General features: G+C 51.5%; 200 protein-coding genes, 3 tRNA genes, 2 rRNA genes and 3 pseudogenes (1 of these 208 cut by a window edge). 99 read left to right on the top strand and 109 right to left on the bottom strand.

The genetic code is table 11. The features are described 5' to 3' along the window. Positions 1 to 1,364, top strand: the 3' portion of a protein-coding gene (gene fumA / locus CG67_RS16160; RefSeq protein ID WP_025903973.1) for a class I fumarate hydratase FumA. 289 nt of this gene lie to the left of the window's left edge; 1,364 of the gene's 1,653 nt are visible here — the last part of the coding sequence; its start codon lies off the left edge, out of view; the stop codon is at positions 1,362 to 1,364. A gap of 150 nt (positions 1,365 to 1,514) precedes the next feature. Continuing rightward, on the top strand, positions 1,515 to 2,534 hold the full coding sequence (locus tag CG67_RS16155; RefSeq protein ID WP_025903972.1) for an NAD(P)-dependent alcohol dehydrogenase: 1,020 nt from the start codon (positions 1,515 to 1,517) through the stop codon (positions 2,532 to 2,534). 37 nt (positions 2,535 to 2,571) lie between these two features. On the opposite strand, the gene CG67_RS16150 is transcribed toward CG67_RS16155, so the two are convergent. Together CG67_RS16150 and CG67_RS16145 are read right to left on the bottom strand one after the other, a co-directional pair. Beyond that, a complete protein-coding gene (locus CG67_RS16150; protein WP_025903971.1) occupies positions 2,572 to 3,675 on the bottom strand; it encodes an oxidoreductase in 1,104 nt (367 codons plus the stop codon). Between the two features lies 1 nt (position 3,676). Continuing rightward, the gene (locus CG67_RS16145) at positions 3,677 to 5,179 is read right to left on the bottom strand and encodes an MFS transporter (RefSeq protein WP_051546426.1); all 1,503 of its coding nucleotides are present in this window, start codon (positions 5,177 to 5,179) and stop codon (positions 3,677 to 3,679) included. Between the two features lie 393 nt (positions 5,180 to 5,572). Between CG67_RS16145 and CG67_RS16140 the strand changes: the two genes are divergently transcribed. Genes CG67_RS16140 through CG67_RS16130 form a run of 3 tightly spaced genes read left to right on the top strand, consistent with a single transcriptional unit; the run spans position 5,573 to position 9,655 of the window. Beyond that, positions 5,573 to 6,907, top strand: coding sequence for an LLM class flavin-dependent oxidoreductase (locus tag CG67_RS16140; protein ID WP_025903969.1), 1,335 nt, complete (start codon positions 5,573 to 5,575; stop codon positions 6,905 to 6,907). A gap of 1 nt (position 6,908) precedes the next feature. Beyond that, positions 6,909 to 7,937, top strand: a complete 1,029-nt coding sequence (locus tag CG67_RS16135) for an aldo/keto reductase (RefSeq protein ID WP_025903968.1) — start codon at positions 6,909 to 6,911, stop codon at positions 7,935 to 7,937. Continuing rightward, positions 7,937 to 9,655 (top strand): solute:sodium symporter family transporter, encoded by a 1,719-nt coding sequence (locus CG67_RS16130; protein WP_025903967.1) that lies wholly within the window; start codon positions 7,937 to 7,939, stop codon positions 9,653 to 9,655. Before CG67_RS16135 ends, CG67_RS16130 begins: the two co-directional genes overlap by 1 nt. A 71-nt stretch (positions 9,656 to 9,726) precedes the next feature. On the opposite strand, the gene CG67_RS16125 is transcribed toward CG67_RS16130, so the two are convergent. The 7 genes from CG67_RS16125 to nac all read right to left on the bottom strand — a co-directional run bounded on the left by CG67_RS16125 (position 9,727) and on the right by nac (position 15,275). Further along, entirely contained in the window at positions 9,727 to 10,524 is a 798-nt protein-coding gene (locus CG67_RS16125) for an SDR family oxidoreductase (RefSeq protein ID WP_025903966.1), read from the bottom strand. Between the two features lie 180 nt (positions 10,525 to 10,704). Beyond that, positions 10,705 to 11,442 (bottom strand): amino acid ABC transporter ATP-binding protein, encoded by a 738-nt coding sequence (locus tag CG67_RS16120; RefSeq protein ID WP_025903965.1) that lies wholly within the window; start codon positions 11,440 to 11,442, stop codon positions 10,705 to 10,707. 9 nt (positions 11,443 to 11,451) lie between these two features. Then, entirely contained in the window at positions 11,452 to 12,207 is a 756-nt protein-coding gene (locus CG67_RS16115; RefSeq protein WP_025903964.1) for an amino acid ABC transporter permease, read from the bottom strand. 5 nt (positions 12,208 to 12,212) lie between these two features. After that, complete coding sequence (locus CG67_RS16110; RefSeq protein WP_025903963.1) at positions 12,213 to 12,908, bottom strand: amino acid ABC transporter permease; 696 nt, start codon at positions 12,906 to 12,908, stop codon at positions 12,213 to 12,215. A gap of 13 nt (positions 12,909 to 12,921) precedes the next feature. Continuing rightward, positions 12,922 to 13,683, bottom strand: a complete 762-nt coding sequence (locus CG67_RS16105) for an SDR family oxidoreductase (protein ID WP_025903962.1) — start codon at positions 13,681 to 13,683, stop codon at positions 12,922 to 12,924. Positions 13,684 to 13,813: 130 nt separating this feature from the next. Next, on the bottom strand, positions 13,814 to 14,242 hold the full coding sequence (locus CG67_RS16100; RefSeq protein WP_025903961.1) for a hypothetical protein: 429 nt from the start codon (positions 14,240 to 14,242) through the stop codon (positions 13,814 to 13,816). 109 nt (positions 14,243 to 14,351) lie between these two features. Then, positions 14,352 to 15,275 carry a nitrogen assimilation transcriptional regulator NAC gene (gene nac, locus CG67_RS16095; RefSeq protein WP_025903960.1) on the bottom strand — a complete coding sequence of 308 codons (924 nt, stop codon included), beginning with the start codon at positions 15,273 to 15,275 and terminating at the stop codon, positions 14,352 to 14,354. A 448-nt stretch (positions 15,276 to 15,723) separates the two neighbouring features. Between nac and CG67_RS16090 the strand changes: the two genes are divergently transcribed. Then, complete coding sequence (locus tag CG67_RS16090; RefSeq protein ID WP_025903959.1) at positions 15,724 to 16,929, top strand: pyridoxal phosphate-dependent aminotransferase; 1,206 nt, start codon at positions 15,724 to 15,726, stop codon at positions 16,927 to 16,929. A gap of 86 nt (positions 16,930 to 17,015) precedes the next feature. Here CG67_RS16090 and CG67_RS16085 read toward each other — a convergent pair whose 3' ends face one another. The 4 genes from CG67_RS16085 to CG67_RS16070 are packed head-to-tail and all read right to left on the bottom strand — an operon-like array spanning position 17,016 to position 20,329. Continuing rightward, positions 17,016 to 17,783 carry a LamB/YcsF family protein gene (locus tag CG67_RS16085; protein WP_025903958.1) on the bottom strand — a complete coding sequence of 256 codons (768 nt, stop codon included), beginning with the start codon at positions 17,781 to 17,783 and terminating at the stop codon, positions 17,016 to 17,018. Positions 17,784 to 17,798: 15 nt separating this feature from the next. Beyond that, positions 17,799 to 18,782, bottom strand: a complete 984-nt coding sequence (locus CG67_RS16080) for a biotin-dependent carboxyltransferase family protein (protein ID WP_025903957.1) — start codon at positions 18,780 to 18,782, stop codon at positions 17,799 to 17,801. Beyond that, positions 18,779 to 19,444 (bottom strand): 5-oxoprolinase subunit PxpB, encoded by a 666-nt coding sequence (gene pxpB, locus CG67_RS16075; protein ID WP_235501149.1) that lies wholly within the window; start codon positions 19,442 to 19,444, stop codon positions 18,779 to 18,781. Before pxpB ends, CG67_RS16080 begins: the two co-directional genes overlap by 4 nt. A gap of 45 nt (positions 19,445 to 19,489) precedes the next feature. After that, positions 19,490 to 20,329: an ABC transporter substrate-binding protein gene (locus CG67_RS16070; RefSeq protein ID WP_025903955.1), complete on the bottom strand. Its 840-nt coding sequence runs from the start codon at positions 20,327 to 20,329 to the stop codon at positions 19,490 to 19,492. A 311-nt stretch (positions 20,330 to 20,640) separates the two neighbouring features. On the opposite strand from CG67_RS16070, the gene CG67_RS16065 reads away from it, so the two are divergent. From CG67_RS16065 to CG67_RS16055, 3 genes are all read left to right on the top strand, one after another. After that, positions 20,641 to 21,555: a DMT family transporter gene (locus CG67_RS16065; protein WP_025903954.1), complete on the top strand. Its 915-nt coding sequence runs from the start codon at positions 20,641 to 20,643 to the stop codon at positions 21,553 to 21,555. A gap of 548 nt (positions 21,556 to 22,103) precedes the next feature. Next, on the top strand, positions 22,104 to 24,257 hold the full coding sequence (locus tag CG67_RS16060) for a carbon starvation CstA family protein (protein WP_025903952.1): 2,154 nt from the start codon (positions 22,104 to 22,106) through the stop codon (positions 24,255 to 24,257). Between the two features lie 52 nt (positions 24,258 to 24,309). After that, positions 24,310 to 24,510, top strand: coding sequence for a YbdD/YjiX family protein (locus CG67_RS16055; RefSeq protein WP_025903951.1), 201 nt, complete (start codon positions 24,310 to 24,312; stop codon positions 24,508 to 24,510). A gap of 156 nt (positions 24,511 to 24,666) precedes the next feature. Here the strand turns inward: CG67_RS16055 and btsR are convergent, their stop codons facing one another. The 5 genes from btsR to CG67_RS16030 all read right to left on the bottom strand — a co-directional run bounded on the left by btsR (position 24,667) and on the right by CG67_RS16030 (position 31,530). Continuing rightward, positions 24,667 to 25,395 carry a two-component system response regulator BtsR gene (gene btsR, locus CG67_RS16050; protein ID WP_025903950.1) on the bottom strand — a complete coding sequence of 243 codons (729 nt, stop codon included), beginning with the start codon at positions 25,393 to 25,395 and terminating at the stop codon, positions 24,667 to 24,669. Then, on the bottom strand, positions 25,389 to 27,080 hold the full coding sequence (locus CG67_RS16045) for a sensor histidine kinase (RefSeq protein WP_025903949.1): 1,692 nt from the start codon (positions 27,078 to 27,080) through the stop codon (positions 25,389 to 25,391). Before CG67_RS16045 ends, btsR begins: the two co-directional genes overlap by 7 nt. 292 nt (positions 27,081 to 27,372) lie before the next feature. Further along, positions 27,373 to 28,458 (bottom strand): porin, encoded by a 1,086-nt coding sequence (locus tag CG67_RS16040; RefSeq protein ID WP_025903948.1) that lies wholly within the window; start codon positions 28,456 to 28,458, stop codon positions 27,373 to 27,375. A 69-nt stretch (positions 28,459 to 28,527) separates the two neighbouring features. Beyond that, positions 28,528 to 29,736: an anaerobic sulfatase maturase gene (locus CG67_RS16035; protein WP_025903947.1), complete on the bottom strand. Its 1,209-nt coding sequence runs from the start codon at positions 29,734 to 29,736 to the stop codon at positions 28,528 to 28,530. A gap of 60 nt (positions 29,737 to 29,796) precedes the next feature. Further along, a complete protein-coding gene (locus CG67_RS16030) occupies positions 29,797 to 31,530 on the bottom strand; it encodes a sulfatase (RefSeq protein WP_025903946.1) in 1,734 nt (577 codons plus the stop codon). Between the two features lie 610 nt (positions 31,531 to 32,140). Between CG67_RS16030 and CG67_RS16025 the strand changes: the two genes are divergently transcribed. The 3 genes from CG67_RS16025 (at position 32,141) to CG67_RS16015 (ending at position 35,450) form a co-directional block, all read left to right on the top strand. Then, positions 32,141 to 32,911, top strand: coding sequence for a carbon-nitrogen hydrolase family protein (locus tag CG67_RS16025; RefSeq protein WP_084765000.1), 771 nt, complete (start codon positions 32,141 to 32,143; stop codon positions 32,909 to 32,911). A 27-nt stretch (positions 32,912 to 32,938) separates the two neighbouring features. Then, positions 32,939 to 34,369: an APC family permease gene (locus CG67_RS16020; protein WP_051170873.1), complete on the top strand. Its 1,431-nt coding sequence runs from the start codon at positions 32,939 to 32,941 to the stop codon at positions 34,367 to 34,369. A 259-nt stretch (positions 34,370 to 34,628) separates the two neighbouring features. Continuing rightward, the gene (locus tag CG67_RS16015; protein ID WP_025903945.1) at positions 34,629 to 35,450 is read left to right on the top strand and encodes an alpha/beta fold hydrolase; all 822 of its coding nucleotides are present in this window, start codon (positions 34,629 to 34,631) and stop codon (positions 35,448 to 35,450) included. Positions 35,451 to 35,657: 207 nt separating this feature from the next. Here CG67_RS16015 and CG67_RS16010 read toward each other — a convergent pair whose 3' ends face one another. The 3 genes from CG67_RS16010 to CG67_RS16000 form a co-directional block, all read right to left on the bottom strand. Further along, entirely contained in the window at positions 35,658 to 36,317 is a 660-nt protein-coding gene (locus tag CG67_RS16010) for a DUF421 domain-containing protein (protein ID WP_025903944.1), read from the bottom strand. 526 nt (positions 36,318 to 36,843) lie between these two features. Then, complete coding sequence (locus CG67_RS16005) at positions 36,844 to 38,100, bottom strand: MFS transporter (protein WP_025903943.1); 1,257 nt, start codon at positions 38,098 to 38,100, stop codon at positions 36,844 to 36,846. A gap of 60 nt (positions 38,101 to 38,160) precedes the next feature. Then, positions 38,161 to 39,081: an aminoimidazole riboside kinase gene (locus CG67_RS16000; protein WP_025903942.1), complete on the bottom strand. Its 921-nt coding sequence runs from the start codon at positions 39,079 to 39,081 to the stop codon at positions 38,161 to 38,163. A 215-nt stretch (positions 39,082 to 39,296) separates the two neighbouring features. On the opposite strand from CG67_RS16000, the gene CG67_RS15995 reads away from it, so the two are divergent. Beyond that, a complete protein-coding gene (locus CG67_RS15995) occupies positions 39,297 to 40,730 on the top strand; it encodes a glycoside hydrolase family 32 protein (protein WP_025903941.1) in 1,434 nt (477 codons plus the stop codon). Positions 40,731 to 40,825: 95 nt separating this feature from the next. On the opposite strand, the pseudogene CG67_RS18445 reads toward CG67_RS15995, so the two are convergent. After that, a pseudogene (locus CG67_RS18445) lies at positions 40,826 to 40,946 on the bottom strand (LacI family DNA-binding transcriptional regulator); the annotation flags it as partial. An 887-nt stretch (positions 40,947 to 41,833) separates the two neighbouring features. Here CG67_RS18445 and CG67_RS15985 point away from each other — a divergent pair. From CG67_RS15985 to CG67_RS18610, 7 genes and pseudogenes are all read left to right on the top strand, one after another. Then, entirely contained in the window at positions 41,834 to 42,424 is a 591-nt protein-coding gene (locus CG67_RS15985) for a ShlB/FhaC/HecB family hemolysin secretion/activation protein (protein WP_025903939.1), read from the top strand. Between the two features lie 148 nt (positions 42,425 to 42,572). Next, on the top strand, positions 42,573 to 43,163 hold the full coding sequence (locus CG67_RS15980; protein ID WP_025903938.1) for an Ail/Lom family outer membrane beta-barrel protein: 591 nt from the start codon (positions 42,573 to 42,575) through the stop codon (positions 43,161 to 43,163). Positions 43,164 to 43,601: 438 nt separating this feature from the next. Further along, positions 43,602 to 47,267: an ATP-binding protein gene (locus tag CG67_RS15975; protein WP_025903937.1), complete on the top strand. Its 3,666-nt coding sequence runs from the start codon at positions 43,602 to 43,604 to the stop codon at positions 47,265 to 47,267. Then, the gene (locus CG67_RS15970) at positions 47,267 to 47,890 is read left to right on the top strand and encodes a hypothetical protein (protein WP_025903936.1); all 624 of its coding nucleotides are present in this window, start codon (positions 47,267 to 47,269) and stop codon (positions 47,888 to 47,890) included. The genes CG67_RS15975 and CG67_RS15970 overlap by 1 nt, the downstream gene beginning before the upstream one ends. Next, positions 47,890 to 49,128: a hypothetical protein gene (locus tag CG67_RS15965; RefSeq protein ID WP_025903935.1), complete on the top strand. Its 1,239-nt coding sequence runs from the start codon at positions 47,890 to 47,892 to the stop codon at positions 49,126 to 49,128. Before CG67_RS15970 ends, CG67_RS15965 begins: the two co-directional genes overlap by 1 nt. Further along, on the top strand, positions 49,125 to 50,021 hold the full coding sequence (locus tag CG67_RS15960; RefSeq protein WP_025903934.1) for a Wadjet anti-phage system protein JetD domain-containing protein: 897 nt from the start codon (positions 49,125 to 49,127) through the stop codon (positions 50,019 to 50,021). The genes CG67_RS15965 and CG67_RS15960 overlap by 4 nt, the downstream gene beginning before the upstream one ends. 255 nt (positions 50,022 to 50,276) lie before the next feature. Continuing rightward, positions 50,277 to 50,387 (top strand): annotated as a pseudogene (locus CG67_RS18610) (transposase); the annotation flags it as partial. Positions 50,388 to 50,584: 197 nt separating this feature from the next. On the opposite strand, the gene CG67_RS15955 reads toward CG67_RS18610, so the two are convergent. The 8 genes from CG67_RS15955 to CG67_RS15920 form a co-directional block, all read right to left on the bottom strand. Beyond that, a complete protein-coding gene (locus CG67_RS15955) occupies positions 50,585 to 51,049 on the bottom strand; it encodes a DUF943 family protein (RefSeq protein ID WP_025903933.1) in 465 nt (154 codons plus the stop codon). Next, positions 51,039 to 51,884: a YPO3983 family protein gene (locus CG67_RS15950; protein ID WP_025903932.1), complete on the bottom strand. Its 846-nt coding sequence runs from the start codon at positions 51,882 to 51,884 to the stop codon at positions 51,039 to 51,041. The genes CG67_RS15955 and CG67_RS15950 overlap by 11 nt, the downstream gene beginning before the upstream one ends. 368 nt (positions 51,885 to 52,252) lie before the next feature. Then, positions 52,253 to 52,588, bottom strand: coding sequence for a DUF1493 family protein (locus tag CG67_RS15945; protein ID WP_235501147.1), 336 nt, complete (start codon positions 52,586 to 52,588; stop codon positions 52,253 to 52,255). 326 nt (positions 52,589 to 52,914) lie between these two features. Then, positions 52,915 to 53,382 carry a hypothetical protein gene (locus tag CG67_RS15940; protein WP_025903930.1) on the bottom strand — a complete coding sequence of 156 codons (468 nt, stop codon included), beginning with the start codon at positions 53,380 to 53,382 and terminating at the stop codon, positions 52,915 to 52,917. A gap of 177 nt (positions 53,383 to 53,559) precedes the next feature. Beyond that, the gene (locus CG67_RS15935) at positions 53,560 to 54,018 is read right to left on the bottom strand and encodes a DUF943 family protein (protein WP_025903929.1); all 459 of its coding nucleotides are present in this window, start codon (positions 54,016 to 54,018) and stop codon (positions 53,560 to 53,562) included. Continuing rightward, positions 54,015 to 54,851, bottom strand: coding sequence for a YPO3983 family protein (locus CG67_RS15930; protein WP_025903928.1), 837 nt, complete (start codon positions 54,849 to 54,851; stop codon positions 54,015 to 54,017). Before CG67_RS15930 ends, CG67_RS15935 begins: the two co-directional genes overlap by 4 nt. A 491-nt stretch (positions 54,852 to 55,342) precedes the next feature. Further along, positions 55,343 to 55,666: a DNA-binding transcriptional regulator gene (locus CG67_RS15925; protein WP_025903927.1), complete on the bottom strand. Its 324-nt coding sequence runs from the start codon at positions 55,664 to 55,666 to the stop codon at positions 55,343 to 55,345. Next, a complete protein-coding gene (locus tag CG67_RS15920; protein WP_025903926.1) occupies positions 55,650 to 56,009 on the bottom strand; it encodes a type II toxin-antitoxin system RelE/ParE family toxin in 360 nt (119 codons plus the stop codon). Before CG67_RS15920 ends, CG67_RS15925 begins: the two co-directional genes overlap by 17 nt. Positions 56,010 to 56,322: 313 nt before the next feature. Here CG67_RS15920 and CG67_RS15915 point away from each other — a divergent pair, with 313 nt between their 5' ends. Then, entirely contained in the window at positions 56,323 to 56,691 is a 369-nt protein-coding gene (locus tag CG67_RS15915; RefSeq protein WP_235501146.1) for a DUF1493 family protein, read from the top strand. A gap of 151 nt (positions 56,692 to 56,842) precedes the next feature. Here the strand turns inward: CG67_RS15915 and CG67_RS15910 are convergent, their stop codons facing one another. Continuing rightward, on the bottom strand, positions 56,843 to 57,100 hold the full coding sequence (locus CG67_RS15910; protein WP_025903924.1) for a hypothetical protein: 258 nt from the start codon (positions 57,098 to 57,100) through the stop codon (positions 56,843 to 56,845). An 805-nt stretch (positions 57,101 to 57,905) separates the two neighbouring features. Here CG67_RS15910 and CG67_RS15905 point away from each other — a divergent pair. After that, positions 57,906 to 58,397 carry a type VI secretion system tube protein TssD gene (locus CG67_RS15905; protein WP_025903923.1) on the top strand — a complete coding sequence of 164 codons (492 nt, stop codon included), beginning with the start codon at positions 57,906 to 57,908 and terminating at the stop codon, positions 58,395 to 58,397. Between the two features lie 292 nt (positions 58,398 to 58,689). Here CG67_RS15905 and CG67_RS15900 read toward each other — a convergent pair whose 3' ends face one another. The 4 genes and pseudogenes from CG67_RS15900 to CG67_RS15885 all read right to left on the bottom strand — a co-directional run bounded on the left by CG67_RS15900 (position 58,690) and on the right by CG67_RS15885 (position 61,387). Beyond that, positions 58,690 to 59,226, bottom strand: a complete 537-nt coding sequence (locus tag CG67_RS15900; protein WP_025903922.1) for a DUF2778 domain-containing protein — start codon at positions 59,224 to 59,226, stop codon at positions 58,690 to 58,692. A gap of 183 nt (positions 59,227 to 59,409) precedes the next feature. Continuing rightward, positions 59,410 to 60,285, bottom strand: coding sequence for a phosphorothioated DNA-binding restriction endonuclease (locus CG67_RS15895; RefSeq protein ID WP_025903921.1), 876 nt, complete (start codon positions 60,283 to 60,285; stop codon positions 59,410 to 59,412). 215 nt (positions 60,286 to 60,500) lie between these two features. After that, positions 60,501 to 61,226: pseudogene (locus CG67_RS17920) on the bottom strand (tyrosine-type recombinase/integrase); the annotation flags it as partial. Between the two features lie 76 nt (positions 61,227 to 61,302). Further along, positions 61,303 to 61,387 (bottom strand) — tRNA-Leu (locus CG67_RS15885). Positions 61,388 to 61,857: 470 nt separating this feature from the next. Here CG67_RS15885 and CG67_RS15880 point away from each other — a divergent pair. The 3 genes from CG67_RS15880 to CG67_RS15870 all read left to right on the top strand — a co-directional run bounded on the left by CG67_RS15880 (position 61,858) and on the right by CG67_RS15870 (position 65,177). Continuing rightward, on the top strand, positions 61,858 to 62,373 hold the full coding sequence (locus CG67_RS15880; protein WP_025903918.1) for a DUF2501 domain-containing protein: 516 nt from the start codon (positions 61,858 to 61,860) through the stop codon (positions 62,371 to 62,373). 240 nt (positions 62,374 to 62,613) lie between these two features. Further along, positions 62,614 to 63,300, top strand: a complete 687-nt coding sequence (locus CG67_RS15875) for a MarC family NAAT transporter (protein WP_025903917.1) — start codon at positions 62,614 to 62,616, stop codon at positions 63,298 to 63,300. 377 nt (positions 63,301 to 63,677) lie between these two features. Continuing rightward, positions 63,678 to 65,177 carry a helicase HerA-like C-terminal domain-containing protein gene (locus CG67_RS15870; protein ID WP_025903916.1) on the top strand — a complete coding sequence of 500 codons (1,500 nt, stop codon included), beginning with the start codon at positions 63,678 to 63,680 and terminating at the stop codon, positions 65,175 to 65,177. 59 nt (positions 65,178 to 65,236) lie between these two features. Here CG67_RS15870 and CG67_RS15865 read toward each other — a convergent pair whose 3' ends face one another. Continuing rightward, entirely contained in the window at positions 65,237 to 66,499 is a 1,263-nt protein-coding gene (locus tag CG67_RS15865; RefSeq protein WP_025903915.1) for an MFS transporter, read from the bottom strand. Beyond that, complete coding sequence (locus CG67_RS15860; RefSeq protein WP_025903914.1) at positions 66,496 to 67,923, bottom strand: M20 family metallopeptidase; 1,428 nt, start codon at positions 67,921 to 67,923, stop codon at positions 66,496 to 66,498. Before CG67_RS15860 ends, CG67_RS15865 begins: the two co-directional genes overlap by 4 nt. A gap of 158 nt (positions 67,924 to 68,081) precedes the next feature. Here CG67_RS15860 and CG67_RS15855 point away from each other — a divergent pair, with 158 nt between their 5' ends. From CG67_RS15855 to CG67_RS17910, 4 genes are all read left to right on the top strand, one after another. Then, complete coding sequence (locus tag CG67_RS15855; RefSeq protein ID WP_025903913.1) at positions 68,082 to 68,999, top strand: LysR family transcriptional regulator; 918 nt, start codon at positions 68,082 to 68,084, stop codon at positions 68,997 to 68,999. 107 nt (positions 69,000 to 69,106) lie between these two features. Continuing rightward, positions 69,107 to 70,396, top strand: a complete 1,290-nt coding sequence (locus CG67_RS15850; protein ID WP_025903912.1) for a DUF445 domain-containing protein — start codon at positions 69,107 to 69,109, stop codon at positions 70,394 to 70,396. 268 nt (positions 70,397 to 70,664) lie between these two features. Continuing rightward, positions 70,665 to 72,167 (top strand): S6 family peptidase, encoded by a 1,503-nt coding sequence (locus tag CG67_RS17915; protein WP_025903911.1) that lies wholly within the window; start codon positions 70,665 to 70,667, stop codon positions 72,165 to 72,167. 89 nt (positions 72,168 to 72,256) lie between these two features. Next, on the top strand, positions 72,257 to 74,188 hold the full coding sequence (locus CG67_RS17910; protein WP_025903910.1) for an autotransporter outer membrane beta-barrel domain-containing protein: 1,932 nt from the start codon (positions 72,257 to 72,259) through the stop codon (positions 74,186 to 74,188). A gap of 56 nt (positions 74,189 to 74,244) precedes the next feature. On the opposite strand, the gene lptG is transcribed toward CG67_RS17910, so the two are convergent. Continuing rightward, positions 74,245 to 75,321, bottom strand: coding sequence for an LPS export ABC transporter permease LptG (gene lptG / locus CG67_RS15835; protein ID WP_025903909.1), 1,077 nt, complete (start codon positions 75,319 to 75,321; stop codon positions 74,245 to 74,247). Beyond that, the gene (gene lptF, locus CG67_RS15830; RefSeq protein WP_025903908.1) at positions 75,321 to 76,421 is read right to left on the bottom strand and encodes an LPS export ABC transporter permease LptF; all 1,101 of its coding nucleotides are present in this window, start codon (positions 76,419 to 76,421) and stop codon (positions 75,321 to 75,323) included. Before lptF ends, lptG begins: the two co-directional genes overlap by 1 nt. Before the next feature lie 265 nt (positions 76,422 to 76,686). Here lptF and pepA point away from each other — a divergent pair, with 265 nt between their 5' ends. The 4 genes from pepA (at position 76,687) to CG67_RS18195 (ending at position 82,514) form a co-directional block, all read left to right on the top strand. Continuing rightward, positions 76,687 to 78,198 (top strand): leucyl aminopeptidase, encoded by a 1,512-nt coding sequence (gene pepA, locus CG67_RS15825; RefSeq protein WP_025903907.1) that lies wholly within the window; start codon positions 76,687 to 76,689, stop codon positions 78,196 to 78,198. A gap of 121 nt (positions 78,199 to 78,319) precedes the next feature. Further along, positions 78,320 to 78,778, top strand: coding sequence for a DNA polymerase III subunit chi (locus tag CG67_RS15820; protein ID WP_025903906.1), 459 nt, complete (start codon positions 78,320 to 78,322; stop codon positions 78,776 to 78,778). A 5-nt stretch (positions 78,779 to 78,783) separates the two neighbouring features. After that, positions 78,784 to 81,639, top strand: a complete 2,856-nt coding sequence (locus tag CG67_RS15815; RefSeq protein WP_025903905.1) for a valine--tRNA ligase — start codon at positions 78,784 to 78,786, stop codon at positions 81,637 to 81,639. Between the two features lie 389 nt (positions 81,640 to 82,028). Next, complete coding sequence (locus CG67_RS18195; RefSeq protein ID WP_338116812.1) at positions 82,029 to 82,514, top strand: putative adhesin; 486 nt, start codon at positions 82,029 to 82,031, stop codon at positions 82,512 to 82,514. A gap of 327 nt (positions 82,515 to 82,841) precedes the next feature. Here the strand turns inward: CG67_RS18195 and CG67_RS15810 are convergent, their stop codons facing one another. Then, a complete protein-coding gene (locus CG67_RS15810) occupies positions 82,842 to 83,606 on the bottom strand; it encodes a hypothetical protein (RefSeq protein ID WP_025903904.1) in 765 nt (254 codons plus the stop codon). Continuing rightward, positions 83,590 to 85,587 carry a lipase family protein gene (locus CG67_RS15805; protein WP_235501145.1) on the bottom strand — a complete coding sequence of 666 codons (1,998 nt, stop codon included), beginning with the start codon at positions 85,585 to 85,587 and terminating at the stop codon, positions 83,590 to 83,592. Before CG67_RS15805 ends, CG67_RS15810 begins: the two co-directional genes overlap by 17 nt. 1,137 nt (positions 85,588 to 86,724) lie before the next feature. Here CG67_RS15805 and CG67_RS15800 point away from each other — a divergent pair. From CG67_RS15800 to CG67_RS15770, 7 genes are all read left to right on the top strand, one after another. Continuing rightward, positions 86,725 to 87,588: a MurR/RpiR family transcriptional regulator gene (locus CG67_RS15800; RefSeq protein ID WP_025903902.1), complete on the top strand. Its 864-nt coding sequence runs from the start codon at positions 86,725 to 86,727 to the stop codon at positions 87,586 to 87,588. 107 nt (positions 87,589 to 87,695) lie between these two features. Beyond that, positions 87,696 to 89,036, top strand: a complete 1,341-nt coding sequence (locus CG67_RS15795) for an aspartate aminotransferase family protein (RefSeq protein ID WP_025903901.1) — start codon at positions 87,696 to 87,698, stop codon at positions 89,034 to 89,036. Then, positions 89,033 to 89,593 carry a carboxymuconolactone decarboxylase family protein gene (locus tag CG67_RS15790; RefSeq protein WP_025903900.1) on the top strand — a complete coding sequence of 187 codons (561 nt, stop codon included), beginning with the start codon at positions 89,033 to 89,035 and terminating at the stop codon, positions 89,591 to 89,593. Before CG67_RS15795 ends, CG67_RS15790 begins: the two co-directional genes overlap by 4 nt. Positions 89,594 to 89,866: 273 nt before the next feature. Continuing rightward, positions 89,867 to 90,619, top strand: coding sequence for a glutamine ABC transporter substrate-binding protein GlnH (glnH, locus tag CG67_RS15785; RefSeq protein ID WP_074011264.1), 753 nt, complete (start codon positions 89,867 to 89,869; stop codon positions 90,617 to 90,619). A gap of 54 nt (positions 90,620 to 90,673) precedes the next feature. Then, positions 90,674 to 91,330 (top strand): glutamine ABC transporter permease GlnP, encoded by a 657-nt coding sequence (gene glnP, locus CG67_RS15780; RefSeq protein WP_025903898.1) that lies wholly within the window; start codon positions 90,674 to 90,676, stop codon positions 91,328 to 91,330. A 2-nt stretch (positions 91,331 to 91,332) separates the two neighbouring features. Beyond that, positions 91,333 to 92,058 (top strand): glutamine ABC transporter ATP-binding protein GlnQ, encoded by a 726-nt coding sequence (gene glnQ / locus CG67_RS15775; protein ID WP_025903897.1) that lies wholly within the window; start codon positions 91,333 to 91,335, stop codon positions 92,056 to 92,058. Between the two features lie 23 nt (positions 92,059 to 92,081). Then, positions 92,082 to 93,119: an acyl-CoA--6-aminopenicillanic acid acyl-transferase gene (locus CG67_RS15770; protein ID WP_025903896.1), complete on the top strand. Its 1,038-nt coding sequence runs from the start codon at positions 92,082 to 92,084 to the stop codon at positions 93,117 to 93,119. Positions 93,120 to 93,397: 278 nt separating this feature from the next. Here CG67_RS15770 and CG67_RS15765 read toward each other — a convergent pair whose 3' ends face one another. From CG67_RS15765 to rraB, 3 genes are all read right to left on the bottom strand, one after another. Further along, positions 93,398 to 93,607 (bottom strand): YdgH/BhsA/McbA-like domain containing protein, encoded by a 210-nt coding sequence (locus tag CG67_RS15765; protein ID WP_025903895.1) that lies wholly within the window; start codon positions 93,605 to 93,607, stop codon positions 93,398 to 93,400. 185 nt (positions 93,608 to 93,792) lie between these two features. Next, on the bottom strand, positions 93,793 to 94,557 hold the full coding sequence (gene miaE, locus CG67_RS15760; protein ID WP_025903894.1) for a tRNA isopentenyl-2-thiomethyl-A-37 hydroxylase MiaE: 765 nt from the start codon (positions 94,555 to 94,557) through the stop codon (positions 93,793 to 93,795). Positions 94,558 to 94,648: 91 nt separating this feature from the next. Continuing rightward, positions 94,649 to 95,074, bottom strand: coding sequence for a ribonuclease E inhibitor RraB (gene rraB, locus CG67_RS15755; protein WP_025903893.1), 426 nt, complete (start codon positions 95,072 to 95,074; stop codon positions 94,649 to 94,651). Positions 95,075 to 95,253: 179 nt separating this feature from the next. On the opposite strand from rraB, the gene argF (CG67_RS15750) reads away from it, so the two are divergent. The 11 genes from argF (CG67_RS15750) to nrdG all read left to right on the top strand — a co-directional run bounded on the left by argF (CG67_RS15750) (position 95,254) and on the right by nrdG (position 107,092). Further along, positions 95,254 to 96,261 (top strand): ornithine carbamoyltransferase, encoded by a 1,008-nt coding sequence (gene argF, locus CG67_RS15750; RefSeq protein ID WP_025903892.1) that lies wholly within the window; start codon positions 95,254 to 95,256, stop codon positions 96,259 to 96,261. Between the two features lie 623 nt (positions 96,262 to 96,884). Further along, complete coding sequence (arcA, locus tag CG67_RS15745; protein ID WP_025903891.1) at positions 96,885 to 98,105, top strand: arginine deiminase; 1,221 nt, start codon at positions 96,885 to 96,887, stop codon at positions 98,103 to 98,105. A gap of 19 nt (positions 98,106 to 98,124) precedes the next feature. Further along, positions 98,125 to 99,039: a carbamate kinase gene (gene arcC, locus CG67_RS15740; RefSeq protein ID WP_025903890.1), complete on the top strand. Its 915-nt coding sequence runs from the start codon at positions 98,125 to 98,127 to the stop codon at positions 99,037 to 99,039. 72 nt (positions 99,040 to 99,111) lie between these two features. Then, positions 99,112 to 100,116, top strand: coding sequence for an ornithine carbamoyltransferase (gene argF, locus CG67_RS15735; RefSeq protein WP_025903889.1), 1,005 nt, complete (start codon positions 99,112 to 99,114; stop codon positions 100,114 to 100,116). 50 nt (positions 100,117 to 100,166) lie between these two features. After that, complete coding sequence (locus CG67_RS15730; protein WP_025903888.1) at positions 100,167 to 101,570, top strand: YfcC family protein; 1,404 nt, start codon at positions 100,167 to 100,169, stop codon at positions 101,568 to 101,570. A 100-nt stretch (positions 101,571 to 101,670) separates the two neighbouring features. Beyond that, a complete protein-coding gene (locus tag CG67_RS15725) occupies positions 101,671 to 102,150 on the top strand; it encodes an arginine repressor (RefSeq protein WP_025903887.1) in 480 nt (159 codons plus the stop codon). Positions 102,151 to 102,395: 245 nt separating this feature from the next. Then, positions 102,396 to 103,331: an aspartate carbamoyltransferase gene (pyrB, locus tag CG67_RS15715; RefSeq protein ID WP_025903885.1), complete on the top strand. Its 936-nt coding sequence runs from the start codon at positions 102,396 to 102,398 to the stop codon at positions 103,329 to 103,331. A gap of 15 nt (positions 103,332 to 103,346) precedes the next feature. Further along, positions 103,347 to 103,811, top strand: coding sequence for an aspartate carbamoyltransferase regulatory subunit (pyrI, locus tag CG67_RS15710; protein WP_025903884.1), 465 nt, complete (start codon positions 103,347 to 103,349; stop codon positions 103,809 to 103,811). A 78-nt stretch (positions 103,812 to 103,889) separates the two neighbouring features. Beyond that, positions 103,890 to 104,276, top strand: a complete 387-nt coding sequence (ridA, locus tag CG67_RS15705; RefSeq protein WP_025903883.1) for a 2-iminobutanoate/2-iminopropanoate deaminase — start codon at positions 103,890 to 103,892, stop codon at positions 104,274 to 104,276. 193 nt (positions 104,277 to 104,469) lie between these two features. Continuing rightward, entirely contained in the window at positions 104,470 to 106,605 is a 2,136-nt protein-coding gene (gene nrdD, locus CG67_RS15700) for an anaerobic ribonucleoside-triphosphate reductase (RefSeq protein ID WP_025903882.1), read from the top strand. 7 nt (positions 106,606 to 106,612) lie between these two features. Continuing rightward, positions 106,613 to 107,092, top strand: coding sequence for an anaerobic ribonucleoside-triphosphate reductase-activating protein (gene nrdG, locus CG67_RS15695; RefSeq protein WP_025903881.1), 480 nt, complete (start codon positions 106,613 to 106,615; stop codon positions 107,090 to 107,092). A 24-nt stretch (positions 107,093 to 107,116) separates the two neighbouring features. Here the strand turns inward: nrdG and CG67_RS15690 are convergent, their stop codons facing one another. Next, positions 107,117 to 108,319 (bottom strand): acyltransferase, encoded by a 1,203-nt coding sequence (locus tag CG67_RS15690; protein WP_051546424.1) that lies wholly within the window; start codon positions 108,317 to 108,319, stop codon positions 107,117 to 107,119. Positions 108,320 to 108,705: 386 nt separating this feature from the next. Continuing rightward, positions 108,706 to 109,134 (bottom strand): YhbP family protein, encoded by a 429-nt coding sequence (locus CG67_RS15685; RefSeq protein ID WP_025903879.1) that lies wholly within the window; start codon positions 109,132 to 109,134, stop codon positions 108,706 to 108,708. An 86-nt stretch (positions 109,135 to 109,220) separates the two neighbouring features. Here CG67_RS15685 and CG67_RS15680 point away from each other — a divergent pair, with 86 nt between their 5' ends. Beyond that, positions 109,221 to 109,508, top strand: a complete 288-nt coding sequence (locus tag CG67_RS15680) for a GIY-YIG nuclease family protein (RefSeq protein WP_025903878.1) — start codon at positions 109,221 to 109,223, stop codon at positions 109,506 to 109,508. Here CG67_RS15680 and CG67_RS15675 read toward each other — a convergent pair. Together CG67_RS15675 and CG67_RS15670 are read right to left on the bottom strand one after the other, a co-directional pair. Then, positions 109,499 to 109,999, bottom strand: coding sequence for a GNAT family N-acetyltransferase (locus CG67_RS15675; protein WP_025903877.1), 501 nt, complete (start codon positions 109,997 to 109,999; stop codon positions 109,499 to 109,501). The two genes, CG67_RS15680 and CG67_RS15675, sit on opposite strands and share 10 nt — an antisense overlap. After that, the gene (locus tag CG67_RS15670) at positions 109,993 to 110,517 is read right to left on the bottom strand and encodes an SCP2 domain-containing protein (protein ID WP_025903876.1); all 525 of its coding nucleotides are present in this window, start codon (positions 110,515 to 110,517) and stop codon (positions 109,993 to 109,995) included. The genes CG67_RS15675 and CG67_RS15670 overlap by 7 nt, the downstream gene beginning before the upstream one ends. A 154-nt stretch (positions 110,518 to 110,671) precedes the next feature. Between CG67_RS15670 and CG67_RS15665 the strand changes: the two genes are divergently transcribed. The 3 genes from CG67_RS15665 (at position 110,672) to CG67_RS15655 (ending at position 113,689) form a co-directional block, all read left to right on the top strand. Beyond that, on the top strand, positions 110,672 to 111,667 hold the full coding sequence (locus CG67_RS15665; RefSeq protein ID WP_025903875.1) for a peptidase U32 family protein: 996 nt from the start codon (positions 110,672 to 110,674) through the stop codon (positions 111,665 to 111,667). A 9-nt stretch (positions 111,668 to 111,676) separates the two neighbouring features. Beyond that, positions 111,677 to 112,576 (top strand): U32 family peptidase, encoded by a 900-nt coding sequence (locus tag CG67_RS15660; protein ID WP_025903874.1) that lies wholly within the window; start codon positions 111,677 to 111,679, stop codon positions 112,574 to 112,576. Between the two features lie 96 nt (positions 112,577 to 112,672). Beyond that, complete coding sequence (locus CG67_RS15655) at positions 112,673 to 113,689, top strand: luciferase-like monooxygenase (protein WP_025903873.1); 1,017 nt, start codon at positions 112,673 to 112,675, stop codon at positions 113,687 to 113,689. Between the two features lie 116 nt (positions 113,690 to 113,805). Here CG67_RS15655 and CG67_RS15650 read toward each other — a convergent pair whose 3' ends face one another. From CG67_RS15650 to rlmE, 17 genes are all read right to left on the bottom strand, one after another. Beyond that, positions 113,806 to 115,686 (bottom strand): DEAD/DEAH family ATP-dependent RNA helicase, encoded by a 1,881-nt coding sequence (locus CG67_RS15650; RefSeq protein ID WP_025903872.1) that lies wholly within the window; start codon positions 115,684 to 115,686, stop codon positions 113,806 to 113,808. Positions 115,687 to 115,702: 16 nt separating this feature from the next. Continuing rightward, entirely contained in the window at positions 115,703 to 115,759 is a 57-nt protein-coding gene (gene yrbN / locus CG67_RS18840; RefSeq protein WP_111678723.1) for a protein YrbN, read from the bottom strand. 101 nt (positions 115,760 to 115,860) lie between these two features. Further along, a complete protein-coding gene (gene nlpI / locus CG67_RS15645) occupies positions 115,861 to 116,748 on the bottom strand; it encodes a lipoprotein NlpI (protein WP_025903871.1) in 888 nt (295 codons plus the stop codon). A 131-nt stretch (positions 116,749 to 116,879) separates the two neighbouring features. Continuing rightward, positions 116,880 to 119,012, bottom strand: a complete 2,133-nt coding sequence (pnp, locus tag CG67_RS15640) for a polyribonucleotide nucleotidyltransferase (protein WP_025903870.1) — start codon at positions 119,010 to 119,012, stop codon at positions 116,880 to 116,882. 318 nt (positions 119,013 to 119,330) lie between these two features. Next, the gene (rpsO, locus tag CG67_RS15635; protein WP_025903869.1) at positions 119,331 to 119,600 is read right to left on the bottom strand and encodes a 30S ribosomal protein S15; all 270 of its coding nucleotides are present in this window, start codon (positions 119,598 to 119,600) and stop codon (positions 119,331 to 119,333) included. A gap of 105 nt (positions 119,601 to 119,705) precedes the next feature. Further along, positions 119,706 to 120,647, bottom strand: a complete 942-nt coding sequence (gene truB, locus CG67_RS15630) for a tRNA pseudouridine(55) synthase TruB (protein WP_025903868.1) — start codon at positions 120,645 to 120,647, stop codon at positions 119,706 to 119,708. Next, complete coding sequence (gene rbfA / locus CG67_RS15625) at positions 120,647 to 121,051, bottom strand: 30S ribosome-binding factor RbfA (RefSeq protein WP_025903867.1); 405 nt, start codon at positions 121,049 to 121,051, stop codon at positions 120,647 to 120,649. The genes truB and rbfA overlap by 1 nt, the downstream gene beginning before the upstream one ends. 68 nt (positions 121,052 to 121,119) lie before the next feature. Beyond that, entirely contained in the window at positions 121,120 to 123,816 is a 2,697-nt protein-coding gene (infB, locus tag CG67_RS15620) for a translation initiation factor IF-2 (protein ID WP_025903866.1), read from the bottom strand. Between the two features lie 18 nt (positions 123,817 to 123,834). Further along, positions 123,835 to 125,340, bottom strand: coding sequence for a transcription termination factor NusA (nusA, locus tag CG67_RS15615; RefSeq protein ID WP_025903865.1), 1,506 nt, complete (start codon positions 125,338 to 125,340; stop codon positions 123,835 to 123,837). Between the two features lie 24 nt (positions 125,341 to 125,364). After that, a complete protein-coding gene (gene rimP, locus CG67_RS15610; RefSeq protein ID WP_025903864.1) occupies positions 125,365 to 125,817 on the bottom strand; it encodes a ribosome maturation factor RimP in 453 nt (150 codons plus the stop codon). Positions 125,818 to 126,020: 203 nt separating this feature from the next. Beyond that, a tRNA-Met gene (locus CG67_RS15605) sits at positions 126,021 to 126,097 on the bottom strand. A 56-nt stretch (positions 126,098 to 126,153) separates the two neighbouring features. Then, a tRNA-Leu gene (locus CG67_RS15600) sits at positions 126,154 to 126,240 on the bottom strand. Between the two features lie 77 nt (positions 126,241 to 126,317). Beyond that, on the bottom strand, positions 126,318 to 126,653 hold the full coding sequence (gene secG / locus CG67_RS15595) for a preprotein translocase subunit SecG (RefSeq protein ID WP_025903863.1): 336 nt from the start codon (positions 126,651 to 126,653) through the stop codon (positions 126,318 to 126,320). Between the two features lie 201 nt (positions 126,654 to 126,854). Further along, entirely contained in the window at positions 126,855 to 128,189 is a 1,335-nt protein-coding gene (glmM, locus tag CG67_RS15590; RefSeq protein WP_025903862.1) for a phosphoglucosamine mutase, read from the bottom strand. 4 nt (positions 128,190 to 128,193) lie between these two features. Next, complete coding sequence (gene folP / locus CG67_RS15585) at positions 128,194 to 129,027, bottom strand: dihydropteroate synthase (protein WP_025903861.1); 834 nt, start codon at positions 129,025 to 129,027, stop codon at positions 128,194 to 128,196. 80 nt (positions 129,028 to 129,107) lie between these two features. After that, positions 129,108 to 131,051: an ATP-dependent zinc metalloprotease FtsH gene (gene ftsH, locus CG67_RS15580; protein WP_025903860.1), complete on the bottom strand. Its 1,944-nt coding sequence runs from the start codon at positions 131,049 to 131,051 to the stop codon at positions 129,108 to 129,110. A 55-nt stretch (positions 131,052 to 131,106) separates the two neighbouring features. Continuing rightward, complete coding sequence (rlmE, locus tag CG67_RS15575; protein WP_025903859.1) at positions 131,107 to 131,736, bottom strand: 23S rRNA (uridine(2552)-2'-O)-methyltransferase RlmE; 630 nt, start codon at positions 131,734 to 131,736, stop codon at positions 131,107 to 131,109. Between the two features lie 125 nt (positions 131,737 to 131,861). Here rlmE and yhbY point away from each other — a divergent pair, with 125 nt between their 5' ends. Next, complete coding sequence (gene yhbY / locus CG67_RS15570) at positions 131,862 to 132,155, top strand: ribosome assembly RNA-binding protein YhbY (protein ID WP_025903858.1); 294 nt, start codon at positions 131,862 to 131,864, stop codon at positions 132,153 to 132,155. A 201-nt stretch (positions 132,156 to 132,356) separates the two neighbouring features. Here the strand turns inward: yhbY and greA are convergent, their stop codons facing one another. Beyond that, the gene (gene greA / locus CG67_RS15565; RefSeq protein ID WP_025903857.1) at positions 132,357 to 132,833 is read right to left on the bottom strand and encodes a transcription elongation factor GreA; all 477 of its coding nucleotides are present in this window, start codon (positions 132,831 to 132,833) and stop codon (positions 132,357 to 132,359) included. Between the two features lie 244 nt (positions 132,834 to 133,077). Here greA and dacB point away from each other — a divergent pair, with 244 nt between their 5' ends. Continuing rightward, entirely contained in the window at positions 133,078 to 134,514 is a 1,437-nt protein-coding gene (gene dacB, locus CG67_RS15560) for a serine-type D-Ala-D-Ala carboxypeptidase (RefSeq protein ID WP_025903856.1), read from the top strand. A 70-nt stretch (positions 134,515 to 134,584) separates the two neighbouring features. On the opposite strand, the gene CG67_RS15555 is transcribed toward dacB, so the two are convergent. After that, a complete protein-coding gene (locus CG67_RS15555; protein WP_025903855.1) occupies positions 134,585 to 136,915 on the bottom strand; it encodes a TonB-dependent siderophore receptor in 2,331 nt (776 codons plus the stop codon). 256 nt (positions 136,916 to 137,171) lie between these two features. Between CG67_RS15555 and fes the strand changes: the two genes are divergently transcribed. Genes fes through CG67_RS15540 form a run of 3 tightly spaced genes read left to right on the top strand, consistent with a single transcriptional unit; the run spans position 137,172 to position 142,555 of the window. Beyond that, complete coding sequence (gene fes, locus CG67_RS15550) at positions 137,172 to 138,416, top strand: enterochelin esterase (protein WP_051546422.1); 1,245 nt, start codon at positions 137,172 to 137,174, stop codon at positions 138,414 to 138,416. 10 nt (positions 138,417 to 138,426) lie between these two features. Next, positions 138,427 to 138,648 (top strand): MbtH family NRPS accessory protein, encoded by a 222-nt coding sequence (locus tag CG67_RS15545; protein ID WP_025903853.1) that lies wholly within the window; start codon positions 138,427 to 138,429, stop codon positions 138,646 to 138,648. Then, entirely contained in the window at positions 138,641 to 142,555 is a 3,915-nt protein-coding gene (locus CG67_RS15540) for an enterobactin synthase subunit F (protein ID WP_025903852.1), read from the top strand. Before CG67_RS15545 ends, CG67_RS15540 begins: the two co-directional genes overlap by 8 nt. A gap of 49 nt (positions 142,556 to 142,604) precedes the next feature. Here the strand turns inward: CG67_RS15540 and CG67_RS15535 are convergent, their stop codons facing one another. The 4 genes from CG67_RS15535 to fepB all read right to left on the bottom strand — a co-directional run bounded on the left by CG67_RS15535 (position 142,605) and on the right by fepB (position 146,482). After that, a complete protein-coding gene (locus CG67_RS15535; protein WP_025903851.1) occupies positions 142,605 to 143,399 on the bottom strand; it encodes an ABC transporter ATP-binding protein in 795 nt (264 codons plus the stop codon). Next, positions 143,396 to 144,376: an iron chelate uptake ABC transporter family permease subunit gene (locus CG67_RS15530; RefSeq protein ID WP_029989722.1), complete on the bottom strand. Its 981-nt coding sequence runs from the start codon at positions 144,374 to 144,376 to the stop codon at positions 143,396 to 143,398. Before CG67_RS15530 ends, CG67_RS15535 begins: the two co-directional genes overlap by 4 nt. Then, positions 144,373 to 145,368, bottom strand: a complete 996-nt coding sequence (locus CG67_RS15525; protein WP_029989721.1) for an iron chelate uptake ABC transporter family permease subunit — start codon at positions 145,366 to 145,368, stop codon at positions 144,373 to 144,375. Before CG67_RS15525 ends, CG67_RS15530 begins: the two co-directional genes overlap by 4 nt. Before the next feature lie 76 nt (positions 145,369 to 145,444). Next, positions 145,445 to 146,482, bottom strand: coding sequence for a Fe2+-enterobactin ABC transporter substrate-binding protein (gene fepB / locus CG67_RS15520; RefSeq protein WP_025903848.1), 1,038 nt, complete (start codon positions 146,480 to 146,482; stop codon positions 145,445 to 145,447). An 86-nt stretch (positions 146,483 to 146,568) separates the two neighbouring features. On the opposite strand from fepB, the gene CG67_RS15515 reads away from it, so the two are divergent. From CG67_RS15515 to CG67_RS17900, 5 genes are read left to right on the top strand one after another with little or no spacing between them, the layout of a single operon-like run. Continuing rightward, positions 146,569 to 147,762, top strand: coding sequence for an isochorismate synthase (locus CG67_RS15515; protein WP_025903847.1), 1,194 nt, complete (start codon positions 146,569 to 146,571; stop codon positions 147,760 to 147,762). A gap of 4 nt (positions 147,763 to 147,766) precedes the next feature. Further along, positions 147,767 to 149,377, top strand: a complete 1,611-nt coding sequence (locus tag CG67_RS15510; RefSeq protein WP_025903846.1) for a (2,3-dihydroxybenzoyl)adenylate synthase — start codon at positions 147,767 to 147,769, stop codon at positions 149,375 to 149,377. Positions 149,378 to 149,407: 30 nt separating this feature from the next. After that, entirely contained in the window at positions 149,408 to 150,262 is an 855-nt protein-coding gene (locus CG67_RS15505) for an isochorismatase family protein (RefSeq protein WP_025903845.1), read from the top strand. Next, on the top strand, positions 150,259 to 151,017 hold the full coding sequence (gene dhbA / locus CG67_RS17905; RefSeq protein WP_025903844.1) for a 2,3-dihydro-2,3-dihydroxybenzoate dehydrogenase: 759 nt from the start codon (positions 150,259 to 150,261) through the stop codon (positions 151,015 to 151,017). Before CG67_RS15505 ends, dhbA begins: the two co-directional genes overlap by 4 nt. A 3-nt stretch (positions 151,018 to 151,020) precedes the next feature. Then, positions 151,021 to 151,440, top strand: a complete 420-nt coding sequence (locus tag CG67_RS17900) for a hotdog fold thioesterase (RefSeq protein WP_025903843.1) — start codon at positions 151,021 to 151,023, stop codon at positions 151,438 to 151,440. Positions 151,441 to 151,508: 68 nt separating this feature from the next. On the opposite strand, the gene cgtA is transcribed toward CG67_RS17900, so the two are convergent. The 3 genes from cgtA to rplU form a co-directional block, all read right to left on the bottom strand. Continuing rightward, complete coding sequence (cgtA, locus tag CG67_RS15490) at positions 151,509 to 152,687, bottom strand: Obg family GTPase CgtA (protein WP_025903842.1); 1,179 nt, start codon at positions 152,685 to 152,687, stop codon at positions 151,509 to 151,511. 269 nt (positions 152,688 to 152,956) lie between these two features. Continuing rightward, positions 152,957 to 153,214 carry a 50S ribosomal protein L27 gene (gene rpmA / locus CG67_RS15480; RefSeq protein WP_025903840.1) on the bottom strand — a complete coding sequence of 86 codons (258 nt, stop codon included), beginning with the start codon at positions 153,212 to 153,214 and terminating at the stop codon, positions 152,957 to 152,959. 15 nt (positions 153,215 to 153,229) lie between these two features. Further along, a complete protein-coding gene (gene rplU, locus CG67_RS15475; protein ID WP_025903839.1) occupies positions 153,230 to 153,541 on the bottom strand; it encodes a 50S ribosomal protein L21 in 312 nt (103 codons plus the stop codon). Between the two features lie 340 nt (positions 153,542 to 153,881). Between rplU and ispB the strand changes: the two genes are divergently transcribed. Continuing rightward, entirely contained in the window at positions 153,882 to 154,853 is a 972-nt protein-coding gene (gene ispB, locus CG67_RS15470) for an octaprenyl diphosphate synthase (RefSeq protein WP_025903838.1), read from the top strand. A gap of 328 nt (positions 154,854 to 155,181) precedes the next feature. Then, positions 155,182 to 155,493, top strand: coding sequence for a helix-turn-helix domain-containing protein (locus CG67_RS15465; RefSeq protein ID WP_025903837.1), 312 nt, complete (start codon positions 155,182 to 155,184; stop codon positions 155,491 to 155,493). Positions 155,494 to 155,654: 161 nt separating this feature from the next. On the opposite strand, the gene murA is transcribed toward CG67_RS15465, so the two are convergent. The 7 genes from murA to mlaF form a co-directional block, all read right to left on the bottom strand. Next, positions 155,655 to 156,935 (bottom strand): UDP-N-acetylglucosamine 1-carboxyvinyltransferase, encoded by a 1,281-nt coding sequence (gene murA / locus CG67_RS15460; protein ID WP_025903836.1) that lies wholly within the window; start codon positions 156,933 to 156,935, stop codon positions 155,655 to 155,657. Between the two features lie 66 nt (positions 156,936 to 157,001). Continuing rightward, entirely contained in the window at positions 157,002 to 157,256 is a 255-nt protein-coding gene (gene ibaG / locus CG67_RS15455; protein WP_025903835.1) for a BolA family iron metabolism protein IbaG, read from the bottom strand. A 114-nt stretch (positions 157,257 to 157,370) separates the two neighbouring features. Beyond that, positions 157,371 to 157,676: a lipid asymmetry maintenance protein MlaB gene (mlaB, locus tag CG67_RS15450; protein ID WP_025903834.1), complete on the bottom strand. Its 306-nt coding sequence runs from the start codon at positions 157,674 to 157,676 to the stop codon at positions 157,371 to 157,373. Further along, positions 157,676 to 158,341, bottom strand: a complete 666-nt coding sequence (gene mlaC, locus CG67_RS15445) for a phospholipid-binding protein MlaC (RefSeq protein WP_025903833.1) — start codon at positions 158,339 to 158,341, stop codon at positions 157,676 to 157,678. The genes mlaB and mlaC overlap by 1 nt, the downstream gene beginning before the upstream one ends. Before the next feature lie 13 nt (positions 158,342 to 158,354). After that, entirely contained in the window at positions 158,355 to 158,897 is a 543-nt protein-coding gene (gene mlaD, locus CG67_RS15440) for an outer membrane lipid asymmetry maintenance protein MlaD (protein ID WP_025903832.1), read from the bottom strand. A 4-nt stretch (positions 158,898 to 158,901) separates the two neighbouring features. Continuing rightward, on the bottom strand, positions 158,902 to 159,684 hold the full coding sequence (gene mlaE, locus CG67_RS15435; protein WP_025903831.1) for a lipid asymmetry maintenance ABC transporter permease subunit MlaE: 783 nt from the start codon (positions 159,682 to 159,684) through the stop codon (positions 158,902 to 158,904). A gap of 4 nt (positions 159,685 to 159,688) precedes the next feature. Further along, positions 159,689 to 160,504 carry a phospholipid ABC transporter ATP-binding protein MlaF gene (gene mlaF / locus CG67_RS15430; RefSeq protein ID WP_025903830.1) on the bottom strand — a complete coding sequence of 272 codons (816 nt, stop codon included), beginning with the start codon at positions 160,502 to 160,504 and terminating at the stop codon, positions 159,689 to 159,691. A gap of 226 nt (positions 160,505 to 160,730) precedes the next feature. On the opposite strand from mlaF, the gene CG67_RS15425 reads away from it, so the two are divergent. From CG67_RS15425 to npr, 10 genes are all read left to right on the top strand, one after another. Then, a complete protein-coding gene (locus tag CG67_RS15425) occupies positions 160,731 to 161,711 on the top strand; it encodes a calcium/sodium antiporter (RefSeq protein ID WP_025903829.1) in 981 nt (326 codons plus the stop codon). 12 nt (positions 161,712 to 161,723) lie between these two features. Then, complete coding sequence (gene kdsD / locus CG67_RS15420; RefSeq protein ID WP_025903828.1) at positions 161,724 to 162,710, top strand: arabinose-5-phosphate isomerase KdsD; 987 nt, start codon at positions 161,724 to 161,726, stop codon at positions 162,708 to 162,710. Between the two features lie 13 nt (positions 162,711 to 162,723). Continuing rightward, complete coding sequence (gene kdsC, locus CG67_RS15415; protein ID WP_025903827.1) at positions 162,724 to 163,287, top strand: 3-deoxy-manno-octulosonate-8-phosphatase KdsC; 564 nt, start codon at positions 162,724 to 162,726, stop codon at positions 163,285 to 163,287. Further along, positions 163,284 to 163,853, top strand: coding sequence for an LPS export ABC transporter periplasmic protein LptC (lptC, locus tag CG67_RS15410; RefSeq protein WP_025903826.1), 570 nt, complete (start codon positions 163,284 to 163,286; stop codon positions 163,851 to 163,853). The genes kdsC and lptC overlap by 4 nt, the downstream gene beginning before the upstream one ends. Next, complete coding sequence (gene lptA / locus CG67_RS15405) at positions 163,831 to 164,382, top strand: lipopolysaccharide ABC transporter substrate-binding protein LptA (protein ID WP_025903825.1); 552 nt, start codon at positions 163,831 to 163,833, stop codon at positions 164,380 to 164,382. Before lptC ends, lptA begins: the two co-directional genes overlap by 23 nt. A 5-nt stretch (positions 164,383 to 164,387) precedes the next feature. Then, positions 164,388 to 165,113, top strand: a complete 726-nt coding sequence (gene lptB / locus CG67_RS15400) for an LPS export ABC transporter ATP-binding protein (RefSeq protein ID WP_025903824.1) — start codon at positions 164,388 to 164,390, stop codon at positions 165,111 to 165,113. Positions 165,114 to 165,164: 51 nt separating this feature from the next. Next, entirely contained in the window at positions 165,165 to 166,598 is a 1,434-nt protein-coding gene (gene rpoN / locus CG67_RS15395; RefSeq protein WP_025903823.1) for an RNA polymerase factor sigma-54, read from the top strand. 371 nt (positions 166,599 to 166,969) lie between these two features. Beyond that, a complete protein-coding gene (ptsN, locus tag CG67_RS15390; protein ID WP_025903822.1) occupies positions 166,970 to 167,455 on the top strand; it encodes a PTS IIA-like nitrogen regulatory protein PtsN in 486 nt (161 codons plus the stop codon). Between the two features lie 48 nt (positions 167,456 to 167,503). Beyond that, a complete protein-coding gene (gene rapZ, locus CG67_RS15385; RefSeq protein WP_025903821.1) occupies positions 167,504 to 168,358 on the top strand; it encodes an RNase adapter RapZ in 855 nt (284 codons plus the stop codon). Next, positions 168,355 to 168,627, top strand: coding sequence for a PTS phosphocarrier protein NPr (gene npr, locus CG67_RS15380; RefSeq protein WP_025903820.1), 273 nt, complete (start codon positions 168,355 to 168,357; stop codon positions 168,625 to 168,627). Before rapZ ends, npr begins: the two co-directional genes overlap by 4 nt. 12 nt (positions 168,628 to 168,639) lie before the next feature. Here the strand turns inward: npr and mtgA are convergent, their stop codons facing one another. Beyond that, entirely contained in the window at positions 168,640 to 169,359 is a 720-nt protein-coding gene (gene mtgA, locus CG67_RS15375) for a monofunctional biosynthetic peptidoglycan transglycosylase (protein WP_025903819.1), read from the bottom strand. A gap of 906 nt (positions 169,360 to 170,265) precedes the next feature. Beyond that, complete coding sequence (arcB, locus tag CG67_RS15370) at positions 170,266 to 172,608, bottom strand: aerobic respiration two-component sensor histidine kinase ArcB (protein ID WP_025903818.1); 2,343 nt, start codon at positions 172,606 to 172,608, stop codon at positions 170,266 to 170,268. A gap of 735 nt (positions 172,609 to 173,343) precedes the next feature. On the opposite strand from arcB, the gene gltB reads away from it, so the two are divergent. The 3 genes from gltB (at position 173,344) to CG67_RS15355 (ending at position 180,161) form a co-directional block, all read left to right on the top strand. Continuing rightward, positions 173,344 to 177,810, top strand: a complete 4,467-nt coding sequence (gltB, locus tag CG67_RS15365) for a glutamate synthase large subunit (RefSeq protein WP_025903817.1) — start codon at positions 173,344 to 173,346, stop codon at positions 177,808 to 177,810. Between the two features lie 9 nt (positions 177,811 to 177,819). Then, on the top strand, positions 177,820 to 179,238 hold the full coding sequence (locus CG67_RS15360) for a glutamate synthase small subunit (RefSeq protein ID WP_025903816.1): 1,419 nt from the start codon (positions 177,820 to 177,822) through the stop codon (positions 179,236 to 179,238). A gap of 179 nt (positions 179,239 to 179,417) precedes the next feature. After that, entirely contained in the window at positions 179,418 to 180,161 is a 744-nt protein-coding gene (locus tag CG67_RS15355) for an SDR family NAD(P)-dependent oxidoreductase (protein ID WP_025903815.1), read from the top strand. A gap of 58 nt (positions 180,162 to 180,219) precedes the next feature. Here CG67_RS15355 and sspB read toward each other — a convergent pair whose 3' ends face one another. From sspB to zapE, 5 genes are all read right to left on the bottom strand, one after another. Then, on the bottom strand, positions 180,220 to 180,723 hold the full coding sequence (sspB, locus tag CG67_RS15350) for a ClpXP protease specificity-enhancing factor (protein ID WP_025903814.1): 504 nt from the start codon (positions 180,721 to 180,723) through the stop codon (positions 180,220 to 180,222). A gap of 2 nt (positions 180,724 to 180,725) precedes the next feature. After that, a complete protein-coding gene (sspA, locus tag CG67_RS15345; RefSeq protein WP_025903813.1) occupies positions 180,726 to 181,367 on the bottom strand; it encodes a stringent starvation protein SspA in 642 nt (213 codons plus the stop codon). Between the two features lie 305 nt (positions 181,368 to 181,672). Continuing rightward, entirely contained in the window at positions 181,673 to 182,065 is a 393-nt protein-coding gene (gene rpsI, locus CG67_RS15340; RefSeq protein WP_025903812.1) for a 30S ribosomal protein S9, read from the bottom strand. A gap of 15 nt (positions 182,066 to 182,080) precedes the next feature. Then, positions 182,081 to 182,509 carry a 50S ribosomal protein L13 gene (gene rplM / locus CG67_RS15335; RefSeq protein ID WP_025903811.1) on the bottom strand — a complete coding sequence of 143 codons (429 nt, stop codon included), beginning with the start codon at positions 182,507 to 182,509 and terminating at the stop codon, positions 182,081 to 182,083. A 245-nt stretch (positions 182,510 to 182,754) separates the two neighbouring features. Beyond that, the gene (gene zapE / locus CG67_RS15330) at positions 182,755 to 183,888 is read right to left on the bottom strand and encodes a cell division protein ZapE (RefSeq protein WP_025903810.1); all 1,134 of its coding nucleotides are present in this window, start codon (positions 183,886 to 183,888) and stop codon (positions 182,755 to 182,757) included. A 211-nt stretch (positions 183,889 to 184,099) separates the two neighbouring features. Between zapE and zapG the strand changes: the two genes are divergently transcribed. From zapG to CG67_RS15305, 5 genes are all read left to right on the top strand, one after another. Further along, positions 184,100 to 184,501 carry a Z-ring associated protein ZapG gene (gene zapG, locus CG67_RS15325; protein WP_025903809.1) on the top strand — a complete coding sequence of 134 codons (402 nt, stop codon included), beginning with the start codon at positions 184,100 to 184,102 and terminating at the stop codon, positions 184,499 to 184,501. Between the two features lie 89 nt (positions 184,502 to 184,590). Further along, positions 184,591 to 185,967 (top strand): Do family serine endopeptidase, encoded by a 1,377-nt coding sequence (locus CG67_RS15320; protein ID WP_025903808.1) that lies wholly within the window; start codon positions 184,591 to 184,593, stop codon positions 185,965 to 185,967. Positions 185,968 to 186,055: 88 nt separating this feature from the next. After that, positions 186,056 to 187,123 (top strand): outer membrane-stress sensor serine endopeptidase DegS, encoded by a 1,068-nt coding sequence (gene degS / locus CG67_RS15315; protein ID WP_025903807.1) that lies wholly within the window; start codon positions 186,056 to 186,058, stop codon positions 187,121 to 187,123. A 443-nt stretch (positions 187,124 to 187,566) separates the two neighbouring features. Further along, positions 187,567 to 188,037, top strand: coding sequence for a transcriptional regulator ArgR (gene argR, locus CG67_RS15310; protein ID WP_025903806.1), 471 nt, complete (start codon positions 187,567 to 187,569; stop codon positions 188,035 to 188,037). 420 nt (positions 188,038 to 188,457) lie between these two features. Then, on the top strand, positions 188,458 to 188,721 hold the full coding sequence (locus CG67_RS15305; RefSeq protein ID WP_025903805.1) for a YdgH/BhsA/McbA-like domain containing protein: 264 nt from the start codon (positions 188,458 to 188,460) through the stop codon (positions 188,719 to 188,721). Positions 188,722 to 189,042: 321 nt separating this feature from the next. On the opposite strand, the gene aaeB is transcribed toward CG67_RS15305, so the two are convergent. Genes aaeB through aaeX form a run of 3 tightly spaced genes read right to left on the bottom strand, consistent with a single transcriptional unit; the run spans position 189,043 to position 192,153 of the window. Beyond that, a complete protein-coding gene (gene aaeB, locus CG67_RS15300) occupies positions 189,043 to 190,998 on the bottom strand; it encodes a p-hydroxybenzoic acid efflux pump subunit AaeB (RefSeq protein ID WP_025903804.1) in 1,956 nt (651 codons plus the stop codon). An 11-nt stretch (positions 190,999 to 191,009) separates the two neighbouring features. Continuing rightward, on the bottom strand, positions 191,010 to 191,942 hold the full coding sequence (gene aaeA, locus CG67_RS15295; RefSeq protein WP_025903803.1) for a p-hydroxybenzoic acid efflux pump subunit AaeA: 933 nt from the start codon (positions 191,940 to 191,942) through the stop codon (positions 191,010 to 191,012). A 7-nt stretch (positions 191,943 to 191,949) separates the two neighbouring features. Continuing rightward, positions 191,950 to 192,153, bottom strand: coding sequence for a p-hydroxybenzoic acid efflux pump operon protein AaeX (gene aaeX, locus CG67_RS15290; RefSeq protein ID WP_025903802.1), 204 nt, complete (start codon positions 192,151 to 192,153; stop codon positions 191,950 to 191,952). Positions 192,154 to 192,404: 251 nt separating this feature from the next. On the opposite strand from aaeX, the gene aaeR reads away from it, so the two are divergent. Next, positions 192,405 to 193,325: an HTH-type transcriptional activator AaeR gene (aaeR, locus tag CG67_RS15285; RefSeq protein ID WP_025903801.1), complete on the top strand. Its 921-nt coding sequence runs from the start codon at positions 192,405 to 192,407 to the stop codon at positions 193,323 to 193,325. A gap of 46 nt (positions 193,326 to 193,371) precedes the next feature. On the opposite strand, the gene tldD is transcribed toward aaeR, so the two are convergent. The 9 genes from tldD to csrD all read right to left on the bottom strand — a co-directional run bounded on the left by tldD (position 193,372) and on the right by csrD (position 205,823). Then, positions 193,372 to 194,817, bottom strand: a complete 1,446-nt coding sequence (gene tldD / locus CG67_RS15280) for a metalloprotease TldD (RefSeq protein WP_025903800.1) — start codon at positions 194,815 to 194,817, stop codon at positions 193,372 to 193,374. Positions 194,818 to 194,886: 69 nt separating this feature from the next. Continuing rightward, positions 194,887 to 198,693 (bottom strand): AsmA2 domain-containing protein YhdP, encoded by a 3,807-nt coding sequence (gene yhdP / locus CG67_RS15275; RefSeq protein ID WP_025903799.1) that lies wholly within the window; start codon positions 198,691 to 198,693, stop codon positions 194,887 to 194,889. Positions 198,694 to 198,831: 138 nt separating this feature from the next. Further along, entirely contained in the window at positions 198,832 to 200,301 is a 1,470-nt protein-coding gene (rng, locus tag CG67_RS15270) for a ribonuclease G (protein ID WP_025903798.1), read from the bottom strand. After that, complete coding sequence (locus CG67_RS15265; RefSeq protein ID WP_025903797.1) at positions 200,291 to 200,884, bottom strand: nucleoside triphosphate pyrophosphatase; 594 nt, start codon at positions 200,882 to 200,884, stop codon at positions 200,291 to 200,293. The genes rng and CG67_RS15265 overlap by 11 nt, the downstream gene beginning before the upstream one ends. Before the next feature lie 8 nt (positions 200,885 to 200,892). Continuing rightward, the gene (mreD, locus tag CG67_RS15260) at positions 200,893 to 201,384 is read right to left on the bottom strand and encodes a rod shape-determining protein MreD (RefSeq protein ID WP_029990423.1); all 492 of its coding nucleotides are present in this window, start codon (positions 201,382 to 201,384) and stop codon (positions 200,893 to 200,895) included. Next, positions 201,381 to 202,367 (bottom strand): rod shape-determining protein MreC, encoded by a 987-nt coding sequence (mreC, locus tag CG67_RS15255; protein WP_025903795.1) that lies wholly within the window; start codon positions 202,365 to 202,367, stop codon positions 201,381 to 201,383. The genes mreD and mreC overlap by 4 nt, the downstream gene beginning before the upstream one ends. Before the next feature lie 145 nt (positions 202,368 to 202,512). Beyond that, a complete protein-coding gene (gene mreB / locus CG67_RS15250) occupies positions 202,513 to 203,556 on the bottom strand; it encodes a rod shape-determining protein MreB (protein ID WP_025903794.1) in 1,044 nt (347 codons plus the stop codon). Positions 203,557 to 203,602: 46 nt separating this feature from the next. Next, positions 203,603 to 203,785, bottom strand: coding sequence for a hypothetical protein (locus CG67_RS15245; protein ID WP_029990424.1), 183 nt, complete (start codon positions 203,783 to 203,785; stop codon positions 203,603 to 203,605). A gap of 127 nt (positions 203,786 to 203,912) precedes the next feature. Then, complete coding sequence (gene csrD, locus CG67_RS15240; RefSeq protein WP_038024897.1) at positions 203,913 to 205,823, bottom strand: RNase E specificity factor CsrD; 1,911 nt, start codon at positions 205,821 to 205,823, stop codon at positions 203,913 to 203,915. Between the two features lie 238 nt (positions 205,824 to 206,061). On the opposite strand from csrD, the gene msrP reads away from it, so the two are divergent. From msrP to fis, 10 genes are all read left to right on the top strand, one after another. After that, positions 206,062 to 207,066, top strand: coding sequence for a protein-methionine-sulfoxide reductase catalytic subunit MsrP (gene msrP, locus CG67_RS15235; RefSeq protein ID WP_025903793.1), 1,005 nt, complete (start codon positions 206,062 to 206,064; stop codon positions 207,064 to 207,066). Continuing rightward, positions 207,066 to 207,680, top strand: coding sequence for a protein-methionine-sulfoxide reductase heme-binding subunit MsrQ (gene msrQ / locus CG67_RS15230; protein ID WP_025903792.1), 615 nt, complete (start codon positions 207,066 to 207,068; stop codon positions 207,678 to 207,680). The genes msrP and msrQ overlap by 1 nt, the downstream gene beginning before the upstream one ends. 228 nt (positions 207,681 to 207,908) lie before the next feature. Continuing rightward, positions 207,909 to 208,361: a type II 3-dehydroquinate dehydratase gene (gene aroQ / locus CG67_RS15225; RefSeq protein ID WP_025903791.1), complete on the top strand. Its 453-nt coding sequence runs from the start codon at positions 207,909 to 207,911 to the stop codon at positions 208,359 to 208,361. A 21-nt stretch (positions 208,362 to 208,382) separates the two neighbouring features. Continuing rightward, positions 208,383 to 208,844 (top strand): acetyl-CoA carboxylase biotin carboxyl carrier protein, encoded by a 462-nt coding sequence (gene accB / locus CG67_RS15220; protein WP_025903790.1) that lies wholly within the window; start codon positions 208,383 to 208,385, stop codon positions 208,842 to 208,844. Between the two features lie 10 nt (positions 208,845 to 208,854). Further along, positions 208,855 to 210,204 carry an acetyl-CoA carboxylase biotin carboxylase subunit gene (gene accC / locus CG67_RS15215; RefSeq protein WP_025903789.1) on the top strand — a complete coding sequence of 450 codons (1,350 nt, stop codon included), beginning with the start codon at positions 208,855 to 208,857 and terminating at the stop codon, positions 210,202 to 210,204. Between the two features lie 73 nt (positions 210,205 to 210,277). Then, the gene (locus tag CG67_RS15210) at positions 210,278 to 210,520 is read left to right on the top strand and encodes a YhdT family protein (RefSeq protein ID WP_025903788.1); all 243 of its coding nucleotides are present in this window, start codon (positions 210,278 to 210,280) and stop codon (positions 210,518 to 210,520) included. Then, entirely contained in the window at positions 210,510 to 211,967 is a 1,458-nt protein-coding gene (panF, locus tag CG67_RS15205) for a sodium/pantothenate symporter (RefSeq protein WP_025903787.1), read from the top strand. The genes CG67_RS15210 and panF overlap by 11 nt, the downstream gene beginning before the upstream one ends. 11 nt (positions 211,968 to 211,978) lie before the next feature. Next, positions 211,979 to 212,860, top strand: a complete 882-nt coding sequence (prmA, locus tag CG67_RS15200; protein WP_025903786.1) for a 50S ribosomal protein L11 methyltransferase — start codon at positions 211,979 to 211,981, stop codon at positions 212,858 to 212,860. A 323-nt stretch (positions 212,861 to 213,183) separates the two neighbouring features. Beyond that, positions 213,184 to 214,149, top strand: a complete 966-nt coding sequence (dusB, locus tag CG67_RS15195; protein WP_038010645.1) for a tRNA dihydrouridine synthase DusB — start codon at positions 213,184 to 213,186, stop codon at positions 214,147 to 214,149. Between the two features lie 24 nt (positions 214,150 to 214,173). Next, entirely contained in the window at positions 214,174 to 214,470 is a 297-nt protein-coding gene (gene fis / locus CG67_RS15190) for a DNA-binding transcriptional regulator Fis (RefSeq protein WP_000462905.1), read from the top strand. A gap of 123 nt (positions 214,471 to 214,593) precedes the next feature. Here the strand turns inward: fis and CG67_RS15185 are convergent, their stop codons facing one another. Next, positions 214,594 to 216,222 (bottom strand): ABC transporter substrate-binding protein, encoded by a 1,629-nt coding sequence (locus CG67_RS15185; protein WP_025903784.1) that lies wholly within the window; start codon positions 216,220 to 216,222, stop codon positions 214,594 to 214,596. A gap of 840 nt (positions 216,223 to 217,062) precedes the next feature. On the opposite strand from CG67_RS15185, the gene ggt reads away from it, so the two are divergent. Continuing rightward, positions 217,063 to 218,784 (top strand): gamma-glutamyltransferase, encoded by a 1,722-nt coding sequence (gene ggt / locus CG67_RS15180; RefSeq protein WP_051170759.1) that lies wholly within the window; start codon positions 217,063 to 217,065, stop codon positions 218,782 to 218,784. Between the two features lie 550 nt (positions 218,785 to 219,334). On the opposite strand, the gene CG67_RS15175 is transcribed toward ggt, so the two are convergent. The 5 genes from CG67_RS15175 to CG67_RS15155 all read right to left on the bottom strand — a co-directional run bounded on the left by CG67_RS15175 (position 219,335) and on the right by CG67_RS15155 (position 226,541). Beyond that, entirely contained in the window at positions 219,335 to 220,672 is a 1,338-nt protein-coding gene (locus CG67_RS15175; RefSeq protein ID WP_038024896.1) for an OprD family outer membrane porin, read from the bottom strand. A 66-nt stretch (positions 220,673 to 220,738) separates the two neighbouring features. Beyond that, complete coding sequence (locus CG67_RS15170) at positions 220,739 to 221,515, bottom strand: histidine phosphatase family protein (protein ID WP_025903781.1); 777 nt, start codon at positions 221,513 to 221,515, stop codon at positions 220,739 to 220,741. A 989-nt stretch (positions 221,516 to 222,504) separates the two neighbouring features. After that, complete coding sequence (locus CG67_RS15165; protein WP_025903780.1) at positions 222,505 to 223,341, bottom strand: hypothetical protein; 837 nt, start codon at positions 223,339 to 223,341, stop codon at positions 222,505 to 222,507. Then, positions 223,341 to 225,020 (bottom strand): hypothetical protein, encoded by a 1,680-nt coding sequence (locus tag CG67_RS15160; RefSeq protein WP_025903779.1) that lies wholly within the window; start codon positions 225,018 to 225,020, stop codon positions 223,341 to 223,343. Before CG67_RS15160 ends, CG67_RS15165 begins: the two co-directional genes overlap by 1 nt. Before the next feature lie 21 nt (positions 225,021 to 225,041). Then, positions 225,042 to 226,541 (bottom strand): OmpA family protein, encoded by a 1,500-nt coding sequence (locus CG67_RS15155; RefSeq protein ID WP_025903778.1) that lies wholly within the window; start codon positions 226,539 to 226,541, stop codon positions 225,042 to 225,044. A 958-nt stretch (positions 226,542 to 227,499) separates the two neighbouring features. On the opposite strand from CG67_RS15155, the gene CG67_RS15150 reads away from it, so the two are divergent. Continuing rightward, on the top strand, positions 227,500 to 228,645 hold the full coding sequence (locus CG67_RS15150) for a glycerate kinase (protein WP_025903777.1): 1,146 nt from the start codon (positions 227,500 to 227,502) through the stop codon (positions 228,643 to 228,645). A 113-nt stretch (positions 228,646 to 228,758) separates the two neighbouring features. Here the strand turns inward: CG67_RS15150 and CG67_RS15145 are convergent, their stop codons facing one another. After that, on the bottom strand, positions 228,759 to 229,313 hold the full coding sequence (locus CG67_RS15145; protein ID WP_025903776.1) for a flavodoxin family protein: 555 nt from the start codon (positions 229,311 to 229,313) through the stop codon (positions 228,759 to 228,761). Between the two features lie 354 nt (positions 229,314 to 229,667). Here CG67_RS15145 and CG67_RS18375 point away from each other — a divergent pair, with 354 nt between their 5' ends. Next, positions 229,668 to 229,835, top strand: a complete 168-nt coding sequence (locus tag CG67_RS18375; protein WP_156022687.1) for a hypothetical protein — start codon at positions 229,668 to 229,670, stop codon at positions 229,833 to 229,835. Between the two features lie 240 nt (positions 229,836 to 230,075). Here CG67_RS18375 and rrf read toward each other — a convergent pair. Together rrf and CG67_RS15135 are read right to left on the bottom strand one after the other, a co-directional pair. Continuing rightward, a 5S ribosomal RNA gene (rrf, locus tag CG67_RS15140) occupies positions 230,076 to 230,191 on the bottom strand. 230 nt (positions 230,192 to 230,421) lie between these two features. Continuing rightward, a 23S ribosomal RNA gene (locus CG67_RS15135) occupies positions 230,422 to 230,686 on the bottom strand; the annotation flags it as partial.

Raw genomic sequence — 230,686 nt, 5'->3', positions numbered from 1 at the left:
CTGCCAAAGGTATCCTGCCTTCCTGTCAGGACACCGGGACCGCGATCATCGTCGGTAAAAAAGGTCAGCGGGTATGGACCGGTGGCGGGGATGAAGTCTTTCTCAGCCAGGGCGTGTTCAATACTTACCAGCAGGATAACCTGCGTTATTCCCAGAATGCTGCGCTGGATATGTACCAGGAAGTGAATACCGGCACCAACCTGCCGGCACAGATTGATCTCTATAGTGTGGATGGCGACGAATATAAGTTCCTGTGTATTGCCAAGGGGGGCGGTTCTGCCAATAAAACCTATCTGTACCAGGAAACCAAAGCCCTGCTCAGCCCGGGTAAACTCAAGGATTATCTGGTCGGGAAAATGCGTACCCTGGGTACCGCAGCCTGTCCGCCTTACCACATTGCCTTTGTGATCGGCGGGACATCCGCAGAGAGCACCCTGAAAACCGTTAAACTGGCTTCCGCCCATTACTATGATGGCCTGCCGACCGAAGGCAATAAATATGGTCAGGCGTTCCGCGATGTTGCGCTGGAACAGGAACTGTTGGAAGAAGCACAGAATCTCGGTCTGGGGGCACAGTTCGGCGGCAAATATTTTGCCCACGATATCCGTGTGATCCGTCTGCCCCGCCACGGTGCTTCCTGCCCGATCGGTATGGGCGTCTCCTGCTCGGCTGACCGTAATATTAAAGCCAAAATTAACCGTAAAGGACTGTGGATAGAAAAGCTGGAACACAACCCGGCACGCCTTATTCCTCAGGCCCTGCAGAATGCTGAGGAAAGCACAGTCGTCAGTGTCGACCTGAACCGGCCGATGAAGGAAATCCTGGCTCAGCTCAGCCAGTATCCGGCATCGACCCGTCTTTCGCTGAACGGGACGATTATCGTCGCACGGGATATCGCCCATGCAAAACTGAAAGAACGCCTGGATAACGGAGAAGAACTCCCGCAGTACATCAAAGATCACCCGGTCTATTACGCCGGCCCGGCGAAAACACCGGTCGGTTATGCCTCCGGTTCACTCGGGCCAACCACTGCCGGACGAATGGACTCTTATGTGGATTTACTGCAGTCCCACGGCGGCAGCATGATTATGCTGGCCAAAGGGAACCGCAGCCAGCAGGTGACAGATGCCTGTAAAAAACATGGCGGATTTTATCTGGGCAGTATCGGGGGACCGGCAGCGGTGCTGGCACAACAAAGTATTAAGAACCTGGAATGTGTCGAGTATCCGGAACTGGGTATGGAAGCGATATGGAAAATTGAAGTTGAGAATTTTCCTGCTTTTATCCTGGTGGATGATAAGGGTAATGATTTCTTTACCCAAATTCTGCAAAATCAATGTGGCGGATGTGCAAAGTCTGCCTGATCTCCTGCGGCCGGTGGGTATCACCGGCCGTTATCGCAATATCGGATAACTATTTTCCTCCGCATCATATTATTCTCTGCATCGCTTTTTTTAATGGCTGTCATCTGCCATGCTTTAAAGTGATAACCACATCACCGAAAGGAGACCTTCATGAGCAAGATTAAAAGCTACGCCGCGGCCGAAGCTGGCGCAGCACTGGAACTGCAGGAATTTGATGCCGGTGAACTTGCTGCCGAAGATGTTGAAGTCACGGTTGAGTACTGTGGTATTTGTCATTCCGATCTGTCGATGATTGACAATGAATGGGGCATATCTCAGTACCCTCTGGTTGCCGGTCACGAAGTGGTTGGCCGCGTCAGTGCCCTGGGGAGTGCTGCAGAGAACAAAGGCCTGAAAGTCGGCCAGCGCGTCGGGATTGGCTGGACAGCACGCAGCTGCGGATATTGTGATGCCTGTATCAGCGGCAGTCACAGTAACTGTAAACAAGGCAGTGTGCCGACTATCCTGAACCGTGGTGGCTTCGCTGAAAAAATTCGTGCCGACTGGCAGTGGGTGATCCCGCTTCCGGAAGCGCTGGATATCGAATCTGCCGGTCCGCTGCTGTGCGGCGGGATCACGGTATTTAAACCCCTGCTGCAACATCACATCACGGCAACCAGTCGTGTCGGTGTGATTGGTATCGGTGGCCTGGGCCATATCGCCATTAAACTGTTGCATGCCATGGGCTGTGAAGTTACCGCTTTCAGCTCATCGCCGTCTAAAGAGCAGGAAATTCTGGGAATGGGTGCCGATAAAGTGGTTAACAGCCGCGATCCGGAAGCCCTGAAAGCCCTGGCAGGACAGTTCGACCTGATTATCAACACCATTAATGTTGATCTGGACTGGATGCCGTACTTCCAGGCACTGACCTACAACGGAAGCTTCCATACCGTGGGTGCCGTGATGAAACCGTTTGAAGTGCCGGCCTTTACGCTGATTGCCGGTGACCGGAGCATTTCCGGGTCATCGACCGGCTCTCCGCATGAGTTACGCAGCCTGGTAAAACTGGCTGCCCGCTCCGGTGTGAAGCCTCAGACCGAGCTGTTCCCGATGTCAAAAATCAATGAAGCTCTGCAGTATGTACGTGACGGTAAAGCCCGTTACCGTGCGGTACTGAAAGCGGATTTCTGACCGCGACCCGGCCCGGCATCCTGCCGGGCCTTTCGCATTATTCTGCTGACTTTCCTGCCCGTTCGATGGCTGCCATCGCCTGATACAGCGTTTCTGCCGTCACTTCCACCGGCAACAGATGAATGGTCTCCCGCGGGCGTAAGGTATGCGCGATCACTTTATCCATCTCTTCACGATCTGACAGAGAGACACCCAACTCCGCCAGCGTGACCGGCAATTTCAGTTGGTGATAAAAGTGCAACAGCTTACGGATATCCTGCTGCTGATTCAGTAAGGCCGACTGGACCAGAATGCCATAAGCCACCTTAATACCGTGCAGAATACGGTGGGTTTGCGGCAATACGGTCAGCCCGTTGTGCACAGCATGTGCAGCAGCGACACGGGTGAAACGTTCACCCAGCCCGCCTATCAGCCCGCCACCGGCAATAATCGCATCCACCACCGAGATAAAACGCGGGGTCAGTGTACCCTGTTGCTGATCCCGCAGGGCAGCAGCACTGTCACTGAACAGCAGGTCACGCAGACCTTCTGCCATTTTTAATGCCGTCTTTGCCAGGTAAGGGACACTGCTGGCGGTTTCATCCGGCAACAGCACCCGGGCTTCATACCATTTCGCCAGGGTATCGCCGATACCGGCCAGCAGGTAGTCGGCCGGCGCGTTCAGAATAATTTCCGGCTCCACCAGCACCAGATGGTTAGACTGTTTAAAGATTTCATAACCAATGTTCTCTCCGTGGGCGTTGTACCACACCGAGAGCGGCGTCCAGGCAGCACAGGTGGCTGCAATGGTGGGAATAAGTACCACCGGTAATTTCAGACGATCCGCCAGTGCTTTTGCACTGTCCATCACGGAGCCGCCCCCGATACCGATAATCACTTTCCGGTGGTCCCCGGCCTGCGCCAGTAACTGGCTGATTAAAGGTTCACTGCAATGTTCACGTATGCAGTGCTTTCCGGCCGAAGGCAGAGACCAGGCGGCCGGAAGAAAAGACTCTGTCGCCGCAATCGCCCGTTCACCATAGATCCAGAACGCCTGCTCCAGGTCTGCGGCGGAATAAAAATTTTCCAGCTCGCGCAATGCCCCCGGGAAGCAGTAATAATTGGCCGGTCCCGGTACGACCTGTATTTCGGTAAATGGCATCTCAGACTCCCCCGACAGGCTGTGTATTTTCATGTTTTACAGATGAATAATCTTCGGCATCCACATCATACCCTGACGGCTCCCAGCGAATGATCAACAACGCCAGCAGGCCGATGACCGGTGATAATGCGATAACCCAAAACAACCCGGTGTCCAGGGTCGCGGTCAGGATAGGGAACAGAAACAGTGCCAGCGTCGAGCTGAAACGCGTGATCGTCTGGTTGAAACCGACACCCACCCCGCGAATCGACGCCGGATAACTGAGCGATGCGTACACCATGGTATGCGCGCCCGGCCCGAAACCCTGCCCCAGCAGAAAAAGTGCCAGGAAAGCACAGCAGGCAACGGCCTGTGCGGTATCTTCCGGACGTCCGGACAGCGCCAGACCCAGCAGCGCGACCAGTTGGCAGGTATACCCGGCAATCGTCATACTGCGCGACCCCAGTTTCGGAACCAGACGAACAGCGGCCAGTCCGCCGGTAAAGGCAAACAGCAGGTTCAGTGCCAGAGAGACCAGGATAGTGGTCAGCATCGATTGTTTAAACAGGGTCGAGATAATAATCGGCAGTCCGAAAGCGATAGCCGCATAAGCAAACGGCGAAACAAAAGACATCACGCTGTTCAGCACTGTACGTTTCAGATAGTCGCCCTGCAGTAATACACCGTAGCTTTTCCAGCCGGTGGTACGCCGTTTCAGACCACTTTCCGGGTGTAACGCCGCCTCTATTCCGACGGTGGCCGGGATATTATAGGCCGTCTGCAGGATCCTCGCCGCAGAGGTTAAATCCCCCTGTTGCGCCGCCCAGACCGGCGATTCGGTCATGTAACGTTTACGCACCGTCAGGATCACCAGCGCCGGTACCGCCCCGAAGCCCACGATATACCGCCACAGGTATTCGCTCTGACTGGCGGGCAATGAATAGAATAGCCCGAGCACCAGCAGATACGAGACCGAGATGGCCGCATACCAGGTAGGACACCACATCGCAATGCTGGAAGCCTTATTTCCCCGTCCCTTCAGCCGCGAGAATTCGGCCAGAAAGGCCATAGCGACCGGTAAGTCGATACCAATCCCCAGCCCCATAATAAAGCGGCTGACGCCAAGGACTTCGGCATTCGGTGCCAGCGCTCCCAGCAGGGCGGCAAACACAAAGAAAAACATATCGGCCATAAACACACGGTAACGGCCGATTTTATCGGTGAGATAACCCCCGATGACGGCGCCGACGATGGCCCCGAGAGTAATGGCAGAAACCACCATCCCGATACCTTCCGGACTCAGTCCGAACTGCCGGGTAATGTCTTTCACGCCGAATGCCAGCGCACCTAAATCATAGGCATCCAGGAAGACACCACCGAGTGCGATGGCCACGATGATCCGGGCATTGCTTCTGGCATGCGTTGAGTTATTGACCAGCCGGCTGACATCTGCCGCGCTACGAAGAGTGTAATTATTCTCTGGTGTGGAGCTACCTGACGATCCGTCAGCTAAATGTTGAGTCATAGTTTGCGATGTTTATCAGTGATATTTTATGAGAAGAAAGGTTGTTTAGACGTTTAGACGTCTCAATGTCCAGATTTCCATATTTCCTGAAAAACCGCAAGTCTTTTACCCTCTCCGCCGTGCCGTTCCCCTGCCCTGAAACCTGTGCTTCCGGTGAGAGTATGACCGGTCCGCGTGCACCGGAATAAAAAGAAAACCGAATACCTTACCGGAAAGTCCCCCGCTATTAACGCCCCCTATCCGTCAGCTCCCGCGTCTGCCGGACCTGTCTCATAAGCCGCAACGACGAGGGCTTAGCTAATTTCCGGATAATCTGTGCACGAATTGATATTAAATAAAACGAAAAAGCGTGGATATAGTTTAAGCAATAATATTAATCAGTTAAGAGTGCTTATGGCCAGAAATGAACAACTCTCATTAGGTGCATTTATCCATCCGGCAGGACACCACGTGGCCGCCTGGCGGCACCCTGATGTTGCACCCGACCCGCTGAATATTCAGCAATATATCCGGATAGCTCAGCTTGCCGAACGCGCCTGCCTGGACACCTTATTTATTGCCGACAGCCTGGCGGTCTTTGACTCGCCGGTGGCCCACAAAATGGCGCGCTCTAATTACTTTGAACCGGTAACACTGCTGGCGACCCTCTCAGCGGTGACACAGCATATCGGTTTAATTGCGACCGCGACCACCAGCTACAATCAGCCATACCATATTGCGCGTCAGTTCGCGTCACTGGACCACCTGTCCGGCGGGCGTGCGGGCTGGAACCTGGTGACGTCTGATGCCGCCAACGAAGCCGCTAATTTCAACCGGGAACAGCACTTCAGTCATCAGGAACGTTATTTACGCGCCCGTGAGTTTTACCGTGTGGTTGAAGGGCTCTGGAATAGCTGGGAAGACGATGCGTTTGTGTATGACAAACCAGGCGGCGAGGTCTATCGCCCGGAAAAAATGCATCCGCTTCACCATCACGGCGATTACTTCCGGGTACGGGGGCCATTAAACATTGCCCGTTCACCGCAGGGTAAACCCGTCGTTGTACAGGCCGGCTCGTCCGAAGACGGCAAAGCACTGGCCGCAGCCACGGCGGATGTCGTATTTACCGCCCAGCCAACACTCGACAAAGCCAAAGCGTTTTACCGGGATGTGAAACAGCGCCTGAGCCTCTCCGGCCGGACCGAAGACAGCCTGAAAATCATGCCTGGCGTGCTGCTGATCACCGGACAGTCTCAGTCTGAGGCCGAAGAAAAATATGAGCAGTTCCAGCAACTGGTCGAGCCGGACGTGGGGATCGCACTGCTGGGCAGAATGCTGGGGAATTTTGATTTGTCCGGCTATCCGCCGGATGAACCCCTTCCCGAACTCCCCTTGTCAGACTCCGGCCAGCAAAGCCGTCAGGCCCTGTTACTGGCGCTGGCCGCCGAAGAAAATCTGACGCTGGCAGAGCTGGGGTTACGCATTGCCGGAGGCCGTGGGCACCGGACCCTGAAAGGTACTCCCCGGCAGATTGCCGACGAACTGCAGTGCTGGTTCGAAGAGTATGCCGCGGACGGTTTCAATATTATGGTGCCGCACCTGCCGCTGGGGCTGGAAGAGGTTGCACTGCAGGTCGTCCCGGAGTTGCAACGCCGCGGCCTGTTCCGCAAACAGTATCAGGGTAATACCCTACGCAGCCATCTTGGTTTATCCGTCCCCGCGTTTTCCCCGTCATCTGCGAGAAATTAATATGCATTACCAGCCTGCAAAACAGCGTTATCAGGACATGCCTTACCGGTATTGTGGTCAGAGTGGCCTGAAACTGCCGCGGATCTCCCTCGGTTTATGGCAACACTTCGGTGATAACACCACCCGGGAACAACAGCGTGCCCTGCTGCACAGCGCATTCGATGCCGGGATAACCCATTTTGATTTAGCGAATAATTACGGAACCCCTTATGGCAGCGCCGAACAGAATTTCGGTGAGGTTTTCCGCAGAGATCTCCGCCCGTTCCGCGATGAACTGATCATCTCCAGTAAAGCCGGGTATGACATGTGGCCCGGGCCTTACGGACAAGGCGGCAGTTCACGCAAATACCTGCTGGCCAGCCTTGACCAGAGCCTGCAGCGACTGGGCCTGGACTACCTGGATATCTTCTACTCTCACTGTTATGACCCGGACACACCGCTGGAAGAGACCGCATCCGCATTAGCCACAGCGGTCAGTCAGGGAAAAGCCCTGTATGTCGGGATCTCCTCTTACCCTTCCGCACAAACGCGGGAAATCACACGCCTGTTACGTCAATGGCATGTGCCACTGATTGTTCATCAGCCGGCCTATAACCTGTTTAACCGCTGGATTGAGCAAAACCTGCTGGAAACCTGTGCCGCACAGGGCACCGGGATCATTGCCTTCAGTACCCTCGCCCAGGGATTACTGAGCGGTAAATACACCGCCGCCACTCCGGCGGATAAGCCACGCGCCAGTATCGATCAGCGTGAACTGAGTGAGCAGAATTACACCCGGATTGCGGGGCTGGAGGCCATCGCCCGACAGCGTGGACAATCCCTGCCACAAATGGCGCTGGCCTGGGTTCTCCGCTTACCGGAAGTGACTTCCGCGCTGACCGGTGTCAGCTCGGTGGCGCAACTGCAGCACAATCTGCAGGCGCTGGAAAATACCGACTTTACCCCCCGTGAACTGCAGGCCATCGACCACTATGCCATCGATGGCAGCAGCCTGTTTGGCAGGATCAACGACCCCCGACCGGAGGCCTGATGTTTACACTGATAACCACCCTGGCAACGCTGTTGCTGATCATTCTGATCTCTTCCTGGCTGACACGGCGGATCAAAAATACCAGTGCCAGGGAGTATTTTATGGCCAGCGGCAAGCTGAGCTTCGGCTTTATCGCCGGTTCCATGATGCTGACGAATGTGTCCGTTGATCAGCTGATCGGCCTGAACGGCGATGCCTACCTGCATAATCTCAGTGCCATTGCATGGGAAGCCACGGCCATTATTGCCATTATCGCGCTGGCGTTGTTCTTCCTGCCCCGCTATATGCAAAGCGGCTTTACCACCCTGACCGGGTTTATTGAATCCCGTTATGACCGGACCGCCCGCAAAATTGTCAGTATTCTGCTGCTGATGACGTATACCCTGGTGTTATGCCCTTCATCACTCTATCTGGGGGCGCTGACGCTGGAGAAAATCTTTAATGTTCAGCAACTGCTGGGGATCAGTTATCAGAGCAGCCTGGTCGCCATGATCTGTCTGACCGGAGCCATCGGGACGGCCTATGCCGTGTTCGGCGGGCTGCGGGCGATTGCGGTTTCCGATACCATCAATGGTGTATTTCTGCTGGCGATCATTTTCCTGGTCCCGGTGCTCGGCTTTATCGCGCTGGGACACGGCCATTTTCAGGAAGGGGTACGTGAGCTTCTGCGTCAGAATCCGCAAAAACTGAATATGATCGGCAATGCCCACGACAGTGTGCCGTTCAGCACCCTGTTTACCGGGATGATTTTTGCCAACCTGTTTTACTGGTGTACCAACCAGGCCATTATGCAAAAAAGCCTGGCCGCCCGTTCACTGGAGGAAGCACAGAAAGGTATTCTGCTCACCGGGGCGTTTAAGCTGATCCTGCCACTACTGATGATGCTGCCCGGCATTATTGCCTGGCACTATTTCCGCGGGCATCCGCTGGTCTCGTCGGACCTGGCGTATCCGGCCCTGATTGCTGCTCTGTTGCCCTGGTGGCTGAAAGGGTTCTTTGTCGCCATCATCCTCGGTGCGGTAATGAGTCACTTTAATGCCATACTGAATGCGTCTGCTACGCTGCTGACTTATGACTTCTATCTGCACCGCCGCCCCGGAGCCACCGACCGGCAACAGATCCGTTTCGGTAAGCAAATGACCCTGCTGGTCGCCATTATCTCTATTGCCTGTGCCCCGTTGTTAATGCATGCCCCGGACGGTATCTACACCCTGTTACGCCGTTTCACCGGGTTCTTTAATATGCCGGTCATTGCGATAGTGCTGTTTGCCTTTCTCGTCTCCCGGCCGCCCGCCATCGCCGCAAAAGTGGTGCTGGTGTTTCATGCCCTGCTGTACGGTATTTTTATTCTGGGACTGAACGTGGATGCCCGCTGGGGGATCAGCTTTATTCATCTGATGGGGATATTATTTGCCTGTGAAATGTTACTGCTGTTTGCTCTGAACCATTATCTGCCCTCGGGCAATAAAGGCCGCCTGCCTGACAGCGGAAGTGAACTGGTAGGCTGGCGCTATGCGGTGCCGGTGAGTATCGCGCTGATTGCGGCACTGGTCAGTCTGTATCTGACGTTCTCCCCGCTCGGACTGGTGAGCGGGCACTTACAGCAAGGCTGGTATATTGCGATGGTGCTGGTCTGGAGTCTGGCGTTGATCGCCCATCTGCGCTACGCCCGGCGGTCAAAATCGCGCCCGCTTGCCGGTAACGGCTTGCGGGCATAGGCCACACACCCAGAGATCACGCACGGCCCTTCAGATCCTGCGGCCCCGGTAAGCAACGGGGCCGCAGCTCGTTAGCCGTTACCGCGGAATTCCGGATAAAGACTCATCCCGCCATCCACAAATAATGTGGTGCCGTGCACATAATCCGCCAGGTCACTGGCCAGCCAGACGACAGCGTTGGCAATATCTTCGGTCACCCCGATACGTCCGTAAGGGATCAATTCCAGCAGTTTTTCGGCCGCCTCTCCCTGCGTCGCTTCCTTATTAATCGCCGTGGCGATGGCACCCGGGGCAACGGCATTAATACGGATTTTCTCCTCACCCAGCTCCTGCGCCAGCGAACGCATCAGCAAATCCAGCCCGCCTTTTGAGGCGGCGTAGTTGGCATGACCGGCCCAGGGGATCAACTGATGCACCGAGCTCATATGAATAATTTTACCTTTTGCCCGGCTGACAGACGCGCGATCCTGTTGACGGAACTGCCGGACGGCCGCCCGGGCGCACAGAAACTGTCCGGTCAGGTTCACATCCAGGACCTGTTGCCACTCGGCGAGGCTCATATCGGCTATCATGGCATCCCGCTGCAGGCCGGAGTTAGCCACCAGAATATCCAGGGCACCAAAGGCTTCGAGGGTTTTCGCAAACAGGTTTTCGACATCCTCTTCTTTTGACACATCCCCCTGCACCGTAATGGCCTGACCGCCCTTTTCACGAATGCTGCTGGCAAGTTTTTCTGCCGGCTCAGGCTGGCTGCGGTAATTAATCACCACGCTGGCACCGGCAGCCGCCAGGGCTTCGGCGCATCCGTAGCCAATACCTGAACTGGCACCGGTAATTAACGCCACCTGGTTTTTCAGAGATAAAATCATCCATTACTCCTGTGTCTGCAGAATAAAATATCCCCTTAAGTGTAGACACGGATCCGCCGGTTACTCAAAAAGACAGGGAAAAACCGAAGAGACAGGTCGGGCAGACAGCCCCCCGACAGACCAGTAAGAGAGTGTAATCTCTGACGTTTATTTACGGGGTGACGGCCTGTCGGAGAGCCATTAATGGGAGGCCAGATCGGTGATAAAGCGCTTTGCCCGGGCATTGGAGGGGGAGGAGAAAAACTGCTGTGGCGTCGATTTCTCCAGGATCTGGCCCTGATCCATAAACCAGATGGTATCCGCGACTTCACGGGCAAAGTTCATCTCATGAGTCACACACATCATGGTCATCCCTTCCTGTGCCAGCCCGCGCATCACATTCAGGACTTCGCCGACCATTTCAGGATCCAGTGCCGATGTTGGCTCATCAAACAACATCACCGGTGGCTTCATTGCCAGCGCTCTGGCAATCGCCACCCGTTGCTGCTGCCCGCCGGAAAGTTGTGCCGGATACGCATCCGCCCGATGCGACATGCCGACACGCTCCAGCAGTTCACCTGCCTGCTGGCGGGCTTCAGATTTTTTTACCCCCAGCACTTTGATCGGCGACATCATAATATTCTCAAGCACGGAAACATGCGGGAACAGGTTAAAGTTCTGGAAAACAAAGCCGATACGCTGACGCAGATTGTTCAGACGCATACTGCTGCCATGAATATTCACCCCGTCAAACAGGATCTCACCCTGTTCGATCGGTTCCAGACGATTCACAGTACGGATCAGTGTCGATTTTCCGGACCCTGAAGGACCACACACGACCACAACTTCGCCGCTCTTGATTTCGGCGCTCACGCCGGTAAGCGCCTGGTAATTGCCATACCATTTGTTCACCTGGTTGAAAATAATCATTGGACGCATGATTGTTCCTTATTGTGATTGTGTTTGAGTGATAACCAGAGGGGCGGCAACCCCTGACGCTTCAGGCTGTACTGGCTGACGTTTATCAGAAATGTATTTTTCCAGCCGCTCAGCAATCCAGGTCAGGCTGAAGTTGATAATGTAATAACCCAGAGCAACAATCGCGAAGACCTGGACCGGCTTCGTCAGTAGCTGGTTATTGACCTGATTTGCAGCATACGTCAGCTCAGGGACGTTAATGACATAGCCCAGTGAGGTATCTTTCACAATGGAGACCAGCTGACTTATCAGGCTTGGCAATGTATTGAATAATGCCTGCGGCAGAATAACCGACCACAGAGTACGCAGATGCCCCATCCCCAATGCCCTGGCCGCCTCGTTCTGTCCGGACGGTAATGCCTGGATCCCCCCGCGTACAATCTCCGCCACATAGGCACTTTCGTACAGCACCAGCGTACAGAGCATGGTAATAAATCCGCTGACATCATGACCGGTCAGCAGCGGAACGCAGAAATACGTCCAGAACACCACCATCATCAGCGGAATGCCGCGTAACAGATACACCCAGCAGGCCGCTGCCGTACGGAGCCAGCGCCAGTGAGCAATTCGGGCTAACCCGATAAGGACACCGACCGGGAAGGTGAACAACACGGCCAGCAGGGAAAGTAATAGTGTACAAAACACCCCGCCCAGCGGACCTTGCGGGTACTGCCCCATCAGTAACAATGTCCCGTTGTCATGCAGAATTTTAAAAAAATCAGACATAATGATTACCTTTGGTATGCACGCTGAAAGCGACGGGCGAGCATGGCTCCGGCCCCCATTAACAACAGAGAGAAAACCAGATAGCCGGCACTGGCCACCAGATACGATTCAAACGTCCGGAATGTTTCGTTTTCAATATCCCGGGTGACGTAGGTCAGTTCTGCTACCCCGATCACCATCGCCAGACTGGTATTTTTGAACAGTAAGACCGTGTGATTAATGAGTGAAGGTAACGCATTACGTATCGCCTGTGGCAGGATGACCAGCCGCATGGCTTGCAGATAGCCTATACCTATCGCCCTCGCAGCTTCTGTCTGACCCGCCGGGATCGCCCGTAATCCGCTGCGGATATCTTCAGAGAAATAAGCTCCCTGACAGAATCCAAGAGCCATTAACGAAAAGATGAATTCGGTATCGTAGTTATTCAGTATGTCCTGTACCGAATCCGGCAGCAGGGTCGGTATCGCAAAATACCAAATCATCAGCTGTATCAGAGTCGGTACATTTCGATGGTAGGAGACGTAAGCAGCCACCAGCCAGTGCGCGATCCGCGACTTGCTCAGGCGGATCACCACCAGAATGAAAGCAATAAGCATCGCCAGTATCCAGGCACCCACAGCCAGTTCAAGACTCACCACCATGCCATTCACTATCATCTGACCATGCTGACCGGTCACTACCGCGCTGAAGTTGAGTGCCATTGCCGGGTTCTCCCTATTCTGAGCCTGAGGCGCCGTCTGCCGGGCGCATGGTCGAAAGCCCGCCTGGCACCTGCAGTGTCGGGGTAATTTCGATATTACCGATGTTAACGGCTACCGGGGCAGATAACGCAAAGGCAACACAGTCCGCAATATCTTCTGCGCGAGGCAGTTCAAACCCGTCAATAAACTGCTTTTTCGCCTGTTCATGATCGCCGGAAACATTACCGAAAATATCCGTGGCCACCCGGCCGGGACAAATTTCGGTGATACGGACCCGTTTGCCATAACAGTCGACGCGTAACTGGCGGGAAAGCGCATGAACACCGGCTTTTGTCGCATGGTAAATCGAGTTGCCATTAAAATTATAAATGGCGGCAATGGAGGTGATGTTAATGACGTGCCCGCAGTCCCTTTCCACCATGCCCGGTACCAGCAAACGGCACAGATGTAATACAGCACGCAGATTGACATCGACCTGAGTATCAACAGATTCTTCATCGGCATTCAGGATGGATCCCGGACGGGAAACGCCGGCATTATTGACCAGAATATCCACCTGCAGGTCACGACATAATTCTGTCAGGGCCGATAAATCACCGACATCGATGGCGTGGGGAATACACCCTGTCCGTTCTGCCAGTGCGTTAAGAGGCCCTTCACGACGGGCGACTGCATGAACACGGATGCCCTGCTGACATAAACGCTCAACGATAGCTTCACCCATCCCGGCCGAAGCCCCGGTGACTAACGCAACTTTATAATCTGAAAATGGCATATTCTTTTTTCCTAATCATGGCAGCCGGGCTGCCCGTTCATTTCATCTGACTGTATTCAGTTTTCAATCCGGGGTGTAAGACGTAAACGCTGTGAGCCAATAAGGGGGACTTATACCGGCATCAGGCACGTCACCGTGCCTGCTCAACCTCCACCACCGGCTGACCATATTCCACATATTCTTCAGCGGGGAGTACACGGATCACGGTACCGGTCACAGGGCTGTACAGAGGCAAATACACCGCGCCCATACGGATGACTCCCAGTAAGTCGCCGGCATGAATCTGGCTGCCGGAAGCAACATAATTTTGTTCATGGGCGGGATGTCTGGCCAGAAATTGTCCCGGGCCGGTCGCCGTGATCGTCGCCGTGCGGTCAGTGGCCGGAGGCGCTTCCGCAGGCAGTGCCGCAGGTGCCGGGGGATAGCCCGGAGGGACTTCCTGCGTCGCAAAACGCATACGCACAGAAACCCCTTCGTGACACAGGGCCAGTTCATCTAACCTGGCTTTAGCCATACGTTGGGCAATGTGTCGTAAATCAGACAACTTTATTCCATTCATGAGGTTACCTGCTACCAGACGCTTTTCAGTGGACAGTCACGGCTACTGTATCCCGCTCACTTCGGAGGCCGGAAAGAGGCTTTTGTTTTGCTGCTATAAGTCCGCCTTATTAACCCGCCAGCATCAGTGGCGTATTGTTGTTGGATCGCGGAGCCATCAGAGCCAGCAGAATATCTTTCACGGCTTCCGCCGGTTGAGACAGTGGCAGGTGGTCAGACATACAGAATGACAGTGAGGTACGGATCTCAGGATTGATAATTTTTGCCATCCATGCCCCGGCAGGTTCCAGCATCGCTCGGGCCGCGGATTCCGGCATAATGGTACATCCCAGTCCCGCCGCTAATGCGCTGTTCAGCGTGGTCTGGGATTCAATCTCACAACTGACGCGATAGGGGATCCCTTGCTGAATAAAGGCATCATCAATCACTTTTCGCATGATGTTATAAACTCTGGGCAGGAACAGGTTAAATCCCGCCACCTCCGTCAGACTGATGCTGTGGGTCGAAGTACCCAGCGCATGCGGGCAGACAAAAAACAGGTCCTCTTTCATTAATGAAATAAACCGGAGCCCATGGATCTGACGGTTATCGTAGATAACTGCCATGTCCATTCGCCCGGTCATAATCAGTTCACTGAGGGTGGTCCCGAAGTTTTCATTAAAATAGAGAATAATGCCGGGATGCTGGCGCTGAACCTCTTTCATCAGGGGTAATGCTAACTGCTGAGCCGCGGTGCCGGGAGCCAGCCCGACAGACACATGACCGGTCAGTGCCTTACCGGCACCGTCAATGGCACTCTGTGCATGATCGCATTGCCGCAGGATCGCCTGTGCATGGGCGTAGAGAATTTTGCCGGCATCAGTGGGGATCACTCCCCGCTGGGTGCGGATGACCAGTTGCTGCTTCACCTCCCCCTCCAGCGTGGCTAATTGCTGACTCAGCGCGGGCTGGGCAATATGCAGCACATCTGCGGCCTGAGTCAGGCTACCGATATCCACTATTTTCACAAAATATTTCAGTCGACGCAGGTTCATAAGCTCATCCCGATTAAACAGACAGAACAGAGATATAAGCAAAATTGATGCCACATCGGACAGAACCGGAGACAGAAGAATAAACCCTGCGGGTATAAGCATTTCTTTTAGCTCATCCGGATCCGCTGACCCGCGGGATACCGGACATCGCACCATCACGGTGCAAAAGAGACTTCCCTGATGCGCCGTAAAATATAAACCGTATTATTTTCATGATGTTGATTAAATGATCCCCAAAGGTTCTCCGAAGCGGATTTTTCAGCCCGGAGTCCCCCACCGATTCCGGTATCAGCTTCAGTTATGACTCCACAACAAACCGTTATTACCGGCCCCTGAGCCGGCGATCTATGCTGCCGGAGTGCCTGTATACCTTCTTACTTTAGGTACCGCGTCATTCGCCTGCCCGTCTGTTACGCGGTTTTCATCCCGTTACCCGGAATTACAACCCATGCCTGAGATTTCTGACCGTCTGAAAAAAGTTTCTGTTTCCGCCTCTGTTGCCATGACACAAAAAGCACGTGACCTGGCAGCGCAGGGAATTGATGTGGTGGTACTCTCCACCGGCGAACCGGATTTTCCGACGCCGCAACATGCCATCGACGCGGCTTATCAGGCTGCGCTGAACGGAGATACCCGCTATCCGCCGACCGACGGTACGCCGGAACTTCGCCGGGCCATCCGCGATAAATTTAAACGTGATAACCAGCTGGATTACGATGTCAGTCAGATCCTGACGGCAGGCGGTGCCAAGCAAATTATTTTTAATGCCATGATGGCTACCATTAATCCGGGCGATGAAGTCGTCATCCCCGGGCCCTCCTGGATCAGTTATGCCGATATCGTACGTTTTGCCGGCGGCACGCCGGTGGCCGTTAACTGCCAGCAGGCGCACGAATTTATTCCGCAACCTGCAGATATTGAGGCGGCGATCACCGACAAGACCAAATGGGTGCTGCTGAATTTCCCGGGCAATCCGACCGGGTCGGTGGCAACCAAAGAAGAATTACAGGCTATCGGCAGTCTCTTACTGAAACACCCTGACCTGTGGATCATGACCGATGATATTTATGAGCATCTGATTTATGACGGGCGTGAGTTTTTCACCCTGGCACAGGCTGAACCCCGGCTGTATGACCGGACCCTGACCGTCAACGGGGTTTCCAAAGCCTACTCCATGACCGGCTGGCGTCTCGGGTTTTGCGGCGGTCCGAAACCGCTGATCACCGCGATGAGTAACGTTAATACGCAGAACAGCGGCGGCGTATGCACCCTTACCCAGGCGGCGGCCGTCGCGGTACTGGATGGGCCACAGGATCTGCTCCGTGAACGGGCAGAGATTTACTGCCAGCGCCGGGACTACGTACTGGAACGACTGAATGCCATCCCGGGGCTACAGTGTCATACGCCAGGTGGCGCATTTTATCTGTACATTAATATCAGTGACTTTATCGGACGTACCTGCGCCAGTGGTAAAAAAATCACCAGTGATGCAGATTTTGTCATGGCACTGATCGAAGAACAGTTTGTCGTGACCGTTCAGGGTGCGGCCTATGGAATGAGCCCCTACTTCCGTATTTCCTATGCCACCAGCACAGAAAGGCTGAAAGCCGGCTGTGATCGTATTGAAGCCTTCTGTCAGGGCTTTTTATCCTGAGGTCTGCTTCGCCGCCTGCCTGTCAGGCGGCAAGCCATAAAAAAACACCGTGCCTTCCGGCCACGGTGTTTTTTTTTACTATCGGATTAACTCAGTACATCTGCGGCGGTTGCCAGTGTATGACCACAGCGTTCAATCTCACTGCGCACCAGAGAGGCCAGTGTCACTGACCCCGGGGTATCACTGTGGATCAGCAGTGACTTCGCGCGAACCGGCAGCACAGAACCCTCTATTGTCGTCACGGTGCCGTCGGTTAAGAACTGACGCACACGGGCACGGACTTCTGTCTCTTCGGTGATCACCGCCCCTTCCACGCCGCGGGGAACCAGTTGTCCGTGACGATCATAAGCACGGTCCACCAGGAATAACGGTAATGTCTTCAGGCCGGCACGGCTCGCCGCTGACTCGATCAGTGAGTCCTGCATACAAAAGATAATCAGTCCGGGCTCGATACGCGTCAGCATCTGCATGACCTGGTCTGCCAGTGCTTCGTCCTGATTAATCCGGTTACCCATCGCCGCATGAAAGCTGAGATGGACGACCGATGTCCCTTCGGCTTTGGCTATCGCCTGCAGCGCACCGAGCTGATAAGCCACCTGCTGGCAGATTTCATCCGCCGTATAGGGCAGCGGGCGACGTCCGAACCCTTGCCGGTCAGGAAACCCCGGATGCGCGCCGATCCCCACTCCCCGCTGACGGGCCAGCCGGACCAGACGGGTCATTAATACCGGGTCTCCGGCATGGGCCCCGCAGGCAATATTGGCGGAAGAAACATAGTTAATCAGTTCCGCATCATCGCATAACTGATAAACCCCGAAACCTTCCCCCATATCTGAGTTTACATCAATCTTCATTTCACTCTGCCTTTATCAGTTCGCTGAGTTTCCCCACAGCCTCATATTGTCTTTAAGCGCTAACAGCCACTGCTCTGTCGCCGTCTGAACACGGATAGCTTCTGTGGCACTGCTCTCCACCAGCCAGACAGACTGTCCCGGCTGGAGCTGCCCCAGACGCCATAAGTCCTGCTCAATGACACAGGCCAGCTTCGGGTAGCCTCCGGCGGTGTTGGCGTCACTGAGCTGGATAATAGGTTCTCCGGCTGGCGGCACCTGAATAATGCCGGGGATCAGCCCGTAAGAACGAAGTTCGGTGGTTTTTGACGGACGCAGAGGTGCTCCGCTCAGGCGGTAACCGGTACGGTTACTTTGCATCGATATTTTCCAGCTTTGCTGCCAGATACGTTCGCTGTCTGCGGTGAACAATCCGAACTCTCCCGACGGGATAACCCGCAACCGGACCTCCCCCTGATCGGTGACAGGAAAAAAGTCAGCCAATGCCTGCGCGGGCGGCAGGATACTGAGCCCTTCTTCCGGCAAGTTCAGCGCCACCGCGTCACCGGTGTTGAGGATATCTCCGCGCTTCAGGGCGCGTCCTTCGTGTCCGCCGAACTCCCCCCGCAGTGCCGTACTGCGTGAGCCTAAGACTTCGGGGACATCGATTCCGCCGGCCACGCACAGATACCCGCGCGCGCCCTGACGTGGAAAACGCAGTTCCAGCGTTTCTCCCTGACGAACATGCCGGACGCTCCAGGGCAACAGAGGTTTACCCTCGAGCAGTGCCCGGCAATCTGCCCCGGTGATGGCAATGGCCGTATCCCGGAGAAAGCGCACACGGAAAGGAAACATCTGTACTTCAATCGCGGCGGCCTGCTCTGCATTATTCAGCAGAATATTTCCGGCCCGCAGCGCCAGGGAGTCCATAACACCGCTGACTGACACGCCAATATCACGCCAGCCATAACGTCCGGAGTCCTGGACAGTATTGAGTGCTGCACTCTGTTCGATTTCAATCACAGTTCAATTTTCTCCGGCACAAAACGAATGATATCTCCCGGAGCGATCAGCGCCGGAGGATCCCGCTGCGGATCGAAGAAATCTGCACAGGCATAGCCGATGGCATTCCATCCGTTCGGCCCGGTTAATACCGAGACCCCCGTCTGGGGGCCGCCAATCGTGACCGTACCTTTGAGCATATTCAGGGAAGGCGTTTTCTTTCTGGGCGTGGCCAATGCAGGATCCAGCCCGTGCAGATAACCGAACCCCGGCGCACTCCCGACGGCGCAGACCGTATATTCCGCCCGGTAGTGCCGCCGGACAACCTCCCCGGCAGCCAGACCGGTATGCCGGCAGACCTCCTCCAGATCAATCGCCTGTTCTCCGCCGTAGGTCACCGGGATCTCGATCCGCCGGCCATTGAGCGCAACAGCCTGTGAAGCGAGCCACAACGCCTGCAGCCAGTCCGTGACCTGCTCTGCATCCGCAGGGATTTCTTTCAGTACCACTAAAAGATTGGTCACCCCGGGGATGATCGTTTCCACACGATCATCACTCCCCAGCCTGGCAGCGAGTGCCCAGACCCGCCGCTGACTGTGAAGATCGAACGTGCCAGGCGCCTCGGCAAGCCAGGCGCGGCAGCCCATGGTGGAAAGAGATAACAGCGGTTCTGTTCCTGACATGCTGCCAGGCCGTGTTTTCGGGGCACCTGAGAGTAATTCCATGCGTTATTCCAGCGGCTGAAATTTCAGGGAGGACAGAGGCTGTACATGCTCTTCACGTACCATTTTGTATTCGGTGTTCGGCCCGATCCAGCGGTCCCAGATCTTGTCGATGGTGCCATTATCATCCATCGCTTTCAGCCCGCTGTTTACTGCTGCCAGTAATTGCGGCTCGCCTTTCTTCATACCGACACCGATAGGTTCCAGTGCCATTGGTTCTTTCACCATCGCCAGACTGATCCCGTCTTTCTGCGCCTGACTGATCATCTTGATCGCAGTCATGGTGTTGGTCACAAAACCCACGACTTTATTTTGCTCAAGGGCCAGGAAGGCAGAGGCCGCATCCTGGAAAGTCACCGGTTTGCCCCCTTTCATCACAATGGATTGCTCAGAGGTCGTGCCTTTATTGGCGCTGATCCTTTTCCCTTTGAAATAGGTTAATGGTTTACCGGCATTAGCCTTTTTCACCACCAGCATTTCTTTGGCGACGTAGTACGGATCACTGAACTGGATCTGTTCGCCACGGGTTTTGGTATAAGCCAGGTTGGCAATCAGTACATCAGCACGTCCGGTCGCAATCTCCGCCACACGGGCTTCTACAGAGGTCGGTACCAGTTGAGCTTTCACTCCCATCTGGCTGGCAAGCGCCTTACATAAATCGATATCCATCCCCGTTAACTGCCGGGTTTGCGGATCCGGTGCAGCAAATGGCGGAACGTCAGAATAAACAGCGCATTTTAATACGCCGCTGGTTTTGATATTGGTTAACAAATCCGCTTTCGCGGTACCTACAGCGGTCAGCAAAGGTAAAGCCAGTGCCAGATAAGAGTATTTTTTAAATGCCATGCAGTATTCTCCTGTAGATGTAGCCATTGCCACCTGTTCAGTCTTTCGGAAAAAAGTCAGTGACTTCTTCGTATGTTTTCTGCGGTGCAGAATGAACTATATCGGCAGAAAAATACCAGGGGTAAGAGGTAAAGCCTGTTGGTCAATAGGGGATTTATATGGCGGGATAACGCCTTATTTCCTCAGTGTTATAAGCAAAAATTATCTGACCAAAACCAAATACTGTTAACTGCCGGCCTTCCCCGCTCCCTAAGGTAAGAGACTGCTAACCACCGGAATGGCTGAGGTCATTCACTGCACAGGGTAAAACAATGAACTCCAAATTAGGGGTAATGCTAAAAATTGCCTCATGTCTTTGTTCGACGTTAATGCTGGCCTGCGTGAAAGGATTGCATGGCTCGGTACCTACCGGTGAAGTGATTTTCTTTCGTTCCTTTGTTGCCTTATTCCCGCTGCTTATCTGGTTGAAACTCCAGGGAAATATTCTGGAAAATCTCAGAACCCGGAATATTTTTGGTCATCTGATCCGCGGATTTTCGGGCACCGGAGGAATGTATTTTAACTATCTGGCTCTGGTCTATATTTCGCTGGCCGATGCAACCGCGCTGAGTTACGCGGCACCAATGTTTACCGTCATTATGGCGGCCATCCTGTTGAAAGAGCATGTCCGGCTTTCCCGCTGGGTTGCGGTGATCGTCGGGTTTTCGGGAATTATTGTGATGCTGTCGGCAAGCCTGGGTCAGGGTGACTCCCTGTTCAGCCATGGGCTGCATAACGGAGCAACATTAGGCGTGCTCTTCGCGTTAATCGCCGCAGTCTGCACGGCAACCTCAAATATTCAGATTCGCTTCCTGAACGGGATAGAAAAACCGGGCGCTATCGTGTTCTATTTTTCACTTATGACGACCTTTATCGGCTTAGCCAGCTGGGTATTTGGCTGGAAAGTGCCGGACAAAATGCAGTTGCTGTTGCTGGTCGGGTGCGGCCTTTTTGGCGGTATGGCACAGATCCTGGTGACTCTGAGCCTGCGTTATACCGATGCCTCACTGCTGGCCCCTTTCGACTACACCACCCTGGTCTGGTCGATGATCATCGGTTATCTGTTCCTGAACAGTTTACCCGTCTCCTCCACTCTGGCTGGGGCAGCAATTGTCGCCTCTGCGGGAATATTCACCTTATGGTCTGAGCAACGCCGCCGCCGGAGGGTCACCAAATCGCTGCAATAACAGGGGCGTATTGGCCAGCCTGCAGCGACATCAATGGTGCCCCACCATCGTCCTGTCAGTCCCCCCACTCTTAGCAAAACTCCCCGGAAACAGCCGTACGCTGACTGAGTGAAATCACCGTCGGCCCCTGCGGCAGGGGGATTAACATACCTTTCCCGCCCCCTTCAGTTAGCTCCCCCGGCATAGCGCTGGCTTTTATTCCGCAGGAGCCTGCCGTTCACACCGGGTGAACTCCCTCACGGTTTTTCTTTTAATCAGAAAATCATACTTAATATTTCAGGTCCGCAGCCTCTTCCTGACCCGAAAGTCTGCCACCGGATGCGACGTTCATCACAAATCTATTGGCTCTCCGCGCCGGAGAAAACCACTCATATCCCCCGGTAACCGCTTTTTCCGCTATATCGCCACTGACCCGCTTTTCTTCCCGCCTGCGAACAAAAACCGACAGGATGGGAGTGCCGCCACTGACCGGGCTGGCATTCTCCCCGGCTCAGACCGGAGACCTCAGAACCGTTAACTTCTTTATCAGCTAACTGTATGGATAACTTATGGATAAACATAAATTTCTCAGGCATCTTCCCTGGGTTTTTTTAGGGATATTCGGGGCCGGATGCCTTGCCATCGTGGCATTACGGCGCGGTGAAACTATCAGTGCTCTGTGGCTGGTCGTCGCCTCGGTGTCTGTCTATCTGGTGGCTTATCGCTATTACAGTCTCTATATTGCCCGCAAAGTCATGCAACTGGACCCGACACGGGCAACCCCGGCCGTACTCAATAATGACGGTCTGAACTACGTCCCGACCAACCGCTATGTCCTGTTCGGCCACCACTTTGCCGCCATCGCCGGAGCGGGGCCGCTGGTCGGGCCGGTGCTGGCCGCACAAATGGGCTACCTGCCCGGAACGCTGTGGCTGCTCTCCGGGGTCGTCCTGGCCGGGGCGGTACAGGACTTTATGGTGCTGTTTATTTCCTCACGCCGGAACGGGGCATCCCTCGGAGAGATCATTAAACAAGAGATGGGCCCGGTCCCCGGGACCATTGCGTTGTTCGGCTGTTTTTTGATCATGATTATTATTCTGGCGGTACTGGCACTGATTGTGGTGAAAGCACTGGCCGAAAGTCCCTGGGGCGTTTTCACGGTATGCTCTACCGTGCCTATTGCCCTGTTTATGGGGATTTATATGCGTTTTTTACGGCCGGGTCGTGTGGGTGAAGTGTCGGTGATCGGTCTGGTATTGCTGCTGCTTTCTATCTGGTTCGGTGGTGTGATCGCCCATGATCCTTACTGGGGCCCGGCACTGACCTTTAAAGATACCACCATTACGTTTACCCTGATTGGCTATGCCTTTGTCTCTGCACTGTTACCGGTCTGGCTGATCCTGGCCCCCAGGGATTACCTGGCCACCTTCCTGAAAATCGGGGTGATTGTCGGTCTGGCTGCCGGGATTGTGATCCTGAACCCGGATCTGAAAATGCCGGCAGTCACGCCGTTTATCGATGGTTCCGGGCCGCTGTGGAAAGGCGCTCTGTTCCCGTTTTTATTTATCACTATCGCCTGTGGCGCGGTGTCAGGGTTTCACGCACTGATAGCCTCCGGGACGACCCCGAAACTACTGGCCAACGAAAACGATGCCCGTTTTATTGGTTACGGTGCCATGCTGATGGAATCCTTTGTGGCCATGATGGCTCTGGTCGCGGCTTCGGTGATCGAACCCGGTCTGTATTTTGCGATGAACAGCCCGCCCGCTACCCTTGGGATCACCATGCCTGATCTGCATCAGATGGGAGGCGATAATGCCCCGCTGATCATGGCGCAACTACAGGAGGTGACTGCCCGGGCAGCCGCCACGGTCAGTTCCTGGGGATTTGTGATCACCCCGGAACAGATCCTGCAAACAGCCCAAAATATCGGGGAACCGTCGGTACTGAACCGGGCCGGCGGAGCACCGACGCTGGCCGTGGGAATTGCCGAAGTTTTCCATAAAATTATGCCAATGGCGGATATGGGATTCTGGTATCACTTCGGGATCCTGTTCGAGGCGTTATTTATCCTGACCGCTCTGGACGCCGGTACCCGCTCCGGGCGTTATATGTTGCAGGATCTGCTCGGTAACTTTATTCCTTTCCTTAAAAAAACACAGTCACTGCCCGCCGGTATTATCGGTACAGCCGGCTGCGTCGGATTATGGGGCTATTTACTGTATCAGGGCGTCGTGGACCCGCTGGGTGGCGTGAAGAGTCTGTGGCCGTTGTTCGGTATCTCCAATCAGATGCTGGCCGCCGTCGCGCTGATGCTGGGCTGTGTCATTCTTATCAAAATGAAACGGCAACGGTATGTCTGGGTTCCCTTGCTGCCGGCCATCTGGTTACTGATCTGTACCACCCGGGCCTTAGGTCTGAAGCTGTTCAGCAATAATCCGCAACTGGAAGGCTTTTTCTATATGGCCCGGGAGTACCAGTCACGTTTACGTGTAGCGGGCAGTTCCCTGACGCCGGAACAGGTCAGCAATATGCAACATATCGTGATTAATAATTACACCAATGCCGGGCTGAGCATCCTGTTCCTGGTGGTGGTCTACAGCATTATGATTTACGGCCTGAAAATATGGCGTCAGGCAAGCCGGATACCGAAACGTACCGACAAAGAAACCCCTTATGTCCCGAACCCTGAAGGCGGTGTTAAAACCACCTCCGGCCATTAAATTACGCAAGGTCACGGCCCGCGTTTGCCGGGCCGGTGACGGAGGAGAAGTGATGAGTAAAGCAGCTTCGGTAGCCAGACACCTCGGACATGCCGCCAGAATGCTGGTGGGTATTCCAGATTATGAAACCTATGTGGCGCATATGCAGCTCAGACATCCTGATCAGCCGGTGATGAGTTATAAAGAATTTTTCCGCGAACGTCAGCAGGCCCGCTATGGCGGTAATGGTAAGGGGGGAATGCGCTGCTGCTGAAGCGGTAATATCAATACCGACTGTCAGGCATGGTTGCCCCGCGGGGCCAGCGCCAGGAGCTCCCCGCGAATGACTGCATCACCCTCCCCGGCCTGACGGTCCCCGCATAACTGGCGGGGCAGAGAAGTCATGACCGGGCGTATGACAGCCCGGTCGTCACGGGGATGATAACCCGAGGATCGCCTTCAGCACCTTCAGATAACGGCGGCTGACCGGAACGATCTGTCCGTTTTTCATCACCAGCTCCCCCTGATGATTTTCATGCATGCGGATCTCACTCAGCAGATCCAGGTTGATCAAATGTTGCCGGTGGCAGCGGATCAACGGTGTCCGCCGTTCCAGCGTCCTCAGGGTCAACTCCGTCGTCCCGGTTTTTCCATCCCGCCCGGTCACATAGATACCCCCTATGCGGCTGCTGACACAGGCAACGTCTTCCATCGGCAGCAGATAAATACGGTTCAGACCGTTACAGGGAATATATTTCAGCGGCCTCTGGGTCACCTCTATCCGGCTGAGATCCTGCGGCTCCTCTGCCTGCCGCAGGCGTTGTAGTGTTTTTTCGAGTCTGTCAGCCCGGAGTGGTTTTAACAGGTAATCAACGGCATTCTCATCAAAGGCCTGTAATGCGTATTCATCATAGGCTGTAAGAAAAACAATATGGGGCCGTTGCCGGGTATCCAGCATCCCGGCCATTTCCAGCCCGCTGATACGGGGCATATGAATATCCAGAAAAACCACCCGCGGCTGCAGACGGTTAATTGCCGCCATTGCCTCTATCGCATTTTCCGCTTCGCCGGCAATCTCAATATCCGGGAATGATTGCAGTAACACCCGCAGATTTTCCCGTGCCAGGGGTTCATCATCCACGATCAATACCGTCAGCATGGCCCGGTCTCCGCCGGTAAGCGAAGCGTGACGCGGGTATAGCGTTCACTGTCCACTGTCACCGTAATCCCGTAATCATTGCCGAATTTTGCTTTCAGTCGTTTATCAGCCAGCCCCATACCCATCCCCTGCCCGTGATGATTATCCGGCAGATAAAGACCGGCATTATCCTGCACGGTCACTTCCACACACAGTGGCTGACGGCGGGCAAAGATAGTAATTTCCCCGACCCCGAACAGCCGTGATGTCCCGTGTTTGATCGCATTTTCCACCAGCGGCTGCAGAATAAATGCCGGCAACCGGTAATGACGTAATTCCTCCGGGATCTGCAGGGTCACTTTCAGTTTTGACTGAAAACGCGCCTGCTCAATTTGCAGATAAGCCTGCACATGTTCCAGCTCATCGCCCAGAGTTGCAATTTCTGACGAGCGTTTTAAGTTTTTACGAAAGAAGGTCGACAGATCCTGCACCAGTAAACCGGCCCGCTGACTGTCCTGGCGGATCACCGCCTGTAAGGTATTCAGCGCATTAAACAGAAAGTGAGGGTTGACCTGGGCATGCAGCAGTTTAATCTCTGAGCGCGCCAGCAGAGCTTTCTGGCGTTCATACTGACCGGCAAGGATCTGTGCGGATAATAGCCGGGCGATCCCTTCTCCCAGAGTGCGATTGATCGAGCTGAATAAGCGGTTTTTCGCTTCATACAGCTTAATGGTGCCGATGATCCGCTGGTTTTCTCCCTGTAACGGGATCACCAGTGAGGATCCGAGCCGGCATTGCGGGCTGATCCGGCAACGGTAAGGCACCTCATTACCGTCAGCATAGACGACGTTACCGGTTTCAATGGCACGGCGGCTATGATCAGACGATACCGGCCGCCCGGCCAGATGATGATCATCGCCGATCCCGGTGAAGGCCAGTAGCTTCTCACAGTCGGTTATCGCTACGGCACCGATATCCAGCTCCCGGTGCAGGACCTGAGCGACTTTCAGGCTATTTTCCTGATTAAATCCCTGCCGTAATATCCCTTCAGTGGCAGCGGCAACCCGTAATGCCGTCGCAGAAAATACGGAGGTGTATCGTTCAAACATCTCACGTTTATCCAAAAGGATACGCATAAATAGCGCCGCACCCGCCGTATTTGTGATAACCATCGGGGCGGCAATATCGCTGACCAATGAGAGCGCTTCCGTATAAGGCCGCGAAATCAGCAAAATAATCAGCATCTGTACCAGCTCAGCCAGCAGAGTAATGAGCCCGGCGGTCAGCGGGCTGAAGATTTTATCTGCCCGCTCACGGCGAACCAGATACCGATGCAGCAGGCCACCCAGCAGCCCCTCGATCACCGTTGAGATCATGCAACTGACGGCAGTCATTCCTCCCAGAGAATAGCGATGCAGACCACCGGTCAGTCCGACCAGGATCCCCACCGAAGGCCCCCCGAGCAGCCCCCCCATCACCGCGCCGATAGCCCGCGTATTGGCAATGGAATCATCGATGTGCAGGCCGAAATAGGTTCCGGCAATACAGAAGAAAGAAAAAGTGATATAGCAGAGCAGTTTATGGCGAAACCTCACCGTCACCTGCATCAGCGGAATAAACAGGCGCGTCTTACTCATCAGCCAGGCGATGACCAGAAAGACACACATTTGCTGTAACAACAGTAATATCAAACGTATTTCATGCATCTGCAATCGCCCTGTCTCTGACAAATTGCGAGCATAGCGTTTCCGGACAGGCCTTTCTTTGCGCCAGCGCCGAAATTTACCACGGCTTTTCGTCAGTCAGTACCGCAAAAGATTTATGTGACAGCGCTGAGGATTGCCCTCTGTCACCGCAGAAATCTGCACCATTGATCTCTTGTTTCATTAACCGGAGCCTGTATGCAATACCTTAGCCCTGAACGGGTCCATATCGCCGCATTTCCGTCAAATGCCTGCTCAGGACCCGTGCCTGTCGGTATGATTTCCGGGACGGGCCTCAGAAGACATAGATCATGGTAACGGCTACCGCATCCTGATTTGCCAGACGAAGCGCATTATCTTTCTTCAGCAGGCTCTTTTTATATTCCGTGGTGATCCGGAAGTTATCATTAAACGGATAGGCGGCGAAAAATACCAATGCTTTATCCAGCCAGGCATTACCGATGGATTCAAGACCTTCCCCCCGCGATTGTATATATCCGGCAGATGCCGTAATGCTCAGAGGTGTATTCCAGGAGGCTACCGCTTCAAAACTTTTGGCTTTGTTCGCAAACCCGGAAATATTTAGCGCGCTGCTACGGACCGGGTTCAAATTACGGCTTTCTGAATACAATACGGCCGCATAAAAAGGGGCGTGTTCCAGGTTTGCCCCGGCCACCCACGCTTCCATATTGTCCCCGCTACCGAGCGCCAGTTTTTTCTGTGCATCCGTCCGCGACGAACGGATATAGGACCCGCCAAGAGAAATACCGGTATCCGGGATTTTATACGTCAAAGACATACCATAACCGTTGCCATTCTGTTTCAGCGCCGGGGTATTACCTTCTTTTTTCCCCTGAAACTGGAAACCGGCTTCCAGCCCTTTCACCAGAGTAAAAAGATCCCGGTTATGGTAGGAAAAAGAGCCGGAACTGCGGCGTGACAGGAAGTTATCAATAGAAAAAGAACCCGCACCCCAGACAGGGAAAATATCCGTCCAGCGTACAACATCATAAAAAACACTGTCATTCCTTCCGTAATCGAAATACCCATATTCTCCGGCCGAGATACCGACATAGGCATAACGGGTATAATCTTCCCCAGGCTCACTTTCGGCCTTATTTGCCCGGAAATCATGTTCGAAACGGCTGTAACCGTACATCTGATCATTGATGTCGGTTTCTGCCCATAAATTAATACGGGCTATGACCGCATCGCCACTCATCGCCTTATTCTGACTGAAGAAGTGACGCCCCAGTACACGTCCGTCAAGATGCACCCGGTTTCCGCCCTGATCATAAATCGGTACAGCATGAGCATTCATCTGAAAAGAGGACAGTCCGGCTAACAGCATTACCCCGAAAGTATTTTTAATCGTCATCATATTAATTCATCCTGAAATAATATTTATTTATGTTATTTTGCAACCTATCCTGTTGCGTTGATTTTATTGTTATGCGGTGTGGTGTCTGAAATAGCGTTTTATTTTTTGCGGAGACCTCCCTGATTTAAGTAGTGAAAGAATAATGTCCATTGAAGGTAAACAATGCCGCAGATATTCTTTATAACCGGCACATAAATAGTTTTTATTCGCCTGTTCAAACCGGTGTTTCGGGCACCCTCCATGGCAGAGTGGCCGGAACGTACAACGGAGACAGTCAGGGTCGAGGTGACGGAGTTTATGCTGGCCGAACCGGATATTCTGTTCAGAGTTGATCAGATCCCGGAGATCCGAATGATGTATGTTTCCCAGCCGGTGTTGCGGGTAGACGAAGTGATCGCAGGAATAGACATCCCCGTTCGCTTCCATCACCGGGTTCGCACCACAGGTCGGCGCAGTGACGCAGGATCCCTGTCCCCCGGCCAGTTGTGTCATCGTCTGTTCAAAATTCATCACAAACACACTGCCCGTGTCATTCAGCAGCCAGTGATCAAAAATTTTGTTCAGAAACCGGCCATATGCCTGTGCCGGAACCGACCAGGGAGTCACCTCGCTCTGTCCGGTGAAATCCGGTGATATCAGCGTCAGTCCGTCCGGGCCTGGCTTATTCGCGGCTCTTTCCACCAGCGGGATAAACTGAATATAACGGCTGCCGGCCCGTTTCAGCGCCTGGTACGTTTCCAGCGGACGCCTGACATTCTCTGCATTAACCACCGTTAATGTATTGAACGCCACGCCGTGCTGCCTCAGTACGCGGATGCCGGCCAGCACGCTCTCATAGCTGCTCTTTCCTGCGCGGGTCTGACGCCAGCGGTCATTACTGACACGGTCACCGTCCAGAGAAATCCCCACCAGAAAGTGGTGTTTTTTCAGAAAACGGGCCCAGCTATCGTCCAGTAACATACCGTTCGTCTGGAGATAGTTATTAATTTGCCGGTTGCCGCGATAACGCTGTTGCAGAGCCAGGGCCTTTTCAAAGTAGTCAATGCCCATCAATGTCGGTTCACCGCCCTGCCAGATAAACTCCGCCACCTCTGAGGTCCCCGCCTCAATATTCTGCCGGACAAACGCTTCCAGCGTGGTGTCATCCATTTTCCAGTGGTTTTTTCTGTCCGGATATAACCGCTCTTTTTCCAGGTAAAAACAGTAAGTACAGTCAAGGTTACAGACCGACCCGGAGGGTTTGGCTATCACCTGGAAATGCTCAAAAGGACGATTCATGATCAGCTTCCGTCTACGGGCAGTGCTGCCCGTACAGGCAACACTGCATCACTGCGGGGATTAATGTGCCGGCGTCCATTGCTCTGACGGACTTTCCTGCCAGCCGTAACGCACTGCTTTAAAATGAAGGACTGACTTATCTGAACGCGGTGTGATCGCGCCGGTATAAAGCTGCCAGGTTTTACCATCCCAGCTGTAACCGATAGAGGCATTTTCGGTCCGGTTACTCAGGTAGATCTTATGATTGACCTCATCCTGCATAACGACCGGAGATAAGGTGACATGCTGCCGGCCCTGAGTATCCAGCAGATCTGTAACCATCTGTCCTTCATCGATCAGGTTGGTATCATTCCCCTGATCACGCCAGTCATCCATCGCCTGACGAAAACGGGCAATTTCTGCACGATAGGCGCTGTCGGTAATGACATTTTTTAACTGCGCCGGATCCTTTCTGAGGTCGTAAAACTCTTCGGCCGGACGCGGTTCAAACCAGGCCTGTTGTGCCGGATTCAGTTGCTTATTCTGTTGCGCATTCACCAGGTCATGCATACTGCGTAATGCGTTACGGAAAGGGATACTGGCACCGCCCGGCGTGCTATCCAGATTACGCACATACTGGAAGTTTTTATCTCTGACAAACAGCGAACGCATTTTCAGATTATCCATCCGCCCTCTCGAACCGTAGACATATTCACGTCGCGGCGCATTATCCTTCGACAGATCAATACCTTTCATATAGTCAGGTACCTGCACACCGGCATAGCCAAGCAGGGTCGGCGCGAGATCTTCAAAGGAAATCAGCCGGTCATCGCTGCTACCATCCGCAGGCCAGCCTGCCGGCCGGTATTTCGCCGGGATATGGATCATCATCGGAACATGGGTTCCGGAATCATAACCTTCCCGCTTTTTACGCGGCAGACCATCGCCGTTATCGGCGGTGAAGATAACAATCGTATTGTCCCAGAGCTTATCTTTCTTCAGCGCCCGGATCAGATTACCGACCTGCTGATCCATCACCTGAACATTGTCATAGAGCTGAGCCAGTTCCTGGCGGGTATCCGGGGTATCGACCAGCCAGGGTTCAATGACCACATTGGCCGGGTCAGTCGGTGTATACCGGTAATGTGAGCGGAGTTCATTCCATACTTTCGTAATGTACTCAAACCCTTGCGGCGTATTATTGTCGCTAAAGAGCGCCGACTCGTGGGTAATTTGCGGGTTAAAGTTCATAAAGAACGGCTTACCCTGCAGATCGTAGTTACGCCAGGCCACCGGCACCCTTAAATCATCCATATTGCCGTAGTCCCCGTGCTCGCTCCATAATGAGAACGGACCCACATCGGCATGCCCGCGGGTAAACTGGTAATCGGTCTTGGTATCGTTATAGGTAAAATAACCACTGCGCCGCAGTAACTCAGGGTAGCCTTTGACCCAGGAGGGAGGCACGCCGACATAGGCCCCTTCCGGCCTTGTTGCGGTGCGCATATGTTGTAACCCGATGGTATGAGAAAATACCCCCGTAATCAGCCCTGCACGTGAAGGTGCAGACACCCCCGCCATCGTAAATGCATTGGTAAACCGGACCGATTCTTTCGCCAGCGCATCCAGATTAGGCGTATTGGCCACCTTATCGCCAAAGGCTCCGATTCTGGCATTCATATCCTCGGTAGCAATAAGGATAATATTGGGACGGTCACTGCTAATTTGTGGCTGGAAGTGAGTATTTACTGCATTGACTGACGGGGCAATAAGCATTCCGGTAATCATCGATGACAATAAAAGAGGTTTCATCATTGATAGCGTCCTTTATCAATTACCCGTATTCATTGAATGAATACAGGTTATAGTTTTCCAATACCCTGGCTGAAATATTCCTGATTTATTTTTATTACTCATAGAAGAGAGTGCGATGAATTCGCGTTGATCTTAATAATCTGCCTGACTCAATTCAGGTGGTTCAGACAGTAGCAGACTGATATATTTTTAATGTGAGGAAAATCACCAATGCTATAAAAATATCCCGCAACGAAATCATTTAATCAGTTAATCAGTTAATCAGTTAATCAGTTAATCAGTTATCTTATTCTTATTAAGTACAGAGCGATGGAAATTTATTTAGGCCCTCTGCCCCCGGAAATAGCTGATGCAGCCCTCCGGCAGATCTGGAGTGGATATTTTTCATTGCCCTCCCCTGGTGCACAGTTATTGAGCATTCGGCCTGACTGCACCAACCCGGGGCATCCGGCCTGCTCATATTTCTCTCCCTTTTTTATTTTGCAGCGTTTCCTGCACTTCATATCACCGTATTCTCAATAATTTCTTATGTATTAACACAAAATCTCCGGGACGGAATGACTGGCACGCTAATTGCTTATTAATTCTGTCAACGCTCAAAGGGGAAATAATGAAAATCGCTATCTGGCAAACACAGAGCAGCCACTGTGATTACACCGCGAATCTGGCCAGACTGGATTCTGCGTTACAGGAAGCTGCAGGTCAGGGCGCGTCATTACTCATCACCCCCGAGATGTTTCTTTCCGGATATGTCCTTAACGAACGTACCCGTGAGATGGCAGAGACATTTCCCCTCGCAGCACTGCAGGCGCTGGCCGGTAAATGGCAGATAGCCATTATCGCAGGCGGCCCGCTGGCCGCGGACGGTAAGGTCTTTAATGCCAGTTACTTTATTTCGTCGCTGGGGGAAATTTCCGGGATTTACCGCAAAACACACCTCTTCGGTGAGCTGGATAAAAGTCAGTTCACCGCCGGTGATCAACCGGTCTGCATCATTCCCTGTAACGGGGTAAATATCGCATTACTTATCTGCTACGACGTCGAGTTTCCGGAAACCGTTCGTGCCGCTGCCAATGCAGGCGCACATCTGGTTGCCGTCGCCACCGCACAGATGAAGCCTTTCGACTTCGTTAATAAACATCTGATAGCTACCCGGGCCTGGGAAAACCAGCTCTATGTGGCTTACGTTAATCAGACAGGCCAGGAAGAACATCTGGAATACGTGGGGTTAAGCCTGGTGGCTGGCCCGGACGGACAGGTGATAGCTCAGGCTTCAGAAACTCAGGAACAACTGCTTTACGCAGAGATAGATCCATCTCAGGTGATTCAGGCACAGCGGGATAACCCTTACCTGACCGATCTGCGAACCGACATATTGTGAATAATACAAAACTCAGAGGACACCAGTATGAGTGACAGTAAATCGACACTAAAATCCGCCGGACTCAGCGGGAATCTGGGCGTTGGCAGCATCGTCTTTATGGTCATTGCCGCGGCAGCACCTTTGACAGTGATCGGCGGCAATGTGCCGCTGGCTATCGGCATCGGTAACGGCGCCGGAGCACCCTTTGGCTTTCTTATCGCCTCGCTGATCCTGCTGGTATTTGCGGTCGGTTTTGTCTCAATGACACCCTATGTGAAAGATGCCGGTGCCTTTTATTCTTACATTACCCAGGGTCTGGGCCTCCGTGCAGGAATGGGTGCCGCCTGGCTGGCACTGGTGACGTACACCACCATTCAGGCCGGGGTGTATGGCTATATGGGCTGGGCCGTTAATGACCTGGTGGTACATTACGGAGGGACCGCGCATCCATGGTGGTTGTACTCTGTGCTGGCGATTGCCGCCGTCGCTATTCTGGGTTACCGTCATATTGAGCTCAGCTCAAAGATCCTGGGAATTGCGCTGGTGCTGGAGATTGGAGTGGTTTTAATCATGAACTTCTCCGTTCTGTCGAAAGGGGGTGCCAGCGGTATCAACCTGGATTCATTCGAACCTTCCACGGCCTTTTCTCATGGTTTAGGGATGGCGGTACTGTTTGCCCTGACCGGATTTATCGGTTTCGAATCAACGGCTATTTTCCGTGATGAATCCCGTAACCCCGGTAAGACCATTCCCCGTGCCACCTATCTGGCAGTAGTGATTATCGGTGTATTTTATACCTTCTCTACCTGGGCCATGGTTGAAGCGACCGGTGCCTCCCACGCGGTGACTGTCGCTAACAATACGCTGAATGGTAACGGAAATATGCTGCTGGATATTGCCCGTCAGTATAACGGCGCACTGTTAAGTAACATCATCCAGGTGCTGCTGATCAGCAGTATTTTTGCCTGTGTTCTGAGCTTCCATAATGTGTTAGCCCGCTACAAATATGTGCTGTCCGGTCAGGGCTATATGCCTAAGTTCCTGTCTGAGGTTCACCATCAGCATAAATCCCCCTCTAATGCCTCACTGGTTCAGTCTGCCACCGCGCTGGTACTGATTGTTATCTGTGCATTATGCAAACTGCAGCCGCTGACTCAGGTATTCGGTTATATGGCAGGTATTGCCACCGTCGGTATTGTTTTACTGATGCTACTGACCAGCCTTTCCGTGGTGGTGTTCTTCAATAAAAACAAATCGCTGGTTCAGGGAAGACACTGGAAAACCCGTGTCCTGCCAGGGGTTTCCGTACTGACACTTTCAGCTTCACTGATCATGGTGCTTTCTAACTTCACCACCCTGACCGGGGGCAGCATACTGGTCAGTGCCCTGCTGGCCGTGATCCCGGTTCTGGCGTTAGTCGGGGGTTACCTGGTCATAAATAAACAACAGTTACTGGTAGCCGGTATGGAGTCTTAAGCGAGTTGCCATCTACGCGCCCCGGCCAGCTCCGGGGCTTTTTTATGCCAGTGATCATACTCTCATCCCGTCTTATCCTGTTTCATCCCTCCCCCCCGATGCTTTCTCCGTAGAATAAAAGATGCCGCCTGACGCGGGTTATTCCGCAAACGCTATACTTTATTCACTGGCCGGGAAATCACCTGCTTTTCCCGCCCCCCGGCAGGCAGGCCCGGAAACACAGCCCTGCTGCAACCCTCTCTTAGCGAAAAGGATACCTATGTGTACTTTTAAAACTCAGGATGGCACGCAGATCTACTTTAAAGACTGGGGGACCGGGAAACCGGTCGTATTCAGCCATGGCTGGCCTCTGGACAGCGATATGTGGGATACGCAACTCAATTTTCTGGCAGATAACGGCTATCGTGCCATCGCCTTTGACCGTCGGGGATTCGGACGTTCCGGACAACCCTGGCAGGGTTATCACTACGATACCCTGGCCTCCGATATTCATGACTTACTGACTCATCTGGATCTGCAGGACGTCACTCTGGTCGGCTTTTCCATGGGCGGGGGGGATGTTGCCCGCTATATCAGCCATTACGGAAGCTCACGTATTGATGGTCTGGTTCTGCTGGGCGCAGTGACTCCGTTACTGGGGGCTAAACCTGATTTCCCTGAAGGCGTGGACGCATCCGTCTTCGGGAATATCCGCCAGGGCTTGCTGAAAGACAGAGCGCAGTTTATCAGGGATTTTGCGACTCCGTTTTACGGGGCAAATGCCGGGCAGACAGTGTCTGATGGCATACGGGCACAGACACTAAATATCGCCTTACTGGCATCATTGAAGGCAACGGTTGAGTGTGTCACGGCATTTTCTGAGACCGATTTTCGCCCTGATATGGCAAAAATTGATGTGCCGGCACTGGTGATCCACGGCAACAATGACCAGGTCGTTCCCTTTGAAACGACCGGTAAACTGGCGGCTGAAATGATTAAAAATTCTTCACTAAAGATTTATGATAATGCGCCACATGGCTTTGTCGTGACCCACGCACAACAACTGAATGATGACCTGCTGGCGTTTCTGCAGACACTGTAATCCGCACAGAAAAGGCCCTCGTTGTACAACTGCCTGAAAAGAGGGCCTTTGACAAGCACCGTGCCCGTTGCCGGTGCAGATACACCGCTGCCACGGACAGCGAGTCAGTGGTACCCGTACAGAGTCGCAGACAAATATCAGTATTCTTCTTTATCACTTTCTGCGTAGGCGACTACCGCCCGGGTGTCTGAGCCCCGGGCAGTCGCGTCAGGCGACGTCCCGTGTCACCTGCCCGTCATGCAGGACAACGTTCAGACTGCCGTCCCAGAACTCAACGATAAACACATCGCTGCGCTCGATATTCAGGTTTTCGAGTTTTGCATCCAGCCACTCTTCATCTTTATTTAAAATTTCCAGTTCCGAAGTTCTTGGACGGCCATCTTTCATCAGGATAATTGAAGGCATTTTACTGCCCTCACACACCACAGATAGCGAACCGCTCGGCTCGATCTGTGCATAACGTATCTCCTGGAAGGAGTGGATCCCCTGGGAATGCAACTGTGAAGCTACATTGATAATATCGATTTTATTGCGTCTGCGCAGGATGTTATCCATCAGGAACTTACCATTTTTGATGATAGGGATCGGCTCACCGATAGTAAACGCCCGGAAAAACCAGATGTGTTTACTCACCCAGTTCAGCAGTGAAATCAGCATCACGCCGATCAACAGCACAAGAATATATTGATGCATCGGAATAGCATCACTGTAGATCACCCCCCCGATGATCCCCCCCAGCACAAAGTTACCGATAAAATCTACCGGCGTCATTTGGGACAGTTGCGTTTTCCCTGAAAAGTTAAGGTGTGAAATCACTACCACAAAACCGATCACGAATTTCAACAGAACAATTGCATAATATTCCATAGTCACATCCCGTAGTAAAAACAGCCTATAAAACCTGTGGTTTCTGCAAGCTGCCTTTCATTACAACCCACCGAAAACAACAAAACAAAAAATAAACATTTTGATTACATTTCATCTCACCGGAACCTTTACTTCTTTTCACCCCGGTAAAGCGTTCCTGCTGATACTTTTACCTGCCCTGCTAACAGACGTCAATCCTGACTGCCTGGCGTAAAAATAAAAAATCACAATCTTATCCCTTGATCATTTCCCCGCCCCGGGAAATACATATTTCACCTCTATAAAGTCACATTTAAAAAAAAGTGACTTTATATTTAACCGGAACGGCATGTTATCAATATCCGTAGATCGTCAGATATTTATTATTAATAAAATATTCGGGATATTTTATGACTAATATTTTGGAGATAATGAATAAAACACCCGTCCTGAAGGCACGACCTTACAAAACCTCTGAAAGTCCTGGTCAGGTCTTAACGGACAATAAGATAAAAAATAAGGGTATCCCCCCGCGGCTATTGCTGTTCTATATTGCCCCGGCCGCAGTGTCTGCCGCAGGCACAGGTTGAGGACGCTCCCGTTTTTTACTGAGTAACACCATTCCGAACAGTAACATCAGAAACACAATACCGGAGATGGCGAAAAACACGGTCCGGTAACCTGCGTTATCAAACAGGATCCCGATCGGCGCAGACAGGAAAATAATCCCTATGGAACTGGCAATCTGGAATCCCACCAGAAAGATCGTCGAAGAGAGCCGTTTATCAAAATTGGCGACGCTGTATTTGAACACAGCAATCACACACAGCGGCACTTCTATCGCATGCAATAACTTCACCAGCGAAATAATATAAGGGTTAACAAACAGCGCGCAGGACAGGATCCGCAGCATCATAATCACCACCCCCAGCAGTAACGCATTCTTAGGGCCAACCCGGTTCACAAAGAAGGGGACCACCAGCATACAAAGTGCTTCCAGAATGACCTGGAACGAGTTGAGATAGCCGTAAACACGTGTGCCGACATCATGAGATTCAAACAGGCCGGCATAAAAGACCGGGAACAGTTGCTGGTCATAGATATTATAAAAAGACCAGGTCCCGACAATAAACAGCACGAAGATCCAGAAATTACGATCTTTAAACACCGCGAGGAAATCCTCTTTTTTTACGCGGCCTTCCCCGGTCGTCACACAATGCTGAGGCTGAAATTTCGCCCGGGAATTGATCGCTATAAACGCGAGACCGAATAACGACACCAGCCAGAAATTGATATGAGGATTAATACTGAAAAAGATACCGGCAAAAAATGCCCCGACGGCATAACCGAAAGACCCCCAGGCACGGGCAGTCCCGTATTCGAAGTGAAAACTGCGGGCCATTTTCTCGGTGAAGCTGTCCAGCAGACCACTACCGGCCAGATACCCCAGCCCGAAAAAGAGTGACCCCAGCATCAGGCCCGCCGAAAAGTGGCTACGCAGCAGCGGCTCATAAATATAAATCATAAACGGCCCGGTCAGGATCAGCACGATCCCCATACACCAGATCAGCGTTTTCTTCAGGCCGAGTTTGTCCTGAATAATGCCGTAGACCACCATAAACAGCATACTGGTGAACTGATTAACGGAGTACAGCGTCCCTAATTCAGTGCCTGTCAGCCCCAGGTGACCTTTCAGCCAGATGGCATACAGCGACCACCACAATGACCAGGAAATAAAAAAGAGAAATGAGTAACCGGAAGCAACACGGTAGTATGCATTTCTGAAGGGAATATTCAGCGTCATAATCACCTGCCTGTCGTTAATGAAATGGAAATCCTGTCCATGGGAAGCGCGGTTTTCCTGTTACTTTCCCTGAGCCAATGCCTGTCGGCGGGGCAGTGCCGTCATCGCCCCCTTTGCTGTTACCGCCAGCGCACCACACCACTGGGCCTGGTCGATCATTTGTTGTAATTCTTCTTCATTCTCCGGAAAGCCTTTTGCCGCCAGCCAGGCCAGTAAGCCGGCCACAAAGGCATCCCCTGCACCGGTACTGTCGATACAGGTCACCGGCATGCCCGGGAAATGACGGACGTTCCCCCGGCAGAAAACCTCAACCCCTTCGCCTCCCCGGGTGACCAGTAACAAGCGGATATCATTTCCGGTCGCCAGCGTGCGGATAACCTGATCGCTGAGCGGCTCTCCGGTGATAAAGGTGAGTTCTTCTTCTGAAAGTTTGACGACATCGGCAAGCTGCAGCGCCTGTTGCAGGCACTGGTGTAATCGTCGGGTATCCGGCCAGAGATCCTGGCGAATATTCGGGTCAAAACTGACAAAGCCGCCGGCATGCCGTTGTGCTGACATCGCGGCCAATGCACTACTCCGCGAGGGTTCAGCCGATAAGGCAATCGAACAGAGATGTAACCATTCACCGCGATGCCATCGGGGCAGATCGGTTTTTTCCAGCATCAGATCAGCGGACGGACGAACCATAAAGGTGAATGACCGTTCACCCTGTTCAAGCGACACCAGTACGGTCGACGTCCGGTGCCATTTATCCTTAGTCAGGTAAGCGGTATCCACGCCCTCTGCCATCAGTGTCCTTTGCATCAGCGCACCAAAAGGATCACTCCCCACCCGGCCGATAAAGCCACTGCGGCCACCCAGCCTGGCGATACCGACAGCCACATTGGCCGGTGCTCCTCCGGGGCACGGCAGCAGCCGGCCATCGGCCTCCGGTAACAGATCCACCACCGCATCCCCTAACACCCACACATTAACTGACATGTTTTTATCCTGTGCTTATCCTGCATAAGCACATTGATAAACTGCTTTATCCGAAATACGTTGCGAATTATCGGCAATATGCATATTCGATCACAAATCCGGGTGGTTAACGTTAACATTTGCGAATAACATCACAAAAAGCACACTCAGCGGCTTTATCTTTGTCATGGTTAACGTTAACAATCAGGTGAATTTACTGAATCAGGATAATGAATATGACTCAATCCCGTCCGGATAAGGCGCAGAAGGCGCTTGAAGAGCTTTGCGGCCGTCGCGGTGACACCTTTTACCCGCATTACCACCTCGCCCCCCGGGCGGGATGGATGAATGACCCCAACGGACTAATCTGGTTTAACGACCGCTACCACGCGTTTTATCAGCATAATCCGTTAAATGAGAACTGGGGAACTATCCACTGGGGACATGCGACCAGCAAAGATATGGTGCACTGGCATCATGAACCTATCGCCCTGGCGCCGGGCGACAATGAAGATAAGGACGGCTGTTTTTCCGGCAGTGCCGTCAACGATAATGGCGTTCTGTCGCTGATCTATACCGGCCATGTCTGGCTGGCAGGGGAAGGCAATGATGCTGAAATCCGTCAGGTACAATGCCTGGCCACCAGCCGGGACGGCGTACATTTCGAGAAACAGGGGGTTGTGTTAATGCCTCCGGAAGGCATTATGCATTTTCGGGACCCGAAAGTATGGCAGCAGGATGGCAACTGGTGGATGGTGGTCGGGGCGAAAACCCCGGACAATACCGGGCAGATCCTGCTTTACCGTGGCCGTTCGTTACGTGAATGGACCTTTGACCGCGTCCTCGGTCAGGCCGGTGACGGTGAAACCTATATGTGGGAATGTCCGGATCTTTTCGGACTCGGAAAACACCATTATATGATGTTTTCCCCCCAGGGGATGTCGCCGGAAGGTTACCAGAAACGTAACCTGTTCCAGAGCGGGATCATCCCGGGTCAATGGTCTCCGGGGAGTGATTTTATCCCCTCAGGCCCTTTTACCGAACTTGATAATGGCCATGATTTTTACGCCCCGCAAAGCTTTACGGCCAGTGACGGCAGACGTGTAATTATTGGCTGGATGGATATGTGGGGATCTGTTATGCCTTCCAAAAAGGAAGGCTGGTCCGGCTGCCTGACGCTGGCCCGTGAACTCTCCGAACGTGAAGGTAAACTGATCCAGCGCCCGGTGCGGGAAGCCGAAACGCTGCGCGGGCCACATCAGGGGATCGCCGCCGGGGAAATCACCGAAACGTGCGTATTACATGAGAACGCACAGGCGGTGGAAGTCACGCTGGAGTGGGATCTGCGGAAAAGCGATGCCGAACATTACGGACTCAGGCTCGGGAGCAGCCTGCAGTTATATGTCGATAATCAGGCGGGCCGGCTGATACTCTGGCGTCACAGCCCGGAAGAGCATATTGATGGGTATCGCAGTATTGCGTTACCTCCGGAGGAGTCGCTGTCCCTGAGGATTTTTCTGGACATGTCTTCCGCAGAAGTCTTCGTCAATGATGGCGAAGCAGTGCTCAGTAGCCGGATCTATCCGCGGCCCGGAGAGCGACAACTTACCCTCTACGCTGCCGGTGGTAAGGCCAGACTGATGACGGGCGCTCTCTGGTCACTGCGTTAACCCTCCTCAGGCGGAATAGCGGAGCAGCTGCGGGCAATGAAGGCGCTTGCGGCTGCCCTCGCTACGTCCTGAGGGATACGGATCCCTTTCGCCAGCAGCACCTGTAACACGCGGTCCCGGGTGTCCGCCCGGACAGAAACAGAGTTATTCATCACCCGGGAAACGGTCATCATTGAGACGCCCGCAAGACGCGCAAACATCTTTCAGTGAAGCCATATTTTACCCGCTGACCGCAAAAACGGTACTGTAGCAATCCCCTCCCATCCTGTCCCTGCGCTATCCCTGAACCGGGAGATTGCTCTCTGTCCCGGCAAAGAGGCTGGCTTACGGCGTTTAAACAACCCCACGACAGATGATGGATTCAGACAGAGAAAAGCGGTAAAAGGTACCTGTTACATTATCTCTATGAAATAGCTGGGAAAACTAATATCCGGAAGCCTTATTATATTCTCACATCTTATCCATGGAGCAGATGATCCCCCGATAAGAAATAGCCGGTATTAAGCAATATAAACCGATATGTTAAACGCCTTTTTAAGTCGCCATCATGACAATTTCGGTGACACTTTTTAAAAATACGACGAAGCTCGATGGCCTGCCAGGTGGCTGTCCCTGCTGCGAGGAATGATATACAGACCCGGCATTGGAACAGATATGATTTAATCCGGACCTTGACTCCGCACACGACAATTATCCGCCGAATTCACTGATGTTTGCGTCATTTTAAGGCCAATGAATGATTGTTCTGACGTAGCCTTTCAGATCCCCTTCCCCGGATTTTAAGGGCAGCTTCCCGGAGACAGGTCGGCGGCATCGCTTTCCCCGCCAGTGAGTATGAGTGACCTCATCAGACCCCTTAGAGAAAAGTATTATTCAGACGATAGGCCCGGCGCCAGGCAACCGCTACGCACGGTTCTGTGAAAAAATTACCTTTTCTGACTCCACGGGAAAACCGTTACTGGCTCTGCGCCATGTTGTCAGGCAGCCGGCATCGCATGCTCAGTTAGCAAACAACATATTGCTAAATTATAAAAAAAGTGTCATTTTATAAATGCATTTAAAGCATAAAATGGATATTTACGCTTCATTGACAAGGATATGTCATGATTTTTGGTGCGAATCTGGCGCGATACCGCGCATATCTTACTCTGCTGACATTACTACCGCTGTTTGTGTTTGCAGCCCCGGTACACCCTGTGTCTTTGAAGACACCCGTTCCCGGCTCTCTGCAAGCCCTGAATGCGGGTGACAAGTCATTGACTCATCAGCAGGTGCTGCCTCCATCTGAGCAGTCCCTGACTCCGAATGCACCCGACATTCGCCTTTCTCCGCCTCCCGGCAGAGTTAGCCATATGATTTTCTCTCAGGATCCGTTTGCTATCAGCCCACGCCGGGCGGTACGCAGTTTTAACGGTGAGCGCACGCTGAACGCCGATCGAAGCGGGTGGATACATAATGATATCCTCCGGGCTATGCCGGTTGCTGCACAGCAACGCTATCTGAGCGTTGATTACGGCGAAATGGGTAATAATGGCACACAATATCTGGCAGGTAATCCCCTGGCCGGTGGCGCGATTGGTATTCACGGTTCGGCATTTAAAAAAGGCGATGACCTTTTTTCCGCGGTGCCATTCTACGGACCTGAGGGTTTCGAAACTAACCCTATGTCACTCAGTGCTGACTTCAACCTGTAAGACTAAGGCAGAGATGCAAATCAGACCCTGATTAATGGTTTTTCTTCCTGAATACCCCGGAGGGGATACGGGAATGCTTCACCCATGGGTTTCAACCTGAAACGGTATGAACCCAATATTAACCCACAAAAAATAAAAGGACTTATCTATGAAAGTATTGTTCATGGCTTCTGTATTAACCGCCTGTCTGGGAATGAGTACGCAAGTACTGGCAAGTGATCAGACGGTTTCTTTGGGTTATGCGCACAGTAACATTAACATGGGCATAGACATGGGCATGGAGGGTATAAAAAACCTTAACGGAGTGAATGTAAAATACCGTTATGACTGGGGTTCACCACTGAGTGTGATAAGTTCATTCACGTACCTGAACAGCAATACTAAAAAATCTTTTGATATGGGCGATATTGTTAATATAAATATGGATGTTAAATATTTTTCTCTGTCTGCCGGCCCCGCATACCGGTTAAACTCCTGGCTGAGTGTCTATGGTCTGCTCGGGATTAATTATAATAAATCCCACGCAACTTCTACCTGGGAAAGTATTACCGGCTCGAATCGCAGTACCGATCAAGATCTACAGTCAACCAAAAAGTCCCTCATGTATGGTGCTGGTGTGCAAATAAACCCGATTGACAATATTGCCATTGATATTGGCTACGAAGCTTCCTCCGTTAATGTTACCGATAAAAAATTCACGACTAATGGTTTCAATATTGGCGTAGGCTATCGGTTCTGATTTGATACATCCCGGTCACTGCCGGGATGTTGATTTTTTTATTCCCTGATTTTATAACCGCCTGATAGCGGGATCAGGGAATAAAAAATTAATTACACTGAAGAACCAGGTTATTTAGCAAAGAAGCTAGTATGCCCCCCTGCCGTGCTATCTTCAATAAAAAAACAGGCTGATGACAGTGATGGCAGATATTACATGTTACAGTTACCACCGGGAACGATATAAACCCAGTATCAATTCCCCGGACTTTGGCTCCCGTTAACGGAACTTCAGTAATTATCCCCGCCGCCAGTATAGAGAACCATTAGCGCGCCCCCGTAAAACCACACCTTGATCGTCAGCCAGTTTTAGTTAAGCGTTACAGTGTGAAGTAACCCAATGTTCAAAAATAATTTGGGGCGTACTATCCAGAGGTTGCTTTATGCTCAGGGAGGTATCATGCCACAACTGCTTCGCATCATTCTTATACACTCTCATCTGACTGGTGTGGTTGAAATTCAACTGGATCAACATACCAATATTTGTGGAACAAATGCTTCCGGAAAAACGACACTTCAGCGCCTCGTGCCTGTTTTCTACGGCGAACAGCCTAATAAAGTTGTACCAAGAACGCGGAAGAAGTTCGATGACTTTTATCTACCCTGCAGCAACAGCTATCTCATTTATGAATACCAGCGTGAAACAGGTGATAACTGCCTGGTGGTTTTAACACGTAAACACGGAGGAGGTATTGAATATCGTTTTGTTAGCGCGCCTTATCATCCTGATTTTTTCCTCCGCTATACGGAAAATGGCGTGGAAGGTTTAAGTTATAGCGAATGGTCTGTCGGGATGCGTAACCGGGGAAATATATCAGTTTCAGCCAGAATAGGCTCAACGACGGAATACCGCAGTATCATCCAGAATGATATAGCGTCATTACGCAGTAATGCGACAGAGACGATAAGATTACGTCGTTTAGCTGCATCATTTAGTCTGGTAAGTGGTCCCTGTAAGCTACGACATATTGAGAAATTAGTGAGTGCTGTTCATGCCGGTGAAGGAAAAATGGAAACACTCAAAACCATGCTGGCAGCAATTTTTGCCGATGATGGCGTGATCCTTCCTCAAACCAAAGTAAAAAGCGGCTTTGCGCGGGAATGGGTCCAAAAAATGCGCCAGTCGCTACGTTACGAAAAACTGCAACAGGAATTTGAACATTTACATCTTCTGGGGTTGAAACTGGATGATACCGCGGCGCATTTAGCTGCACTTCAGCCTCAACTTAGAAATGATGAACAAATTCAGAAACAGATAAAGGCAGATGTAGAACAACGGCTCATTCAACGACGAAGAGAAACACTCCAACTGGAGGATTGCTTTAGCCAGGAAAGTCATGAACTGAACGATCAATTAAGTAAAACACAAAGTGAATTAAAAATAGTTCAGGCATGGTTGGGTCATGTTCAGGAAAAGAACGATCGTTATGAACGTAAAGATATCCGCCTGTTACAGACACACATGGACGAATTGCCCCAGTGGCGGGAGGCGCTTTGGGCTCAAAATGAGCAATATCGGCTAATGCAGGATCAGGCCGGTGAGCTTTCCCGGGTATTTGAACAACATAAAGCAAAACTAAATGACAGCTTTTACCGCCAGGATCGACTGACGCAGCAAAAAATTCAGGATTGTCAGCGAGAAAAAGAGAAAGTCAGGGACAAATTTGACCGCCAGAAAGAGATATTTCGGCAGTGCTTTGAAGAGCGAAAAAAACAGCAGGAAAAACACTACGATGAACAACTGGGGATTATCTCACACGCCCAAATAACTATTGGCATTGAGCTTAACCACTCCCGGTTAACCGCTGAAGAGTATGAAGATCGCCAGACTGCAGAACTACGCATTGAGCTGGCTCAGGAGCGTTCATTACAATTGAGCGATCAACGACAAAATATTCAGGAAAAACTGTCTGAAGCCCGTAAACAGCAAGATATTGCCGTAAAACAACTACATGATGCCCGCGCCGGCCTGCATCAGGTTGAAGAGAAATTACAGCAACTCCATCGCCAGTTGGATCCTGAACAGGGGACGTTACGCCACTTCTTACGTTCACATTACGAGAGCTGGGAGCTGAATTTGGGCAAGGTGCTGAGTGAACACCTGCTGGAGCGTAAAGATCTACAGCCTGAGCTGAGGAAACTGTCAGGTTCGCTATACGGCCTGCAACTGGAATTAAACGTACTGGATCTGCCCGATTTTGCGCAGGATGAAGTGTCAATTCGGCATCGTATTGATAAAGCTGAGCAAATCAGAGTACATGCTGAAGAAGTCAGAAAAACGGCAGAAGTCCGCCTGAAGGAGTACCACCAACATGTCAGGCACCTGCAATCGCAAGCGGACGACTGTGAAAGACAGTATCAACACCAAAATCAGGAAGTCAGTTATGCTCGTGATGCCCGTATTCGTTTGATTGCAGAACATGAGGCACTGGAACAAGAACGCCGGCAGGAAAAACGCGCCCGCTTAAGCGGATTAGAAAAAGCGCAGACTGAATTAATGCGCCAGAAAGAACAAGATCTCCATGCTTTAGCGGCCGAACATAATACGCAAATGCTGCAATGGAATAGCGACCTTCAATGTGAGCAGCAGCAACTTAATGAAAAGGTGGAAGAACTGTCCCTGCAGATAAACAAAAAACGTGCAGATGTTGAAGAGCAAATAAGAATATTCCAGCAGGCACTGGATAATGATTTGGCGAAGAAGGGTATTGATCCCCACGAAGGCCGGATACTGAGGGAGCGCATTGAAACACTCAAAAAAGATATTCAGGTGGTTGAAGATCGTCGGGATGAGCTGACCGAATGGAAGCGTTTTATCGAACTTGACTGGGAACAGCTGCGGCCTGAGAAACAGAAGCAGGAAGGCGATCTATCTCGGCACAAACGTGAGTTATTGCAGTCTGAACGCCAGTCAAAGGCGGAATATCAGAATAAAAAAGACAGGCTCAATGCTGAAAGAAAACACTATGATGCGCTGATGCGTCAGGCTGGTGAACTTGTTAGTCAGTTAAAGATGCTATCGGACCGATTATTGCCTTTGCCGCTGGCCGAAATTGTTCCGGCTGATCTTGATTCCGCTGCTGATATTCATGAACGCATGTCACGCACCAGCGATATGCTGGAGCAACATGCCAGGTTAACGTATACGCTGGAGAGCAAACTGACTGAGTTTAAATCACACTTTAATCAGGGAGCTGACCCTGCTTTCATGGAATTATTGGATTCTGAAATAGATAAATTACCCGCCCCTTCAGGAACCCGTCAGCAGTTGCCAACCCTTGAGAAACTACTTCAGCTTCTTAAAGATCAACAGCAGCAATTACTCGAAATGGGTGAAAACATCGGTGGCGATCTCAAAAAGTTCTTTGATGTTTTTAGTGACATTAATTACCGAATTTCACAACAAAGTCGGCGCTTGAGCGATGCGGTAACCGACGATTTACAGCTGGAAGGTATCAATAAATCAGAAGTTCGTATTTTATCGACCATCGACCAATTACGATTCTGGAAGCCATTAAAGCGCTTTGCAAAAAGCTATACTGACTGGCGATCGTCCGGCCAGCAATTTCCTCCTGAAAGCTATTTGAATGCTCTGATGGATGTAGTTGAACTGCTTCATACCGATGAGCGTTTTACTATGGAGTCGTTATTAAATCTCGAACTTCATCTCAATGAAGGGGGGGAAGATATTGTTATCAAAAATGATCGTCAACTACTGGAAGCTTCAAGCCACGGCATGGCCTATCTGATATTGTGTAAGTATCTTTTGGCGTTCACGCGTTTGTTAAGAGGAAAATCAGACGCCGTTATTCACTGGCCTGTTGATGAAATCGGCACGCTGGCCTACCACAATGTAGAGAAATTATTCATCGCCTGTAGCAATAATAATATTGTGATTGTCGGCGCTTTTCCGAATGCAGAGTCTGATGTGTTAATGCTGTTTAAGCATCGTTATTTGCTTGATGCCGATCAACTTAAGCCGACTCAGCGCAGGCTGAAAAGGATCCAGCCGAAAGTGAGCCGCCTCACTGCCCGACTCGCGCAGATAGACCAGGAGGCAATATAATGCTGGAATATGGCCCTCTCATCAAAAGACTACTGACCGGGGAATTTATTTGCCGTATCAACGACCCGGATGCTTATCGTCATTTACAGGATGAAAATACCCGACAAGCAATAGATAACTATTTGCGCCCCCTTAACTACAGAATTGTCAGTAATGAAACGCAATCGGTCTATTATGCAGGCTTTTGTGAGATGAATTACGATATCCGCAGCCAGCTAATGCATCAGTTTAAGGAGATCATATCTTCTCTGCTGCCTCTGCTTGAATGGTTGCAATTCATACATGAGACGCAAGGGCGTGAGAGTACGCTGACAGCTGGCGACTATATCAGAGTATCGGAAATAATGGCGAGTGTAGAGGATAATCAGAGCCTGCAGCAGCGCCTGGATCAGCTTTCCAGAGATCATTTTTTCAATTGTCGGAGTGACTCCATTGACCTTCAACTCAAACAAATTTTTCGACGTTTGAAAGAGCACGACTATGTCAGACAACCCAACGCCGAGCAGCAAATATTTATAGCTACGGGGAAAGTTGATTATTTGATCGACGTAATCCGCTTTATTCGTGATGAAGAGCATCTACCGGTTGAAGACATACCGCCTGTTCAGCAGGAACTTCTGTAATGGCACTGGCGATTTCTCCGGTATCCGGTCTGTTTAAAAACGGTGCTGACCGGTTAGCATTGTTAGGGAAACACCATCACGCCTTAATGAAGGGCTATATCGATGGATTTATTGATGAAACGGTTTTTAGCGATCAGGCATTAAAAAAGTTGATTGCTGCACGTATTTTATGGCGTCCTGATGAGCAACAGCCACTTATGCTGCGCCCGCTGGTGAGTGAACTTATCGCCAGCATGGTTGCTGATGAGAACCGACGGCAGATTAATGCGGATGTGGCAGAAAAGTTGGAACAAATCCGTAATAAGGTACAGGCCTGGCGCGATGCTTATTATAAAGGTGATTATAGTATTGCTGAACGGGAAATGCAGAGATTAACTGAACTCGTTCACGATCTCAGTGGACAGTTTGAAGAGGCCATCGACAGCCTCTGGCACCGCCTGAATAATGATTTCGGTTTCGTCAGCAGTCTGAATGAAAAAATTAATGAGAATGCGCGGGCGCAAAACCAGGTCCGTCGGTTACTTGATGGACTGGATTTAATCGTTTTCCATGAATTGATAGAGTTTGCCGAAAATAGTAGCTCACTTCGTAAATTATTAGTGAGTCAGTTACAGTTACGAGTCAGTCTTCACCATAGTTCATTACTGGCCGTTCAGCAGCGTCTGGTGGATCTCATGGCTAAATTTCGCCAACAGCAGTCACGCACATTATTAGTGACTAATATGGCTGCATTTTTTCGTCAACATCCACAGTATCAACCGGCCAGTTACCCAGAATGCCGGGAAGTACCTGACGAATTCAATATTGCAACGCCACTTTCACTGCAAGTCTCCATTCCGCTCGACAGTCCCGTCTATCGTCAGATGCTGGCGGAGATGTTACTCACATTACCCCCCGTATCGGTGATATCTCCGCCTCTGCCAAAAAATGCGGGCCCGGTAATATCTCCGATTGATGAGGAGGTCGCTGCCCGTCAGGTTGTTCTTAAGATGGACGTTGAGGATTTTTATGTTTTCGCTGCCGGGCAACCCGGACCAGTGAGTGCGCTAAATTATCTGACAGAAAGTCATCTGAACTGGGACAGTGAGATATGGCTTTATCAGGTAATTACGGAATATCAATCATTGCCGTTAGCGGAGCAACCGCGTTTTTGGCTGCGTAATGAAGAGTATCAGGCCAGTCCGGTAAATGATGTACGTGTTATATCGGATGTGAGTATTGGGATCAGGGTAAAATGATCGAAGCAGAATCACTATCGTATAATGCACTCATCTGGCTGAAAAAGCTTGATCATCGCCTGAAAGCTAAAAAGTGCGAGAAGAAGAAAACCGTCGGTAAAATCGTGATACAGGTTTTACGTTGGTGTACTGCACAGGATTTGATCCCGGCTAACTGCTTGTTACTACCTGATTTCATTTTCACAATGCCATTGCTTAACAAAATTTCAGAAGTACAACAGCGGCTCAAACAAGCAAATTTTCGTGATGATATTAGCAATAAAAATCGTATTGAGAGTGCGCAGTTAAGCGATCAGGAAATAAAAACGGCGGGAATTCGACCACAGCAACATCGGGTACTGCTGCGGCTTAATCAGCCCTCAACAGACACGTTAGGGATATCTATAGAGGTTATTGATACAGATTGGCGAAATATTCCACTGACGCAGTTCGATGTTCTTATCGTAGTGGAGAATCAGGATTGCTTCTACCATCTGGCGCTTTTTGATTATTCTCAATGCAATTTCCATTTACCGCTGATTATTTACCGTGGCGACCGGACATATAGCAAAGGGGCTGTTGCATTAAAACGTCACTGGTTAAAAATCGGAAAATCAGCGATCTATTTTGGCGACTTTGACCCGAAGGGAGTGAGTATTGCGATGAAAGAGGGTTATAGATTTATGTTATTACCTTCACAAGATATGGTGATAAAAAAATCCTCTTCTGCTATGTTCCCGGATGTACAGTTAAAGTTCTTACCAGAATTGTTAAAAAATAAGATACATTCTGATTTTCATCGCTATCTGTTGATTTTGGAAAGACATAATGCACTAAGGCAACAGAGAATGCAGGGTGATAGGCTATACGCGATACCTCTGTTTGAATCGCCAAAAATCATCCGGAATTCCTGAGTCATTGGTCACATTGATCATCATATTTCTTTGGTGGCATCTGATCACCCGAATCCTGCCGATGCTTACTGTTATAAAACACCTCGAACTAATAAAAATACTACTGCAGGATATTTCCCGTGATCCGCAGACATTTTTCTTTATCCATTCATGCCTGAATCGCTGAAAAAACTTCTGCTACTGTGTTCGACATGCAGAATATATTTCCTGAAGGAGGTCGCTATACCTGAACCCCGTTTTTCTTAACACCAGAATATCGCCATCCTGAAGTCCGTTGAAGCCGTTCGCACTGAGAAAGATGTCTGCCGGGAAACTGGTATTTCTGAAGCCACCTATTATAGACGGAAATCAGTATATGGCGGTATACTTACGCCTCCATATTACATTAGTGGGTAGGTCGGAAATCCAGTTTCTGCCCTACGGCTCACTTTTATATTAATAATGAAACGTTCATTCAAAAACAGGCTGCATGGGCTTCCCTTTGTAAAATAATATCCTAAAAACCACCTAAGAATAAAATGAGAATATTAAAATTTTATGAAGGGAAATCACCGGAATATAATTCATTCGTAATTTCTTTTCTCCATTTCACCGTTATCCCTTAGATAATACTTCCCGCTATTCATTCGAAAATACAAGCCTGTATTTTTACTGTACACCACCATCATCAGAGAATTTTTATCTATGCAATTTATCTCTGTTTTCATATCATCAAAGCAGAGTCTGTCATTACCATCGGTTTCTTTATATCCCTCACCGAAGTCCCAGAAAATGACAGAATAAAAACCATCTTCATCGGGTTTAGGTATGTCAAACTTCTCTTTAAGCATCCCTCTGTTTTTCAGCCACCAATGAATCCTCCCCTTTTCTGTTACCGGAAAATCTCTCACCAGAATATCGCTATAGTGATTACGCTGGTGAACAGCCACGATCCCGATGGGACGCAGACTCAACCATAGGACGTACCCCGCTAACACGCAACCAATCAGTAATACTGCAAAAATAAATTTCTTATTTTTAATTAACATTGCGCTCACCCATAATATCAACAGTAGCTTCCATATTGGTCATATAGGGTTTAAAGCCAAACTGATTGTATCTCTGGAGAACAAACCAAATTCGAAATAAATGGAACTGATTGAACTTTTTATTCAGTATATCATCACGTTCAAGACCAAAGTGATCCTGTACCTTATAGTGTACAACGGCCCGGTAACAGTTATTATCAATCTGCAATGACCTTAGGGTGATGTGCGTTGCCCAGGTGTCATGAACAGTGATACCCATTCCATTAAAATTATCCGGTAACCTATCAAACTTTGGTAATTTACCACTTAGCACCGCATCTCTCAGATTCTCTGTATTTTTTCGTGGAAAATATTTATTTTTCCAATCGATATTTGTACTAAAAGCTTCTTGTAATAATAAGTACGTACTATTTTTTGTTTTATCCTGAATAATCTGTTCTTTCAATGCCCTGTTCAGTGACACATCACTGAAAGGTCTGCCGTTTCCTTTCTGCATGTGTGTGATCATCTTTTCTATCAGATGCTTGTAGGGGCCGTACAAGGAAAATTTATGGGATAACAAGCGGAATTCATCAAAAAGTATCGCGGCAGATTGCTGACGAGTAATCTCTTCACCCGGGCCACGCAGATTACAGCAAAACGCGGACTGAGGACGATCCATTAAGGAACGCATGGTGAGTATCCAGGGATCAATCCGATCGGAAATGTAATCAAGCCGGTACTGAGACTTTAACTGTCCTTCCGTAAGATCACCGTAGCGCATATCGCTTGCGCTATAGTCGTCCATCCTTTTTTGGGTTTTAAACAATACAAAGGGAAATTGTAGTGCATTCATTGTGACACATTCCTTGTGCAATGAGGTGTATAAAAATCATACAACATGCAGGACTGGAGTGTAAATACTGTATACCCCCCTGTTATCCATCTTTGACATATTTTTGGCAGAGTGCAAACAAGAAGTTGCAGGCTCTCGGCCCACTGTCAACACACCACGTTATATTTTTCAGGCTAACGAGAATACTCTGCACCTGCATCTTTTAGCTCTTTTTTTGTTGCACCCTGATAACACCCAGCCCCTCTCCCCTGTCTTTGATAAAAAGGAAGAGCAAAAGGACTGAAGTACACGTCTGCCAAAGACCATGCTCCAAAACGGAAACTACCTTAGTAATACTAATCTCTGCGATGCAGCAGCATTTAATCCAATTAATAAAAAAGCCAACGCCCGGCTTTTGCTGATTCAACCAACATTCGGAGTGTTAAAGGCTTTGGTTCAATATCCGGAACTTTTTGGGAACGAGGACGCAGAAAATTAGGCAGAAAACCTTTTTCATAGGGCCAGTACACTATAAAATCAAATTTACTATCATCTACATTAAATTGTTTAAAATAGTCATTCATGATTTCATCACCCGTCTCTCTTGCCCAGGGATACTTTCCTGTTGAAAGACTCGTTTCCAGAGTTAATTCTGGCTTCACTTTAGAAAAAAGCGGTTTACAATTATAGGTATTGTCATACCACTCCAAAACAGCATTTTCCATCCCGGAATTTACCATAACGTATTACCTTGCTTTGTAGTGAGCTTATACTTACAGGACATTTTCGGATTATTTTAGTCATATCCTTTATTACAAATAATATTCCATAGAAGGGTATCCAGTGGCTTGCCAGGTCTCACGGATTATTAACGTAGCTAAACTTCAGACTTTGAATACTCTCCGTTGTAAGGTTCGGCCAACGATTCACCTTGAAATTGAAGTGCTATTTGCTTATGAAGTCCTGGCATCATAGTCACATTGATTAGTTTTCGTCTTACATGATCATAGACGATTTGAATTTTTGTATTTCCCCAACCAAATCCCACTCTTCATTTAACACTTTCAGAAACCGGAACCGTTGAAAAAGCCATACAGGTTTTTAATCCGCAAGAACGCTTCACTCCACGTGGATCTGACAGGAAAGGAACACGCCAATGTGGTGCCGTTGAGATTTTTACAGTCCATATTACTTTATTGATGAACTGAAAATGAACACTGTCATCCTCTGAGAAAGCATTTTCAAATATGCCTGATGCGTATTCACCGCCAGGATGGGCTATCTCAATAATGCCAGACTCACGGCTGATCAGGGTTATGATCAGCGATTCTTCAAACAGAACATCATCGGTGGTAAAGATTAAATATCTGTCATCATCCACCCGGAAAGCCGCTTCCAGCTCCTTTCCCTGCACCACTATATCCGAGGGGTTCCCTTCAAAATAAACTTCTGAACGCGCTTGTGAGAACCTGTTCTGCGCAGAACGTTCAACCAGGGATAATGTGCTGAGTTGTTGCATTATTACATCCAGAAGTATCCCATTTCCCAGGCGGTAAGCGCGACGCGGGTGGTCACTGCAAAAAAACACTGTTTGCATCCAGAATTGCCGCGCCACAACACTTCCGCATGACTGATGTAAATAGAACAGGACAAATGCTTTCGACGCTGTTACTGAGCCAGGGATATCATCCTCATCTCATTCATTTTTAATGATATTAGAGTTCTTATCTAACGTGTATCTGCCCTCGTAAGTAGCAAAAATAATATCATCATTATGATACTTCCTGACAGCGAATACAGCATTCTTATCGATGCAGTTTACTTTCGTTTTCATATCATCAAAACAACGCCTGTCATATTTTCCTTCTTCCTGGTATCCGTCTCCAAAAAGCCAGAATATAATAGTGAAGTTGCCTGACGATGAAGGTTTCGGGATATTATATTTTTCTTTCAGCAGATTTTTATTTTTCCGCCACCAGTTTATTTTCCCTTTATCCGTTAATGGGAAGTTTTTAACTAAAACAGAGGCATGATTATCCTCTTCATGAACAGCAACGATCTCAACCGGACGCAGACACAACCAATACCAGTAGCCAGCCACTACACAGCCAGCCAGCAAGAGTAAGGCCATCGATTTCTTATTCTTTACTTTCACTGGCGGTCTCCGGTAACTTCTATGGTAGCTTCCATATTGGTCATAAAAGGTTTAAAACCAAACCGGTTATATCTCTGTAATACAAACCAGATACGAAAAAAACGTAACTGGTTAAATCTGAGTTTAGAAATATCGTCAACATCAAGGCCAAAGTGGTCCTGAACTTTATAATTCACCATAGCCCTGTAATGGTTACTATTAATCTTCAGCGATTTCATAGTGATGTATGTCGCCCAGGTATCATGAACAGTGATGCCCATTCCATTGAAATTATCCTTAAACCGGTCAAACTTAGGGAGTTTACTGTCTGTTATCGCCCTCTTTAGTCCCCCTTTTTCACTAACGGGATAATATTTATTATCCCAGTCAATATTTTTACTAATAACTTCTTTTAATCGTGCGAATGTACTGTTCTCTGTCCTGTCATTAACAATATGCTCCTTCAGCGCCCTGTCCAGGAGCATACTACTGAAGGGTGAACCGTTTCCGTTTTGCATATGGGTGATCATCTGTCCGATAAGATGTCTGTAAGGGCCATATACAGAAAAAAATTGTGACAGGTGACGAAATTCATCAAACAGGATCCCAGCGCACACCTGCGGGGTAATTTTCTCACCCACCCCACGGGAGCCATAAAACATAGACTGGGGTTGATGAAATGGAGTAATTTTCGTCAGAGTGTAAGGGTTAACCCTGGCTGAGATATCGATGAGGTGATAATCCGTTTTTAACTGTTCTTCAGTTAAATCTCCATAGCGCATATCTCTGGCGCCGTAGTCGTCCATCCATTTTTGGGTTCTGAACAAGGTGAAGGGAAACTGTAGTGCAACCATCGTGACACACTCCTTGTGTTATCGTCCGGCAGGGTTTTCACAGTGAATAATATGCCGCGACTGACTGTAGTGTAAATCCTGCAGTGTCACTTGTTCGTGATTTTCAGATTCCTGCAGGAAGCTGCACCGGGCAGTACATAGTTATACAATTAGCGAGAGCCCCGACATAACGTTAGCCGGATTGGGCCATTACTCTCTTCTGAGTACCGTAACGTATAATTGCTGTTACCCGCAGTTACAGACACCGGGCGGAAGCATATTTCCCTGCAACACCTAAAGCCTGAACCGACGCCAGGAGCTGACTGTTTTAAACGTCCGGGGTGCAGGGGCTACTCAAAGAGGAAAATAATACTGTTAGAACTCGTTGGCATTAATCATCGCTCCATGTCAGGTGGCTAACGAACCACTGGCAGGCTATGGGCTTAAGACCAATTCCCTCACCTGAAACCTGATAAATCATGTCGCTACTCTGCAAAGATAAGCCGGGATAACTAAACCAGTACCTTCAACCCATGCTTCTGCACCACGGTCAGCAGCTTCAGCGCTACTCCACCAGGACGCTTTGCACCACTTTCCCATTTCTGCACCGTTGACACACTGGTGTTCAGGTAGCTGGCAAAAACGGGCTGGCTCACGTTGAGCTTCTCGCGCAACGCCTTAATCTCAATGGGTTGAAGCTCATCCACGTTATTAAGGCACGCTTTATCAAAGTTACGCATCGTTTCCTGCGGGATAGCATCGACGCTGAATAAACCGGAAGCCGCGCTATGGATAGCCTCAAATGCAGGACTCCTGAATTTACTTTTTGCAGTCATGGCAAATCTCCACCAGTTCTTCACTCTTTATCAGTGCCGTAATCTTCTTATCAGCAAGGGCAGCGTAGTGCTTTGCTAATTCACGGAATCCGGCCAGTTCGCGACTATCAATGTTTGCCTTATCCTGTTTGGCGTAAAGGAACGTGTAAAACCAGTGCTCCCCGCCTTTCGCCAGAATAATGGCGCGATCGCGATTCTGGTTCAGCCGTTTCCTGTAAACTCCCCCGCCGGGGTCGTCAGCCTTACCTTGCATTGCCGCTTCGACAGTCTGGCATAACTCACTATCCTGAATTGCGTGCGATTTAGCTGCCTTGCTGAACCATTTAGTTTTGAATACGCGCATCGGGCTGACATCCTGTTACCTTAACTATAGCACCTGGTGCAAGACTACTCTTTTTTTACTGATGAAAAATGATCTCCGCCAACAAAATACCGGCATACTTTTAGTCATGTCTATGTGCTGCTAATGACAGCCAGCCAATGCTTCCGGTATCAGGATAATGCGAGTGGTTTGCGGGAATGCTTTTGAGAGGACCTAAACGGCTGGAGGGTTACCTGATGTTTGGTCCGGTAGCATTTTTCAGCCACCGCTTTTATTGCTGAGCCCCTCCCATACAGGTATCCTTTTAACCCTGCACGCTAAAAGGATATGGCGCATGGATATGATAGAGAAGCCCGACCAAAATACATCTGATGAGGTTATTTCCTGGTATGAGGAAAACTGGAATAGCCCTGTATTCCCCTTTTTCCGAAAACCAAAACTCACCCCGGAGACCAGCCTGTCAACGGGTAAATACCCCTGGGCATGGGAAGACGCTGAGGACATCCTGGTAGAATACTTTGAAAAATTTAAGGTCGAACGCCGGAATTTCTCATTTATAAAATATTGGCCAAACGAAGAAACATTCATGCCTCTGAATTTTTTGAGAAAAAAAGAAAATAGATTTCATTATGTTGAACCACAGCCGCTCACTATTGAAATGCTGGTGGCTTCCGCAAAAGCGGGCTATTGGATTTATGATTAATGGGGCTATGGCTCTCATCGTATAAATTATGCAGTCGTTCTCTCGTTCAGGGCATTCTGCATTTAATGGTAGCACCGGAGTTAAGTCTACTTCTGTAAACCTCAAAGTCCATAGCTGCCTGAAAAAACACAGAGATGCTTACAATGACTCTTTATTTATATGAAGCTGTTACACCATCCAGATATCCCTGCGCAAATGCAGCATGGGGACTTTTATGACGAACTGTGCCAGCCTGACTTTCATGTAAAGAATCCAGATCGATGTTGAGCTTTTCATCACGATTCATGCCTGCCTGGTAGCCTTTCTCATATGCGCAACCACAACATCTGTGACGTCCAGCACCTCCCTGATCGTCCGGAAGCGCCTCAAAAAAATCCCAATAGCGATGTTGATCATGGCAACTCGACATAAGCCCTCCTTAAGATTCAACGAGAAACACGTTGAATGTAATATGCCAATAAGGTGCTATTCAAGATATTTTTTAAATAAAATAAACTGATTATGATCTCACTAAATATAGGCTTGAAATCCCCTGTCAGGGGTATAGCTAACTATAGGAACTTCACAGTTTATCTACGTGTCACACATAACCACTTCTTATCAGACTGTTCGTGTATCGTTAGAAACGAGAGCGAAGCACTAACAGGATCAAATCTGTAGTTACAGATACGTTACTGCTCAGGAGCCATGTAAAGCCCCCCATCGGGATTAAATTCGGGTATTCAATCCTGTTTTGCTGTGAAGATGGGGATGCTGTTACATCTGCTTTATTCAAGGAACTATATTAAAGGTTGAACCGGTAAAGGATCACTACAGACAGCCTTATCGATAGATTAAATCAGATCGAATCAGATACAAAGCAAAGCCTGGTCTGGCGCGGATTTCAGGTACAAAAAAGCCGCTTGTGAGCGACCTGATTTGCATACCTGATGCAAAGTCCGGACTTGGATAATACATTTAATGACATGATATTAAATAATAAATATATCCGCATAATATTTTGCGATCAAAATACACACACCATTCAGACAGTTCTCTGGGTTCGGTTCCGTACACCAAATCCAAACCGTAATAGTGCAAGGTTATTTATTAATATTATGGCAATGCGATCTCACAATATTGAACTCAATGATTGATCTACGCCAAAACTATACTTTGTCTCACCAGCATAAAATCAAGGGATTATCACACAACCTAAGTAAAAGGATGTACAAATGCCAATTCCTGCTTATATGTGGCTAAAAGACGATGGCGGCGCAGATATAAAAGGTTCTGTTGATGTGCAGGATCGGGAGGGGAGTATAGAGATTATTGGCTTATCTCATGGTTTATCCCTGCCAGTAGACACCGCGAACGGTAAAATTACTGGCTCACGTCAGCATTCAGCGATGATGATTGAGAAAGAGATAGATAGTTCGTCTCCGTATTTTCAGCGGGCTGTGGCTACTGGTCAAACATTGAAGAGTGCAGAAATTCGGTTTTATCAGATAAACGATGCCGGTCAAGAGGTTTGCTATTACATAATCACCCTGGAAAACGTGAAAGTGACGTCTGTTAATACATCAGTTCCTAACGTTAAAACATCAAGCTCACAGATAAATCATGTTGAAACTGCAAGCCTTCAGTATGAGAAAATAACCTGGCGTTATGTTGATGGGAACGTCCAATTCTCTGATGCGTGGAACGAAAGACTCACGGCTGGGTAATAGCCATGCGCCGCTACACGCGGCGCATTTTATGAGTAACTATCCTCGCCATTTTTTGATGATAAGCGAAAAAAATCTTGACAAACAAAAACAGAAAAATAAAGAAATGAAAATTGTTATTAAAAAATTTATATAGAAATAAATGTTATCTACTTCTTCAGCATAAATATTCCCATGTATAAATTCTGAAATATCATTGGCGGTATTAATGCTTATTACATCGTAATAATAAGGTGATGATAACTTTCCGATAACAAAAACAACAAAAAAAAAGATGAATGTTTTTAGCAACCTACGGGCAAGTATTGGCATTGATATAATCATTAGCAATCACCTCTATTTGTCCGTAAGCCATCATACCTTTCATGCAAGTAACAGGAACCTTTGCTGTTCGAAGTAAAGCATTTCTCAGAAGTCCGTAATCAGTATCATGCATCAGAGTGATACAACCTTCCGATATTCTGCCCGGGTGCAACCTGAAATGGCCCCGCCATACATTACGGATCCACATTCCGTCATTCACATTCCCCCACGCATCAGGATACAAGGCGAACCATTCGCTATGTTTGAAATGTGCCCCATAGATATGTTTATTAATCAGATCGCGGCTTACTTCATTCAATCGGGAGTAAGAAATCAGACGTCCTTGTGGTCTGTCAACTATCCAGTATCTGCCTGGAGGGACCGGCCCTTGAGAAGGATACATTGAACATCCAGGGTGATTCATATAGCTACCGCTGCCGGAAAACGCCATGAATGTTCCCACGCCGGGAAAGATTAAAGGGGCCACCTCAGCTCCGTTGAGAATAAATTTTCCGTTTAAAGCCACTGAATTTCCTTATTAAAGGCCATGTTCAGTGATGATAGCGCCTAATGTGAATAAAAAATTTGCGTTACAGCAAATGCTGGCGTAACACCCTTCCGGCTGAACGTTTCCCACTGTAGTCGCATAGTGAATTTGGCCACCTAAATAATTTATATATCACATACAAAATACCTGCCCTACCCCCGATCAATGCTCTCCTCTGAACACCTCTTTCCTGTGCCATTCCACAAACTGCTCACCCGGATGGTTATCCCTAACCGGTGGTAGCGCGATCGTCTTCCCTGAAAAATCCCGGAACAATTGCTGCACCATCCCACCGCCATTAACCGCATCTGAAACCACAACACGCATATTTTCATCCAGACCAATCGAGCCTCGATCAAACGCTTTATGATGGATTGCGCACAATGCCAGGCCATTAGGTACTTCACAAGGGCCATGGTGCTGCTTCCATCTGATATGGGCAGCTTCCAGAGCAATCGGCGCATTATCGTGGCGCATGTTAAAGCCACAGATAGCGCACTGATAATTGTAAGCACGTAGCACCATCTGGCGGAACTTCGGATCGCGTTGACGGAGAGAGGTGCGAATATCAAAACCCATCTCGTCAGCGATATCTTCCTGAATACTGGCCGGGAAATGCGCCTCCAGAAGCTGCTGTGCCAGCGTATCAATTAACCTGTGATTTTTTGCCACCAACACAAAATTATCGGCATCAAATCCACCCGCGACATTATATTCTATAAGTTCACGTCGGGGCGGCTGGCGGCTACCATTGGTTGAGCACAATTCCGCGTTTTGTAGTTCCCAGAAGCCATCGCCCTTCAGACGCCAGAACGGCATGTCCGGGCGCTGGTCACGGCGCTGCGGTCCATAACGTTCCAGGAGATCCAACAGGGGCTCGTAGATTTCAGAACCATAGTTAAACAGGCGATCATGACCCTGCCGATAGCGTGAGAGGACGTGCAGCAGCAATAATGGCTTATGTGGCGCACGCTGTTCACCTTTGCGCCAAATAGTAATATTTGATATCGCTTGCTTTAGAGTTTTGTCAGAGGTCATTACGTTGAAGAATCCATGAGCACATGTTTGCGATGATGCTCGCAACCATATGTACATTCAAGGGATTATTGCAGATATCCTTTTTGCCTGGCGGCTCTGTACCTGCCATATAGAATTCTGATAACAACGGTAAAAAATATAGTGACTAACCAGTCCTAAGCGGGCTGGCTGGTCTTTTTAATTTAAACATCAACCGGGAAATAAAGGTATTCAACTCACACGCCATTACCCCGGTTGATCTTCGCATAGTCAAACGACGCAGATTCGCATCCAGAAAATCAGCCCACTACTGCAACATCAGCTTGCGTTCGTCCGGATATTCCGCTTTATGGATAGATGCAGCCCGCACCCAATTGCGTTCCATATGGCTCATCTGGCGCTACACTGCATGCTTCAACCATAGACCTGACTCAATTAACGAACTACAGGCCATTGTACGGAAGCTGTGGCCGTAAACCTCAACCTTAGTATCATATCCCATGACCCGTAGCGTACCGTTTACGGTATATTCACTCATTGGCTTACGCGGATCATGATCGCCAATAAAGATCAGCTCATGTTCGCCACAGAACTGTTTTATCTGCTTCAGGATCGCCAGCACCTGTTTTGAAAGCGGCACCGGGTGAGGCGTCCGCATCTTTGAACCACGCTATGAATGTTTGACCCCCTCTAAGGGTTCACGCTCACCAGGGATCGTCCACATAGCTGTTTCAAAATCCACTTCTGCCCAACGGGCAAAACGCAGCTCGCTTGAACGGATCGTGAGTTCAACCGCCAGCCGGGTTAACAACCTGCCGGAGTAATGATCAATACGGTGAAGTAATTCGGCAATGCGATTGAGTTCGAGCGCAGCACGATGCTGCCTTTTCACCGTAGCAACCGCACCGGCAATCTCTTGCGCGGTCGATTAAACCACTCTGAACGGCAAAGCGCATGAAAGCGGGGCAAAGCCTTACATACCACTGGATCCCAGGCACAAAAAAAGCCACCCTTGGGTGACTTGATTTTGCATACTATTGGTGCCGAAGGCCGGACTCGAACCGGCACATCTTTCGATGGTTGATTTTGAATCAACTGCGTCTACCGATTTCGCCACTTCGGCACTGAAGGGTATGCGGAAAACAACGGGATTATACCCTGAGTGGTGGCGGGTGCAAGATGATTCCATTAGGTAACGCGTTAATCGCTGGAAAAACAAACACTCCGGCTTTCGTTACAGGCCCGGATGGGCATCGCTCTCCCCCTTTTATCACCCTTTTTTGTCCTGCCGGAATAGCAATAATCTCTGATATGTCCGGGGTCTTTGGTCTTTACGTCCCGGTTTTTGGGCATTCCGTCCCGCAATACGGGGCCCGAAGGGCTTCAGCCGTTTAGCGAGCAGTGGCCGGTGATCAGCCCCGGGAGTACGTCCGGGCGGTTTGTGTTTGCTGGCGGGCCCGGCGGTAATGCCCGGGAAGAAATCCTATTTTGCCGCGCGATAGCCAGGGGAACAGAAAAAAGGAACTAATCCGAAGCAATAACAGACTAAACTGAGTACCGGAAATAAAAGATAAGCAAAATGAGGCTGTATTAATGAATAAATCGACACGCACCCCTTTACTGGCTATGGGCCTGATTACCGCTCTGGTGAGTGCTTCCGCCTGTGCTTCAAGCTGGCAGGATAAACTGAGCAGCACAGCGTCGGATCTCATGGATTCCTCTTCAGCCACCAGCGGTAAAAGTACCGGCGCTGAAAGCGGCTTATCCTTATCCTCTATCACCGGTTTACTGGCTGGCGGTAATAAAGCAGTGAGTTCCAACAGTATGAGCAACGCCACCGGGATCCTGCAGTACTGTGCAGAGAACAACCTGGTAAAAAATAATGTTTCTTCAGTCACCGACCAGCTGAAAAGCAAACTGGGCCTGACGGATACCAGCGCACAACAGAAGCAGACCGGTTATCTGGAAGGGCTTCAGGGTCTGCTGAATACCGGTAATAATCAGCAAATCAGCCTGAAAAACCTGAGCAATACCGCGATGGGTGAAAAACTGAAAACCAAAGCCTGTAACGTGGTTCTCGATCAGGGTAAAAAATACCTCGGCATGTGATCCCTCGTCAGTGCAGGCCCTGCCTGCACTGAGTTTATTCCCCCTGTTTTATCCCTTTGCTGCTCTGTTCACGCTTTTCTGTTACCGTTTTGCATTAGGTGTCGAAGCAACTTTCGCTCCTGCCCGCACTGTGCATCACACTATACTGTGCCCCGCGCAGGCGAAAAACTGACTTATTGAGTCTCCTTGCCGGTAACCGGAAAACAGCGGTCCCCGGTGTTCTGAACATTCGAGGGTTTTATGCAGGAACTTATTAAGGCTATCGGGCTGGGGCTGGGGCTGGGGCTGGTGGTATTATTACCGCTGGCCAATCCGTTAACCAGCGTGGCATTGTTCCTCGGCCTGTCCGGCGGGATGAATTTCAGCGAGCGCAACCGTCAGGCATTCCAGGCCTCAGTCTATGTTTTTCTGATTATGATGATGGCGTGGTATGCAGGAAATGCAGTGCTGGATACCTTCGGTATCTCTATCCCCGGGCTGCGTATTGCCGGAGGGTTGATTGTGGCATTTATCGGCTTCCGGATGCTTTTCCCGGTGCAGAAACTTCACGATACCCTGGAGGTACAGCATAAGCAGGAAGAGATAAAAGCCGCTGAGCCTAATGACTCGCAGGTCAATATCGCCTTTGTGCCGATTGCGATGCCGGGTACCGCCGGGCCTGGCACCATCGCGATGATTATCAGTACCGCGTCCACCGTGAAAAGCGGGGATTTTCCGGGCTGGGTGTTACATGTCGCTCCGGTGATCACCTTCCTGCTGGTGGCCCTCCTTCTGTGGTTATGCCTGCGCAGCTCCGGAGCGATTATGCGTCTGGTCGGCAAAGGCGGTATTGAAGCGATTTCGCGTCTGATGGGCTTCCTGCTGGTGTGTATGGGCGTACAGTTTGTGATTAACGGTGTGCTGGACGTTGCCACTCATCTGAGCTGAATCCGGTCCCCGGCATCGCGGGGCCTTCATACGGTACCCGCGTGCTTAGTGTCGCGGATCGACAGGGATATTATGGCTCCCGCTGAGCCATCCTGCTGACAGAGATCCCATTCCTTTAACGCCTGCTGCTTCCTGCTCCGGCCGCGGGACGGCTGCATTGATAAAGTGCAGATCGTGATAGCCTCCGTCAATTCCCTGCAGGAAACCGGGTATATTTTTCAGGTGTCTCTGACTATAGTTTGAGAAACACCGGCCGGAGAGCCTTGTGAAGGCCGTCCTTCCGGGGCCGACGGTGTAAAAGATAACACCGATTGGATCATCACCACCGACAGTGAGATGATAAAAAGACTCACGCTAACCCCAGAGATTAACATCGAATGACTGCACCTTTACTCATCGCCCGCACCCGGGAACTGACCCTGAACCTGCTTCCGGCCCTTGCCAACCGCCACGGACTGATCACCGGCGCGACAGGCACCGGGAAAACGGTCACCCTGCAAAAAATGGCGGAATCTTTTTCTGCCATCGGCGTCCCGGTCTTTATGGCCGATGTAAAAGGTGACCTCAGTGGGATTGCGAAAGCCGGAGTCAGCAGCGAAAAGCTACAGGCCCGGCTGGATAACATCGGCGTCACCGACTGGCAGCCGCAGGACAACCCGGTCGTGCTGTGGGATATCTTCGGTGAACAAGGGCATCCGGTCCGTGCCACAGTGTCGGACCTCGGGCCGTTGTTACTCGCCCGGCTGCTGAACCTGAATGATATTCAGTCCGGCGTGTTACAGATAATCTTCCGGATTGCCGACGATCGCGGCATGTTATTGCTGGATTTCAAAGATCTGCGTTCGATGGTGCAATACATCGGTGATAACGCAAAATCCTTCACTACCGAATACGGCAATATCAGTACAGCATCGGTCGGTGCCATCCAGCGTGGCCTGCTGGCTCTCGAACAACAGGGGGCAGAGTATTTCTTTGGTGAGCCGATGCTGGATATCCGTGACTGGATGCGTACCGATGCAGAGGGACGCGGCATCATTAATATCCTCAGCGCCGAAAAGCTCTACCGGATGCCAAAACTGTATGCCACCAGCCTGCTGTGGATGCTGTCTGAACTGTATGAGCAGTTACCGGAAATCGGGGATGCAGAGAAACCGAAGCTGGTGTTTTTCTTCGACGAAGCCCATCTGCTGTTTGATGATGTCCCGGCCGTGCTGCTGGAAAAAATCCAGCAGGTGATGCGTCTTATCCGCTCCAAAGGGGTCGGTGTCTGGTTTGTGACCCAGAACCCGTCGGATATCCCGGAAACGGTACTGGGGCAGCTCGGTAACCGTGTACAGCATGCCCTGCGGGCCTTTACCCCGAAAGATCAGAAGGCGGTAAAAGCGGCGGCCACGACAATGCGCCCTAACCCGGCCTTTGATACGGAAGAAGCCATCCGTAACCTGGGCACCGGCGAAGCCCTGATCTCTTTTCTGGATGAAAAAGGCAGCCCGTCCGTCACCGAACGGGCGATGGTGATTGCGCCCGGCTCCCGTATGGGCCCGCTGACCGCCGACGAACGTAACGGCCTGATCAACCACTCTCCCCTGTATGGTAAATACGATGAAGTCGTGGACAGAGAATCCGCCTATGAATTGCTGCAAAAAGGGATACAGTCGGCAGGTGATCAGAGCCATGCGCCTGCGGCAAAAGGCAGTGCCGCAGGTGAGGAAAATCCGGTCATCGACGGCCTGAAGAAAATTCTGTTCGGCTATACCGGGCCACGGGGCGGCCGGCACGATGGTGTGGTTCAGACCATGGCAAAAACCGCCACCCGGCAGGTCACTAACCAGATCCTGCGTGGCGTGCTCGGCAGTCTGTTTGGTGGCAGGAAGTAATCCGCAAATCCCGTTCACAAAAAAGGGGCCATCAATGGCCCCCTCTGCTTTTCTGCGTCTCAGACGTGCTGGTAACGCCGGGTGTACGCCAGCGCAACACTGCTCATGACCGCCAGCACCATCAGATAGTATCCCGGAGCCAGACTGGTCCCGGTAGCACTGATCAGCAGACTACAGATCAGCGGCGCAAAGCCCCCGAACACCGTCACCGCAATGTTATAGCTGATTGCCATACCACTGGCACGGGTACTGACCGGGAACAGGTCGGCCATCATCGAAGGCACGGTCGCAAAATAGACCGACTTCAGCAGTGCCAGCCAGCCCACCAGCAGGATCAGCATATTGGCATCCGGATGGTTCACCACCAGACTGAAGGCCGGATAAATGGTGATCAGCAGTAATACCAGCGATGTCCACATCAGCGGACGGCGCCCTGCTTTCTCAGCCCACAGCCCGGCCAGCGGAGTCACAACCGTCAGGATCACCCCGGCCAGCAGGGTGGCGGTAAAGGCCGTTTTACCGGCCAGGTGCAGGTTTTTCGTGGCGTAGGTCGGTACATAGTTCAGCATGTAGTTGATCCCGGTTGAGATCACCATCAGGCCAATCGCCAGCACTAACAGATGACGCTGGCTGCCCATCAGTTGCTTCAGCGGCGAATGGTCGTGCTGCTGACTGACAAAGCTCTCCGGCTCATGTACATGACGACGAATATACCAGCCGACCGGCCCTATCAGCAGACCGAAGATAAACGGGATGCGCCAGCCCCATTGCTGAATTTCTGTTTCACTGAGCCACTGGGTCAGCCCCAGTCCGAACGCCGAGGCCAGCAGCGTACTGGCCCCCTGGGTCGCGAACTGCCAGCTGGCAATAAAGGCTTTACGATGCGGAAAATGCTCTACCAGAAACGCGGTCGAACTGCCGAACTCCCCGCCGGCGGAAAACCCCTGGATCAGCCGCGCCAGCAGGATCAGTACCGGGGCCGCCAGTCCGATAGTGGCATAGCCCGGCATAAAGACAATCATCGCGCCGCCGAACGTCATCAGCGTTATCGAGAGCATCAGGGCTTTTTTCCGGCCATGACGGTCCGCATACGCACCGAGCACAATCGCCCCCAGCGGGCGGATCAGGAACGAGACACCGAAGCTGCCAAAGGTCAGCAACAATGACACGGACGGATTTTCGGTCGGGAAAAACGCATGGGCAATATACCGGGCAAAAAAGCCATAGACCGCGATATCAAACCATTCCAGCGCATTACCGACACAGGTGGAAAACAGCGTTTTGTACAGGTTCGGAGCCTGACGGACCGGATGAGTGCTCATGATCCCTGCCCCTGCTGCTGGTATGCCTTATGCTCTGCCACTAACTGCTCACCTTTTTCACCGAATTCCCACAACAGGTGGGTCATCATGATCAGGCCTTCACGGGCAATAGATTTGAGCATATGTTCATCCGCCGCGTGCTGACCGCAGGCCGGATACGAGTGTGGCATCCACAGCGTCGGCAGTTGCAGGATATTGGCAAACACATCGTTCGGTAAGGATCCGCCCAGGTTAGGCAGTAACGCCGGCTTTTTGCCGCTGCTTTTCTGCATCGATGCCAGCGCCCAGCCCACCAGCGGATCTTCAGGATCCAGCCGGGTCGCCGGGCTGCCCCGTAACAGTTCTGCTTTTACATCCGCAAAGCCAGCGGCAGCCAGGTGATTTTCCAGATGCTGCGCAATATTTTCCCAGTCAGTGCCCACCACAAAGCGAAGCTGGCAGACCGCCGTGGCCTTTCCGGGAATGGCGTTCATTGGTCGCTGCGGATTACCGCTGGTCATCGCCAGCACTTCCAGCGTGTTCCAGCCGTACAACCGCTCAACCGGGGTCAGACCGGCTTCACCCCATTCAGGGTCGATCTGCGGGCTGTCCGCACCCGGCCGGAGTTCAATTTCACTTAATATTTTACGGACACTGTCCGTAATGGCCGGGGGTTTCAGCGCCGCGACCTGTAACTGCCCGTGCTGATTGACCAGGCTGCTAATGGCATTACAAAGGCGGGTAGCAGGGTTAGTCAGCAAGCCCCCCCAGTTACCGGAATGGTAGTCGCGATCACGGGCATGCAGCGTAAGACGGACATTTACTGCCCCGCGGGATCCGAGAAACAGCGTCGGGCTTTCCGCATCCAGCCTTGGCCCGTCAGACGCAATAAAGACGTCGGCCTGTAACAGTTCGCGGTGCTGTTCACACACTTCTGCCAGACCCGGTGAACTGATCTCTTCCCCCATCTCAAACAGGAATTTGCAGTTAAACCCCAGGCTGCCACCACGCAGCGCAAAAATCTGTTCCAGCGCCGCGATATTCACCGAGTGCTGGCCTTTATTATCCGCACTGCCCCGGCCATACCAGCGGTCACCCTCTTCGGTCAGCGACCAGGGGTCTAAACCGCTGCGCCAGTTTTCATCGTCACCGAACACGACATCGCCATGCCCGTAGCACAGAACCACCGGCAGAGCGGGATCCTCAATGCGCGTGGCCAGCAGCATCGGCCGTTCAGGGGCCTGCGGGTTCGCCAGTGGCGTCAGGGTAAAGCCCATCGCTTCCATCGCGGGGGTAATTTCCTGCGTCAGGTAAGCGTGGATGGCCTCATCACGATCATCGCGCTGGCTTTCGGAACGGATCGCCACCCGGCGCGCCAGAACTCGTTTAAACTCCCCGCTGTCAAACCAGGCACTGGCGCTGGCTACTGCTTTTTCTGCTGTCATTTGTCTGTCCGCGTTTATTATGAGAATTATTTTATTGTTCAGACAATCTAAGCTACTCTCCACCTTTGCCACAATTATCAAAATATCAAATAAGCCTTGCTTTAAAAGCAACGCTGAACTGCACAAAAAGACGGCATGCACCGTTATAAGGCAAGCTGATGCTGAGTACCGAACTTCGTTATTTTCTGGCCGTGGCCGAGAGTGGTTCATTAAGTGCCGCCAGCCGGCAATTGTTTGTGGCCACCTCCGCCATCAGCCGGCAGATACGGCGTCTGGAACGGGACGCCGGCGTCACTTTATTTGACAGGCATGCCCGGGGAATGGTGCTGAATGATGCCGGGAAACTCTTCGAACACCGCCTGCGACAAAGCCAGCGTGATATGGAAGTCACCCTGTCAGAGATAAAAGGGCTGACCGCCATCCGTCGTACGGCTATCCGCATCGCCTGTACGGAAGGCGTCGCCTATGACCTGCTGCCGGCGATTTGTTCACGGTTCCGCGAGCAATACCCTTCGGTCAGTTTCTATCTGCAAACCGGGAATACCCGACAGGTGTCGGAAAGTCTGCATCGCGGTGAGTGTGACCTGGCCCTGCAGTTTTGCCTGCACCCCGAGCGCGGAGTACAGATCGCCGGTAGCTGGCCCGCCCCGGTACTTGTCGTGATGTCCGCCCGGCATCCGCTGGCCAGCCAGAGTTTTCATTTGCAGGATCTGAGCAGCTATCCGGTGGCACTGACGGATCAAAGCACCACCGTACGCCAGTTGTTTGATCTCTCCTGTCAGATGAACGGCGTCTTTATTGAACCGACGCTGACCTGTAACAGCTTTGCGACCCTGTACCACTTTCTGCGCCAGACGCCGCTGGCCGTCACCCTGTGCAGTCGTTTTACCGTCCCTTATGATCACCATGATCATCCGCTGGTGTTACGCAATCTGGATATTAATCATCTTACCCGGCGCACCCTGCAGATCCATCTGTTACCGGGACGTCAGCAGTCCGCCGCGATCACCCTGTTTCTGGAGTTCCTGACCACCCGGTTACAGCAACGAAGTGACCATTCCGGTGACGCGGCATAAACCCGCGACGCGATCCCGGCAGGAAAAATTCTGATCCGCTTGCTATGCTGAAGGCCGGCAGCCGTCACTGACTGGCTCTTTCTTTTGTTTACTTTTCAGGCGACTGTATGGATAAAATTTCCGCTCTGACCAGAACCAAACGGCTGGCGCTCTGCCTGTTAACTGTAGTGACCTGCGTATTTGTAGCGACCCTCTTTCTGCCGCAAACGCTGACCATTCAGGCAATAAAATCGGTGTCAGAAGCGGCCATGGTCGGTGCGCTCGCCGACTGGTTTGCCGTGACCGCCCTGTTCCGCCGCATCCCGTTGCCGTTTATCGGTCGCCATACCGCGATTATTCCGCGCAATAAACAACGAATTGCCGATAATCTGGGCCGGTTTGTCGAAGAAAAATTCCTCTCTACCGACAGTATGATCGCACTGATCCGGCGCCACGATCCGGCGCAAAAAATGGCACAGTGGCTCAGTGCTCCGGAAAATGCCGCCAGACTCAGCGCACTTATCCGCCAGCTGATTGCCGGTTTTCTGCGGGCGGGGAATGATCAGAACATCCGCCGCTTTATGCAGCAGGGGATCCACCGGGCCATTGAAACTGTCGATTTCCGTCAGGCCGCGATTTTATTGCTGGAGAGTCTGACGCGGGAAAATCGCCATCAGGAACTGCTGGATACCCTGATCAAAAAAATCACAGAAATACTGGCGAACCCGGAGTCACGGCAGTTTATTGCCGGACAAATCAGTCAGTGGTTCAGCAAAGAGTATCCGACGATGGCCAGGCTGGTTCCGGCAGAGTGGCTGGGCGAGAAAGGGGCCGGAAAGGTGACCGCAATAATAGATACGTTATTGCTGGATGTGGCACAGGATCAGCACCACCAGCTTCGTGACAGCGCTAACCGGATGGTGCTGCGTTTTATTGAGTCACTGAAGACGGATCCGCACATGCAGGACCGTGCAGAAAGGCTTAAAACCTGGCTGAAAGAAGACGAAACCTTCAACCGCTATACGACAGGGCTTTGGGATGACCTGCGTGACTGGCTGCAGCAGGATCTGTCCCGTGAGGACTCAGTGACCGGTGCACATCTGACCCGGGCCACGCTATGGTTCGGCCGTACCCTGGGCGATGACCCGCAACTACGTGCCTCATTTACGCATCATCTGGAGCAGGCCATTATTCAGGCAGGCCCGGACGTCGCACGATTTCTTACCCGCCATATCAGCGATACGATAAAAAGCTGGGATGATCACCAGTTGTCGGCCCAGATAGAACAAAATATCGGCCGTGATTTACAGTTTATCCGGATTAACGGTACGCTGGTCGGCGGAGTATTAGGATTATTACTTTTTTTATTATCACAGCTCCCTCTGTTTATCCGGATAATAGGCCACTCATTTACCTGACCTGAAGTTAAATATTTCCGAAACAGGATGTCCCTGCAGTTAAATTCCCGGACTTTATCACTCCGGGATATATTTCACAGACCATCACTCATAATGAATATATTCTCACCTGCCGCCTCTGGACAAGGTTACATTAATCCGTTATAAACACGAAAGGGTCAGGAAGACCCTGTCAATAAAATAAGGATTATACACATTGAACAGACCCCTTTCAGTGACTCTCTTCTGTTGTTTTTCTCTCAGCCCATTCCCCGGAAACGCCGGTGTTATGCGTGAAGATGTTCCTGTTCAGGAATATCGGGACTTTGCGGAAAATTTGGGGAAATACCGTCCCGGCGTTGAAAATATTTCTGTTTTTAAAACCGATGGCAGTGTGGCGGGTATTTTATCCTATCCGATGCCGGATTTTTCTGCGGTTAATTCTTCCGGCTATGCCACCCTGATTTCCCCTTCTTATGTTGTCGGCGTGCGACATAATGGCGGATATAAGACCGTTTCTTTCGGAAATAATGCGAAATTTAAAACAAGCTATAAATTAATTAATAGGAATAATTCGACAACCCATGACTTCCATGTCCCGCGATTAAATAAAGTGGTGACCGAAGCCGCCCCGCTGGAAACCGTAAAAGGTTCTACGCTGGCGGCGAATAAAGACCGTTATACCTGGTACACCCGGGTAGGTTCCGGTACGCAATATCAGGTCGATGCTGAAACGCAAACCCTGACCAAACTGAGCGGCGCATACAAGTGGAAAACCGGCGGGACTATCCTGAACCCGACCTTTGAAAGCTGGCGGCTACGCTGGTACAACTACTCGCCCGATAACCCGGCGGTACAGCCTCTGGATTCCATGTCCAGGTCCGGAGACAGCGGTAGCCCGATGCTGGTTTACGATAATGTCGATAAAATCTGGCGTCTGGCGGGTGTTCTGACCAGTGGTGCCGGTACAGCCCCCTATAACCTGCGCGGATATATTCTGTACCTCCGGGACCAGGAAATCGCCGACGTCCTGGCGAAGAATACCGATCCTTCCGTTACCGATACGGCAGGTGACGGGGATATCGTCTGGTCTGCCGATGCCATTCGCCAGGGTGAGAATGAATGGTCATGGCACGGAGTGGCGGACAGCCTGATTCCGTCCCAAGCCAGTAATGATGAACTGGATGCCTCAAAAGATCTCCGGTTTGAGGGTGACGGCGGCACCATTGTCTTGCAGCAGTCTGTCAATCACGGTGCGGCAAAACTGCAGTTTTCCGGGAATTACCAGGTGGTCAGTCAGCAGGACGAGGATTCCCGCTGGGTCGGCGGCGGTATTGAAGTCGATGAAGGTATGACTGTCGACTGGCAGGTGAACGGGCAGGCGGACGATGCACTTCATAAAATCGGGGCCGGTACATTACTGGTGAATGCAACAGGCGTTAATCCCGGAGCATTAAATACCGGGGACGGCACAGTTATTCTGAATCAGCAGGCTGACAGTGACGGGCAACGCCAGGCTTTTTCCGTCATCACACTGGTCAGTGGCCGGCCGGTCGTCGTGCTCGGCAGCGCCGGGCAGATCAACAGCGAAAATATTCAGTTCGGCTACCGTGGCGGTACACTGGATATGAACGGACAGTCGCTGACATTCAGCGAGATAAAACATAATGATGATGGTGCCCGCCTGCTGAATAATAATGCAGCGCAGGCCTCCGAACTTATCCTGTCAGGTGATCAGCAGACCTTTGCCGAATCACTGGGGTCCGAAGACGCCGGGGGACACTCAATCTGACCACCGAGGGGAGCTGGTTACTCAGCGGCGGAGCAACTCTGGGGACGCTACAGGTCAGTACCGGTGACCTGCAGTTATCCGGACAGCAGGTGTTACATGCCGCTAATGTCCTCTATGACGATGACTGGCTGCCGCAAGAGTACACTGCCGGAACAGCCTTTGTGGCAGAGAACAGTTCACTGACGCTGGCAGAGCACGCCACTGTAGAGACCGACCTCCGGGTAGCGGATAACGCCACGCTCCGCTTATTAGCCCGCAGTACACTCAAAGGCACGACCGTACTGGACGGGGCAGACGCGCAACTGCTTGCAGATATCAGCCAGAATATCAGTACTGCCGGTGAACTGGCTTCGCGGATTGATGCCAATCTCAGTGGTGAGGGGTCTTTACTGAAAACCGGAGAAGGTCGCCTGACACTGGCCGGATATAGCCAGAATAGTGGCGGTATCACCGTCAGTCAGGGAGAGCTGGAAGTCCTTTCCGGGGTGACCGGGGCACTGACACTGCAGTCAGGTACGCTGCTCACCGGGGCCGGCAGTTTCTCAGACGTCTCCGGGGATGCAGATGTCACTTATTATCCCGGGCTGCATTATTCTGCTGGCGAAAGTTCGGTGATGAAAATGAACTCCCTGACGGCCGGTGAAAATAACAGTGTGATCCTCAGGGCCGGGTATTCTCCTGATGCCAGTGACCACTTACTTATTTCCGGTGACCTGAATACCACAGAAAGTTCGCCGCTGCTTATCAGCATCCTCTCACAGGCCGACTGGCAGGATACAGACAGTAATGGTAATCAGCGGGCTGATAATAATGAGGGGATCTCGGTATTACAGGTCGGTGGCGAATCCGATGAAAAACGCGTCAAACTGGCCGGCGAATATGTGGCCCGGGGTGCCTGGGCCTACGGTTTGTATGCGTTTGCCCCCGGGAAATCCAGTGCAAGTGAACGCTTACTTGACGGTGAAGGCAATCAGTTCTGGGATTATCGTTTACAAAACATCCTGCTCGACAGTGAGGGAAACACCATTCCGGTCGGCCCGGAGCCTGAGCAGGAACAAGGCCAGGAACAGGAACAAGAGCAGGAACCTCTGCCGGTCAGACCAGCCACAACGCCTCAGGTCCCCGCCTATATTTCTCTGCCCGGGGCCTTTTCCCGCCTGAGTGAAGATTTACAGCAAATGTTTTCTGACAGCGTACGTGATCCCCGCTCTGCATTTTTTGTCTACGGATATCACAGTAATGAGCGCTATCATTCTGCCGGAAATTTCACAAATTACGGGTATGATTCCACCGCGAAATCCAATGGCTGGATGATGGGCAGTCGCTGGAGCTCTCCCGAAGCCCGGGAACAGCAACTCACATTCGGTCTGGCAGTAAGTAAAGGCTCACTTTCAGTCAAGCCCTCTGCCGCAGATGGCGACAGCCGCAGCAGTGCAGATACTCTCAGCATTAATACCCTGTTACGCTGGCAGAACGATAATGGCTGGCAACTGGAAATCCCTCTCGCTTATACCCGCTTTCGTAGCCATGTCAGCACCGGCTTACGGGGAGAAGTCGCAACACCGGTAGCCAGTAGCTGGCTGACAGGGATAGAGGCCGGGAAAGGCTGGCAATACGGTCATCATCGTCTGACTCCGCAACTGGGCATGCACTGGCAGCAACTGCGGATCCGTTCCTTTACTGATGAGGACAATGCCAGGGTCAGCTATGAAATGCAGCATACGCCTGATTTCAGGGTCGGGGTGAATTACCGGATGACGCTGGGGCGTGTGAGCCTGGGAGCGGATGCCCGCGTTATACTGCGCCCGGGGGCGGCCCGTCAGGTCGTCATTAGTGACGGGCAGACACAAAGCCTGTTCAGCGCCGGTCGTGGCGGAAATAGCCTGCAACTGAATACCGATGCGGCCATCAGTATTACCGATAATCTGCGAATGACAACGCGGGTACAGTATCAGAAACGGCTGGAAAGAGAGGGTATCGATGACTGGAACATCCTTAGCGGGATGGAGTTCACGTTCTGATATCCGGCTCAAAAAAAAAGGGGTCACCTGCCGGTGACCCCTTTTTTTTGCCTGAATCAGCGTCGTTTAATCAGCAGATACAGACTGACAGATAAGAAAGCAGCACTCGGCAGAATAGCCCCGAGGAACGGAGGCAAGCCGTAGACCAGGCTTAACGGACCGAAAATCTTATCCAGGACATAGAACAGAAAACCAAAACTTATCCCGGTGACCACCCGCGTCCCCATCGATACGCTACGCAGCGGCCCAAAGATAAAGGATAACGCCATCAGCATCATGACCGCGACCGACAGAGGCTGAATCGCTTTACTCCACAGATTAAGCTGATAACGTCCGGCTTTCTGCCCACTCTGTTTCAGGTACTTAATGTAATCATTCAGGCCACGGATCGATAAGGAATCCGGGTCCAGCGCGACCACACCCAGTTTTTCCGGCGTCAGTGTCGTTTTCCAGATATCACTGACCCGCTGAGAACCGGTAATTTGTTTCGGATCGGTAAGATTGGATTCATCCACCTGAGTCAGGTCCCACTGGCGGGCAGCCTTATCCCAGACGGCACTGGCCGCATAGCGGACATCGGTCAGACGGCGCTGGTCATTAAAGCGATAAATACTGACGCCACTGAGTTCGTTTTCGTTACTGATGTGAGAAATAAAGATGAAGTTATTACCGTCTTTGGCCCACAGCCCGCCCTGAGTCGACAACAGCGACCCGCCCAGCATTCGCTGTGCACGGTAATTGTGCGCCATCTGGTCACCGGCAGGTGCAACAAACTCACCGATAGCCATCGCCAGAAATACCAGCGGGATCGCCGTCTTCATCACCGAGTACGCAATCTGTAGCCGGGTGAATCCGGCGGCCTGCATCACCACCAGTTCACTGCGCTGAGCCAGGTTCCCCAGCCCCAGCAAGGCCCCCAGCAGGGCCGCCATCGGGAAAAACAATTCCAGATCGGTAGGAACACCCAGTAAGGTGAAGTAACCGGCATCGAGTGCGGTATAAGCACCCTGGCCGGTTTTTCGTAGCTGTTCAACAAACTTGATAATGCCCGATAATGACACCAGCATAAACAGTGTCATCATGATGGTATTGAAAATCGTTTTACCAATATAACGGTCAAGAACTCCAAACATCAGGCTACCTCACTGCGACTGAAACGCGCTCTGAACCGCCGCATTGGCAGCGTATCCCACAGATTCAGCACAATCGCCAGCACGAAATACCCTGCGTTCACTGACCACATCCAGACGGCCGGGTCGAGGCGGCCTTTGGTCGCATTCGAACGGAAAGAGCTTTGAACCAGGAAGAAAATCAGGTACAGCAGCATCGCTGGCAGCATGGAAAGGACACGGCCCTGGCGAGGATTAACCACGCTGAGCGGCACCACCATCAGCGCCATAACCAGCACCGAGAAAATCAGTGTCAGACGCCAGTTCAGCTCTGCCCGGAATGCCGGAGTATGGTTATGCCAGAGCGTAGACAGGGAGGCCTGGTCAGAGTCGTTCGGGTCCAGGGTCGCTTCTTTATACCCCATAACGGCCTGATACTGAGTAAAGTCAGTGATACGGAAATCGCGAAGCATCGCTGTACCTTCAAACCGGGTGCCTTTATCCAGAACCACCGTCTGAGAGCCGTCTGCCTGTTGTTCCATATGTCCGTGATCAGCCAGCACAACGGAAGGCCGGGCATTCCCCTTCGGACGCAATTGGGCCAGGAACACGTTACCGAACTGATTCCCCTTCACGTTTTCGATAAACAGCACCATATTGCCGTCGTTTGAGGTGCGGAACTGCCCTGCGGCAAGCGCCGCGGCCCCCGGGTTAGCCCGGGCATTTTGTGTGACCTGATCCTGGTATCTCGCCGACCAGGGGCCGAGCCAGATGACGTTTACCGCGGCCATGGCCGAGGTGATCAACATCAGGATCAGAGCCGCTTTGACCAGCACATCTTTGCCCAGACCACAGGCATGCATGACCGTGATTTCACTTTCCGTGTAGAGCCTTCCCAGCGTCATCAGGATAGCCAGGAATAAACTTAATGGTAAGATAAGCTCCGCCATCTCGGGCACGCCTAGCCCCAGCAGAGTAAGTACTAAATTTGTCGGGATATCACCGTCGACTGCCGCTCCGAGGATCCTGACCAGCTTCTGACAGAAGAAGATCAGTAACAGGACAAACAGAATGGCGAATTGACTTTTGAGCGTCTCCCGAACCAGATATCTAATGATAATCACGCTAAATACGCCTGTGAAAACTTGTCTTTTTGCAGGAAAGTCGATAGTTTCAACGCTTATTAGCCATTTTACTTCATCAATGGCTGCTATCGTGGCTAAAATTGTATGACCACCTTCTCAGGATACTGAGGCATCGTCCTCAGAATCTTAGCTTATTATGACGCCAATCCACTGTTTGTCATGGCATAACTGTTTCATAATAAGAATAAGAGTTATACATTCTAACGATAGCAAACGCTGTTGTCTTTAAGATTCAGGAGAATACATGGAGTTCAGTGTAAAAAGCGGTAGCCCGGAAAAACAACGCAGCGCCTGTATAGTCGTCGGGGTGTTTGAACCTCGTCGTTTGTCGCCAATTGCCGAGCAACTGGATAAAATCAGCGATGGCTATATCAGCGCATTGCTACGTCGCGGTGAACTGGAAGGCAAAGTTGGCCAGACCCTGTTGCTGCACCATGTGCCTAACATTCTTTCTGAACGCATCCTGCTGATTGGTTGTGGTAAAGAGCGGGAACTGGATGAGCGTCAATATAAACAGATTATTCAGAAGACCATTAATACGCTGAATGACACCGGTTCAATGGAGGCTGTGTGCTTCCTGACCGAACTGCATGTCAAAAGCCGTAACAATTACTGGAAAGTCCGCCAGGCGGTTGAGACAGCAAAAGAGTCTCTGTACAGCTTTGATCAGCTGAAAAGCAACAAAGCCGAGCCTCGTCGTCCGTTACGTAAAATGGTCTTCAACGTCCCTACCCGTCGTGAACTGACCAGCGGTGAGCGTGCTATTCAGCATGGTCTGGCAGTATCCGCCGGGGTGAAAGCAGCAAAAGATCTCGGCAACATGCCGCCAAACATCTGTAATCCGGCGTACCTGGCGTCTCAGGCACGACAACTGGCGGATGCCTATAGCCAGAACATCACCACCCGCGTCATCGGCGAACAGCAGATGAAAGAGCTGGGGATGAATGCTTATCTGGCGGTCGGTGCCGGTTCGCAGAATGAATCGCTGATGTCGGTTATCGAATATAAAGGACATCCTGACGCCGATGCGCGGCCGATTGTTCTGGTCGGTAAAGGGCTGACCTTCGATGCCGGCGGCATCTCGCTCAAGCCTGCGGAAGGCATGGACGAAATGAAGTATGATATGTGCGGCGCGGCCACCGTCTACGGTGTGATGCGCATGGTCGCCGAGCTTAAACTGCCACTGAACGTGGTCGGCGTGCTGGCCGGGTGTGAAAACATGCCTGACGGCCGTGCATTACGTCCGGGCGATGTCCTGACCACTATGTCCGGGCAAACGGTTGAAGTGCTGAATACCGATGCCGAAGGGCGTCTGGTGCTGTGCGATACTCTGACTTATGTCGAGCGTTTTGATCCGGAAGTCGTGGTGGATGTTGCCACCCTGACCGGCGCATGTGTGATAGCATTGGGCCATCATATCAGCGGACTGTTGTCTAACCATAACCCGCTGGCGCACGAGCTGATCAGTGCTTCTGAGCAGTCCGGTGACCGCGCATGGCGTCTGCCGATGAGCGATGAGTATCAGGATCAGCTGGAATCCAACTTCGCGGATATGGCAAACATCGGCGGCCGGCCTGGCGGTGCTATCACTGCCGGATGTTATCTGTCCCGCTTTACCCGCAAATATAACTGGGCGCACCTGGATATTGCAGGTACTGCATGGCGTTCAGGTAAAGCCAAAGGCGCAACCGGTCGTGCGGTTCCTCTGCTGTCACAGTTCCTGCTGAACCGTGCCGGTCTGGGCACCGACGAGTAAGGTTGTACCGGCAGTCCCCTGCTGAGCCGGGGGCTGTCCTGCCGGTATCTTCACGGCAGAAACCGGATTACCCTGAGTGACCCTGGTCACTCTTTTTACTTCATGGAATACAGGCAATCGCATGAAAAATGCCACCTTTTACCTTCCCGGCCCCGATACACCACACGAGCCCCTGTCTGCAGTTGAAGCCATGGCCTGTGAACTGGCCGCGGCGCGCTGGCGTGAGGGTAAGCGTATTCTGGTGGCCTGTGAAAACGAAGCGCAGGCCGTCCGTCTGGACGAAGCGCTCTGGCAGCGACCGGCGGATTCCTTTGTGCCCCATAATCTGGCCGGTGAAGGGCCACGTTATGGCGCACCGGTTGAACTGGCGTGGCCGGAAAAACGGGGGAATGCCTCCCGCGACCTGCTGATCACCCTGCTCCCGTGGTTTGCAGATTTTGCTACCGCTTTCCATGAAGTGATAGACTTTGTCCCTGATGAAGAATCTTTGAAGCAGCTGGCGCGTGACCGCTATAAAGCGTATCGCAGCGTCGGTTTCCAATTGAATACGGCAACCCTACCGGCGCCAAAAACGACATAGCAGAAATGGAAAAAACATATAATCCGCAAGAGATAGAACAGCCGCTTTACGAGCACTGGGAAAAGCAAGGCTACTTCAAACCGAATGGTGATGAGAGCCAGGAAAGCTATTGCATCATGATCCCGCCGCCGAATGTTACCGGCAGCCTGCATATGGGTCACGCATTCCAGCAGACTATCATGGATACCATGATCCGCTATCAGCGGATGCAGGGGAAAAATACCCTGTGGCAGGCAGGTACTGACCACGCCGGTATCGCTACCCAGATGGTCGTTGAGCGCAAGATTGCCGCTGAAGAAGGTAAAACCCGTCAGGATTACGGCCGTGATGCGTTTATCGATAAAATCTGGCAGTGGAAAGCCGAATCCGGCGGAACCATCACCCGTCAGATGCGCCGGCTGGGTAACTCCGTGGACTGGGAGCGTGAGCGCTTCACCATGGATGACGGGTTATCGAATGCGGTAAAAGAAGTCTTTGTCCGTCTGTATAAAGAAAATCTGATTTATCGTGGCAAGCGTCTGGTGAACTGGGATCCGAAACTGCGTACCGCGATTTCAGACCTGGAAGTGGAAAACCGCGAGTCAAAAGGCTCAATGTGGCATATCCGTTACCCGCTGGCCGACGGAGCCACTACCGCCGAAGGTAAAGATTACCTGGTGGTTGCGACCACGCGTCCGGAAACCCTGCTGGGGGATACCGGGGTTGCCGTTAACCCTGAAGATCCACGCTATAAAGACCTGATTGGCAAATACCTGGTATTACCGCTAATCAACCGTCGTATTCCGATTGTCGGTGATGAACATGCCGATATGGAAAAAGGTACCGGTTGCGTAAAAATCACTCCGGCACACGATTTCAATGACTACGAAGTCGGGCGTCGCCACCAGCTGCCAATGATCAATATTCTGACCTTTGATGGCGATATCCGCACTCAGGCACAGGTGTATGATACGAACGGCGAAGAGAGCGACGTTTATGATGGCGCCATCCCTGCGGAATTTGCCGGCCTGGAACGTTTTGCGGCCCGTAAAGCCATCGTGGCCGCAGTGGAAGTTGCCGGTCTGCTGGAAGAAATTAAGCCTCATGATCTGACCGTACCTTACGGTGACCGTGGTGGTGTCGTTATCGAACCGATGCTGACCGATCAGTGGTATGTCCGTACCGCTCCGCTGGCGAAGGTTGCAGTAGAAGCCGTAGAAAACGGTGAGATCCAGTTCGTTCCTAAGCAGTACGAGAATATGTATTTCTCATGGATGCGTGATATCCAGGACTGGTGTATCTCGCGTCAGTTATGGTGGGGTCACCGTATTCCGGCCTGGTACGATAACGACGGTAATGTCTATGTAGGTCGTACTGAAGCGGAAGTTCGTGCCGAAAACAATCTGCCGGAAGATGCGGAACTGCGTCAGGACGAAGATGTGCTGGACACCTGGTTCTCTTCAGGTCTGTGGACTTTCTCTACCCTGGGCTGGCCGGAAAATACGGAAGCACTGCGGACATTCCACCCGACCAGCGTCGTGGTCAGTGGCTTCGACATTATTTTCTTCTGGATTGCGCGCATGATCATGCTGACCATGCACTTTATGAAAGATGAAAACGGCAAGCCTCAGGTTCCGTTTAAAACGGTCTATATGACCGGGCTTATCCGTGATGACGAAGGACAGAAAATGTCCAAGTCGAAGGGTAACGTTATCGATCCGCTGGATATGGTGGACGGGATTTCCCTGCCGGAGCTGATCGAAAAACGTACCGGCAACATGATGCAGCCTCAGCTGGCGGAAAAAATCCGCAAGCGTACCGAGAAGCAGTTCCCGGATGGCATTGAGCCTTCAGGGACAGATGCCCTGCGTTTCACCCTGGCGGCACTGGCGTCGACCGGTCGTGATATCAACTGGGATATGAAGCGTCTTGAAGGCTACCGTAACTTCTGTAACAAGCTGTGGAACGCCAGCCGTTTCGTGCTGATGAATACGGAAGACCAGGATTGCGGCTTTAACGGTGGCGAGAAAGTTCTGTCACTGGCTGACCGCTGGATCCTGAGCGAATTTAACCGCACCGTAAAAGCCTACCGCGAGGCACTGGACAGCTATCGTTTCGATATCGCGGCCAGCCTGCTGTATGACTTTACCTGGAACCAATTCTGCGACTGGTACCTGGAACTGACCAAGCCGGTGATGAACAATGGCAGCGAAGCCGAGCTTCGTGGTACTCGTCATACGCTGGTCACCGTACTGGAAGAATTACTGCGTCTGGCACATCCGATCATTCCGTTTATCACCGAGACCATCTGGCAACGTGTGAAGGTGCTGACCGGTAACAGCGATGACACCATCATGCTGCAGCCGTTCCCGGCCTGGGAAGCGGATAAAGAAGATGCGCAGGCACAGGCAGATATCGAGTGGATCAAGCAGGCCATCATCGCCGTCCGTAATATTCGTGCAGAGATGAATATTGCCCTGAGCAAGCCTCTGGATCTGTTATTACGCGGTGCAACGGAAGACGTTATTCGCCGCGTGGGTGAAAACCGTAACTTCCTGAAGCGTCTGGCCCGTCTGGAGAGCCTGACTCTGCTGTCAGCCGATGATAAAGGACCGGTCTCGGTCACCAAGCTGGTGGAAGGTGCTGAGTTGCTGATCCCGATGGCCGGTCTGGTCAACAAGGAAGCGGAGCTGGAGCGTCTGGCAAAAGAGCAGACCAAAGTGGACGTAGAGATTGAAAAAATCAATGCGAAGCTGTCCAACGAAGGTTTTGTTGCCCGTGCCCCGGCGGCGGTTGTTGAAAAAGAGCGTGAGCGCTTAGCCGACCTGCAGCAGGCCAAAACCAAACTGACCGAACAGCAGGCAGTAATTGCTGCACTGTAAGTGAGGTTGAGTAAAAGAGAAAGCCGGGCATGTCCCGGCTTTTTTGTCTCCGTGGTCTGAAAACCGGCGGATATAGTGGCCGCTCTGCCTGAGAGGCATTGATTAACAACTCCGCCATCGCCTGAAGTATTTTAAATTATCAGATACACGAAACCGGCATTATTTATGTGTCCGTTCAATCGGTTTTTGTTATAACAGACATCCGTTGTCCGGTATCTGACGCAAGAGATATGTCTATGCGACTCTTGAGTACGTACGGCTATTCATCCGTCAGCCGTCTCCCGGGGATCAGGGAAACGGCGACAGCCCGGCATTATTTGCTCATCTGCCGGTAAAATCCTGACAACGGAAAAGCCTTATCATAAAACCATCCCGAAAAGGTATTTCAAATGGAATTGACTCAGTTTATTAATGGAAAACGTATAATAGTACGCAGGTGCAACCCCTACCCTGCCCGCCGGGTCGCTGTGATTAGTCACGGGAGATTTGTACCTTCATATTTTATTTTCGGCAGCATGACGATGATGACACATATACCGCCCAATGTGACGGCTAACTGGTATGTCAGGCATGGCGAAACTATCTCAAACCGTCAGGTCATGGGCCTGTATGAGCAGTTACAGAGGAACGATTCACCTTCACCGATAAAAGATTATTCAGGGAGAAGTGTAGTAAAAAACTACATGCTGCGAGCCGATATGGCGGTAGGACGTGCATGTACTCCCCGCCCCGGTGGCCACTGTGATGTTATCCTTCCGGTCGATACTATCACTACTCAGCATATTTTTGATGCCGTCAGAACAGGTGAATTGCCTTATCGCGAAATCCATTTTCTCTCCTGCAGAGCTATGCGATTCACATCGTCGGGGATCTGATTGATTTATAAATAGCGATAACAGGCACCGGCACTGAATACACAGCCCGGAGTGCAGAGGGCGCGACCATGCGCCCCCTGCCCGGTCGCCCGCAGCGGGGCTAAGGCAGTATGCCTTATTATAAAGCGAACGGAATACTCACCGTGCTGACACAAATAAATTATCCGGTTCCCCGGTTATCCGCTCTGAGCTTTTTCCGCCCGTTATACGTACTGTGTAAGTAGCTTAATAGATTCGGATACGCTCAAAGGCTATAACGTCACTATCAAGAGGTGACTTATGAGTGGACGATAAATTACTCCTTAAGCTAATCAGTGCATATATCGCCTATTTCATCGACAGCAATTTGTCATAGTCAGGGTCAATGCGGGGAATTTCCGAACAACTTCCATCCGGGTATATTGCCGTCCAATTATCAGTTTTAACGGGTGGTTCCAGGGTAACAATCCTAGTCAGGTGAACAATCGGTTTAATAGATATATGATTAGTATCGTCAAGCCGGAAACGCCTACGCCACTTTTCAGTGGCTGTATCACCACCGAAAAATTTCATACTAATATCGTTAATAGTGAATTTTGTTATCATCGGAAAAAAATTTGTCTTTATATCCAGAGCCCCGGAGACATTCCGTGCCCTGCCAGTCCCATAGCCATCACTGAGACCATAGTCCCCGAAATCAAAGATATAATTTGTTTCGATAACCTTTTTTCCCTTCACCAGAGGAGCATCGTCCGCGATCCTGAAGCTCACTTTCAGCGAGTTCAGTTGCCACTGACACGGACCGCCACCATCTATAGCAACCCGCAGACGCCGGACATTATCACCATCAGGTACACCGAATGTCCGCTCAACGTCGTTATAGCCTGGTATATCATGCGGCTCATTGCTGGAGTTATAGCGGACAGATTTGCACTGCACCGAACGGTATAGCAGCTCAGCGGGCTGCAGCAAACTTCCCTCAGGGACCCGAAAAGTCACATCCACCCACTTTGTGCCAGCAGGAGGAGAGAGAGTCCGGTCCGGGCGATTATCACAGCCGGAAAGCAGCGTCATAGCGCACGCAATGACAGCGATTTTACTGAGAGAATTCAACTTCTTCCTCCGTTACCGCCGCAAAGCGCAGCAGGGCATTTTTCCCTGTTTCTTCTGCCTGTGTTCGCCTCAGCGTCACCGACAACATATCCTGAAGTGCCAGAAACTGGCGGTTACGTTCAACCTCTTCCGGGTTACTGTAGGCCGCGCCTTTCTTAACCTCCTCCCGGAACATAACCCGCATCTCTTTCCTAACCATGTCCCTGGCCGGATCGGCCAGTTCCAGCAACTGATTGTGGATGTAGGGCAGGTACCGGTGTGTCATCGAATGGCTGCGGGGGTCGGTTCCGATACCGTTCAGGGCCGGGTTAGTATTCTGCGGAAAGGTCTTTGCCAGGCTGGCCGGATTAAGACACCGGATAAACGCCGCCTGATGCTCACCGGTAGATTTCAGACAATCTTCATTCAGGGACGGCACCACATACAGCTTGGTGGCTACAAAATGCCGGGTATATGCCTGCCCGTCGACCAGACTTTTCCGGTAAGAACTGGCGGCCCGCATCGCGCACTGCTGCGCCCGGAAAAATATCACCGTACTGCCATGATGCCAGTAAGGATCTTTTTTCTCCATAAGCCCTACAGACTGGTATGTCAGATCCCTTACCGCCACGCTGAATCCGGCTGCGGTGGTCAGTGACCAGTCAAATCCCAGCTTGTCACCCAGCGGCCCCCACTTCTCGTAGAACATATTATCGAGATCGGCATCCGGCGGGATCTGCGTGATGGTGTCATTGTCGTTGACATGCCGGTAATGCGTGATGCCGCCAAGAGAGACGATCGCCGCGCGGGTAAAGGTTCTTGGCATCCCGTAGCTATACAGTACAGGGCTAAAGGCTTTCATCTCAGAAGCATATAACAGCGCCAGTGCCCCGCCCAGACTGTGGCCACAAATAAATAAGGGCTTGTGCTTTTTTATTATTGTTTTTAGAGCATTAAATTTATCTTCAAACTTCCTATTAACCAGCTGATAGGCTTCCAAAAAACCACCGTGCACGCTCCCTGCCCCGGCCAGCTCCGGCAGACACCGCTTCGGGGCAAAGGACAAATCGGTCAGGAGGTTCAGCAGGCTGTCGGTACCACACCAGGCGACCAGCACATGCGCAGCACATTCCACCGTAAACAGGCGGGTATCACCTTCCCCCCCTTCCCCGGTGTTCAGGTAGACCGGAGGCTGATACCTTTCCCGGAACGGCACATCCACTGATAGTGTGTGAAAATAATTCGGGTATTTCGCAAGCTGCGGCAGGCAAGACATATCCTGACACTTCCGCCGGAAAAAATAATCGATTGTCGGGTTCTTAGCCTCAGCGGAATACGCCAGATCGGCCATGATGCCCAGGTTCAGCGCGTTCGCCAGATCATAGTCTTTCGTATCATGCAGGGACAACACCCACGCCCGGAACGGGCAGATTTCTATCACATGACGCTGCTCCAGCACATCCCGCGCAATTTCCGTCCCTTTCAGCGCCTTTCCTGGCGGAAAATGGAACACCGGTGGCTCAGCCCCGTCCCAGCCCGGCATTTCCGGCAACCGGTCGCACAGTTCCCCGATGGTCACATAGTGATGGTGGTGGCCGGCGGCCTCCGCTTTCTCCTGCACGTCTGAGCGCCAGTTCATGTCCCGCGTCTCACGACGAAAGGCGTTTCCGCTCACCGGCTGGCTGTTCGGGTTTCTCCGGAGGCCCAGCGGCCGCTGCTCCATGATATCGGCCAGCTGCTGCCCGTCCGTTTTCACGTTTACAGCCAGCCAGTACAGGTCGTCGAACCGCACCAGACCCTGACGGTCAGTGATGCCGGCGGGCGGATTCGGGGGAGGTGTGGGATCAAACCAGGTATGGTCATCCCTGGCCCACAGCGCCAGTTCCGCCGCCGTAGCCAGCGGATGATATTCCAGCTGGACCTTCAGGCCGGATACCGGCTGGTTGCCCTCGTCCACAAACTGAAGCTCCAGCCAGTAAAGCTTCTGCTTTCCGCATGTCACAGTCTTAGACGTCGGTATAAGGCTGGTGAAACAAGTGTTATCGGCGGTCATCACTATACTCATTCCCTGTATTTTGAGTGGTTAAAATCAGCCCATCCGCTTCCTGACAGGACTTAGCTCAAATTACCTCCACAGTTCCAACGGTGGCTCCGGATAGTCACGTTCTTGTGTCAGTTCGTTCTGACGCTGTTCATGCACCACTCGCACATACGCTGCCACCACCTCGTACTTACCGGCTCAAATAACTCAGTTGTCCGCTCAGCCACTTGTTATCCCGGGCATAAGACCACACATCGTCTGCAATTCCCCGAAGGGGCTATCTCACTCGTCCGGCCTGATCGGGCAATTCAGCTATAGCTGTTCTAAGGCGCTCAGCAACCGGATTTTCTGCCCTGTTATGCTCCCCTCAGCGTGCTGGCGCTCTCGCGGTAGGTAATCGACAGGCCCGGCCCCTTCGCCAGTGCGGGTTTCGGGGCGGAGCCCTTAACCAGTCATGGAGCGCTAGCGGAGTGTATGCTACGGCGCAGTCGTGATGCAGGAAAGTGCTTCATGTGACAGGTGTGATATGTCTCCCAGGAGTAATCGCAATACTCGCCTCCTGGCTCATTCGTTCACTCATTTTCAGCCATGAAGCTACTGCGGGTTTAAAAAATTACAGATGAACCTAACACTCACAACCCTGAGACAAAAATCTCCCGGTTTTCTCCGGGCTACCAATCCGGTGAATTACCGCGACATCGCACCGCTGAGCGAGCGAATGTGGCCAGGGCGAGCCGCAGGGACGCGGCGAGAGGTCATGCTGAGCAGGAGCGAATCATGACCGGTCCGTAAAGGACATATGAGTAAGTGAAGGTACCGCGTAGCGGCGGGCAGGCTTGTCGCAAGGCCGGGAGTGCAGAGGGCGCGGCCATGCGCCCTTTGCCCGGTCGCCCGCAGCGGATTACAGGCAGCATGCCTTATTATAAAGCGAACGGAACACTCACCGCGCTGATTAAAAAACACACAGATGAACCGAACACTCACAACCCTGAGATAAAAATCCCCCGGTTTTCACCGGCTCCCCAATCAGCCACTTTCCCTTACCCTCCGGGGCAAGGTATCATCCCTGCCGACCCCGAAACCCGGAGAAAGGCCGACATGGACCCGCGAAAAATTATTGTTGAACTCTACCCCGCGCTGACCCCGGAACTGCAAAAAGCCGCGGAGTTTGTCCTGGAACACAGCAGCGAGCTGGTGGTGCTGTCAATGCGCGCCTTTGCCGGGAGTGCAGGCGTTAAACCTGCCACTCTGCTGCGGCTGGCTCAACGCCTGGGGTATCAGGGCTGGGGGGAACTCAAATCGGCCTTTATACAATCCCTGGGACTGGCGGATGATAGCTATGCTTCACGGGCCTACGGATTGCAGGATAAAGAACAGCACCCGGCGTTGTATGATGAAGTCTTCTCTGCCTTCGGTACTAACCTGCAACAGACCAGGGATAATAACCGGGAAGCCCTGGAGCAAGCCGTTACCCTGCTGGATAATGCCTCACATGTCTATATCTGCGGATTCCGCGCCAGCTTCTCTGTCGCCTGGTCACTGCATTATATTTATCGTCTCTTTCACCGGCACGTCTCGCTGATTGACGGGCTGGCCAATAATCAGGAGATTTTTACCCGGGAGATCAGTGCCGATGATGTGGTGATGATCAGCGGTTTCGCGCCTTACTCCCGCGAAACGCTGCAAATCATCGCGTATGCACAAGCTGCCGGGGCGACGCTGATTGCAGTGACAGATTCGGCAGTGTCCCCGCTGGCACAGGCGGCTGCCTGTACCCTGCTTTTTTCCACCCATAGCCCGTCATTTTTCCCCTCTGTTGTTTCTGCGATGGGACTTGCCGAATGTCTTATGGCTGCGCTGGTCGCCAGACATGGCGAAGACGCTATCCGTCGCATAGAAAGTGCTGAACGCTATCTGATTGATTCCGGGACCTATATCCTCCCCGGGAAACAGAGCTCCTAAAAATGATCCATTTGAATCATTAATTGATTGAATGATTCAAATGGATCTGAGAGTATGATCCCTGTCCGGGGGGGAGTTCCCCTGCTTATCGCCGCCACAGGATCACTATGAGCCATATTATTCACCGCAGTCTGAAGGTTACCCCCCCTGTTGCCGCCTCTGCACAAGGGGTGTGGATCACCGATCGTTCCGGAAAACGTTACCTTGATGCCTGCGGCGGAGCAGCCGTTTCCTGCCTGGGTCATGGTCATCCTGATGTGCTGGCGGCCCTGCATCAGCAGATTGATACGCTGGCTTATGCACATACCGGATTTTTTACCAGTGATGCCGCGGAGCAACTGGCCGACCAGTTGGTACGTACGGCTCCCGGGGATCTGAATTCTGTTTATTTCGTTTCCGGGGGTTCTGAAGCGGTAGAAACGGCACTGAAACTGGCCAGGCAGTATTGCGTGGAAACCGGGCAACCTGAAAAAACCACCTTTATCGGCCGCCGTCAGAGCTACCACGGGAATACGCTGGGTGCCCTCGCCGTCGGAGGCAATGAGTGGCGTCGTAAGCAATTTGCCCCTCTGCTGATGGATGTGGCGCGGGTCTCTGCCTGTAATGCCTACCGTGATCGCCTGCCGGAAGAAAGCGAACAACAGTATACCCAACGTCTGCTGAACGAACTGGAACAGACCATTCTTGATACCGGTGCGGACAAAATTATCGGTTTTATCGCCGAAACCGTCAGCGGCGCCACGACCGGTGCTGTACCGCCGACCCCGGGGTATTTCGCGGGGGTAAGGAAACTTTGTGACAAATATGGCCTGTTGTACATCGCTGATGAAGTGATGTGCGGTATGGGCCGGACCGGAACACTGCATGCTTTTGAACAGGACAATGTGGTCCCGGATATCGTAACAGTGGCGAAAGGACTGGGCGGCGGATATCAACCGATTGGCGCCGTACTGGTCAGCGATAAAGTTATGGAACCGCTGCGTAACGGTAGCGGAATGTTCCAGCATGGTCATACCTATATCTGCCATCCTACCGCCGCCGCGGCAGCGCTGGCCGTCCAGCAGGTGATCGAGCGGGAAAACTTATTGAGTCGCGTGCAACACCAGGGAAATTATCTGCTACAGCAATTACATGCCGAACTGGCCGGTCTGGATTTTGTCGGAGATACCCGCGGACGCGGATTATTCGCCGGCGTCGAACTGGTCAGGGATAAAATAACAAAAACGGCATTCGATCCTGCACACAAATTGCATGCTGCCATCAAAAGTGCCTGCCTGGAAAAAGGACTGATGGTCTACCCGATGGGCGGTACGATTGACGGACAGCAAGGGGATCACATCCTTATTGCTCCGCCTTTTATTATTGAACAGTCGCAGCTCGATTTTGTGGTGGGCACACTGAAACAGGTCATTATCCGGGAAACCGCTAAAGCGGCGGGACAGTCATGATGGCACGAACTCACCGCCTGCCTGACCTGGCCCCGGAAGCGTGGACGCCCGGACAACGTCTCTTAGCAGAAGAGGTGATCAATGGCCCGCGGGGGGCACTGCTGCCCCCGTTTCTGGCATTGCTGCGCAGTCCCGAGCTGATGTCACATGTCCAGCGTTTGGGCGAGTATCTGCGCTACCGGAGTGCCATCGGACAAAGGCTTTCCGAGCTGGCGATTCTGCTCACCGCCAGGCACTGGTCTCAGCCGGTGGAGTGGGAGATCCATGCGCCGGTGGCACAGCAACAGGGGATTTCTGCCGCCGCTATTCTGGCGATCCGCAATCAGCAACAACCTGCCCCGGATGACTTAGCCGCAGATGAATGGCTGGTGTACCACTTCTGTCAGCAGTTACACCGACAGCAGGAAGTCAGCGATAGCCTGTGGCATGAAGCAGTGAGCCATTTTGGTGAAACTGCCGTGATGGATCTGATTGGCGTCAATGGCTATTACTCTCTGCTCGCTATGGTCATGAACTGTGCCGGAACGCCCCCCTCGTCAATGCCTGACGGTTTTTAGTCAACCGCCGGGAGGCACCAAAAAGATCCTCCCGCTTCCAAAATGGGGCACCAAAAAAGTGCCCCCCGAACATATCACCCTATAAGTAAAAGTTATTGCCCCTTTTTTCTGAAATCTGTCAGCCGTGAGTCGCCGGGTAATATTAAAAAACATTAAAAATCATAATATTACTTTTCACTCTCCTTTTTTATCAGAAAGTAAAAATAGTGGCACATATATTGCTTTTATCACTATGACTGACACACATCATCCGATCTATACAAAGGAATCGCTATGCTGAAAACAATAAATACTGTCGGGATTTCATTAGCTTTACTGGCCGGAGCATTCAGTTTTAATGCGATGGCAAAAGATAAGTTAACCGTCGGCGTGGATACTGCGTTTGTTCCGTTTGAATTTAAACAAGGCGATAAGTACGTCGGATTTGATATCGATTTGTGGAATGCCATTGCGAAAAAAATGGACGTCGATTACACCCTGCAACCGATGGATTTCAGTGGTCTGATCCCGGGTCTGCAGTCGCGTAATATCGATGTTGCCATGGCGGGTATCACCATTACACCGGTTCGCGCTCAGGTCGTGGATTTCAGCTCCCCATACTATAACGCTGACCTGCTGATGGCAGTGAAAAGCTCAGCGACCGGCATCACTAAGTTCAGTGATCTGGCCGGTAAACGTGTTGGCCTGAAACAAGGGACTGCGGCAGCCAGCTTTATGAAAGCACACGTAAAAGCCGATTACGTTGAGTTCCCGAACATCGACAATGCTTACCTCGATCTGCAGGCCGGTAATATTGATGCCGTTGTTCACGACTCACCAAACGTTCTTTACTACGTGAAAACAGCCGGTGACGGAAAAATTAAAGCCACCGGTGAAACCGACAGCGTGCTGCCGCAGCAGTATGGTTTTGCCCTGCAGAAAAACAGCCCTTACACCGCCCGTGTCGATGCTGCACTGAAAGCATTACGTGCTGACGGTACCTATAACAAAATTTATCTGAAATGGTTCGATAAAGAACCTAAGTAAGTTTTTGGGCCAGCGATGGCTGGCCCCGTTTTTTTACACTGTACGGGTAATACTATGAATTTTGACATCAGTTATGTCTGGCAAGCCGTGCCAATACTCTTGCAAGGGTTAAAGCTGACCCTCTTTATTTCTATTGTCGGCCTGATGGGCGGCTTTGTTATCGGCCTGGCTGCCGGTGTTTGTCGCGCACTGGGCGGCAGGGTGTCAAAAGCGTTATCACTGGTTTTTGTCGAACTTATCCGCGGCACCCCGATTATGGTGCAGGTGATGTTTATTTACTTCGCCCTGCCGTTAGCGCTGCCGGTTCACATTGAACCGATCACCGCCGCTGTCGTCACGATTATGATTAACTCCGGCGCTTATATTGCTGAGATCACCCGTGGCGCGATTTTATCGATTAATAAAGGTTTTAAAGAAGCCGGACTGGCCATGGGATTATCTTCCCGCGCCACCACATGGCATATCATCATGCCCCTGGCTCTGCGTCGTATGATCCCGGCGCTCGGTAATCAGTGGATCATCAGTATTAAAGACACCTCACTGTTTATCGTGATTGGGGTGGCTGAACTGACCCGTCAGGGCCAGGAAATTATTGCCGGAAACTTCCGCGCACTCGAAGTATGGACAGCGGTAGCAGCACTTTATCTGATTGTGACTCTGTGTCTGAGCTTCCTGCTTAAAAGACTGGAAAAAAGGATGCATATCTTATGAGTATGGTTGAATTTCAAAATGTCTCGAAAAATTTTGGCTCAACACAGGTGCTGCATGATATCAATCTGAAGATTGATGCCGGCGAAGTCGTGGTGATCATTGGCCCGTCCGGGTCCGGTAAATCAACGTTATTACGCTGTATCAACAAACTGGAAGAGATCTCTTCCGGCGCACTTATCGTCGCCGGAATGCATATGACCGACCCGCACGTGAATGAATGTGATATTCGTCGTGAAGCCGGCATGGTCTTCCAGCAGTTTCACCTGTTCCCGCATCTGACGGCGCTGGAAAACGTGATGTTTGGCCCTCTTCGTGTCCGCCATACCAGCAAAGCGGAAGCCCGTGAGCAGGCGATGGCACTGCTGACACGTGTCGGTCTGGCAAGCCGGGCCGATCACTACCCTTCAGAGCTTTCCGGCGGCCAGCAGCAACGTGTTGCCATCGCCAGAGCCCTGGCGGTGAAACCCCAGATGATGCTGTTTGATGAACCAACCTCTGCACTGGACCCTGAATTACGCCATGAAGTGCTGCAGGTGATGCGCTCTCTGGCCGAAGAAGGCATGACCATGGTGATTGTCACCCATGAAATCGGCTTTGCCCGCGATGTTGCCTCTCGCCTGATCTTTATTGATGGCGGAACGATTGCAGAAGACGGCGAGCCGGCAGAACTGATCGAGAGCGGTAAAGGCTGCGCGCGTTTGCAGGAATTCCTGCAGCACGTATCGTAATCTTTCCGGACAGGCACCCGTTTATGAAAAAACTCACATTCCGTGGCGATACCTTCACTATCGGAAAACAACTGGGCCAGGCGGGGCACACTGCCTGGCACCAGGAGCTTACGCTGACGCCTCTGTGGCAGACTGTCACCGCCCTTAAAGATTCCGCACAGGCACAGGCCATGGCGGCGGCAGTAAAGCTGCACTATCCGGACATCTGGCTTGAAATTGAGGGCCTGGCTTGCGGGCTGGAGGCGGATACTGATGAAGTGTTTGCCTGGAACTGTCGCGGGGATCTGGTACGTTCCACGTCCGATGGTTGTACCACCCTGGCCGGGCGTAATGAACATGATGACATCGTCATTGCACATAATGAAGATGGCTTCCCGCAGTTACGTGATGCGTGTTTCCTGGCAGAGGTGATACCGGATCAGGGCGTGTCTTACCTGAGTTTCGCCTACCCCGGCTCTCTGTGCGGACATACGTTTTCTGTAAATCAGTACGGCATTGTCAATACCGTCAATAATATCCGTGCGATTGAACGCCCTGAGGGACTGCCTCGTCAGGTACTGGCCAGAGCGGCGCTGAATGCTGTGAGCCTGGACCAGGCGGTAGCAGTTCTTACCTCTCCGGACCGGGCAGGCGCATTCCATCACATGCTGGCCAGTGCCGGTGATTCGCGGATCTTCAGTATTGAAGCGACCGGCACTGGCTGCAGTATTCTGCCGTTAAAAGTCAGTACCGGACACGCGAATCATCTGGTCCATCCGCAACAGCAGGCGACGGAACAGGTGATCACCGACAGTTCTGCGGCGCGTCAGCAGGTGATTGAAGCATTGCTGGCTACAGACGAGACACTGTCGGCTAAGCGTAGCCTGATGATCCTTTCTGACCAGAGTCAGGAGGCACTTCCGGTTTACCGCCTGGCGGCAGATGACCCGGATCAGGAAAATACCCTGGCGACAGCGTTGTTTGAACTCAGTGATGAGGGCGTCAGCTGGTCAGTCTATGGTAAGGATCGCCAGCAACCGGTACTGAAAGGTAACATCTTACGCGGCTCAGCGACGATCTGAACCCCGGGTATTTTGTCAGAGGCTGCTATCGCAGCCTTTTTTATTGTGCCCGGGCCACCCGCAACTCCGCAGTTATCCCTTGCCGGTATGCATACTGACTTTCTGAATACCGGATAAAGATCACCCTCAGTCGGCCATGGCTCTGCCTGGCGTGAGTGCATCACCGGTGGTTTAAGGAAAAAATACAGAGTGAAAGACATTGAGTTCGCAGGGAGAGTGGGTCTGCTACCAGGCTGCCGGCAGGCAGCCCGTGGTTAACTCACTGGTAGGAAGGAAACTTATTTATTCAGTTCAGCCGTCATATGCACACAGTTTTTCACGGTCGCTTCGGTAATTCTGTAAGAGTCACCGCTCTTATGCGCCTGCGCCGCGATTTGTGCTTCAGCATCATCCAGTGTCCCGGCGGTGGTGGTGATAGTCTGAGCAAAGGTGCCGAAAGAAATCAGAGAAAGGGCGGCAACTGCAACGAAAGTTTTGACAGAGTTCATAAGGATTACCTTTATTCATCTTCACGATAAGGGCCGGTATGGCCCCGATGCGCTGCATGATAGACCGGCAGAGGTACGCTTAAAAGCTGAACGATTTGCTGATCTTATTCAAATAAAATGAATGTCTCTGTGCTATCACGGGCAAGATCTGCAGCCAGAGGGCGTTCCCGGGAACAGAGAACGCTTCAGGCCGTGATCACGGGGCCGCTATGGAAACGTAATTCACTGTCAGCGTCAGTGATCAGCCGGGCTTCCGCTTCACCAATCGTTTGTATCCGGGCCGTAATATCATAAGGCGAAATCTGCCAGGCCAGTGCGAGGTAATCCTGATAATGGCGGGCTTCGGAACGCAGCAGCGACCGATAAAAGCTGGCCAGCCCGGGTTCCAGATAAGGAGCCAGCGCATAAAAGCGTTCGCAGGAGCGTGCTTCAATATAGGCACCACAGATAAGCTTATCGATTAGCGTGTCTGGTTCATGCGTTGTCACTTCACGCAATAATCCCTTCGCATAACGGCTGGCGGTGATTTTATGATACTCAATGCCACGGGACTGCATGATCTCCAGTACCTGATAAAAGTGATGTAATTCTTCTTTAATTAACAACACCATTTTATCAATCAGGTCATCTGCGCCGGGAAAAGCGTCATGCCGGGTAATGTTTTTCCCCAGATGGCGATGGGCATGAATAAAATCACTGTCCGGATGCTCACGGTAGACAAAATTTTCGTACGGTGCCAGCCAGCGCATCAGGGTTTCCGCGCCGGGTTTATCGGCAACGTATTTACGGATAAGCCACGCCGCAGTCTGGGCCGCTTTCAGTTCACAGGTCAGGTGATCGGTTAATAATAGCGGCAGGTTTTCCGGTCTGGATGCTTCATCAATCCAGGCCTGTGGCGTCCGGCAATGTAAAAACTGTAACAGGGGAGCAACGAGAGCGGCGTAATTCATGGTTCAGTGACTTTGAAAATCAGGGCGGATAAAACGCCCTGGCCTCACGATACCGTCAGACCAGGGGAAAAATACCGTCAGAAGAGACCGGTCAGTGGCGGACGGGGGCATCCTCTGCGGAGGTATCTTCGTCATCGCCTTCTTCATCTTCGTCTTCAGCATCCGGATCTTCGAAGTAGGTGCCCCAGCCATCGTAGTCAACGTTATATTTTCCGGCGACTTTGACCAGCTGTTCGATCTGGGCATTGATCAGCTCATCTTTCAGTGCAATTTCACTGATGATATCCACACACATCACGGTGGTGCCATCTTCCAGTTCCAGCTCTTCCGGGTCAGTGACTTCGTAGCCCAGTTTGAATGCATCAACGGCGGCTTTTTCCAGTGCGTCAAAGCTGTCGCAGGATAAATGATGTTCTACGGTATAGAGCGCATCCGGATCGCTACCGTCTTCCAGTAATTCTTCAATGATTTCGCGTGTCTCTTCACGCTGTTCTTCCATAAATGCTTCGAATGTCATAGGGAAATTCCTCAGTACGTTCAGGGGTAATATTCCCCGGATAGAAGGGTATTTTCCCACAGCATTACGCGTGGCACTACACTAAAGCACACGATCCCTGAAAATAAGGTTGAAAATGAATATTCATACATATAGATTGAATATTAATTCAGATAATTTATCGCTACCCGGAGTGATGTATGAGTAAGCTGTATCAGCGCCATTTCCTGAGACTGTTAGATTTTACCCCTGCCGAACTGAATGAACTGGTGCAACTGGCCGCCCGGCTAAAGCAGGATAAGAAGCAGGGCAAAGAGTCCCCGTCTCTGCAAGGTAAGAACATCGCGCTCATCTTCGAAAAAGATTCGACCCGTACCCGTTGCTCTTTCGAAGTTGCCGCTTACGATCAGGGAGCCAGAGTTACCTGGCTGGGTGCCAGCGGCAACCAGATTGGCCATAAAGAATCGATTAAAGATACTGCCCGTGTACTGGGCCGCATGTATGACGGCATCCAGTACCGTGGATATGAGCAGGAAATTGTTGAAACACTGGCAGAATATGCCGGTGTCCCGGTATGGAACGGACTGACCACTGAATTTCACCCGACCCAGCTGCTGGCCGATCTGCTGACGATGCAGGAGCATCTGCCAGGCAAAGCCTGGACAGACATGACGCTGGTGTACGTCGGTGATGCCCGTAACAATATGGGCAACAGTATGCTGGAAGCGGCAGCACTGACCGGTCTGGATTTACGCCTGGTGGCACCAAAAGCCTGCTGGCCGGAAGAGGCCCTGGTCGAAGAGTGTCGCCACGCAGCACAAAAGACCGGCGGTAAAATCACGCTGACAGAATCTATCGAAGACGGCGTCAAAGGCGCTGACTTTATCTATACGGATGTCTGGGTGTCGATGGGCGAACCCAAAGAAACCTGGGCCGAACGGATTGCTCTGCTCAGCCCTTATCAGGTGAACGCACAGATGCTGTCACTGACCGGCAACCCTGACGTCAAATTCCTGCACTGTCTGCCTGCGTTCCATGATGATCAGACCAGCATGGGTAAACAAATGGCTGAGCAATACGGTTTCAGCTCAGGGATTGAAGTCACTAACGATGTGTTTGAATCAGAGCACAGTGTTGTCTTTGATCAGGCCGAAAACCGGATGCATACCATTAAAGCGGTGATGGTAGCTACGCTGGGCCAGCAATAACCCGCTGAACAGACGGGCGACGGGATTTACCGTGGTCCGTTCTTTTTTATGATCTTCTGAGTTGATCAACGCATAATTATTTTTTTCCTCCCTGTTTCTTTCTCAACATTTCGTGAATACTATTCATTACTCCTGCATAACCTGAACATTACAGACTTATCCAGGGTGGATAACGAGTTGTTTATTAAAACATAATTTTAAATATCCTCTTCTGATCATAAATATAAAAAACAATTCTTCCGGAAAAGAACGAATAACTATTCCACTGACGTCCCGCGAGAAAAAATAATCACTCTGAAAAATGCATTATTATTCACCCCACAAAATTAAGTCATTATTATTCAAACAGATAGAATAAATAAGCTTTAAAACACATCCCCTTATTCATACCCATATCAATATTTACTCCTGTTTAATGAATATATTTTCATTTTATAAAAACAGAAAAAACACTAATTAATGACGTGAATCATAAACAGGTTAACCAGTGACGGTTCGCTGTTTTTATTTGATTTTCATCACATCTCCCCCCTCTCTGTTTGATTATTTTCTGGATGTTTTCAGTATCAGCACCGGATAATTTTTCCGGTTACGCTGGGTATTTCCACCGATAAGGAGTATCTATGGAAAGGCATTATGTCGGTTCAGAGATTGGCACATTACGCAGCGTTCTGCTGCATCGTCCGAACCTTAGCCTGCAACGGCTGACTCCGGAAAATTGTCAGGATTTATTATTTGATGATGTATTAGACGTCGAACGGGCCGGAAAAGAACATGACCGCTTTGCCGCAGTCCTGCGGGCACAGGGGGTGGAAGTATTATTATTGACCGATTTACTGACCCGGACACTGGATGTTCCTGAAGCAAAACGCTGGTTATTGCAGCAACAGATTTCCGACTACCGCTTAGGCCCGGGCTTTGCTGAAGAGATCCGCAACTGGCTGGGTCAGATGTCTCACCGGGAGCTTGCCCGTCATCTGACCGGGGGACTGACCCGGGATGAAGTCCCTCAGGAAATCTGCAGTATTACCGGTCGCAGTAGCACGACGGATGACTTTATTACCCGCCCTTTGCCCAACCATTTATTTACCCGCGATACCTCATGCTGGATTTATCAGGGGGTCAGCATTAATCCGATGGCAAAAATTGCCAGACAGCGTGAAACCTATAATCTGCGGGCTATCTATCGCTGGCACCCGGCCTTTGCGGGTGGTGACTTTATTAAATATTACGGTGATGAAGATCGTCACTATGACCATGCCACACTGGAAGGTGGCGATGTGCTGGTGGCAGGTCGTGGCAGTGTCCTTATCGGTCTTTCAGAACGTACCACGGCTCAGGGAATCGAATTTCTGGCTCTCTCCCTCTTCCGTCACCATCAGGCAAAACGCGTGGTCGTTATGGAGCTACCGAAACAACGCTCCTGTATGCATCTCGACACCGTGATGACCCACCTGGATATCGACACTTTCTCCGTCTATCCGCAAATCATTAATACCGGCATGCCTTGCTGGATCTTAACGCCTGACGGTAAAGGCGGCTTAATCCGTACAGCAGAAGCGAATTACCTTATCGCGCTGGAAAAAGCCCTGGAGATCGATCAGGTACGGGTGATCACTACCGGCGGCGACCGTTTTGAAGCAGAACGGGAGCAATGGAACGATGCCAACAATGTCCTCACCCTGCGTCCGGGCGTCGTCGTCAGCTACGAGCGTAATTTACGGACCAATGAAAAGTATGACCAGGCCGGGATCACTGTACTGCCAATTGCCGGTGATGAACTCGGACGTGGCCGTGGCGGAGCAAGGTGTATGAGCTGCCCGCTGGAAAGAGACGGGATCTGAATAACAAGGAGAAAAACAGATGGAGAAAAAACCTGTTCTGGTCGTAGCGCTTGGTGGTAATGCACTCCTTAAACGGGGTGAACCACTGGAAGCCGGTATTCAGCAGCAAAATATTCTTATTGCTGCCGGTGTCATTGCTCGTCTGACCGATGAGTGGCGGGTGGTTCTGGTGCACGGCAACGGCCCGCAGGTCGGCCTGCTTGCCTTACAGAATGCGGCGTATTCTGACGTCGCACCCTATCCGCTGGATATTCTGGTCGCAGAAAGTCAGGGAATGGTGGGGTATATGCTGCAACAGGCATTGCGGAATGCACTGCCCTCTCAGGAAGTCACGACCTTGCTGACCCGGGTGACCGTGGATCCCGCTGATCCGGCGTTTCAGGACCCGTGTAAATATATAGGCCCGGTCTATACCTCCGTGCAGGCCGCTGACCTGGCCGCTGAAAAGGGATGGCGTATCAAGCAGGACGGGACAGGTTTTCGCCGCGTCGTGCCCTCGCCTGCCCCTCTGGCTATTTCGGAAAGCGCGGCCATCCATACCTTATTGCAGCATGATCATCTGGTCATCTGCAATGGCGGCGGAGGGATCCCTGTGGTGCAAACAGGGCAGACAATGGCAGGCTGCGAAGCGGTGATCGATAAAGATCTTTCTGCTGCCCTGCTCGCCACTCAGCTACAGGCCGATGCACTGTTGATCCTGACCGATGCAGATGCCGTCTACCGGGACTGGGGAACACCCTCTCAGGAGGCTATCGGGCAGGTCACCGTCAGTTCGCTGGCAGGCACCCGGTTTGATGCCGGTTCCATGGGGCCGAAAGTGGATGCCTGCTGTCAGTTTGTCAGAACCTGTGGCGGGTATGCCGGTATCGGTTCTCTGCAGGACGGCGGCAGGATCCTCAGCGGACAGAAAGGAACGCTGATCATTCCGGGCTGATGCCCCGCTTTACTCCCTGCTGTCTGCCTTCATCCGGCAGACAGTCTTCCCCTGAAAATAAGGATATTCACTATGTCAGTCACATTGAAAAACCGTCACTTCCTGAAACTGCTGGATTATAGCGCCGATGAAATTCATTACCTGCTGACGCTGGCCCGTCAGCTTAAACATGACAAACATTGTGGTCAGGAACGTCCCCGGCTGACCGGTAAAAATATCGCGCTGATCTTCGAAAAGAGTTCCACCCGCACCCGCTGTGCGTTTGAAGTCGCGGCTTTCGACCAGGGAGCACAGGTCACTTATCTGGGGCCTTCCGGTTCCCAGATTGGCCACAAAGAATCGATGAAAGACACGGCCCGGGTTCTGGGGCGTATGTATGACGGTATCGAGTACCGCGGGTTTGGGCAGAAGATAGTCGAAGAACTGGCAGATAATGCCGGCGTACCGGTCTGGAACGGCCTGACCGATGAGTTCCATCCCACCCAGATCCTGGCGGATTTAATGACCATGCTGGAACATGCGCCCGGCCGGTCGCTTAACTCGTTACGGTTTGCTTATCTGGGCGATGCCCGCAACAACATGGGGAATTCCCTGATGGCCGGCGCGGCCATTATGGGTATGGATATTCGTCTGGTCGCTCCGCGGGCTTTCTGGCCGGACGAAGCACTGGTCAGCCGGTGTCGTCACATTGCAGCCACCAGCGGCGCCCGTATCACTCTTACCGAATCGGTGGCTGAGGGTGTGAAAGATGTCGACTTTCTCTACACCGATGTCTGGGTATCGATGGGTGAACCGAAAGAGGCCTGGGCGGAGCGTGTCAGCCTGATGACTCCCTACCAGGTCAATCAGCAGGTGGTTGAAGCTACCGGCAATCCGCAGGTGAAATTTATGCACTGTCTGCCCGCGTTCCATAACGAACAAACGACGGTCGGGCGGGAAATCGAAGAGACTTTCGGACTGAAAGGGCTGGAAGTCAGTGAGGAGGTTTTTGAGTCTGCCCGGTCGATTGTTTTCGATGAAGCAGAAAACCGTATGCACACGATTAAAGCCGTGATGGTGGCAACCCTGGCCGATTAACTGACCGAACGCAGGTACGGCTTGTCCGGCGTACCTGCAGGGAGAGTGACATGAAAAAACTTAAATTCCCTTCTGCATATACCATTCTGTTCGGGCTGATTATTCTGGTGGCCGGACTGAGCTGGATAATTCCCGCCGGTCAGTACCGGATGGAGATGAATCCCCGTCTGGAGCAGGAAGTCCCTGTCGCCGGAACCTATCATACCGTCGCCTCCAACCCTCAGGGGATCACCGATATTTTTCTGGCACCGATAGACGGGCTTTGGGATCACAAGACAGGGGAAGCCGGTGCCATTGATGTTGCACTCTTTATTCTCATCATTGGTGGCTTTCTGGGAGTCACCAATAAAACCGGGGCGATCGATGCCGGGATCCAGCGAGTCATGTTACGACTGAAGGGAAAAGAAGAGTGGATGATCCCTATTCTGATGGGGCTGTTCGCGCTGGGCGGCACTATCTACGGGATGGCAGAAGAATCCCTGCCATTTTACTCTCTGCTGGTCCCGGTCATGATGGCCGCCGGTTTTGATCCGCTGGTCGCCGCATCTACCGTATTGCTGGGGGCCGGTATCGGCACGCTGGGGTCCACCATCAACCCGTTTGCTACCGTGATTGCCTCTAACGCCGCAGGAATACCGTTCACTGACGGGATTATGCTGCGGGTGGCGATGCTGGTCAGCGGCTGGTTGCTGTGTGTGTGGTGGGTACGCCGCTATGCACTCAGGATCCGCAAAGACCCCGGGCTCTCCATCGTTGCCGACCAGGCTGACGAAAACCGCCGCTACTTTCTGTCTCAGCAGACCGGAGAGAGTCTGGAATTCACTCTGAAACGGAAGATCATTCTGGTGCTGTTCGCGGTGGCGTTTGTCATTATGATTTACGGTGTCGCGGTACAGGGCTGGTGGATGGGAGAAATTTCCGCCATGTTCCTCGCGGCGGCCATTCTTGTGGCTCTGGTGGCAGGTATGAGTGAAGAAACCTTCACTACCACCTTTATCGACGGGGCTCGCGATCTGCTGGGAGTCGCGCTGATTATCGGTATCGCCCGCGGCATTGTCGTGATCATGGATAATGGCATGATCACCCATACTCTGCTGAACGCTGCAGAGCATATGGTCAGCGGCTTACCGGCGGTCATCTTTATCAACGTCACCTGGCTTATTGAAGTGGTGCTGTCCTTTCTGGTGCCATCGTCTTCCGGACTGGCGGTACTGAGTATGCCGGTACTGGCTCCTCTGGCCGACTTCACAGGCACCGGGCGCGAGATAGTCGTCAGTGCCTATCAGTCAGCTTCCGGGCTGGTTAACCTGATAACACCGACGTCAGCGGTGGTCATGGGCGGGCTGGCGATTGCCAGAGTACCTTATGTCCGTTACCTGAAATGGGTCGCACCGTTGATGGTGATCCTTGTGATACTGAATATAGTCCTGCTCAGTGTCTCTGCGTTACTATAACTGACAAAGGCCCCTGACTCAGTGGACGCCAGCCAGGGCGCTGTCACTGCCGCCGACGTCCGGTCCGGGGCCATCCCCGGCTGACAATGGAGATGTCATTATGCCTGTTCTCACCCCCGCCAGTCAGAAAGAACTCAGACAGCTGGCCCTCTGCCAGCGGTTGATTATGCAAAACAGTTATCTTTCCCAGGAAGCCTTGCGCCGTGATCTGAAACGTAACGGCTATGCCCTGATAAGCCAGTCAACCGTGTCGCGTTTACTGAAAATGCTCGGTGCTATCAAAATCCGTAATGGCCGGGGGCAACGGATCTATACCCTTAACCCCCTGTTGCAGTTAGCGCCGCGCGCCAGCAGAACCATTGCAGAGATGGTGATCGATATTGTCTGCAACAATGAATTTATTCTGATCCATACGGCCGCAGGTTATGGCCGTGCAGTCGCACGGATCCTTGATTGTCAGGACCTGGCCCCGGTAATGGGCGTGGTCGCCGGCAGCGATAATGTCTGGATTGCGCCCCGACAGTGCAGGCAGATTTCTGCGCTTTATGAGGAAATCTGTACTCTGCTGAAGGTTCCCTGAATCATCGCTACCGGCCCTGCATTTTATGCCGGCTTCTCTTGTCAGGAATTCTGTGGCCGGTATAATGCGCGAAAATTTTCCGGGAAATCGCATGCCACAGATCATGACACAACATGAGATCCGTACCTGCCCGAACGCAGGTGGCAGCCCGTTTTTTTCCCGCATCAATGTCTATTTCATAAAAAAAGCCCCTGTTTCAGGGGCTTTTTTTTGCCTGTCATCTGCTCGTGCCGAGGATATTACTTATGGCTAACCCCCTCTATCGAAAAAATATTATCTCCATTAATGACCTGAACCGTGATGAGCTGGAGCTGGTTTTAGAGACTGCTGCACGGCTGAAGGCATCGCCGCAACCAGAGCTGCTGAAGCATAAGGTGATTGCCAGCTGTTTTTTTGAGGCATCGACACGTACCCGCCTCTCTTTTGAAACGGCTATCCACCGGCTGGGGGCTTCCGTGGTCGGTTTTTCTGACGGCGGTAATACTTCACTGGGCAAAAAAGGAGAAACGCTGGCCGATACGATTTCCGTCATCAGCACCTATGTGGATGCCATCGTGATGCGTCACCCGCAGGAAGGTGCCGCCAGGCTGGCCACCGAATTCGCCGGTGATATCCCGGTACTGAATGCCGGCGATGGTGCAAACCAGCACCCGACTCAGACCCTGCTCGATCTGTTCACCATCAGTGAAACACAGCAACGGCTGGATAATCTGAATATTGCCATGGTGGGCGACCTGAAATATGGCCGGACCGTCCATTCCCTGACTCAGGCCCTCTCTAAATTCGACAATAACCGTTTCTTCTTTATTGCGCCGGAAGCCCTGACCATGCCTGCGTATATTACGGATCTGCTCGACGAAAAAGGCATTACCTGGTCGCGCCACGCCTCTATTGAGGAAGTGATCCCGCAGACGGATATTTTATATATGACCCGTGTCCAGAAAGAGCGCCTGGACCCTTCCGAATATGCCAACGTAAAGGCACAGTTTATCCTGCGGGCGGCCGACCTGACCGGTGCCCGTGAGACGATGAAGGTGCTGCATCCTTTGCCCCGCGTGGATGAAATTGATACCGATGTCGATTCGACGCCCTATGCCTGGTACTTCCGCCAGGCCGGGAATGGTATCTATGCCCGCCAGGCATTACTGGCTCTGGTGTTAAATAAAGAACTCACTGCATAACGGGGGAACAGAAAGATGACTCAGGATAATAAATTACAGGTTGAAGCCATCAAATGCGGTACTGTCATTGACCATATTCCGGCCCGTGTCGGCTTCCGGTTACTTTCATTGTTCCGCCTGACAGAAACCGATCAGCGGATTACCATTGGTCTTAACCTGCCTTCCGGTGAAATGCAGCAGAAAGATCTGATTAAAATCGAAAATACCTTTCTGACAGAGGAACAGATCAACCAGCTGGCGCTTTATGCTCCTCATGCCACCGTCAACCGTATCGACAACTATGATGTCGTCGCCAAAAGAGTGCCGGAATTACCTGACAGAATAGAGCGGGTACTGAGTTGCCCGAACAGTAACTGCATCAGCCATAACGAACCGGTCAGCTCATCATTTACGGTACGTCAGCGGCCACAGGACATTATGCTGACCTGCAAATACTGTGAAAAAGAATTTGCCCGTCATGTCGTCATGGGGCACTGGTAATCATCACTCACCCTTTTATAATGGGGATGCATCCGCCTGAGGGCTGAGTCGTCCTCGTATATTCATTAAGGAGAAGTTATGTCCCGCGTCATCAGTACCGAAAATGCACCGGCTGCTATCGGCCCGTATGTACAGGCTGTCGATCTCGGCAATATGATCATTACTTCCGGCCAGATCCCGGTTGATCCAAAAACCGGTGATGTTCCTGAGGATGTTACTGCTCAGACCCGCCAGTCTCTGGCAAACGTCAAAGCTATTATCGAAGAAGCCGGACTGACCGTTGGCGATATCGTAAAAACCACCGTCTTCGTCAAAGACTTAAACGATTTCACCACCGTCAATGCCGCGTATGAAGCCTTCTTTACTGAAAATCAGTCCGGCTTTCCTGCGCGCTCTTGCGTGGAAGTCGCTCGTCTGCCAAAAGACGTAAAAATTGAAATTGAAGCGATTGCCGTCCGTCGCTGATACCGATAGCGGCTCCTCCGGGAGCCGCTTCCGCACTTTATTTCTCCCCTATGCTGCCTTCACTACCGTCCTGACACCTTCATTTGCCTTTTTAAGCTTCTTTGTTCTGAATCAAACTCCAATCACTTATTTCACTGAAAATACTACATATAGTGCTTAGAATTATATCTAACACTATATATAGGTGATCTTGATGGATACTATCGTTGTAAAACGGGATGGTTGCAAAGTACCCTTCTGCCGGCAGCGCATCGTGGATGCCATCCGGGCCGCAGCCAGTGCCGCCGGAGTGACCGATCCCGCGTATTGTGAGCAGATGGCCGACCAGGTCTGTGCAGAGTTACTGCAAAACCCGGAGCTGGATATCAGCCGGATACAGCAGGTGGCAGAAGATACGCTGATGACAGGTCCGTGGCCGGATGTGGCCCGCAGCTATATTGAATATCGTCATGACAGAGATACCCGTCGCGAACAGCGCAGCCAGCTCTACCGGGAGATCCGCGGGCTGATTGAACAGACGAATACGTCTCTGCTGAACGAAAATGCGAATAAAGACAGTAAAGTGATCCCGACGCAGCGGGATTTACTGGCAGGGATCGTCGCCAGACATTATGCGCGGCAGCATATTTTACCGGCCCGGGTGATGAAGGCGCATGACCGCGGAGAAATCCATTTTCACGACCTGGACTACTCTCCGTTCTTCCCGATGTTCAATTGCATGCTGATTGACCTGGAAGGAATGCTGACCCGGGGATTTAAAATGGGTAATGCCGAAATTGCGCCGCCCAAATCCATTGCCACGGCAACCGCAGTGACCGCACAAATCATCGCTCAGGTCGCCAGCCATATTTATGGCGGTACCACGATTAATCGTATTGATGAAGTCCTCGCGCCCTATGTGGAAGCCAGCCTGCAACGTCACCGTGATACGGGCCGGGAATGGCAGGTTGCCGATGTTGAAGCCTATGCCGAGGCCCGGACACGTAAAGAGTGTTATGACGCGTTTCAGGCACTGGAATATGAAGTGAATACCCTGCACACCGCGAACGGCCAGACGCCGTTTGTGACTTTCGGTTTCGGACTGGGGACATCTGCTGCCTCCCGCATGATCCAGACCTCGATTCTGCAAAACCGCATCGCCGGGCTGGGTAAAAACCATAAAACGGCGGTGTTCCCGAAACTGGTATTCGCCATCCGCGACGGGATCAACCACCGGCCCGGAGACTGTAACTACGATATTAAACAACTGGCGCTGGAATGTGCCAGCCAGCGGATGTACCCGGATATTCTGAATTACGACCAGGTAGTAAAAATTACCGGGTCTTTTAAGACCCCGATGGGCTGCCGCAGTTTTCTGGGCGTTTATGAGGAAGAAGGCCGGCAGATCCACGAAGGACGGAACAATATCGGTGTGGTCAGTCTGAACCTCCCGCGGATCGCTCTGGAAGCGGCAGGCGATGAGACGCGCTTTTGGTCATTGCTCGATGAACGCCTGGAGATCGCCCGGCAGGCGTTACTGACCCGTATCCACCGGCTGGAGGATACCTGTGCCAGAGTTGCGCCGATCCTGTATATGGAAGGGGCCTGTGGTGTCCGCCTCAATGCGGATGACAACGTCGGCAAGATATTCCGGAACGGCCGGGCCTCGATCTCACTGGGCTTTATCGGCCTGCATGAAACGATTAACGCGCTGAAAGGTCAGCAGCAGCATCTGTTTGACTCCGCAGAGTTGCAGCAGACCGCCCTGGCGATTGTCAGCCGGTTACGCGCGGCGACCGACTTATGGAAGGCTGAGACCGGTTACGGGTTCAGTCTTTACAGCACGCCGAGTGAAAACCTGTGCGATCGTTTCTGCCGGCTGGATGCTGCTGAATTTGGTGTGGTTCCGGGAGTCACCGATAAGGGCTATTACACCAACAGTTTCCATCTGGATGTGGAAAAGGCCGCCAATCCTTACGATAAAATTGATTTTGAATCTCCCTATCCGGCTCTCTCTGACGGTGGTTTCATCTGCTATGGTGAGTATCCGAACCTGCGCCATAATCTGAAAGCCCTGGAAGATGTCTGGGACTACAGCTATTCCCGTATCCCTTATTACGGCACCAATACCCCGATCGATGAGTGCTATGACTGTGGTTTTAAAGGCGAGTTTAACTGTACCAGCAAAGGATTTACCTGCCCGCAATGCGGTAATCATGAGCCGGCCAGAGTCTCTGTGACCCGGCGAGTGTGCGGTTACCTGGGCAGTCCCGATGCCCGCCCCTTTAATCACGGAAAACAGGAAGAAGTCAGACGCCGGGTAAAACATATGCCCGACGGGCTGGCCTGATCATGACATGAATTATCATCGCTACTATCCGCTGGATGTGGTCAACGGACCGGGAACCCGCTGCACTCTGTTTGTCGCGGGCTGTGAACATCATTGCCGGGGATGCTATAACCAGTCCACATGGCGGGTGGATTCCGGCCAGCCGTTTACCCGTCAGGAGGAAGACAGGATCATCGCGGATCTTAACGACACACGCATCCCGCGCCAGGGATTATCCTTATCCGGCGGCGATCCGCTCCACCCGGCCAATGTCACTGCCGTGTTACAACTGGTGAAGCGCGTCGTCAGTGAATGTCCGGAAAAGGATATCTGGCTGTGGACCGGATACCATTTTCAATGGCTGACCGCTGCCCAGCGCGAAGTCACGCGGCACATTCACGTGCTGGTGGATGGTCCCTTCATCGAATCTGAAAAGGATCTGTCACTCAAATGGCGCGGTAGCCGGAATCAACGGATCTGGTATCTGCGTCAGGCCCGGGAGCCCTGATTGCCCGGGCCGTCAGAGGAGCTTTCAGCGCACACCTTCCCTGCGGGATAGCGGTTTTGCGGCGTTGGAACGGGAGTTAAGGTAATTACCGCACGGAATTTCGACATATTTATGCAGAAGCAAGCCACAGAACACACTGACAATGATCGCCAGCACCAGTAACAGTACAGCTTCCGGCGTAGTGTATTTCTCTCCGCCGATCCAGCGGTTAAGCAGCATCAGGAGGGTAAAGTGGATCATATAAAACCCGAAGGAAATATCGCCCAGCCATTGCATCACCGGCCAGTTCAGGAATGAGGTCTTCCCCTGAATATCGCTGACCGCCAGCGAGCCCAGCAATAAAACCAGCGGCAGTAACATCACGAGATTAAAGCTGAACTGGAAAGGAACATATAAATCAATAATATAACTCAGCACCACCAGCGAAAAACTCACGCCGGTACTGATGCGGATAAAATAGCCTTCAAGAATAATTCTGGACAATACCAGGCCGATAACAAATTCAAAAATCCGGGTGATCGGTAATGTATAGGAAAGCCAGAACTGAATTTCACCGATCGGAAAAGGCCAGCCGGAGAGCAGTGGTTCATTATGCGTAAAGTAGTAGATGACGGACTGGCTGATAATCATCCCGGCATAGCAGAGAAAAACGGTGGTCCAGAGTTTATCTGCCGGCAGTGCTTTTACCCAGCGGAACACGACCGGGAAAAGCAGATAAAACAGAACAATGGCCCCGAGAAACCAGCTGGGGGTATTCCCGCCGATATAATTCTCTACCCTCGGGATCCAGGCCTGCACCAGCAGGACGTTAGGTACCCAAATATCCGGACGATGGATGCTGACCACACCACAAAGTAATGCTATCAGCATGACGACCACGTTCATCGGATAGATTTTCGCCAGGCGCCGCCGGTAAAAGCGCAGAGGGTGATCGACCGGGCGGGATGACCAGCCCATCACAAAACCGCTGAGAATAAAAAACAGGGAAACGCTGACCCAGCCTGAAATGCTAAAGATAAAGGAATATACGTCACTGACACGTGGGCTGGCAAAGGGTGCCAGTATGGCGTTGAGTGAAGAGTGGAAAAAGAATACTCCGATGGCTGCAATAAAGCGGATACCGTTCAGGGAGGTCAGGTTGGGTAACATGCCCTTTTCGTTACGCTGAACAATATGGTGTGCAGTAGATGGCTGAGATGAGTGTATCGGCAATGTCTCATTGTGCATATATCCCCCGGGTAAAACAGAAACCGTTAGATAACACGTTAATTTTAATAAATTAAATTAACGTATAATATGGACTGGTTGTCTCATGCAAGTGAGGAGCTTTAACGCGCTTATCTGACAGTAATTCCTTATGATGGCTCTGAAGCATTAAGTGCAGAACGGGTATTCACTTTCATACTGCCGGCCTTCACTATGGTTCGCCAGCCCTGTTAATTGCAAGCAAAAATGATTAAAGAAATTAACATTTCTTGTCAGTGTTTTTAATTTATCACCCGCAACGGGTATTCAGATATCCGAAAATTAACGCCGGGGGATAGCCGGAATCAGCACAAAAAGGATCAGAATAGCGGAAGGGAATGGCGTCCTGCAGACGCCATGAATGGTACTCAGGAAGAACGGGACCAGTGGACTTTTTTTCCGAAACCCAGAGTGTTATCGGTCATCTTCAGTTCATCCAGCCGTATCTCCCATAACGGGGCTTTCATCGCCCGGGCAATCGGAAAATGTTGCTGATAACAGGCCAGCGCCTGCTTTTCCCTTTCACCTTCAGGACGGAATATCTCTCCCGCATACTGGATGCCCTGAATCTTCATGACAGAACGGGTGGGTGTGGTCACCGTACCTGCGACACGGGGGTTGAGGCGCATTAATTCACCGTGCCGGGTGGTCTCCTCCGTCATCAGCCAGAACGCAATGCCGGTTTCATCCAGCACATAAAAGCAGTTGGCTGCCCATAAGGTGTCACCGCTACCGGTACAGAGTGTCAGCACATGGTTTTTTTTCAGATAGTTAAGGCAATGGTGCAGATCCGACATAGGCATCCCCGGGTGATGAAATCATGACATTCGCAGACATTGCGCGCTACACTGCCCGCTCTGAACTGAACAGGATAATTATCAGGATGGAAAATCGCTGGTTTCTTTATATGGTGCGTACAGCCACCGGTGCGTTGTATACCGGGATTACTACCGATGTCGCACGGCGATTTTTACAACATCAGCGCGGTACAGGTGCGAGGGCGTTACGGGGTAAAGGTCCGCTGACGCTGGTATTTCAGTGCCCTGCCGGTGACCGGTCACAGGCATCACGACTGGAATACCAGGTAAAGCAACGGACCCGGGCGGATAAGCTGTTACTGGTCAGCGACCAGCCCGCCGACCTGTCACCCTGGCTTATCGATCACCCGTAAAACGGCGCGGAAAGCTGTAACTCGCCGGCTTCATCCCCGACCGGATCGTTCGCCAGCGGATAAATAAGCAACGTCTGCTGCCGGTTATCGGCCGGTAACTGATAATGCAGTTTTTCACCCGGCCGGAACCCGACCTGTGTCAGGCAGGGCAGGTTTTCTCTGGCAACCACAGCCCCATAGCCAAACTCATTCAGGGTATCCAGGGCTTCCCGGACCAGCTGTTCATCAAGCGCAAGTGACCGGCAGGCGGCATCGATAGCCAGAGGAGACAGTAGCACCCAGCCTTTGTCTTCTCCCGCCAGAGTGACCGGGCTGAAGGCTGCATATCCCAGAATCTGGCCTTCGTCATCGGTAGCCACCATCCCCAGGGTCAGTAACCCCTGCTCACGTAGCTGTCTGACCCGTTCCGCTTCCTGCTCTGAGCCGAAGCAGTTTTTCAATAAACGGTCGATGCCTGGCGCATCAATACCAATTTCAGTCCGAATTAGCATGAGTTCTCTTCGCGCACCGTTATTACGCTGGCGTCCTGTGTCATTCCTGCTTCTGTAAATGCAGCCAGATGCTGCAACCCCTTAAGTAATATTGCCGGCATAGATTCGGGCTCGATAGCATCCATCAGGTTTTTTACTGCCAGTCCTAATTCTGTATCGCCTTCCACAACCAGCCGACGCTGAAAGAATAACATATCCGGGTCTTTCCGGCCTGCCGCGAGTAAAATCAAATCATTAGTATCCGCACGAAACCAGACATCCGCGTCCTGCCCGTCAGTGATCATAATCCGGTTGTTTTCCAGCGTCATCACCCACTTCAGCCGCAGGTCACGGATATCAATGCCCAGACGGCGCTGATGCAGAAAGTCAATGTCACCGGCCGTGATCAGCTGCCGGTATTGCCAGTTTATCAGTTGCCGTAATAAGGCCTTTTTACAGGAGAAAGGAACCAGACCCAGAGGCCCGGCCAGGAGGTTCGGCATTTCACTGACCAGATGATGATGTAATCGCTGCAGCATATTTTTCCTCAAATCGGTGGTAGGAAGACGGCTGCTATTTTAACTATCGCTGCGACAATTTTTGTGATTAACCCGCCATACACTGCCCTGTATCAACTTTTCGGTGGATAAATTTCCCTACACTTTTCTCCCTGATCTTTACAGGGAGAACGCTATGGAACTGCTGTGCCCGGCGGGAAATTTACCCGCGCTGAAAGTCGCCGCAGATAACGGGGCTGACGCTGTCTATGTCGGCCTGAAAGATGATACCAATGCCCGCCATTTTACGGGGCTTAACTTCACACCTGTCCGGCTGAAAGAAGCGGCCCGGTATCTGCATCAGCGAAAGAAAAAGCTGCATGTCGCGGTCAACACGTTCGCTCATCCGGAGGGGTTCAATCGCTGGAAACAGGCAATTGATATTGCCGCAGACAGCGGCGCGGATGCACTGATCCTCGCCGACCCCGCCTTGCTGGATTACGCCTGTACCCGCCACCCGACCGTGGAGCGGCACTTATCGGTCCAGGCGTCAGCCACCAATACCGAAGCCATTCTCTTTTATCAACGTGAGTTCGCTGTTCATCGTGTCGTTCTGCCGCGCGTCCTGTCATTACACCAGGTCCGGCAACTGGCGCGGGAAACCACCGTCCCGCTGGAAGTCTTTGCCTTCGGCAGCCTGTGTATTATGGCCGAAGGACGCTGCTATCTTTCTTCCTGGATGACAGGTGAATCCCCGAATACCGCGGGTGCCTGCTCACCGGCCAGATTTGTTCGCTGGCAAACCACCAGGCAAGGCATGGAGGCCAGGCTTAACGAAGTGCTTATCGATAGCTATCCGCCACACGAAAATGCAGGTTACCCCACACTCTGTAAAGGACGCTATCAGGTTGACGGTCAGTGCTACCACGTGCTGGAAGAGCCCACGAGCCTGAATACGCTGGCCTTACTGCCGGAACTGCAAAAGATGGGTATTGTCTCGGTAAAAATTGAAGGACGACAGCGCAGCCCCGCCTATGTCAGGCAGGTAGCGACCGTCTGGCGGCAAGCCATCGACCACTGTCTGAAATCTCCGGCGACCTTTAATGTCGACCCGCGCTGGATGCAGCAACTGGGTGAACTGGCGGAAGGTACGCAAACCACACTGGGTGCTCTGCACCGCCAATGGCAATAGGAAACAACCATGAAATATTCGCTCGGGCCGGTGTTGTGGTACTGGCCGACAGAAAAACTGAACACCTTTTACCAACAGGCCGCCAGCAGTGACGCGGACATTATCTATCTGGGGGAAACCGTCTGCAGTAAACGCCGTGCGACGTCATTTTCTCAATGGATGGAGATGGCAAGGCCGTTGGCGGCGGCCGGAAAACAAGTCGTTCTCAGTACACTGGCCTTATTACAGTCACCTTCTGAATTGAAAGAGCTGAGACGCTATGTGGATAACGGCGAATTTATGGTGGAAGCGAATGATATGGGCACCGTTAATCTGGCGGCTACCCACAGGTTACCTTTCGTCGCGGGTTATGCGCTGAACATCTATAATGCCGCCAGCCTGAAAATACTGCTGAAACAGGGTATGGTGCGCTGGTGCATGCCGGTAGAACTTTCCCGCGACTGGCTGAAAGCACTGCTGGAAGCGTGTGAGCGGGACGGCTTCCGGGATCAGTTTGAAGTGGAAGTGTTCGGTTACGGTCATTTGCCGCTGGCGCTTTCGGCACGCTGCTTCACTGCACGTTCAGAAAACCGTGATAAAGACCACTGTGAAACCTGCTGCCTGCGTTACCCGCAGGGCCGTCAGGTATTGTCACAGGAAGGACAACCGGTCTTTGTGCTTAATGGTATCCAGACCCTGAGCAGCTCTTGTTACCATCTGGGTAATGAACAGCAGGCAATGCAGTCCCTGGTCGATGTACTGCGGTTATCTCCGCAGGATCAGGATACCCCCGCCTTAATCAGCGAATTCCGCAACCATCTGCACATAAAGACACCTTTTACGCTGGATAAACGAACGTACTGTAATGGCTACTGGCATCATATCGAGGGTATGGCACTGGAGACGACCTTAGGGGCACAATCCGCGTAGGTATTCGCCGTTGAAAAAAGCTACATTCAGGGGGATGCTTTTCAGCATCACCCTGCTGGCGACGGCCAGGTGCTTCGGTATGATAAAGGTATACTTATGTCCCGTCTCAAACCCTTTAAGCTTTCTGTATTGGATCTCTCTCCGGTCCCGGCTCAGGCTTCTGTACAGGCTGCATTCGCCAACTCACTGGCGTTAGCAAAATATGCGGAATCCGCGGGATATCACCGCTACTGGCTGGCCGAACACCATAATATGACGGGCATTGCCAGTGCAGCAACGTCAGTACTGATTGGTTATCTGGCAGCCAATACCAAACACCTGCGCCTGGGATCAGGCGGAGTTATGCTCCCCAACCATTCCCCGCTGGTGATTGCTGAACAGTTCGGGACGCTGGCAACCCTTTATCCCGGACGAATTGATCTCGGGATCGGCCGGGCGCCAGGGTCAGACCAGCGCACGATGATGGCCTTACGCCGTCATATGTCAGCCAGTCATGAAGAGAATTTCCCGCAGGATATTGAACAACTGATCCGCTGGTTTGATGCGCCGGCAGGCAGCCATTTTGACGTTCAGCCGGTACCCGGAGTCGGGTTACAGATCCCGGTATGGTTATTAGGCTCCAGCCTCTATAGCGCACAACTTGCTGCGCAGCTGGGCTTGCCGTTTGCTTTTGCCTCGCATTTCGCCCCGGATATGCTCGCCGATGCGCTCACGCTCTACCGCGAAAAATTCAGACCTTCCGCCCGGCTGGCGGAACCCTATGTGGTTATCGGAGTAAATGTGATTGCGGCGGAAAGTAAAGCCAGAGCGCGCTTCCTGTTTACGTCACAGCAACAGCAGTTTATTAACCTGCGTCGCGGTATGCCAGGCCCCCTGCCCGAACCGGTAGAAACCATGGAGCCGCTCTGGTCACCGGCAGAAAAATACGGGGTGGAGCGTGCATTAGGAATGTCACTGGTCGGTGATCAACATTCGGTCACGCAGGGGATGGCTGCCTTACAGCAGCAATATCAGGCTGATGAGATCATCGTTAACGGTCAGATTTTTGACCCTGATTCCAGAATTTATTCCTTCTCTCTGGCGATGGCGGCGGCACAGTCACTGATGCAGTAATGCAGACAGGTATTCCGGAGACAGTTAAAAAAAAAGCGAGGGGATAATCCCCTCGCTTTTTTATTCAGGATAGCAGGCAAATTCAGAGAATGATCTGTCTCTGCCCGTCCTGCGGATTAGTACTCGCGACGACGCGGAGCCGGTGCTGCACCGTCTTCACGACGCGGGCCACGGCCTTCACGGTTACCGCTGAAAGAACCACGGCCACCACCTTCGCGACGGTCAGAGAAACGACGTCCGCCGCCTTCACGACCACCTTCACGGCCACCATCACGACCGCCACCACGACGGGGTTCACGGGACTGTGGCTGTGCATCACCAATCAGTTGCATATTCATCGGTTTGTTCAGAATACGCGTCTTGGTGAAGTGCTGCAGGATTTCACCCGGCATACCTTTCGGTAACTCAATCGTTGAGTGAGTACCGAACAGTTTGATGTTACCAATGTAACGGCTGCTGATATCACCTTCGTTGGCAATAGCACCAACAATGTGACGTACTTCAACACCATCATCACGGCCAACTTCAATGCGGTACATCTGCATATCACCCACATCACGGCGTTCACGACGCGGACGGTCACCACCGTCACGTTCACGGTTACCACGACGGTCGTCACGACCCCCACGATCACTACGCTCATCACGGTCACGGAATTCACGACGCGCAGGACGAGGGACATCAGCAGGAACGATCAGCGGACGTTCACCCTGAGCCATTTTCAGCAGAGCTGCGGCCAGAGTTTCCATATCCAGATCTTCCTGAGGAGATAATTTCTCCAGCAGTGCACGGTACTGATCCAGATCGCTGCTTTCCAGCTGCTGCTGAACACGTTCAGCAAATTTCGCCTGACGACGGGTACTCAGCAGTTCCGCATTCGGCAGTTCTACCTCAGGGATAGTCAGCTTCATGGTGCGTTCAATGTTACGCAGCAGACGACGCTCACGGTTCTCTACGAACAGAAGAGCGCGACCCGCACGACCCGCACGACCGGTACGGCCGATACGGTGAACGTAAGATTCAGCATCCAGCGGGATGTCGTAGTTCACGACCAGGCTGATACGTTCAACATCCAGACCACGTGCAGCAACATCGGTTGCAATCAGGATATCCAGGCGACCATCTTTCAGGCGCTCCAGAGTCTGCTCACGCAGTGACTGGTTCATGTCACCGTTCAGGGCAGCACTGCTGTAGCCGTTACGCTCCAGCGTTTCAGCCACTTCCAGCGTTGCATTTTTGGTACGAACGAAGATGATTGCAGCATCAAAATCTTCAGCTTCCAGGAAACGCACCAGCGCATCACTCTTACGGCCATAAGCAGTCCAGTAAGACTGGCTGATGTCAGGACGCGTAGTCACGCTTGACTGGATACGCACTTCCTGCGGATCTTTCATAAAGCGACGGGTGATGCGACGAATAGCTTCAGGCATAGTCGCCGAGAACAGCGCAGTCTGATGGCCTTCAGGGATCTGGGCCATAATAGTTTCTACGTCTTCGATAAAGCCCATGCGCAGCATTTCGTCAGCTTCATCCAGTACCAGACCACGCAGGTTGGACAGATCCAGGGTACCGCGTTTCAGGTGATCCAGCAGACGGCCAGGTGTACCCACAACAATCTGTGGTCCCTGACGCAGAGCGCGCAGCTGGACGTCGTAACGCTGACCACCGTACAGGGCCAGGACGTTTACACCGCGCATGTGTTTAGAGAATTCATTACAGGCTTCGCCTACCTGTACCGCCAGCTCACGCGTTGGCGCCAGCACCAGGATCTGAGGTGCTTTCAGGGCAGGATCAATGTTGTTCAGCAATGGCAGAGAAAATGCCGCTGTTTTACCACTACCGGTCTGAGCCATACCCAGGACATCACGACCTGCCAGCAGGTGTGGAATACAGGCAGCCTGGATTGGTGATGGTTTAACGTATCCCATGTCATTCAGCGCAGACAGGATGGATTCGTTAAGGCCCAGATCGGAAAAAGTGGTTTGAATATCAGTCATGTAGTACACGTGCCTCTTAGATTACGGCGGCCAGTCTACATAACTCGTCATGAAAACTTTCAGTTATTTTCATTGAAAAGTGTGAACCGGCTCAAATTAGAAGTTTTTGACGAATAAAACACCCCTCACCCCGAAGGATGACAGGAAAAAAAAAAGGGTGTCAATTTTCGTCAGCTATTGCTGGTCAGATTCTGATAAGTCGTCTTGTGCCTGGCCGAGTTCTGCCAGTTCCAACAATGCGTATCGGTGTTCAACAAAGTTATTCACGTTGTTGGCAACCGCCAGTTTGAACAACGCTTCTGCGTTGTCCTTCTCCCCCAGACTTAGGTAGTACTTACCTAAATAGAAGTTGGTTTCACTGAGATGTTCAGCGAGCGAGGTGTTATCCGTTGCATCTGCCTGTAGTCGTTGCATCAGTGTTTTCTCACTGATATCGCCCAGGTAGAACTCGACAATATTCCATCCCCATTGATCTTTATTCGCAGAGTCATAACGCTGTCTGAGCGCGACTTTCGCTTTTTTCGCATCAATCTCACGTTCTGCGAGATAGAGCCAAAGCGCACGAAACGGATCATTAGGATCGTCTTGATAAAACGCCAGCAGATCATCTTGCGCTAACTTGTATCGTCCACCGTAGTAGAGGGCGATACCTCGGTTTAAATGCGCATAATTGTAAGTTGGATCAAGCTCTAGTACAGAATCAAACGCTTCATAGGCAGAATCAAAATTACCTGCCTCGGTTAAATATATGCCAAGATAGTTAAACACTTCCGGCATATCTGGTCTTATAGACAATGCATGGGAAAAATCGTTCCGTGCAAGTGCCCGCAAACCAAGACTATCATACAACACTCCGCGCTCATATAAAAGCTGTGCGCGTTCATCATCTGTAAGGGCACCAGTGGCAAGTATTTGTTCCATCCTTGCCAGAATCACTTCCTGTTGCAATGTGGGTTGCAAAGGGACAGCAAGAACTTCATTCTGACGCCAGTTGTCAGAGCTGCTGCATCCTGCAAGCACTAAAGCTGCTGCAACAAAACCCCAACGCAAATAAGGCTTCATTATCCCACTCCCGAATACAAACATTAGGATGAATATCCTTTCATCCGCCTGCCGTGCAAAGGAATCCTGCCCTCGCGATAACATAAATCCTTCCCCCTGAATACTCAGAGGGAAGGATAATCATCGGACGATTAACCAGCGTCAGCCGGGTTCGCCGCGGTATTTTCTTCTGCCTGCGGCTTTTCAACCGCTTCTTTGATGCTCAGGCGGACACGACCCTGACGGTCGACTTCCAGTACCTTAACCGGTACTTCCTGACCCATCTGCAGATAGTCTGTCACTTTCTCTACACGCTTATCAGCGATCTGAGAAATATGTACCAGACCTTCTTTACCGCCACCGATCGCAACGAAAGCACCGAAATCAACGATACGGGTCACTTTACCGTTATAGATACGACCCACTTCGATTTCTGCGGTGATTTCTTCGATACGGCGAATGGCTTCTTTCGCTTTGTCACCGTCGGTTGCAGCGATTTTCACGGTACCATCATCTTCGATTTCGATGGTGGTGCCGGTTTCTTCGGTCAGGGCACGGATCACAGAGCCACCTTTACCGATGACGTCTTTGATCTTATCCGGGTTAATACGGATAGTGTGAATACGCGGTGCGAATTCAGAAATTTCAACACGTGCGGTGCTGATAGCCTGTTCCATGGTGCCCAGGATGTGCAGACGCGCACCCTTAGCCTGGTTCAGTGCAACCTGCATAATTTCGCGAGTGATACCTTCAATCTTGATATCCATCTGCAGGGCAGTGACACCCTCACGGCTACCGGCAACTTTAAAGTCCATATCGCCCAGGTGATCTTCATCGCCCAGAATATCGGACAGTACCACGTAACGATCACCTTCTTTTACCAGACCCATCGCAATACCGGCAACGGCAGCTTTGATAGGAACACCGGCATCCATCAGCGCCAGAGAAGCACCACAGACAGAAGCCATTGAAGATGAGCCGTTTGATTCTGTGATTTCAGAAACAACACGAACGGTGTACGGGAACGCATCCTGTTTTGGCATGACTGCCAGCACACCACGTTTCGCCAGACGACCGTGACCGATTTCACGACGCTTAGGCGAACCAACCATTCCGGTCTCACCGACAGAATATGGAGGGAAGTTGTAGTGGAACAGGAAGCTGTCGGTCTTCTCACCCATCAGCTCGTCCAGGTTCTGTGCATCACGCGCAGTACCCAGTGTCGCGGTAACCAGCGCCTGAGTTTCACCACGGGTAAACAGCGCAGAGCCGTGAGTACGTGGCAGAACACCGGTACGGACATCCAGACCACGAACCATATCTTTTTCACGACCATCGATACGTGGTTCACCGTTCAGGATACGAACACGTACAACGTCTTTCTCAATGGCGTGCAGCAGATCACTGATTTCGCCTTCGTCCAGCGTTTCGTCTTCTGCCAGTAATGCTGCAGTCGTTTCGCTCTTGATCAGGTTAACCTGCTCGTAACGTTCCTGCTTCTCAGTGATGCGGTAAGCATCGCTCAGACGGCTTTCAGCCAGTGCAGCAATACGTGCATTCAGGGCTTCGTTCGCCTGCTCTGGCTGCCAGTCCCAGCGAGGTTTACCCGCTTCAGCCACCAGAGATTTAATGTTCTCGATAACAACCTGCTGCTGCTCGTGACCAAACACGACTGCACCCAGCATCTGCTCTTCGCTCAGGATATCCGCTTCTGATTCAACCATCAGTACGGCATTTTCTGTCCCGGCAACCACCAGATCCAGACGGGATTCTGCCATCTCATCACGGGTCGGGTTCAGAACGTACTGGTCATTGATATAACCTACACGTGCCGCACCGATTGGGCCATTGAAAGGAACACCTGACAGAGACAGTGCTGCAGAGGCACCAATCATCGCAACGATATCCGGGCTTACCTGTGGGTTAACGGAAACCACGGTCGCAATGACCTGGACTTCGTTAACAAAACCTTCAGGGAACAGCGGACGTACCGGACGGTCGATCAGACGAGCGATCAGGGTTTCACCTTCACTCGGACGACCTTCACGGCGGAAGAAGCTTCCCGGGATACGACCGGCAGCGTAAGTGCGCTCCTGGTAGTTCACGGTTAACGGGAAAAAGTCCTGGCCTGGCTTCGCTTTTTTCTGACCGACGACGGTCACAAAGACACAAGTGTCGTCAATGCTTGCCATTACGGCACCGCTCGCCTGGCGAGCCATCATTCCGGTTTCCAGAGTGACCGTATGCTGGCCATACTGGAATTTACGTACAATCGGATTCAGCAAAATTTAGATCCTTTAATTTTATCAGACGCCGCGTTCGGGCTGCCTGAATTTTGGTTTTGATCTTTTGTGCATCCTCGCGACTAATGACAAAGCTCACGTCCCGATACTCAGGGCGGATAAGGTTTCTCATTAGCCGCGCGAATCGTGCAAATAAAGATCACTCACAGTAACAATACATGAGTTTTAACAGAAATACTGCCAGTCACCCAAAAAAAGGGGCCGTAAAGGCCCCCTTTTCGCGAAACTCGCTCAAATTTTTTCGCCGGAAACAGAATGATACCGAGGCACAATTCTGGCCCTGGAAAAAATTCGTCAGACTTAGCGACGCAGACCCAGGCTTTCGATCAGGCTGGTGTAACGTGCAACATCTTTACGCTTCAGGTAGTCCAGCAGCTTACGACGCTGGGAAACCATGCGCAGCAGACCGCGACGGCTGTGGTGATCTTTTTTGTGCTCAGAGAAGTGACCCTGCAGGTGATTGATCTGAGCAGTCAGCAGAGCAACCTGAACTTCAGTTGAACCGCTGTCATTAGTACCACGACCGTATTTAGCAACGATCTCTGCTTTAGCTTCTACGCTTAGAGACATAATAAACTCCAGTATATGTTTGATTTCAGGTCGCCGATCTCTAATTCAGCTTCCCACTTTAAAGCCGCGCCATTCTACTCTGCGCCAGAGATGAGTGCAAATAACTCAGTCGAAATTTTCAACGACCAGTCGGCGCGGCGCAACACGGCCCTGATCATCAATTTCTGCCATGCCGATGAATTTTTTAGCCTCACCTTCACTGACACGCACCAGCCCGTCAGAAGGCGCTCCGGCTATCTGTACCGGCTGTCCCAGTTTAAACCAGTAACTGACCGATTCAGGCAGATTCACTAACGGATAATCCGCGGCCGGGCTATCCATAGGCATCAGTAACGCATCCAGCGGCGCGGTATTCACCTGCCCTTGCTCATCCGGGGTGGCCAGTGCCTGTAACTGTTCCAGAGTCACCATATTATCCATCGGATAACGGGCGACCTGTACGCGACGCAGCATAATGACATGCGCTCCGCAGCCCAGCTTTTCACCCAGATCATCGATAATGGTCCGGATGTATGTCCCTTTCGAACAATGGATTTCCAGCTCCAGTTCATCACCTTCATGACGGATAAACTGTAACTCGTATACCGTGATCGGCCGCGGCTCGCGCTCGACAGTGATCCCCTGGCGGGCATACTCGTACAGCGGGCGTCCCTGATGCTTCAGTGCAGAGAACATCGAAGGGACTTGCTGCGTATCCCCGCGAAAGCTTTCCAGCGCCTGAGCAAGTTCGTCTGCAGAAAAGGTCACAGGACGCTCTTCAACGACGTTACCATCGGCATCAGACGTATCTGTCCGTTGCCCCAATCGGGCAATAACACGGTAACGCTTATCAGAGTCCAGCAGATAACGGGAAAACTTGGTCGCTTCCCCCAGACAGATGGGTAACATCCCCGTCGCCAAAGGGTCAAGCGCACCGGTGTGCCCGGCACGATTGGCGTTATAAATACGTTTTACTTTCTGCAGCAGGTCATTTGAGGAAATACCGGTGGGCTTATCCAGCAACAGTACCCCGTGTATATCACGACCACGGCGACGGGGACGGCCCATCAGTCCTCCTTGTTCTCTTCTGCAGTATGACCACGACGTTCGTTGTCGTTTTTGACCACGCTTGAGACCAGGTTAGACATCCGCATCCCCTCAACCAGGGAATTATCATAGAAGAATGTCAGTTCAGGCACGATACGCAGACGCATCGCTTTCCCCAGCAGAGTACGAATAAACCCGGAAGCATCCTGCAGGGCTTTGACACCGGTTTTTACTGCGTCTTCGTCTTTGTCATTCAGGAAGGTCACGAAGACTTTGGCGTAGGCCAGATCCCGGGAGACTTCAACACTGGAGACGGTGACCATCATTCCAAGACGTGGATCTTTGATTTCACGCTGAATGATCAGGGCAATTTCTTTTTGCAGTTCCTGAGCCACACGCTGAGAACGACCGAATTCTTTTGCCATAATATTTTGCTCCTCTCAAATAATTCGGGAGGCCAGCGGCCTCCCAAATCGTCGTAATCCGATAACGATTAATCGATGGTCCGTTTGATCTCGATGATTTCAAACACTTCGATAGCATCGCCGGCGCGAACATCATTATAGTTCTTCACACCGATACCACATTCCATACCGTTACGGACTTCGTTAACGTCATCTTTGAAGCGGCGCAGAGATTCCAGCTCACCTTCGTAGATAACCACGTTGTCACGCAGAACACGGATTGGGTTGTGACGTTTCACGATACCTTCGGTCACCATACAACCAGCAATCGCACCAAATTTCGGTGACTTGAAGACATCACGGACTTCGGCCAGGCCGATAATCTGCTGTTTGTATTCAGGTGCCAGCATACCGCTCATCGCTGCTTTAACTTCGTCAATCAGGTGATAGATGACGGAGTAGTAACGCAGATCCAGGCTTTCAGTATCGATAACACGACGCGCTGACGCATCGGCACGGACGTTGAAGCCCAGTACGATAGCGTTAGAGGCTGCGGCCAGCGTAGCATCCGTCTCAGTGATACCACCGACACCGGAACCAACAATCTTCACTTTCACTTCGTCGGTAGACAGTTTCAGTAAAGAGTCAGAGATAGCTTCCACAGAACCCTGTACGTCCGCTTTCAGAACGATGTTCAGTTCAGAAACATCACCTTCGCTCATGTTCGCAAACATGTTTTCCAGTTTAGATTTCTGCTGACGAGCCAGTTTAACTTCACGGAATTTACCCTGACGATACAGTGCAACTTCACGGGCTTTCTTCTCGTCACGAACCACTGTCGCTTCATCACCGGCGGCAGGAACACCTGACAGACCCAGGATTTCCACAGGGATAGACGGACCGGCTTCCAGGACTTCCTGGCCCAGTTCGTTACGCATGGCACGAACACGACCATATTCAAAGCCACACAGGACGATATCGCCTTTGTTCAGAGTCCCTTCACGCACCAGGATGGTCGCCACAGGGCCACGTCCTTTGTCCAGGAAGGATTCAATAACAACACCGCTTGCCATGCCACTACGTACTGCGTTCAGTTCCAGAACTTCCGCCTGCAGCAGGATAGCCTGCAACAGATCGTCAACACCGGTACCGGCTTTCGCAGATACATTGACGAACATGTTTTCGCCGCCCCACTCTTCCGGAATGATCCCGTACTGAGTCAGTTCGTTCTTAACACGGTCCGCATCGGCTTCCGGCTTATCAATCTTGTTCACCGCAACCACGACAGGTACGTTAGCCGCTTTGGCGTGCTGGATAGCTTCGATAGTCTGAGGCATCACACCATCGTCTGCAGCCACCACCAGGATAACGATATCGGTCGCCTGAGCACCACGAGCACGCATTGCGGTAAACGCGGCGTGGCCCGGGGTATCCAGGAAGGTGATCATTCCGTTACCGGTCTCAACGTGGTAAGCACCGATATGCTGGGTAATACCACCCGCTTCACCGGAGGCAATTTTCGCAGAGCGAATGTAATCCAGCAGAGAGGTTTTACCGTGGTCAACGTGACCCATGATGGTCACTACCGGCGCACGTGATTCTGCTTCGGTGTTACCCCCCAGATCACGGTCGCTCATTACGGCTTCTTCCAGCTCGTTCTCACGACGCAGGATAACTTTATGACCCATCTCTTCAGCAACCAGCTGCGCAGTTTCCTGATCAATCACCTGGTTAATGGTGGCCATCGCACCCAGTTTCATCATCACTTTGATGACCTGAGAGCCTTTAACGGCCATTTTGTTCGCCAGTTCAGCAACAGTTACCGTTTCGCCGATAACAACATCGCGGTTAACGACCTGTGCCGGCTTGTTAAAGCCCTGCTGCAGTGCGCTGCCTTTACGATGCTTACCACCTTTACCACCACGGATAGCGGCACGGGCTTCTTCACGGTCAGTTTTCGCTTCAGAGTGCTTGTTGCCTTTTTTGGCACGCGGGCTCTTCGTTGCAGTACGGGTACGGCCACGGCCACCTTCAACCTGACGGTCGTTCTCGTCTTCTGCCTGACGGGCATGCGTCGAGGTGGTGACGTGGTAGTCAGAAGAATCTTCAGTTTCAACTGGCTTCTGCCACTCTTCACCTTTCTCTTCAGCCAGGCGACGGGCTTCTTCCGCGATACGTTTCGCGTCTTCTTCCAGTTTACGGCGGGCTTCTTCTTCGGTCTTACGCTTGAGTTCAGCGGCTTCCGCTTCGCGGCGAGCTTTATCTGACAGCGCTGCCTTGGTCATATCGTTGTTTTGTTGATTTGTCACTTTTGTCTTTTCCGCAGCTTCACGCTTAGCTTTTTCTTCGGCTTCACGCTTCGCTTTTTCTTCAGCTTCACGTTTCGCTTTTTCTTCGGCCTCGCGTTTGGCTGCTTCTTCAGCCTCACGGCGTGCCGCCTCTTCCGCTTCACGCTGTGCCTGCGCTTCTGCTTCTGCCTGGCGTTCTGCCTCGGCATCATCTTTCACATAGGTACGCTTTTTGCGGACTTCAATTTGCACCGATTTACTTTTACCGCCGGTGCCCGGAATATTCAAGGTGCTACGCGTTTTGCGTTGCAGAGTCAGTTTACCTGAATCGGCAGTACCATGCTCCCGATTCAGATGCGACAGGAGCTGTTGTTTTTCCTGCTCTGTCACAGAGTCATTTTCAGACTTGGAAATCCCTGCATCAGCCAGTTGCTGTACAAGACGATCGACAGGGGTCTGTATTTCTGCAGCTAACGATTTTACAGTTACATCAGTCATGCTGTTCCTTCCTGTTTGTTATGCGTCGCCGCCAAACCAGCAGATATTACGTGCAGCCATAATAAGCTCACCGGCTTTCTCTGAGGAAAGCCCTTCAATATCTGCGAGGTCGTCGATACCCTGTTCAGCCAAATCTTCCAGAGTGCAGACGCCTTTAGCTGCCAGACGATAGGCCAGGTCTTTATCCATATCCTGCAGTGCCAGTAAGTCATCCGCAGGTTTCTGGTTGCCTAAACTCTCTTCTTTCGCTAACGCCAGGGTGGTCAACGCATTTTTAGCTCGTTCACGCAGAGCCTCTACCATCTCTTCATCGAGCCCATCGATTTCCAGCAGCTCATCGACCGGCACATAGGCCAGTTCTTCCAGAGTAGAGAACCCTTCTTCTACCAGTGCAGTGGCAAATTCCTCGTCGATATCGAGGTGTTTTGTGAACATATCGATGGCTGCATGAGCTTCTGCCTGATGCTTAGCCTGCAGGTCATCAACTGTCATCACGTTCAGTTCCCAGCCACTCAGCTGTGAAGCTAAACGTACGTTTTGGCCATTACGGCCGATCGCCTGAGCCAGATTACCGGCTTCAACAGCGATATCCATGGTGTGATTATCTTCGTCCACAACAATGGATGCGACATCAGCAGGGGCCATGGCATTGATAACAAACTGTGCCGGATTATCATCCCACAGCACGATATCGATACGCTCACCGCCCAGTTCACTGGAAACGGCCTGCACACGAGCTCCGCGCATACCTACACAGGCACCCACCGGATCGATACGTTTGTCATTCGTTTTTACTGCGATTTTCGCACGGGATCCCGGGTCACGGGCCGCGCCTTTAATTTCGATCACTTCTTCGCCGATTTCCGGCACCTCAATGCGGAACAGTTCTTTCAGCATTTCAGGTTTAGAGCGGCTGACGAACAGTTGCGCTCCGCGGGCTTCCGGACGGACGGCATAGAGAATACCGCGAATACGGTCACCCGGACGGAAGTTTTCACGTGGCAGCATATCTTCACGGATAATCACCGCTTCCGCGCTGGTAATAGAACCATCGGTCGGGCGGACTTCCAGTGAGATATTGTCACGGTTAACTTTTTTCACCACACCGGTGATGATTTCACCTTCCTGCTCACGGAACTGGTCAACGACCATCGCACGTTCAGCTTCACGTACTTTCTGAACAATAACCTGTTTCGCGGTCTGGGTGGTGATACGGTCAAAAGTGACTGACTCGATTTGATCTTCAACAAAATCGCCTGGATTGAGGTTTTCGTCTTCGAATTTCGCCGCTTCCAGTGTGATTTCACGGGTAGGCAGCGTCACTTCTTCAACGACAAGCCAACGACGGAAGGTATCAAAGTCACCACTTTTACGATCAATACAAACACGAACATCAATTTCCTGTTCGTATTTTTTCTTTGTGGCTGTTGCAAGCGCACTTTCCAGCGCTTCAAAAATTTTTTCGCGCGGCAGAGATTTCTCGTTAGAAACGGCTTCTACAACAGCTAAGATTTCTTTGTTCATCCTGGTTAGCCTCAATCCGGACGTTTAAAAATGGGGGACCAGATTCGCTTTCTGAATATTGCTCAGCGCGAATACTTCATCATTACCCTCGACGGTCACGGTCACCATTTCACCTTCTACGGCTTTAATGATACCTTGCCATTTACGGCGGTTCTGCACCGCGATACGCAATACCAGGCTGACTTCATCGCCGATGAAACGCTGGTAGTGTGCGGCAGTGAACAGTGGTCTTTCAAGACCTGGTGAGGAAACTTCAAGGTTATAAGCGACTGTCACCGGGTCTTCGACATCCATAACAGCGCTTACCTGGCGGCTGACATCAGCACAATCATCAACATTGATGCCATCCTCACTATCAATGTAGATACGCAGAGTCGAGGTACGACCGCGGACGAACTCAATACCAACCAGTTCGTAGCCGAGCGCTTCTACCGGAGCAGTGATTAATTCTGTTAATTTTTGTTCTAATGTGGACAAGCCCACCCCCAAGACATAAAAAAAGGGCCTGAAGCCCAAAATTACGATTACCTGATAACAAAAAACCCCGAATATTCGGGGCTTTTTATCACTGGACCCTGTGTTTTTCGCCATGCGAAAAAGCACATACCAAAAGAGTTTTTTTCAAAATCAGGTGAGAAAGGATACCTGCTGGTCTTTTGAAAAACAACTCTAAGGGAAAGTGGTTGCGGGGGCCGGATTTGAACCGACGACCTTCGGGTTATGAGCCCGACGAGCTACCAGGCTGCTCCACCCCGCGTCCGAAACGTGGCGAATATTACGCCGAACATGCAATAATTGCAAGTTAAACTGAATTGGTACCGAGGACGGGACTTGAACCCGTAAGCCCAATTGGGCACTACCACCTCAAGGTAGCGTGTCTACCAATTCCACCACCTCGGTACTGCTTAAGACGCCGGAGAAACCAGTCGTCGAAAGTAAGGGTACTGCTGATATTACTTTGTTTACTGCTTTACTACTTACTGCGGGATGTCGCTACCTGGTGCTGCCGGTTTAGCCGGTTGCTGGGTCTGTTCAGACTTCGCAGGGGCACTCAGATTTTCCCACTCACTTCCTCTGGCGCTTTTGTTGGTGTTCATGTTGCCAAGGAGCAGACTCAATATAAAGAACAGCGCAGCCAGAATGCCGGTTGTACGAGTCATAAAGTTACCAGACCCATTCGAACCAAACAGTGTACCTGACGCACCAGCACCAAAAGATGCTCCCATATCAGCGCCTTTACCTTGCTGCAGCATTACCATGCCGATAAGGCCAAGTGCTACCAGAAGGAAAACAACTAAAAGAGCTTCGTACATAATTGACCTGTTTCCTTGTACGCCACCGTACAGTTAAAGCTTCACCTTGCGCCGATAAATAAATACTTACCTATCAGAAGCGGGTCTGAATACTAACCAATGGCGTGATTCTCTGCAAGAGCAATTTTCTTCGCAGATTCCGATTGCCGATAAAAACACCACTCTGGTGATTTTATCGGCAGTGGCTTTTTGCAGAATGAATTATACCGCTTTCACCGCATCAGCAATCCGGTTAGCCAGCAAGGTGACCTGCTGACGATCTTCGCCTTCCACCATGACACGAATCAGAGGTTCTGTGCCTGATTTACGCAGCAGTACACGGCCCCGGCTGCCCAGCTCCTTTTCGACCTCTTCAGTCACCGCTTTCACGGAGGCTGCCGTAAGCGGATCCGAATCCCCGCTAAAGCGCACATTCACCAGTACCTGAGGCAATAATTTCATGCCGCTGCATAAGTCATGCAAACTCATGTGATTACGCACCATTGCCGTTAATACCTGCAGACCGGCCACAATACCGTCTCCGGTGGTGGTTTTATCCAGCAAAATAACATGGCCTGAGTTTTCAGCACCCAGCTGCCAGCCCTTTTCCTGCAGTTTTTCCAGCACATAGCGGTCGCCCACTTTCGCTCGGGCAAACGGGATCCCTAACTGCTTAAGGGCCAGTTCCAGGCCGATATTACTCATCAGCGTGCCGACGACGCCGCCACGCAGGTTCCCCTGGCGCAGTTTTTCGCGGGCGATAATATAAAGGATCTGGTCACCATCGACCTGGTTGCCCTCGTGGTCAACCATCATAATACGGTCACCGTCACCGTCGTAAGCGATCCCTGCATGGGCTTTTTCTGCCAGTACCCGCTGCTGCAATAAACGCAGGTCGGTCGCACCACACTCTTTATTAATATTCATCCCATCCGGCTGTGCGGCAATGGTAATGACTTCCGCCCCCAGTTCCAGCAATACATTGGGAGCAATGTGGTAAGTCGCCCCGTTTGCACAGTCGACCACAATTTTCAGACCATTCAGGTTCAGTTCACTCGGGAAGGTCCCCTTACAGAACTCAATGTAACGACCTGCGGCATCCACAATACGACTGGCTCTGCCCAGTTCAGCGGAAGGCACACAAGTGATCGTTTTTTCCATTTCCTGTTCGATAGCCGTTTCGACATCATCAGGCAGTTTTGTCCCTTCGGTCGAAAAGAACTTAATACCGTTATCATCGAAAGGATTATGGGACGCTGAGATCACAATACCTGCTTCTGCGCGGAAGGTACGGGTCAGGTAGGCAATGGCCGGCGTGGGCATTGGCCCGGTAAAGGCCGCCGACAGTCCGGCAGCCGCAAGGCCCGCTTCCAGCGCAGATTCCAGCATATAGCCGGAAATCCGCGTGTCTTTACCGATAATAATTTTCTTTGAACCATGGCGAGCTAATACCTTACCGGCCGCCCAGCCTAAACGGAGTACAAAGTCTGGCGTAATCGGCGCTTCACCAACCTTGCCGCGAATCCCATCGGTGCCGAAATATTTGCGCTCACTCATACTGTTATCCTTTCGCTCTTAATGTGGCTTCCGCAACCCGCAGCGCCTCAACACTTTCTTTAACATCATGGACACGGACGATTTGTGCCCCCTGCATTGCAGCAATCACCGCACATGCCAGGCTCCCGCTCAGACGCTGGTTCGGTCCGACATTCAGCAACTGTCCAATCATCGATTTACGTGACATTCCGACCAGCAGGGGCAGACCGAAATGATGGAAATGGTGCAGACTGGCCAGTAGCTGATAGTTATGCCCGAGATTTTTACCGAAACCAAAGCCCGGGTCGAGCAGGAGATTCTCTTTTTTTATTCCGCCTTCAATACAGCGTGCAATATGTTCCGTAAAAAAACGATCCACCTCGGCAATCACATCGGTGTAGCCTGGCGCGTTTTGCATGGTTTCCGGTTGCCCCTGCATATGCATCAGACAGACCGGCAGCCCGGTCTCTGCTGCCGCAGATAATGCCCCGGGCACCTGTAAGGCACGCACATCATTAATGAGATGCGCTCCCGCCCGGGCCGCTTCGCGGATCACTTCCGGGCGTGACGTATCCACGGATATCCAGACTTCAAAGCGACGGGCAATTTCGGTGACGACCGGGATCACCCGCTCAAGTTCCTGCTCAACGCTGACTTCTGCCGCGCCTGGCCGGGTAGACTCACCGCCGACATCGATGATAGTGGCTCCGGCAATCACCATTTCGTTGGTATGAGTAATAGCGTCAGACAGGGTGACATGGCTTCCGCCGTCTGAGAATGAGTCCGGAGTCACATTGAGTATTCCCATCACATGGGGGAATGAGAGGTCGAGTTCGGAATCCCGGGCATACAGCTTCATTGAGCAACTTCTCCCTGCAGCAAAAAACGGCAATAAAAAACCCCGGACAAGCCGGGGTTTCATTTTAACGCGAAATCATCTTATTTATCGAATGATTCACACATTGTATTACCTGGATCCTCAGTGCGCGGTTCATCAACCGGACGCGGAGGCTGAGGTGCAGGCGTACCGCTGTTACCGTCGGATGAAGAACCGCTGTTTTTCGGCTCTTCCCAACCGGCTGGCGGACGAACATCACGACGGGCCATCAGATCATCAATCTGAGGAGCATCAATGGTCTCGTACTTCATCAGCGCATCTTTCATGGCATGGAGGATGTCCATGTTTTCATTCAGAAGCGTGCGGGCACGATCATAGTTGCTGTCGATCAGATGTTTCACTTCCTGGTCGATAATACGTGCTGTCTCATCTGACATATGTTTCGCTTTAGCCACTGAGCGGCCCAGGAAGACTTCACCGTCTTCTTCTGCGTACAGTAATGGCCCCAGTTTTTCTGAGAAGCCCCACTGCGTTACCATATTACGTGCCAGATTAGTGGCCACTTTAATATCGTTAGACGCACCGGTCGAAACACGTTCAGCACCATAGATAATCTCTTCAGCCAGACGACCACCGTACAGGGTCGAAATCTGACTTTCGAGTTTCTGACGGCTGGCACTGATAGCATCGCCTTCCGGCAGGAAGAAGGTGACACCCAATGCGCGTCCGCGCGGAATAATGGTCACTTTGTGTACCGGGTCGTGTTCCGGCACCAGACGACCGATAATTGCATGGCCTGCTTCGTGGTATGCCGTGGACTCTTTCTGAGCTTCGGTCATGACCATTGAGCGACGTTCCGCTCCCATCATGATTTTGTCTTTCGCTTTCTCAAACTCAACCATGGAGACGACACGTTTGTTGCCACGGGCGGCAAACAGTGCGGCTTCGTTGACCAGGTTCGCCAGGTCTGCCCCGGAGAAACCAGGCGTCCCGCGCGCAATGATTGCTGCATCGATATCTGTTGCCAGAGGAACACGACGCATATGAACTTTCAGGATCTGCTCACGGCCACGGACATCCGGTAAACCGACGACAACCTGACGGTCAAAGCGTCCCGGACGCAGTAACGCAGGGTCGAGAACATCCGGACGGTTAGTCGCGGCAATAACGATAATACCTTCGTTACCTTCAAAACCATCCATCTCAACCAGCATCTGGTTCAGCGTTTGTTCACGTTCATCGTGTCCGCCACCCAGACCTGCACCACGCTGACGGCCTACAGCATCAATCTCATCGATAAAGATGATACAAGGTGCGGCTTTCTTCGCCTGCTCGAACATATCACGGACACGGGACGCACCCACACCCACAAACATTTCGACGAAGTCTGACCCGGAAATAGTAAAGAAAGGTACTTTGGCTTCACCCGCAATCGCTTTTGCCAGCAGGGTCTTACCGGTCCCCGGAGGACCTACCATCAGTACGCCTTTAGGAATTTTCCCGCCCAGTTTCTGGAAACGGCTGGGTTCACGCAGATATTCAACCAACTCACTGACTTCTTCTTTTGCCTCATCACATCCGGCAACATCAGCAAACGTCGTTTTGATCTGGTCTTCGGTAAGCATACGCGCTTTACTTTTACCGAAAGACATAGCGCCTTTACCGCCACCGCCCTGCATCTGGCGCATAAAGAAGATCCACACGCCTATCAGTAACAGCATCGGGAACCACGAAATAAAGATTGAAGTCAGCAGACTTGGCTCTTCAGGTGGCTCACCGACAACTTTCACATTTTTAGTCAGCAGGTTGTCGAGCAACTTGGGATCGTTGACAGGGATATAGGTCGTATATTTACCACTGTCCTTTTTAATTACGTCAATTTCACGCCCGTTAATACGTGCCTCGCGGACCTGATCCTGGTTCACTTCCGACAGGAAAGTTGAATAATCAACCCGCCGGCCATTCGACTCGCTGGGCCCAAAGCTCTGGAATACCGACATCAGTACGACCGCGATGACTAGCCAGAGAATCAGGTTTTTCGCCATGTCACTCAAGGGATTAACCTCATATTACAACGATGTTAACAGACAGCGTAGGGTACTATAGTTTGCGCCCAGTCGCTACAATGTACACTTCACGTGAACGTGAACGTGAAGCGTCAGGCTTCCGAATTTTCACTTTCGTAAACAGGGAGCGAATTTCCCGCAGGTATTCCTCGAAGCCATCTCCCTGAAACACTTTCACTACAAAACTACCACCCGGCGCCAGAATATCCCGACACATATCTAACGCCAGTTCTACCAGATACATCGAACGTGGAATATCCACTGCCGGGGTACCACTCATATTCGGTGCCATATCAGACATGACGACCTGAACTTTATTATCACCGACCCGTTCCAGCAATGCCGCAAGGACAGCTTCATCACGGAAATCCCCCTGAAGGAAGTCTACCCCTACAATAGGGTCCATCGGTAGCAGGTCGCAAGCAATAATGCGTCCTTTCGATCCTATTTGCTGTACTGCATATTGGGACCAACCGCCGGGGGCTGCCCCCAGATCGACAATAGTCATGCCGGGTTTAAATAATTTGTCACCCTGCTGAATTTCATCCAGTTTAAACCAGGCGCGCGAACGCAACCCTTTTTTTTGTGCTTGTTGCACATACTTATCGCTAAAGTGTTCCTGTAGCCAGCGACTTGAACTGGCTGAACGCTTCTTACCGGTCATAATTTTTCCAACTAATTCCACATCCTCGCGATAAAACATCACGTAAATGTCGCGTTGATTTGGCGATAACCCAGAGATGGCGGTACAATGACCTGTTTTCAATCCCTGAGTAAGTAAATAATACGATGAATCTGAGTACCAAACAAAAACAGCACCTCAAAGGTCTGGCACATCCCCTGAAACCCGTTGTCATGTTAGGTAACAACGGCCTGACTGAAGGTGTTCTGGCGGAAATCGAAAGTGCACTGGAACACCATGAGCTGATCAAGGTGAAAATTGCCGGCGAAGATCGCGAAACAAAAAACTTAATTGTTAGCGCAATCGTCCGTGAGACCAAAGCCTGTGAAGTTCAGGTTATCGGCAAAATACTGGTGCTGTATCGCCGTTCTAAAGAAAACAAAATTTCTCTGCCACGCTGATTCCGGCGCCAAAGAAATTGCCACGCTCCGGTGTGGGTGAAAAGGCCGCACCGCGGCCTTTTCTGTTCTTTACATTCCTGCAGAACAACTTATGTTACCACGCTCAAGGTCCCGGTGTCGCTTTAACGCTCAGATTTCACGGCAATGACTGCCCGGGATGTCTGTAGGGTTCACCGCAAGTAATTTAAGCGTAGCAAGAGATTACAGGTATTCCACCCGCAGGATCTCATATTCCACATCGCCGCCCGGCGTTTTGATAATGGCGACATCATCTGCCTGTTTTGCAATCAAACCACGTGCCATAGGTGAATTCACAGAAATCAGATTTTGCTTAAAATCAGCTTCATCATCACCCACGATGCGGTAAGTCGACTCTTCATCGGTCGCGGTGTTATAAACCGTCACAGTTGAACCAAAAATAACCCGTCCTGTGGCTGGCATTTTAGTCACATCAATGATCTGTGCGTTTGATAATTTCGCTTCGATTTCCTGAATACGCCCTTCACAAAAACCCTGCTCTTCACGAGCTGCATGATATTCGGCATTCTCTTTTAAATCCCCGTGTTCACGGGCTTCCGCGATTGAGGCAATGATCCGCGGACGTTTAACTGTTTTTAATTCTTCCAGTTCTATACGCAGTTTCTCAGCCCCACGCAGCGTCATAGGAACCTGACTCATCTTAAACTCCTCGTTATCTTATGTGTAGAAGTGTCATCCTGACTGATGACTGCAGAAAACAACGTTCTGCAACGCGTTAATTTCAGAATAAAACAACCCTGTCCGGGGCAATATTCACCACAGACAAGGATCAATTTTTCATTTTGATACGTATTTTACCCCGGAGTTCCCTATGGGTCATCGTTTACTTTGCCCTATAAGGGGACGTAGTATTGCGACTTCCTCCGTTACTTAGCCCGAGATTATGCGATTTTTACGACTTATATCAGGATTGACTCTCGCTTTTACTCTGCAGGCCCAGGCAGCTATTCCTGTAGAGCAATATACACAATATCTGCCGACCGGGGCCAGTCTGGCATTTCTGGCAGAAAAAGTCGGCTCGCAGGAACCTTTGGTCAACTATCATGGTGAGCAAATGGCGCTGCCGGCCAGTACCATGAAAATTTTCACGGCGCTGAGCGCTTTGCTGGAGCTGGGCAAAGATTTCAGATTCCGTACCACGTTTGAAACCTCCGGGAAAATCAGTAACGGAACATTACAAGGGGATCTGGTCGCCCGGTTTGCCGGCGACCCGAGCTTTACCCGCCAGGATCTGCGGGCCATGGTCAGCAGCCTCAAAAAACAGGGTATTACCCATATTGATGGCAACCTGGTGATCGATACTTCTGTGTTCGCCAGCCATGATGCGGCGCCGGGCTGGCCCTGGAATGACCTGACACAATGTTTTGATGCCCCACCGGGGGCTGCAATTATCGATAAAAACTGTTTCTCAGTGGCGCTGTATAGCGCTGATACGCCGGGGAAAAATGCGTATATCCGTATCGCGTCTTATTATCCTGCGCATATGTTCAGTGAAGTACGGACGATTGCCCCTGACTCCGGTGAAGGGCAATATTGCGAGCTGGATGTCGTGCCGGGCGAACTGAACCGCTACACCCTGACCGGCTGTCTGCGTAAACGGGCAGACCCGTTACCGTTAGCGTTTGCCGTACAGAACGGGGCGGCCTGGGCAGGAGAGATCCTGCGTGATGAATTACGTCAGGCGGATATCGACTATACCGGCCATCTTCTGCGCCGCACGCAGCCGACGCCTCCGGCGACGCTGCTGGCCAGCCATGACTCGGCACCTCTGCATGATTTGCTGCACCATATGCTGAAGGTGTCCGATAACATGTATGCGGATACCATTTTCCGGACGATCGGCCACTACTATTTCAATGTCCCGGGAACCTACCGTGCCGGTTCAGATGCGGTCAGACGTATTCTGCGGGAAAAAGCGGGTATTGATTTAGGCAATACCGTTCAGATGGACGGGTCAGGGTTATCACGTCATGACCTGGTTTCTCCGGCAACGATGATGCAGGCCCTGCAATATATCGGTAAAAATGACAGCACTCTGGACTTTATCAGTATGCTGCCGTTGTCCGGCCATGACGGCACACTGCAGTATCGTGGCGGACTGCATGAAGCCGGTGTTGACGGTAAGCTGTCTGCGAAAACCGGTTCACTGCAAGGGGTTTATAACCTGGCCGGATTCCTGACCACGGCCAGCGGTACCCGGATTGCCTTTGTGCAGTACCTTTCCGGTTACGCAGTACCGCCTCAGGACCAGCGAACCCGCCGTGCCCCGCTGGTACGGTTTGAAAGTCGTCTGTATCGCGATTTATATCAGCAATACTAACGGGCAAAGAAAAAGCCGCTTTCAGTCATGAAAGCGGCTTTTTTATGGGTGATGCATTATCAGAACAGGATCAGAAGTGAGTATTCAGACTCATATAGAAGGTTCTGCCTGATTCATTGTACGTGTTGGCACCTGCACCGTAGATAGTGATCGGATCGACCACGCCCGTAGAGGTGATAGTGCCGGTCGACTGGGCATTTCCTTCACGGAAGTGGCGTTTATCAAAGATATTTTCGATGCCGGCGGTCAGACTGACATTTTTCGTCGCATCCCAGGTCGCGCTGGCACCAATAATGCTGTACGGACTGACTTCGCGGGTATCCGGATAACTCACCACATTACCGCGGTAATCAAGCCGTTTAGGTTTCTGACGACCATACCAGGTCAGGGTTGTCGCTAAAGACAGGTCTTCGCGCGCCTGCCAGGTCAGACCGGAGTTCAGCGTAAACTGCGGGATAACAGATAAGCGATCACCGGTGGTTTTGTTTTTGCTCTGCAACATCCAGGTCATATTATTATTCCAGCTAAGTGTGTCAGTCACCGGAATATTCAATGTGCCTTCCAATCCTTCCACCAGCGCTTTCGGGACGTTTTGCCATTGGTAGATATAGGTTCCGGTACTGCTGGTTCCGATAGAATGTGTACCCGCCTCAATCTTGTTGCGATAGTCATTACGGAACCAGGTGATACCCGCCTGCAAACCGGCATCATCTTTGTACTCCAGCCCCACTTCTTTATTGACGCTGGTTTCGGCTTTCAGGTTATCGTTACCCATCAGATAACATCCGGGTCCCGAACCGGCATATCCATTACATCCCTGCCCGTTACTGTAGAGAATATAACTCCGGTTCGTCTGATACAGATTCGGCGCTTTATAAGCCCGGGCAATCCCCATTTTCAGGGTGACATTATCTGTCAGGTTCTGCGACAGGTTCAGGGACGGACTCCAGTTAGTCCCTGAAATGGAATGATGATCAAAACGCAATGCCGGGGTCAGCACAGTACTGTCGGTAATATCCATATTATCTTCAGCGAACAGCGAGAAAATATCGGCGCTGGAGTAAGGGTTACGGGTACCGGTAGTCACGCCGTCAATAGCCCCCCCGGTACGGTCCCCTGTCAGTGCCTGACTGGTGGAAATACCGTCTTTCATTTTTTGCTGGTTCCATTCCGTTCCCAGCGTCAGGTTCTGGTTAACCAGCGCGGTAAACGGAATGCTGACTTCGCTGTGCAGCAGAACATCACTTAAATCGATATCCGAGAAGCCGGCATTGGTATTAAAAATACCTTCCGTACCGCCGGCCAGCCCTTCGGTGATCCTGGAGTTACGGGTTCTTTCGTACTGGGCATAAGTGTTGGTGCTGATACCGTTATCCCAGACCCCTGTCCATGTCAGCGCATAGTTCTGACGGTAAATACGGTTAGTTTCTTTACCGTACATAGACTTCACGTAGGCCGAGGTATTGGTATTCTGCGTATCGCCGGCATAGAGGTTACCCTGACGGCTGGTGCCAGCTTCAAATTCAAGGTGCTGATTATGGGCAAATTCCCAGTTCAGTTTGCCGTGCAATTCTTTATCAATAACCCCTTCGCGTCCTGCCGGGTAGCTACCTGCATAGGAACCACTGCGGGGAGTGGTATGGTCTTCATTGATATCATAAGCATCTGCCTGCGTCTTATCCAGGTTGCCCCAGAGACTGAATGTCAGGCTGTCAGATACCGGCCCCATCAGGCTGAAGTTAGTCCGTTTGGTGGAACCTTCAGACTTGTGCTGCGGGGCATTCAGATAGGTATCCCAGGAACCGTGCCACTGATTGGTCGCTTGTTTGGTAATGATATTGACCACCCCTCCCATCGCACCATTACCGTAACGGGCAGCCGCAGGGCCACGGATGACTTCGATACGTTCGATCATTTCCGGCGGTACCCAGCCGGTGTCACCGCGGGTATCACGCTCGCCCCGCCAGCCAAAGCGGACAGAATTGCGACTGGACACCGGTTTACCATCGATCAGGATCAGGGTATTTTCCGGCCCCATACCACGAATATCGATCTGCCGGTTATTTCCGCGCTGACCACTGGTGGAGTTTCCGGTCAGGTTGACGCCCGGCATGGTGCGGATGATTTCTGACACATCACGGGCTGGCGGATGTTTACGGATTTCATCCGCAGTAATGGTCGACACACCGGGTGCCTGTAGATTTTGTAGTCTGGCGGTCACAAGAAGCGTGCCACTCCCGGCCTGCGTCTTACTGTCTTGCGCCTGAGTTGTCACTTGCTGCTGGCTGGCCGACGTCCCTGTCACAGCCGCGGTCTCTGCCGCCATCACCTGAAAAGAAAAAAAGGCGCTGACGCCCAGCTCAAGACAAATCGCAGTTGAAAGTCGGGATAATTTTTTCATTATGGGGATCCTGGTCCTCTGCCATGGGGAATGTGATGGCGAGGAACCGCTTATTTAGCCACTATTTTAAAAAGTTTTAGCTGCAGTCCGCGACGGACAACTGCTTATGCTCTGTGCGCCTGAAAAAGGTTCAAAGGCAACGAACAGTTGCTTAAGTGCGACAACGGCAGGCGGTGAAACAGACTATTGCAAATGGAAATAGTTATCAATAGTATTATCAATACTATTACCCTTTATTGATCTGAACACGGTGCCGATGGTGACCCCTGAATGGCTTATCTCTCCCGGAACTGACTTCTGGTGGCAACAACAGCAACAACGAGGATTACCCTTGATCGAGCGGTTGGAAAACGCGCTCTGCCGGGTCACCTTCCTCTGGCGTGACCCGCAGGGTAGCGAAAAAACGTCAGCCTTCCGGCATGTCTGGATTAATATCACCGGTATTACGGATCATCATCAGCCGGCCCCCCCCCGCTCCTTACAGCGGATCACCGGCAGCGATGTCTGGTACTGGCAGACCGAACTCCCGGCCGACTGGCGCGGCAGCTATTGCCTGATCCCGGATACGTCTGCCGAATCGCCGGAGAGGTTAACCGACCTTGATCAGCGCAAGGATTGGTGGCGCGAAAAGTTTGCCATCGCCGGTCATGACCCGCTGAACCCGCTACGCCCCTGGCAGGGTGGACGGGGCATGTCAGTCTCTCCGCTGCATATGCCGGAGGCACCCTGCCAGGCCGACTGGGCTCCGCTGGATCAGGGGCACGCCTTACCCCTGAACATCCGCCGGTTACAGTGGCACAGTCAGCGACTGAATAATCAACGCACTGTCTGGCTCTGCGAGACAGGCCGGCCTGAAGCCCCGAACCGCCCCCTGGTATTGCTGCTCGACGGACAGTTCTGGGCTGAACAGATGCCGGTGGCAGCCCCCCTGCAGTCCCTGACAGATCGGCAAAAACTACCACCTGCCATCTACGTCATGATAGATACCATCGATCGTCAGCACCGCAGTCATGAGCTGCCCTGTAATGAAGATTTCTGGTTAGCGGTGCAGCAGGAACTTTTGCCGCTGATTTCCCGGCAGACCGGCTGGCAGCACGACGCCGCCCGCACTCTGGTTGCCGGAGAGAGTTTCGGTGGCCTTGCCGCGGTCTATGCCACGCTAAACTGGCCGGACGTTTTCGGCAATGCTATCAGCCTGTCCGGGTCGTTCTGGTGGCCTCAGCACGGAGGCACCCGGGGTGTTCTGACCCGCGAACTGGACGAAGGCCATTTCTCCTCTCATCCACGAAAAATCTATCTTGAGGCGGGCCGCCGTGAACCGGTGGTTTGGCAGGCCGGTGATGAACTTTTCCGGGCATTACAACGCCGGAATATCGAGGCAACCCTGACGCAGATTGAGGGCGGGCACGATGCGCTATGCTGGCGCGGAGGGCTGCTGAGCGGGTTACAGGCGTTGCTCGGCCCCGGTGAGTCATCCCCCTTCCCTGAAAGCGACGAATAAGGAGCCTGACGTGGATCATCTGCATCCTTTTGACCAGCCAGAGGCAACGGCCTGTGTTTTAAAAAACCACCAGCAACAGTACAGCGTGTGGCCTGACCGGATGGAAATCCCGGCCGGCTGGGAACAGGTCGCGGGCCCGGACACACTGGAACAGTGCCTGCTCTGGCTGGAAAAGAACGGGGATACGCTTCGTCCCGCGTCATTTACCGCCCGGGAAAATCATCATGACTGAGAAACAAAATACGTTACCGCTGGTAGCCGCTCAGCCGGGGATCTGGCTGGCTGATCAGCTGTCCCCCCACCGCAATGCCTACGCTGTTGCCCACCTGATAGATATTCCCGGCGAACTTTCTCAGCCGGTGCTCAGTGCGGCCATTATCAGCGCTATGGCCAGCGCCGATACTCTCCGGATGCGGTATAAAGAGCAGGACGGCGAAGCGGTACAAATTCCTGGTCCGCTCCCGGCTATCGTCCCGGAATATTATGATTTACGGCAGGAAACAAACCCCCGGGCCGTCGCTGAAGACTACATTCGCCGGGATCTCGATAGCGATCTGCGTATCACCTCCGGAAAACCTCTGTACCGGCATCTGTTATTACAGATTGGCGATACGCACTGGCTCTGGTACCAGCGTTATCACCATATCGCCGTGGATGGATTCAGTTTTGCCGCACTGACCCGGCATATCGCCGGGCTGTATACCGCAAGGATGCAGAAAACGCCGGAAACATCATCACCTTTTATTCCGTTCTCTGCCGTCGTCGACGAATACCTGCAGTATCAGGATTCTCCCGCATGGCAACGCGACAGCCGCTACTGGCAGGAAAAGCTGGCCACACTTCCGTCTCCGGTGACGTTATCGGAACAGACTCTCTCTGGGCAGGTCCCGGGCATCCGACTGATACGTCAGCAACAGGTGCTGCCCGCTGCCGGATTACAACCGCTCAGTGAACAATTTACCGCTCACGGGTTAACACTGACCGATGGCGCTATCGCTCTGGTATCTCTGTGGCTGGCCCGACTGACAGGACAACAACCGTTCAGCGCCGGGTTTATCTTTATGCGCCGTCTTGGCTCAGCAGCCCTGTGTGCCACCGGACCGGTCATTAACGTCTTACCGATGGCGGTCGATTATGATCCGGAACTGACTCTGCCGGCGCTGGCATCCCGCCTTGCCGCGGAAATCAAAAAAAATCGCCGGCACCAGCGTTTCAACGCTGAGCAAATTATGCGGGATGCCGGTCTGAATGCAGATCATCACCCCCTGTACGGACCGGTGATCAACGTCAAAATGTTTGACTACCGTCTGGATTTTGACGGCGTGACCGCAGAAACAGAGCATCTGGCATCGGGGCCGGTGCGTGATCTTGAAATTGCGCTGTATCCCGGCGAAGACGGGGACCTGACCATCGAACTGCTGGCTAACGCCGAACGTTATACGCCGCAACAACTGGCAGGCTATCTGCAACGTCTGCCTCTGCTGGCGGCCCGTTTCGGGGAAAGGCCCGGACTGAAGTGCGGCGATGCCGGACTTCTGACGGAGGATGAAGCCCGTCAGATCCGTGATCTCAACCGGACACAGGTCCCGTTAGTGCCGGAAACGTTGTACAGCCTGCTTCGCCGGCAGGCCGAACGTACACCGGAAGCCGTGGCGCTGGCAGATATTCATCACACACTGACCTACCATGAGATGCACCGGCAGGTACTCGCTCTGGCACAACAACTGAACGATGCCGGAGTCAGGCGCGGGGATATTGTTGCGGTGGCTTTGCCCCGCTCCGTTTTCCTTTCGCTGGCATTGCAGGCGATCGTCTGCGTCGGTGCCGTCTGGCTGCCTCTGGATACCGGTTATCCGGATGAACGTTTGCAGTTTATGCTGGAGGATGCCGCACCGGCCTTGCTGATCACCGGAAGTGCTCTGGCTGAGCGATTCCGGAAACTCAGCACCGTCCCGGCCTGCTACTATCAGTCGTTACTTCCGGAACCGTCACCGGATATCACGTTTGAGCCACCGGCCCCGCAGGATGGTGCGTATCTGATCTATACCTCAGGGTCGACCGGTCGGCCGAAAGGAGTGCTGGTCGGACACCAGGCCATTGTTAACCGCTTGCTGTGGATGCAGGACAGTTATCCGCTCACGGCTCAGGATGTGGTCTTACAGAAAACACCGGCCAGCTTTGATGTCTCGGTGTGGGAGTTTTTCTGGCCACTGATCACCGGGGCCCGCCTGATGATGGCCCCTCCGGAGGCCCATCGTGAGCCGGATATTCTGCTGCAACTGATGCTTGATTATCGTATCACCACGCTGCATTTTGTTCCGTCGATGTTATCGGCCTTTATCACCACACTCTGTGCTGAAAGTGCACGTCGCCTGGGAAACCAGTTACAACGGGTATTTTGCAGCGGTGAGGCCCTGCCGACTGCACTGGCACGTCAGTGGGAGTCTGTCTGCGGTGCCCCTCTGCATAATCTCTATGGACCGACCGAAGCCGCGGTGGATGTCAGCAGTTATCCGGCCTTCGGGCCGGAGTTAGCCGCGGTCACCGGTAACAGCGTACCGATTGGTTATCCGGTCTGGAACACCGGTTTACATGTGCTCGACAACCGTTTCAGATCGCTCCCTGCCGGTGTGGCCGGGGAGCTTTGGCTCAGTGGAGTGCAACTGGCGAAAGGCTATCTGGGTCGCCCGGGGCTGACCGCCTCCCGCTTTGTGGCACTGCCCGGTGGCGAGGGTGAACGGATGTACCGGACCGGAGATGTAGTACGTCGTCTGGCCAGCGGCGCCATTGAATACCTGGGCCGTAATGACGATCAGCTGAAAATTCGTGGCCAGCGCATTGAACTGACAGAAATAGACCACCAGCTACTGCAACTGCCGGGCATTGATCAGGCGGTGACGCTGGCAAGAACCCTGGGTCCACAGAGCGAAGGATGGGAAGACTCACGTCAGCTGATCGCCTATGTGATAAGCCCGGCGCCGGTGAACAGCGGGCAGATACTGACAGCTCTGCAAGCCTGCCTGCCACCGCCCATGGTGCCGGTCGCCATTATGCAGGTCGATGCCTTCCCGCTGAGTCCTAACGGAAAGCTGGATCGTAAAGCCCTGCCTCTGCCTTCTGTACAATGCGATACGGTCCGGCGCGCCCCTGCCCCCGGGCTGGAAAGCCAGCTGGCGGCAGAGTTTGCTGCACTGCTGAACTGTGACTCTGTCTCTGCCGGCGATGATTTCTTTGCGCTGGGCGGCCATTCCCTGCTGGCGATGCGCCTTGCTGCCCGGCTGCGTCGGGTACTGCAACGTCAGGTCACGGTCGGTCAGATTATGGTGGCTCCGAGCGTGGAAAAACTGGCTGCACTGATCAGTGAGCCCGCAGAGGATCCTGCCCGCCGTGCCGGTTATGAACCTTTGCTGCCGCTGCGTCTGAGTAGCGGCCCGACCTTATTTTGCTTCCATCCGGCCTCCGGCTTTGCCTGGCAGTTCAGTGTACTGCGCAGGTATCTGGACCCGCGCTGGTCAGTCATCGGTGTTCAGTCCCCGTCTGCCGGCGGTATTCTCAACCGGAGCCGGGACATTAATGAACTCTGCGATGACCATCTGCAGCGACTGCGTGAGCATCAGCCCCACGGCCCCTACTACCTTACCGGCTACTCTCTCGGGGGAACGCTGGCACAGGGGATCGCGGCACGCCTGGAAGCCGCCGGCGAAGACGTGGCATTCCTCGGGTTACTTGATACCTGGCCGCCGGAAACTCAGCGCTGGGATCAGCGACAGGGTGAAAATCTGCCGGACCCGGCCGTGCTGGCCGAAGTGGATCGGGAGCGGGAAACCTTTATGGCCAGCCAGCGGAACCAGGCCGGCGAAGATATGTCGGTGATGTTTGATATCATCAGTGCTAACTATAGCAGTGCGGTCAGGCTACTGGGGACCGCGACCAGCGCCCGTTTCGGGGGGAAAGCCACGTTGTTTGTCGCGGAGAAAACCCGCCAGCCGGGGATGGAAGCTGACCAGTGCTGGGCCCCGTATATCAGCCGGACAGAAATTATCCCCGTCCAGTGTGCACATGCAGAAATATTTGCTGAAGATGTGTTTGCACGGATAGGGCCGGAACTCGACAGACTGCTGTCGGCAGCCCTGCGCTAGCGGTTCTGTGACGGCGGCGGTCACTGACGGTGATCGCTGCCGTCCATGATCACTCTCTTCCGGTGGGGATCACCATCGGGGTTCCGGCGACCGGGTCGCTGATAATCATCGCTTTCAGGCCATAGACCTGTTCAATCAGTGCCGGGGTCACAATCTCCGACGGTTTACCCTGCGCCACAATCTGCCCGTCACGCATTGCTATCAGATGAGTGGCATAACGGCAGGCATGGTTCAGCTCATGCAACACCACCACCAGCGTTCTGCCATGCTGGCGGTTAAGGTCACGCATCAGTTCCATCAGCTCGATCTGGTGGGTAATATCCAGCCAGGTCGTGGGCTCATCCAGAAGTAACAGCGGTGTTTCCTGCGCCAGCACCATCGCAATCCACACCCGCTGACGCTGTCCGCCGGAAAGAGTATCTACCGCCTGGCAAGCCAGGTGATCCACCCGGGTCGCCTGCATCGCACGCATGACAGCGTCATTATCCTGCGCGCCTGCCCGGTTAAACAACGTCTGGTACGGATAACGCCCGCGGAACACCAGTTCGCGTACCGTGATCCCGGCGGGCGCCGCGGGTGACTGAGGTAATAACCCCAACTGACGGGCGATCTCTTTCGTCGGATACGTTTTGATATCTTTACCGTTCAGCAGCACATTCCCGGCAACAGGTGTGATCAGGCGGCTCAGTGTTTTCAGCAGCGTGGACTTTCCGCAGGCATTCGGCCCGATGATCACCGTAATTTCTCCGGCCGGTATCGCAACCGACAGATCACGGATAATTATTTTTTTGTCGTACCCCAGCGTCAGGTGTTCACCTGCCAGGGGGGAAGTCAATGTCTTCATCGATAACGCGTCTCACGGATCAGTAAACTCATTAAGTACATGCCCCCCAGGCTGACAGTAACGACACCTACCGGTAACTGATAGGCCCCAAACAGGTGAGTCGCCAGATAATCCGCGGTCAGCATCAGAGCGGCACCACACAGCATGCTGAGTGCCAGGGAATCGCGCCGTCCCGGGGTAAAGCGGGCCGCAATCTGCGGTGCTACCAGCGCAATAAAAGACACCGGACCGATTAGCGCCGTACAAACCGCCGTCAGGATGACGCCCAGCACCAGTAAAATCATCCGGCTGCGTTCGGCGGGGACGCCCAGCGCGATAGCCATCTCATCGCCCATCTCCAGCAGACGCATTCTCCGGGCCATCAGCCCTGCAATCGCAGCAACCGGGATCAGCACCCCCGCCACCGGCAGCAACCCCTGCCAACTGACGCCATTCAGGGATCCGGCACTCCATAACCCGGCCGATAACGCCGTATCCAGCGAGGTTGTAGTGACTATCCAGCTATTCAGCGACATCAGTAACGCACGGATCCCGATCCCCACCAGAATAAGCCGGAAGGTATTAATGCCGTTACGCCAGGCAAATAACCAGACCATCAGCGCGGTGAGTAACCCTCCGGCCAGTGCTGCCAGCGCCAGTAATGCGGGTTCCCCCGGCAGGAAAACCATCATCAGTAACACCGCAGAAAACGCGCCGGTATTAAAACCAAGCACATCCGGACTCCCCAGCGGGTTACGCAGGAGTGACTGGAAGATAGCGCCGCTCAGCGCCAGCGCCGCACCGGTCACCATGGCGGCACACACTCGCGGTAAACGCCAGTCCAGTACCACCATCGTCATCGCCTTTGGCGCTTTCCCCAACAGGACTTGCCCGAATTGCCCGGCACTGAGCGTAAACGTCCCCTGCGTCAGGGCAAGAAAACTGACCGTCACCAGCACTGCGATTAACAACAGCCCGCCCGTGAGTTGCCGGTTCATAATATCGCTCCCTGAGACTGTCTCCGGACCAGAAAAATCAGTACCGGTGCGCCAATAAAGCCGGTAACAATAGAAACCCGCAGTTCACCGGCCGCCAGGAAGCGCCCGGCAATATCGGCCATCAGTAACAGGCAGGGAGTCAGCAGCAGCGTCACCGGTAACATCCGCCGGTGATCGGATCCCGCCAGGAAGCGGCTCAGATGAGGGGCCATCAGCCCGATAAAGGCGATAGGCCCGGTTAATGCGGTGGCTGCCCCGGCCAGTAATGCCACCGAGATCAGCCCGAGGATCCGCGTCCGTACCACCCGGGTCCCGAGTGTTACCGCAACCTCCCCGCCCATGCTGATATTATTCAGAGAGCGGGCCAGCAGCAGAGCCAGCACTCCCCCCGTGATCATCGCCGGGCTGAGAATAAGTAACGAGGTAAACTGGCGAATATCCAGCGAACCACTGAGCCAGAAGCGAAGGTGATCATAGATATCCGGGTTCATCAGCGACAGACCGTTCGTCATACCTTCCAGTACCGCGGCCAGCGCCACCCCGGCCAGAGTGAGGCGTAACGGATTAATGTTTCCCCCGGCGGCGGCACCGGCCAGAGAGATGATCAGCAATGCAATCAATGCGCCCGCAAAAGCAAACCCGAGCCAGGCCAGAGGCGTGTCTGCACCGGCAAAAGCCATCCCCAGGACAATCGCAAATGATGCCCCTGAATTTATGCCAAGGATACCGGTATCGGCCAGAGGATTTCGCGTCAGTGTCTGCAGTAATGCGCCGGCAAGTCCCAGAGAAGCCCCCGCCGCAATACCGGCAAGGGTTCGCGGTAACCGGGCATAACGGATAAGGGTACAGTTCTGCGACAGACAGGGATCAGGAGAAAAAAGGGCCTGCCAGCTTTCGCGAAAAGAGACCGGCACGGCCCCGGCACTCAGGCTGAGCATAACCAGTAACAGCAGGCAGATCACCAGAAGGATCAGTAAGCAGGATTGACGCATAACATTCCGGACCTTACACGGCGGGAAAGCCCGCCATTAATCAGGGCACCGGCAGGAAACCGGTGTCCCGGAGAACTCAGTGAGTAAATAACTTCTGCAGTGTATCCAGCAGGTGACTGGCGCTGTAGTAATCCAGCCGGAAATTATCATTGCCCAGGGCATAAACCTGTTTATTCAGTACCGCATCCGACTGCGACAGAAAACGATCGCTGAGGACGTCCGGTACGGTGTTTCCGGCGGCGGCAAAGAGCAGCCAGCTTTTCCCGTTCAGCCCGCGGGCAACATTTTCACCTGACAGCTGAATAATGTCTTTACGGTGCCCCATACTGATATTGCCTTTCACCTGAGCCGGCGGCGTCGCCAGCGTAAACCCCAGAGCCTGCAACAGTTCACCCTGAGCAGACGCCGCGGTCCAGAGATTCACTTCGCGGCCGCCGCCGTTCCAGATCATGGCAGAGACCGGTTGCGGCGGTAACTTCAGCTGTGGTTTTAAGCCGGCAACCCGCTGGTCAAACTCCGCCACCCGCTTTCCGGCCAGCGCTTCATGTCCGGTAGCGCGTCCGAGCAATGTCATCACCTGTTGCCAGCTTTTATCGTCATAATTGACCACCAGGACCGGCGCGATCGCCTGTAACTGGCTCACCAGACGGATAGCACTGTCATTCCCCGTCGCACTGACCACAATGAGGTCCGGCATCATGCCGGCAATGCTCTCGGCGTTAGGCTCCCCGATATAGAGTCGTTTCACCTGCCGCTGCCGGGCGATATCCCCCCATTGGCGTAAAAAACCTTCCGCATCCGTAAAGCGTCCTCCCGGAGCACCGGCACCACTGCCGACAACCGGTGCATCTATCGCCAGCAGGGCTCCGGTCAGCGTCACACTGGTAGAGACTATCCGCTGCGGAGGCTGCTGAAGTGTCACGGTACCTGTTTCACTGTGGATCTGCCGTGGCCACCCGTCGCTGGCGTCAGCACGAAAAACGATAAATAACAGGAGTAACGCAGCCCGCAGAATGTAAACCTGCGGCTGTGATTTTAAGGTGCTTTTTATGGCCCTGCCGGAAATGAACTGTCGCATAGCGCGCGGATTTTCCTCTGCAAATGACGATCCCATTGACACATTCCGGGGATCCGGTTAGTTTACACGAATAATACAAATGATAATCATTATTAATTATCTTATCATTCCAGGATTAGATTATGGTAGAAATGGAACAGTTTGAAAATCCCTCCGTGTATGATTTTCCTTCTCTGTCAGACCGTTTCCTGTTTACCTCCCGCTGGAAAAGCCTGTTAACCGATGGCTGTTTCCGACGTTTGACATCCCCGTTAACTGAAGATGGCACACCAGGCGCGCGGTTTTCGGTGCAGGCAGAAGCAGCCTTGCGGGAAGCCCGTCTTGCCGGTATCCGGCATCCTGTCATTGCCGGAGCGATCCCTTTTGATCCCTGTCAACCTTCAGAACTCTTTATTCCTGAAAGCTACCGGTTTATTGACCGCGATCACCTGGTAAGGGCGGCGAAAACGTCTCCGGACTTTGCCGGCGGAGAGGTCACGGGCTCCCGCCTGATCCCGGAACAACCGGCGTTTATGGCGATGGTGTCACAAGCCATTGAAGCGATGGAGCGCGGTGAGGCCGATAAAGTTGTGCTATCCCGCCTGCAGGAAATTTGCAGTCGTGACGCTATCGATATGACCGGACTGATGTCACAGATTGTGCGACAGAACCCGGATAACTATCACTTCCACCTTCCGTTATCCTGCGGAGCCACCCTGCTGGGCGCCAGCCCTGAGTTATTACTCAGAAAAGAGGGGGCGAATTTTTATTCCTGTCCGTTAGCCGGGTCTGCCGGACGCTCAGCGGATCCGGCAGAAGATACGTTGCGGGGCCGGGATTTGATGAACTCGGAAAAGGATCGCCGGGAACACCAGCTGGTCACGGATGATATGCGCAGGACACTGCAGCCGGTCAGTAAAACGCTCTCGGTGCCGGACGTACCGCATCTGCTGACGACATCCACACTCTGGCATCTGGCGACCGATATCCGGGGCACTTTACAACACACTGACACGTCAGCCTTATCGCTGGCGGCCCTGCTCCATCCGACACCGGCGCTGAGTGGCTACCCTCACCGGCAGGCACTGGATCTGATAAGAACGCTGGAGCCGTTTAACCGGAAACTGTTCGGCGGCATGGTGGGCTGGTGTGACGACCAGGGTAATGGCGAATGGGTAGTGACCATCCGCTGTGCCACGGTGAAAGAGAAAACGGTCACCCTGTTCGCCGGCGCAGGGATCATTCCTGCCTCCGACCCGTATTCCGAATGGCGGGAAACCGGCATCAAACTGAATACGATGCTGCGGGCTTTCGGCCTTGAAAGAACAGAAAGGTAACTGTATGACGCTCCCTTATACCCGCTGGCCGGACGCGCTGGCAGAACGCTATCGTCGTAAAGGCTATTGGATAGATAAGCCCCTCAGTGATATCTGCGGGCGGCAGAAAGATAATCCGGCCATCGCTATCCTTGACGGAGAAAGAACGCTGACCTATCAGCAACTGGATACCCTCAGTGATCAACTGGCCGCACAACTGCAACAACGTGGTCTGCAACAGGGCGACACGGCACTGGTACAACTGGGTAACGGCACCGAATTTTATCTGGTGTTCTTCGCCTTACTGAAGCTCGGTGTCGCCCCGGTCAATGCACTGTTCAGCCACCAGAAAAGCGAATTGCTTTCTTACGCCAGCCAGACAGAGCCGGTCCTGTTTATTGCCGACCGTCAGCATAATCTGTTTACCGATGACCAGTTTCTGCAGGCATTTTCAGCGCAAATCCCGTCACTCAGGACCGTGGTCATGCATAACGCGACTCCGGCTGATCTCAGTCTTTCCGGCTTGTACAACACACCAGCGGCCGGTTTTACACCCACCCCGTCGGCGGCCGATGAGGTGGCTTTTTTCCAGCTTTCCGGCGGCAGCACCGGCACGCCGAAGCTGATCCCCAGAACACATAACGACTATTACTACAGCATTCGCGGTAGCGTGGATATCTGCGGCTTTACCCGGCAGACCCGCTACCTTTGTGCATTGCCCATTGCTCACAATTACCCGATGAGTTCGCCGGGTTGCCTGGGGGTGTTCTATGCCGGGGGGCAGGTCGTTATGGCGCGGGATCCGAGTGCGACGCTCTGTTTCCCGCTGATAGCTCGCCACCGGATCACCGTCACCGCGCTGGTACCGCCGGCGGTCAGCCTGTGGCTGCAAGCCATAAAAGAAAACGGGCACGCCCGCGAGCTCTCGTCCCTGACTTTACTGCAGGTCGGCGGGGCACGACTGAGTGAGTCGCTGGCCAGACGGGTGCTCTCAGAAATTGGCTGTCAGTTACAGCAGGTGTTCGGCATGGCCGAAGGCCTGGTGAACTACACACGCCCGGATGACCCGATAGAGGTGATCACCACCACTCAGGGACGCCCCATCTCTGAAGATGATGAAATCCGCGTGGTTGATGAGCATCACCGGCCCGTCCCTGCGGGAACTACCGGCCGCCTGATGACCCGCGGTCCCTATACGTTCCGCGGGTATTATCGTAACCCCTCCCATAATGCTACCTGCTTTGATGAAGAGGGGTTCTACGCCTCCGGGGATCTTATCTCGATCACCGCTGAGGGGAATATCAGGGTTGAGGGCCGCGAGAAAGATCAGATAAACCGTGGCGGAGAAAAAATTGCCGCAGAAGAGATAGAAAACCTGCTGCAACGCCATCCGGACATTATCCATGCAGCACTGGTTTCGATGGATGATGAACTGATGGGCGAAAAAAGTTGTGCGTTTATCGTGGCCAGCCAGCCCGTTAAACCTGCCCATCTTCGCCGCCACTTACGTGAACAAGGTATCGCCGAATTTAAGTTACCTGACCGGGTCATTCAGCAGGAGAGCCTGCCTTTGACCCCGGTGGGTAAAGTCGATAAAAAAGCCTTACGTCAATGGCTGACAGAACAACAAAAGTAGTCCGGTTCAGACCCGGCAAATGGAGTCCTTATGAGTATCCCTAAACCTGAATCTTATCGCCTGCCGACAGCAGATGAACTTCCTGATAATAAGGTGAAATGGGCCTTTGAACCCGGGCGAGCCGCCCTGCTTATCCATGATATGCAAAATTACTTTCTCCGTTTTTGGGAGGAGGACAGTGCTCTGGTCAGGGAAGTGATCGGGAATATCGCTCGTCTGCGGACGCAATGCAAAGCATTGGGGATCCCGGTGTTTTATACTGCGCAGCCTGCAGAGCAGAGCGAGAAAGATCGTGCACTGCTGAACGATATGTGGGGGCCCGGATTAAACCGCCATCCGGAGCAGCAGCGGGTGGTTGACGGATTAACGCCGGAGGCCGATGACATTGTGCTGACCAAATGGCGTTATAGTGCATTTCAGCGTTCACCGCTGGAGCAGCAGTTACATGACATGGGGCGTGACCAGCTGATTATTACCGGGGTGTATGCCCACATCGGTTGCCTGACCACGGCCACGGATGCCTTTATGCGCGATATTAAGCCCTTTATGGTGGCCGATGCGCTGGCAGATTTCACCCGCGAAGAACACATGATGGCACTGAAATATACCGCCGGCCGTTGCGGTAAAGTTGTCCGCTGTGAAGATTTGCTGATCCTGCCGGAAAGTAAAGCGGCGTTACGCATGTTGGTGTTACCACTGCTGGAAGATGATGATATTCCGGAAGATGATGAAAACCTGATCGACTACGGGCTGGACTCCGTGCGGATGATGGCGCTGGCTGGCCGCTGGCGTCAGGCCGTCCCGGCGATTGATTTTGTTGCCCTCGCCAAAAATGCCTCTATTGATGGCTGGTGGGCACTTCTGTCACAGGGAAAAACACAATGACCGTTCAGCAGGACTTTCACGCTAAACATGTGTGGGTGACCGGCGCAGGCCAGGGTATCGGCTATCATACGGCATTAGCTTTTCATCAGGCGGGCGCCATTGTCACTGCGTTTGATATTAAGTTTGGTGAGCAGGAGTACCCGTTTCACTGCCAGCTACTGAATGTCGCTGATCCCGTTCAGGTCAAAGACGTCTGCCAGCAGTTGCTCTCCCGTCAACCGCAACTGGATGTGCTGGTCAATGCCGCCGGTATTCTGCGTATCGGTGCCACCGATGAACTGAGCTTTGAAGACTGGCAACAGTGCCTGAACGTAAATGCCGGGGGCGCATTCAATCTGTTCAGCCAAACCCTGCCACACTTCCGCCGGCAGAAGCACGGCGCGATCGTCACCGTGGCCTCTAATGCCGCGCATGCGCCGCGTCTGGGCATGTCGGCTTACGGCGCCTCGAAAGCGGCTTTACGCAGCCTGTGCCTGACGGTCGGTCTGGAAATGGCCCCGTACGGGGTTCGCTGTAATATCGTTTCGCCTGGCTCCACCGATACCGAAATGCAACGCAGCCTCTGGAAAACACCACAGGCAGAGCAGCAGACGATTGAGGGCTTCCCGGAACAGTTTAAGCTGGGTATTCCGCTGAAGAAGATCGCAAAGCCGCAGGAGATTGCCGATACTATCCTGTTCCTGGCCTCTGACCGTGCAAGCCACGTGGTCCTGCAGGATATTGTGGTGGATGGCGGCGCAACCCTGGGGAGCTGAAGTATGGCCGAACTCTGGAAGCGGGTCTGTACGCTGGATGAACTGAATGCGCTGGGCCAGGGAAACCTGGTCAGCCATTTGGGCATCGTCTTTACTCTGATAGGCGAGCAGCATCTGGAGGCCAGCATGCCGGTCGATGAGCGCACCCGTCAGCCCTTCGGGTTGCTGCATGGCGGGGCGTCTGTCGTGCTGGCCGAATCCATGGGGTCGGTCGCTGGCTACATGGCGACTCAGGCCGGGCAGAGTGTGGTCGGGATTGAAGTCAACGCCAGCCATCACTGGGCGGTCTCTCAGGGATGGGTACACGCGAAGTGCTTTCCGCTGCATATCGGCGGACAATTACAGGTCTGGCAGACAGAGATCCGTAACGATCGGGCAAAGTTATGCTGTACCGCCCGACTCACAGTCTCCGTTCAGGGCTAAATCGCAGACATAAAAAAGCCGGGATAACCCGGCTTTATGATCCTGAGAGAGGCGACGATCGTTGAAGATCAACGCTGATAGATGATCTCTACCCCTTCATCATCATCTTCGTCCCAGTCATCCCAGTCTTCATCATCTTCTTCAACTTCCTGCGCGCCGCTTTCCAGGGCTTCACGGTGATAGTCATCCCACATGAATTCCACTTTCTCGGGTTGCTTCTCTTCAAGCTCTGCCTCTTTCGGGTTAGCTTTAATGAAGCTCATGACATCCCAGCACAGGGCATTCACACCGTCACGGCTGGCAGCAGAGATCAGATAATATTTATCGTCCCAGCCCAGGGCGTCTGCAATCGCTTTAGCGCGGCTTTCTGCCTCTTCCTTATCCAGCAGGTCAGTTTTATTGAAAACCAGCCAGCGTGGTTTGCTGTACAGTTTATCGCTGTATTTTTCCAGCTCTCCGAGGATGATACGGGCATTCTCTACCGGATCGGACTCATCGATAGGCGCGATATCAATCAGGTGCAGCAGCACGCGGCAACGCTCCAGGTGCTTCAGGAAGCGGATCCCTAATCCGGCACCATCGGCAGCCCCTTCGATAAGACCCGGGATATCGGCCACAACGAAGCTCTGCTCGTGATCCATACGTACCACGCCCAGGCTCGGTACCAGGGTGGTAAACGGGTAATCGGCTACTTTCGGCTTAGCCGCAGAGACCGAACGGATGAAGGTCGATTTACCGGCATTCGGCAAGCCCAGCATCCCGACATCGGCCAGCAGCATCAGCTCCAGCTGCAGGTCACGTTTTTCACCCGGTGTCCCCATCGTTTTCTGACGAGGTGTACGGTTAACGGAGGATTTGAAGCGGGTGTTACCCAGGCCATGCCAGCCACCTTTAGCCACCATCAGGCGCTGTTCGTGACGGGTCATATCGCCCATGGTTTCCCCGGTATCCTGGTCGATAATACGGGTACCGACCGGGACCTTGATGATGACATCTTTACCACGCTTACCGGTACAGTCACGGCTCTGGCCATTCTGGCCACGCTCGGCGCGGAAGGCCTTTTCAAAGCGGTAATCAATCAGGGTGTTAAGGTTTTCATCGGCCAGCAGCCAGACGTCACCGCCGTCTCCGCCATCACCGCCATCAGGGCCACCTTTGGGAATGTATTTTTCCCGGCGGAAGCTGACGCAACCATTACCGCCGTCACCGGCAACGACCAGGATTGTCGCTTCATCAACAAACTTCATCTTTCTTCTCCGTCACTCTTGCGCCTGTCAGGCCGATAGCCTGCCAGACGGGCCCGCCAGGGTCGACTCTGCTGACCGGCGGCGGATAATACCGGTATTCAAACCAGTGATATCAGTATTCTGTATGTATCTGTCAAGTGTACAGCATTCTGCTGCAAACCGCGGAATTTCTGCGGGTATGACAGCAGAATGTAAAAAGCCCCGCAAAAGCTGCGGGGCTTTAATTCGTTGTGTCAGACAGTCATCAGACTGTCCGGGTCTTGCCATAATTACTCAGCAACGATGCTTACGTATTTACGGTTGTCAGGACCTTTAACTTCGAATTTAATCTGACCGTTTGCAGTAGCAAACAGGGTGTGGTCACGACCACAACCTACGTTAGCGCCTGCGTGGAACTTGGTTCCGCGCTGACGAACGATGATGCTACCAGCCAGTACAGTTTCACCGCCGAAACGTTTTACGCCCAGACGTTTTGCATTGGAATCGCGACCGTTACGTGTGGAGCCGCCAGCCTTTTTATGAGCCATTTGTCAAATCTCCTATTAAGCGCTGATGCCAGTGATCTTCACATCAGTGAACCACTGACGGTGACCCTGCTGCTTACGGTGGTGTTTACGACGACGAAACTTAACAATCTTAATTTTCTCGCCACGACCGTGAGCAACGACTTCAGCTTTGATAACACCACCAGAAACCAGTGGCGCACCAATGGTAACTTCTTCGCCGTTTGCAATCATCAGAACCTGGTCAAACTCGATAGTTTCACCGGTTGCGATGTCAAGCTTTTCCAGGCGAACGGTCTGACCTTCGCTTACTCGGTGTTGTTTACCACCACTTTGGAAAACCGCGTACATATAAACTCCGCTTCTGCGCTAGCCCTTATGATAAAATCAGGCGGCGCTATAAATATTCACAATAGGGCGCGAATTCTACGCAAATATCCGACAGAAGACAAGCCTACTTTGCGCTGTATTGCAGAAAAAAAACACAGGGTGCAGCCGGGTGTTTCCTGTAATCGATTTTCAAGTACAATGGGTACCATCAGTGGTTCACTGGCACAGTGTTCATCCTGCCTGAGACTGCCACGACTGCCGACAGAGAAATTTATTCAGATACAGACCAATTACGCTATCTGAGCACTCTTGTTTAAAAAGCCCTGTAAGGGCTAAAACCGGGTCAAAACTGAACAGACGTATGAACTTAGAACAAATTACAGAACTTACTTCCGCAGATATGGCGGCCGTCAATCAGACCATTCTTGACCAGCTTGACTCCGATGTCGCGCTTATCAGTCAGTTAGGTCACTACATTGTCAGCGGTGGTGGTAAACGTATTCGTCCGATGATTGCGGTACTGTCTGCGCGGGCACTGGGCTATCAGAGCGATCAACACATTCTTAATGCCGCGCTGATCGAATTTATTCATACCGCGACATTGCTTCACGATGATGTGGTCGATGAATCCGATATGCGCCGTGGCAAAGCCACCGCCAATGCTGCTTTCGGAAATGCTGCCAGTGTCCTGGTCGGGGATTTTATCTACACCCGTGCCTTTCAGATGATGACCTCACTGGGATCCTTAAGGATCCTCGCATTAATGTCTGAAGCGGTGAATGTCATTTCCGAGGGTGAAGTGCTGCAGCTGATGAACTGTAACGATCCGGATATCACTGAAGAAAGCTATATGCGGGTTATCTACAGTAAAACGGCCCGGTTGTTTGAAGCGGCTGCTCAGACGTCCGCTATCCTGGCAGAGGCTACCGATGCGCAGGAACAAGCCCTGCGTGACTACGGACGCTATATCGGTACCGCATTTCAGCTGATTGATGACCTGCTGGATTACAGCGCTGATAACGCTGCGCTGGGTAAAAATGTCGGTGATGACCTGAGTGAAGGCAAACCTACCCTTCCGCTGTTACATGCGATGAAACACGGAAATGCCGAACAGTCCGCGATGATCCGTCAGGCCATTGAACAGGGTAATGGCCGTCACCTGTTAGAAGAGGTTCAGGCAACGATGCAGCAATGCGGTTCACTGGAATGGACCCGTCAGCGTGCTGAAGCTGAAGCGGATAAAGCCATCGCTGCTTTACAGGTTCTGCCACAGACTCCCTGGCGTCAGGCACTCGAGTCACTGGCACATATGTCCGTTCAGCGCGACTATTGATCCTGCGAAAGGATCCTGCCTGAGTCAGTGATCCCGAACGATCATCCTCACCGTTCAGCAAAAAGCCCCATGCGGGCTTTTTTTACGCCTCTGCATAGAGACTTCCGGCCCTTCATTTCGGAATATTTCCAAAAAATATGGGTGGTTTATCATTAAATTTCCTCATTTTTTGCGACGTATGCTTCAAATCAGCAGTTTTTCTGACTACTTTTGCAAAATTATACGACTGTTTTTGATATACCTATTTCCTAAAGAGGTGTAATTTTATCGTGTAAGCAGATGCGATAGATATTTCGAGAGCATCAACAACATCTGAAAAGGAGAGAGGATGAATATGCAAAAAACGGACTGGCACACAGCAGACATTATTGCCGCATTGAGGAAAAAAGGAACGTCTCTGGCAGAAGTCTCACGAAATGCCGGATTGAGTTCTTCTACCCTGGCCAATGCATTATCACGCCCATGGCCTAAAGGAGAATGGCTGATCGCCCGCGCCATTGATGTCCATCCGGCAGAGATTTGGCCGAGCCGATACTATCATCCGGTGACTCATGAGCTACTGGATCGGGAAAAGCTGATGCGACGCCTGCCTCATAATGAGCGGAAAACCACCACGCCAACCACAAACAGTACGCCATAACAAAGAAGGCTTCCGGACATGCACCCTGCCGGACATCAGTAACCCTCACGGTTAACAGGACCGGCCACAAATGCCGGTTTTCCGGGAAAACGGGCACCGCGGAAGCGTAATAAAAAAGGCCTGAACAGAAGCGTCAGGCCTTTTTCACAAATTACCGGCGGTTATTCCGCGTGTGAAGACTCTTCTTCACCGCGTACACGCTCGATCCTGGCACCTAATGCACGAAGTTTATCTTCAATGCGCTCGTACCCGCGATCAATATGATAAATACGATCCACCAGCGTTTCACCTTCAGCAATACACCCTGCCAGTACAAGACTCGCGGAAGCACGCAGATCGGTCGCCATCACCTGTGCACCGGAGAGTTTTTCCACACCGTGACAAATGGCGGTATTACTCTCGATTTCGGCATGAGCTCCCATCCGGATCAGCTCAGGAATGTGCATAAAACGGTTTTCGAAAATGGTTTCGGTGATCACACCGGTCCCTTCTGCCACCAGATTCAGCAGTGTGAACTGTGCCTGCATGTCTGTCGGGAAGCCGGGATGTGGCGCGGTACGAATATTAACCGCTTTCGGACGACGTCCGTGCATATCCAGGCTTATCCAGTCTTCACCGGTTTCGATATCAGCACCCGCTTCACGCAGCTTAGCGAGTACGACATCCAGCGTTTCGGGACGGGTTTTATGGCAGAGTACTTTGCCTCCTGAAATCGCTGCTGCAATCAGGAAGGTTCCGGTCTCGATGCGGTCAGGCACCACTTCATAGCTACCACCGCCCAGTCGTTCAACGCCTTCAATCACAATTCGGTCTGTGCCGGCACCGGTGATCTTCGCACCGATGGTGTTCAGGAAGTTCGCTGTATCAGCAATTTCCGGCTCACGTGCAGCGTTTTCAATGATGGTCGTACCTTCTGCCAGTGTCGCAGCACTCATGATGGTCACTGTCGCACCCACGCTGACTTTATCCATCACGATATGAGCCCCTTTCAGACGCCCATCGACAAACGCTTTGACATAGCCTTCTTCCAGTTTGATCTCAGCACCCAGTTGCTCCAGGCCGCTGATATGCAGGTCTACCGGCCGTGCCCCGATAGCACACCCTCCCGGTAAAGAGACCTGTCCCTGACCAAAGCGAGCCACCAGAGGTCCCAATGCCCAGATGGATGCACGCATTGTTTTTACAAGGTCATACGGAGCGCAAAAAATGTTAACGCCACTGGCATCCAGATGGACAGCACCATTGCGTTCTGCTTTTACCCCAAGCTGGCTCAGCAACTTCATGGTGGTATCAATATCACGCAGTTTAGGTACATTTTTTATTTCTACCGGTTCTTCTGCCAGCAATGCGGCAAAAAGAATAGGTAATGCGGCATTTTTCGCACCGGAAATGGTAACTTCACCACTTAAACGGGTTGGACCCTGTACTCGAAACTTATCCATTCACACGGCTCTCAATTAACAATCATAATAGGCAAGACCTGCCAGCCTGTACTTACGCAGCCTGAATCAGAAACCATTCAGCTTACGATCACGGGCCCATTCAGCAGGGGTATATGCTTTGATGGATAACGCATGAATACGGTTATCCGCAATATATTCCATCAACGGGGCATACACAGCCTGCTGCTTTTTCACCCGGCTCATCGGTTCAAAAAGTTCACCGACGGCGATCACCTGGAAATGGCTGCCGTCACCGCTGACATGGACTTCATCCAGCGACAAAGCCTGCATTAATACTGCCTGAATCTCATTATTTTCCATTGCATTCAGCTTCCGTTAATCATAATCAGCCCATATCTTAGTAGAAAGCAGCTTTATCTTAAATACACAAAAGCCCCTGCCGGAGGCAGGGGCTTTTCATCAACACCGCGATATCTATCGGCTTTCTTCAGCAGAAACAATAATCTGTTGAAGATTATACAGGGTAATCAGTGACTGTAATTTATCAGAGATGCCGTGAAATACTACCGGCTGACCTGAGCGGGTGGCGATATTTTGCAGATGAACCAGCAGCGCAAGCCCCGCCGAATCGACCCGCTTCAGCCCGGAAACATTAATCTCTGAAACTCCCCGGACCACATGTTCTTTCTGCTGCCATAACGGGAGCAGTGTTTCGTGGTCCAGTTTGCCACTGAGCAGCAACGACCGATCCTGTTGCTGCCAATGTAACAAATCACTCATCAGTTTTGCTGATTCAGTGAAACAGGCTGGGCTGCATACTGTTTCAGTTGTGCCGTCAGCGCATCAATACCCTGGGTACGCAGCAGGTCACCCCACTGATTCTGTTTTGTGGTGATCATACTGATACCTTCGGCGACCATGTCATAGGCCTGCCATGCACCGGTACGGGTATTCTTACGCCACTGGAAGTCCAGCCGGACCGGCGGGCGACCATTCGGGTCGATAATAGTGACACGAATAGCCACCAGATTTGCATCCCCCAGCGGTTGCGGGGATTCAATCTGGTAAGTTTGTCCGTGATACAGAGCCAGTGCCTGGGCGTAGGCCTGGTCCAGGTAATCACCGAAGGCCTTGTAGTACGCATCACGTTGTGCAGGCGTTGCCTGGTTATAGAAACGTCCCAGTACCAGCGCACCGGCATATTTAACCTGTACATAGGGCATCAGTTCCTGCTGCACAATTTCGCGCAGGTAATCCGGGTTCTGTTTAATTTTCCCCTGTTCATTTTTCAGACGGGTAAAGGTTTTCGCCGCCGCCTGATCCATCAGGGTATAAGGATTACTCTGATCCACCGGACTGGTCGCAGTGGTGGTCTCCGCGGCATTCACCGCCGCTACCGGCAGAGCTACCAGCATAGCGGTCAGTAACAAACGTTTGACTAACATATAAACTTTCCTTTTAGTGAATTGGCGTCGGCGTAGATGGAGCATTGCTGTCAGACGATGCACTTTGATCTTTGCTGCTGCTACCGTTGCCACTTTTGTACAGGAACTGTCCAATCAGGTCTTCAAGCACCATGGCTGATTTGGTATCGCGCAGCGTATCGCCATTCTTAAGAATAGCAGATCCCAAATCCGGATCGTTGAACCCCAGGTTAAGCGCCAGGAATTGCGCACCCAACAGACCCTGGGTACGTACCGCCAGTGAGCTGGTATCCGGAATTTTTCCGGCATAGGCATCATCAATCGCCATAGTCACTTTCGGTGAAAGCGTGCTGTCATCCAGAGAGATATTTGTGACTCTGCCGATCACTACACCACCGATTTCAACCGGAGAGCCGGCTTTAAGCCCCCCGATATTGTCGAAGGTCGCATACAATTTCCATGTAGGTTCTGCACCCAGGGATTTCAGATTTGCGGCGCGCAGGCAGAGAAACAGCGCAGCAACCAGAGCCAGCAACAGGAAAATACCTACCCAGATTTCACTTTTTTTACTTTGCATTGCGTTAATTCCCAAACATCAGTGCTGTCAGCACAAAATCTAACCCAAGTATGGCCAGAGAAGAGTGAACAACCGTACGGGTGGTTGCCCGACTGATCCCCTCAGACGTCGGAATAGCGTCATAGCCGTTGAATAGCGCTATCCAGGAAACAGCGATGGCGAAGATGATACTTTTCACCACGCAATTAATAATATCCATACGAAAATCAACGGCACCCTGCATGGCTGACCAGAAGAAACCTGAATCGATCCCTTTCCAGTCCACCCCGACCAGGGCTCCTCCGGCGATCCCGACCGCAGTGAACATTATTGCCAGTAACGGCATGCTAATTACCCCGGCCCAGAAGCGGGGAGCGACCACACGCCTTAACGGATCAACCGCCATCATTTCCATGCTGGATAACTGCTCTGTGGCTTTCATCAGCCCGACTTCCGCAGTGAGTGCCGACCCGGCACGCCCGGCGAACAGTAATGCCGTCACCACGGGCCCCAGTTCACGCAATAAAGAGAGCGCAACCACCATACCCAGGCTCGTTTCTGCGCCGTAGGTTTTTAAGACCAGGTATCCCTGTAATCCCAGCACCATGCCGATAAACAAACCGGAAACCAGGATAATCAGCAAAGAAAGTACACCCACACTGTAAATCTGCCGGATAACCAGCCGGCCATGTTTTACAAACTGTGGCTTGCCTGCCAGTGCATGAAATAACATCAGGCCCGCCCGGCCAAAGGATGCACAGCTATTGATTCCCCAACGTCCTAATGACGCCACTGCCTTTAACAACATAGGTTTAATGCCTCCCGGCGCTTAGCAAATCGGTGAGATAATCACCGGCCGGATACCGGAAAGGTACCGGACCATCTGCATGCCCGTCGATAAACTGTCGGACACGGGGATCAGGCGTTTCCCGTAATGTTTCGGGGCTACCCTGCGCAATAATATGCTGCCCTGCCACAATATAAGCATAGTCAGCAATACTCAGTACTTCAGGCACATCGTGAGAAACCACAATGCAGGTCAGACCCAGTGCATGATTCAGCTCATCGATCAATTTTACCAGTACTCCCATCGTAATGGGGTCCTGCCCGACGAAAGGCTCATCAAACATGATCAGTTCAGGGTCCAGTGCAATCGCGCGTGCCAGCGCAACACGTCTCGCCATCCCGCCCGATAATTCTGCAGGAGTGAGCTGCTCAGCCCCGCGCAGCCCTACCGCTTCCAGCTTCATCATCACCGTTGTGTGTAATAATTCCGGGGGTAACCGGGTATGTTCACGCAAAGGCCAGGCCACGTTTTCATAGACGGTGAGGTCTGTAAACAGTGCCCCTGACTGAAATAGCATACCCATCTTTTTACGGACGTCGTATAGCTTCCTGCGCGATAACGTCGGAATATTATCTTCACGGAAGAGAATTTCCCCGTTATCCGGCGCTAATTGCCCGCCGATAAGACGTAATAATGTCGTTTTACCGATACCTGACGGCCCCATAATGGCGGTGATTTTCCCTTCAGGGACAGTCAGGGAGATATCGTCAAAGATTTTTCGGGTCCCCCGGGAAAAGCTCATCCCGCGGATTTCCACTAATCCTTTTTGTTGCTGAACCATAGTGACCCCTTACAGGTGTTCGGGCATTTTAATTTGTTATCATGCCAGCCCGGAGGATAGCACTGCGTTATTTTTACAGAAAATTACAGCCAAAGTTTGTGTAATTCAGTCATAAAATTTACTTTTCGCCCTCCGGCAGTCAAAATCAGCGCCTGATAATGTTGATCTCCGTTTTTGCCATCATGCTGCGCCCCGGCATCATGGCCACTTTGGCAAAGGAATACCCATGCTTGTCGCGATTGTCCTGCTGGTTCTTGGTTTACTGCTGCTGGCGTATGGTGCCGACCGGCTGGTATTCAGCGCCTCCATTTTGTGCCGTTCACTGGGTATTCCCCCGTTAGTGATTGGCATGACAGTGGTCGGTATCGGGACCTCGCTGCCGGAGATTATTCTCTCTTTATCCGCAGTACAGCATGGCATGCGTGATTTTTCCGTCGGTATTGCGTTGGGTTCCAATATTACCAATATTTTATTAATTCTGGGTGGCGCAGCATTGATCCATCCTCTGAAAATAAGCTCGGCGCTTTTGCGCCGTGAACTGCCACTGATGCTACTGGTGGCACTGCTTTGTGGGCTATTACTGGCCGATAATCAGCTGACCCGAAGCGAAGGTTTTTGTCTGTTAGCCATGGCGGTCATTTATCTGTGGGGTATTATCCGGCTGGCCAACAACACCCGTCCACTCACCGGGGATCCTCTGACTCATGAACAGTTAGCCGAACTCCCCGGCGAAGATGCAGGTAATACAGTGGCCTGCCTGTGGCTGGGAGTGGCTCTGGTTCTGTTGCCGGTCGCCACGCGGATGATCCTTGATAACGCAGTCGTGGTGGCGGACTACCTGGGGATCAGCGAACTGCTGATGTCACTGTTTTTTATCTCAATCGGGACCAGCCTGCCGGAACTGGCGACGGTGATTGCCGGGACTCTGAAAGGTGAAGGGGATATCGCCGTTGGCAACCTGTTGGGTGCTAACATCTACAATACAGCGATTGTGCTGGGACTTCCGGCTCTGGTCAGCCCGGGCAGAATCGACAGCAATGCTTTTACCCGGGATTATTGGGTCATGCTCGGGGTCAGTGTGATTTTTGCAGTCATTTGCCTGAGAAAGCACCGGCGTATCGACCGTCTCACCGGAGCGTTTCTGTTGTGCGGATTTATTATCTGGGCCGCCATGCTCTGGTTTTTTCCGATGATGAATAATCAATAAAAGGACTCTGGAATGTCTGAACAACTGACAAGCTCTGGTTTTGATTTCAGAACAGCAGGAATAAACGTTCTGCGCATTGAACGAGAGGGCCTCGAACAGCTGGACCAGTACATTAACGAAGATTTTTCACGTGCCTGTGAAATCCTTTACCATTGTCGCGGGAAAGTGGTGGTGATGGGGATGGGGAAATCGGGTCACATCGCCCGTAAAATGGCAGCAACCTTTGCCAGTACCGGCACACCGGCTTTTTTTGTCCATCCTGCAGAAGCCAGCCACGGGGATCTGGGGATGGTAAGCCCTGGCGATGTGGTCCTCGCCATCTCTAACAGCGGCGAATCCCATGAAATTCTGGCACTGGTTCCGGTGATCAAACGGCTGAAAATTACGTTAATCTGCCTGAGCAGTCGGCCGGAGAGTGCCATGGCAAAAGCCGCCGATTTGCACTTAACCGTCAGAGTGCCTCAGGAAGCCTGCCCGCTGGGCCTGGCCCCCACCAGCAGTACCACGGCAACGCTGGTGATGGGAGATGCTCTGGCTGTTGCCTTACTGGAAGCCCGGGGTTTTACGGCAAATGATTTCGCCCTTTCACATCCCGGGGGGGCATTGGGCAGGAAACTCTTACTGCATGTCAGCGATGTCATGCATGCCGGTACGGAAATGCCCTGCGTCCCCTGCCATGCCTCCCTACGTGACGCATTGCTGGAGATTACCCGCAAGAAAATGGGTATGACGGTGATCGTTGAGGAAGATATGACGATAGCCGGTATTTTTACCGACGGCGATTTGCGCCGGGTGATCGATATGGGGATCAACTTCCAATCGACTCTGATAGAGAAAGTTATGACGCCGGGTGGTATCCGCGTAACACCCAATATGCTGGCTGTTGATGCGCTAAATGTTATGCAAAGTAAAAATATAACCTCGTTACTGGTTGCGGATAACAATCGTCTGGTGGGTGTGGTACATATGCATGATATGTTGCGTGCCGGTGTCGTCTGAACAGGATAAGAGAATGAAAACTGAATTACCCGTTGAAACCTGTTACGGGCCTGTCAGCCAGGCCGTTATGGCCAGTGCAGCCGGAATAAAATTACTGATCTGTGATGTCGATGGTGTGATGTCTGACGGATTGATTTATATGGGAAACAGCGGTGAAGAACTGAAGGCCTTCAATGTCCGTGACGGTTATGGGATCCGCTGCCTGTTAACCAATGAGGTTGAAGTGGCGATCATTACCGGGCGTAAAGCCGGATTACTGGAAGATCGTTGCCGAACACTGGGTATCAGCCATCTTTATCAGGGACAATCAGATAAGGTTTTGGCCTTTCACGATCTTCTGGATAAACTGTCGCTCCGTCCGAATCAGGTCGCCTATATTGGCGATGATTTGATTGACTGGCCGGTCATGGCACAGGTCGGTCTCAGTGTTTCTGTGGCGGATGCCCATCCCTTATTACTCCAGCGCGCAGACTATGTCACACGTATCAACGGTGGCCGTGGTGCGGTAAGGGAAATTTGTGATCTTATTTTGATGGCACAAGATAAATTCGAGGATGCCAAAGGGTTATCGATATGAGTAAAACCAGATGCTGGATCACCCTCCTGCTGGCCATTATTGCGGTGGTATTGATTGGCTGGAACCTGACCAATCAGGGCTCCCCCTCACCTTCGGTGGCAACCGATGATCAAAGCCCGACCTATACCACGGCCAGCACCCATACCGTGGTCTATAACCCGGAGGGAGGGCTGGCGTATACGCTTGATTCAGCAAAAGTCACTTACTTTGATGCCACCCGTGAGAGCTGGTTTGATAACCCTGTCATGACCACGTATGACCCGCAAAAAGCACCGGCATGGTCAGTCAAGGCAGATAAAGCCAAATTAACGCAAAACCGTATGCTGTATCTTTACGGGCATGTGGAAGTTCGGGCCTTAAGCCCGGACGCGAAAATCGAACGTATAACGACGGATAATGCCCGGATTAACCTTGCCACCCAGGATGTGACCTCCGATGACCAGGTCACGCTGTACGGCCAGGGGTTCCACTCTACAGGGATGAAGATGCGGGGTAATTTACGCGCAAAAACAGCCGAATTAATTGAAAAGGTCAAAACCTACTATGAAATTCAACACCAAAACTAATAGCATCAGGTTACTGCTGATCAGTACATTGCTCGCTTGTAGCCTGCCGGCTCTGGCGGTAACAGGTGATTCGGAGAAGCCCGTGAATGTCACCTCTGAAAACCAGTCAATGGATATGCAGGGCAATGTGGCGACCTTTACCGGTAATGTCGTTATTACTCAGGGAACGATCAAAATTACCGCAGATAAGGTGGTTGTGACCCGTCCGGGCGGTGACAGCAAGAAAACCCTGGTGGATGCCTATGGCAATCCGGCCACCTTTTATCAGATGCAGGACAATGGCAAACCGGTCAAAGGCCATGCCGCCAAATTACATTATGATCTGGCGAAAGATATGATTGAGCTCACCGGCAATGCGTATATTCAGCAGTTAAACAGTAATATTCAGGGTGATCGCATTACTTATCTGGTGAAACAGCAAAAAATGCAGGCTTACAGTCAGGGGCAACAGCAACGTGTGACTACCGTTCTGGTACCTTCTGAATTACAGACCCCTAAAACCACGAAATCCCCTAAACAGAGTCAATAATACTTATGGCGACTTTAATTGCAGAGAACCTGGCAAAAGCATACAAAGGCCGACGTGTGGTTGAGGATGTGAGCCTGGAAGTGAAATCAGGTGAAATTGTCGGCCTGCTGGGCCCTAACGGGGCGGGTAAAACGACGACCTTCTATATGGTTGTCGGTATTGTCCCCCGCGATGCAGGCCGGATTGTTATCGATAGTGATGATATTAGTTTACTGCCGCTGCACGCCCGTGCCCGCCTGGGTATCGGATATCTGCCCCAGGAGGCCTCAATTTTCCGTCGCCTGAGTGTTTACGATAACCTGATGGCGGTCCTGCAGATCCGTAAAGATCTGACCGCAGAGCAACGGGAAGATCGTGCCAACGAGCTGATGGAAGAGTTCCATATTGAACATCTGCGGGATAGTCAGGGACAGGCCCTTTCCGGCGGAGAACGTCGCCGTGTTGAAATTGCACGCGCACTGGCCGCTAACCCCAAATTTATCCTGCTCGATGAGCCTTTTGCCGGCGTTGACCCTATTTCGGTCATTGATATCAAAAAAATTATCGAGCACCTGCGTGACAGCGGTCTGGGCGTACTGATCACTGACCATAACGTCCGTGAAACACTCGCGGTCTGTGAACGCGCCTATATCGTCAGTCAGGGTAAATTAATCGCTCACGGCACCCCGGAAGAGATTCTGGCAGACGAGCAGGTAAAACGCGTTTATCTCGGTGAAGAGTTCCGACTCTGATTCTGTTAATGTGTTCTTATTGATATTTTTTCAGGAAATACACGCCTCACTATGAAGCAAAGTTTGCAATTCAGACTCAGCCAACAACTGGCCATGACCCCCCAGTTGCAGCAGGCGATACGGCTGTTGCAACTGTCAACGCTCGAGTTACAACAAGAATTACAATTAGCTCTGGAAAGTAATCCGTTACTGGAACAAACAGAGGTACTCAACGAAGTTGATGCTGAGGAGTCAGGTGAAACCGCATCCCTGGATACACGGGAAGCCCTGGAACAAAAAGATATGCCGGAAGAGCTTCCTCTGGATGCCACCTGGGATGAAATTTATACCGCAGGTACCCCTTCCGGAACAGGCACAGATTATCAGGATGATGAATTACCTCTCTATCAGGGCGAAACCACACAATCCCTGCAGGATTACCTGATATGGCAAATGGAGCTTACCCCCTTCAGCGATACAGATCGCGCGATAGCCACGTCGATTGTCGATGCGATTGATACCACAGGGTATCTGACCGTTCCGCTGGATGACATTCTGGAAAGCATTGGTGATGATGAATTGGCCCCCGAAGAGGTCGAAGCGGTCTTAAAGCGTATCCAGCATTTTGACCCTATCGGCGTGGGTGCCAGAGATTTAAAAGAATGTCTGCTGATCCAGCTCTCTCAGTTTGCTCCTGAAACCCCGATGCTTGAAGAAGCGCGAATGATTGTTCGCGGGCATCTGGATCTGCTGGCAAACCATGACTTCCGCAGTCTGATGCGCCTGACGCGGCTCAAAGAAGATGTACTGAAAGAGGCGATGCTCCTGATCCAGTCGCTGGACCCGCGACCAGGGCAGTCTATTAATACCGGTGAGTCAGAGTATGTGATCCCGGATGTCCTGGTACGTAAGTCAGGCAACCAGTGGACCGTCGAACTCAATACCGACAGCCTGCCGAGGCTACGCATTAATCAGCAATATGCCGCGATGAGCGGCGGTGCCCGTAACGACAGCGATAATCAGTTTATCCGCAATAATTTACAGGAAGCCCGCTGGCTGATTAAGAGCCTTGAAAGCCGTAACGACACATTGCTTAAAGTTTCCCGCTGTATTGTCGAGCAGCAACAGGCCTTTTTCGAGCAGGGTGAAGAACATATGCGGCCAATGGTACTGGCAGATATTGCCCAGGCCGTGGAAATGCATGAATCCACGATTTCACGCGTTACCACTCAGAAATACCTGCACAGTCCGCGGGGCATTTTTGAGCTGAAGTACTTTTTCTCAAGCCATGTGAATACTGAAGGTGGCGGTGAAGCGTCCTCCACGGCAATCAGAGCGCTGGTTAAAAAATTAATTTCGACGGAAAACCCTGTAAAGCCCTTGAGTGACAGTAAACTCACTACTATGTTATCTGAACAGGGCATTATGGTCGCAAGACGAACCGTCGCTAAGTATCGCGAGTCTTTATCTATACCGCCATCAAATCAGCGAAAACAACTGCTTTGACGTTACAGAACCGCGGACCTGTGTCACCACCTTTGCAGGTCACCAGGTGGAAATAACGGAACCTCTGCATCAGTTTAGCGAACAAAAGTTTGCTACGCTGAAGCGTTAATTTCCGGCTATCCACCCTGAACTCCTGATCTCAGCGGTTGTCCATGTACTTTCAACAACAGAGGCACTCTGTGCCTGTGGATGGCTGTAAAGGGTGAATGATTGCCGGCATGGACTCGCGGTTTGCCACGATGAAGGCCGTGATCATGATACGCGACGGCCGTACAGGCAGTATTGGCTCAGTGCAGTAAAGGCAACCGTCGCGGGATAAAGATCAACCGATAACCACAATAGTGGCCAGATAAATCTGCAAGTGAAATTATATGAATAGTGAACTGACACTTGAACTTAGCCAGGTCCTTACCCCGGAATGTACACGTAATAATGTACACTGCCAGAGTAAAAAACGGGCATTGGAGATTATCAGCGAGCTGGCGGCAGCACAGCTGAATCTGCCACACCAGACCATTTTTGAAACTATCCTGAATCGTGAAAGGATGGGCAGCACGGGCATCGGCAATGGTATTGCCATCCCTCATGGAAAACTGGAAGAAGATACCTTACGCACCATTGGTGTGTTCATCCATCTTGAGCATCCTATTTCATTTGATGCTGTTGATAATCAGCCCGTTGATTTGCTATTTGCCCTGCTGGTTCCGGCAGATCAATGTAAAACTCACTTGCATACCTTATCCCAGGTCGCTAAACGCCTGGCAGAAAAGAATATCTGCAGGCGTCTGCGGGCGGCACAAAGCGATCAGGAACTCTATGACATTATTATGGATGAGCAGCAGCGTACGGAAGAATAATTCCGGCCAATTGTTATCATTAGCCAGGATCATTACGGGAGAAAAGTCATGGTTCTGATGATCGTCAGTGGTCGTTCCGGATCGGGTAAATCTGTCGCACTCAGAGCCCTTGAGGATATGGGGTTTTATTGTGTTGATAACTTACCCGTTGATTTGTTGCCGGAGTTGGCCAACTCACTGGCAAAGCAGGATATTTCTGCAGCAGTGAGCATTGATGTGCGTAATATGCCGGAATCTCCGGAAATTTTCGAAAATGCTTTTAACCGCCTGTCTGACAAATTTACACCACAATTGCTGTTCCTGGATGCTGACCGCAATACACTGATCCGCCGTTACAGTGATACCCGCCGGCTGCACCCGCTTTCAGGCAGAAACCTGTCGCTTGAGAGTGCTATAGACGAGGAGAGCGATCTGCTTGAGCCACTGCGCTCCAGAGCAGACCTGATTATTGACACCTCTGAGATGTCGGTGCACGAACTGGCAGAAATGCTGCGGGCGCGTCTGCTGGGTAAACGTGAGCGCGAACTGACCATTGTGTTCGAGTCCTTTGGCTTTAAATACGGTATTCCGATTGATGCCGATTATGTCTTCGACGTCCGCTTCCTGCCAAACCCCCACTGGGACCCAACGCTCAGGCCTTTTACTGGCCTTGATCGCCCGGTGATCGAATTTCTTGACCGCCATACTGAAGTCCATAATTTTATTTATCAGACCCGCAGTTATCTTGAACTCTGGCTTCCGATGCTGGAAACCAACAACCGCAGTTACCTGACAGTCGCTATCGGATGTACTGGCGGAAAACACCGTTCCGTCTATATTGCAGAGCAACTGGCGGACTATTTCCGTTCACGGGGTAAAAATGTTCAGTCACGGCATCGTACATTGGAAAAGAAAAGAAAATGACAGTGAAAGAATCAGTAAAAATCAGAAATAAGCTGGGTATTCATGCCAGACCGGCGATGAAGTTATTCGAACTGGTCCGGAGTTTTGATTGTGAGGTGATCCTGCGCAACGAAGCAGGCACTGAAGCCGATGCCAGTAGTGTCATTGCCCTGCTGATGCTGGATTCAGCGCAAGGTGGTCAGATTGAAGTCGAAGCAAATGGCCCGGACGAAGCCCGGGCACTACAGGCGGTGATCGAACTTTTCAACGCCGGCTTTGATGAAGACTAAACCGGCATCAACTCAGTACAGGTGATACTTTTCCAGAAAGCCGGTACCCCCTAACTGTTCCATCTGCCGCGAGATCCACTGCTGCCGTCCGCGGACATAGGCCGAGGGAGCACTGGCATGATAGATAATCGGGTTAGGTAAGACCGCAGCCAGCAATGCAGCTTCCTGCCCGGTGAGCTGGCTGGCATGTTTATGGAAATAGGTTTCTGAGGCCATTTCCACCCCAAAAATCCCAGGCCCGAACTCAGCAATATTCAAATAGACCGTCAGTATTCTTTTTTTACCCCAGAGAGTTTCCAGCCCTACTGTCAGCCCGGCCTCCAATCCTTTGCGTAACCAGCTACGCCCATCCCAGAGAAACATATTTTTTGCCGTTTGCTGGGACAATGTCGAAGCCCCGCGCATCTCTCCCCGTTGACGGCTATCCAGCACTGATTGTACTGCCGCAAAATCAAAGCCCCAATGCTCAGGAAATTTCTGATCTTCACCGGCAATCACTGCCAACGGCATCCAGGGGGAAATCTCCGACATACTGACCCAATGGGAACGGGCACGATAGGCCGTATTCCCCGAGACGAATGCGCCGACCTGCCGCTCTGCCATCACCGCGGAAAAGGGGACCGGCACGACGGAAAATATCAGGATAACGGCAATCATCATGGCAATGATCCCACTGACGGTCAGCAGAAAACACCGTTTAACTCTGTACCGGAATCCCTTTTTACTTGTCATCAGTCTGCTCCTGCAGCGGGCCTGTTTTGATATAACCGAGGTTCATTAATGATCATCCGACCGGGTGTTTGTATTAAATTTCCAATCCTATTTTTTGCAAAAAATCGCCGGTTATTGTGAATATTTTCAAAAACAGAGTAAGAATGACTCTGCTTTACAAGAATAATCCCAATAACATCAATCACTTCAAAAAATAAGGAATCGGTTCCAGGCTGTTCAGCTTTCGTTTAACTGTTAAGATAAATTAATCATTTCACCCTATTCACCCTGACCACTTTATTAACAATAAATTAAACATAACTTATCATTCAAAGGGAAAAAAGCAGATGCCGCTCCGGCCGGTGATAGCCTGGTATCAGTCAGGAGCGCATGCCTATCGATAAACCTGGTTCCTTGCGCTCTCTGGTATAACGCTGCAACTTTATCATTCTCCGGGTACCTTGCAGCTTCTCCGGGAAGCTAACGGGACGGAACTCGCATTCTTACTTATTGTTTTTGTGCATAAATATTACTAAAGTCCCGCATCAGGCGAGTTGCAAATAAAAACATCATCAAATGAAAGGTTTTTGCGGGAATGATCATGGAGTAAGTTTTGCTATTCCGCCGATGAATCGGCTCATTCTGCCTGTCCATCGATTGCCCTTAAACGGTGCAGAGCAACAGAAACCTCTCTGACAACAGATGCCTCAGAAGGATTTCAACTTCATAAATCTTAATGAATTGTGGAAAAGTGACCTCAGTTTTTGTTAAGGTAAGTGCAGCAGTAATCCAATACCCCCTGTAGCCCCGGTTCCGACCGGATAACGACTGACGTATCCGGCTACAGAGTGACCGTTTCCCTGGTGTTGGCGCAATCTTCGCGCACCCCGGTTTATCCGGGGTCATTTTTTTGCTCTGCCGCCCCGGTTACTTTTCTGCTTCCCTGTTCTCTACCCACTTCCTTAGCGTATCTACTTCATGACGCCATTCATGTCGCAGTTCATCGATCCATTCCTGGACGTTGTCCCACCAGGCCGGGAGTTCCGGGGTCTGAATCTGCCGCGCAATCTCCTGCAGGTATTTTAATCCGACAGAGCCAGCTGCTCCCTTAATTTTGTGGCCCTCTTCCGCAATGCCTTTCTGATCTTTTGCCATCATGTTGGAGTCGAGGACATCAAGATAGCCCGGCATCATTTTTTCAAACATGCTCAGACTGTCATAGATAAGTTTTGGCCCTACCAGCTCAAGATATTGTTCCAGCATGACGATATCCAGGTGCTTCTGTTCAGCGGAAGATGCCGGTTCAGGGATCTGCTCTTCCTCATCCTGATGCGGGTTCCAGTATTTACTGATCACGGCAGTTAGCGCAGGGACGGCCAGCGGTTTGCTCAGCACATCATCCATCCCGGCTTCCAGATACTCTTGCTTATCTTTCAGCACATTAGCCGTCAGAGCGACCAGCGGAGGAAGTTCCTGCCCGGTAAAGCGCTGATGCAGTGTGCGTGCGACATCAAGGCCGGTCATATCCGGCAGCTGAATATCCAGCAATACCATATCGAACTCCCCGGGATCGAACATTTCCAGCGCCTCAGCACCGGTCATCGCCACCTCGGTTGAGCACCCTAGTTTATCCAGTACTGAACGGGCCACCACTACGTTTAGTTCGATATCTTCGACCAGTAAAATATGCAGAGCCGGCAGAGGCATGGCCTCCGGCTCATCAGCAGGCTCATCTATGGTCGTCAGGGCTGGCGCATCAATCACCACGCTGAAGCTGGCACCTTCTCCGGGAAGGCTGCTGACCGTAATATCGCCCCCCATCGCCTGTGCCAGACGGTAAGAAATCGCCAGTCCGATACCGGTGCCGGTCGCCGGTTTACCCCCATGCTGATCTTTCACCTGGTAGTACATGGCAAAAATTTTGTCCTGCTCCGCCTTCGGAATACCGATCCCGGAATCTTTGACATCAAAGCGAAGTTTCTGCGCGGTGTCATCATAGGTGACGGTGACGATAATTTCGCCTTCGCGGGTGAACTTCACGGCATTACCAATCAGGTTCCATAGGATCTGACGCAACCGGGTCCCGTCGGCGACGATCGTTTCAGGCAAGGGTTGCTGTGCAGACATAATGAACTTCAGTCCCTTGGGCTGAACCAGCAGTCCGGAGAGATTTTCAAGATCAGCCAGGAAGCCGGTAAAATCGATAGGCTGATTGTCCAGCCTGACACGGCGACGTTCAATTTTATCCATTTCGATCACATCGTTGAAAATATTTCCCAGTGTGATCGCTGACACATGGATGGTGTTGAGATAATTCAGCTGTTCCTGGCTCAGTTCGGTATCCAGCAGGATACGACTCAGGCCGACAATGCCGTTCAGCGGTGTACGAAGTTCATGACTGATGGTCGAGATAAAGGTCGTTTTTTCGCGGCTGGCATTTTCCAGTGCTTCCTGGTAACGCTTACGCTCGGTAATATCACGACCAAACCCCATCAGACCGGCGCGCTTTCCGACACGGTCATAGTAAGGAACTTTACGGATTTCAAAACAGGCTTTTTTACCATCCGGATACTGCAGCCACTGTTCATAAGTCAGCGCAACATTATGACGGAACACCTTCTCATCCGTTTCCAGTATTTTGGCTGCGGTATCGGCGTCATAGATATCCAGCGGTGATAACCCGACCAGCTGTTTCTCATTTTTCCCCGCCAGCAATTCGACGGCACGGTTACAACCGGAAAACTTGCGGTCAATATTGCGATAAAAGACCAGGTCAGGAGAGGCATCAAGAAATGAACGTAAGAAACTGGACTGCTGTTCCAGTTCTATCTGAGTCTTTTCACGGCTGGCCATTTCATCCTTGAGCTTATCCATAGCATGTTCACGGGCCTGTTCCGCTTTTTCACGATCATTAATTTCCTGATTGAGTTGCTGAATATTTTCTTTCAACTGCTGGTTAAGTTGTAAGTCCCGGTGACGCATCTCTTCGAGCTTATCCACCAGCCGGGCTAACCGCTGACGGGAGTCTTCCAGTTGATCAACGACCACAGAGAGGAAATACACTGCCCAGGGCGTGATCAGTAATCCAAAAAATACCGAACGGACGACATCGATACTTTCCACTCTGCCCTGTAATACCAGCGTAACGGCCATCTGGACAATCATTGCCAGCACAACTAAGGCTGAGGCCAGCAACAAAGAAAACCGGACCAGGCCAAGTTTGACCATCAAATCTACATAGTATTGCGCCAGTAATCTGATCTGTTTCATATACACTCCCTGACTGTGAACTCCCATCATAGCCTACCTTTTTAACGCAGAAACAGGTTGATAGGAATCACAGACGTATTTTCCCGAAGGATGCCGCAATCCTCTGCCGCCACCGCGTGAGAGTAAGACGTCATAAGATAAAACAAGAAATGAATATAAATTCACAAGAAGTGAATCTTAACTCAATAAGCAATCCTATTAATTTTTTTAATGATCCCTGAGAACACGCAGAAAAAAAGGTTTATTCCTAAAACAGATATATTATGCAGCAATCTGCGAATAAGCGGAGTTTTGTGCTAAAAATCACTCCGGCACCAGCATGGTGCAGCTATTGAGATGCCGCACTATAGTGAGACAGTTCACAATTACCTCTGCATCCTGATTGTGCACAACCGGATAAAAAACCTATTAACTACTTAACATTCAATCAGATACAAAAAAACACCCGCCCTCGTCACAGAAAGAGTCACTATTTGACCTGACTTCGCTTTCCCGATAAGTTGGAAATCCACTGGAAGCTTTCTGTGCGGATCCATTGTCCGCCATATTTATGCAGTAGCAGAGGTTCCCTGTAACAAGTTCCCGACACTTGTCACATCGACGAAGCCCGCCATGGCAGAAGAAGCGATATAAGACATGTTTGTGCATCTCCATATGCCGCATTCTTACGCTGCTGTTGCGCATGTCTGACTGCCGGAATAACAAGAGTCTCTAGAGCCCGGGGAGGTTCACTAAATGTTGTATGATAAATCCCTTGAAAAGGATAACTGTGGTTTTGGACTGATCGCCCATATAGAAGGTGAACCGAGCCATAAAGTAGTACGTACGGCCATTCATGGACTCGCCAGAATGCAACATCGCGGTGCAATTCTGGCTGACGGTAAAACCGGTGATGGCTGTGGTCTTCTGTTACAGAAGCCTGACCGTTTCTTCCGTATTGTTGCGGAAGAAAAAGGCTGGCGTCTGGCGAAGAACTACGCTGTCGGTATGCTCTTCCTGAGTACTGATGAAGCCAGGGCCAGTGCTGCCCGTGCTATTGTCGAAGAAGAGATTATCCGTGAAACACTTTCTGTGGCCGGATGGCGCGAAGTTCCTACTAATCAGGACGTTCTGGGGGAGATTGCCCTGTCGTCATTGCCAGGGATCCAACAAGTCTTTATCAACGCCCCGGCCGGATGGCGTCCGCGTGATATGGAACGCCGTCTGTACATGGCTCGCCGCCGGATAGAAAAGCGTGTCGAAGCCCTGAATGACAGTGATTTCTATATTTGTAGTTTCTCCAATCAGGTGAATATCTACAAAGGGCTTTGCATGCCCACTGACCTGCCCCGGTTTTATCTCGACCTGGCGGATTTGCGTTTAGAATCATCTATATGCTTATTCCACCAGCGCTTCTCAACCAATACTGTGCCTCGCTGGCCACTGGCCCAGCCTTTCCGCTATATGGCACATAATGGTGAAATTAATACCATTGCCGGGAACCGGCAGTGGGCACGTGCACGTGCATATAAATTCAATACCCCATTGATCCCTGATCTGCAGACCGTCGCTCCGTTTGTGAACGAAACCGGTTCAGATTCCAGTTCAATGGATAACATGCTGGAGCTTTTCCTCAACGGTGGTATGGACCTGGTCCGCGCAATGCGTTTGCTGGTACCGCCGGCATGGCAGAACAATCCGGATATGGATCCTGAGTTACGCGCCTTCTTTGACTTTAACTCCATGCATATGGAGCCGTGGGATGGCCCCGCCGGTATCGTCATGTCTGACGGACGTTACGCGGCCTGTAACCTGGACCGTAATGGTCTGCGACCTGCCCGGTATGTTATTACCAGTGATAAATTAATTACCTGCGCCTCTGAAGTCGGTATCTGGGATTATCAGCCCGATGAAGTGGTCGAAAAAGGCCGTGTCGGTCCCGGCGAGCTGATGGTGATCGATACCCGTGAAGGCCGTATCCTCCATTCGTCAGAAACCGATAACGATCTGAAAAGCCGCCATCCTTATAAAGAATGGATGGAAAAGAATGTTAAACGCTTAGTCCCTTTTGAAGAGCTGACGGATGAGCAGGTGGGTAAACGTCACCTCAGCGATACGATGCTGGCGACTTACCACAAGCAGTTTGGTTACAGCAGTGAAGAACTGGACAGCATTCTGCGGGTACTGGGCGAGAATGGCCAGGAAGCCGTGGGGTCGATGGGTGATGATACGCCTTTTGCCGTGCTCTCCAGCCGCCCGCGCATTATCTATGACTATTTCCGTCAGCAATTTGCGCAGGTGACTAACCCGCCGATTGACCCGTTGCGTGAAAACCACGTGATGTCACTGGCAACCAGTATCGGCCAGGAGATGAATGTCTTCTGTGAAGCGGAAGGACAGGCCCACCGGGTGAGCTTTAAATCCCCTATCCTGCTCTACTCTGACTTTACTCAGCTGACGACGCTGGAAGGTAAGTACTATCGTGCCGATACCCTGGACTGTACTTTTGAGCCGGAAAGCGAAACGCTGGAGCAGGCTATCCACCGTCTGAATGATCAGGCGGAAGAACTGGTGCGTGAAGGGACCGTTCTGCTGGTGCTGTCTGACCGGGCGATCAGTATCGGTCGTCTGCCGGTACCGGCTCCGATGATCGTCGGAGCAGTCCAGGCGCGGTTGGTTGAAAAAAATCTGCGCTGTGATGCCAACATCATTGTTGAAACGGCGTCAGCCCGTGATCCGCATCATTTTGCAGTGCTGTTCGGCTTCGGCGCAACGGCGGTCTACCCATGGCTGGCCTATGAGTCTCTGGCACAGATGTCAGACAGCGGTGTTATCGGAAAAGATTATCGCAGTGTGATGCTGAACTACCGTAACGGCATCAATAAAGGTCTGTACAAAATCATGTCCAAAATGGGCATTTCGACTATCGCTTCTTACCGCTGTTCGAAGCTGTTCGAAGCTGTCGGTTTACATCAGGATGTGACCCGCCTCTGTTTCCAGAATGTCACCAGCCGGATCGGCGGTGCCAGCTTCAGTGATTTCCAGCAGGATTTAACGAATCTGGCGAAACGCGCCTGGTTACAGCGTAAGACGCTGGAACAGGGAGGATTACTGAAATACGTCCATGGCGGTGAATACCACGCCTATAACCCGGATATCGTAGGCACGCTGCAGCAGGCGGTTCAGAGCGGCGATTTCGATGACTACAGGAAGTATGCAGAACTGGTCAATAACCGTCCGGTCGCCACGTTGCGTGACCTGTTACAGTTACAGCCCGGCACTGACAGTATTCTTATCGACGATGTCGAGCCAGCCAGTGAGCTGTTTAAACGTTTTGACAGTGCGGCAATGTCTATCGGTGCGTTAAGCCCGGAAGCACATGAATCACTGGCTGAAGCCATGAACAGTATCGGCGGCTTCTCCAACTCCGGAGAAGGCGGTGAAGATCCTGCACGTTACGGCACCAATAAAGTTTCACGGATCAAACAGGTCGCTTCCGGTCGCTTTGGTGTGACACCGGCCTACCTGGTGAATGCGGATGTTATTCAGATCAAGGTCGCTCAGGGGGCGAAACCGGGTGAAGGCGGACAGTTACCGGGTGACAAGGTGACTCCGTATATTGCCAGACTCCGCTACTCTGTACCTGGCGTCACACTGATATCACCTCCGCCACATCATGATATCTATTCCATTGAAGACCTGGCGCAGCTGATTTTCGACCTCAAGCAGGTTAACCCGAAGGCGATGATTTCGGTCAAACTGGTTTCCGAACCGGGTGTCGGAACCATTGCGACCGGGGTGGCAAAAGCCTATGCGGATTTAATCACTATCGCCGGCTATGATGGCGGCACCGGTGCCAGTCCGTTGTCCTCGGTTAAATATGCCGGCTGCCCCTGGGAACTGGGGCTGGTAGAGACTCAGCAGGCACTGGTGGCCAATGGCTTGCGTCATAAAATCCGCTTACAGATCGATGGCGGGCTGAAAACCGGCCTGGATATCATTAAAGCCGCGATCCTGGGTGCCGAAAGCTTCGGCTTCGGGACCGGTCCGATGGTCGCGCTGGGCTGTAAATACCTGCGTATTTGCCACCTGAATAACTGTGCTACCGGTGTGGCAACTCAGGACGATAAGCTGCGCACCCATCATTACCATGGCTTACCGTTTAAAGTGACCAATTACTTTGAATTTATTGCCCGGGAAACCCGTGAAATTATGGCCTCACTGGGGGTAACCCGTCTGACTGACCTGATCGGCCGCACCGATCTGCTGAAAGAATTGGACGGATTTACGGCAAAACAGCAGAAGCTGGATCTTTCTTCACTGCTGAAGACTGCGCAGCCAATGCCAGGTAAAGCCATGTACTGTACCGAAAGCAACCCGCCGTTTGATAAAGGCGTGCTTAACAAAGCGTTGCTGGAACAGGCTGTCCCCTTTATTGAGCAGCGTCAGAGTAAAACATTCTATTTCGACATCCGGAATACCGATCGTTCCGTCGGCGCCACGCTTTCCGGTGCTATCGCCATGATTCACGGTGACCAGGGACTGGCGGCAGATCCTATCCGCGTTTACTTTACCGGAACCGCTGGTCAGAGTTTCGGGGTATGGAATGCCGGTGGGCTGGAAATGATCCTGACCGGGGATGCTAACGACTATGTCGGTAAAGGCATGGCTGGCGGGTTACTGGCTATCCGTCCTCCGGTAGGTTCTGCCTTCCGCAGCGTGGAAGCGACCATTGCCGGTAACACCTGTCTGTATGGCGCCACCGGCGGTAAACTTTTTGCCGCAGGTCGTGCCGGTGAACGTTTTGCCGTCCGTAACTCCGGAGCCATTACCGTGGTTGAAGGTATCGGTGACAATGGCTGTGAATATATGACCGGTGGCATTGTCTGCGTCCTGGGGCGCACCGGCGTTAACTTTGGCGCAGGGATGACCGGCGGATTCGCTTACGTTCTGGATGAAGACGGTGAATTCCGTAAACGCGTGAATGCTGAACTGGTAGAAGTGCTGGATGTTGAGCAATTACCGATCCATGAAGAGCATCTGCGCGGGCTGATTACTGAACACGTTCAGTATACCCAGTCCGGTCGCGGTGAAGAGATCCTGGCCAACTGGCCGGAATGGTCTGCTAAATTCACCCTGGTTAAACCTAAGTCCAGTGATGTCAAAGCATTGCTGGGCCACCGTAGTCGCTCCGCAGCAGAACTGCGGGTTCAGGCGCAGTAAGAGGTCACGATGAGTCAGAATGTTTATCAGTTTATCGACTTGCAGCGTGTTGATCCGCCGAAAAAACCGCTGAAACTTCGGAAAATTGAATTTGTAGAAATTTATGAGCCCTTCTCTGAAGGGCAGGTTAAAGCTCAGGCCGATCGCTGCCTGGACTGCGGTAACCCGTATTGCGAATGGAAATGTCCGGTTCACAACTATATTCCTAACTGGCTGAAGCTGGCCAATGAAGGCAGGATTATGGAAGCGGCAGATCTGTCACACCAGACCAACAGCTTGCCGGAAGTCTGTGGCCGTGTTTGTCCACAGGACCGCCTGTGTGAAGGCTCGTGTACGCTCAATGCGGAGTTTGGTGCCGTCACCATCGGTAATATCGAGCGCTATATCAACGATAAAGCGATGGAGATGGGCTGGAAGCCGGACATGTCGCATGTCACGCCTACCGGTAAACGTGTCGCCGTCATTGGCGCCGGCCCTGCCGGTCTGGCTTGTGCGGATGTCCTGACCCGTAATGGTGTAAAGGCAGTGGTCTTTGACCGTCACCCGGAAATTGGTGGTTTGCTGACCTTTGGTATTCCTTCTTTCAAATTAGAAAAAGAAGTGATGATCAAACGTCGCGAACTGTTCACCGAAATGGGCATTGAATTCCGTCTGAATACTGAAGTGGGACGCGATGTTCAGCTCAGCGACCTGATGGATGAATTCGATTCTGTGTTCCTGGGTGTCGGGACTTACCAGTCAATGCGTGGTGGCCTGGAAAATGAAGATGCGCCGGGTGTATTTGATGCCCTGCCTTTCCTGATTGCGAATACACGTCACACCATGGGCTTTGAGCCACTGGAAGAGCAGCCTTATATCACCATGCAGAGTAAACGCGTTGTCGTGCTCGGTGGCGGGGATACGGCGATGGACTGCGTGCGTACGTCCATTCGTCAGGGTGCCAGTCATGTGACCTGTGCTTACCGTCGTGATGAAGAGAATATGCCAGGCTCGCGCCGCGAGGTGAAAAATGCCCGTGAAGAAGGGGTTGAGTTCCGGTTTAACCTGCAACCTTTAGGTATCGAGATCGACAGCCAGGGTCGCGTCTGTGGCGTTAAGATGGCACGTACCGAAATGGGTCCTGAAGATGCGGCAGGACGCCGCCGGGCAGAGATCGTCGCAGGTTCTGAGCACATCATTCCGGCGGATGCCGTAGTCATGGCATTCGGTTTCCGTCCGCATGGTATGGAGTGGCTGGCAAGCTTCGGCGTCGAACTTGACGCTCAGGGACGTATTATTGCACCTGAGAACAGTGATAACGCTTTCCAGACCAGTAACCCTAAGATCTTTGCCGGGGGCGATATCGTCCGTGGTTCTGACCTGGTCGTTACCGCTATCGCTGAAGGCCGTAAGGCGGCTGAAGGTATTATGGATTACCTGGAGGTCTGACAGACTTCCGGTTTCCATCCTGAAAAGGCACAGTATTGTGCCTTTTTTTTCGCCCGCCCCCCGGCTCCCCCGCCTGCAAATGTCCGGAGTCAGGCTTTTTATGTACATATTTTAGCCAACCCTTCCGTTATCCTGCCTTTTGCTTACGGAATATCCCGTAGCCAGAAAAAGGAACTGATATGGATTTCTCAGGAAAGGTCGTCATTGTTACCGGCGGAGCCAGCGGTATTGGTCTCGAAACGGTCAAAGCGTTTGCTTCTGCCGGGGCATCTGTGGTCATTGCGGATATTGCCCCTGACAGCGAACAGATCACCCGCGAACTTCAGCAACAAGGAATGTCCGTGATCTTCTGCCAGACAAACGTATGTAGTGAGGCGGACCAGCAGCAGTTGATCGAAACGACTCTCCGGCATTTTTCAGGGCTGGATATTGTGTTTGCCAATGCCGGTATCGCCCGCGATGGTGTCGCAGCAGATCTCTTATTCACCGACTGGCAGAAAACAATCGATATCAATCTTTCCGGGGTGTTTCTCAGTAATAAATATGCGCTCCGGCATTGGACGGAACATAACCTCCCCGGGGTTATCGTGAACTGCGGCTCCATCCATAGCTTTGTCGGTAAACGCCACGTCACCGCTTATGCCGCCGCCAAAGGCGGGGTCAAACTGTTGACCGAAACACTGGCCGCAGATTATGCCGGGAAAAATATCCGCGTGAATGCGGTTTGTCCGGGCTATATCGATACCCCGTTACTTAGCAAACTTTCCTCAACACAGAAAGAAGAGCTGATTAAGCTTCACCCGCAGGGCCGCCTGGGGCGTCCTGAGGAAGTCGCCGCCGCGGTCCTTTTTCTTGCCAGTGACCAGGCCGGGTTTATCAATGGTGCATCGTTGCTGGTCGATGGCGGATATACTGCCCAATAGCTTGTTTCAGGCATAAAAAAACCGGCCTGCGGGCCGGTTTTCATGACATCCTGATAACTTACTTAACAATGCGTAGCGCCGGACGTCCGCCGCCGCGCGGAGGATGAGGGGGTTCATCATCGCCATCAGTCTCTGAGTCGGTCGTGCCCTCAGGCAAATCACCCTCAATGACTGACATGATAGTTTCTGACGGAGCAGCCTGCGGCTCAGCATCATCTTCTGATAACTGGTCATAGGCAGGCTCAGGTTCAAACATGGTTCCGGCACCATTCTCACGTGCATAGATGGCCATCACCGCATTCATCGGCACAACGACCTGACGAGGAACGCCACCAAAACGGGCGTTGAAATGCACGGCATCATTGGTCATCTCAAGATTACCGACAGCACGCGGAGCAATGTTCAGTACAATCTGTCCATCACGCGCATATTCCAGCGGAACCATCACGCCCGGCAGATTAATATCAGCCACCAGATGTGGCGTCAGATCATTATCCAGCAGCCATTCATAGAATGCCCGTAACAGATAAGGACGACGTGCACTCAGTTCAGTCATTTCCATAATCAGCCCCGAAATTGCAGACGCATTTCGCGTTCAGTTTCGGTCAGAGAGGCCAGGAAAGAGTCACGTTCGAAGACGCGTGTCATATAGCCTTTCAGCTCTTTAGAGCCTGTGCCGCTCAGGTCTACACCCATTGAAGGTAAACGCCACAGTAACGGAGCCAGATAGCAATCAACCAGGCTGAATTCTTCGCTCATGAAGAAAGGTGTACGGGCGAATAAAGGCGCAATTGCCAGTAACTGCTCACGCAGTTGCTTACGGGCATCATCAGCTTCCTGAGCAGTTCCTTTCTCGATACGGAACAGCAGGCTGTACCAGTCCTGCTCGATGCGATGCATCATCAGGCGGCTTTCACCCCGGGCGACAGGATACACAGGCATCAATGGCGGATGAGGAAAACGCTCATCCAGGTATTCCATGATAATACGTGATTCATACAACGTCAGTTCACGGTCAACCAGAGTCGGCACCGTACAATACGGATTCAGGTCAATAAGATCCTGCGGAAGGTTATCCATATCGACCTGTTCGATCTCCACACTAACGCCCTTTTCGGCCAGTACGATACGTACCTGATGGCTGAAAATATCACTGAGTCCGGAAAACAGTGTCATTACCGAACGTTTGTTGGCAGCGACAGCCATGAAAACCTCCACTTAGCTCAAAAAGATACTACGAATAGCCAACAACAGCCGACTAGCCAGTATGCATAAAACCTGTCAGTCTGCTCAAATACCCTGTTACAGGCCCTCAGGCCCCCGGGGCATCGCTCTTGCCGACAGGTATAAATCAGGGCCATAGTCTACCAGATCTTCACCTGTTTGTGGGGGGTGATTAAAGATTTACCAATAAATAGTCCTGAACTGCAGGCCTCTGAGCGTCGGAAAACAAAAAACCCGCCGAAGCGGGTTTTTGAGGCCAATTGCAATGCTGCATAAGCAGCAAAGAATTAACGTTTGGAGAACTGTGGACGACGACGTGCTTTACGCAGACCGACTTTCTTACGTTCAACTTTACGTGCATCACGGGTAACAAAGCCCGCTTTGCGCAGTTCTGAACGCAGAGATTCGTCATACTCCATCAGAGCGCGTGTGATACCGTGACGGATCGCACCTGCCTGACCAGAGATACCACCACCTTTAACGGTGATGTACAGATCAAACTTACCTACCATATCAAGCAGTTCCAGCGGCTGACGCACGACCATACGTGCAGTCTCGCGACCGAAATACTGTTCTAAAGAACGCTGATTGATAACGATGTTTCCGCTGCCCGGCTTGATAAAGACGCGAGCGGATGAGCTTTTGCGGCGACCTGTGCCGTAGTTTTGAGTTTCAGCCATTGCCTGTAATCCCGATTAAATGTCAAGAACTTGCGGTTGCTGTGCCGCATGGTTGTGCTCGTTACCTGCGTAAACTTTCAGTTTACGGTACATAGCACGACCCAGTGGGCCTTTTGGCAGCATGCCTTTAACCGCGATTTCAATCACACGCTCAGGACGGCGATCAATCATCTCTTCGAAGGTCGCTTGCTTGATACCACCGATGTGGCCAGTGTGATGGTAATAGATCTTATCGCTACGCTTGTTACCAGTAACAGCAACTTTCTCGGCGTTAAGAACGATAATGTAATCACCGGTATCAACGTGCGGAGTGTATTCCGCTTTATGTTTGCCACGCAGACGACGAGCCAGTTCAGTCGCTAAACGACCTAAAGTTTTGCCTGTCGCGTCAACAACATACCAGTCACGCTGTACGGTTTCTGGTTTAGCTGTAAAAGTTTTCATTGAAAAGCTTACCCAAATATAAGTTACACGTTGGTGAAATCCCAAACGCTTAAGTAAACGATTGAGGCTCACACGACTATTTTGCCAGTAAGCCTACCCCTTCGGATAGAGTTACCGGATCACAAAGGTTTTTGGGAAAAAAAACCATTTGCCGTAACGTGGGGTCGCAAGATTATAGAGAAGTCCCCCGCAAAGGTCGACCCTTTTTGCGATAAAATTGCTTACCCTCTTCCCGGCATTTGCATTCAGGGCAAATGCGGGCGGCGCAGATACTCCTCACTCTGCATTTCCTGCAGACGTGAAAGACAGCGCTGGTACTCAAAATTCAGTTGGTTACCCCGATAAATATCACCCAACGCCGCTTCTGCGCAGACGACCAGTTTAACATGCCGTTCATAAAACTCATCGACTAATGCCAGAAAACGTCTTGCCTGGTCTTCCATCGCCTGAGTCATGACCGGAACATTAAACAGCAGCACAGTATGATAGCGCTTTGAAAGCTCGATATAATCCCGCGGACTACGCGCCTCACCACACAGGGTGGAAAAATTTATCGCAACCACCCCGCCGCAGGATTTTCGCGTGGCCAGCGGACGATGGTTGATCTCCAGCACCGGCGATTCCGCCGCCTGATAGTCACACCCGGCCAGCGCACCAAACATCACCGCCATTTCCTGCTCACTGGCATCACCTGGCGGCGTTTTCCATAAGTGTGCTGACGTCAGAGTGCGTAACCGGTAGTCGATGCCGGCATCCACATTCATAATGCTGCAGTGGCGCTTAATTTGTTCGATGGCAGGTAAAAAGCGTCCGCGCTGCAGTCCGTTGCGGTAGAGATCATCCGGAGGAATATTGGATGTTGCGACCAGAGTAATCCCGCGTGCAAACAGCGCTTCCATCAGCGTACCCAGTAGCATGGCATCGGTAATGTCCGAGACAAAGAACTCGTCAAAACACAATAAATCTGCTTCCGCTTTGAAGCGATCAGCGATAATCAGTAACGGGTCGCTGTGCCCCTGTAATTCAGCCAGCTCCTGATGCACTCGCAACATAAAACGGTGAAAATGCAACCGGAGTTTACGCTGACCCGGAATAGACTGAAAAAACAGGTCCATGATCCAGGTTTTTCCTCGCCCGACACCTCCCCACATATATAGTCCGCGAACAGGGCTAACGTCCTCAGAAGAGGTCTTACCAAATAAGCCGGATAAGCGGGCCAGCAAACCCGGCCGGGTGACCGGGGGCTGCGGCATTCGTTCAGTAAGGGACTGATAAATCTCATCAAGGCAAGTCACCGCTGATTGTTGTACATCATCAGGCTGGTAATCGCCGCGGTTAAGCTCTTGCTGGTATAGGGCCAGAGGAGATGTCATTTGCATTTTTCTCAGCTTTTCAGAAAAGCCCCGTCAGGGGTGTTTGACGAAAAAAAAACCGTTATACAGTACGACAGCCTGACTCAGGATTCCACATCCATCAGATTAACGGGTATAGTGACTGTCATTGAAGTAGGTTATCTTCTTGTTGTTAACTGATTATCATGAAGAAGAAACCGTTGTACCCTGAATAACAACGGAAATTAGGGGAGTTATTATGACCTGGGAATACGGAATTATCGGATTAGTGGTTGGGCTGGTCATTGGCGCAGTCGTGATGCGCTTCGGTAATAAGAAACTGCGTGAGCAGCACACGGTTCAGTATGAGCTGGAAAAATCCAAAGCTGAACTGGAAGAATACCGCAAAGAACTGACCAGCCATTTTGCACGCAGTGCAGAGTTACTGGACAATATGGCCCACGATTATCGTCAGCTCTATCAGCACATGGCGAAAGGTTCTAATGAGCTGCTGCCGGATTTACCTGGTGATCAGAATCCTTTCACCTGGCAGGTTACAGAAGCAGAAGCCGATAACGATCAGGCACCGGTACAAATCCCGCGGGACTATTCAGAAGGCGCATCAGGATTACTAAGAAACGGCCCCGCGAGTCGTAAGTAATCTCCCCGGGTGCGATCGCACCCGGCTCTTTTTATTGACCGGTCGTCTCCGGGCTTGCTCCATCTTTTAACCGCGGGAATACTTTCAGAATGAAAAAACTATCGCCATTATTTTTAGCCCTCTCATTGAGTGCCGGACTGAATTTATCACTTTCACCGCTGGCCCACGCCACTTTGCCTGTGAAAGTGGAGGGCCAGCAGTTACCTTCTCTGGCACCGATGCTCTCCCGCGTGTTACCTGCTGTCGTCAGTGTTCAGGTCAGTGGCATACAAGCGCCGGCCAGTGATCAAAATACCCCTCAGCCACTGAAAAAGTTCCCGGGTCAGCCCTCCCCGCAAAGTACACAGCCACAGCCTTTTGAAGGCCTGGGCTCAGGGGTGATTATCAATGCGGAAAAGGGCTATATCCTTACTAACCATCATGTCATCAGGGATGCGACAAAAATCACCGTACAGTTGAGTGACGGACGCCAGTTTGATGCCAAAGTGCTGGGCAGTGATACCCCGACCGATATCGCATTATTACAGGTGAAAAACCCGAAAGATCTGACACAGATTAGCGTGGCAAACTCTGATCAACTGCAGGTCGGTGATTTTGCAGTGGCTATCGGTAACCCGTTCGGCTTAGGACAAACCGCAACATCCGGCATTATTTCAGCACTGGGACGCAGTGGCCTGAATATTGAAGGACTGGAAAACTTTATCCAGACCGATGCTGCCATCAACCGGGGCAACTCCGGTGGTGCACTGGTCAATCTGCGCGGTGAACTGATTGGTATCAACACGGCTATCCTGGCATCGAATGGCGGTAACATCGGTATCGGTTTTGCCATCCCCGGGAATATGGCCATGAATATTGCCGACCAGCTGATTAAATACGGTCAGGTAAAACACGGACAACTCGGTATCAAAGGCACTGAACTGACCCCGGAGATGGCGAAGGCCTTCAATGTGAATGTCAGCCGGGGCGCATTTATAGCAGAAGTGCTTCCGGGATCTGCCGCCGCAAACGCCGGGCTGAAGGCCGGTGACATTATTACCACCCTCGATGATAAATCCCTGTCCGGATTTGCAGAGCTGAGAGTGAAAGTTAGTACCCACTCTCCTGGAGATAAATTACGACTGGGTATACTGCGTGCCGGCAAGCCTCTGGCTATCGTGGTCACACTTGAGCAAAGCGGTGCCAACGTATCCGCAGTGACCCGTCTGGCTGAACCCGCCTTCCAGGGAGCGACGTTTACTGATGGTGAAACGGTCAGCAAAGAGAAAGGGATAAAAGTAGCAGAGGTGATAAAACAGAGTCCGGCTGCGCAGGTGGGAATGCATCCCGGCGATGTCATTATCAGCGTTAACCGCCAACGGGTACAAAATCTGGCAGAACTTCACAAAGTACTGGAAACCAAACCGGATGTTATCGCGCTGAATGTCATTCGTGGCCAGGAAAGTATCTATCTGTTAATGCGTTAAAAAGCAGATAACGACCGGCACAAGCTGATACCCGTCCCGGTCGTTATCATGTTATCCTTACTTCCCCTTTCCCTGCAAAACGATCGGCATGTTAATCAAATTATTACGTTCGGTGATTATCGGCCTTATTGTGGCTGTGGTGCTGTTACTGGTCATGCCCGGATTCCATACCGGAAGCTGGCTGTCAGGACTTTTTGGCCATTCTTCTGACGCCTCTGAGGAGCCTATTGTCAGCTTTAGCCAGGGAGTGAGGCGTGCTGCCCCCGCAGTGGTTAATGTCTATAACCGTAACACCCAGGCGAATAATAATCAGGGGATCACCACTCTGGGTTCCGGGGTCATTATGAATTCCCGCGGATATATTCTGACCAATAAACATGTGATCAATAACGCCGGACAAATTATTGTTGCTCTGCAGGATGGCCGGTTTTATGAAGCGACTCTGGTGGGCTCAGACGCGATGACCGATCTGGCCGTGCTGAAAATTTCCGCCTCTAACCTGCCCGTGATCCCGATTAATACCAAACGCATCGCGCATGTCGGTGACGTCGTGATGGCCATCGGTAACCCTTATAATCTGGGACAAACCGTGACTCAGGGAATTATCAGTGCCACCGGCCGGGTCGGGCTGAGTTCGTCAGGCCGCCAGAATTTCTTACAGACCGATGCCTCCATCAATCAGGGTAACTCCGGTGGCGCACTCATTAACTCGCAGGGCGAACTGGTGGGTATCAATACCCTGACCTTTGATAAAAGCAGCGACGGTGAGACGCCTGAAGGCATTGGTTTTGCTATTCCTACCGCGCTGGCGACCAAGATTATGGATAAACTTATTCGTTATGGTCGGGTGATCCGGGGCTTTATCGGGATCACGGCCCGCGAAATCCCGGCTTTCCATACCCAGGGGACAAGTCTGGATAAAATTCAGGGACTGGTGGTCAGTGAAGTCGCCCCCGGCGGACCGGCCGAAAAGGCAGGTATCCAGCCTAACGACCTGTTGCTCAGTGTGAACGGAAAGCCTGCGTTATCGGCTCAGGAAACCATGGACCAGGTCGCGGAAATCAGGCCGGGTTCGGTGATACAGGTGCAGGTATTACGTAATGATAAAAAGCTGACCTTGCCGGTGACGATTCAGGAATTCCCTCACGACAACTAAGCAGGACAAAGCGAACTGGCACGGAGAACGAAACAGGTATCCGCTGCCGGTTCTTATTTCCGTCCTGAAACACTCTTACAGCCATCAGTTGCCGCGGGGATCCTGCCCCCGGAGACAGTAATCTTCTGATCTTCCGATGAATAATCCCTGACGGTCAGTCATGTCCTGTTGATCCCCCGCCAGTGAATCTCTTTGCCGTGGTCGCCAGCCCTTCCTCTGAAGAGCGGAAAAGACGTAAACACCGCAAAAAAAAGATGAACAACATAAATAACCAGGGGTACAGAGTTAAATAGCGATTTGGACTATTCTGGATTCTTTGATAAAATCCGCGCCCTGCTCACACCAGGGCTGGATAACAGGTTACGCATTGCATAAAAATTCATCAGCATGCATAATAATGTAACCCTTTTACGGATTTCCACTCATATAAAAAATGGTAGCCTATGCGAATCGCTTCTAAACAGGAAGATTTAATCAGGGCATTCAAGGCCCTGCTGAAAGAAGAAAAGTTTAGTTCACAGGGCGAGATTGTTACTGCGCTTCAGGACGAAGGCTTTAATAATATTAACCAGTCTAAAGTGTCGCGGATGCTGACCAAGTTTGGAGCCGTTCGTACCCGTAATGCGAAAATGGAGATGGTGTACTGCCTGCCTGCCGAACTCGGGGTACCCACCACGACCAGCCCGTTAAAGAACCTGGTTCTGGATATCGATTTCAATGATGCACTGGTCGTCATTCATACCAGTCCCGGTGCTGCACAGTTGATAGCGCGGTTGCTGGATTCATTAGGTAAAGCCGAAGGGATCCTGGGTACCATCGCGGGTGATGACACTATCTTCATTACTCCGTCCCGGGGGTTCACCGTGAAGAAACTCTATGATGCTATCCTGACATTATTCGAGCAGGAACTTTAATACAGCACACCACTTCCCTGCCGCCACTGTCATAGCGGCAGGGGCATTCCCGCATTCCCGCATTCCCGCATTCCCGCATTCCCGCATTCCCGCATTCCCGCATTCCCGCATTCCCGCATTCCCGCATTCCCGCATTCCCGCAGCATAAAACATCACAATAATGAAACAAAAATGAAGGAGCAGAGGAAATAGCACAAAATGACAAATCGTTGCATCCTGTTGTTTGTAGTGACAAAAAAAAGTCAAAGGTTAAATAATATTCATCTGTTAGTTGAATTTGTTATAAAAAATATCAAGTAAACGGTTACATTCAACCAAAGTATTATTAGCAATGTATTAATTTCCCAGGTTACCAGTACTATAATGCTTTCCGTGATCAACATCACAAAAAATTGAAAATTATTAACTGAGGAATCAATCGTGAGTATAAAAGCCGGACTGGCTATGATGGGTGTATTAACTGTTCTTTCATTTACCGCATCTGCTGCACAATCAATTAATAGCGAGCAGGCACAAGGTATGCACTCCATCGGGGTTATCACCGTCAGTGGCATTAATTCGGCACCGTCAGATATTAATCAACAATTAAATAGCAAAGCTGATGCAATGGGTGCCCGTGCGTATGAAATTACCGAAAACTATATGAATGGTAATTATCACGCGACTGCAGTAGTTTTTAAATAACACAGTAACTTTCCATGTAAGGCAATGACTGCAAAATACTCTTTCCTGATAACAGGATAATTACGACGGAAAAAAATAAGGCTAATCGCTGCGGTAACGTTAGTTCTCCGTCAGCCTTATTAAGGTGACAGTCTGCAGACTGTTATACCGGTTCCGGACCATAAGATAAGAATAATATTATAACGACCGGGCCTTCCCGGAAAGAAGTTCTATCCCCTGAAAAATGTCATTTCAGCCCCCTTTCGGGGGCTTTTTTTATTTGTCCTAATCGTCAGTCGTCAAACCTCTTCCGGATGTATGACATGACGTAGCCTTCTTTAATTACAGGTTAATCAATGTGTTTCGGTAGCGTATCAGAATGTCCTCCAGACGGTGCACCGGCTCGATCACAGAAACCGGCACCGAGTGCTCATGAAGCTTCTGCTGGTAAATTTCCAGTTCCTGTAATAGCTGATTGTAATAATGGCTCCGCTTCTCATCATTATGTGATGAAATAACTCTGTCTCCGGTATGTCGCAATCTGCGATGGAATTCAGATAACTCAGCCGCAGGCGGGATATTTGCCTTTCGCAAACGTTGATGGCTAATAATCAGCGTTAATGCCAGACGATATTTATTAATATCATCCGGGAAAAGGTTAAGCAGCAGGAATAACTGCTGATAGAGTGCCGGCAGATGATTTTCCCGGCGCCTTTCAGGATCCGTCGTCAATGCCGATACCGCAGCATAAATAAAGCGATTAAGAATTTTTCTTCCGGTACGGGCTTTAGATTTATCCCGGATAAGTAAAATCACCATCATCGCCAGGAAACAGCCAATAACCTGCCCCAGTGCACTATCAAGGAAAGTATTAATACCGAAATCCATCGGATTACTCAAAACCAGAATATTTAGCGTACCGACAAATGCACCAAGAGTACCCAACTGCCGACGCTGAATAAAAATACCGGCAACAAAAGCCATACTGCCCATGATAAGACAGAGCAGAAAAATGCTTTGTTGTGTCCCTGGTAGCAGGAACATGTAATACAGTGCTCCGAGCGGAACGGCCACTGACATACCGTACAGAAAATCTTTTGCCAGCATCAGTGGATTGGGCAATCGCATGGCTAATGCGGTCACAACCGCCAGCATCACCATACAGGCACTGCCGGCATTCCAGCCGGAATAGAGCCAGAAAAGTGACCCCAGTGCAGTAGCAACAAAGGTACGGATCCCGTTTATCATCGCCGGATGCGTCTCGGCAGAACGCACATGCACAACAATTTCACGTTGCAGGATAGCTTCTTCAATATGGCTGATCCTGGCATTCGTTTTCAGCCCTTTCAGTAACACCAGATATTCACTGGCGGCACCTATCCATGTGCTGATCGTTTCCGGCACCTGGCGGTTCCCCGTTAATGTCACCAGACGCCGTAACGCTTTCAACTGCTGATACAGTTCAGAAAAGTTACTGACATCACGGTTGATCACCTCATAAAATTCAGAAGGGATATACTCTTGCCGGGTCGTGCTGATTAGAAAGGTTTCTGCGGCCTGGGTTATCATGGTCAAAGAAAGTGTATTGAGCATCTTCATCCGGCGACCGGAACGATGCCAGTGAGTCGATTCCATTCTTAGTTGCTGACGCATTCCCCCCAGCGCAGTGGTACGACGGACTAATGCGCCCCAGGCTTTATCCAGTTCTTCTTTATCCGCCTGCCTGACACAAATCTGCAGCAGCTGGTACTGAGCTATCAGTAACGATTCGGTTTCATGGTCGATCACTTTCTTAATCGAACGGGGAGAAAAGATAATATCGGCCAGGATCACACAAAAAATCCCGATGCTGATTTCACTGCAACGCTCAACCGCAAAACGAGGAACCAGTGCCAGTGAACCATTGGCCGCGACCGTCACCATGATAATTAAGGCGGTGTAACCGGCCAGCCCTAATGCATAGGCATTCTCAGCACGCATCAGCGAAGAGAGCCAGACACAAATTCCGGCCCACAGACAACACAACATCAACATAACGACGGGCGCGCGGGCAGTGAAGATCATGATAGTCAGCGCTGCAATGCACCCAAGGAAGGTACCGATGACCCTTAATATTCCCCGATGCCGCAGAGCCCCGGAGTAAGGGTCTCCGCCGGTAGCAAACGCTTGTCCGCCTGCTACAATCGCTGCCGTCATTACCGCCCAACGCGGAGTTTCTAAATTACAGAAGAACCCCAGCATCAGTGCCAGTAAGACGGCAAATGTCAGCTTAACCGGGAAACGTAAAAACTGAATCACCGCCCCCACAATCAACCAAACTCACGTAGTCGGTTCAGTAAATCTGTCGCCGGAGAGGGTTTTTCATCAGGCCGGTCTTTATCTCCGGTAACCACAACCGTCGCCGTCGTCCCTGCCGGGAAACGATTGCCAGGTTGAACATCCAGATGAATACGCACCGGAACACGCTGTGCCAGACGGACCCACTCCAGGTTAGAATCGACCGTTGCCATGCCCTTGGAGTCAACACTGCTGCTACTGTTCGTCACCCCGGCGGCAATACTGTCGACGGATCCTCGCAGGACGGTATTGCTACCCAGCGGAGTAATTTCTGCCCGGTAACCCGGTTTAACACCACTGAGTTTGGTCTCTTCCATATAAGCAATGACATAGAATGTGCGAGCCTTCACCAGCGCCACAGCCACAGAGCCACGGCTGATAAATTCTCCGCCATACACCGTCAGGTTAGTCACCCAGCCATCTGCCGGCGCCCTGACATCCGTACGGGTTAAATCAATCTGCGCTAAATCACGGGCAGCTTTCGCCTGAGCCAGTTGCTGCTCGCTGGTTTGCAGAGTGTTATTTGCCTGTTCTACCGCTTCTTTCGACAACGCAACGGCACCCAACTGGTTACGACGTGCGGCTTCGCGGCGCTTCTCGTCCACGACCGACTGGTAATAGTCAACATTCGCCTGCGCTTCATCCAGCGCTTCCTGGAAGCGTGGACGGTCAATTTCAAACAACGTGTCGCCTTTTTTCACGAACTGGTTATCATGCACTTTGACATCAGTGATGAGCCCGGTGACGTCAGGAGAAATCGCCACGACATCGGCGGCAAATTTAGCGTCCCTTGTCCACGGCGATTCGGTGTAGTAGACCCAGGCGCGAAAAACAATCACGATGGCAACGGCCACCAGGATCAGGGTTATCGCATAACGTGCGACTTTTTTTATAAGCGTTTTCACTGAAACCTCAGACCATTAAACTGGAAACAAGATAAAAGACACAGCAATAAAGAGCCGTATTAAAAAGTGAAGGATGCCAGACCAGGTCATAAATACCGGTGGGCGTCAGAATTCTTTTCACCACCCAGAACAACAGCAGTGACAGAATGAGTTCAACGAAAACGGGCGGAAACGATAGCCCGAAAACGACTAGTACCGGGTGAACACTCATTAAAAATCCTTTAGAATCAAGACCATAAATCAAAAGGCACTCGGATACCTGATGATCACGGCCATCAACATCAGGATGAACTCGACCTGATGGCGGGTGAACCACAAGCATATGTCAACAAAAGCGATTTTGTATAATTTTCAGACGTTACTGCAGCACAAAATTATCGATGCGATCAGACTATAGTAACGTGTCTGATAGTTAGTTTTCTACAAAATGTGACGCAAATCACTTTTAAGCCAGAGTTAATAATGGAAAGATTGAAAGGAATGTCTGTTTTTGTGAAAGTTGTCGATCTCGGTTCTTTCACTGCAGCAGCACGGCAATTACACCTTAGCGTATCTTCTGTGAGCCAGACAATCGCAAAGCTGGAGGATGAGCTTCAGGTTAAACTTCTTAACCGAAGTACACGGAGTATCGGCCTGACCGAAGCCGGCAGGATCTATTATCAGGGCTGCCGACGCATGCTGCATGAAGCTAATCAGGTCCATGAGCAGCTCTACGCCTTTAATAATACCCCTATCGGTATGCTGCGCATCGGCAGTACCACAACCATGGCGCAGAATGTCCTTTCGCCGATGACCGCTCAGCTGCTGCATGATTACCCCGGTCTGAGCGTCAATCTTATTACCGGTAACCCTGCGCCTGATTTGATAGCTCATGGACTGGACCTGGTGATCCGCTCCGGTACGCTGGAAAATTCCGCACTCTTTTCCCGGCGCCTGGGAAGTATGCCAATGGTGCTGTGTGCCTCAAGGCATTTTCCGGGACTGCATGAGTTACCCGGCCGTCCGGAGGAGTTAGAAAGTTTTGCGTGGCTGGAATATAGTGTGTATCCCTACAATGAATTTGAGCTGGTTTCACCGGACGGGCAGACGCTGACACTGACACCGAAGGGGCGTTTTGCCACAAATGATCCACTGACACTGATTGGCTGGCTGAAAGCGGGCTCAGGCATCGCTTATGTGCCGTTAATGTGGATACTGGATGAGATTAACCGCGGTGAAATTGAGATCCTTTACCCGCAGTATCATGCGAAACCACGCCCGGTGTACGCACTCTATACGGAAAGGAATAAGCTACCGCTCAAGGTTCAGGTCTGTATTGATTATCTGACCGAATATTTCAGTGAAATGGCAAAAAAATATCAGGAAAACCGGGCAAGAAATTAGTACGCACCCCCGTGACTGACGGTGCGTACTCAGATACTGCAGAAGATCAGGCGGTACCACCGACCGTGAGTTTATCCAGCTTCAATGTCGGCTGACCGACACCGACAGGGACACTCTGCCCGTCTTTACCACACACACCCACACCTTTATCCAGCGCAAGATCATTACCGACCATAGAAATCTGCTGCATTGCTTCAATACCTGAACCTATCAGCGTCGCCCCTTTCACCGGCGAAGTAATTTTCCCTTTTTCGATCAGATAAGCTTCAGAAGTTGAGAAAACAAATTTACCGGAGGTAATATCGACCTGGCCTCCACCGAAATTCGGTGCATATAAGCCATATTCAACACTTTCGATAATCTCCTGTGGCGTTGACTGGCCGCCCAGCATGTAAGTGTTGGTCATCCGGGGCATTGGCAGATGTGCATAAGATTCACGACGACCATTTCCGGTCGGCGGAACCCCCATCAGACGGGCGTTCAGCTTATCCTGCATATAACCTTTCAGCACGCCGTTTTCGATCAAGACATTGTACTGACCCGGTACACCTTCATCATCGATTGCCAGAGAGCCGCGCAGTCCGGACAGCGTACCATCATCCACGACCGTACACAGATCAGACGCCACTTTTTGCCCCATCTGTCCACTGAAGACCGAGGTCCCGCGGCGGTTAAAATCCCCTTCCAGCCCATGACCTACAGCTTCATGCAGAAGAACTCCCGGCCAGCCCGCACCCAGTACTACCGGCAAAGTTCCTGCCGGAGCCGCAACCGCAGACAAATTGACCAGAGCCATGCGCACAGCTTCTTTCGCCCAGGCATCAGCCCGGACTTCACCCTCTTCATCGGCCAGGAAGAACTCATACCCGGTACGCGCGCCCCCGCCGCTGGCACCCCGTTCACGTTTACCGTGATCCTCCACCAGCACACTGACAGATAAGCGGACCAGAGGGCGAATATCTGCCGCGAACGTTCCGTCGGTTGCTGCGACCAGTACCTGCTCATAGATACCTGTCAGACTGACACTGACTTCCTGTACACGAGAGTCCTGTGCACGTGCAACTTTATCAACACGGTGCAGAAGGGTGATTTTATCCTCACGGCTCAGGCTATCCAGCGGGTTAACTGCCGCATACAACGGCTTATGGTTCACCGCGGCCAGCGTTTTCACTTGTCCGTTACCGGATTCACGCACAATGCTGCGGGCAGCTTCAGCACTTTGCTGAAGGGCATTCAGCGTTAGCTGGTCAGCATACGCGAATCCTGTTTTCTCGCCGCTGATAGCCCTGATACCCACACCCTGGTCAATATTCCATGAGCCTTCTTTAATAATGCTGTCTTCCAGACCCCATGATTCATGGTAGCTCGACTGGAAATAGAGATCGGCATAATCCAGACGGCGTTCTGAAAGCTGGCCTAACAGGGAAGAAATATCCTGCTGTGTAATATTATTGGCAGTCAGTAACTGCTCACTTACCAGATTCAGTGTCATCGTTTCTCACTCGTATTATCGCGTTTAGCTATAGCCTGCTGTAATTCCGTGATGCCGTCAATTCAGACATCATTTATCAGTCCGGGGTTTGCGGAGTATCTCATGGATTTGCGGGTCATCCAGGGTTCCGCCAATATGGTAACGCAGCAGGGAGATTTTATTCCATAACGGGGCCAGGGCCTTACTTGCGGCAAACACGGCCGCCCCGACCACGGGATTAATGACAAATGCCGTCGCCACACCCACAGACGCTGACAATTCAGGTGCGACACTGGCATTCAGATTGAGCCGACGGCGAACAAAATCCGCATTCCCCTGCATCGTGATATCGGCTTCCAACCCGTCAATAAACAGATTATCGGTACGTAATACCCCTTTTTCAATCCAGGCGGTCCCTTTGATCGAGTCAAAATAGAACCCTTTATTGCTGAAGGTATCTCTGAAATCGAAACGTAATTTACGCAGCAAGGCATCCACACTGACCAGGCGCAACAGCTGTCCGGCTGTCCCGGTATTGACACTGGTGATATCTCCTTTACCGGTTTCCAGTTTCAGCAGACCACTGAGGGTCGGCAGATCCGGCTGCCAGGGGGCCTTCTGCCAGTGAAGATCATAGTCCAGTTTCACTGGCGCGCTCTGCACAGGAGAAGTCACACCGAACCACTGTAATGTCCGGCTGATGTTGTCACTGGTAATTTCCCCCTTCAGAGAGGTACGGGAATGCGTACCTGACTGATCCCATTCACCGCTGACTTTCAGATGTGTATATGCGGAGTCCAGCAACCCATCAGTAAGCACTAACTTTTCACGAGAGGGCGTTAAACGTGCGGAAACTTTTCCGACGTTCTGACCGGCAAACCAGCACTGATGACATTGCAGTTGCAATGCCGGCCATTGTGCAAAACTGTATTTCTGTGTCGTGGTCGATGGTGAAGAGATGTTGTTCCCGGCCGGCCACTGTGGATTGTAGTACAGGTAGTCGAGATTCAGTTGCCACGGACGGTTCGGGTTTATTTGTAACTGGCCCCGAATTTCTTTACCGTTTGCCGTCACCCGTGTCGCACCATCCACACTCCGTGACAGTAATACCGTCAGGTCGTTCCAGTTCTGGCCACCCAGCGCCAGTGAGGGTGTATGCAGAGTGATATTTCCGGGCAGTTCAAACGGCGCTCCGGACGTTTTCAACGCATTGTTATCAGAATGATTTCCGCCAAATAACACCAGCCACTCTTCACCCTGTAGCGCCGGCAGGTTCAGTATCATGGAGGGGGAATCCGGAAGTGCTGGCAGCTTCGTGGTCTGGTCCTGCCACTGTCCTCTATCCAGCCGGAACTCCGGCTCAAGCAACCAGCGACTGATAAATCTCTGGTCCTTACCGGCGCGGCCACTGAGCAGGAAACTTTTTAAGTCCCCTTTGACATTAATCTCAAACGGAAATGCACTGCCTGAATCTTTCAAAAGCGGCGATGGTAAGTGACTACTTACATCCTTTGCATCTCCCTGTATCGCGACCTGATAATCAGCGCCCCCGTGATACGGCAGGCTGATACTGACCTTCCCCTGCCACGGTAATTTCCCGCTCAGTCGTGAGCGCAGTGACGCCGGGAGTAATTTCAGGGCCGCAGGGTTCCATTGCGACTGCAGTGCAATATTAACCGCAAAGTCTTTTTCCTGCTCACGGGTATTGAACGTGAATTCGACCGGTTGTCCATACCATTGGGCATGCAGAGTATCACTGTCCAGGGCACCATTCTGATACCGGAACCGGCCGTTCATATTTGTCAGCCGGGTTTTCAGAGGCTTGATATAGAGACCATTATTGTTCAGTCTGACATCCCCGGTCGCTGTCACCTGTTTGCCATCCAGCGGAATATCCAGGTTGAGATGACCGGCGACGTTTCCCTGGATCTGTAATTGTGCGAGCGTTGCCGCCAGGGATTTAGCCAGCGGCGTCTGACGGAAATAGTCATGAATGTCCTGGCCGCTCCCACTGACATCGCCGTTGATAATTAACTTTTCCTGACGATAGTCAGTGATATCAGCCGTCAGGTTCTCAGCCACCGCGTTACCCAGCCGGGCATGGGCCGCTTTCATCCATAAGCCGTCATTGACGAAATTCAGGTCAATATCCAGGTGCTGCAGAGCTGGCCAGTCCGGCTGAAAAGCATAGGTGGCGTCACGCAGCGGAACATAGACCTGAAACACTCCGTCATGGTGACGGAACGGGAAGTTGTGCGGGTTACCGGCAAAAATCAGCGTCGCATTACGGGTTTGTCCCCCTTTGATTGCACCACTCAGATAATCCGTCAGACCTTTCCCCATCAGATGGTGAGGGAAATATCGCCAGGCATCCCCGGCATCGGTCACGTCCATGCCGGCAAGGATATCCAGACGTGGCTGGCCTCCTCTTCGCTGCTGATAACGGAAGTTACCTGCCGCTTTCAGCGATCGTGCACTGGCGATCACATTCTCTCCGGACAATAACAGATCACCGTTCCGGGTATCCCAGCGGAAGGTACCGGTAACGCCCTGCATTTCCAGAGGAGCTTTGAAGGTATCCCCGACCGCCAGATCCTGCGGGCCGGCTGACAGGTTGATTTCTCCCTGGTCAAAACTGCCGCTGCCTTTGCCGGAAAGATCACTGACGGCAGGCAGCGCTTGTGTCGCCTGCCAGCTCAGGTTGTGCCAGCTGGCGAGAAAGCGGCTCTGCTGAGGGTACGGTAAGGAAAAGTCGATCGCCAGGCTGTCTATATTCCCTTCAGGCTGCAGAACGCGCCATTGTTCGGCCAGTCCGGGGGCCAGCGGTGCCAGTAGCGGTACCAGCGGCGCGATCCGTTGTAAATCCAGCCGGGTCGCCCGCAGACGAATTTCGGAGGTCTCTGCTGCGCGCAGTAAATTATTCTGTTCCGGTTGCCAGTAGAAGGAGAGTGAGCCTTGCGGCCAGGGAATGTCGTCTGTTGCAAGCCCGGCCCGCGGAATAGTCAGCGCCCAGCCTTTACCTGTACGGAACAGATGTGCGGTAAGATTATCGACAGTAAGCTGGTGCGGATCCTGACCTGCCTGCCAGCGGGCAGTGCCTTTGGTGAGTAACAGATCCCCGGAGTCCGGCACCCCGGCTTTCAGGTTGACCCAGGCCTTCAGGCTGAAATCGGCAGTACGGAGTGTGGTGTTATCTTTCATCCAACGCCCCAGCCAGGGTTTCGCATCGACGCTATCTGCCTGTAACCAGACTCTGCCGGTATCAATCATGCCGTTAAGATCGTTCAGGTCCAGCCTGACCTGAACGACGCCATGCTGGCCAGTGATACTGCTCAGGCTGACTTCACCTTCAGCACGATGACGTTTACCCTCATTAAACCAGGTCAGTTGCGGGATAGCTAAGTGAACCTGCTGTCCTGACAGCGACGGGAAGCTTATCTGGCTGTCCCGCAAAATAAAGTGGTCAAAGCGGTGGAGAAAGAGATTTTCTACCTGGCCGAGGCCCAGCGACTGACGGGATCCGGAAGAAGACCGGGGTAAGGTACGGGTCGACAGCTGTAATTGCCAGAAGGTCAGATCGCGGAACTGTAACCGGGCGTGCAGTAATGACTGCCAGACGTCCAGCGCCAGCCGGACATGGAAAACCCCGAGGGTCGTACCGTCGCCAAGGGTACTTTGCAGACCGCGGATCTCAACCACCGGGCCAAAATTCTCCCAGCGACCGGTGAGTTCATCAGCATGGAGGGAGGTGCCACTCAGAGAAGAGACCGCCGACAGAATTTCTGTACGGTACTCATTCATATGCGGCATCAGGAGTCGTAATCCACTGATAAGCAGAGCAACGATAACGATAAGCGTAGCGGCTATCAGCGACAAGATCCCGGGCAAACGCCTCACACACTTCTCCTTGATTAATTCAGTAATAACCCCGGTAGGGCAAGCCGGTGCCAGCAGTAAAAGCTCTGATGCATATTATAGCTGAACCCGGGATCATCATCCTGATAATCCTCCGGGTACAGCGACAGGGGTAAGTCCTTACATCATGACCACATCAAATTGTTCCTGGATATATAACGGCTCAGCATGGATTTTTACCTGCTTACCGATGAATATTTCCAGTTCGGCCAGTGCGTGGGATTCTTCTCCTTTGAGAGCATCTCCCACGGCCTGCGAGGTATACACCAGAAAGCTGTCAGTATCATAGGCGTGATGCACGCGCACAATCTCACGCATAATCTCATAACAAACGGTTTCAACGGTTTTTACTGTTCCGCGTCCGCTACAGGTAGGACAACCGCCGCACAGCACATGTTCCAGACTTTCACGGGTTCGCTTACGGGTCATTTCCACCAGCCCCAACGCCGAAAAGCCATGGATCCCGGTTTTCACCCGATCTTTACTTAATACATTTTCCAGAGAGTGTAAAACACGACGGCGGTGGTCATCATTCGCCATATCAATAAAGTCGATGATGATGATCCCCCCGAGGTTACGTAATCTCAGCTGGCGGGCAATCGCCTGGGTCGCTTCAATATTGGTATTGAAAATCGTCTCATCCAGGTTTCTGTGACCAACAAAGGCCCCGGTATTGATATCAATGGTGGTCATTGCTTCCGTCTGATCGATGATCAGATAGCCGCCAGACTTGAGTTCGACCTTACGGTCGAGCGCCCGCTGAATTTCGTTTTCAACGTCGAATAGATCAAAAATTGGCTGTTTGCCGGTATAGAGCTCAAGTTTTTGTGTCATTTCCGGCATATATTCTGCCGTGAACCCGAGCAGCAATTCATAGGTCTGACGGGAATCTATCCGGATGCGATCTAATTCTGCTTCCACAAAATCGCGTAGTACCCGCTGTGCCAGTGCCAGCTCACCATATAACAGCGAGCGTGTCTGATGACGTTTTTTACGCTCTGAGACTTTGCCCCAAAGCCGTTTCAGAAATGCGGCATCCTGTGCCAGTTCAGTTTCACCGATACCTTCGGCAGCAGTACGAATAATAAATCCGCCATTTTCGTCACAGTAATCTGCAACGACTTTTTTCAGCCGGTTCCGTTCTTTTTCACTTTCAATACGCTGGGAAACGCCCACATGCGAGGCTCCCGGCATAAAAACCAGATAACGGGAAGGTAACGTAATATCGGTGGTCAGTCTGGCGCCCTTGGTCCCCAAAGGATCTTTCACCACCTGAACCATCAGATCCTGGCCCTGACGGACCAGTTCAGCGATATCACGGACATGGAATTTCTTTTGTTCATCCCCCGCCACACATTCAGTATGAGGGACAATATCAGAGGCGTGAAGGAATGCAGCCTTATCCAGACCAATATCGACGAAAGCAGCCTGCATACCGGGCAAGACACGGCTGACCCGGCCTTTATAAATGTTACCGGCAATGCCCCGTCTGGACTCTCTTTCGATATGGATCTCTTGCAGGATCCCGCCATCAATATAGGCGACACGGGTTTCAGAGGGGGTGACATTCACAAGTAATTCAGTGGTCATACTGCTCCTTTTCCGCCGTTAACACCTGTAACCGGGCGAGCAGCTCTTCTGTTTCAACCAGCGGGAGCCCGACGACAGCATAGAAGCTGCCATCGATACGACGAACAAAACGCCCGCCTTTTCCCTGGATCCCGTAAGCACCGGCTTTGTCCATAGGTTCACCGCTGGCAATATAACTCTCAATATCGGCAGAACTCAGCTCACGGAAGGTGACATGGGTAATAACATTTTCGGTCACGGTTCCCTTACGGCTTGCCACCGTCACCGCGGTCATTACCTGATGCGTTTTTCCTGACAGCGTTGTCAGCATCTGCCGTGCATGCGCTTCATTGGCAGGTTTTTCAAGGACCTCGCCATCAGCAACCACAATCGTATCCGCACCGATCACCGGTAAATCGGTCGGTGCGATACGCACACCTGCCAGTGCTTTATCTAACGACAGGCGGCAAACATACGCTTCTGCCGTCTCGCCCGGGTGTCTTGACTCTTCGACCGTCGTTATCAGACGTTCAAAACGCAATCCTGCCTGAGCGAGTAATTCCTGTCGGCGGGGTGAACCGGAAGCCAGATATAAGTCGGGCATAATCATCCTTACTGAATGGCAAACTGATGACGAATTTTCCGCATCAGCAAATACAGCCACGGCCAGAGAATACCATTAACGATACCGCCCCAGAAAATCTCCGGCCGGAAAGAGACATCGCTGACCATAAATTCTGCCCAGAATACCACCACATCAACAAAAAGTGATAAGACGGTCACCATGCAAGCTTGCTGCCACAGGGCAAGATTGCGGAACAGTTGAAATTTATAAGCCACCAGATAAGCCACCAGGCTGAGTGCCAGTGCCCGCACTCCCAGTGTAGACCCGACGATCAGATCCATTACCGCCCCAAGGAAAAAAGCAGTACCGACATTGACCCTATGCGGTAAAGCCAATACCCAGTACAGCAGGATCAGCAATAGCCAGGAAGGCCGGAACATATAAAACTGATCCGGCCATGGCATGACTTCAAGGATAAGAGCTACCAGAAAGGATAACCAGATAATCCAACGCCCCTGACTCCTGTAATGACTAGTCAAGGACGTTCTCCATGAGCAGAAGACGTGGGGGCAGCGGGGTCGTTATTCCCCTCTACCCGACCGGCCTCGCCTGCTGGCGGTAAAACCTGTGGCATCACCTGCATGAGTCGTTCATCAGCGGCCTGATGTACGGCTTCGGGTGAAATATGGGTGCCGTCAGTCGTATTACTGTTCCAGAGAAGCAGAAGATAACGCAGGCGTTGTAAACCCGCTGCAGGTTTCGCCTGAATAATTGTCGCTGCACTACGGGTATCTACAGACACCGAAGAAACCACACCTACCGGATAGCCTTCCGGAAAACGCCCCCCCAAACCGGAACTGACCAGCACATCGCCGACCCGGATATCCGGATTGCCGGAGATATTTTCCAGCTGCAGATTTTCAGCACATCCGGCACCTGAAGCTATGGCGCGGACATCGTTACGCAATACCTGCACGGGTAATGCATGGGAGGCATCACAAATCAGCATGACGCGACTGGTAAATTTCCCCACAGAGACCACCTGACCCACCACGCCTTTTTCGCTGATCACCGGCTGCCCTTCATAGACGCCATTATCGCTGCCACGATCAATGATGACCTGATCACTGTAAGGATCTGCCCCCGCAGAGATTACCTGAGTAATCATTTTACGTTCACCGGGACGTAACGGTGACCCCAGTAATTCCCGCAAGCGAATATTTTCCTGCTTGTACTGTCCCAACAGCAACAACTGACTCTCTTTCAGCATCAGTTCACGGCGCAATGCCGTATTCTGCTGTTCCAGCATTTTCCGCGACGCAAATGTTTCAGCAGCACTATCCAGAAAGCGTCCGGGTCCATCTGCCAGAAAGTAAAACGGGCTTACAGAAGTATCCAGGTAGCTACGGATCTCGCGGAAAGCTCCCAGACGACTATCGGCAATGATAATGGCTATCGCGGCAACCACTGCTAAAACTAAGCGTAACTGCAGAGACGGACCTCTGCGAAAAATCGGCTTCATAAATCCTGCGTGTTCCTCAACAAATATTAAGGGAGTGCGTTTAGCCTGCACTCCCTTAGGCTGGACACGTCATCATTGGGTGTTCAGACAGCAATATCCGGCTATTCAGCGTAGCCGGTAAAAAGCTCAGGGTACGGCCGGACTATCACTCTTCGCTGAAGAGATCCCCGCCATGCATATCGATCATCTCTAACGCTTTACCGCCGCCACGGGCTACGCAGGTTAAAGGATCTTCAGCGACGACCACAGGAATGCCGGTTTCTTCCATCAGTAAACGTTCGAGATTACGTAATAACGCTCCCCCGCCGGTTAATACCATACCGCGTTCTGAAATATCAGAAGCCAGTTCCGGTGGGCACTGTTCCAGGGCAACCATCACCGCACTGACAATACCGGTGAGAGGCTCCTGCAATGCTTCCAGTATTTCATTGGAGTTCAGCGTAAACCCGCGAGGAACACCTTCAGCCAGGTTTCTGCCACGAACTTCAATTTCCAGCACTTCATCACCCGGATAGGCAGATCCTATCCCGTGTTTAATGCGTTCAGCCGTAGCTTCACCAATTAATGAACCATAGTTACGGCGCACATAATTGATAATAGCTTCATCAAAGCGATCACCGCCGATACGTACAGAAGATGAGTAGACCACGCCGTTCAGAGAGATCACTGCCACTTCAGTCGTACCGCCACCGATATCAACCACCATTGAGCCGGTGGCTTCAGAAACCGGTAATCCGGCACCGATAGCGGCAGCCATAGGTTCTTCGATAAGGAAAACTTCACGCGCACCCGCACCCAGTGCGGATTCACGAATGGCACGACGCTCAACCTGAGTCGCACCCACCGGGACACAAACCAGTACGCGCGGACTCGGGCGCATAAAACTGTTACTGTGTACCTGTTTAATAAAGTGCTGTAACATTTTTTCAGTGACGAAAAAGTCAGCAATCACACCATCTTTCATCGGGCGGATAGCGGCAATATTACCAGGCGTACGACCCAGCATTTGCTTAGCTTCCTGGCCGACGGCAGCAACACTCTTCGGAGAGCCGGCACGATCCTGACGGATAGCGACCACAGAAGGCTCGTTCAGCACGATGCCTTGCCCTTTTACATAAATCAGGGTATTGGCGGTACCCAGGTCAATGGACAAGTCATTGGAAAACATGCCACGAAATTTTTTAAACATATCTAAGGGGTAATCCTGCAAGCTGGGGGCGGAAAATAAAATCCGCTTACTTTACCAACCACACGAAGCCGCCACAAGGCGCAACAACATTCTGCTTCGGTGAAAAAACAAACAATTGTACATTTATGCCAGCATGATTTATTGCAAGCATCATCACAGCACTGTAAACCCGACATTTTTCCGCCAGCCATTTTTTACGTAAATCGCTAACGGAAACAAAATCTAACATTTATAGCCTGCTTTTCAAGCAGACAGACTCTGAAAAGACAGCCAGATAATCCCTCATGAAACCCGGTTCGCCTGTGTTTCACTGTATTTCCTGCGGCCTTTTCCAGCCGGAATCATTTCGCATAAATTTATGCCGGTAAGGGTGGCGCAATAAAATCGCCTTGTCCACCGCTAACACCTAAATTAATCAGCATCATCCACTCTTCACGCGTTCTGACACCGGTAGCGAATACTAACGTTGATACCGCATGACAACTCTCAACCAGGCTACTCACCAGTAATTGATTCTCCGGACAGCGTTCAATATTGCGTACCAGTCCGCTATCCAGTTTGATGACCTCTGCTTTAATCCGTGACAGATAGGCACTACTGACCAGGGTCTGACCCGCCTGACTGATAATAATCCGGCAACCGAAGGCCCGCAGGTCATGCAATACGGTAAATAACCGGTCGATGTGTTGACACACATCTGCCTCAGCAAGTTCAAATAAAAAATTTTTTCTTTTAGAGCGAGGTATCTGTAATAGCATTTTGTAGAGCCATTTCGCAAAAGGGCGTTGTAACAAGGCATCTATCGTTAACGGAAACGACCAGTCGCCCGTCCCGCTTTCTGCTGCCAGCAAAAACCCCCGGGTCAGAAACTGGCGATCCCAGAGTGCAGCCATTCCTATATCACAGACCACTGGCATATATTCTGCGGGCAGAATGGATTGATCCTTATCCTTAATACGCCCCTGTAATACCCGGTGATGTATCTGCCCTTGCCAGTCAGTGACTGCTTTTTGCAGGAGTAACGGGCCACCTCGCTGATAGGTACTTTCCAGTAAGGTCCGCCAGCGAACACTGCCACGGTCCGGCTTCAGGTGAGGGCTTTCTTCTATTGCCCAGTTATTGCTGCCAAGAAGCGTCGCCCTGCGCATTGCCAGATCCAGCCGCTCCATCACCTGTGCCATACTCTGGCCACGCTGCCAGTCACTGATCGCAATATGCACAAAATCGTCTTTATTATAGACTCCGAACGGTGCAGAGGCTTCCGCGGCAGTCACCAGTTTTGCCGCGATCCCCTCGGCTTCTTTGAGCGATCGATGAGGCAATAACACGGTGAAATCATTCTGAAAATACCGGGCCAGCAATGCCCCGGGGTAACAACTGATCAGCGCTGACACACTATGAACAAACTCAAACAGCCGCTGATTATTTCGCTCTGCTTCATTCGCTGCCGAAACCCCCTCTGTCCCGGTGAAGCGAAGCATCATAATACAGCCATGCTCTGCGGCCTCTTCCTGCGGATCAAGTAAAGTGGCGAAACGACTGTTAAAGAAAAGGCGGTTATTAAGCCCGCTTTCGGTATCCAGCGACGCAAATTCACGGGTCAGGGTATCTATCCGCACACGTTGAACCCCGGCCTGTTCTATCTCCTGTAAAAGTGTATCAATCGCCTGACTCACTTTCGGCGGCCACTCAGTTATCTCAGGAGTTAATGCTTTAGTGCGATCACCCAGTAAAATCCGCTGACTTCTGGCTTCCAGTAACCCCATCCCTGAAGACTGCCGATCCAGCCAGAAATGCAGCAACAATAAGAGCGCAGACATCACCAGTACAACGACCCCCATGACGATAAAAGTAGAAATGCCGGCAAACGACACAAGCCAGGTCTGGACAGGGTTCAGGATAGTAATACGTAACGTCAGGGAAGGATGGTGCAGTAACCCGGTGGAAAAATGGTAAAAATGGTTGGGGGTAGCTTCAACCAGTGGGAACTCATGACGGGAAAGATTAATGACAGCATGTTTTCCGTCATATAATTCAAGTCGCTCAATATTGACAACCGGCATCACTCCACGCAGCCATCGTGTCATTTCCGAAGGGGGGCGAACAAAAAGCGCCTGATCAATAGAAGTCGCAAGCGTGTTAAACTGATGCTCAATACGCTGTTTATTGAGCCAGAGAAAACTGGCGATACAGCCGAATAACATCAATAACATCGCCAGCATACTGACAAAAGTAATGAGTGCGGTAAGCCGTGTCGTTGAACGCATCCCTGTGCTCCCGGTGACTGAAACCGATCCAGAATAAGATAATATCAGCATCCCGCTGACCGTTGAGCGAAAATAACACAAGCCTTTCCTCTCTGCAGTGATAACTCATGGCAAACACATTTCTTTACGTTCCCGCCTTCCCCGCGCAGAAAAATCGCTGGCTATACTTGGTACTCTGTCGGCAGAAAGCTGGCCACCCTGTAACCCCGCACCGATGCCACCCGGAAGGGCCCTGAACATGAATAAACCGTTTAAAGAATCAGACGTAACTCCGGAGCAGGTATTCTTCTGTTCACGCCGGAAACTGCTTAAGCTGCTGGGGATCAGTAGTGCTGCCTTGTCTCTCCCTGTGACCGCCAATGCCGGTATTGCTGACTGGTTTGGAGGTTCGTCTTCCGAACCTCCGCTGGCCTCACCTCCCCGGCCGATCGATTTTACGTCCCCGGCCATGTGGCAGGCACAGTTAACCCTGACCCCGGAACAGAAAGTCACCGGTTATAATAATTTTTATGAGTTCGGGATGGATAAAGCCGATCCTGCCGCTAATGCCCGGCAGTTTAAAACCTCGCCCTGGAATATCACGATTGACGGCGAGGTTGAGCACCCGATGACGCTGGATATGGACGATATTTTCAAAAAATTCCCGATGGAACAGCGTATCTATCGCATGCGTTGTGTCGAGGCGTGGTCAATGGTGGTGCCGTGGATAGGATTTAGTCTGGCATCATTGCTGAAGATGGCGGCCCCTACCAGTAACGCACGCTATGTTGCCTTTCAGACTCTGTATGACCCACAGCAAATGCCCGGACAGCAGGACGGGCTGAACAGTGCCGGACTACAGTACCCTTATGTCGAGGGGCTGCGTCTTGATGAAGCGATGAACCCTCTGACGCTGATGACGACCGGAGTCTATGGCAAAACATTACCGCCGCAAAATGGTGCCCCCTTGCGCCTGATCGTGCCGTGGAAATATGGCTTCAAAGGGATTAAATCCATTGTAAAAATCAGCCTGACCCGGGAACAGCCTCCTTCAACCTGGAATCTGATGGCCCCGGACGAATATGGTTTTTATGCCAATGTGAACCCGCATGTGGATCATCCTCGCTGGTCACAGGCGACTGAACGATTTATCGGCCCCGGCGGGTTGTTCGATGTGACCCGGCAGCCCACACTGATGTTTAACGGTTACGGGGAGCAGGTCGCTTCGATGTATAAGGGGATGGATTTACGGAGATATTTTTAATGGCCGTCCGCGGAAATTCCGGAGCGGTACCGGTTATCCTGCTGAAATGTCTGCTGCATCTGGCCGCCTTTACGCCGTTTGTCTATCTGGTTTTTTCGGTCCGTAGCGGCGGGTTCAGTGCCGACCCGGCCAAAGATATACAACATTTTACCGGCCTCGTCGGGCTAAAGTTACTGATGGCAACCTTGCTGGTGAGCCCGCTGGCAAAAGGGTTACGCTTTCCTCCGTTACTACGATGCCGCCGGCTGCTGGGAATATGGTGTTTCACCTGGGCCACCTTACACCTGCTGAGTTATTATTTTCTGGAGCTGGGGGTGGGTAATCTGTCTTTACTGGGACAGGAAATCGTCCGACGGCCCTATCTGACATTGGGTATGATCAGCTGGGTGCTACTTTTCCTGCTGGCGATAACCTCTTTCCGACGCGTGCAAAGACGCGCAGGTCAGCGCTGGCAAAAACTGCATAACAGCATCTATCTGCTGGCGATATTGATCCCCGTCCATTACTTATGGTCGGTAAAAGCTTACTCCCTGCAACCCTTTCTCTGGCTGGCTTTCGCCGTAATATTGTGTGCACTTCGCCTGAAAAAATTGTGGCATCAAGCCGATTTATAAGTTTATCAGGTTGGCTTATTACCTCAATTTCTGTTAAAAAGTGCCGCGGACTAAGAATTGATAAACTTCGCGGATAAAACGACTAATATGCGGCGAATTGCCACGAAAGCGATATAACCGAAAAATTCTTACTCCCTGAACGCCTCTTTTTTGCCAGAATGGGTGACAAATGCAAACAGGGAGAGTATTTTACGCGTTGCCTTTATTTTTGCAGGAGATAGCCACACGATGGCAGATAACTTTCATATTTTGCTTCTCAATGGTCCGAACCTTAACTTGCTGGGCACCCGGGAGCCGGAGACCTATGGTCATACGACATTGCCGGATATCGTCAGTGAGTTAACCCATCAGGCCGGGAAACTGAATGTGAAACTGAGCCACCTGCAATCGAATGCGGAATATCAGCTGATTGACCGCATTCATGAGGCAAAAGGCAATGTGGATTACATCATTATTAATCCTGCCGCATTTACGCACACCAGCGTAGCCCTGCGGGATGCCTTGCTGGCGGTCAGTATTCCTTTTATCGAAGTGCACCTGTCTAATGTGCATGCTCGTGAACCTTTCCGCCATCATTCCTATCTCTCCGATATTGCTGCCGGTGTCATCTGCGGATTAGGTACCGACGGCTATCACTGGGCTTTACAAACGGCAGTTAAACGCCTGTCAAATTCAAATTAAACAGAGTACGGAACCACACTCATGGATATTCGTAAAATTAAAAAACTGATCGAACTTGTTGAAGAATCCGGCATCGCTGAACTTGAAATTTCAGAAGGTGAAGAATCCGTTCGCATCAGTCGTTCACCTGCCAACATGGGTTATCCGGTCATGCAGCAGGCGTATGCTGCCCCTGTTGCACCTGCTCCGGTCGCTGCCGCACCTGCTCCGGCCGCTGAACCTGCAGCCGCTGCCAGCACAGAAGTGAGCGGACATATCGTTCGTTCACCGATGGTCGGAACCTTCTACCGCACACCAAGCCCTGATGCTAAACCTTTTATTGAAGTCGGCCAGAAGGTGACTGCAGGTGAAACTCTGTGCATCGTCGAAGCAATGAAAATGATGAACCAGATTGAAGCTGACAAGTCAGGTGTTGTGAAAGCTATCCTGGTAGAAAACGGCCAACCTGTTGAATTTGACGAGCCATTGGTCGTCATCGAATAACGAGGCAACCATGCTGGAAAAAATTGTTATTGCTAACCGTGGGGAAATTGCGCTGCGTATTTTGCGTGCCTGTAAAGAACTGGGCATCAAAACCGTTGCGGTACATTCCACTGCAGATCGTGACCTGAAACATGTCCTGCTGGCAGACGAAACCGTATGCATCGGACCAGCACCTTCAGTTAAAAGCTATCTGAATATTCCTGCGCTGATTTCAGCCGCAGAAATCACCGGTGCGGATGCTATCCACCCGGGCTATGGCTTTTTGTCTGAGAATGCTGACTTCGCAGAACAGGTTGAACGTTCCGGCTTTATCTTTATCGGTCCGAAAGCCGAAACAATTCGTCTGATGGGCGATAAAGTTTCCGCGATCAACGCGATGAAGAAAGCCGGTGTTCCTTGCGTCCCGGGATCCGATGGATCACTCGGTGATGACATGAACAAAAACCGCGAAATCGCCAGACGTATCGGTTACCCGATTATCGTTAAAGCCTCCGGCGGCGGTGGCGGACGTGGTATGCGTGTTGTCCGTGGCGAAAAAGACCTGGAACAGTCCATTAATATGACCCGTGCGGAAGCGAAAGCAGCTTTCAATAACGATATGGTCTATATGGAAAAATATCTGGAAAATCCGCGTCATATCGAGATTCAGGTATTAGCCGATGGTCAGGGTCAGGCAATTTATCTGGCTGAGCGTGACTGTTCAATGCAGCGCCGTCACCAGAAGGTTGTTGAAGAAGCCCCGGCACCGGGAATTACTCCGGAACTACGTAGCTTCATCGGAACCCGTTGTACTCAGGCATGTATTGATATCGGTTACCGTGGTGCCGGTACGTTTGAGTTCCTGTTTGAAAACGGTGAGTTCTACTTTATTGAGATGAACACCCGTATTCAGGTAGAACATCCGGTGACTGAAATGATCACCGGTGTCGACCTGATCAAAGAGCAGTTGCGTATTGCCGCCGGTCTGCCACTGTCTATCCGCCAGGAAGACGTGGTCATTCGTGGTCATGCGGTAGAATGCCGTATCAACGCAGAAGATCCGAATACCTTCCTGCCAAGTCCGGGCAAAATTACCCGCTTCCACGCACCGGGTGGTTTTGGCGTACGTTGGGAATCGCATATCTATTCCGGCTATACCGTACCGCCTTACTATGACTCCATGATAGGTAAACTGATCACTTACGGTGAAACCCGCGACGTCGCGATTTCCCGTATGACCAATGCCTTAGCTGAGCTGATCGTCGATGGTATTAAAACTAACGTCGAACTGCAGCTGAAGATCATGGCTGACGAACATTTCCGTGAAGGTGGAACCAATATCCACTATCTGGAGAAAAAACTGGGGCTTCAGGAAAAGTAATTTCTTTTCTGAGTCACTGCCAAGGCCGGATTTTCCGGCCTTTATTATTTTTGTCTTTCCGTTGAGGTTAACGATGGACTCTCGTTTCAAACAAGCGCATAAGGAAGCCCGCTGGTCATTGCTTCTTGCGATTAGCTGGCTGATTGTCTGGTCAGTCAGTGCCTGGACGGGGGGAACAACACCGGGCATTTTCGGCTTTCCCCGCTGGTTCGAATTATCCTGCCTTTTTGCGCCGTTATTTTTCCTGTTTCTGTGCGCCTTAATGATCCGCTTTATTTTCCGTGATATCCCATTGGAGGATCAGGGTGAACAGTAAAATTATGCTTCCTTTACTGGGGTATCTGCTGCTTGTGGCGGCGATCTCCCTGTTTGCCATGTATCAGCAAAAAAGGGCGAAAGGCGCGTTTCTGAACGAATATTTTCTCGGCGGAAGAACGCTGGGTGGATTTCTGTTAGCCATGACCCTGACCACCGCGTATGTCAGTGCCAGCTCTTTTGTCGGTGGCCCGGGAGCCGCCTATAAATATGGCCTGGGGTGGGTTTTTCTGGCCATGGTACAGGTGCCTACCGTCTGGCTTTCATTAGGGGTGCTGGGTAAGAAGTTTGCCATTCTGGCACGCCGGTATAATGCCGTGACCCTGAATGACATTCTGTACGCCCGCTTCAAAAGCTCTCTGGTGGTATGGATTGCCAGTCTGGCGCTGTTACTGGCGTTTATAGCAGTGATGGCGGTACAGTTTATCGGCGGTGCCCGGCTGCTGGAAAGCGTTGCGGGGATCCCCTACACCCGCGGTTTGCTGATCTTTGGCGGTATCATTGCGCTCTATACTGCGCTGGGGGGCTTCCGGGCCAGCGTGCTGAATGATGCCATGCAGGGACTGGTGATGCTGGCCGGGACGTTCCTGTTACTGTTCGCGGTGCTTCATGCCGCAGGCGGGCCAGCCCATGCGGTAGCCACACTGAAAGCCATTAATCCACAGCTGATAGAGCCTGAAGGTGCAGGTAATATTATTACTGTACATCTGCTGATTTCATTCACTGTGCTGGTCTGTTTTGGCGTACTGGGACTGCCTAATACGGCAGTGCGTTGTATTTCGTACCGTGACAGTAAGGCGGTTCATCGGGGGATACTGCTCGGCACATTGGTGATGACTCTGCTGATGCTGGGAATGCATCTTGCCGGTGCGCTAGGCCGCGCGATTATCCCGGATTTGTCAGTCCCTGATCTGGTGATCCCGACGCTGATGATGAAAGTGCTGCCCCCTTTCGCTGCCGGTATCTTCCTTGCCGCACCGATGTCAGCGATAATGTCGAATGTGAATGCTCACTTACTTCAGGCATCGGCCACACTGATTAAAGATCTCTATCTGCGGATCTTCCCGGAACGTGCAGAAAATGAAGTCCATCTTCGCCGTTTATCCACCTGGCTGACACTGGCTCTGGGCATCCTGCTGATTATTACCGCATGGCACCCACCGGCGATGATTATCTGGATGAATCTGCTGGCCTTTGGCGCGCTGGAAACCGTTTTCCTCTGGCCGCTGGTGCTGGGGTTATACTGGAAATCGGCCAATGCCACCGGTGCGGTAAGCAGTATGCTGTCCGGCGCGATCAGTTATACCTTGCTGGTAAGTCTGAAAATTCCATGCTGGAACTTCCATCCGATAGTTCCTGCCCTGTTACTGAGTCTGGCCGCGTTTCTGATGGGTAACCGGCTGGGTAAACCAACACCCCGGGACATATCCCCGGCGGTGAAGCAATAAAGAGATACGCTATGCCTTGGATACAAATCAAAATTAATACCTCAGGTGCCAATGCTGAAGCAATCAGTGATGCGCTGATTGAGAACGGCGCTGTTTCAGTCACTTTTCAGGACACCCATGACAACCCGGTGTATGAGCCCCTGCCCGGTGAAACCCGCTTGTGGGGTGATACCGATGTGATTGGCTTGTTCGATGCTGAAACAGAGATGCAGCAGGTTATCGGTGTTCTGGAACACCACCCATTACTCGGGGCGGGGTTTCACCACAAAGTCGAACAAATCGAAGACAAAGACTGGGAACGCGAGTGGATGGATAACTTCCACCCGATGTGTTTCGGGAAGCGGTTATGGATTTGCCCGAGCTGGCGCGAAGTTCCGGAACCTGATGCCGTCAATGTGATGCTGGACCCGGGTCTGGCATTTGGTACCGGCACACATCCGACCACATCCCTGTGCCTGAACTGGCTGGACGGACAGGATCTGAACGGCAAAACGGTGATCGATTTCGGGTGTGGTTCCGGGATCCTGGCCATCGCAGCCCTGAAACTGGGTGCAGCCCATGCTATCGGTATCGATATTGATCCTCAGGCGATTCAGGCCAGCCGGGACAACGCGGAACGTAACGGGGTTTCAGAGCGTCTCGACCTCTATCTTCCGGAGCAACAGCCTGAAAACCTGAGCGCGGATGTGGTGGTTGCCAATATTCTGGCCGGCCCGTTACGTGAGCTCGCACCACTGATCAGCGTATTACCCGCCGCCGGCGGTAAACTGGCGCTGTCCGGTATTCTGGCCAGCCAGGCAGACGATGTGTGCGACGCCTACGCGCAGAATTTTGTGCTGGACCCGGTAGCGGAAAAAGAAGAATGGTGTCGTATCACGGGACAGCGTAAATAAAGGGGTTTTCCCCTGAGAGTCAGCGGTAACATGGCTCACAGAAAGACTTCTGCGGCACATTTTATAGTGCAGATATGCTGTAAATTCTTCTGTGAGCTGTTTTTTATCCGGTACAAGCGGGGAAAAGAAAGAAAGTTTTTCAAAATCCTGACGGCAGTTTAATCCTAAGCTATTGATATAAATGAATAAGTAAATAATTTCATAGGGTGAATATCTTTTCCCTTAATCAATGGCGGTATATTGTTCAAAGTTTGGCCTTTCATCTTCACAAAAAAATGCGTAATATACGCCGCCTTGCGAACATATAAGGTCATCTCTTTCCCATGCGCATTGGACCATACCAGCTCCGAAACCGATTGATTGCTGCGCCAATGGCAGGTATTACCGACAGACCATTTCGTACGCTTTGTTTCGAAAACGGTGCAGGAATGACAGTTTCTGAGATGATGTCATCGAACCCGGAAGTCTGGGCCAGTGACAAATCCAGATTGCGTATGGTGCACTGTGATGAGCCAGGTATCCGCTCAGTACAAATAGCCGGTGGCGACCCGGATGAAATGGCAGCGGCAGCGCGGATAAACGCAGACTCCGGTGCTCAGGTCATTGATATCAATATGGGTTGTCCTGCAAAGAAAGTGAACCGAAAGATGGCTGGTTCTGCATTGCTTCAGTATCCATCGCTGGTAGAGTCCATCCTGCGGGCAGTGGTGAATGAAGTGGATGTTCCGGTCACCTTAAAGATCCGTACCGGATGGGATACCGAAAATCGCAATTGTATAGAAATCGCCCAATTGGCTGAGCGTTGTGGTATTCAGGCGTTAACTATTCACGGACGTACTCGCGCATGTCTGTTTAACGGGAACGCAGAATACGACAGCATTCGGACAGTTAAGCAGAACGTGTCCATTCCGGTTATCGCGAATGGAGACATTACTGACCCGCATAAAGCCAGGGCCGTACTGGACTACACCGGAGCTGATGCTCTGATGATTGGCCGGGCGGCTCAGGGAAGACCGTGGATCTTCCGGGAAATCCAGCATTATCTGGACACAGGGGAGCTGCTTGCACCAAAGCCACTCGCAGAGGTGAAGCAAATGCTGATTGGACATATACGGGAGCTGCACGACTTTTATGGTCACGGCAAGGGATACCGTATTGCCCGAAAACACGTTTCCTGGTATTTGCAGGAAAATGCCCCTGATGACCAGTTTCGGCGCACATTCAACGCCATAGAGGATGCCAGTGAACAGCTGGAGGCGTTGGAGGCATACTTCGAAAATCTTGCGTAAACGAAAAAAAGAGCTGAAAGAACTATGTTCGAACAACGCGTAAATTCTGACGTACTGACCGTTTCTACCGTGAATTCACAGGATCAGGTAACTCAAAAACCACTTCGTGACTCGGTTAAACAGGCACTGAAGAACTATTTTGCTCAGTTAAATGGTCAGGATGTTAATGACCTGTATGAGCTGGTACTGGCTGAAGTTGAACAGCCTCTGTTGGACATGGTGATGCAGTACACCCGTGGTAACCAGACCCGCGCAGCACTGATGATGGGTATTAACCGCGGCACCCTGCGTAAGAAACTGAAAAAATACGGTATGAACTAATCCTTCATCCCTGACGGTTTGAAAAGAAAGGCACTATCCTGACGAGGACAGTGCCTTTTTTATGTCCGTCTGTTGGCGGACAATGCGGCCCCGCCAGTGCGGCGGAGCTTCGCCCTTTCGGGGTTATTTTTTCAGATAAAGATCTTTGGTCTGGTAGAAAGCCAGGGCTGACGGAGCAAACCCACCCACTTTGGAACTGACCATATAATCCTGAGTGAGGTAGTAGATAGGGATAGCCGGGGCTTCATTTGCCGCAATATCTATCGCTTTCTGGTAATGCGCCGCGGTTTCTGCCGGAGTCTGTGCCGACTGCGCCGCAGCAATTTCATTATCATAATCCTTATTGCTGAAGTTACCGGTATTATTGGTATCTCCGCTGCGGAAGGTATTCAGGAAGGTCGAATACTCATTGTAATCCGCCCCCCAGCTGTAACGAACCAGCTGATATTGACCCTGATGCATGGTATCCAGCATCGATTTCCATTCCTGGTTCTGCAGCGAGGCTTTCACACCCAGTGCACTTTTCCACATAGAGGCGGCCGCGATGGCAATTCGCTGGTTATCAGCCCCGTTGTTATACAGCAGAGTAAAGCTCAGCGGATGAGAGTCAGAATAGCCGGCCTCTTTCAGCAGTTCGCGGGCTTTCGTGATACGCTCAGCCTGTGTCCAGTGCGCCCAGACCGGCGGGGTAATAGTCACGCCTCCCATCGACAACGGAGCCACGGTCCAGGCTGGCGTCTCTCCCATCCCTAACACTTTTTTACTGATAATATCTTTATTCAGGGCCAGATTCAGGGCCTGACGGACACGGACGTCATTGAACGGCGCACGTGCACTGTTGATATCAAAGTAGAAGACACTCAGTTCCGGTGCGACAAAGACTTCTTTAGGCCTTTCTTTCTTCATCCGTGCAAATTCAATCGCCGGGATCGTCGAGGTAATATCAATTTCACCGGCCAGATAGCGGTTCAGTTCTGCACTGCCGTCACTGATAGGTAAGAAGGTTACCTGATTTATCACTGTATGGGCATTATCCCAGTAGCGTGGATTACGCTTCAGCGTGATTTTCTCGTTAACAATCCAGTCGCTTAACTGATACGCACTGCTGCTGATCATATGGCCAGGCTGCGTCCAGGAGTCACCGTAGGTTTTGACATCTTTTTCGCTGACCGGGAACAAAGACGGGTGCGCAACAAATTGCAGGAAGTAAGACACCGGCTGATCGAGCACGACTTTTACCGTTGAGCTGTCCGGCGCATATACACCCAGCTTATCGGTCGGCATTTTTCCGTCAATGACCGCCTGTGCATTTAAGATATGCGCATTCGCGGTGAAAGAGGCATAAGGCGAGGCTGTTTTAGGATCCGATAACCGGCGCCAGCTATACACAACGTCCTGAGCCGTGATCGGAGAGCCGTCTGACCAGGTGGCTCCGGAACGGATATGGAACGTCCAGGTTTTATGATCCGAGGTTTGCCAGGAATCGGCCAGTGCCGGGATAATATGACCATTGTTTTCTACACGAACCAGACCTTCAAACAGGTCGTTAATCACTGCCATCGAACTGTTGTCTTCGACCTTATCCGGGTCAAGAGTTGCCGGCTCGGCACCATTTCCCCGTACCAGGTTTTGCGTGGCCGCCAGTTGCGTACCGGCAGGAACCACCGCCGAAAAGGCAACGGAAGAAAAACAAAGCCCGGCGAATAAAAGAGAGAGACGGGTACGGCGGGTGTGTAGTGTTTTTCCTTGCATCAATGAATACCTCTGTGAGTTTTTTATTTTATTAATAATCAATATCACAGATTAACCCGTAAGTTAAAGAGCCAGTAAAAGCACAATGCCCGCAGAAGCCGTGGCCCGGCTTTCACTTATCCCACACCCGACCGGCCGCAGACCCGCGTTATTCCTGAAAAAAGGAAACATAACGATAGTATCATGTAGCCAGAAATACCCTCTCGCTGACTTAAATACTTTTTTCTTATTTTCAAAGAAAGCAGCAGCACTGGCGCTGTTCCGGATGCATGAAAGGCAGTTATACCGGAGTGCGATAACCGTTATTTTTTATTCTTCTTATTCACACAGAATAAAATAATGACTGAAAGTTGCTGATATTTTCGGCTATAAGTTGCCGCGATGATTACCGATAAAGCCTGTCACTGATGGATCCTTTTTATCAAAACCCCATGTCTCTGTTGTCTATGCCTTTGTAAAAAAAGCCATGGCAAACAGACAGTAGCCTGACGGATATAATACAAATATCAGCAACCAGATACTCCCGCTATAATAAAATAAATATATGACAGATAGCTCCGGGTAATAATAATAAATCCGGAAGATCCACTGCAAAATGCATTTTATCCGGTCAGTCATTCTGACAAACTACTCATTAATCCCTGCAGAATATTCCAGCGGATTATTCGATGTATCTCAGTCTGTACTTATTTAATCTTCTGTTTTTCATACGGATTTATCCCCGATACTGACTTCAGTGTGACAGCAGGTTATGTTGATAAGGAATGATAATCATAATTAAAGTGAGATATTTCTATGTTAAGGAAAGTCACGTTCTCAGCATTCGTACTCGGCTGTACGATGGGCTCGCACTTTGCGATAGCGGCATCCGCGCCGGCTGTTGAAGCAAAGCACGGGATGGTCGTCACCTCCCAGGATCTTGCAACGCAGGTCGGGGTTAATATCCTCAGGCAAGGCGGAAATGCTATTGATGCCGCCGTCGCTGTCGGTTATGCCGAAGCGGTCGTTAATCCCTGCTGCGGTAATATTGGCGGTGGGGGTTTTATGACTATCCATCTGGCCAACGGTAAGGATACGTTCATTAATTTTCGTGAAATGGCACCGGCCGGAGCCAGCGCAAATATGTATCTTGCCGCCGACGGCAATCTGATCCCGGGCGCAAGCCTCTATGGCTGGAAAGCCTCCGGGGTTCCCGGGACTGTCATGGGAATGGAAACTGCGCGTAAAGAATACGGTAAACTCAGCCGTGCACAGGATATGGCTCCGGCGATCAAGCTGGCGCGGGAAGGCTATATTCTGACACGTGCGGATACCGATATTCTGGATACGACTGTCGCCCGTTTCAGACAGGATCCGGCAGTTGCAAAAATCTTCCTGCGCCCTGACGGGACTCCCTTACAGCCAGGTGACAGACTGCGACAGACTGACCTTGCCAACACACTAGAACGGATCTCCCGCGAAGGTCCGTCAGCATTTTACAAAGGGGCTTTCCCGGCAGCCGTCGCGAAGGCTTCTGCAAAAGGGGGCGGTGTAATTAATGCGGCCGACTTTTCTGCCTATCACATTACTGAAATGGCCCCGCTGACCTGCACCTACCGTGGCTATACCTTTGTCTCTGCGCCTCCTCCAAGCTCCGGCGGGGTTACACTCTGTGAAACACTGAACATCCTTGAAGGGTTTGACCTGAAATCGATGGGCTTTGGTTCTGCGGCGATGGTCCACACGCTGGCAGAAGCTATGCGCTTAAGCTATGCCGACCGTAATACCTACCTGGGGGATCCGGCATTTGTGCATAATCCGGTCGATCAATTACTGGATAAAAAATATGCTGCCACCCTGCGTAGCAAAATTCAGGCAGATAAAGCGACCCCTTCCGATCAGGTAAAACCGGGCATTGTGAGCGGTGAAAAACCGGAAACAACCCACTACTCTATCGTCGATAGTGAAGGTAATGCCGTATCCACAACCTATACCATTAACGGCCGGTTTGGTGCCGTTGTTATGGCTCCGGGTACCGGCGTACTGATGAACGATGAGATGGATGACTTCACCACAAAAGTCGGGGCTAAGAACCTGTACGGTCTGGTACAGGGAACTGCAAACAGTATTGCACCAGGTAAACGCCCGCTATCTTCCATGAGCCCGACGCTGGTCACCAAAGATGGCAAGATCTTCTTAGTGCTGGGATCTCCCGGTGGCTCCAGGATCATTACGATCACCCTGGAAACCGCGCTGAATATTATTGACTTCGGAATGGAGCCCCAGGAAGCCGTGAACGCACCCCGTATCCACCAGCAATGGATGCCGGATGTGGTTTATTATGAAAAAGGTGGGTTGTCTCCGGATACCTTAAATATCCTGAAAAATATGGGCTATAAGATGGTTGAACAGACCCCATGGGGTGCGGCAGAACTGATTATGGTCGGACTGCCGGGTGCTGCCGGCGTTACATCGGCTTCCAGCTCCGGTAATGACGGGGCCGTTTCCGGCAAAGTCAGGGAAGGTTATCTGTACGGTGCTAACGACGTACGCCGTCCGGCAGGATCTGCACGCGGTTACTGATCCGGTAATTATCATTTGTTAAATGGCTTTTCGGCACAATGCCTGAAGATGCTCCTGAAAGGGAAACCCGTTATCCCGGGTTTCCCTTTTTAATGGATCGTCACCGCGGCTGCCCTTTCGGGCCTGTTGCATAGAACCCCGGTAAAATCTCTCCGTAAAACGCTTCAGGGCCCTGCCGGTAAAGGGATAGAAGCGAAAAGGCAGGCAGAACAATTAGTTCCGGAGACAGGAATAGCGTTTATTTACTTTACCTCTCCTGAGCCATGCAGATCCGTTAATGTATTACCAATAATACAATGGATCGGATCTACGTGATCTGCTGGCTATCGTGATGACAGATCCCTCACCTGACATAACCCACTTTTACGAGCACCCGGGTATCGCACACCCTGCCGGAAAGCCCCTTAATACCGGTAACGGACACGAACAGAACCTCCGCCTTTATAAATAGGCTTTCTGTCGCCATCCGGGTAGCCCGAAAAATACCCGCGCAGATAGACTCCGGTTATTAAAGGTACGGCCCACACGGGCTTGCCTCAGTGACTGAATATCACAATCCTTTAAACTTATATTCCAGGATAAACTCAGAGGCGAAACTCTTCGCCCGTATAGGGCGCCCGTCTGCCAGTTTCGGTGTTTTCCCGTTCAGGGTTTGATATGACCAGCCCGGCCCTACCATGGCTGACAACGACAGTACCTTTGACGATGGCTGATGCACAATCCAGCGGGTAAATGCATTAATTTCTCCGGTCACCACCGGCACAGATTGATAGCTAAAACGGGCAATACTGCCGGTAATGCCTGCGGTCAATGCCGGCGTTAACTGGTATCCCACCAGACCGGAGAGTACCGCTTCCCGATCCCTGTTGTAATCATTACCTGCTTTCGCCATTCCGTTGAACGTTCCCCGTGAATTCTTACTCATATGGAAAGGATAAGTCCCTACCCCTGACTTTTTAGCGGCCCGGGTATAGCTGGCTGCCCAGCGGAGCTGCCAGAACGGTGTAGTGGAACGGGCTTCGATCGTGAAATGTCGGGCCCGGTGATCAAAGTCTTTCTGTTGCTCCGGCATTTCCCGGTAATGGCTTAATGCCCTGGTGAGGTAGAGCTGGCTATTCAGGGTCAGCGTCGGGGTGGGCTTGACGCTGGCCTGAAAAATATGACGAGAGAGATAATCACTGCTTTCCCCCCAGGCGTATCTGAAATCTGACATCTGATTTGCCCAGCGGAGATCCAGACTACTCAATGCATTGATCGTTTTCTTGTCGTTGGTCAGAAAATGTCCACTATCCGGCGAGCTGCGGCTCATCGATTTCGTAACTCTTGCACCTTGCAGTGAAAGCTTGCCGTAGGCCAGGCGGCTATACCCGCCGGAATAGGTCGTCACTGACAGTCGGGAAGAATCCGAGATGACACCGATATCTTTCAGAGACAGCCATCCCCATCGTGCTTTAACACTGCGATCGTCCTGAGTGTATTGTAATCTGAGATTGCGCTGACCAAATTTATGATACCCCGAAGCATTACTTCTTTTATTTCCCTGGCCTGAATTATAAAGCACGCCACGGGAATTAAAATAATCTGTGGCACCGAGTTTGATCACGTAATTCCAGGTGGCATCAACACCGAATATCCCCGCAATATCTCCTGAGTGAAAGGCAACCATGGCTCCCTGCCCCCAGGCGTTGTGGATCCTTTTCTCCCCGCTTTCCTCTTCATTAAGTGCTTTCCAGTAGTTCTTTAATGAAATATCAATATCTGATTGTTTAAAAAAAGAGGATACGGGGGATAACATTCCCCCGCCCTCGCCTTCAGGCCGTAAAGCAATGTCCGTTGCCTGTGCACCCAGTGGGAAAATAACCACCAGCAGTCCATACCTGATATCCATATCTCTTCTCCCTGAAAGGGGCATTATCCTTTTTACTACCGATATAGAATTCCGTTAGTCAGAGACTCAATCTTCCAGGGATTTTTTCCCCGCCTCAACATATTTCAGAGTACCGGGTTCGATAACACGATATTCCCCGTTTTTATAATTAATTTTCACCACAGCAGCATTTGCGAGAGGCTTTATTGCTAATGGTTTATTCGTCAGTTCATAAACTAAATTCATTATGGTCATCCCCGAGGTCACAATAAGAATGTTTTTCTCATGCTTTTCCATACCTGCAGAAATAATACGTTTTACTGCGTCGTGGGTTCGGGCCTTCACCTGCTGATAATTTTCTGCCAGCCCCTGAGGATCTGCCGCAGCGATGGCATTCTGCAGTTGTTTAATCGACAGATTTTCCTTTGCCATTTCCTGCATCAATGCCTGACTATCCCGTAAGCACAGAACCCGCGCACTGGCATCCCTCATTTCTTCGTTACGTAACCCTTCATAACTGCCGAAAAACGACTCACGTAATCCCGGTAATTCCGTCGGTGTCAGTCGGGTTTTCCCGGACGTCTGCAGGATAATTTCAAGCGTACTACGCTGACGTCCGCTATCCCCGGAATAGACGCTATCAAAAGGGATATCTTTCAGCCCTGCACCCAGATAGCGTGCGATACGCTGCCCTTCCTCCGTCAGAGGCGAGTCCGCCCATCCCTGAACATGGTCTAACGTATTCAGCAGGGTTTCACCGTGACGGGCGAAATAGAGCGTGATTTCATCGGAATGACTCTCCGAAGAGGCAATACCGGGCAGCGCATTGAACATGAGAACAACAAACAACAGATATCTGCTCATTATAATTCCTTTTAAGTAATAATGGAGGAGTCATCCTGCTTACAGCTTCCTATATAAACATCACAATATCTTCCTTTGAAAATATAAACAAAAAAAATCCAGATATGTATTTCCATCTTCACAGTCTGTGAGTAAAGTCAAAAATAAAAACCTGCCATTATGAAAAGTGCAATAAAACACAGAAAGATAAAATTATCTTTAGCTGGCTGAAAAACGTTAGCGATTAATGAATTTTTGAAAATAAAGTATTAATCTTATTCCCTGAAAGCAGATGATTTAACTCTTCGCAATAATCATATTCTTGCGGCTTCAATGACTGTGCTTTCAGTGTGCGATTCGTGAGTGCCGGATAGACCTTGTCTGTCACCGGAGGGGGCGTCACCGATGTTACTTCTCTATGGTACCGGGTGAACCTTTTGAGTAAAACTACCAGCCCGTAACACCATCATTACTCCTGCATTATGATCCGGACGGGTCATCCTCACATCTGTTTCATCCGTAGTCCTGTCCCTGCTGTAGGATTATGTTCACCAGTGAACTGCTGTTTATCTATGGATACGTTTAGACATATTGATAAACTCAGTGGCGGAGTTATATCCCGGTTGGCAGGGTTACTGCAGGGTCCTGTCCCGTAGGATCCTGCACTGGCCAGGTTCGTTCTGCGTGCCCTGAAAGGCCAGCAAGGACTCACTCTGGTAAGGGGTTCTGCTTTGTACTCTGAGTCTGGAAGATTGTTTAAGCGACCTCATTGGCCTCCGCCAGTTCATCTGGCACCAGGAGGTGCGGTGTAAAACCTCTTTCCGGTTTAATTTTCGGGTATTCTGTGGCAACGATGCAGAGCAGCATACTGCAAATAATAAGACTAAGCGGAAAGTCATCTTGTGGCCAGAGAAACGGGTCACCTGTCATGGGCCGGGACAGCGAATACTTAAAAAGCTCTTCCCGTAAAGGAAGAGCTTTTCGTGTCCTATAGCTGACTACGCTTTAACTTATTGCAACGCCTGATTCAGTGCTGGTGTTCCGAATGCCACTAAACGACCATTAGACAGAGAGAACCATTGTCCCCAGAAATTTTCAAGACTATCCAGGGTTTTTCCACTGATGTAATGACTATCTGACGGGCTTAATAATCCGGCGCCTAAGACATAAATATTTGCCCCCTGTAAATCAGCCACCAATTGCTGATGACGTACATTGGCCAATATATTTTTCACATTTAGCTGACGAATCTGATTATGGTGATAAAAAGAAGCCGAATCACTATTTTCAAGCATATCACTGACCAGTAAAATAATGCGGTGCTTAGCCGGTGAAGCCTGGAGATCCTGCCCTATACTTTTCAGCGAATGCAATATCTCACTTTTCGGGATATCGGCACGGGATTCCTGCATAGCCAAAACAAGCTGTCTTCCCCATTGCATCGTAAACTGTGATTTTTGCTGATTCAGACAGCTATCCAGATCATTAAGATTATCCATCGGAATATCTCCACGGACAGAAGCTGAAGGCGGTGCATCCAGATAAGTATCTGCGGCTAAACGCATATACTGTCCGGGGACCACGGCAGAAAAGGTATATAGTTTTACATCGTCACCTGGCTGAATAAAATTAGCCACCTCATTCCATACGGAGTGTTGCAATGCATCGGGTAAGACTACCGTCTGATCAATGATAACTATCAATTGTCTCCCACTGGCAGGTGCACGCCACTGTTCCGTATGAGAACGCGAGTAACAATCTCCTCCCTCTGGCCCCATAGCCGCATTCACAATCAGCGGGCAACACAGGGACAGAGCAGCTAGCAATCCGGGTAGCTTTTTTTTCATTATTCACTCCCCGTCGGCATCTCAGATCCAAATCTTCCACATTTTTTCGCCAGCCGCTGAGTAGACCAGATACCCATGATCTGTTGCTCAGTGAGCTGTGCAAATTGAGGATAAATATTTACCAATAGCATCAGTTCTTTCTCTTCAACATTGGTAATATCCGGATAATCGAGAGGCATCATCGCTGCAGAATCTCTCTGCATGGTCACAGACGTTTTATCCGGGGAGTCGTTACTTTCTGCCGGGGAATGAATATCCTCTGCTTTAACGTGAGAAAATTGCCCGATGGCAGGGGAACCGGTATTCATAGTCGTCCGTGCATGCTGAGAAATATTCGTCTCCAGCTGCTCATAACTTTGGTATTCTGCCAGTTCATTCAGACGGCTCTTTTCACGCTCCAGGGCTAATACCTCCTCCTTTTTCTTGATATAACTGTCAAAATCACGATTAACAGAATCTTTTAATAATTCCCTTTCTGCTGCGCTGGTTGTCGTTTTATTCATTAAATTACGACGTAACATACTCAGTTTATGGTCAGCATGCATACTGATAGCGCGCTTTCGACGTTCCATCCATGAACGCATAGCCTGAGCATTAGGAAAACGATGAGTGCGGAGCCATGCCTCTTCCGAGTGAACGCCAGCAAAACCTAAATTCCGGCCCAGGAAAAATGCAAAAAACTGAACACCAATATAAATGACAGAAAGAATAATAAAGGTCACCAGCGAAGCGTCATGCTTCGAATGCTGTATATCATTTTCAGCCTGTTGACGTGCCTGCTGATCATTTTGAGCCGCTTGTGCGGGCAGGACATTACCCCATGGACTACTCACATCTGAACTGCTTTGAATACTGTTAACCGCTTGTTCGGACTCAACCATCTGTAGTGTGTAATCACGTACGACAAAAGCAGAGACCGCGATAATAACTATCCAGGCATAAAACCCAATCACTGGCCGGGTGTGCTCTTTACAGCCATCATCGATGACAAGCCGTGCGGCTATCTGATTATATCGCGGCTGTTCATTATCCCGGTAAGTGTGGACGATCTGAATCTGGCTGACTTCATTCAAATTTTGATCTGATTTACTTTGTCTGAACCAGGTCTTAGCTCTGCGCAATAAAGAATTATAATGTTGCGCCTTACCTGCATGGTGAGCGATAGTCGCAGAAATCAGTGACAATATCAGTGCCAGTGACCATACAACGACCTGCAGATTATTCGCGGAGATATGCGGAGCCATGAATGGCCCCAGAACATAAGCAAAGCCAATAGCCTCCATGACCATTAATATAATAACGAGAGGTAATACCCAAAAAGGTGATTTTTTACGCCCTGATTCCAGGACTTTGGAGAGATAATCTTTACATTGATTATAGTAAGTGACATTCTGATTTACCGATGCATACTCGCTATAGTATAAATCGGCAATGTTCATTTCAACATCCAGCCAGTTTGAATCATGTACTAACGACGAATTTCCTGAATATTGTCGTGAAGCTTTCGCTACCGTCCCTATCAACGGAAAGACATGCCAGGCCCGCATACAGGCATAACGAATGTCATCCCATTTTTTAAAGGCGGTTCCTATTATAATGAACAAAATAATAATACCCGAGAAGATCTGCCAGTGTTCAATAATCTGGTTCGTCAGTCCTGACAGTGAAAAATTATTCATATTATATATATCTCATTCTATTTAATTTGTGGGCAGATAATCAGCGACATAGGTTGCAGAAGACTTAGGGTAAAAAATCTGCCCATTGATAGCTTTTCCATGTTGAGCACTAAATACAATATCCATACAGGTCACTGCACTCCCTTTTTGCTTAGGATAGACCCGATAGATAATTTCATCTTTACCCGTATAGGTTTGCGCGATTGCCGGAATAATCACTGAAGGTTCTTTACGGATACCGGTAAAGTTTGTCACTATAGATATCGTTGGGTTTCTGGCAACCTGAGCGTTATCACGCAGTATAGCCACAGGCGATAACACCACCAGATTATGATTCACTACATTTGCCCATGACATGCCACCATAGCCTGGCAGATAGTCATAGCTATGATAAGCAGTAAAATCAGCCCCCGTAGCCAGGCTCTTCACCTGCCCGCTTATTCTGATACTGTCAGCAGCACAACTCATAAACGTATTTTCAGCCGCGTGTGCAGTCGGAAACCAGGAAAATGAATGTTCAGTCCGGACTTGTGCTACCACACTCTCCACCGAATCAGCGGGGCGGCCATTGAAATCAACCGTTGCAACCGATGTGGAATGTGATGTTATTCCTGTTTTCGGTTCAGAGCGTTGAGCTGTTTTCAGCGCTATTTCTGTCTTACGATGATATTCATTCAACCGTGGTTTTTTCGCCAATGTATCAGTCGACGGGTCATTAACTGTTGGGTTATTATCCACAGTTAAGTTCGTTCTGCTGCTATAGATAATATACCGGCTATTGTCCTGTTCCTGAGCTACACGAAGCGATAAGGCTTTTTCATCACTCAGTTCGCTAATCTCCACCCGACGATTCCTGGCCCGACCTTCGGATGTCTGGTTAGTAGCAATAGGGCGTGATGACCCTGCCCCCTGATAATAGATATGACTGTCCCGGATACCGGATATACGCAATAATGAAGCAACACTTTTAGCTCTTTGCTCTGACAATGTCTTATTAAATTCAGCATCTCCTGTTGAATCTGTATGTCCGACCACGAGGTAGTAGTGCTGATTAGTTTTAGTCTCTGTATACACATTGATGAGACTTTGCATCTTCTCCCGACCAGTAGGCGTTAATTTTGCGGAACTACTGGCAAACATCCCCTCGTCGTTAACCTGAGCAACAAGTCCTGAAGCCTGCTTATCCGTGGATGACGTTTGTGATAACGCCGGCTCAGTTGTCATCTGAATATTAGCTTTTCTCGCTGCAGCCAATAGGGCTTTAGAGCGAGTCTGCCAGATATTCCCTGCGTAACAACCGCCTCCGGTACCTAACGCTAAACCAACTGCTGTGCCTGCTGCTGCATTACCGAGCTTTCTGCCTATCAGATTTCCGACAATCGCACCGCTGACCGCCCCAACGCCACAGAGAATTTCGACACCATAATTCGCCCCGGTCTCATTTAACTGATCCTGTGTATTGGCACAACTACTTAGAAGGCTTGCCGATAAAATGACTGCTGTGATTTCCGTGATTTTCATGCCTGGTCCCCGAATACTTACACATGAGTATTCTCCCGTTATTGATAAATTTTTGTCGGCCGGAGTGAGCCTTACCCGACAAGAAATAAGAAGAATTGCTAATCAATAAAACCAGGGGATGAGCATAGCACCTTGCGATACATCCACTCAAATTGAAATTAACATTAACTTTAAGATAATAAAGAAAAGGGCTGAAATGCTCTGACATCTTTTTATACTTTCGGGAGTCGGGCAGTACGACAAATTTAAATACTTATTAAAATCAATCAATTGAGATATCATTACGATACATTCATGAATAGGAAGATTACTTTTATAAATACAGATGACCTCATAGCATCAGGTATGCATAGATTATGTTTTAGTAATTTATCAATTAGATTGATGTTATTCGTTATTCATTACATGAAAATCTTTTACCATAGCCATGTTTTAACTGCTGGTTATCTGACTATGAATGTCAGGGTTGTCGACCCCGTAGTCATCGGCGCTTCAGGGTATCGTAATCGCTCGCTTCGCGGGCAGGTCAGATCAGGTACTGCGCTACGAGGATCCCCCCCCCATAAACCAAAACAATAACCAATTATTTCATATAGTTAATTACATAATAACTTCATGTGTATGAATGACATATGATGTGCAGTACAGAATGTCTCAGGTGAAAATACGATTATGCTAACCACATTCACATCCTGCCTGCGTCAGATAACATCTTTTATTTACTTTGCGGAACCGTGAGTAATAAAAATAAGACGCTCTCTTCTGTAAGGTATTCCTGTGAAATGGAATATAAACTCAAAAGGAACTAAAGCCGTACGCCTCTCTGAAAGGGATACTAACCGTTTATTGAGATTACAGCTGTTATGGATACCTTATTATTCGTTTACTGGCTGGATGTCTATGTTCCGCAGGATAGAGTAAGTCTGATGGCTGCCTGCGCTGAAAAAATGGGAATAAAATGAAATCAAAAACCTTTGTTTTAGCCCCGGACTCCTTCAAAGAAAGTCTGACGGCAAAAGAAGTCTGCATTGCGATGGAAAGCGGGCTGAAGGCTGTTTTCCCTGATGCCACCTTTATTCATGTTCCGATGGCTGACGGGGGCGAAGGTACCACGCAATCCCTGATTGATGCGACCGGCGGGACACTCCATCCATTGATCGTCACCGGTCCGCTGGGAACGCCGGTAGAAGCCTGTTTCGGGATCACCGGCAATGGCCGCACCGCAATCATTGAAATGGCCTCAGCAAGCGGTATTCAGCATACCCGTCGTGAAAACCGGTCTCCGGTTTCGGCCACCACCTACGGCACAGGTGAACTGATCCGTGCCTGCCTTGATAAAGGCGTCAGCGAAATCATACTCGGTATCGGCGGCAGCGCGACAAATGATGGTGGTGCCGGTATGGCAAGAGCATTGGGTGTCTGCTTCTATGATGCTCAGGATACTCTTCTGCCTGAAGGCGGCGGTGTACTCTCCCGCTTAAAGAGGATCGATATTTCAGGCCTGGATCCCCGGCTGGCAGCCGTCAATATTCAGATAGCCTGTGATGTGACTAATCCGCTTTGCGGGGGATCCGGGGCATCCGCCATTTTTGGTCCTCAAAAAGGGGCCACCCCGGAGATGGTCACCCGGCTTGATGAAAGTCTGAGACATTACGCCAGTGTTATCTCCCGGCAGCTTGGAAAAGATGTTGCTGACATTCCCGGATCCGGCGCGGCTGGCGGTCTGGGGGCAGGACTGCTGGCGTTTACCGGATGCACGCTTCGGCCAGGCATCGACATTGTTCTGCAATATTCTCAGCTAGACCAGAAACTGATCGGTGCTGATTACTGTTTCACGGGTGAAGGCAGAATTGATCATCAGACAGCGTTCGGGAAAACGCCCTTTGGCGTTGCCAAAGCAGCAAAAGCGGCGGGGATCCCGGTGATAGCGATCACCGGAAGTATTGGTGAGGGCACTGAGGCGCTTTATCAGCAAGGTATCGGCGCAATATTCAGTATTGTTCCGCAGGCTGATAGCCTGCCCCATCTGCTCCGCAAGGGTGCGGTGAATATCACCCAAACCTGCGAAAATGTCGGCCGGCTGATCAAGCTCGCTGCGCAATAATACCCGTCGTTGCAGATAACCCCGGAGAGCTTCCGGGGTAGGGTCAGAGAGCATATCTTAGCCGACGGACATCACGGTCCTTCAGCTTACATGCTATCCTGCAGGCCGTCAGATCATGATTTCAGACGTGCTGTAATTTCGGCTACACGAACGCCATACTGACGTGCCGTCGCTAAATCACCGGCAGGGATCCGATCAGCTCCGGCATCTGACGGAGACTGTACCAGCGGGCCTGCGGATCCCCCCAGGTTATTCAGATCGTCACGGGTAGCCGCGGTAGTATTTGACGGTAAGATCCCCAGGCTCACCCAGATCCCGCCATGTTGTGCGGCCAGTGTCTGGAAAAAGATCAGGGTGTTCTGTTTATCCCCGTTCAGACTTGCGCTGTTGGTAAATCCACCGAAGACTTTATTGTGCCACAGACGAGAGAACCAGACTTTTGAACTGGCATCAGCAAACTTTTTAAACTGCCAGGGAACATTCCCCATGTACGTAGGCGCGCCAAAAATAATGCCTTCAGCACTATTGAGTCGCTCCCAGTCCTGCTCTGTAATTTCACCGTTGTTATCGATAGCGATCAGGCTCGCTTGCGCACCCTCAGCGACATATTCCGCAACCCGCTGAGTATGGCCATATCCTGAAAAATACACTACATAGATACCAGACATATCGACCTCTCTGTTCAATGAGCCGCCAGCATTTACAGGCGGATTAATAATTCGCGGAAGTGCGTCGCGTGTTTTTTCTATAACTGACACACTGGCAAGAACCGAAAATTCTGTCTGATAAGAATAACAGTTAAACTCAGAGAGATCCGTCAGATAACGGATAAATCGTGGTAAGCCGGCAGGCCCGGGAAGCAAGCCCTGTCTGCCAGGCGGCGTTTTACCGTTGCTCGTCTTCCGGGTCTGAGGTTGTGCCAGCTATTGAGCCGGAGCATCGGGGATCATGCGTCGTCCGGACAGGACATTAAATACTAAGTGGTTTACTATATTCAAAGATAAATACGGAGAGATTATAAAGTGCGTTTATTCGGTCTGTTATTGCTCAGTGTTATGTTACTGACAGCCTGTGCATCTAAAAAAGAGAAACCGCAGGAAACCAAAGTGGTACATACCGGAGATTGTTCCGCCAGCGGAAAAATCGTGAATTGTCAGTGGCAGAGTGTCCCGAACTCTAATATGCATTAATCGCGAGAGTCCGGAGAAAGCCCTGAGACTTTGTGAAGCCCTGGGCTATCTGCCCGGGCGATGAACCTTGAAAAAGTCCCCCCCGGAATGCAAAAAGGCCGCCCCTCAGGGCGGCCTCTGCCTTTTCATGCCGCCGCCGGGGTTTTCCCCGGTGCCCGCAGACATGCTTAATAAACAATGTGATAAAAATTCCATAACAAAAAGGCCATCCGTGAGGATGGCCTGTCTGTTTTATTGGATGCCTGGCAGTTCCCTACTCTCGCATGGGGAGACCCCACACTACCATCGGCGCTACGGCGTTTCACTTCTGAGTTCGGCATGGGGTCAGGTGGGACCACCGCGCTCTTGCCGCCAGGCAAATTCTGGTGCCGTGTCCTGTGTCTTTTTCACTGATACTGCGTTGGCTGCCTTTGTGCTGTTCAGTCACATACTTATGTATGCTCCCTCTCATCACGCAGTTGCCGCCTTGTCTCAGCGTAAAATCCTTCGGACATATGTCCGCAGAACACAACTAAATTGTTAAATTAGCAATCCGGAACTTCACTGAAAATTCTTTGCGTCTCTCGCAAAACGCCTCTGGCGTTGTAAGGTTAAGCCTCACGGGTCATTAGTACCGGTTAGCTCAATGCATCGCTGCACTTACACATCCGGCCTATCAACGTCGTAGTCTTCAACGTCCCTTCAGGACTCTCAAGGAGTCAGGGAGAACTCATCTCGGGGCAAGTTTCGTGCTTAGATGCTTTCAGCACTTATCTTTTCCGCACTTAGCTACCGGGCAATGCCATTGGCATGACAACCCGAACACCAGTGGTGCGTTCACTCCGGTCCTCTCGTACTAGGAGCAACCCCCC

Origin of the sequence: Tatumella sp. UCD-D_suzukii (genome assembly GCF_000611875.2) — a bacterium.
GTDB lineage: Bacteria > Pseudomonadota > Gammaproteobacteria > Enterobacterales > Enterobacteriaceae > Tatumella > Tatumella ptyseos.
This window is presented reverse-complemented; position numbering and strand designations above follow the sequence as displayed.

What these genes read in the sequence shown, in the direction of transcription:
- arcB (WP_025903818.1), bottom strand. Translation starts at nt 172,608, where the DNA reads ATGAAACAGATCAGATTACTGGCGCAATACTATGTAGATTTGATGGTC.
- rapZ (WP_025903821.1), top strand. Translation starts at nt 167,504, where the DNA reads ATGGTTCTGATGATCGTCAGTGGTCGTTCCGGATCGGGTAAATCTGTC.
- CG67_RS15160 (WP_025903779.1), bottom strand. Translation starts at nt 225,020, where the DNA reads ATGAATAATTTTTCACTGTCAGGACTGACGAACCAGATTATTGAACAC.
- ftsH (WP_025903860.1), bottom strand. Translation starts at nt 131,051, where the DNA reads ATGGCGAAAAACCTGATTCTCTGGCTAGTCATCGCGGTCGTACTGATG.
- tldD (WP_025903800.1), bottom strand. Translation starts at nt 194,817, where the DNA reads ATGACACTGAATCTGGTAAGTGAGCAGTTACTGACTGCCAATAATATT.
- cgtA (WP_025903842.1), bottom strand. Translation starts at nt 152,687, where the DNA reads ATGAAGTTTGTTGATGAAGCGACAATCCTGGTCGTTGCCGGTGACGGC.
- dacB (WP_025903856.1), top strand. Translation starts at nt 133,078, where the DNA reads ATGCGATTTTTACGACTTATATCAGGATTGACTCTCGCTTTTACTCTG.
- CG67_RS16110 (WP_025903963.1), bottom strand. Translation starts at nt 12,908, where the DNA reads ATGGCACTCAACTTCAGCGCGGTAGTGACCGGTCAGCATGGTCAGATG.
- yhbY (WP_025903858.1), top strand. Translation starts at nt 131,862, where the DNA reads ATGAATCTGAGTACCAAACAAAAACAGCACCTCAAAGGTCTGGCACAT.
- CG67_RS16030 (WP_025903946.1), bottom strand. Translation starts at nt 31,530, where the DNA reads ATGATGAAACCTCTTTTATTGTCATCGATGATTACCGGAATGCTTATT.
- CG67_RS16085 (WP_025903958.1), bottom strand. Translation starts at nt 17,783, where the DNA reads ATGAAGATTGATGTAAACTCAGATATGGGGGAAGGTTTCGGGGTTTAT.
- CG67_RS15795 (WP_025903901.1), top strand. Translation starts at nt 87,696, where the DNA reads ATGAGCCATATTATTCACCGCAGTCTGAAGGTTACCCCCCCTGTTGCC.
- CG67_RS16025 (WP_084765000.1), top strand. Translation starts at nt 32,141, where the DNA reads ATGAAAATCGCTATCTGGCAAACACAGAGCAGCCACTGTGATTACACC.
- rplU (WP_025903839.1), bottom strand. Translation starts at nt 153,541, where the DNA reads ATGTACGCGGTTTTCCAAAGTGGTGGTAAACAACACCGAGTAAGCGAA.
- lptC (WP_025903826.1), top strand. Translation starts at nt 163,284, where the DNA reads ATGAGTAAAACCAGATGCTGGATCACCCTCCTGCTGGCCATTATTGCG.
- CG67_RS16135 (WP_025903968.1), top strand. Translation starts at nt 6,909, where the DNA reads ATGCATTACCAGCCTGCAAAACAGCGTTATCAGGACATGCCTTACCGG.
- fis (WP_000462905.1), top strand. Translation starts at nt 214,174, where the DNA reads ATGTTCGAACAACGCGTAAATTCTGACGTACTGACCGTTTCTACCGTG.
- CG67_RS16070 (WP_025903955.1), bottom strand. Translation starts at nt 20,329, where the DNA reads ATGGCATTTAAAAAATACTCTTATCTGGCACTGGCTTTACCTTTGCTG.
- CG67_RS16105 (WP_025903962.1), bottom strand. Translation starts at nt 13,683, where the DNA reads ATGCCATTTTCAGATTATAAAGTTGCGTTAGTCACCGGGGCTTCGGCC.
- accB (WP_025903790.1), top strand. Translation starts at nt 208,383, where the DNA reads ATGGATATTCGTAAAATTAAAAAACTGATCGAACTTGTTGAAGAATCC.
- CG67_RS15770 (WP_025903896.1), top strand. Translation starts at nt 92,082, where the DNA reads ATGAAAAAACTCACATTCCGTGGCGATACCTTCACTATCGGAAAACAA.
- glmM (WP_025903862.1), bottom strand. Translation starts at nt 128,189, where the DNA reads ATGAGTGAGCGCAAATATTTCGGCACCGATGGGATTCGCGGCAAGGTT.
- CG67_RS16065 (WP_025903954.1), top strand. Translation starts at nt 20,641, where the DNA reads ATGAACTCCAAATTAGGGGTAATGCTAAAAATTGCCTCATGTCTTTGT.
- aaeX (WP_025903802.1), bottom strand. Translation starts at nt 192,153, where the DNA reads ATGAGTGTTCACCCGGTACTAGTCGTTTTCGGGCTATCGTTTCCGCCC.
- CG67_RS15535 (WP_025903851.1), bottom strand. Translation starts at nt 143,399, where the DNA reads ATGAAGACATTGACTTCCCCCCTGGCAGGTGAACACCTGACGCTGGGG.
- rpsI (WP_025903812.1), bottom strand. Translation starts at nt 182,065, where the DNA reads ATGGCTGAAACTCAAAACTACGGCACAGGTCGCCGCAAAAGCTCATCC.
- ibaG (WP_025903835.1), bottom strand. Translation starts at nt 157,256, where the DNA reads ATGGAAAATAATGAGATTCAGGCAGTATTAATGCAGGCTTTGTCGCTG.
- CG67_RS15875 (WP_025903917.1), top strand. Translation starts at nt 62,614, where the DNA reads ATGCAGGAACTTATTAAGGCTATCGGGCTGGGGCTGGGGCTGGGGCTG.
- CG67_RS15685 (WP_025903879.1), bottom strand. Translation starts at nt 109,134, where the DNA reads ATGTCGGATCTGCACCATTGCCTTAACTATCTGAAAAAAAACCATGTG.
- CG67_RS15655 (WP_025903873.1), top strand. Translation starts at nt 112,673, where the DNA reads ATGTCCCGTCTCAAACCCTTTAAGCTTTCTGTATTGGATCTCTCTCCG.
- CG67_RS15995 (WP_025903941.1), top strand. Translation starts at nt 39,297, where the DNA reads ATGACTCAATCCCGTCCGGATAAGGCGCAGAAGGCGCTTGAAGAGCTT.
- CG67_RS15145 (WP_025903776.1), bottom strand. Translation starts at nt 229,313, where the DNA reads ATGTCTGGTATCTATGTAGTGTATTTTTCAGGATATGGCCATACTCAG.
- nrdG (WP_025903881.1), top strand. Translation starts at nt 106,613, where the DNA reads ATGAATTATCATCGCTACTATCCGCTGGATGTGGTCAACGGACCGGGA.
- pyrB (WP_025903885.1), top strand. Translation starts at nt 102,396, where the DNA reads ATGGCTAACCCCCTCTATCGAAAAAATATTATCTCCATTAATGACCTG.
- CG67_RS15425 (WP_025903829.1), top strand. Translation starts at nt 160,731, where the DNA reads ATGCTTGTCGCGATTGTCCTGCTGGTTCTTGGTTTACTGCTGCTGGCG.
- msrQ (WP_025903792.1), top strand. Translation starts at nt 207,066, where the DNA reads ATGGCCGTCCGCGGAAATTCCGGAGCGGTACCGGTTATCCTGCTGAAA.
- CG67_RS15925 (WP_025903927.1), bottom strand. Translation starts at nt 55,666, where the DNA reads ATGACTGCAAAAAGTAAATTCAGGAGTCCTGCATTTGAGGCTATCCAT.
- CG67_RS15855 (WP_025903913.1), top strand. Translation starts at nt 68,082, where the DNA reads ATGCTGAGTACCGAACTTCGTTATTTTCTGGCCGTGGCCGAGAGTGGT.
- msrP (WP_025903793.1), top strand. Translation starts at nt 206,062, where the DNA reads ATGAATAAACCGTTTAAAGAATCAGACGTAACTCCGGAGCAGGTATTC.
- CG67_RS15510 (WP_025903846.1), top strand. Translation starts at nt 147,767, where the DNA reads ATGACGCTCCCTTATACCCGCTGGCCGGACGCGCTGGCAGAACGCTAT.
- CG67_RS18195 (WP_338116812.1), top strand. Translation starts at nt 82,029, where the DNA reads ATGGAATTGACTCAGTTTATTAATGGAAAACGTATAATAGTACGCAGG.
- rpsO (WP_025903869.1), bottom strand. Translation starts at nt 119,600, where the DNA reads ATGTCTCTAAGCGTAGAAGCTAAAGCAGAGATCGTTGCTAAATACGGT.
- zapE (WP_025903810.1), bottom strand. Translation starts at nt 183,888, where the DNA reads ATGCAAATGACATCTCCTCTGGCCCTATACCAGCAAGAGCTTAACCGC.
- mtgA (WP_025903819.1), bottom strand. Translation starts at nt 169,359, where the DNA reads ATGACAAGTAAAAAGGGATTCCGGTACAGAGTTAAACGGTGTTTTCTG.
- fes (WP_051546422.1), top strand. Translation starts at nt 137,172, where the DNA reads ATGGTGACCCCTGAATGGCTTATCTCTCCCGGAACTGACTTCTGGTGG.
- CG67_RS15955 (WP_025903933.1), bottom strand. Translation starts at nt 51,049, where the DNA reads ATGTTAATTAAAAATAAGAAATTTATTTTTGCAGTATTACTGATTGGT.
- CG67_RS16150 (WP_025903971.1), bottom strand. Translation starts at nt 3,675, where the DNA reads ATGCCATTTACCGAAATACAGGTCGTACCGGGACCGGCCAATTATTAC.
- CG67_RS15765 (WP_025903895.1), bottom strand. Translation starts at nt 93,607, where the DNA reads ATGAACTCTGTCAAAACTTTCGTTGCAGTTGCCGCCCTTTCTCTGATT.
- mlaE (WP_025903831.1), bottom strand. Translation starts at nt 159,684, where the DNA reads ATGTTGTTAAAGGCAGTGGCGTCATTAGGACGTTGGGGAATCAATAGC.
- CG67_RS15980 (WP_025903938.1), top strand. Translation starts at nt 42,573, where the DNA reads ATGAAAGTATTGTTCATGGCTTCTGTATTAACCGCCTGTCTGGGAATG.
- mlaF (WP_025903830.1), bottom strand. Translation starts at nt 160,504, where the DNA reads ATGGTTCAGCAACAAAAAGGATTAGTGGAAATCCGCGGGATGAGCTTT.
- prmA (WP_025903786.1), top strand. Translation starts at nt 211,979, where the DNA reads ATGCCTTGGATACAAATCAAAATTAATACCTCAGGTGCCAATGCTGAA.
- CG67_RS15465 (WP_025903837.1), top strand. Translation starts at nt 155,182, where the DNA reads ATGAATATGCAAAAAACGGACTGGCACACAGCAGACATTATTGCCGCA.
- CG67_RS15660 (WP_025903874.1), top strand. Translation starts at nt 111,677, where the DNA reads ATGAAATATTCGCTCGGGCCGGTGTTGTGGTACTGGCCGACAGAAAAA.
- CG67_RS16130 (WP_025903967.1), top strand. Translation starts at nt 7,937, where the DNA reads ATGTTTACACTGATAACCACCCTGGCAACGCTGTTGCTGATCATTCTG.
- miaE (WP_025903894.1), bottom strand. Translation starts at nt 94,557, where the DNA reads ATGAATTACGCCGCTCTCGTTGCTCCCCTGTTACAGTTTTTACATTGC.
- CG67_RS16140 (WP_025903969.1), top strand. Translation starts at nt 5,573, where the DNA reads ATGGCCAGAAATGAACAACTCTCATTAGGTGCATTTATCCATCCGGCA.
- kdsD (WP_025903828.1), top strand. Translation starts at nt 161,724, where the DNA reads ATGTCTGAACAACTGACAAGCTCTGGTTTTGATTTCAGAACAGCAGGA.
- kdsC (WP_025903827.1), top strand. Translation starts at nt 162,724, where the DNA reads ATGAAAACTGAATTACCCGTTGAAACCTGTTACGGGCCTGTCAGCCAG.
- nusA (WP_025903865.1), bottom strand. Translation starts at nt 125,340, where the DNA reads ATGAACAAAGAAATCTTAGCTGTTGTAGAAGCCGTTTCTAACGAGAAA.
- CG67_RS17900 (WP_025903843.1), top strand. Translation starts at nt 151,021, where the DNA reads ATGGCCGAACTCTGGAAGCGGGTCTGTACGCTGGATGAACTGAATGCG.
- CG67_RS15950 (WP_025903932.1), bottom strand. Translation starts at nt 51,884, where the DNA reads ATGAATGCACTACAATTTCCCTTTGTATTGTTTAAAACCCAAAAAAGG.
- mreB (WP_025903794.1), bottom strand. Translation starts at nt 203,556, where the DNA reads ATGTTTAAAAAATTTCGTGGCATGTTTTCCAATGACTTGTCCATTGAC.
- CG67_RS15675 (WP_025903877.1), bottom strand. Translation starts at nt 109,999, where the DNA reads ATGCTAATTCGGACTGAAATTGGTATTGATGCGCCAGGCATCGACCGT.
- gltB (WP_025903817.1), top strand. Translation starts at nt 173,344, where the DNA reads ATGTTGTATGATAAATCCCTTGAAAAGGATAACTGTGGTTTTGGACTG.
- rplM (WP_025903811.1), bottom strand. Translation starts at nt 182,509, where the DNA reads ATGAAAACTTTTACAGCTAAACCAGAAACCGTACAGCGTGACTGGTAT.
- CG67_RS15970 (WP_025903936.1), top strand. Translation starts at nt 47,267, where the DNA reads ATGCTGGAATATGGCCCTCTCATCAAAAGACTACTGACCGGGGAATTT.
- dhbA (WP_025903844.1), top strand. Translation starts at nt 150,259, where the DNA reads ATGACCGTTCAGCAGGACTTTCACGCTAAACATGTGTGGGTGACCGGC.
- CG67_RS16010 (WP_025903944.1), bottom strand. Translation starts at nt 36,317, where the DNA reads ATGGAATATTATGCAATTGTTCTGTTGAAATTCGTGATCGGTTTTGTG.
- CG67_RS15355 (WP_025903815.1), top strand. Translation starts at nt 179,418, where the DNA reads ATGGATTTCTCAGGAAAGGTCGTCATTGTTACCGGCGGAGCCAGCGGT.
- CG67_RS15985 (WP_025903939.1), top strand. Translation starts at nt 41,834, where the DNA reads ATGATTTTTGGTGCGAATCTGGCGCGATACCGCGCATATCTTACTCTG.
- CG67_RS16000 (WP_025903942.1), bottom strand. Translation starts at nt 39,081, where the DNA reads ATGTCAGTTAATGTGTGGGTGTTAGGGGATGCGGTGGTGGATCTGTTA.
- btsR (WP_025903950.1), bottom strand. Translation starts at nt 25,395, where the DNA reads ATGCTGACGGTATTGATCGTGGATGATGAACCCCTGGCACGGGAAAAT.
- CG67_RS16090 (WP_025903959.1), top strand. Translation starts at nt 15,724, where the DNA reads ATGCCTGAGATTTCTGACCGTCTGAAAAAAGTTTCTGTTTCCGCCTCT.
- mreC (WP_025903795.1), bottom strand. Translation starts at nt 202,367, where the DNA reads ATGAAGCCGATTTTTCGCAGAGGTCCGTCTCTGCAGTTACGCTTAGTT.
- infB (WP_025903866.1), bottom strand. Translation starts at nt 123,816, where the DNA reads ATGACTGATGTAACTGTAAAATCGTTAGCTGCAGAAATACAGACCCCT.
- CG67_RS15870 (WP_025903916.1), top strand. Translation starts at nt 63,678, where the DNA reads ATGACTGCACCTTTACTCATCGCCCGCACCCGGGAACTGACCCTGAAC.
- aroQ (WP_025903791.1), top strand. Translation starts at nt 207,909, where the DNA reads ATGGCAGATAACTTTCATATTTTGCTTCTCAATGGTCCGAACCTTAAC.
- nac (WP_025903960.1), bottom strand. Translation starts at nt 15,275, where the DNA reads ATGAACCTGCGTCGACTGAAATATTTTGTGAAAATAGTGGATATCGGT.
- lptG (WP_025903909.1), bottom strand. Translation starts at nt 75,321, where the DNA reads ATGTTTGGAGTTCTTGACCGTTATATTGGTAAAACGATTTTCAATACC.
- CG67_RS15895 (WP_025903921.1), bottom strand. Translation starts at nt 60,285, where the DNA reads ATGACCTCTGACAAAACTCTAAAGCAAGCGATATCAAATATTACTATT.
- CG67_RS16145 (WP_051546426.1), bottom strand. Translation starts at nt 5,179, where the DNA reads ATGACTCAACATTTAGCTGACGGATCGTCAGGTAGCTCCACACCAGAG.
- CG67_RS16100 (WP_025903961.1), bottom strand. Translation starts at nt 14,242, where the DNA reads ATGAATGGAATAAAGTTGTCTGATTTACGACACATTGCCCAACGTATG.
- CG67_RS15725 (WP_025903887.1), top strand. Translation starts at nt 101,671, where the DNA reads ATGCCTGTTCTCACCCCCGCCAGTCAGAAAGAACTCAGACAGCTGGCC.
- rbfA (WP_025903867.1), bottom strand. Translation starts at nt 121,051, where the DNA reads ATGGCAAAAGAATTCGGTCGTTCTCAGCGTGTGGCTCAGGAACTGCAA.
- CG67_RS15880 (WP_025903918.1), top strand. Translation starts at nt 61,858, where the DNA reads ATGAATAAATCGACACGCACCCCTTTACTGGCTATGGGCCTGATTACC.
- CG67_RS15150 (WP_025903777.1), top strand. Translation starts at nt 227,500, where the DNA reads ATGAAATCAAAAACCTTTGTTTTAGCCCCGGACTCCTTCAAAGAAAGT.
- CG67_RS15185 (WP_025903784.1), bottom strand. Translation starts at nt 216,222, where the DNA reads ATGCAAGGAAAAACACTACACACCCGCCGTACCCGTCTCTCTCTTTTA.
- CG67_RS15670 (WP_025903876.1), bottom strand. Translation starts at nt 110,517, where the DNA reads ATGCTGCAGCGATTACATCATCATCTGGTCAGTGAAATGCCGAACCTC.
- CG67_RS16035 (WP_025903947.1), bottom strand. Translation starts at nt 29,736, where the DNA reads ATGAATCGTCCTTTTGAGCATTTCCAGGTGATAGCCAAACCCTCCGGG.
- CG67_RS16060 (WP_025903952.1), top strand. Translation starts at nt 22,104, where the DNA reads ATGGATAAACATAAATTTCTCAGGCATCTTCCCTGGGTTTTTTTAGGG.
- folP (WP_025903861.1), bottom strand. Translation starts at nt 129,027, where the DNA reads ATGAAGCTGTATGCCCGGGATTCCGAACTCGACCTCTCATTCCCCCAT.
- lptB (WP_025903824.1), top strand. Translation starts at nt 164,388, where the DNA reads ATGGCGACTTTAATTGCAGAGAACCTGGCAAAAGCATACAAAGGCCGA.
- CG67_RS16125 (WP_025903966.1), bottom strand. Translation starts at nt 10,524, where the DNA reads ATGATTTTATCTCTGAAAAACCAGGTGGCGTTAATTACCGGTGCCAGT.
- CG67_RS16120 (WP_025903965.1), bottom strand. Translation starts at nt 11,442, where the DNA reads ATGCGTCCAATGATTATTTTCAACCAGGTGAACAAATGGTATGGCAAT.
- CG67_RS15960 (WP_025903934.1), top strand. Translation starts at nt 49,125, where the DNA reads ATGATCGAAGCAGAATCACTATCGTATAATGCACTCATCTGGCTGAAA.
- CG67_RS15540 (WP_025903852.1), top strand. Translation starts at nt 138,641, where the DNA reads ATGACTGAGAAACAAAATACGTTACCGCTGGTAGCCGCTCAGCCGGGG.
- CG67_RS15790 (WP_025903900.1), top strand. Translation starts at nt 89,033, where the DNA reads ATGATGGCACGAACTCACCGCCTGCCTGACCTGGCCCCGGAAGCGTGG.
- CG67_RS15800 (WP_025903902.1), top strand. Translation starts at nt 86,725, where the DNA reads ATGGACCCGCGAAAAATTATTGTTGAACTCTACCCCGCGCTGACCCCG.
- CG67_RS15820 (WP_025903906.1), top strand. Translation starts at nt 78,320, where the DNA reads ATGAAAAATGCCACCTTTTACCTTCCCGGCCCCGATACACCACACGAG.
- sspA (WP_025903813.1), bottom strand. Translation starts at nt 181,367, where the DNA reads ATGGCTGTCGCTGCCAACAAACGTTCGGTAATGACACTGTTTTCCGGA.
- truB (WP_025903868.1), bottom strand. Translation starts at nt 120,647, where the DNA reads ATGGGCCGTCCCCGTCGCCGTGGTCGTGATATACACGGGGTACTGTTG.
- CG67_RS15680 (WP_025903878.1), top strand. Translation starts at nt 109,221, where the DNA reads ATGGAAAATCGCTGGTTTCTTTATATGGTGCGTACAGCCACCGGTGCG.
- murA (WP_025903836.1), bottom strand. Translation starts at nt 156,935, where the DNA reads ATGGATAAGTTTCGAGTACAGGGTCCAACCCGTTTAAGTGGTGAAGTT.
- pxpB (WP_235501149.1), bottom strand. Translation starts at nt 19,444, where the DNA reads ATGTCAGGAACAGAACCGCTGTTATCTCTTTCCACCATGGGCTGCCGC.
- csrD (WP_038024897.1), bottom strand. Translation starts at nt 205,823, where the DNA reads ATGCGTTCAACGACACGGCTTACCGCACTCATTACTTTTGTCAGTATG.
- CG67_RS15210 (WP_025903788.1), top strand. Translation starts at nt 210,278, where the DNA reads ATGGACTCTCGTTTCAAACAAGCGCATAAGGAAGCCCGCTGGTCATTG.
- CG67_RS15505 (WP_025903845.1), top strand. Translation starts at nt 149,408, where the DNA reads ATGAGTATCCCTAAACCTGAATCTTATCGCCTGCCGACAGCAGATGAA.
- ispB (WP_025903838.1), top strand. Translation starts at nt 153,882, where the DNA reads ATGAACTTAGAACAAATTACAGAACTTACTTCCGCAGATATGGCGGCC.
- CG67_RS15940 (WP_025903930.1), bottom strand. Translation starts at nt 53,382, where the DNA reads ATGCAACAACTCAGCACATTATCCCTGGTTGAACGTTCTGCGCAGAAC.
- CG67_RS15865 (WP_025903915.1), bottom strand. Translation starts at nt 66,499, where the DNA reads ATGAGCACTCATCCGGTCCGTCAGGCTCCGAACCTGTACAAAACGCTG.
- CG67_RS15515 (WP_025903847.1), top strand. Translation starts at nt 146,569, where the DNA reads ATGGTAGAAATGGAACAGTTTGAAAATCCCTCCGTGTATGATTTTCCT.
- greA (WP_025903857.1), bottom strand. Translation starts at nt 132,833, where the DNA reads ATGAGTCAGGTTCCTATGACGCTGCGTGGGGCTGAGAAACTGCGTATA.
- CG67_RS15175 (WP_038024896.1), bottom strand. Translation starts at nt 220,672, where the DNA reads ATGGATATCAGGTATGGACTGCTGGTGGTTATTTTCCCACTGGGTGCA.
- aaeR (WP_025903801.1), top strand. Translation starts at nt 192,405, where the DNA reads ATGGAAAGATTGAAAGGAATGTCTGTTTTTGTGAAAGTTGTCGATCTC.
- rpoN (WP_025903823.1), top strand. Translation starts at nt 165,165, where the DNA reads ATGAAGCAAAGTTTGCAATTCAGACTCAGCCAACAACTGGCCATGACC.
- CG67_RS15245 (WP_029990424.1), bottom strand. Translation starts at nt 203,785, where the DNA reads ATGTTAGATTTTGTTTCCGTTAGCGATTTACGTAAAAAATGGCTGGCG.
- CG67_RS15860 (WP_025903914.1), bottom strand. Translation starts at nt 67,923, where the DNA reads ATGACAGCAGAAAAAGCAGTAGCCAGCGCCAGTGCCTGGTTTGACAGC.
- CG67_RS15905 (WP_025903923.1), top strand. Translation starts at nt 57,906, where the DNA reads ATGCCAATTCCTGCTTATATGTGGCTAAAAGACGATGGCGGCGCAGAT.
- CG67_RS16115 (WP_025903964.1), bottom strand. Translation starts at nt 12,207, where the DNA reads ATGTCTGATTTTTTTAAAATTCTGCATGACAACGGGACATTGTTACTG.
- CG67_RS15525 (WP_029989721.1), bottom strand. Translation starts at nt 145,368, where the DNA reads ATGCGTCAATCCTGCTTACTGATCCTTCTGGTGATCTGCCTGCTGTTA.
- ggt (WP_051170759.1), top strand. Translation starts at nt 217,063, where the DNA reads ATGGGCTCGCACTTTGCGATAGCGGCATCCGCGCCGGCTGTTGAAGCA.
- CG67_RS16005 (WP_025903943.1), bottom strand. Translation starts at nt 38,100, where the DNA reads ATGACGCTGAATATTCCCTTCAGAAATGCATACTACCGTGTTGCTTCC.
- CG67_RS15930 (WP_025903928.1), bottom strand. Translation starts at nt 54,851, where the DNA reads ATGGTTGCACTACAGTTTCCCTTCACCTTGTTCAGAACCCAAAAATGG.
- nrdD (WP_025903882.1), top strand. Translation starts at nt 104,470, where the DNA reads ATGGATACTATCGTTGTAAAACGGGATGGTTGCAAAGTACCCTTCTGC.
- mlaB (WP_025903834.1), bottom strand. Translation starts at nt 157,676, where the DNA reads ATGAGTGATTTGTTACATTGGCAGCAACAGGATCGGTCGTTGCTGCTC.
- dusB (WP_038010645.1), top strand. Translation starts at nt 213,184, where the DNA reads ATGCGCATTGGACCATACCAGCTCCGAAACCGATTGATTGCTGCGCCA.
- CG67_RS16015 (WP_025903945.1), top strand. Translation starts at nt 34,629, where the DNA reads ATGTGTACTTTTAAAACTCAGGATGGCACGCAGATCTACTTTAAAGAC.
- zapG (WP_025903809.1), top strand. Translation starts at nt 184,100, where the DNA reads ATGACCTGGGAATACGGAATTATCGGATTAGTGGTTGGGCTGGTCATT.
- CG67_RS15170 (WP_025903781.1), bottom strand. Translation starts at nt 221,515, where the DNA reads ATGAGCAGATATCTGTTGTTTGTTGTTCTCATGTTCAATGCGCTGCCC.
- CG67_RS15910 (WP_025903924.1), bottom strand. Translation starts at nt 57,100, where the DNA reads ATGTCGAGTTGCCATGATCAACATCGCTATTGGGATTTTTTTGAGGCG.
- CG67_RS15945 (WP_235501147.1), bottom strand. Translation starts at nt 52,588, where the DNA reads ATGGAAAATGCTGTTTTGGAGTGGTATGACAATACCTATAATTGTAAA.
- argF (WP_025903892.1), top strand. Translation starts at nt 95,254, where the DNA reads ATGAGTAAGCTGTATCAGCGCCATTTCCTGAGACTGTTAGATTTTACC.
- glnQ (WP_025903897.1), top strand. Translation starts at nt 91,333, where the DNA reads ATGGTTGAATTTCAAAATGTCTCGAAAAATTTTGGCTCAACACAGGTG.
- rraB (WP_025903893.1), bottom strand. Translation starts at nt 95,074, where the DNA reads ATGACATTCGAAGCATTTATGGAAGAACAGCGTGAAGAGACACGCGAA.
- CG67_RS15650 (WP_025903872.1), bottom strand. Translation starts at nt 115,686, where the DNA reads ATGACTGATATTCAAACCACTTTTTCCGATCTGGGCCTTAACGAATCC.
- npr (WP_025903820.1), top strand. Translation starts at nt 168,355, where the DNA reads ATGACAGTGAAAGAATCAGTAAAAATCAGAAATAAGCTGGGTATTCAT.
- CG67_RS15850 (WP_025903912.1), top strand. Translation starts at nt 69,107, where the DNA reads ATGGATAAAATTTCCGCTCTGACCAGAACCAAACGGCTGGCGCTCTGC.
- CG67_RS15665 (WP_025903875.1), top strand. Translation starts at nt 110,672, where the DNA reads ATGGAACTGCTGTGCCCGGCGGGAAATTTACCCGCGCTGAAAGTCGCC.
- argR (WP_025903806.1), top strand. Translation starts at nt 187,567, where the DNA reads ATGCGAATCGCTTCTAAACAGGAAGATTTAATCAGGGCATTCAAGGCC.
- ptsN (WP_025903822.1), top strand. Translation starts at nt 166,970, where the DNA reads ATGAATAGTGAACTGACACTTGAACTTAGCCAGGTCCTTACCCCGGAA.
- CG67_RS15320 (WP_025903808.1), top strand. Translation starts at nt 184,591, where the DNA reads ATGAAAAAACTATCGCCATTATTTTTAGCCCTCTCATTGAGTGCCGGA.
- CG67_RS15815 (WP_025903905.1), top strand. Translation starts at nt 78,784, where the DNA reads ATGGAAAAAACATATAATCCGCAAGAGATAGAACAGCCGCTTTACGAG.
- rlmE (WP_025903859.1), bottom strand. Translation starts at nt 131,736, where the DNA reads ATGACCGGTAAGAAGCGTTCAGCCAGTTCAAGTCGCTGGCTACAGGAA.
- CG67_RS16045 (WP_025903949.1), bottom strand. Translation starts at nt 27,080, where the DNA reads ATGCATGAAATACGTTTGATATTACTGTTGTTACAGCAAATGTGTGTC.
- pepA (WP_025903907.1), top strand. Translation starts at nt 76,687, where the DNA reads ATGGAGTTCAGTGTAAAAAGCGGTAGCCCGGAAAAACAACGCAGCGCC.
- sspB (WP_025903814.1), bottom strand. Translation starts at nt 180,723, where the DNA reads ATGGAAATGACTGAACTGAGTGCACGTCGTCCTTATCTGTTACGGGCA.
- arcA (WP_025903891.1), top strand. Translation starts at nt 96,885, where the DNA reads ATGGAAAGGCATTATGTCGGTTCAGAGATTGGCACATTACGCAGCGTT.
- rpmA (WP_025903840.1), bottom strand. Translation starts at nt 153,214, where the DNA reads ATGGCTCATAAAAAGGCTGGCGGCTCCACACGTAACGGTCGCGATTCC.
- glnH (WP_074011264.1), top strand. Translation starts at nt 89,867, where the DNA reads ATGCTGAAAACAATAAATACTGTCGGGATTTCATTAGCTTTACTGGCC.
- CG67_RS15730 (WP_025903888.1), top strand. Translation starts at nt 100,167, where the DNA reads ATGAAAAAACTTAAATTCCCTTCTGCATATACCATTCTGTTCGGGCTG.
- fepB (WP_025903848.1), bottom strand. Translation starts at nt 146,482, where the DNA reads ATGGGATCGTCATTTGCAGAGGAAAATCCGCGCGCTATGCGACAGTTC.
- CG67_RS16055 (WP_025903951.1), top strand. Translation starts at nt 24,310, where the DNA reads ATGAGTAAAGCAGCTTCGGTAGCCAGACACCTCGGACATGCCGCCAGA.
- ridA (WP_025903883.1), top strand. Translation starts at nt 103,890, where the DNA reads ATGTCCCGCGTCATCAGTACCGAAAATGCACCGGCTGCTATCGGCCCG.
- CG67_RS15360 (WP_025903816.1), top strand. Translation starts at nt 177,820, where the DNA reads ATGAGTCAGAATGTTTATCAGTTTATCGACTTGCAGCGTGTTGATCCG.
- mlaD (WP_025903832.1), bottom strand. Translation starts at nt 158,897, where the DNA reads ATGCAAAGTAAAAAAAGTGAAATCTGGGTAGGTATTTTCCTGTTGCTG.
- CG67_RS17915 (WP_025903911.1), top strand. Translation starts at nt 70,665, where the DNA reads ATGCGTGAAGATGTTCCTGTTCAGGAATATCGGGACTTTGCGGAAAAT.
- CG67_RS16155 (WP_025903972.1), top strand. Translation starts at nt 1,515, where the DNA reads ATGAGCAAGATTAAAAGCTACGCCGCGGCCGAAGCTGGCGCAGCACTG.
- glnP (WP_025903898.1), top strand. Translation starts at nt 90,674, where the DNA reads ATGAATTTTGACATCAGTTATGTCTGGCAAGCCGTGCCAATACTCTTG.
- CG67_RS15690 (WP_051546424.1), bottom strand. Translation starts at nt 108,319, where the DNA reads ATGCACAATGAGACATTGCCGATACACTCATCTCAGCCATCTACTGCA.
- arcC (WP_025903890.1), top strand. Translation starts at nt 98,125, where the DNA reads ATGGAGAAAAAACCTGTTCTGGTCGTAGCGCTTGGTGGTAATGCACTC.
- CG67_RS15975 (WP_025903937.1), top strand. Translation starts at nt 43,602, where the DNA reads ATGCCACAACTGCTTCGCATCATTCTTATACACTCTCATCTGACTGGT.
- CG67_RS15915 (WP_235501146.1), top strand. Translation starts at nt 56,323, where the DNA reads ATGGATATGATAGAGAAGCCCGACCAAAATACATCTGATGAGGTTATT.
- rng (WP_025903798.1), bottom strand. Translation starts at nt 200,301, where the DNA reads ATGACCACTGAATTACTTGTGAATGTCACCCCCTCTGAAACCCGTGTC.
- mlaC (WP_025903833.1), bottom strand. Translation starts at nt 158,341, where the DNA reads ATGTTAGTCAAACGTTTGTTACTGACCGCTATGCTGGTAGCTCTGCCG.
- nlpI (WP_025903871.1), bottom strand. Translation starts at nt 116,748, where the DNA reads ATGAAGCCTTATTTGCGTTGGGGTTTTGTTGCAGCAGCTTTAGTGCTT.
- degS (WP_025903807.1), top strand. Translation starts at nt 186,056, where the DNA reads ATGTTAATCAAATTATTACGTTCGGTGATTATCGGCCTTATTGTGGCT.
- CG67_RS15555 (WP_025903855.1), bottom strand. Translation starts at nt 136,915, where the DNA reads ATGAAAAAATTATCCCGACTTTCAACTGCGATTTGTCTTGAGCTGGGC.
- CG67_RS15155 (WP_025903778.1), bottom strand. Translation starts at nt 226,541, where the DNA reads ATGAAAATCACGGAAATCACAGCAGTCATTTTATCGGCAAGCCTTCTA.
- CG67_RS16040 (WP_025903948.1), bottom strand. Translation starts at nt 28,458, where the DNA reads ATGATGACGATTAAAAATACTTTCGGGGTAATGCTGTTAGCCGGACTG.
- CG67_RS15165 (WP_025903780.1), bottom strand. Translation starts at nt 223,341, where the DNA reads ATGAAAAAAAAGCTACCCGGATTGCTAGCTGCTCTGTCCCTGTGTTGC.
- argF (WP_025903889.1), top strand. Translation starts at nt 99,112, where the DNA reads ATGTCAGTCACATTGAAAAACCGTCACTTCCTGAAACTGCTGGATTAT.
- CG67_RS16020 (WP_051170873.1), top strand. Translation starts at nt 32,939, where the DNA reads ATGAGTGACAGTAAATCGACACTAAAATCCGCCGGACTCAGCGGGAAT.
- CG67_RS15530 (WP_029989722.1), bottom strand. Translation starts at nt 144,376, where the DNA reads ATGAACCGGCAACTCACGGGCGGGCTGTTGTTAATCGCAGTGCTGGTG.
- CG67_RS15265 (WP_025903797.1), bottom strand. Translation starts at nt 200,884, where the DNA reads ATGCCCGACTTATATCTGGCTTCCGGTTCACCCCGCCGACAGGAATTA.
- accC (WP_025903789.1), top strand. Translation starts at nt 208,855, where the DNA reads ATGCTGGAAAAAATTGTTATTGCTAACCGTGGGGAAATTGCGCTGCGT.
- CG67_RS15920 (WP_025903926.1), bottom strand. Translation starts at nt 56,009, where the DNA reads ATGCGCGTATTCAAAACTAAATGGTTCAGCAAGGCAGCTAAATCGCAC.
- CG67_RS15965 (WP_025903935.1), top strand. Translation starts at nt 47,890, where the DNA reads ATGGCACTGGCGATTTCTCCGGTATCCGGTCTGTTTAAAAACGGTGCT.
- lptA (WP_025903825.1), top strand. Translation starts at nt 163,831, where the DNA reads ATGAAATTCAACACCAAAACTAATAGCATCAGGTTACTGCTGATCAGT.
- secG (WP_025903863.1), bottom strand. Translation starts at nt 126,653, where the DNA reads ATGTACGAAGCTCTTTTAGTTGTTTTCCTTCTGGTAGCACTTGGCCTT.
- pyrI (WP_025903884.1), top strand. Translation starts at nt 103,347, where the DNA reads ATGACTCAGGATAATAAATTACAGGTTGAAGCCATCAAATGCGGTACT.